This window comes from Mesorhizobium sp. P2_F8 (genome assembly GCF_056403655.1).
This window is the reverse complement of the sequence record NZ_JBFUFB010000007.1, coordinates 280,309-464,506: the sequence shown is the minus strand read 5'-3', so window position 1 is coordinate 464,506 and position 184,198 is coordinate 280,309. Positions and strand designations below refer to the sequence as shown.

Here is a 184,198-nt window from a genome sequence, read left to right as displayed (position 1 = left end):
CCGCCGATGTCGTAACGGACATAGCCGCCGATGCGCAGGCAGGTTTCGGTGCCGGGGATGTAGAAGTAGCCAGCGCCGTAGACGTCGCAGATCTTGACGTATTCAGCGGGCTCCGGCTCGGCGACGACGACGGCGTCGGCGGCGCGCGCACCGGAAACTGCGAGCAGAGCCGCAGCGGAGCCGAGGAGAAGGCTCTTGATGTTCATTTTCTGACCTCCAGTCAAAAGTTAAAAAACGGGTCTGGGTATTCTTTGCTGAAGGACAGCGTTCCCTGCCCCATCCCCACTACCGAAAAAGATGCGCACCGCGCCGCTCCTTCGAATTCGACATTACCCATGAGACGGCGGCGTTCAACCACGATCGTACCGGCGAAAGGGCTGTTCGGCTGCTATCCCCTGGCGTTGTTGCACAAATGACACGATTTGGCCTCACTCAGAAAGCTCTCGTTAACCATTGGGGCCGCGGCAACCGCTTGTTTCCAGCCGAATCCGACAATCGGCCGACGGAATCATGGCAAGGCGCCGAGTCGCCAGCCAGGAAACTGCCGCAGAACCGCCGCATCGAAGGAAAGCCGCAGCTCGGTGCGTTCTTATTTTTCCATATAATGACGCGGGCTTGTTGATTGTGCCGGCGCTTTTCTTTATCCAGCGGCGCAACGGAGAGGTGGCCGAGTGGTCGAAGGCGCTCCCCTGCTAAGGGAGTAGAGGTCAAAAGCTTCTCGTGGGTTCGAATCCCATCCTCTCCGCCATCTCTGCCTGCCTCGAAGGCGGCCAATCAAAAATCATCCTATTAAATCAGATAGATAGGCAGGCAATCCGTTGCCGTCGGAACGCAACTCCGTGCCAAAAATGCACTGAAGGCAACGCTGTTTTGTTCGATTCTGACTGGAGGTCAGAAAATGAACATCAAGAGCCTTCTCCTCGGCTCCGCTGCGGCTCTGCTCGCAGTTTCCGGTGCGCGCGCCGCCGACGCCGTCGTCGTCGCCGAGCCGGAGCCCGCTGAATACGTCAAGATCTGCGACGTCTACGGCGCTGGCTACTTCTACATCCCCGGCACCGAAACCTGCCTGCGCATCGGCGGCTATGTCCGTTACGACATCGGCGGCGGCGACGTCGGCTCGTTCGATGGCGCGCGTGCCGAAAACCAGCTTGGCGATCCCAAGCTGCAGGACACGTGGGCAAAGAACACCCGCTTCACGCTGAAGACCTGGACCGGCCAGGAAACAGAGCTGGGCACGTTGAAGACCTACACCGAAACCCGCATCCAATTCGGCAACTCCAACGGCTATGGCGACGCATACGGCAATGATGCCCACAACAAGGGCATCACGCTGAACTTCGCCTGGATCCAGCTCGGTGGTCTCCGCGTCGGTAAGGACGAATCGGCCTTCAATACGTTCATCGGCTACGCCGGCGAAGTCATCCAGGATACGATCGTCCCCTATGGCGGCTTCGACACCAACGTCGTCCAGTACTATTTCGACGGGGGCAACGGCTTCTCGGCCGTCGTCTCACTCGAAGAAGGCTCCAGTGATGCTGGCGCTGCCACCTTCGACGGGGCCGGCAACTATCTCTTCAACGCGAATTCCGGCAACGACACCATCGACAGCTACGTTCCGGACGTCGTCGGCGGCGTGAAGTACACGCAGGGCTGGGGTGCCATCACCGGCGTGGCATCCTACGACAGCACCTGGGAAGAGTGGACCGGCAAGGTTCGCCTGGACGTGAAAGCGTCTGACGCCCTGACGCTGTGGATCATGGGCGGTTATGGTTCGGACGATCACATCGACCGCAACTTCTACAAGCAGTGGGGCGGCAACTGGGCAGTTTGGGGCGGCGGCACCTACAAGTTCAACGAGAAGACCTCGTTCAACGCTCAGGTGTCGGCTGATGACGACAAGAACGTCGGCGTCGCGGCCAACATTGCCTACGACATCGTCCCCGGCTTCACGGTCACGGGCGAAGTCGACTACAACCACGATGGCAAGTTTGGCGATGCCGACAATCGCAACTGGGTCAACGCCGACAAGAAGAACAGCGTCGGCGGTATCCTCCGCTTCCAGCGCTCGTTCTAACAAGGTTTCGGCTTGTCGAAATCGAAAACCCGGCGGGCAACCGCCGGGTTTTTTCAGGACTTTGCGCGACCATTGCATGCGGTTCTGCAGTTCGCGGTCCTAACTTTGGTTCGGCCTCGATAGCGCAGGTCTCAGACGCATCGCGCGCTTCAGTACCCACAAAGCTCGTTCGCAAGTTTCGGAATTGGGACTATTTGTCCGCCAGGTCGCCCAATGCATCAATCAGCGGCTGAATTTCATTTTCATAATTCTTCCAGCGTTTGACGGACGACCTGTAAATCGGTTGACGGACCTGCCAGCGGCTTGGCGTGTTGACCGAACCATCCCTGTCGAAAAAGCGCAGGCAGGCGTCGTCCCAAGGCAACCCAAGATAATCTATAAGCCGACGAGACTGTGCTTCCTGATCCTCGACCAACGTTTCGTACTGATTCTCGAAGATCAGGCCCGGGAAAATCTCATTCCAATGCCGCATGAGGCGGTCATATTCGCGATAGTACAGGCCGAGTGCCTTCAGGTCGGCGTTGTAACTGTGCCCCTCGCCGAATCTCTGGACAAAACAAGAGACGCAATTGTCGATGGCGTCACGACGGCAATGAATGATGCGCGCGTTGGGAAAAAGAACGGCGATAAGACCGATCAGTTCGAAATTATGAGGCATCTTATCCACGATCCGAAGCGCGGAAGGTGCCCGCTCCCTGAGATAGGTCAGATGCTCTTCGGCCAACGTTCTGGACAGGTCTTTTGTGATCGACGCGATCACCTGGTCTAAACGTCCGGCCGATGACTTTTTGAGGTCGATCGCATTCGCGACTCTTCTGATTTTGCTCAGTTCCCCTGCGCCATGGACATCGGGATGACTGGCGCAAATCTGTTCCGTAAGCGTCGTTCCCGAGCGAGGCATGCCGACCACGAAAACAGGAACGTCCGAAGGACTTCCGTAACCGGACCTGGCAGCCAGCATCTCAGGCGTGAAGGTCTCGATCAGTGAGTCCGTCCAGCGACGGTATTGGTCGATGTCGAAGATGCGGCCTGAGGCCTGCTTGGCCTTCTTGAAATGGTCGAATGCATCCTTATAGCGCTTGAGGTCGTTCAGCACCTTGCCGGCGGCCAGATGGAGCCTCTCTAAACCGTCCGGATCAAGCTTGGCATTGCCGAGTTCACGAATGATGGATTGGAGTTCCTTTGGCTCTTCGGTGAACTTTTGCGTCTGTACAAGATCGTTGTAGGCAGTCGGCACTGCGATGCCACGTTCGATTGTTTCCTTAAGATAGACGGCGGCCTCGTCCATGCGCCCCAGGCTGCTGAGCGCGCGAGCCAGTCCTGTCCGCACCTTGGGATGATCGCGGTTGGTCTTCAGTGCCTTTTCATAGAGCGGCAGAGCCATCTCGGGCTTATCAAACTGGATATAGGCATCCCCCAATGCGCAAAGTGCTTCGACGAGGTTCGGCTGCAACTCCAAGGCATACTGCATATGTTCGATTGCTGGTGAAAACTCACTGACCTTCACGTAGCCCGAGGCCAGGCCAAGGTGGTAGTAGGGGTTCTTTGGCTCCTCGTTGAGTGCGCGTGCGAAATACCGCAAGGCCGCCTCATCGTCGTAGCCTATGCACACGGTCCCCAAAATATACAGGGCGAGTGGATGGTTGGGCGTACGCGCCAGCACCCGAAGGCACAGGTCCTGAGCCTCGTTAAGCCGCTTGGCCTGTTGAAGCTGGTACGCCTGCTCGAGCAGCGCGTCGTCTGCCTGTGTACGCGAAAGCGGATTTGCTTGCGGCAGATTTTGCTGCGGGAACTTGGGTTTCGGCCCGGTTTGGGCCTTCAGGTGCTTGGACCAGGCTGGCGGCAGACGGTTGTTCATTGTGTCTCGCTAGCAAAAAGAGACGAAGGAATCCAGCATTACGGTTGCAGGCCGCGGGCAACTTGCACCGACCATGCGGGCAGGCTAGCAAGAAGGCCCGTTTCAAGCGAGCTTCCTCCATGCGCCCACATCCTCCCCTAACTCCGCTCGTCGCAGCGCTTCCCTCGACGGTGCCTTTTGTTGGTCCCGAGGCGCAGGAGCGCGAGCGTGGCCGCGCTTTTCGCGCTCGCATCGGCGCCAATGAGAGCAGTTTTGGTCCTTCGCCGCGCGTCATCGAGCGCATGGCTGGAATTGCCCGCGACATGTGGATGTATTGCGATCCCGACAATCACGACCTGAAGGTGGCGGCTGCCGCGCATCACGGCGTCAAGGTCGAAAACGTCGTGGTCGGCGAAGGCATAGACGGGCTGCTCAGCCTGGTGGCACGCATGTACGTGGCGCCCGGCGATGCCGTGGTCACCTCGCTCGGCGCCTATCCGACCTTCAACTTCCATGTCGCCGGTGTCGGCGGGCGGCTGGTCACCGTCCCCTATGAGAACGACAGGGAAAGCCTGGACGGCCTGCTCGCGGCTGTGCGCAAGGACAAGGCGCCGCTGGTCTACCTGTCCAATCCGGACAATCCGATGGGCAGTTGGTGGGAGGCCGACGAGCTCATCCGCTTCATCGAGGCGCTGCCGGAAACCACCATGCTGGTGCTCGACGAGGCCTATGGCGAACTCGGACCAGCCTCGGCACTGCCGCCGATCGATATCTCGCGGCCGAACATCATCCGCATGCGCACCTTCTCGAAGGCCTATGGGCTCGCCGGAATACGCTGCGGCTATGCCGTGGCCGAGGCCCAGGTGATCCGCGATTTCGAGAAGATCCGCAACCACTACGGCGTCAGCCGCATGGCGCAGATCGCCGGCGTCGAGGCGCTTGCCGATCAGGACTATCTGCGGAACGTGGTGGCGCGCGTCGCGGCCGGCCGCCGACGCATCGCCGGCATAGCCGAACAGAACGGGCTGAAGCCGGTGACCTCGGCAACCAATTTCGTCACCATCGACTGTGGTGGTGATGGCGCCTTCGCGCTGAAAGTGCTGCAGGGCCTGCTGTCACGCGACGTCTTCATCCGCAAGCCGATGGTGCCGGTGCTCGATCGCTGCATCCGCGTCAGCGTCGGCCTGGATCACGAACTGGACATTTTCGCCGAGGAACTGCCCGGCGCGCTGGCGGCGGCACGAGGGAATTAGAGCTGTTTCATCCCGATGGAATCGGGATGGGCGCCGTTTTTCTTTGAGCATGAGCTTTACCGAAAACCGGCTCCCACTTTTCGGGATCATGCAAGGCCGGGTCGCGCTTTACAAATCCAGCTCCCAGGTCTGGCCGGTCAAGTCCTTGCCAAAGCTGTGGTGGCGCTCCTCCGAGACCAGCCTGAAACCGGCGCGCTCATAGATCGCGCGCGCCGCGACGAGGATGTCGTTGGTCCACAGCACCAATCGCTTGTAGCCGCATGCGCGGGCCTGGCTCACGCAATCCGCGACCAGGCGCTTGCCGATGCCCAGGCCGCGTGCCGCCGCCTCGACGTGCAGCATCCTCAGCTTGGCCACCTCGTCGTCCAGATGAACCAGGAACACAGCGCCAACCGGCTCCCCGCTGCCGCGTTCGGCAATCCAGCAGAAATCGCGGCCGGGCACGAAATTGCGAATGAAGTCGGCGCCGATTTCGGCAAGCATGGCTTCGAACTGGATGCTCCAGCCATATTCATCGGCGTAGAGCTGGGCCTGCCGCTGCACGACCCAGCCGACGTCGCCGACGCGGTGCGGCCGCAAAGTCACCGCACCGTTTTCGCTGGCGGGATCACCCAGCAATTCCCCGGCCTTGCGCAAGGCGCCGCCCAGTTCGTGCAGCCTGTCGTCGGGGATGCTTTCGATCAGCCGCGCCGTGTCCCGATCAGCCGCCGCCTGAAGCCTCGCAAGAGCGGCCTCGCCCCTGGGCGTCAGCGAGAGAACCCTTCGGCGCCGGTCGGCGGGATCCGTCCGGGCCTCGGTCAGCCCCTCGCCGGCAAACTTGCGCAAGATCCGCGTCAGATAAGCGGCATCGACACGCAACTGGCTGGCGATTTCGGAGGCCGCCGGGCCGTTCTCCAGCCGAAATGCTCCGGCCAGGAAACCGCGTTCGCCGGCGATCTCGGCCGAAGCCGGGCGGCTGTGGTGGCCGAGTTCGAACAGCACCCGCGCCTCGGTCAAGGTGAACGCGCTCTGGGTCAAGGTCTCGTCGAGAAGGCCGACGGTGCGGGTGTAGAACCGGTTGAAGTGGCGGATCTGCGCCACCAATCCGTTGCGTTCATCCAACATCTGCGTCCAACCCCGATATGGCAGCTCCATTTTCCCAAATTAATGGACTGAGTCAACTAAATTCCAAACCCGAAGAGCCCGACGTCGTGCACGCAATTCAGGTTGCATTCCCCGCGCCATACGCCAGATTCCAGAGAGACAGGCTTGGAGAGATTCATGGCTGGTCATCGCAGGGAAGTACGGGCGCGCGTTTACGGCGACGTGCAAGGCGTCGGCTTCAGGATCTGGGTTCGGGGCGAGGCCACAAGCCTTGGTCTAGCGGGCTGGGTTCGCAATGAAGCGGACGGATCAGTAACGACCCAGATTGCAGGATCCGATGAAGCGGTCTCGGCAATGATTGGGCGACTGTGGAAAGGGCCGTCCGCGGCCTCGGTTTCGAAGGTCGATGTCGAGGAGTTGGCAGCCGGAAACGCCTCTGTGGGGTTCAGGATTGTCGTATGACGACGGATTTGGCTCGGGGACCCTTGAATTAATTGAACGTTCGTTTTATTATTGTTGCGCAAAGGGGCTGACATGGCGCGCACCACCGGATCCGACGGCGAAAAGACCGAAGCGACCATCCGCGAGGCGGCCGTCAATCTGATCGCGCGGTTTGGCTACGAGGCGATGTCGATGCGCCAGCTCGCCGCTGAAGTCGGCGTGCAGGCAGCGGCGCTCTACCGCTATTTTCCGACCAAGGAAGGGCTTCTGTTCACGCTGATGCGCGAGCATATGGAAGGCCTGACCGATGCATGGGAAGCAGCCCGCCCGACCAGCACGGACCCCGTGCAGCGGCTCGCCGCCTATGTCGAAAACCACATCGCTTTTCACATCGAACGTCGGCATGCCACGCATGTGTCGAACATGGAATTGCGCAGCTTGTCGCCCGAAAGGCTGACGCAGATCCTGCGCCTGCGCACGGCCTACGAAAAGGAGCTGCGCGCCATCCTGCGCGATGGCGCCGAGGCCGGCGTCTTCAACATCGATGACACCGGGCTGACGGCCATGGCGCTGATCCAGATGATGACCGGCGTCATCGTCTGGTTTCGGCCGGGCGAGCGGCTGTCGATCACTGAAGTGACGGCGACATATCTTTCAATGACAATGCGCCTGGTTGGAGCAGAAACCGCCGGCGAGACGACCCATGGCAGCGCGCGCGCCCTTGGACGCGCGAGAGACACCGCAGCACTTTGATTTCGCGTATGCTCCTTCGAAGATCGAGAGGGATCTTCGGGGTCATGCGGGCAGGAGGAAAGCATGTACACGAACACGCTCAGCTTCGGGCATGACGAGGATATCGAGGCGCTGCGCGATATGGTGCGGCGCTTCGCCCAGGACAGGATCGCGCCGGTCGCCGCCGATATCGACCGCTCGAACGAATTCCCGGCGCATCTGTGGGGCGAACTTGGCGCGCTCGGGCTGCTTGGCATCACCGCCGACCCCGATTTCGGCGGCAGCGGCATGGGCTATCTTGCGCATGTGATCGCTGTCGAGGAAATCTCCCGCGCCTCGGCTTCCGTCGGCCTTTCCTACGGCGCCCACTCCAATCTCTGCGTCAACCAGATCAACCGCTGGGCGACGCCGGCGCAGAAGGAGAAATTTCTCCCTGCGCTTTGTTCCGGCGAGCGCGTCGGTGCGCTGGCGATGTCGGAATCCGGCGCCGGCTCGGACGTCGTCTCGCTCAAGCTGCACGCCGAAAAGCGCAATGACCGCTATGTGCTCAACGGCACCAAGATGTGGATCACCAACGGGCCGGATGCCGGGACGCTGGTCGTCTATGCCAAGACCGATCCGGATCGGAAATCGCGCGGCATCACCGCCTTCATCGTCGAGAAAGCGATGGCCGGGTTCTCCGTGGCGCAAAAACTCGACAAGCTCGGCATGCGTGGCTCCAACACCGGCGAGTTGGTGTTCGAGAATGTCGAAGTGCCGTTCGACAATGTGCTGCATGAGGAAGGTCGCGGCGTCGAGGTGCTGATGTCGGGCCTCGACTACGAGCGCACCGTGCTCGCCGGCGGGCCGATCGGCCTGATGGCGGCATGCCTGGACGTGGCGATCCCCTATGTGCACGAGCGCAAGCAGTTCGGCCAGCCGATCGGCGAATTCCAGCTGGTTCAGGGCAAGCTTGCCGACATGTACACGACGATGAACGCCGCGCGCGCCTACGTCTATGCCGTCGCCGCCGCTTGCGATCGCGGCCAGACGACGCGCAAGGATGCCGCCGGCTGCGTGTTGTTTGCCGCCGAAAAGGCAACGCAGATGGCGCTCGATGCTCTCCAGCTGCTGGGCGGCAACGGCTACACCAACGACTATCCGACCGGCCGGTTGTTGCGCGACGCCAAGCTCTACGAAATCGGCGCCGGCACCAGCGAGATCCGCCGCTGGCTGATCGGGCGGGAAATCATGGCGGAGGGGGTGTGATGTCGCCGCGCAAAGACTTGAACCGCGTCCGTGACAATGTGGATTGCTCGCCACGGCAAATAGCTGTCTCTTCAACCACTGCGGCATACGGAGATAGGCGAGGCGCAAGATGGTTCCGCGACCAGTGCATCCCGTGAACAGGCGCAGGCTATTGTCGATGATTCTTTCCACGCTCTTTGCCAGCCTGCCGCGGCGAGCCAAGGCACAGAAGCAGCGCTTTCCCGACATAGCGGAATTCAGAGGCCTTGTGATTGCCGCCATCAGGCGGCAACCGGGTGAAGACAGTGTGGCTGCGGATCCATCTGATCCGGCGAGGATCAATTCGAAGATCGACGATGTCGAGTTAGGGTCGGATGTCACGAACCTGTTTGGCTACTTGAATTCGTACCCCGATGAAGACGCCGACGCCGCCATAGAGCGGTTTGCCCGAGCTTTGGCGGAAGCTCAACTCTCCAAGATCGGAGAGAACAATCTCGTCGCCGTGATCCGAACCCAACAGTATATCGATCAACTCAAAACGATGGGTATGGATCTGCTGTATGAGCCGTTGGTTGGCGAACTTGCGGTCGTATACATGGCCGACCTTCCCGACTCGCTATCACCCGTTGCGCCAAAGGATTTCCCCGCACGGGCGCTGTCTGATTTGCGCGTTATAGCGCTGAACAACGTCAAAAAATGGCTGCCCAAAATCGTCTCCGACGGCGGGTCCGATATCCTTCATCTGTACTACGTCGACGGCAATACGATGCTTTCAACGAGCCTCGTTCTGCTCGATGAATTCTGGCTTTCGATCAGTGCGAAATTCCCCGGCGACGTCTTGTTCGCGGTGCCGCGTCGTGACCAATTGTTCGTCTTTGACGCAAGCAATCCGAAGGCGCAAAACGCGGCCAGGCAGACAATAGACGTTACATTCAAGGATGGCTTCAATCTGCTGTCCGACAAGATTTTCGAGCGCCGTAACGGCAAGCTCCTGGCTCAAGCGTAGAGTTTGGCAATGGCGGTATTGCAAACCCAGATCTCCCCGTCCTCCGACACCTTTCGCGCCAATGCCGAGCGCATGCAGGCGCTGGTCGCCGACATTGCGGACAAGGCTGCAAGCGTCGAGCGCGGTGGCTCGGAGGAGGCGCGCGAACGGCACGTCTCGCGTGGCAAGCTGTTGCCGCGCGAGCGCCTTGCGCAGTTGCTGGATGTGGGCTCGCCCTTCCTCGAGATCGGCCAGTTCGCCGCGTGGTCGATGTATGGCGAGGAGATTTCCGCGGCCGGCATGATCGCCGGCATCGGCCGCGTCGAAGGCACCGAGGTGATGGTCGTCGTCAACGACGCAACGGTGAAGGGCGGCACCTATTATCCTCTGACCGTGAAGAAGCATCTGCGGGCGCAGGAGATCGCGCTGCAGAACAATCTGCCTTGCATCTATCTGGTCGACAGCGGCGGCGCCAATCTGCCCAACCAGGACGAGGTGTTTCCCGATCGCGAGCATTTTGGCCGCATCTTCTACAACCAGGCCAACATGTCGGCGGCCGGCATCCCGCAGATCGCCTGTGTGATGGGTTCCTGCACGGCGGGCGGCGCCTATGTGCCGGCGATGTCCGACGAGACGATCATGGTGCGCAACCAGGCGACCATCTTCCTCGGCGGCCCGCCGCTGGTGAAAGCGGCCACTGGTGAAGACGTCAGCGCCGAAGACCTCGGTGGCGCGGACGTGCACACGCGGCTTTCCGGCGTTGCCGACCACTATGCGCTGGATGACGACCATGCGCTTGCCATCTGCCGCCGTATCGTCAAAAACCTGAATCGGAACAAGACTGTACGGCTGCACTTGCAGAAATCGATTCCGCCGCTTCACGCAGCCGATGAGCTCTACGGCATCGTGCCGACGGACCTGCGCCAACCCTATGACGTGCGCGAAGTGATCGCGCGCATCGTCGATGGCTCCGAATTCGACGAGTTCAAGCAGAACTACGGCACCACGCTGATCACCGGCTTTGCCCATCTCCATGGCATGCCGGTCGGCATCATCGCCAACAATGGCGTGCTGTTCTCCGAGAGCGCGCTGAAGGGCGCGCACTTCATCGAATTGTGCTGCCAGCGCAAGATCCCGCTGGTCTTCCTGCAGAACATCACCGGCTTCATGGTCGGTCGGAAATACGAAGCGGGCGGCATCGCCAAGGACGGCGCCAAGCTGGTGATGGCGGTGGCCACCGCCAGGGTGCCGAAGGTGACTGTCATCATCGGCGGTTCGTTCGGCGCCGGCAATTACGGCATGTGCGGCCGCGCCTATTCACCGCGCTTCCTGTGGATGTGGCCGAACGCCCGCATCTCGGTGATGGGCGGCGAGCAGGCAGCGACGGTGCTCGCCATGGTCAAGCGCGAAGGCATCGAGCGCAAGGGCGGCGAATGGGGCGCCGAGGAGGAGGCAAAATTCAAGAAGCCGATCCTGATGAAATACGAGCATGAGGGCCATCCGCTCTACTCGTCCGCCCGCCTTTGGGACGACGGCATCATCGACCCGGCGAAGACGCGCGACGTGCTGGCGCTCAGCCTGTCCGCCGCGCTCAACGCCGAGATCGAAGAGACGCGCTTCGGCGTGTTCAGGATGTGACATGAACGACCATCTGCGGATCCAGGTTCATGCCGGCGACATCACCAAACTGGTAGTCGACGCCATCGTCAACGCCGCCAACACCTCGCTTCTCGGTGGTGGCGGGGTCGATGGTGCTATTCATCGCGCGGCCGGCCGAGAGCTCGAGTTCGAATGCCGCATGCTGAACGGATGCAAGGTCGGCGAAGCCAAGATCACCAAGGGTTACAAACTTCTCGCGCGGCACATCATCCACACGGTCGGGCCGGTCTGGCAAGGCGGCGGCAAGGGTGAAGCCGAACTACTGGCCTCTTGCTATATCCGCTCGCTCGAACTCGCCACGGCCAATGATTGCCGCACGGTGGCGTTTCCGGCGATCTCGACGGGTGTCTACCGCTACCCGAAAGATGAGGCGACGCAGATCGCCGTCGACACGGTCAGCACGTTCATCGAGAAACGAACAATGCCGGAAACCGTCACCTTCTGCTGCTTCGACGACCAAACGGCTGAACTATACCGGCAGGCCGTTGCTGCCCTGCGAAAGGGCTGAACTGCATGGGCCAACCGATTCACCAGCATAGGCAAACTCGAATCTCGGCTGGCGAGCTGGCGGGGAGGCAAAATATTCGCTATCGCTCATCCTGCACAGTGCAATGGGGACAGGGCGGAAATGAAACTGAAATATTGCCGAAAGACGATTGCGTCGATACTTGCAAGTTTGCTTATGTTCGCAACTCATGGCGTCGGCTCGGCGGAATCGCTGGCAGGCAAGATGGGCGACAAGCGGTTTTCTCCGACCTTGTCGCTCGACCCGAAGGAAGCCTGCTACAAATCCTACCTCGCATATATCGCGGCGAGTGGCCATTCAGCCTACGCCACGACGTTCTATTCACGCGTCGTCGATCTCCACATTTTCTGCAGCGTAAAGCTGAACGCACCTTCGCAGAAGGCCGCCGAGGAGACTGCGTTACGTATCTGTCGGAGCGGCTTCGTCAGGTGGAAGGTCAAGACCGCAAGCGGCGGCTGCGCGATCGCTGCGTCGAAGTAAGCCGGCGGCCAGACTGGCGCCGCCCGAGGCAGACCCGGGAGGCTCCATGTTCGCCAAGATCCTGATCGCCAATCGCGGCGAGATCGCTTGTCGTGTGATCCGCACGGCGCGCAAGCTGGGCGTGCACACCGTCGCCGTCTATTCGGATGCCGATGCGAAATCCCTGCATGTCGAGTTGGCCGACGAAGCCGTGCGCATCGGCCCCTCGCCCGTCGGCGAAAGCTATCTGCGTGGCGACAAGATTGTCGCCGCGGCCCTGGCGACGGGCGCGCAAGCCATCCATCCCGGCTACGGCTTTCTGTCGGAAAACCCCGATTTCGTCGACCAGGTGGTGGCGGCGGGGTTGGTTTTCATCGGTCCGTCGGCGGCCTCGATCCGGGCCATGGGGCTGAAGGATGCCGCCAAGCGGCTGATGGAAAAGGCCGGCGTGCCGGTGGTGCCGGGCTACCATGGCGAGGCGCAGGAAATCGTGCTGCTGGCCTCCAAGGCGCGCGAGATCGGCTATCCCGTGCTGATCAAGGCGCGTGCCGGCGGCGGCGGCAAGGGCATGCGCCGGGTCGAGCATCCCGATGAGTTTTCCGAGGCGCTGTCCAGTGCGCGCCGCGAGGCAAAGGCCGCTTTCGGTGATGACCGCGTGCTGGTCGAGAAATATGTCGACAAGCCGCGCCATATCGAGGTGCAGGTGTTCGGCGACAACTTCGGCAATGCGGTGCATCTCTACGAACGCGACTGCTCGGCGCAGCGCCGCCACCAAAAGGTGATCGAGGAAGCCCCCGCACCCGGCATGACCCCGGCGCTGCGCAAGGCGATGACGGATGCGGCGGTGAAAGCCGCCAAGGCGATCAATTATTCCGGCGCCGGCACCATCGAGTTCATTGTCGATGCCTCGCAAGGCCTGAAGGCCGACCGCTTCTGGTTCATGGAAATGAACACCCGCCTGCAGGTCGAACACCCGGTCACCGAAATGGTCACCGGCACCGACCTGGTCGAGTGGCAGTTGCGGGTCGCCAGCGGCGAAAAGCTGCCGAAGACGCAGAACGAGATCGCGCTTTCCGGCCATGCCTTCGAGGCGCGCATCTATGCCGAGGATGCGACAAAGGGGTTCCTGCCGGCGACCGGCACCTTGCATCATCTGAAGTTTCCGGACGCGCCCCCTGAAGGCGCCGCGATGCGCATCGAGACCGGCGTGCGGGCCGGTGATGCCATCTCGCCCTATTACGACCCGATGATCGCCAAGCTGGTCGTCCACGCAAAGGACAGGCAGACGGCCCTGGAAGCGCTCGGCGCGGCGCTGTCGCAAACCGAGATCGCCGGCTCGACCGTCAACACCGCCTTTCTTGTCGCTCTGGCCGCCGATCCGGACTTTGCCGCTGGCGATGTCGACACCAGCTTGATCGCCCGGCATCAACCGGCACTGACCGAGGTCGCGCCGCCGAGCGACGAGACCGTTGCGGCAGCCGCGCTTGCGGCTTCGGGTGCCGGCGCATTGCCGTCGTCGAGCGACCCCTGGTCGTCGCTTGCCGGCTACGCGCATTTCCACAGCGTGGCCCGCCGCACACGGCTGAAGTTCGGCGAAATCGATATTGCGGCAAGGGTTTCGATGCGACCGGACGGGCGGTTCCAGGTGGCGCTGGACGAGCCCTACGACAACGCCAACGCGCATGATTTTCGCGCCACGCCACGCCTCGCCCGCTGGCCCGGCCATATCACGGTGTTCGAAGGCGCCGTTGGCTATACCTTTACCGTGCCGGACCCGCTGGCGCGGGCGGATGAGGCGGCGGCAGGCGCCGGCAGCCTGCGCGCGCCGATGCCGGGGCTGGTCAAGCAGGTGCGCGCGGCAAGAGGCGATGCGGTGATCAAGGGCCAGCCGCTGCTGATCCTTGAAGCGATGAAGATGGAGCACACCATCGCCGCGCCGCATGACGGGGTGATCGCCGAGATTGCCACCGAAGGCGCGCAGGTCACCGATGGGACGGTGCTGGTGCGGTTCGTCGAGGACCAGAGCGCCCCGACCGCAGCCGCAAGCTGACAGTCGAAAGGGAACGACTAATTACAAAGAAAAATGGCCGGGACGAACCGGCCATTTCCTTATGCTATGTGGTCGCCAGGCGACGACTACTGCGCGATCGGCGCGTATTTGCCATCGTGCCACTGGTTGATGTCATAGCTGGCGTTCTTGAGGTCGCCCTTTTCGTCGAAGGTGACGTTGCCGACAACGGTGCTGATCGGCGTGCCGTTCTTCAACGCTTCGGCAACCTTGCCCGGATCGTCGCTGCCGGCGCGCTTGACGCCTTCGGCGAAAGCCTGGACCACCGCGTAGGAGAACAGCGTGAAGCCTTCCGGTACGAAGCCGCCGGCCTTGATCTTCTCGACGGCAGCCTTGGCTTCAGGCTTTGCCTGCGGATCCGACGGGAAGACGAACATGGTGCCCTCGCCGGCCGGGCCGGCAACCTGCCAGAATTCCGGCGAAGCGATGGAGTCCGGCATGATCAGCTGGAACTTCAGGTTCTGTTCCGCCGACTGGCGCAGGATCAGACCGGCTTCAGGATGATAACCGCCGAAATAGACGACGTCCGCCTTCAGATCCTTGAGCTTGGTGACGAGAGCCGAATAGTCCTTCTCGCCGGCATTGATGCCGTCATAATACACCTCCTTGAGGCCACCGGCATTCATGGTTGCCCTGACGGCGTCGGCCACGCCCTGTCCGTAGGCACTCTTGTCGTGCAGGACGACGACGTTCTTGCCGGCAAACTTCTTGGCGATCCAGGGGCCGATGAAGGCGCCCTGCGCATCGTCACGGGTATAAAGGCGCATGATCGTCGGCCAGCCGGCCTTGGCCGCCGCGTCAGTCAGCACCGGGTTTGACGAGGCCGGGCTCATCATCAGGGCGCCGGCTTCGGCATAGACGGCAGAGGCCGGAATGCTCGAACCCGAACAGGCATGGCCATCGACGAACTTGACGCCATCGGCGACGATGCGGTTGGCGACCGACACGGCCTGCTTGGGATCGCACTGGTCGTCCTGGATACTCAGCTTGATCTGGCGACCGTCGACACCACCCGCCGCATTGATCGCGTCAGCAGCGGCCTGTGCGCCCTGCTTGAACTGATCGCCGATGGTGGCGAGTTGTCCGGTCATCGGACCGACCACCGCAAAGGTGAGGTCGTCGGCGAATGCGACCGGCGCACTCATCATCAGGCCAAAAACGGCCGCGCTCAAAATACTCATTTTTTTCATGGTGATAGAACTCCTCCACTCACGCGCGGCCGCCCGGCCGCGCTTCTTCCAGAGAGGCGGGACAATTTCATCCTTCACCGGGCCTGTCTAGGCGCATCGGCAGCACTCGATTGGGCCTGCAAGACGTCATCCACGCAAAAAAGCCACGCCAGCCTTGTTTCGGCTGGTCGTGGCTTTTTTGCTCGTCAAGCGGCCCCAAGCGCCCCCGCGCCCCGAAATCCCGCTCGCCTTCCCCGCATCGCGCGACTAAGCCAGGCCGGCCTGTTGCGTTCTTCTTATATCTTTGTTTGAGCCTGGTTCCGAAACCATGCTCCAGGTCGTCGACCGTCTTGCGCGGCCTTCCATTCCGCCGGGTCTGGCCGTCTGTGCGGTCTTGATCCCGGGCTTCCCTGTCTTGGATAGGTCTATCCGCGGTCGGCGGATCTCAGTGCATGGTCATCCATTCGCGAGCTTCGCGAAGCGCCTTGGCGATCTCGACCTTCGACATCGCAGCCGACAGTTCCGAGCGCAGTTCCGCAGCGCGGGCCGAACCCTTGATCGCGGCGATGTTGAACCATTTGTGGGCGGCAACGACATCGGTCTCGCAATCGCGGCCGGTCGCATACATCATGCCCAGTTCGAAAAGAATGTCGGCCTGGGCAGTTGCCCCCATGGCGCCGAAGCCTGCTTCAAGCATTTCAAAACGTGCCATTTCAATCCCCTGTTCTTGGCCCTGTCTGGCTCCCGAGAGCTGCCTTCGTTTGTCCTTGCGGGCTGCTCTTCCGATGCTTTCGAGAATGCCGTGGAGGCTTGAATCCGTCGTTAAATGGCGTGCTTAATTTGAGGAAAACAAAGCTAAAACAAGAGGTAAACGCCGAAATTCGTTAAGGATACAAAGCCAGCGATCACGCCGGTTTTCCTCAAATTCGACGAAAATTTTCGTGGCGGGTATCAACACTCCGCTAACCACGGGAAACAAACACGATCCGCGGATGCTTTCCTTTCTTGCCCGTGCGGCCCGCGTCGGCGCCTTCAGAATCCCGGAATCTTACGCGGCGGCACCACTTTTGTTTTGCCGGGAGCTGGATTAGCTTACGTTTGCGTAAGCGGCAGACCGGCGAGGCGGAGCGTCGGGCCGCAAATCCAAAGGGAGGAAGCCCATGTTTCGAAAAGTGAGCCTGGCCCTGGTGGCCACATTGATCATGGCGGGTGCGGCGTGGGCCGATCCGATCGAAGGCAGTTGGAAGACACAGGCGGGAGATACCGCAGCCATCGCGGGCAGCGACACGTTTTCCATCACGCTCAAGTCCGGCAAATTTGCCGGCAAGACCATCGGCTCGCTCAAGGCCGCCGGCGACAACAAATATGCCGGCAACATCACCGATCCGGCAAACGACAAGACCTATTCAGGCAAGGCGACATTGTCGGGCACCTCGCTCAAGATGAGCGGCTGCGTGTTCGGCGGACTGATCTGCAAGAGCCAGACCTGGCACAAGCTCTGATCGACCGCATCCTCACGACATGAAAACGGGGCCTCGATGGGCCCCGTTTTTATTTGCCCTGGCGCTAGGTGCCCATGCGTGGTTCGCCTCGCACCGCACCCGCCGGAACTAACGCCGGCACCGTCAGAAACCCCATCAACCAATTTGAACCGCAGATGAACGCCGGCATCAGAGCCGGTTCAGTCGCGCTCGGGCATTCTCCTGCGTGTTGAAGGAGACACGACCCAATGCTTGCTCGCCGCTTCACCATCGTCTGCCTGCTGATGAGCCTGTTTGGAATGTTCTTCGCCATCCTCGTCGCCGAAACGGGCCGTCCCGCCCGCGCCTGGGACGAAGCCAGTTCCAGGACCTGCCACCTCGCCTGCCCCACCCATCTTCGCAACTGAACAAAGAAACCAAGACCTCGAAAAGAAAAGCAGAACACCATGAACCGCATCGCCGCCAACACTCTCAAGACCCTTCGGCTTCTGCCGCGGGCGGCGCTTATCCTGATGGTTCTGGCTGCTCCGGTTCTGGCCGTGCCGATGATGCGCGCCGATACCGGTTCGACGATCGAAGCGCCCGCTTTGAGGAAGTCCGGTGTCGGCTTCGTGCTCCTGGTCAGCCTGCAGCGCGGTTGAAGAAAAAGGACGCTTTGGCCGCCTTCGGTCGCGACACCCCTCCCAAGAGCCGATCCAAGTCTCTATATTGAGCCATGGAAAAGCGAATCTACCCACAAGCCATCGAATCGGTCGTCATGCCGGAGCCTTTTGGCCGGCAAAGCTTTGATAGCCCCAAAAAGGCCGTCGCCGCACTGCAGGCGTTGTACGACCGCAACACCAAGTTCCTGCGCGATTCCTTCGCGGCACTGGCGACAGCGGGCGGCGACAACAGCAAGCGCTACCGCGCCTTCTACCCCGAGATCGGTGTCACCACCAATTCGTTCACCCAGATCGACTCGCGCCAGGCCTACGGCCATATGCCGACGCCGGGACATTTTTCGACCACCGTCACCCAGCCGGGCCTGTTCGAGAGCTACCTGGTCGAGCAGTTGCGCCTGATCATGCGCAATCATGGTGTCGCGGTCACCGTGTCGGAATCGACCACCCCTATTCCGCTGCACTTCGCCTTTCTTGAAGGCACCCATGTCGACGGCTCGGCCGCCGAGCGCATCAAGCGGCCGATCCGCGACCTGTTCGACGTGCCGGACCTCGACGGCACCGACGACCAGATCGCCAACGGCACATTCGAAGTGGCCTTCGGCGAACCACGGCCATTGGCGCCCTTCACGGCGCAGCGCATCGACTATTCGCTGCACCGCCTGTCGCACTATACGGCGACCACGCCGCAGCATTTCCAGAACTTCGTGCTGTTCACCAATTACCAGTTCTACATCGACGAGTTCGTTGCCCGGGCGCGCGACCTGATGGCCGGCGGCGGCGGCGGATATAGCGAATTCGTCGAGCCGGGCAATGTCATCACCAAGGGCGGGCAAAGCGCACCCAGCGAAGGGGTTGCGCCGCCACGCCTGCCACAGATGCCTGCCTATCATCTGAAGAAGCCGAACCATGGCGGCATCACCATGGTCAATATCGGCGTCGGGCCTTCCAACGCCAAGACCATCACCGACCATATCGCGGTGCTGAGGCCGCATGCCTGGGTGATGCTTGGCCACTGCGCCGGGCTGCGCAACACCCAGGCGCTCGGCGACTATGTGCTGGCGCATGCCTATGTGCGCGAGGATCACGTGCTTGACGACGACCTGCCGGTCTGGGTGCCGATCCCGCCGCTGGCCGAGATCCAGGTTGCGCTGCAGGAGGCGGTTGCCGAAGTCACCGGCCTGTCCGGCTATGACCTCAAGCGCATCATGCGCACCGGTACCGTCGCCACCATCGACAACCGCAACTGGGAGCTGCGTGACCAGCGCGGACCGGTGCAGCGTCTGTCGCAGTCGCGCGCCATCGCGCTCGATATGGAATCGGCGACCATCGCGGCCAACGGCTTCCGCTTCCGCGTGCCCTACGGCACGCTGCTGTGCGTTTCGGACAAACCCCTGCATGGCGAACTGAAGCTGCCCGGCATGGCGACCGAGTTCTACAAGCGGCAGGTGGCGCAGCACCTGACCATCGGCATCCGGGCGATGGAGAAACTCGCGGAAATGCCTATGGAGCGGCTGCATTCGCGCAAGCTGAGAAGTTTTTCGGAGACGGCGTTCCAATAGGCCGATCGCGCATCGCCTAGAGCGTGTCTCGTTGAAACCGCTGCGCACTTTTGGGCGACATGCATTTGTTTTATGCATGTCGTTGCCCCAAAACCACTAGGCACTTTTGGGCGACATGCATTTGTTTTATGCATGTCGTTGCCCCAAAACCGCTGGGCACTTTTGGGCGACATGCATTGGGCATCCAGTCATCTTGATTGGGCCGCATTTTTGCCGATAACCGTGCAGCACCACAGTTGGCAACCCGTGCAGACCTGAGCCGATGAGACGCAGTCGAGACATGGCAGCTTCACTGGCATTCATCGCGATGATGATGTTCTCGGTTGCCTTGGTCGCCGGGTTCTTCGGCGCCTTGCACCCGGCCTTCGATTCCTTCTCGCATTTCCGCGTTCATCTTGCCGTGCTGATGGCGCTTTGCGCGCTGCCGCTGCTGGCCACGACATTTCGCCTGCAAGCCGCCGCTGCCTTGCTCTTTGCCGTGGCGGCCTTTGCCACGACAATCAGCGCGCTGCCGCAGCTGTGGCCGGTGGAAGCGGTCGCCAAGCCGGCTGGCCAGATGGTCTACAAGCTGCTGCAGATGAACCTGCGCTACGACAATCCAACGCCGAAGAAGGTGCTGTCGCTGATCGGCCGGACCAATCCCGACGTGATCACCCTCGACGAGGTGTCGGCGATGTGGACGACCGAGCTTGGCTATATCAGCAGCGCCTATCCATACCGGATCCTCTGCCCCTACCCCAACGGCATATTCGGCGTGGCGTTGCTCTCGCGGCGGCCCTTTGCCGCCGGCACCGAGCCGCATTGCGAGCGGCGCGGCGCCATGGCGACAGCGACCGTCGACTTCGGCGGCATTGGCGTCGATGTTGCGGCGATACATCTCAGCTGGCCTTGGCCACGCGAGCAGCACTGGCAGATCGGTGAGCTTACCGAATCGCTCTCATCGCTCGGCGAGACAGCCATCATGGCGGGCGACTGCAACGCCGTGCCATGGAGCGCCGCAGTGCGCCGCGTCGCCGCGCTCGGCGGGCTGACCGTCATGCCATCTGCCGGACCGACCTGGACATACATCAAGCTGCCGGACTTCCTGCGGCGTTTCGCCGGCCTGCCGATCGACCAGGTTTTCAGCAAGGGCGGGGTGACCATTCATTCCGCGACACGGCTGGAAGAAACCGGCTCGGACCATCTGCCGGTGCTGGTCGAGTTCACGCTCAGGCTGAACGAGCAAAAGCCGACCGACGAACACGAGACCGCGACTGTGTCGCTGACATCGGCCGGAGATTCGCGAAACGGATATCGGGGTTAGAGGCCGTTTGAAGATGGTTCTTCCGACAACCGGATACCACTTTTTGGGATCATGCCCTACGGTCAGAGTTTGGACCCTTGGCGTGTTCGATTTGACATCGCTCGATGGTCCGCCGAAGGTCGGCCAGCTCAACATACGGGGTGCCGTGCATGTCCCCCACCTTCATCGTCAGACGCGCCACGCCAGAGGACGAGCCTGGGGTAAGCGAGTTGCTTCTCGCTTCATACCCCGGCCTGATGCGAACGGCATATGATCAGACCGTTCTTGAAGCTGCGCTGCCTTTGATAACTCGCGCAAACCCTGCGCTGCTTTCGGCTGGCACCTACTATCTCGCGGTCAATGAAGATGGCTTTGCCGCCGGCTGCGGCGGTTGGTCCCGGGAACGTCCGGGAAGCTCCGAGGTGAAGCCCGAGCTCGCGCACATCAGACATTTCGCCACTCGTCCCGAATGGCTGGGCCGCGGGATCGGGCGCCAGCTTTACCGGCGTTGCGAAGAAGATGCACGCTCGTCCGGTGTGCGCCGTTTCGAATGCCAGGCAAGTCTCAACGCAGAAGGGTTCTATGCAGCCTTGGGCTTCATCTCGGTAGGGCGGATCGAAGTGCGCATTGGCCCTGGGCCGATGTTGCAGTCCGTCTTGATGGAACGGACCATTTGACTGTCAAGCCTGGCGCTCTGTGCTCGTTCCCGTCGACCGGGCAGCCAATTTGAGTGAGTTTTTGCCCCTAAGGCCGCTCCAGGGCCTCGACCAGATATTCCACGTGACCGCCTTCTCGGTGTTCGCGAGCGTCGAAGGCATTCTGCCTGGCTTCATAGTCGACAAAAACCGCGTCGATCCGCCGCCGCGCCTCACGCCGTGCCTTGGAACACTGGGAGTCATTGGGGATTGTCAGGCCCCTGAGCGACTTCTCGGTCGCACGCATCATCTGCCTGGCAATGTCGCCATGGGTCTCCTCATGCGTGCGAACGCCGGCGAAGAAACGCGCCCAGCGCTTGTCGAGGGCCGGCGGGAGGGCGGACGCGACACGGGGGTAGGTAAAATTCAGGTTGAGCGTTCCGTTGACTTGCCCGATGCGGCAGGTGCCCTTGACCTCAACAAGGTCGAACTCCCAAGCCTTTGTATAGCTGGTCTGTGCGATGGCGCGAGCCATGAAGCCATGCCTCGGCCCGTTGCGGTCCATGGACTCGATCAGAGCCTCTCCGGTCTTGCCGGAGATGTCGTATGTCTGCGTCTTGACCAGGATTTTTACGCCTGCCGATGCAGCCGTCGCGGAACCGCACAAGGCGCTGACGATCGCCAGACCTGAAAGAATGAGCAAGCGCATATCCGGCTCCTTTCCAACGACGACGAGTTGACTGGCGGCACAGTGCCGCCGGCGCGGGTCTCACATGCCTTGGTAGACCGGGCCCTCGCCGCCCTGTGGCGGGACCCAGTTGATGTTCTGGTTCGGATCCTTGATGTCGCAAGTCTTGCAGTGGACGCAGTTCTGCGCGTTGATAACGAAGCGCACATCCTTCGCCGCCGGATCGGCGGCGGCGTTGCCATCCTTGTCTACCCACTCATAAACGCCGGCCGGACAATAGCGCGTCGAGGGTCCGGCAAAGACATCGTGTTCGGAGCGCTGCTGCAGGGCCATGTCGCCGACCAGCAGATGCACCGGCTCGTTTTCCTCGTGATTGGTGTTCGACAGGAACACCGAGGACAAGCGGTCGAAGGTCAGCACGCCGTCGGGCTTCGGATAGGCGATCTTCTGGTGCTGGGCGGCAGGTTCAAGTGTCGCATAGTCGGCCTTGCCATGCTTCAGCGTGCCGAAGGGCGAGACGCCGAACAGCGTGTTCAGCCACATATCGAGGCCGCCGAGACCGACGCCGACGATGGTGCCAAAGCGCGACCATAGCGGTTTGACATTGCGCACCTTCTTCAGGTCCTTGCCGATGTCGGTCGCCCGCCAGGCCGCTTCGTAGGAGGAGAGCTCGTCATTGGCGCGACCGGCTCCGATCGCCTCGGCGACATGTTCGGCCGCCAGCATGCCGGACAGCACCGCATTGTGTGAGCCCTTGATGCGCGGCACGTTGACGAAACCGGCCGCGCAGCCCATCAGCGCGCCACCGGGGAACGACAGTTTCGGCACCGACTGCCAGCCGCCTTCGGTGATGGCGCGCGCACCATAGCCCAGGCGCTTGGCACCCTCGAAGGTGCCTCTGATCGCCGGATGCGTCTTGAAACGCTGGAACTCCTCGAACGGCGACAGCCAGGGGTTCTTGTAATTGAGGTGGAGCACGAAGCCCACCGCCACCTGGTTGTCCTCGAGATGGTAAAGGAACGAGCCGCCGCCGGTCTTCATGTCGAGCGGCCAGCCGAAGGAATGCTGGACCAGCCCCGGCCGGTGGTTTTCCGGCTTGACCTGCCAGAGTTCCTTGAGGCCGATGCCGTATTTGCCGGGCTCGCGGCCATCGGACAGCTTGTATTTGGCGATCAACTGCTTGGCGAGCGAACCGCGCGCCCCCTCGCCGATCAGCACATATTTGCCCATCAGCGCCATGCCAGGCGCAAAGCCCGGGCCGTGCGTACCGTCCTTCTCGACGCCCATGTCGCCGGTGACGACGCCGGTGACGGCGCCTTCCTCATTGTAGAGCAAGTCGGCCGCGGCAAAGCCCGGATAGATCTCGACGCCAAGCGCCTCGGCCTTGGTCGCCAGCCAGCGGCAGACATTGCCCAGCGAAACGATGTAGTTGCCGTGATTGTTCATAAGCGGCGGCATCAGGATATTGGGCAGACGGAACGAGCCGGCCGGACCAAGCACCAGGAAATGATCGTCGGTCACCGGCGTCTTGAACGGGTGGCCTTCCTCGTCGCGCCAGCCCGGCAGCAGCCGGTCGATGCCGATCGGATCGACGACGGCGCCGGAGAGGATATGGGCGCCGACTTCACCGCCCTTTTCGAGGACGACGACCGAGAGTTCGGGATTGACTTGCTTGAGGCGGATGGCGGCGGCGAGGCCGGCCGGGCCGGCGCCGACGATAACCACGTCGAATTCCATGCTTTCGCGTTCGATGTCGTTCATCTACCCCTCCGCACTGGCTTATCCCATTCGGGTATCTTGCTGGCTCCCGCGCTGCATAGCGCATCAATTGGCGACAGGAAACCGGCGCATACGTGACAATGCCGTTTTGGCCAAAAAGTCGCGCATCGCGTGGGCTTAGTGGCTGTTTTCGTCTTGCAGAGCCGTCTGCGCCTACGTTTTTAATTGTTCGACGGCTCGCTTATCGGCCATACTTCATACCATGCGCATTCCTGGGCCAGGCGGCTTTTCATCGACGCGCTTTCCATCGACGCCCGGCCGGGCCTGCCGGGCGCTTCTTTTGGCCCTTCCGATGCTGGCACCGGGTCACGTCGCCGCGGACGAGGTGAAAGTCTGGGCGACGGGCGCCTACTCCTTCTCCGACGAGCTCGGCGGCTTCCACATCACCGGCGCTTCGGGCATCGGCACCAAGGACGATCCGCTGGTCATCACCGAAGAGCTGAATTCGTCAACCCCGGTGACGCTCACCATTCGCACGACAAAGCCGATCCAGGCCTTCGGCAAGGCCGGCGAATTCGCCAATGGCGTCATGTATATGCGCATCGACGTGCTCAACAACAGCGGCCAGGCCTGGGTCGAATTCCAGTTCGAGCTGCAGGAAATCCTGAACCAGCCAAGCGTGTTCGGCGACGGACTTTCGTTCGACCAGCGCAACAAGACACCCGACAATATCTGGTCGAGCTCTTTCGCAGATTTCGATCGCGATTTCGAACCCTATGACCGCCTGCTGTTCAAGAACGGCAAAGTCGACCCTCTGAAAACCGCCAGGTTCGAATTCCTGATGACCGACTATACGCCGCGCTGGACGTTCTATCTGGTGCAGGACCCACGCATACCTACGGGCTAGAGCAAGCGGCCAGCCTTGCAAATTCCCGTCATGCGGACGAATGTGCCGCCATGACTGCCGCTTCCCCAAACAACAGACAGGACCTTGCCGACCTGCTGGCCTTTTATGCCAGCGCGGGTGTCGACGAGGCGCTTGAAGACCAGCCGGTGAACCGGTTCGCCGAGGCGCCCAAACCGGCAGAGCGGCCGCCGGCGCCGTCCACCGACGCCGTTGCGCCACCTGGTTCGACGAACGCGTCGCGCCCCGCGCCGGCCGACAGAGCAAATCCACCGCCGGTGGCGCGTGCACCGTCGATAACCGCTGCGGTTCCCGACGAGGCGCAGGCGGCGCTGGCGCGCCACTTGGCAACGACGGCAACGACCCTGGACGAGCTTCGCCAGCACATGGCGGCCTTCGACGGCTGCAATCTGAAGGCCACCGCCAAGAACCTGGTGTTCGCCGACGGCAACCCGGAGGCCGCCGTCATGCTGGTGGGCGAAGCGCCCGGCCGCGACGAGGACATCGAGGGCCTGCCCTTCGTCGGCCGCTCGGGCCGGCTGCTCGACCGCATGCTGGCGGCGATCGGCCTCGACCGCACTTCGGTCTATATCGCCAACGTTATTCCGTGGCGGCCGCCGGGCAATCGCACGCCGACGCCGCACGAGACCGAGATCTGCCGGCCGTTCATCGAGCGGCAGATCGAGCTGGTCAATCCGAAGGTGCTGATCAACCTCGGCGGCCCGTCAGCCAAGACCTTGCTCAACACTTCGGAAGGCATCTTGCGGCTGCGCGGCAACTGGCGCGTCCACACGACGGCTTCCGGCATCGCCATCCCGGCCATGCCAACGCTGCATCCGGCCTATCTCCTGCGGACCCCCGCGCACAAGAAGCTGGCATGGCGGGATTTTCTCGAGGTGAAGGCGAAACTGCGGGCACTCGCCTAAAAGCGCGTCGCATTGAAACAGATTCAGGCGACGCGCTTTGGTCTTTGTTTTTATGCATGTTTGCTGCCCCTAAACCGAGGCCCCTTTTGGGCGACATGCATCAGCGATGACCTCGCAGGTAATTGAAATACGGCTCTCGCCGGCCTAGTCATTCGCTCATGACAACACCCCAAAATTCCGCCGGCAGCCTCATTCGGGAATGGCGCACCCGCCGCCGCATGAGCCAGCTCGACCTCGCCATGGAAGCCGAAATCTCGCAGCGCCATCTGAGCTTCGTCGAGAGCGGGCGTGCCGCGCCCTCGCGCGACATGGTGCTGCATCTGGCCGAGCAATTGTCGATCCCGCTCCGGCAGCGCAACCAGTTGTTGCTTGCCGCAGGCTTTGCGCCGAGCTTCGGCGAGCGGTCGCTCAGCGACACGACGCTGGCGCCGGCGATGGCGGCCGTCGAGATCGTGCTCAAGGGACACGAGCCCTTCCCGGCGCTCGCCGTCGACAGGCACTGGAACCTGGTTTCGGCGAATGCCGCCATCGCTCCCTTCCTTGCCGATGTCAGCGAGGCTTCGCTGCTGACGCCGCCGGTCAACGTGCTTCGGCTCAGCCTGCATCCGGGCGGCATCGCACCGCGCATCGTCAATCTCCAGGAATGGCGCACGCACCTGCTCGAGCGCCTCAAACACCAGAACGACGCCAGCGGCGACCCGGTGCTGATCGACCTGGAGCGCGAACTGCGGACTTATCCGTCCGGCTTGAACGGCAGCCGGCCGGCGCCGGTCGAGCCGAATGCCATAGTGCACCCGCTCAGGCTGGCGCATGGCGATCAGGTGCTGTCGTTCATCAGCACCATCACAGTGTTCGGGACGCCGCTCGACGTGACGCTGTCGGAACTGGCGATCGAATCGTTTTTTCCGGCCGACGAACAGACGAGGACGGTGCTGGTGCGACTGGCGAAGGAGCGGGCCGAACGATCGTAACAGGGAAGCCTGACCCGGCCCTTCGCTATCGCTCCGGGCGTTCGTCGTTCGGAAAGCCAAGCAATTGGCTTTCCGTCCGCTATGCGGACCTCTCCTCACCCCTGAGGCAGAGTCGCCCTTCGCGTGCGGGTGCGCTGCAGACCAAGCTGGCGCTCGCGCCAGATGATGAAGATGCCGGCGGCAACGACGATCAGGCCACCGACCAGCATGTTGAGCGTGGCAACGTCGCCAAAGACGAGATAACCGACGACGACGCCAAGGATCATCGAGGTGTATTCGAAGGGCGCCACGACCGAGGCTTCGGCATGGCGATAGGCCGACGTCATCAGGATCTGGCCTAGGCCGCCGCAGAAGCCGGCAGCGACAAGAAGAGCCGCCTGGAGCGGCGTCAGCGCCTGCCAGCCGAACGGCAGCGACAGCAGCGCCATGACGCTCGCCGTCACCGAAAACCACAGCACAATGGTCGCGGTGCGTTCGCTTTGCACGAGGTTGCGCACGAGCAGCATGGCAACGGCCGAGATCGCCGCAGCGACAAGGGCGGCGATGACGCCGAGCACTTCCTGGTCGTCGAGCGCCTCGTCGGAACTCAGCAGCGTCAGTTCCGGCCAGGAGATGATCAGCACACCGACCAGGCCGACGGCGACCGCGCTCCAGCGATAGACGCGGATGGCTTCGCCGAGGAAGATCGAACTGAACACCACCACCAGCAGCGGCTGCGCATAGTTCAGCGTGATCGCCTCGGGCAGCGGCAGCCGCGTCAGCGCGAAAAAGCCAAGTCCCATGGCGCAGACGCCGACGACACCGCGCGCAATGTGATTGAGCGGGCGCTTGGTCGAAAACGCAGTGCCGAGTTTTCCCTTGAAGGCGAGAAAGGCAATGATCGGAAAGATGGCGAAGAAGGAGCGGAAGAAGACGATCTGGCCCGCCGGCACGGTGCCCGCCGCCTTGATGCAGGTCGACATGCCGACGAAGACCGCCACCGAAACGATCTTGAGCGTGATCCCGGTGAGCGTGCTGTGCCCGACGGGATGGTCGCTGGCTGCTGCGGCCTGACCTGGTTTTGCTGTCACGAGTCTCATCCATCCCGATATGATCGGAATGGATCTCTGTTTTCTTGCCTGACCATAATCTTTTCCGAAAACCGGTTCCCACTTTTCGGGATCATGGTCTAGCCGCTTCCCGGATCGTTGCCCAGATGCGCGCCGGCGTCGCCGGCATGTCGATGTGCTTGACGCCGTAGGCACGCCAGAGCGCGTCGGTCACCGCATTGAGTGCTGCCGGTGTCGAGCCGATGGTGCCGGCTTCGCCCGCCCCCTTGATGCCGAGCGCATTGGTCGTCGAAGGCACGTTGCGGGTCTCGAAATGGAAGAATGGGAAATTGTCGGCGCGCGGCATGGCGTAGTCCATGAAGCTCGCCGTCAACAGCTGTCCATCCTCGCCGTAGATGGTGTCCTCGGTCAGCGCCTGGCCAATGCCTTGCACCACGCCGCCATGCACCTGACCGGCGAGCAGGATCGGATTCACAGTGACGCCGAAATCGTCGACGATGGTGTAGCGGACGATGTCGGTGGTGCCGGTGTCGGGGTCGATCTCGACCTCGCAGATATGGGTGCCGTTGGGATAGGTGCACTCGTCCTGCACGAACTCGCCGAACCCCTTGAGATCATCCGGCGTCCTGGCGGCCTTGGCGATGGCGGAAAAATCGATCGTACGGTCGGTGCCGACGATGCGGGCAACGCCGTCCGACAATTCGATGTCGCCGGCCGAGGCCTCCAGCTCATCGGCGGCGATGCGCTTGATCTTGTTGGCCAGATCCTCGCCGGCGCGCGACGCCGAAACGCCGCCGAGCGGAATGGAGCGCGAGCCGCCAGTGCCGCCGCCAGCCTTCAGCTCATCGGTATCACCCTGGCGGACATGGATCTTGTCGATGTCGAGATTGAGCTTTTCCGACAGGAACTGCGCGTAGGCGGTGGCATGCCCCTGCCCGTTGGTCTGGGTGCCGATCTTCAACGTCACCGTGCCGTCGCCGTTGAGTTCGACAAACGCCGGTTCCGACCCCGGAAAGGCGCAGGCCTCGATATAGGTCGCCATGCCGAGGCCACGGATCTTTCCACCTGCTTTCGACTGTTCGAGCCGCTGCGGAAAGGCCTTCCATTCCGCCTGTTCGATGGCGCGGGTCATGTGGCCTTCGAACTCGCCAGTGTCGTAGAGGCGGCCGGTCTGCGTGCGGTAGGGAAATTGCTCGGGCCGGATGAAATTGCGGCGCCGAATTTCTTCGACGGGCAGACCCAGATCGTGGGCGCAGGCGTCGACGAGCTTTTCCAGGAGGAACGCCGCTTCCGGGCGACCGGCGCCGCGATAGGCATCGACCGGGCAGGTGTTGGTGTAGAGGCCGGTGACCGACACGTCGAGCGCCTGGATGTCGTAGACGCCGGTCGACATGGTGACGCCGATATAGGGAATGTAGGGACCGTATTGCGAGACATAGGCGCCCATATTGGCGAGCAGGTCCACCTTCATGCCAAGGAACCGGCCATCCTTGTCCAGTGCCATCTCGGCCTTCACGACATTGTCGCGGCCTTGCGCGTCGGTCAGGAAGTGTTCGGTGCGGTCGCCCGCCCATTTCACCGGATGGCCAAGCCGCTTCGCCGCCTCGAGCACCAGCGGGTATTCGCGGTAGACGAAGCTCTTCGGCCCGAAACCGCCGCCGACATCCGGCGTGATGACACGCAGCTGGTCCTTCTTAATCTTGAACAGGCTGGCCAGGATGTACTGCATGGAATGCACGCCCTGTGACCCCGTGGTCAGCACGAAGCGGTTCTCCTCAACGTTCCACTCGCCGATCGCCGAGCGCGGCTCCATGTAGTTGCAGACCAGCCGGTTGTTGACGAATTCGATGCGGGTGACATGGGCGGCCCTGGCGAAAGCCGCGTCCGTCTTTTTCTTGTCGCCCGTATGGTAGCTGAAGGCCCGATTCGAACCGAGTTCCGGCCAGACCAGCGGCGTGCCTTCGGCGAGCGCCGTCGCCGTTCCGGACGCCGCATCTTCGCTATCATAGTCGACGTCGATCAGTTCGGCGGCATCCTGCGCCAAAGCGCGGCTGTCGGCGACAACGAAGGCAACGGCGTCGCCGACATAGTTGACGCGGTTGCGGCACAGGACCGGAATGTCGCGGGTCGGCGCCTTGGTGCCGTCCGGCTGTTGCTGCATGACGCCGGACTTTAGATCGCCGAGATGGGCAAGGTCCTTGCCGATCAGCACCAGATGCACGCCGGGTGCTGCCTTCGCCGCCTCGGTCGAACCGATGGTGAAGCTGGCCTTGGCGACCGGCGAGCGCAGGACGTAGCCATGCAGGACGCCAGCCGGCTGGATGTCGTCCGTGTAGCGGCCCTGGCCCTGGATGAAGGCAGCATCCTCGCGCCGCAGCACGGATGCGCCCATCCCGAATTTCGGCGTGACGACGGTCATGGAGGCCTCGTGATGATGAATGGGAGGAGGAACGCCTGAAATAGGCGCCGTCTCAGTTTTGTCGAGGGGCTGTTTCGTGTAAAGAGCGCGGACTTCAAATTTCTTGGACCAGCGGAAACAATCCGCCACCAAGGCAATCGACAGGAAAACCCACGGAATGCGCACGGACACCGGCCAGGTCTTCAAGCTCGAAGACTACCGCCCCAATGACTACCTCATTCCGCAAAGCAACCTCACCTTCCGCCTTTCGCCAGACGCAACGCGCGTCACCGCCGTGCTCACGGTCGAGCGCCGTGATGGCGTATCCGCGTCGGCTCCGTTGGTGCTCGACGGCGACGGGCTGACGCTCAAGCGCATCGAGATCGGCGGCAAGAAAGCGAAACCGGCCGATATTCTGGTGACGCCAGACCAGCTGACCATCCTCGAGCCGCCGGCCGCGCGGCGCTTCCAGCTGCTCATCGAGACCGAATTGGCGCCGGTGGGCAACGAAGCGCTCATGGGCCTTTACCGCTCGAGCAATGTCTACTGTACGCAATGCGAGGCCGAGGGCTTTCGCCGCATCACCTATTTCCTCGATCGCCCCGACATCCTGTCTGTCTACACAGTGCGCATCGAAGCCCTGCGCGACGAGGCGCCGCTGCTTTTGTCCAACGGCAACCTGGTCGACAAGGGTGACATCGGCGATGGCTGGCACTTTGCTAAATGGCACGACCCCTTCCCCAAGCCGTCCTATCTGTTCGCGCTGGTGGCGGGCAATCTCGGCAAAGTCGCCAACAGTTTCGTCACCCTGTCCGGCCGCATGGTCGAGCTCGGCATCTATGTCGAGCCCGGCAAGGAGAAGCTGGCCGGCTACGCGATGGACGCCCTGAAGCGGTCGATGAAATGGGATGAAGAGGCGTTCGGCCGCGAATACGACCTCGACGTCTTCAACATCGTCGCCGTGTCCGACTTCAACATGGGCGCGATGGAGAACAAGGGCCTCAACATCTTCAACGACAAATATGTGCTGGCAGATCAGGAGACAGCGACGGATGCCGATTTCGCCAATATCGAGGCGATCATCGCGCATGAGTACTTTCACAATTGGACAGGCAACAGAATCACTTGCCGCGACTGGTTCCAGCTCTGCCTGAAGGAAGGGCTGACGGTTTTCCGCGACCACGAATTCTCCGCTGATCAGCGCTCGCGCGCGGTCAAGCGGATCGCCGAAGTGCGCACGCTGCGCGCCCACCAGTTTCCCGAGGACCAGGGCCCGCTGGCGCATCCGGTGCGGCCACGCCGCTACCGCGAGATCAACAATTTCTACACGGCGACGGTCTACGAGAAAGGCTCCGAAGTGGTGCGCATGATCCGCACCATTCTCGGGCCTGATGCCTTTCGTGCGGGCATGGACCTCTATTTCGAACGTCACGACGGCGACGCGGCGACGATCGAGGATTTCATCAAGGTGTTCGAAGACGCATCCGGCCGCGACCTGTCGCAGTTCGCGCTCTGGTACCACCAGGCGGGCACGCCCAATTTGACCATCAGTTCGACGCACAATCCGGCATCGCAGGAGTTCATGCTGGAAATCGAGCAGTCGGTGCCGCCGACACCCTCCGAAAGCCGCAAGCGGCTGATGCACATCCCGCTGGCCTTCGGCCTGATCGGCGCCGGCGGCCAGCCGGTCGACTATAGTGGGGTCGACGGCGCCAGCGTCGAGGACGGCGTCATCCATGTCCGCAAGCGCCGCCACATGGTGCGGTTCTCAGGTGTTGCCGAACGCCCGGCGGTGTCGCTCAACCGCGGTTTTTCGGCACCGGTGACGCTGTCCGTCGAGCAGAAGGCTGACGACCAGTTCTTCCTCGCCCGCCATGACAGCGACGCCTTCTCGCGCTGGCAGGCCTTCAACACGCTGTTGACCGACGCGCTGATTGCCGCCTTCCGCGAGATCCTCGGCGGCAGGCAGCCGGTTTTCGCGTCGCGGCTGACCGAACTCGCCGGCGGCATCGCCGCCGACGAGACGCTGGAGCCGGCCTACCGGGCGCTGGCGCTGGCGCTGCCTGGCGAAGCCGACATTGCCCGCGATATCGGCAGCAACATTGACCCCGACGCCATCTACGCTGCCCGCGAGGCGCTTGCACTGGCAATAGGCACGGCCAGCTCTGACAATTTTGCCGGCCTCTACGACAGGCTTGCCGACAAAGCGGCGTTCAGCCCGGATGCGGCGAGCGCCGGACGACGGGCCTTGCGCAACACCCTGCTGGACTATCTCTCGATGCAGCCGGGGGGAGCAGCACTTGCCGCCGGACATTTCCAGTCGGCGACCAACATGACCGACCGCGCCGCGGCCCTTGCCGTGCTTGCCCATCGCCACCACGGTTCGCCCCAGGCTATCCAGGCGCTGGTTGCATTCGAGACGACTTATGGCTCCGACCCGCTGATCATGGACAAATGGTTCCAGATCCAGGCCAGCGTGCCGGGTCCGCAGGCCGTCGACACGGTGCGCGCGCTGACCGCTCATCCCGCTTTCTCGATGCACAATCCGAACCGTGTGCGCTCGTTGATCGGCACCTTTTCCAGCGCCAACCAGACCGGCTTCCACCGTGCGGACGGCGAGGGCTACCGGTTCTTCTCGCAGACCGTGCTCGAGGTCGAAAAGCGCAATCCGCAATTGGCGGCGAGGCTGGCGACGGCACTCCGCTCATGGCGTTCACTCGAACCTGGCCGACAGGCCAAGGCCAGGGAAGCGCTGCTTTCGATCGCGAAAGCCGGAGACCTGTCGGCGGATCTGAGCGATATTGTCGATCGCACGCTGGCCTAGGCGTGCGCTCTCGTCCGGAAAGGGCCGTTTCGGCACTATTTTAGGCAATTTTTAATCTTTTTTCGCCGGACCACTGGACAAGGCGAATCACCTTTGATTCTTTACTGACGATTCGGATGTGCGGCGTTTGCCGGATCAAAGCAGCATAGGCAACTTCGGGGAGTGCCATTTATGGCGAAGGCGGACGCGTGGGGCGCGCCCGGGGGGAAGGTTTTTGCGCATCGCGAGACGCGAAGCGACGGCCTTGCCGGGAACACGCGGCTCATCGCCGAACCGGCCTACCGGCGGCTTCTGGCCGCCGAGCCGCTGCTGCGCCGATCGATACCTGCCCTCATCATCACCTTCCTGATCGTCATCGCGGCGCTGCGGGTCCTGTCGCTGATGAACGAGCGCGACGATATCGAACGCAGCGCCAAGGCGATCCTCACGCTGGCGGCGGGTCAACTGGCGAGTTCGCTCGCCATCACTTCGGACACGGTGCCGGGCGCCATCCAGGACCTGTTGGAAACCACCAGCCGCCAGGGCGCGATGGGCCGCAGCCATGTGCTCGTCATCACAGACAGCGCTTTCAAGATCATCGCGGTGACACCGCGCTCGGTGCCATGGCAGAGCCATTCGCTCGACGGCCTCGTCGAGGGCGGCCAGCCATTGTTCATGTTCGGCGACCGCGCAGGCGTCATGGAGGTCAACATCGGCGGACGGGACTGGTATGCGGCGGTCAGCCTGGCGAACGGGCGAAAGGGTGCCGCGGCGGCACTGGTGCCTCAGGACGCGGTTTTCGACGCCTGGCGCAAGACTGTCTCGCTGAACGTCACCCTGTTCGTGCTGACGGCCGGCGTGCTGATCATCATCCTCTACGCCTATTTCGGTCAGGCGGCACGCGCGCAGGCGGCCGATCGCATCTATCTCGAAGCGCATCAGCGCATCGACATGGCGCTGGTTCGCGGCCGCTGCGGCCTGTGGGACTGGGACATGGTGCGTGGCAAGATGTACTGGTCGCGCTCGATGTACGACATGCTCGGCTACAAGCCCTGCGACACGATGCTGTCCTTCGGCGAGGTCGACGAGATCATCCATCCCGAGGATGGCGACCTGTTCGAGCTCGCCAACAGAATCGTCGCTCGTGAGATCGACCATATCGACCAGGTGTTCCGCATGCGCCACGCGGACGGCCAATGGGTGTGGATGCGCGCCCGGGCTCAGGTCATCGATCCTGAAGCACCGGAGATCCAGCTGATCGGCATCGCCGTCGATGTCACTGAACAGCGCCATCTGGCGCTGCGTTCCGAGGCGGCCGACCTTCGCCTCAGAACGGCGATCGAAAACATCAACGAATCCTTTGTGTTGTGGGATTCGGCCCAGCGCCTGATCATGTGCAATTCCAAATACCAGCAGGACAACGGGCTTTCGGACCGCGACGTCATGCCGGGCACCGCGCGCGCGGTGCTGGAAGACCGGATGCTGGCCTTTGCTTCCGAACGGCGGCTTGCCAACACCAACGGGCTGCAGGGCGGCGCCACCTTCGAGCGGCAGCTGGCCGACGGCCGCTGGCTGCAAGTCAACGAACTGAAGACCCGGGACGGCGGCATCGTCTCCGTCGGCTCCGACATCACCCAGATCAAGCTGCACCAGGAGAAGCTGGTCGACAGCGAGCGCCGGCTGATGGCGACGATCCATGATCTGAGCCTCGCCCGCCGGGCCGAAGAGGAGCGATCGCGCGAACTGGTCGACCTCAACCGCAAATACATGAAGGAAACCGAACGCGCCGAGGCGGCGAACCGAGCGAAGTCCGAATTCCTCGCCAATATGTCACACGAACTGCGCACGCCGCTGAACGCCATCATCGGCTTCTCCGAACTGATGGAACAGGGCCTGTTCGGTCCGCTGGGGTCGGAGCGCTACGAGGAATATGCCACCGACATCAACAGCAGCGGCAAATATCTGCTGGGCGTCATCAACGACATTCTCGACATGTCCAAGATCGAGGCTGGCCAATTCGCGCTGGACCAGGAACAGATCGACCTCGGTCCGCTGATCAGCGAGACGGTTCGCGTCGTCTCGCTGCAGGCGGCGCAGAAGGCGATCACCGTGGAAACACGCATCGCCGACGCGCTGACGCTGTTCGCAGATCGCCGTGCGATCAAGCAGATTGTCATCAACCTTTTGTCCAACGCGGTGAAATTCACCGGCCAGGGCGGCCACATATCGGTCAGGGCCCGCAACACCTCCGGCGCACTGGTGCTGACAATCGAGGACAATGGCTGCGGCATCCCGAAAGACGCGCTCGGCAAGCTCGGCCGTCCCTTCGAACAGGTGCAGAACCAGTTCTCCAAGAGCCATGCCGGGTCCGGCCTCGGCCTCGCCATCTCACGCTCGCTGGCCGAGCTCCAAGGTGGCGCGCTGAAGATCCGTTCGACCGAAGGCGTCGGCACGATCGTGTCGGTGCGCATTCCGGTCAAGAAGGCCGCGCCGGCGATCAAGGTCGCAGCCTGAGCAACCACAGGCTCCGACTGACGTCGCCGGAGCCTGGATCGGACAGCCTCACTGCATGCCGCCTTCGTTGTCGTCGCCATCCCATTCACGATGACGGCCAAAGCGGCCGCCTTTCGGCAGTTCGCTCTTCTCGATCTTGCCGTCATTGTTCCTGTCGAGCATGGCGAAGACCTTCTTCTGGCGACTGGTGATGTCGTCTGATGTCAACGTGCCATCGCCCCTGGTGTCGTAGCGGGCGATGATGCGTGTGGCCATCTGCTCAAAACGCGCCTTCTCCAGCGCATCGGCGAGTTGGGCGACGGTCAGTTTGCCGCCATTGTCGGCGACGAGTTTCTTCAGCCGCGCGTTCATGGCGTCGGAAAACTGGTCGAAGCTGATGGTGCCGTTGGAATCGCTCATCGCCTTGCTGAGGCGCATCATCGTGCCCTCGCGCAGCTTTTCGCTGGCATTGTTTTCGGCATAGGCCGTGGTGCCGACGGCGCCGGCCAGGGCGACGAAGGCAAGGGCAAGTTTGGTTGTCGTTCTCATGGTCTTCTCCTGTTGCATCGTCACCCCCGATGCGGTCAGAGATAACCGCTTGTCGCGATCATCCCGTACGAAGCAAAAGGTCAAAGTCCTTCCTGACCTTTTGCGACGTCTCCTTGAGGTGCGCTTCCAGCACACCGAAATCCGGCAGGTCAGTCACCGCCAGAAGCAGATCCGAAAGCCCCGGCGGAACATCGTCGCGCTCGAAGGCTCCGGTGAGGCACAGCCGCGTCATCTGGGTCAGCGCCAGATAGAGCGCGTAGGCTTCGCCAAGTTCCTGCCTGACCCCGGCATCGGCAAAGCCTGGCGCCAGGCGGGACAGGATTTCGGCCGTGCCGGTGGCACGTCTAACGGCCGGGGCACGTCTAACGGCTGGGGCACGTGCAAGTGGCAAGGCCGGGGCACGCGGCCCGGCTTCGACCTGCCCGGTGAGCACGGCCACCTGGGCGATGAATTCGAGATCGATCAGGCCGCCGGGAATCAGCTTGATGTCCCATAGGTCGCGCGGCGGCTTTTCCTTTTCGATCATGGCGCGCATATCCGTGGCCTCGGCCATCACCCTTGCCGCGTCGCGCGGCTGGCCAAGCACTGCCGCCACTTCCGCCTCGACCTCGCTGCACAGGCCGGAATCGCCGGCAATGGCACGCGCCCGCGACAGCGCCATGTGCTCCCACGTCCAGGCCTCCTGGCGCTGGTACTTCTTGAAGGCATCGACGTGGGTGGCCACAGGCCCCTTGTTGCCGGATGGCCGCAGGCGCAGGTCGAGTTCGTAGAGCACGCCTTCCGCGGTTGGCGCGGACACGGCCGCGATCAGCCGCTGCGTCATGCGGGTGTAGTAATGCGAAGGCGCCAGCGGCTTGTCGCCATCGGATTCCTCGGCATTTGGCGCGTGGTCGTAGAGCAGGATGAGGTCGACGTCCGATCCGGCGGTCAGCTCGCGGCTGCCAAGCTTACCCATGCCGAGCAGCGAAACCACGCCGCCGGCAATCGTGCCGTGGCGTGTCGCGAATTCGGCGGTCACCGCCTGCAATGCCGCCTCGATCGTGAGATCCGCAAGATCGGAAAAGGCGCGGCCGGCCCGAGCCGGATCGATCGAGCCGGCCAGCAGCCGGACACCGATCAGGAACTTCTGTTCGGAGGCAAAAATGCGCAGCCGGTCGAGCACGTCCTCATAGGGCCGGTCGCCCTCGACAAAGGCGGAAAGCCGAGCCGACAGATAGGCACGGTCCGGCAATTCGGTCAGCAAGGCCGGGTCGAGCAAGCCATCGAAGACATGCGGCCGGCGCGTGATGATCGCCGCCAGCCGGGGTGCGGCACCCATGATCGTCGCCATGAGCTTCAACAGGGCCGGATTGGACTGYAGCAAGGAGAACAGCTGGATACCGGCAGGCAGGCCGGCGAGAAACTCGTCGAAGCGTATCAAGGCTTCGTCGGCCCGGCGCGTCTGGCCGAAGGACCGCAGCAGCGCCGGCGTCAGTTCCGTCAGCCGCTCGCGCGCTTCCGCCGACTGGGTGACGCGATAGCGGCCGAAATGCCAGCCGCGCATGACCCGGCAGATGTCGCTCGGCCGCTGAAAGCCGAGGCCGTGCAAGGTCCGCAGCGTGTCGGGATCGTCGACATCGCCGGTGAAGACCAGATTGCCGATGCCTGTCGAAAGCTCCGGCGCGGTTTCAAACAGGGCGGCGTAATGGCGCTCGACCTGTTGCAGCGAGGCACGAAAGGCCTGGGAAAAGTCGGCCGCATCGGCAAAGCCGAGCATGTGGGCGATGCGCTCCAGCCCTTCGTCGTCTTCCGGCAGCGTGTGCGTCTGCTCGTCGGCAACCATCTGCACGGCATGTTCGACACGCCGCAGGAACCAGTACTGTCGGGCCAGCGCATCGCGGGCGTCTGAAGTGATCCAGCTGCGCGCCGCAAGCTGGCCGAGCATCGGCACGGTCTCTCGCCCGCGCAGTTCCGGGAAACGTCCGCCGGCGATGAGCTGCTGGGTCTGGACGAAGAACTCGATCTCTCGGATGCCGCCGCGCCCGAGCTTGACGTTGTGGCCCTTTACGGCGATCTCGCCATGGCCCTTGTGGGCGTGGATCTGGCGCTTGATCGAATGGACATCGGCAATCGCCGCGTAGTCCATGTATTTGCGCCAGATATAGGGCTGCAACTCCTTGAGGAAGGCAGCGCCGGCGGCGAGGTCGCCGGCGACTGGACGCGCCTTGATCATCGCGGCGCGCTCCCAGTTCTGGCCGCGCGCCTCATAATAGCGCAGCGCTGCCTCGACAGGGATCGCCAGCGGTGTCGAACCAGGGTCGGGGCGCAACCTAAGATCAGTGCGGAAGACATAACCGTGCTCGGTGCGGTCCTGCAGGATGCGCACCAGGCGACGCGTCAGGCGCGAAAACAGCTCGGTGGCATCAAGTGGATCAACGACGGCGGGCGCTTCCGGATCGAAGAAGACGACAAGATCGATGTCGGAGGAAAAATTCAGCTCGTGCGCGCCAAGCTTGCCCATGCCGAGCAGGATCCAGCCCGATTGCCTCGACGGATCGTCGAGATCCGGCAGCTTGAGCTTGCCCTGGCCATGCGCGTCGCGCAGCAGGAAGTCGACGGCAGCGCGGGTGCAAGCGTCAGCCAGATCGCTTAGCCGCCGCACCGTCAGCGCCGTTTCGGCTTCGCCGGCAAGATCGGCCAACGCGATCAGGAAATGCGCCTCGGCCTTCCACTGGCGCAGTTCCATCATCAGGCCGGATTCCGAGACCGCCTCGACCAAATGCGCCTGGCCGATGGCGGCGCCGATCGCTTTCAGCCGCGCCTCGACCGTCTGTTCGAACAGGCTGTCCAAAATCTTCGGCCGGCGACGCGCCGTATCGCGCAGGAACGGCGACAGATCGAAGACGGCTGCCAGGAAATCCTGGCCTGCCCCCTGGCCGGCCAGGAAATTGGCCAACCGCGCCAGCCCTTCTTCCCGCGCCGCCGAAGTGATCTCGGCCAGCTCTTGCCGAGCCCGATTTTCGTCGAGCGGAGCAAGCCTGGCGACCGGCTTCAGCAGCCAATCCGTCTCCACCTGCTTCGCAGCCGCACTCATCAGTGATCCTCCCGCGAGGGGAAACTCATGACCACGGATAATCCGGGATTGCCAGGCAAGAGATCAAGCCGGCCATTGTGGAAGGTCATGACCGCCTTGGCGAGGCTCAGGCCAAGACCGGAACCCGGCTGCGAACGGCTTTTCTCCAGCCGCACGAAACGCTCGGTCGCGCGGGCACGGTCGCCATCGTCCGGAATGCCCTGACCATTGTCGGCAACCGACAGTCGAACTTCGGTTCCGATCCGCTCAACAGCCACGCGCACGGCCGGTTGGGCGTTGGAGTCGGTCGAATATTTGATGGCGTTGTCGACGATGTTCGACAGTGCCTGGCCGATCAATTCGCGGTTGCCGTTGACGAAGACCGTTTCCCGCACGTCTGTCTCCAGCGAGACGCCTGCCTCCTCCGCCACCGGTTCGTAGAGCTCGACGACATCGCGCACGGCTTCCGCAAGATCGACGCGGTTGGTGTTCTCTGAGGAGTAGCCAGCCTCCAGCCGGGAGATCATCAGGATGGCGTTGAAGGTTTTTATCAGCTGGTCGGATTCGGCAATCGTGCCCTCCAGCGCCTGACGGTAATCGGTGGTCTTGTGCTTGCCCGCAAGCGTCGCCTCGGCCCGGTTGCGCAGCCGGGTCAGCGGCGTCTTCAAATCATGCGCGATGTTGTCGGAAACCTGTTTCAGGCCTTCGTTGAGCGTGGCGATCCTGGCCAGCATGGAATTGAGGTTTTCGGAGAGCCGGTCGAACTCGTCACCGGCGCCTGTCACCGGTAACCGGCCGGAAAGATCGCCGCCCATGATGCGGCGGCTGGCTTCCGACACGCTGTCGATGCGCTTCAGCGCGGCGCGACCGACAAAGAACCAGATCAGCAGTCCGCCCAGCCCCATCATGCCAAGCGCCAGCATCAGGGCGCGGCGAATGACGGCGCGAAATCGCTCCGGCTCGCCGAGGTCGCGACCAACCAGCATGATCATCTGGTTGGGCAGCCGAAGCACCAGCGCGATGGCGTTATGGCCCTTTTCGCCCTGCGCCTGCGCATCGTTCTGGTCGGATTGAGTGGTGCTCTGGTCCGCCGACAGATTGCGCTGCCGCTCGAGCTCTCCCTCACCAAAGCGCTGATAGGAGAACGGGCTGTTGGTCCAGCCTTCGGTCTCGAGCACGCCCGGCTCCAGGCTCTGCACGTTGCCGGTCAGGATCTGGCCGTTGGCGTCGGCGATCAGATAGAGGTTGGCGCCCGGCTGGCGCGAGCGCTGCTCCACGACGCGCACCAGGATCGGGAGGCCGCCGCGCTGATAGGCGCGGGCGAGGCCGAGCACTTCGTCGTTGATGGTCTCCTGCGTCTGCGCGGTCAGCATGCGCGCCGACAGCGAGGTCATGTAGAAGACAAGCAACACGGCGCAGAGCGCGAAGAGCAGGAGGTAGAGCGCCGAAAGCCGCGCTGCCGTCGTCTTCATGATGGCTGGCACGGAAAGGGCCATGCTGCTGCTAGCCGCTCTTCAGCATGTAACCGGCGCCGCGAACGGTATGCAGTATGGACTTGTCGAAGCCCTTCTCGATCTTGCCGCGCAGCCGCGAGACATGGACGTCGATGACATTGGTCTGCGGATCGAAATGATAGTCCCAGACATTTTCGAGCAGCATGGTGCGCGTCACCACCTGGCCGGCATGGCGCATCAGATACTCCAGCAGGCGGAATTCGCGCGGCTGCAGCGTGATCTCGCGCGCCGCGCGGCGGACCGAATGCGACAGCCTGTCGAGTTCCAGATCGCCGACGCGGTAGACGGTTTCCGCTTCCTTGGCGCTGGCGCGGCGGTTCAGCACCTCGACACGGGCCAGAAGCTCAGAGAAGGCATAGGGCTTGGTCAGATAGTCGTCGCCGCCGGCGCGCAGGCCGGTGACCCGGTCGTCGACCTCGCCGAGCGCCGAAAGGATCAGCACCGGCGTCGTGTTGCCCCTGGACCTCAGGCCGGCAATGACCGACAGGCCGTCGCGGCGCGGCATCATCCGGTCGATGACCATCACGTCGTAGTCGCCAGCGTCGGCGAGCGCAAAGCCGGTTTCGCCGTCTCCGGCAACATGGGCCGTGTGACCGGCCTCGGCGAAGGCTTTCTGCAAGTAATCCGCAGCCTCGCGATCGTCTTCTATGACGAGAATCTTCATAGGACTGTTATACGCGATTTCGCTGGAAGGTTGAGTGGCAGACATCTGCATTGTGGCCTTTGCCAAAGCGCATCGCGATCAAGATCATCCGAAGCCGCGCGCGAAAAAAATCCTTGTCCCGACCTCGTTGCGCCAAGACCGCTGAAACGCTTTTTGACGACATGCCTTGAGGGTGCGGCAGCGGGCGATGGGAAGCCCGCTGCCGCCGGGGAGAGCGCGATGACTGACTAACGCGCGCTCCACCATGCTTTCCCGTACGGCGGCTCGGGGGTGTTGAAACCGCCGCACTGGAAAAGTCGAACCTGCCGCCGGAGCGCCCTCATCCGCAGGGAGAAGACAAGGACGCTCCGGCGACGTGCCTCAGCCCTTTGCGACGGGCAGCGCGACGAAACGATTGTTGTCGTCGCGGGTGATCTGCATCAGCACAGCCTTGCGGCCGGACTTGACCGCCTCGGTCATCGCCTTGGTGACGTCGTCGGTGGCATTCACTTCGGTCGAATTGACCGATGTGATGATGTCGCCCGGCTGGATGCCGCGGTCGGCGGCATCGCTGTCGGGATCGACATCGGTCACCACCAGTCCCTTGCCGTTTTCGGACTTGGTGACGGTCAGGCCGAGATCGGCCAGCGAGTCGGGCTTGGCCGGAGCGGCGGGCTGCTGCTGGTCGGCCGATGCCTGCTTGTCGCTCGAAGGCAGTTTGCCGAGGTCGACCTTGACCGTCTGGCTCTTGCCATCACGCCATACGGTGACGTCGACCGACTTGCCAGGCGAGTAGGCGCCGATCAGCCGGGCCAGTTCCTTCGGCGAAGCGACGTCCTTGCCGTCGACCTGGGTGATCACGTCACCAGCAATGATGCCGGCCTTCTTGCCGGGACCCTCATCCTGGGCGCTGGAAACCAAGGCCCCATTCTGCGACTTCAGGCCCAGCGATTCGGCGATGTCTGAGGTGACCGGCTGAATTTCGACACCGAGCCAACCACGCTGCACGGAACCGCTCTTCATCAGGTCCTGAACGACCTGCTTGGCGGTCGAAGCCGGAATGTCGAAGGCGATGCCGACGCTGCCACCTGACGGCGAGAAGATTGCGGTGTTGATGCCGACGACCTGACCGTTGAGGTTGAAGGTCGGGCCGCCCGAATTGCCGCGATTGACCGAAGCATCGATCTGGATGAAGTCGTCATAGGGGCCAGCGCCGATGTCGCGGCCACGAGCCGAGACGATGCCGGCGGTAACCGTGCCGCCGAGGCCGAACGGATTGCCGACGGCCACCACCCAGTCACCGACGCGAACCTTGGAGTCGTCCGCGAAGTCGACATAGGTGAACTTGCCGACGCCGTCGACCTTGAGCACGGCGAGATCGGTGCGTGGGTCGGTGCCGATCAGCTTGGCGTCGAGTTCCTTGCCGTCATTCATCACCACGGTGAAGGCCGAGCCTTCCTCGACGACGTGGTTGTTGGTGACCAGATAGCCATCATCGGAGATGAAGAAGCCGGAACCCTGCGCAACCGGTCGCGGCTGGTCGTTGTTGTGGTCGCGGTGGCTGAAGCGGCGATTACCGCCACCCTCGCCGTTCTGATCGCCAAAACCACGGAATTCCTTGAAGAAGCGGCGCAACTGCGGATTGTTGGGCAGGTTGTTCATGCCGTCCGGATCGTCGGACTGATCGGAGCCGTCATCGGCCACCGGGCTGATCTTGGCCTTGACCTTGACGCTGACCACGGCCGGAGAAACGCGCTCGACGACGTCGGCGAAGCCCGGCACCTGCGGCGCCTCGACACGCACTGCATCGGCCAGAACGGGCCCTGTTCCAGTCGTCAGCGCACCGATGCCGATCGCGCCGGCAACGGCGATGGATGCGACGGCGGCCATCAGACGCTTGCGGGTGACGGAATATGAATTGGGGGCAATACTCATGGGGTCTCGTATCCTCTTTCAAATGGACGCCCTTGATCGGCATCCTCGGGAAAGAGAATTAGAGAGGCGCACATTACAGCGCTATTTCCGACGCATGAAATTTTGGTAATGTTTGGGGACGTTCGTGACCGTCAGTCGCGGCGCAAAATGGCGTCCAACGATGCCTGCTCTTCGGCGGACAGGGATTTTGTTGCCAGCGTGCGACGCGACCGCGCGGTCATCACAATGAAAATGCCGCCAACGAGCAGCAGGATGACCGGCGTACCCCACAGCAAGGCATTGCGCAGCTCGAAGCGCGGCTTCAGCAGGACGAACTCGCCGTAGCGCGACACGACATAGTCCATCACCTGCTGATCGGTATCGCCGGCAACGAGGCGCTGGCGCACAAGGATGCGCAGGTCGCGGGCCAGATCGGCGTCGGATTCGTCGATCGACTGGTTCTGGCAGACCATGCAGCGCAGGCCTTCGGATAGCGCCCGCGCCCTCGCCTCGAGCGCCGGATCGGCCAGCATCTCGTCTGGCTTCACCGCCTGTGCCGCGCCGGCGAAAAGCAGCGCCAGCAGCAGCACGATCGAGGTCAGCGAAAGCCGAGCGCTCATGGCAGGCCCGCGGACGGCACGGCACTGGCCTGCTTGCGCCGGCGCGACGGTGCGCCGACACGCAGGCGCCTGTCCATCAGCGACATGGCCGCGCCTGCCATCATCACCAGGCCGCCGCCCCAGATCAGCGTCACCAGCGGCTTCCACCACAGGCGCACCACGACGGAGCCGTCCTTGCCCTCGTCGCCGAGCGAGATGTAGAGCTGGGAGAGGCCCATCGTCCTGATGCCCGACTCCGTCGTCGTCATCTGGCGCACCGGATAGAAACGCTTGGCGGAACTGATTTCGCCAATCGCGCTACCGCTGACACCGATCAGTTCGAAGCGGCCGCGATCCTCGCTGTAGTTCGGACCCTGGGCAGGGTAAAGCCCGACGAAACGCAGCGCGTGGCCGGACAGTTCGACGGTTTCGCCGGCATGCATCGACAGGATTTTTTCCGTGCCAAAGCAAAGCGTGCCGACGATGCCGAGCGTGGTAAGGCCAAGGCCAAGATGCGCAAAGGCAGTGCCGAAGACCGAGCGCGGCAAGCCGAGCAGGCGCCTGACCACGTTCCCGGCAGCAACGTTGCCGAAGCCTGACTTGACCGCGAGATCGGTGAGCGCGCCAAGGATCAGCCAGACGGCGAGGCCGACGCCGAGTGCGGCGAACACCGAGGCGCCGTCGATGAACAGGGCGGTGACCAGCGTCGCCAGAAGGGCGGCGGCAAAGGCCACCATCAGGCGTTGGGCGACGGCGAAGACATCGCCGCGCTTCCAGGCCAGCAGCGGCCCGAACGGAACCATCACCAGCAGCGGCACCATCAGCGGGCCGAAGGTCAGGTTGAAGAACGGCGCGCCGACCGAGATCTTGTCGGCCGAGAAAGCCTCGACGGCGAGCGGATAGAGCGTGCCGACGAGCACAGTCGCGGTCGCCGTGGTCAGGAACAGATTGTTGAGGACGAGCGCACCTTCGCGCGAAATCGGGTGAAACAGGCCGCCGGCCGTCAACCGGGAGGCACGCACCGCGAACAGCGCCAGCGAACCGCCGATGAACAGCGTCAGGATGCACAGGATGAAGACGCCGCGTGTCGGATCGGTGGCGAAGGCGTGGACGGAGGTCAGTACGCCCGAGCGGACCAGGAAGGTGCCGAGCAGCGACAGCGAAAAAGTCAGGATGGCAAGCAGCAGCGTCCAGATCTTCAGTGCCGAGCGCTTTTCCATGACGATGGCCGAATGCAGCAGCGCGGTGCCGGCCAACCACGGCATGAAGGAGGCGTTCTCGACCGGGTCCCAGAACCAGAAACCGCCCCAGCCGAGCTCGTAATAGGCCCAGTACGAGCCCATGGCGATGCCGCCGGTCAGGAACATCCAGGCGACCAGCGTCCACGGCCGCACCCAGCGCGCCCAGGACGCGTCGATGCGCCCTTCGATGAGGGCGGCGACCGAGAAGGAAAAGCAGATCGAGAAGCCGACATAGCCGAGATAGAGAAACGGCGGGTGAATGGCGAGGCCGAGGTCCTGCAGGATCGGGTTGAGATCGCGGCCTTCGATCGGCGCCGGATTGAGCCGGATGAACGGGTTGGACGTCGCCAGGATGAACAGGAAGAAGGCGGCGCCGATGGCGCCTTGCACGGCAAGCACATTGGCGCGCAGCGTCGCCGGCAGGTTTGATCCGAAGGCGGCGACAAGCGCGCCGAAGAAGGTCAGGATCAGCACCCAGAGCAGCATCGAGCCTTCGTGATTGCCCCAGGTTCCGGTGATCTTGTAGATCAGCGGCTGCAGCGAATGCGAGTTTTCCCACACGCTCGCCACCGAGAAGTCGGAACTCGCATAGGCGCTCGCGAGCGCTACGAAGGACAGCGCCGTCAAGGCAAAGCCTGTCACCGCGACCGGACCGCCGACAGCCATCAGGCGCTGGTTGTTCAGGCGTGCGCCAAACAACGGCACGATGGTCTGCACCAGCGAAAGCGCAAACGCCAGGACCAGCGCGAAATGTCCGGTTTCAACCATGGTTGGGCCCAGACTTTTGTTTTGCCGCAGGTTCTTGCCGCAAAACCGTGGGATCCCTTTGCGGAACCGGCTTATTCACTCTTGCTCTCCTGCCAGACGCCCTTGGCCTTGAGGCCGTCGGCCACCTCCTTGGGCATGTAGCGCTCATCATGCTTGGCCAGCACGCTGTCGGCAACGAAGGTGCCGTCAGGGCCGAAACTGCCCTCGGTGATGACGCCCTGCTCTTCGCGGAAAAGGTCGGGCAGGATGCCGGTGTAGGTGACTTTGACCGATTTGTGCGTGTCGGTGACCGAGAAGGCGACCGTCGCCCCCTGCCCGCGCTGGATCGTGCCTTTTTCGACCAGCCCGCCCAGCCTGATGCGCTGGCCGGGCTGGACACTGGCGGTGGTGAGGTCGGCCGGCATGTAGAAATAGGACGCCTTCTGGCCAAGCGCATAGAAGGTCAGCCCGGTGGCGGCGCCCAGGAAGGCCAGCCCGCCCGCGATCACCGACAATCGTTTCTGCTTGCGCGTCATGTCAGTCCTACTCCGTCGCCGTCAGGCCAAGCGAAGCGGCAAAGGCGGTGAATTTCTTGGCTTCGTCACTGTCGGCTCCGAAGACGGCAATAGCGCGACCCAGCGCGTCACGCGCCTGGTCTGCCTTGCCGAGCACGACATACGAACGCACGAGCCGCATCCATCCTTCCGGGTCACGCGGATTTTGCCGCAGTTTGTCGTCGAGACCGGCGACCATGGTGTTGATCATGGCTTCCCTGTCGGCGGGAGACATGGAGGAAGCGGCGTCGACATCGCCGGCATCGGGACCGTTGGTGGCGCCGCCGGAGGCGACTTCGGGGCTGCCGGATTTGGCCAGCGCCTGTTCGACCGCACCGCGCCATGGCGAATCCGGCGGCAGCCTGCCCAGCATCGCCTGCCAGGCCGCGACCGCCTCCTTGGCGCGGCCCTCCTGCGCCAGCGCCATGGCCAGGTAGAAGCTGGCTTTCGCATTGGCCGGATCGAGCTTCAGCGCGGCCTCAAAGGCATCCTGGGCATCGGCCGAGACGATGCCGCCTGCCGCATTGGCGATCGCCTCGCCAAGACCTGCCCTGCGGACCGCGCTGTCGCCGTCGAGGCGAATGGCATTGCGATAGGCCGCCGCAGCATCGGAAAAGCGCTGCATGCGCAGATAGACGGGGGCGAGCACATCCCACCCCCTGCCATCGGATGGATTGGCGGCAAGATGGGCCTCGGCCCGCGCCACCAACTCGTCCACCGAACTGTCGGCCGGATTCTTGGCCAATCGTTCACTGAGCGGTTGCGACGGCAGGTCGGGAGACCCGAGCTGGCTGTAGAGCCCCCAGCTGACCAGCGGGACCGCCAGAACGGCCGCGGTCGCCACCAGCCTCGCCGCGACCGAGGCCTGCCTGACGGATGCCTTGCCGGCCGCTGCCGCATTGTCGAGGCGGAGGATGCGGCGCGCGATCTCGGCGCGCGCTTCAGTCGCTTCGGCCGGCTGGATCAAGCCACGCGCGGCGTCGCGGTCGAGTTCGGACAACTGATCGCGATAGACTTCCAGATCGTGATCGCCGGTCGACGACGCGCCGTTCGAGCTGGCGGCCAGCGGCAGCAGCACCGCCAGGCTCGCACCCAGCGTGAGAATTGCGGCTATGACCCAGAACAGCATGGTTCTTCCAATAAAGGCAGAGCCATGCCCTGCCAACAGATGCATCCTGCGACGCTTTGACGGCAGGCGCGCCGCATGTCCTTGATCGACATCAACCGGCCGGACATCAGCCGGATCCGGTTGATCGTCAGGTCAGCGGCGTCCAGCTACCGTCGGCGTTGCGGCAAGCGGTACCGCGCGCCGTGACGCCGGCTCCGCCGGCAAACACCGTCTGCGTGTACTGGCGGCAGTCCTGCGAACCGACGCGGTAGGGCTGGCCGGGAACCACCTCGCCATAGTGCGAGGCCTGGTCGCCCTTCCACGCCACCTTCTGGCCACTGGTCGTATATTCGAGCGCCTTGTATTCCGCCTCGAGCGCGCTGCGCTTCTCGGTCTCGCTCAGGCCGTTGCCGATCGAGCCGCCTACCAGGCCGCCGTCCATTGCCGAAATGATCGTCGTGGTGACCTTGCCGCCGGACGGAGGCGTCGAGGCCGGCGTCGGCGCAACCGAGGGGCCCTTGCCGCTCAGGGTGGTGCAGCCGGAAACGGCCAGCAATGCGGAAACAAGCGCGACGCGAATCTTCATGCCAACAACCGGTTTTCTTGAGTTGGAGCCTGTCATGGATGAGCCGGGGGCCGCGTCATCGAAGAAGTCGGCGTGGCCATAGTATTGATATTTGTCGGAAATTTGGCCGCTTGGATCAATCGACATGCCGCCATAGTAAATACTGTCCGTCGAACTCGGATTGATCCGGGAAGGCATCATTGAAGGCTCCGCAATCGCACCACCGCCTTCAATCCGCCCATGTCGGACCGTTCGAGCGCCAGAACGCCTCCATACTCGTTGACGAGGTCGGCGACAATGGCCAGCCCCAGGCCTGTTCCGGGCTTTGTCTCATCGAGGCGCCGTCCACGCTTCATCGCCTCGCGCGCCTTGTCCTCGGGAATGCCCGGGCCGTCATCCTCGATGCTGATCTCAAACAGGCTGGCCGCCTCGTCCTTGCCGGTCAAAGGCACGACCGATACCAACACCGCGCTCTTAGCCCATTTCATCGCGTTTTCGAGGAGATTGCCCAGCAATTCCTCAAGGTCCTCGCGCTCGCCGGCAAAGACGATGTCAGTCGCCGGCAGCGCCAGCGACAGGTTGGTCTGCGGGTTGAGTTTCTGCAAAACCCGCACCATGCGCTGCACCAGGGGCGCCACCGGCGTGCGGTAGACGACGCTGTCGCGCTGCGCCGCGACACGGGCTCGCTGCAGGTAGTGATCGACCTGCTTCTGCATGGAAGCGGCCAGTTCGGCAATCAACTGCCCCTTGGCGCCGCCAAGCGCCCGGCCCTCGTTGAGCAGCACCGCCAGCGGCGTCTTCAGCGAGTGGGCGAGATTGCCGACCTGGGTTCGCGACCGCTCGACGATGCGCCTGTTGTTTTCGATCAACGCATTGGTTTCGTTGGCAAGCGGTTCGATCTCGGCCGGAAACTGGCCGTCGAGCCTGTGCGCAGTGCCCTCGCGCACCATGGCAAGTGCGTTCCTGACCCGGCGCAGCGGCTGCAGGCCGAGCAGAATGGCGATCGCGTTGATGGCGATCATGCCGACACCGAACAGGCTGAGATAAGTTAGGAGGCGACGCTGGAAGGTTGAGATTTCCTGTTCGAGTTCGCTCTGGTTGCCCATGACGCGGAAGCGCGCGGCGCGGTTCTTGGAGTCGAGAACGAATTCGCTCTCGAACACTTCGAGTTGCTCCCCATTGATGCCTTCGGTCGCATAGCTGCGCTGGAAACTGGAATTGAAGGGCACATCGGCGACATCGGGCGATGGGATCGTCTTGGTCATCGACGACGAGTGAAGATCTCCGTGCACGCCTTCCGAAGCAGGTTCCACCGACCAGTACCAGCCAGAATTCGGCTCGGAGAACCGCAGGTCGCCGAGATCGGGAGCGCCGGTGAGCGCACCGCTGTCGGAAATGCCGATGGAGCCGATCAGGTTGAACAGATGCGCCGAAAGCAGGCTGTCGAAGCCGCGCTCGCTGGCCTGGCGATAGAGCGTGGTGATCAGGGTGAAGATGATGACAAGGGTCACGATCGCCCACACCGTGGAAAAGGCGATCACACGGAATGTCAGCGAACGCGGCCACAAACGCAGCGAAAGCGGCGTCCTTGCGGTTTGTTTGAGCGGTTCCGAGTTACGCCTCCGGCTCACGCATGCGGTAGCCCATGCCGCGCACGGTTTCGATCATGTCGATGCCCATCTTCTTGCGCAGCCGCCCGACAAAGACCTCGATGGTGTTGGAATCGCGGTCGAAATCCTGGTCGTAGAGATGTTCGACCAGTTCGGTCCGCGAGACCACCTCGCCCATATGATGCATCAGATAGGCAAGCAGGCGAAACTCGTGCGAGGTCAGTTTCAGCGGCACGCCGTCGACATCGGCCTTCGACGCCTTGGTGTCGAGGCGTAGCGGCCCGCAGGTCAGTTCGGACGAGGCATGGCCGGCGGCGCGCCGGATCAGCGCCCTGAGCCTCGCCAGCACCTCCTCGATGTGGAACGGCTTGGTGACATAGTCGTCGGCGCCGGCGTCGATGCCGGAGACCTTGTCGCTCCAGCGATCGCGCGCCGTCAGGATCAGCACCGGCATCTTGCGGCCGCCGCGACGCCACCGCTCGACCACGCTGATGCCATCCATCTGCGGCAGGCCGATGTCGAGCACGACGGCATCGTAGGGCTCGGTGTCGCCGAGGAAATGCCCCTCCTCGCCATCGAAGGCGCGGTCGACGACATAGCCGGCATCGACCAGCGCGTCCGATATCTGCCGGTTGAGATCCTTGTCATCCTCGACGACGAGTACGCGCATGCGAAAATCGATACCTGTTGATGAGCTGGGGGCAGATATAGGCCGATTCCGGCGGCCTGGGAAACGAAGGCCTGTAAGATGAAAGATTGGTCAGTTCTGCGGCACGACGATTTCGGAGCGGCGCGGACGCTGCCCGTCCTTGCCCGGGACGAGCACGACGATGACGCAGACCGGCTGGCCGCCGCGGGTCGATTGCGAGGCCTTGGCCAGCGTTCCGCCATTCTGCGCGGCCACCTGCTGGCCGATGGCGTAGCAATCGGAAGCCGCCAAAACGATCGGGCCGCCCTGGTCAGGCGTGATGACCGGTGTCGCCATCGCCTGCGACGCAAACAGCCCGGCAGCACAGAGCGCCAGTGTCGCGGTTCGGAAGTGGGAGCGAAGCGTTTTCATGGCTGGCGTTGTAACGCATCGGTGCTGAACGTGAAATGAACAGTGAACGCCACCAAGACCATGCCCGCTACCCCCTGAAACGCGAGACGACCGATCGAATTTCGCCGCCCACCCGACGAAATCCCGGAAGTGTCAGTCTAGACCCCGTTTGGACCATATTGAAAGCGCATCAGTCACTATCCTGCGTTATGGCGCGAAAACGCAGCAAACCATGATGCACGAGCAGGTCCTCGTCATAGCGGGCCTCGGCGAATTCCAGCACGAGGCGTGTCTGTCCACGCGGGCCGATGATCAGCACCGCGTCGGCGAGGCGCGCCTTGATGCTGTCCATGATGGCACGCGTTTCGGCGTCGCTATGGGTCTTCGACCAGACGTGCAGCGTGACCAGTTGATCGGCATCGTTCTGGACCCCGGTATCCCAGTCGAAGGCGCTGGTCTGGCCGCAGGTTACGTGTGGAAAGGCGGCGTTGTCGGCCGCGTGTTCGAGCAGCCCGGCGCCGCCCAGCAGCGCCGACAGCGATGCATCGCTCCTCAATCTCTGGAACAAGGCCTGCTGCAAGTCGCCGGACGCGGTCATCGTTTTCCTTCATCGTAGCGGCTTGCCGATCATGTGCCGGGATCGCCTCCAAGGGTATCCGGATTCTGCCCGGCTTGCCAATCAGCGGACGCCGCGCAACCTAACCACGAAACTGCGCAGCGCAAGCACCAGCACCGTGATGATGATCAGAATCACGGAAAGCGCGGCGATCGCCGGATCGATGTTGTCGCGCAGCCCCATCCACATCAGCCTGGGCAGCGTGATGGCGTTGACCGAGGTGATAAACAGCGTGACGCCGATCTCTTCCCAGGACAGCACGAAGGACAAAAGTGCCGCGGTGATGATGCCGAACTTGATGTTGGGCATGATGATGCGGGTGGCTCGCGCCCATACCGACGCGCCCAGACCGCGCGCGGCGAGGTCGATGCGCCGGTCGAGCTGGCTGAGCGAGACCAGCATCAGCACGGTGGCGAAGGGCACCGTCATCACCGAATGGGCCATGGCAACGCCAAGCCAGGTGTCGTAGCCGAAGAGCGAGCTGAAGCCGGAGATCGAGGTGAGCAGGAAGTAGAGCGTGATGGCCGAGACCACCGGCGGCACGACCATGGGCAGCAGCACGAAGCCGACGAGTGCAGCAGTGAAACGCGGCTGGAACATCCACACGCCGAGGCTGAAGCACAGCGCCAGCACGGTGGAAAAGGCGCTGCTGACGATGCCGATGCGGATGCTGAGCAGGATCGAATCGATCCAGCGCGGATCCTCGATCAGCGCCCTGTAGTGGCGCAGCGACAGTTCGCCTGATGGCATGGCCAGCATGCGGCTCGGCGTCAGCGACACCGGGATGACGGCGAGCAAAGGCATCAGCAGGAACAGCGCCACGAAGGCCGCGATGATCAGGGAGACGGGACCGGGGCGATAAGTCGGCATCAGATCAATTGCTTCGGTCTGACATAACGGAACAAGAGCGCCATCAGCGCGCCGACGAACAGCACCAGCACGACGCTGATTGCCGCGCCCAGCCCCCAGTCCGGGCTCTGGAATATCCTCAGATAGATCAGCTCGGCGACCATGACGCTGCGGCCGCCGCCGAGGATCGCCGGCGTCACGAAGAAGCCCAGCGAAAACACGAAGACGATGAGGGCCGCGCCGATGATGCCGGAGCGGGTCATGGGCACGAAGACCGACCAGAAGGTGCGCATGCGGCTGGAGCCGAGCCCGCGCGCGGCCAGCAGCACGCGGTCGTCGAGGCTGCGCATGGCAGACGCCAGAGGAAAGACGGCGAAAGGAACGAGGAAATGCGTCATGCCGACGATGACGCCGAATTCGTTGCGGACCAGCGCCAGCGGTTCGGAAATGAAGCCGATCGCCTGCAGCCAGGTGTTGATCAGGCCGCGATTGGACAGTAGCGCCACCCAGCCGAAGGCGCGGGTCAGCACCGAGATCCAGAAGGGAACGAGAATGCAGAACTCGGCAACCAGGCGCTGAGCCGGGGTTCCGCGCACCCAGACGACGGTGATGGCATAGGCAGCGGCAACCGAGACCACGGTGACGACCGCCGCGATGCGCAGCGTGCGGATGAACACCGACTGCACCAGATCGTCGGTGAGCAGCGCCTCATACTGGCCCAGCCCCGGCGTCGGCAGCGTAAAGCTCCATTTGACGACGCCGAGGAACGGCCAGGCATACGCCAGGACAAGAAACAGGAGCAGCGGCGCCATCAACAGCGCCGCGCCCATCCTGTCGGAGAGATATGCTCTCATGTCGACCCGATAATCCCTGCCTCGGTCAGGCGGAGATGATCTTGGTGTATTCGTCGAGCGCCGGCCCGTAGTTCTTGGCGTACCAGTCCATATCGAGCGCGATCTGCTTCTTCATGTTCTCGGGGTCGACCGGGTTGATCCGCTTCTTGTCGGCAGGGATCAGCGCGTCGGCGGCCGGGTTTGCTGGGCCCTGGCCGAGCTTGTCGAACATGACCAGCTGCTTTTGCGGGTCCTGGGCGCTGGCGATGAACTTCATGGCCGCGTCCTTGCCGCCGGGATTGCCCTTGAGCACGGCGAGCGCGCCGGGCGAGATCAGCCCCTGGTCCCAGATGAACTTGATCTTGCCGCCGGAATCCTGCTCGATCAGCGAGGCGCGGGTCGACCAGACGATCGCCATCGAGGCCTCGCCATTGAGCAGCACGCTCTGGCTCTCGGCACCGCCGCCCCAATAGGCAACGACGTTCTCCTTGAAGGCGGCGATCTTGTCGTGCGCGCGCTTCAGGTCGAGCGGATAGAGCGAGGCGGGCGCGATGCCGTCGGCCAGAAGCGCTGCTTCCCAGCTCGATACGCCCCATTTGTAGAGCGAGCGCTTGCCGGGGAATTTCTTCACGTCGAAGAAATCGGCCATGCCGGTCGGCGCGTCCTTGCCGTATTTCTCGGAATCATAGGCGATGACATAAGAGAAGAAATAGGTCGAAGCGGCAAAGTCCCAGCCGAAGCCGGGCCGCATCTTCTTCTTGTCGACGATGTTGTAGTCGATCGGCTCGAGCATGCCTTGCGCGCCGAGCGTGATGGCGGAGAACGGATCGACGTCGACGAGGTCCCAGGTCGGCGCGCCGCTCTTGAACTGCGCGGCGATCGCGCCTTCGGTCGGGCCGGAGCCGTCCATCTTGACGGTGATCCCGGTGTCCTTGGTGAAGGCCTGGCCATAGGCGGCATCATAGGCCGTGATGGCGTCGCCGCCCCAGTTGACCAGCACCAGTTCCTTCGCAGCGGCGAAGGCTCCGGTCGAGCGCAACAGCATCGGCGTGCCGGCCAGCACGATTGCCGCCAGCTGTGCGAATTGCCGGCGCGAAATCTCGCCGCGCCCTGCCCTTGCGGACAGGCTCTCGATGGCTTGTTTCTTGGTGTCATTTGTCATGTCAGTTCCCCTTTTTTGTCGTTGATAGTACCGGAAAGCGGTGGCGCCGATATCTCGCCACACCGTTCGTCATTGTCCTCCATGCGGAAGGAGGAAACCTTTTTCCGCAGGCCAGGTGAGCCAGACGGAGTTGCCCTTGCTCAAGGCGGCGGCAGCTATCTCGTTGGGCACCGAGACCGTGACCTTCGCGCCTTGCCGCGTCGTCAGGTCAAGCCGCGTTGCCGCGCCAAGATAGGTGGAGTTGGTCGCGGTCGCGGCGATGCCGTTCTCGCCGGCTGCCGCCTCGCCTGATATCGACATGTATTCGGGCCGGATCGCCAGGATTGCATCGCCGCGCACCGTCTCAGCCTTGCAGCGCATGGAGACCGCGCGGTCTTCGCAGAGGCCGGTCGAGCCATTGTCGGCCGGGCGCACCCCCTTCAGCGGCAGCATGTTGATCTCGCCGAGGAACTCGGCGACGAAGCGGTTGTCTGGCCTGTCGTAGACCTCGTCGGGCGCTCCGACCTGCAGCAGTTTGCCATGATTGAAGATGGCGACGCGCGACGACAGCGCCAGCGCCTCGCTCTGGTCGTGGGTGACGAAGACGAAGGTGGTGCCGGTCTCTTGGTGCAGCCGCTTCATCTCGGCCTGCATCTGGCCACGCAGGCCCTTGTCGAGCGCGGAAAACGGCTCGTCGAGCAACAGCACGCCCGGCTCGAACACCAGCGCGCGGGCGAGCGCGACGCGCTGCTGCTGACCGCCTGAAAGTTGCGCCGGTAGCTTCTTCTCGTGGCCCTTGAGGCCCACGCGCTCGATCATCTCGCCGACACGGCGCTTGATGTCGGCCGCCGATTTCTTGCGCACCTTGAGTGGGAAGGCGATGTTGGCTTCCACGCTCATATGCGGGAACAGCGCATAGCCCTGGAACACCATGCCGGCTGCGCGCTGTTCGGCCGGTCGGTCGGTGATGTCGACGCCGTCGCTGAACAGCCGGCCCTCGGTCGGTTGCACGAAGCCGGCCAGGATCATCAGGAAGGTGGTCTTGCCCGAACCAGACGGCCCGAGCAGGGTCAGGAACTCGCCACGGCCAATATCGAGCGTCAGGTTGTCCAGCGCACGGAACGAGCCAAAGCTCTTGCCGATTCCGATTGCCTTGATCTCTGCGGCCCGGCCGGGTTGCTGCATCCTGCCTGTTTCCTCAATTCCAAAAGAAATCGTAGGGCAGCGTGCGGCCTCACCGCAACCAAATAGTTTTCGCCGGATCGGCAAATTCCATTCATCTGTCCAATCGGTGGCGCCCGTGGTCGGCCATGACCTTGGCAATGCTCTCGGCGAGTTTCGATCGCAGCCATCCGGCAAACGCGTCAAGCACCGGATGCGTCGCCTTGGCGTGTTCTGAGACGAGGAAGTAGGAGCGCGGCGATTTGATCGCGATGTCGAAGGGACGCACGAGCCTGCCTTCGGCCAGGGCCTTGCCGCTGGTCAGTTCGTCGCCCATGGCCATTCCCTGGCCGGCGATCGCGGCCGAGAAGACGAGATTCATGTCGGAAAAGAAGATACCGCCTTCCGGGTCGGGGTTCTCGACCTTGGATAGAGCTAGCCAGCGCGCCCAATCCTCGGTGTCGCCGAGATGCAGGAGAGTGGCGCGCAGCACATCGGCGGGCTTGGAGAATCCGCCGACCTTGTTGAGGAGCATCGGACTGCAGAGCGGCGTAAAGGAAATCTCGCACAACAGTTCGGCGGCCCGGTTCGGCCAATTGCCAACGCCAAAGGCGATGAAGGCGTCGGCGTCGGCATTGCTGACGTCATCCAGCCGACGCGGCGTCAGGATGCGCAGCGCGACATCGGGGTACATCTGCCTGAACTCGCCGATATGGGTGCACAGGAACAGCGAGGCGAAGCCCGGCGTGCAGCTGATGCTGAACGAGCCGCCGACGCCTGTGCCGGCATGGCGCGTGACCGCATCGCCCAGCACGGTCAGCGCTTTGCGCACGTCGCTGGCATAGCGCTGGCCACGCGGCGTCAGCGCCACGCCCTTGCCGATGCGTTCGAGCAGATCGAAGCCAAGGTCGCGTTCAAGCAAGCGAAGCTGATGGCTCACCGCGCTGCGGGTCAGATGCAACTCGTCGGCGGCGCGCCAGACGCTGCCATGACGAGCGAAGCTGTCGAGCGCACGCAGCGCCTGGGTGGATGGTATGCGCAAGAGGCCTCAGGTGAACCGAATTTGCATGAGCCGGGAAAACATATCACTTTCTAGCGAACCGCTTCACTGCTTTCTTCTCGTCTCATGGAGGAACCCGTGGCCACCTCGGCGCGAACGACCGCCCTCGCCTGTCTCGACGACATCCAGCCGTTGCTGTCGGCGTGGACGCGGACCATTTTCGACTTCGGCGAGACCGCATGGCGCGAGTATCAATCTGCCGCCTGGTACGTGGAGCGGCTGAGGCGCGAAGGCTTTTCCGTCGAAGAGGGTTCCGGCGGCATGCCCACCGCCTTCTGTGCCCATTGGACCAACGGTCCCGGCCCGACCATCGGTATGTACGCCGAATACGACGCGGTGCCGGGCAATTGCCAGGATGCCGCCACGGTCAAGCGTCCGCGCCCAGGCCTCTCCGAACATGCCGGGGGTCATACCGACCCGCATTCCGGGCTGGGCATTTCGGGCCTTGGCGGGCTGCTGGCGACCAAGGCGGCGATGCAGCGCCACGGCATTCCAGGCACGCTGCGCTTCACCGGCGAGCCGGCGGAAAAGGTGCGAGGGTCAAAGCCGATCCATGCCGCCAAGGGCTATTATGACGGCCTTGCCGGCATGATCTCCTTCCATCCGTTCTACATGCTGCCGCTCTGCAACACGGCGCGCTGGGACACGCATTGCGGCGCGGCTTACGCGATGATCTATCGCTTCATCTGCGACCAACCGGAGCGCTGGGCGCGGGCGGCGGGCGGCGCGGCACCCATTCCGCAGGCGCATTCGGCGGTGCGCGCGCCCGGCGCCAACGACGCGCTCATGATGATGTACATGGCGTCCAAGGCGCTGCGCGATTCCATGCTGCCGCACCAGGGCGGCTGGTCGATCAGCGAGGCGATCCTCACCGCCGGCCAGGCGACCGCCGACAACCTGCCGGCCGAGCTGGCCGAAATCCAGTACATGATCCGCGTGCCGACGCTGGCGATGGCCGAACAGGTCACCGCCGTGCTCGACCGGAATGCCGAGGCCGCTGCCGCCGTGAGCGGCTGCCGCCACGAGCGGCATTGGGTGTCGAAGTCGCGGCCCGGGCTGGCCAATCACGCCATGGCCGAAATCGCCTATGAATCGCTGTCGACCGTCGGGCCGCCGCGCTGGGACGAGGACGCCAAGGCAATCGCGCGCGACATGCAGGTCAATGCCGGGCGCATGGCGAGCGACGAGCCGTTCATCGAAGAACTTGAGCGCCTGATCGAGCCGCAGGCGGCGGAAGCGATCCTGCGCCGCGATCTGCCGCCCTCGCAGGTGAATTCGACCTCCGACGATTACACCGACATGAGCTGGCATGCGCCGACGGCGCGCTTCTATGTCGCCCGCCCGGCGCTGCGCTCGGAAACCGGCTACCCCTATCCGTCATGGGTGATGAATGCGCTGGGCGGCATTCCCGCCACCATCGACCCGATGGTCACCTGCGCATCGAAGACCATCGCGCTCGCCGCCCTTCGGCTGCTGGAAGACCAGGCCGCCCGCGATTCGGCGATGAATGAATTCGTCACCCGCACCGGCGGAGGAATCGGCGGCTCGAACTGGATCGCGCCGCTCTGCGACTACGAACCGCCGATTGGATTTCGTTGGCCGGAATATGTCACCACCCCGCGCGGACGAGACTGGTGGATACCGGGCAACCAGCCCAAGTCAAACGCATGATCAAGCACGAGGAGAACCCCATGACCGTTCATGACCGCATCGTCGCCGAGCCGTTTTCGCTGCAGCGCCGCAACCCGGCCGGCGGCACCAAGCCTCTGACCGCCTGGGGCTTTGCCAACGAGACCGATGTCTTGACCGACGTGCTGCTTGGTTCGCCCAATTTCCTGCGCCACCTGTCGACCAGCTCGCTGTCGCGCAAGCATCTGCGCGAGGCGCCTTGCAACGTCCAGATCGCGCAGGCGCAGCACAAGGACCTCGTCGCCGCCTATGAGCATTTCGGCGTCAACATCCACTGGCACGAGCCGACGCCGGAACTGCCGATGCAGGTCTATTCCCGCGATTCCAGTGTTATGACGCCTTACGGCGCCTTCATCACCGCAATGGCCAACTGGTGGCGGCGCGGCGAGAACTACGCGGCGATCCGCACCTACGAAAAACTCGGCATCCCAATCTACGACATGGTCACAGCGGGCACGTTCGAGGGTGGCGACTTCAACGTCATCGAAGAGGGCGTCGTATTGATCGGCTGCGGCGGCGCCCGCACGCAGGAAGAAGGCGCGCGGCAGGTGCAGGCCTGGTTCGACAAGGAAGGCTGGGAAACCCGCATCGCCTTCATCGACGAGTACTATGTCCATATCGACCTGATGGTGGTGCCGATCGCCGAGAAACTGACCGCTGTCTGCCTCGCCTGCACCGAACCCGGCATCGTCGACTGGCTGAAGGGCAAGGGCCACGAGATCATCGACGTGCCGTTCCAGGATACGATGGCGCTCGGCTGCAACTTCATGTCGCTGGGCAAGGACCGGGTGATCGCGCCGACCTCCAGCCAGGCGCTGATCGGCCAGCTCAAGGCACGCGGTTTCGAGGTCGCGGCGGTCGACATGAGCGAGATCTCGAAGACCGGCGGCGGCATCCACTGCATGGCGCAAGCGCTGAAGCGCGAACCGGCCTGAGGAGTGGAATAGCGCTGCGCTGCTTCGTTCACATTCGCATCGGCATGATCGGCATCCTGCCGGCCGAGGATGCAAGGTTGGGCGTGAAAACCGGCTGAGATCGCCGGCTAGCAGAAGCATGTGCCCAAGCCAATGCAATCACTACATCGGCTGCGGACGCCCACTTGGGCGCCGCAACGCTGGCCAATGCGAAACTTGCACGATACCTAATATAAGCGCACAGTAAAAATGTTTTTTGGGGAGGGGGACGGCTCATCTGCAAATCGGGAGGAAACCATGAACACCATGAGCCTCACCACGCTTGAACGCGGCAAAACGACAATCGACGCCGCTGTCCTGGAAGCATTTTCGGCACAATTGCGCGGCACAGTGCTGAGCGAAGGCGATGCAGCTTACGACGAAGCACGAACTGTCTGGAATGCCACGGTCGACCGACGGCCTGGGCTGATCGTGTGCTGCGTGGGCGCTTCCGACGTCATCAGTGCCGTGAATTTCGCCAGGGAGAACAGACTTCTCGTCTCCGTGCGCGGCGGCGGCCACAACATTGCCGGAAGTGCGGTCTGCGATGGTGGCCTGGTGATTGATCTGTCGTTGATGAAGTCGGTGCGGGTCGATGTCGCTGCGCGGCGGGCATGGGTCGGGCCTGGCGCGACGCTTGCCGATGTCGACAAGGAAACGCAGGCCTTCGGCCTGGCGGTGCCGACCGGCATCAACTCGACCACCGGCATATCCGGCCTGACACTGGGTGGCGGCTTCGGCTGGATAACCCGCAAATTCGGCCTGACCATCGACAATCTTGCCTCCGCGGATGTGGTCACCGCCGACGGCAAACTGCTCCGGGCCAGCCAGACCGAAAATCCGGACTTGTTCTGGGCGCTGCGAGGCGGCGGCGGCAATTTCGGCGTCGTCACGGCATTCGAGTTCCAACTCCATGAGCTTGGACCGCAGGTGCTGGCGGGGCTTGTCGTCCATCCCTTCGCCGATGCCGAAAAGGTGCTGCAGGAGTATCGCAAGGCGCTCGAAACCGCTCCTGACGAGTTGACCTGCTGGGTGGTCATGCGGCAGGCGCCGCCGCTGCCCTTCCTGCCGGCCGAATGGCATGGCAAGGAGGTGCTGGTTCTGGCCATGTGCTATTGCGGCGACATCGACGCAGGCGAAAAGGCGACGCATAAGCTTCGAGCCATCGGCACGCCGATTGCCGATGTCGTCGGCCCCAGCCTGTTCACCGGCTGGCAGCAAGCATTCGACCCGCTACTTGCGCCCGGCGCCCGCAACTACTGGAAGAGCCATGACTTCACCGAGTTTTCCGAGGAGGCGGCTGCGGTCGTCACGGGGGCAATAGCCAAGCTGCCGGGACCCGAATGCGAGATATTTGTCGGCCATGTCGGCGGCGCGGCAGGTCGCGTCAAGGCGGATGCTACGGCGTTTCCACAGCGCAGTTCGCATTTCGTCATGAACGTTCACGCCCGCTGGCGCGAACCGGCGATGGACAAGGCCTGCACCGACTGGGCTCGTGCGATCTACGAGGCGGCCAAGCCTTATGCGGCCGGCACCGTCTATGTGAACTTCATGCCGGAGGACGAGGTTGACCGGGTCGAAGCGGCCTATGGCGGCAACCATCGGCGGCTTCTGGAAATCAAGCAGCGCTACGACCCACTGAACCTGTTCCGCATGAACCAGAATTTGCGCCCGAAAGAGAACCTGCGAGCCGCTTGAAGCGTTCAATCGCAGATCGCTTTGACGTCGAGCCAGACGCTGACCTGCCAGTTCGAGGCACACCGTTTCGAACTGCCGATCGTCGACACGAGCGAGATCTCAAAGACCGGCAGCGGCATCTACTGCATGGCGCAGGCGCTGAAGCACGAGCCGGCCTGAGGAGACTGTTTTGAAATTCTACCCTGGTGGCCATCTGTTGGCGTTTTCTGCGCTTCCGTTGCTCACGGACCAAATGTCCGCTGCGCTACGGTTCTCGAAACCACCATATGACTCGCCAGAGCGAATTTCAAAACACTCCCTAAGGCGGCTCGCGCCTCTGCAACAAACCCCGGCACTGTGTCTTCGCCGCCCTTGTGAGAACTGGGGAAATGGAGGAATAGTCTCCCACGGTGGGTCGCCCTGAAATTGCCGGTTTGCGGTCTTCAGGTCGCGCCATCGCCGAGCCGGATTTCCGAATGGCCAGTCCTGAACCGCACAAGAGAAGAGGTCCGATCGCCGCCCGGCTGCTGGCGCTCGATGCATGGCTCGATTCCTCGCTCTACGAGATCGGTTTCAAGGCGCGCCAGTTCTGGGAAGCCGCGACGATCTTCTCGCGGCGCTTCCGCGTCAACGGCTGGCGCCGCGGCATCATCGAACTGTTGAGCGAAGGTTTTACTCTGGGTGCCGGTGGCATTGTGGTGATGCTGGCGCTTGCCGTTCCGGCATTCCAAGATACGGCTGGCGACTGGCGCGCCCAGGGCGACTTCGCCGTCACCTTCCTCGACCGCTACGGCAACGAGATCGGGCAGCGCGGCATCATCCAGCGCGATTCGGTGCCGGTCGACGAGATGCCCGATCACGTCATCAAGGCGGTGCTCGCCACCGAGGATCGCCGCTTCTTCGATCATTACGGCATCGACGTGCTTGGCCTTTCACGCGCTATCTTCGAGAATGTGCGGGCGAACTCCGTCGTCCAGGGCGGTTCCAGCATCACCCAGCAGCTGGCCAAGAACCTGTTCCTCACCAACGAGCGCACCCTGGAGCGCAAGATCAAGGAAGCCTTCCTGTCGCTGTGGCTCGAGGCCAATCTGTCGAAGAAGGAAATCCTGCAGCTCTATCTCGACCGCRCCTATATGGGCGGCGGCACGTTCGGCATCGAGGCGGCCGCCGACTTCTATTTCGGCAAGAGCGTCAAGGACCTGAACCTCGCCGAGGCGGCGATGCTGGCCGGCCTGTTCAAGGCGCCGACCAAATATGCACCGCACATCAATCTGCCGGCGGCGCGCGCGCGCGCCAATGTGGTGCTGTCCAACCTTGTCGATTCCGGTTTCATGACCGAGGGTCAGGTGCTGCAGGCAAGGCTGCACCCTGCCGATGTCGTCGATCGCGGCGAACAGAAAAGCCCGGATTATTACCTCGACTGGGCGTTCGACGAGGTCAAGAAGATCGCCAAGCCAGGCCAGCACTCGCTTGTGGCCCACACCACCTTCGACGCCAACATCCAGAAGGCGGCGGAAGAATCGGTGGAGTTCCACCTGCGCCAGTTCGGCAAGGAGTATAACGTCACCGAGGGCGCTGTGGTCGTCATCGAGACCAACGGCGCCGTCAGAGCCATCGTCGGTGGCCGCGACTATGGCGCCAGCCAGTTCAACCGTGCCACCAAGGCGCTGCGCCAGACCGGCTCGTCGTTCAAGCCCTATGTCTATGCAACGGCGATGGAGCACGGCTTCACGCCCGACTCCATCATTTCCGGCGGCCCGATCAGCTGGGGCACCTGGTCGCCGCACAATTACAGCGGCGAATCGGCCGGCCGGATTACACTGATCATGGCGATGGCCAAGTCGATCAACACCGTGCCGGTGCGACTGGCCAAGGACTATCTCGGCATCCCGCCGATCAAGGCAATGGCCGAGGCGATGGGGGTGGAATCGCCGCTCGAATCGCACAAGACGATGGTGCTCGGCACCTCGGGCATGACGGTGATGGATCAGGCGACGGGCTACAGCGTGTTCGCCCAGAACGGCTTTGTCGGCTCCCGGCACGGCATCACGCAGCTCGTCACCCGCACCGGCGAGGTGGTCTACGACTTCGCCAAGGATGCGCCGCCGCCGCACCGGGTGTTGTCCGAGCAGGCGCTCAAATCCATGAACACCATGCTGGCGGCGGTGCCGGTGATGGGCACGGCGCGCCGCGCGCAAATTCCCAACATCGTCGTCGCCGGCAAGACCGGGACTACGCAATCCTACCGTGACGCCTGGTTTGTCGGCTTCACCGGCAACTACACGGCGGCCGTGTGGCTGGGTAACGACGATTTCACGCCGACCAAGAACATGACTGGCGGCTCGCTACCGGCAATGGTTTGGCAGCGTCTCATGGTCTATGCCCATCAAAACATCGACCTCAAGCCGATCCCCGGCATCGACAAGCCTTTTGTCGATGAAGAGATCGCAGCCAAGGCCGGGGAAGCGCAGAAGAAGAGCGACGATCAAGCGGCAGCCGATGCGGCGGCCGAACGGCCGCCGGTGTTGTCCAGCCGGACCACGCAGACGTTGAGGGACATGACCAAGCAGTTCCAGTCAGCGCCGGCCCTCGCAGCGCCTCAACCGCCGGAAAAGCTGTCGGCACTGTGATTCTTTCCGACTGAGTGGATCTTTGCGACTGGCTTGGGCGGGCAAATCCATCGGCCCGCTTGCCACGGGACCCCGCGCCGCGATATCCCCGAGCGGCAACTCTTCGTGTCCCCGGCCCTTCATGCTCAAGAATGCACTCCTGACGCTGCTTTCGCTTGTCATAGCCATCGGCGGCGGTGGCGGCAGCGTCTGGTATGCGCTGAAAGCCCAGGATGGTGTCGGCGCCATCCGGATCGGCCAATGGACGGCCTTTCCCGATATCGGCACGCCAGCCGCCGACCCCTATTCGAAGGCCCGCGTGGCGCGTGAGGGCGTGCTTGCGCTCGGCCGCGCCGAAGGGCTGTCCTTCGTCGCCGAGCGCGACGCTGGCGGCGGCGAACTCAAGCGCGAATGCACCTATACGATCGAGGGTGGATTTCCGACGGCACGGTTCTGGACGCTCTATGCCGCCGATCAGTCGCTCGGCGTGGTCGAAACCGGCAAATCACGGCTTGCGGCGGTGCAATCCTATGGGGTGGTACGACAACCCGACAATTCAGTCATCATTTCCGCCAGCGATCACCCGATGCCGGGCAACTGGCTGCTGACCGGCGGCTTCGGCAGAATGTATTTCGTGCTGACATTCTACGACACGCCGATCGCCAGCAGCACCGGCCTGTCGGACGTTTCGCTGCCGCGGATCCTGAAGGTCGGCTGCAATGCGTAGCTCTTATGCGGCGATGCGCAAGCTTCTGCATGCTGTCCTGCTTGGCCTGGTCGGCGCCGGCATCGTGCACATCGTCGTGCTGCTCCTGGTGCCTGAATTTTCCGAACGAGACGCCTGGTCGCGGCTGTCCATGACCTCGGACCTTTACAGGATGACGCGTCTCGATGCGGAGGCCGGTGGCGCGCCAGTGGTGAAGTCCGTCGACCCGTTGTTCTACGCGACGGCGTGCCGGTTCGATCTGGGCGAAGGAGTGGTTCGCATCAAGGCACCGGGACATGTGCCGTTCTGGTCGGTGTCGGTCTATGACCGCAGCGGCCACAACATCTATTCCTTCAACGACCACACCGCCAACGACGGCGTGCTGGATGCCGTCGTGCTGACACCGGCGCAGATGATCGACGTGCGCAAGGACCTTCCCCAGGACCTTCAGGGAGCAATCTTCGTCGAGGCGCCGATCGAGGAAGGCATCTTCGTCATCCGCACTTTCGTGCCTGATGACAGCTGGAAGCCGATCGTATCAAGCTTCCTCGAAAAGAGTTCCTGCGAGCTGCAAGACTTCTAGTGGTGAGGAACCGGCTTCGTCCCTGGCGATCCCGGCTTGTCGGGATCGACCGGCCGCACTTCGCCGGCATGCGACCGCTCGTAGCGGATGCCGGGGAAGATGATCACCGCCGCCGGAATTTCGGCGGGTTGCTTTGTCCGATTGCTTGGTGCCGTACGCGGCACGAAAGACAGTACCATGCCCATGATTCGCGCATTCCTCTCGGTTTCCCCGGAGCACAACGCAACGCCTCCAAATATCATTAAGGACGGCAGAGGGTTAACGGAGCGCTAACGGATCGTCGCTAACTTGATCTTTGTCTCGAGGTCAGGGCGTTCTGACCCGCGGCAAACGCGAAACCGACACAGTCCCGGTCGAGCGTGGTCGAGTTTGTGTCGAGTGCGGGCGTATCCTTCGTGTCATCTTCCGACTTCAGGCAAATCGCGATACGGACGGACTCGGGCAAAGCTGAAAGGCTGTTCCGCGCCGCGGTGTCGGCGTTCTGCTCGCTCACCCGCCCGTCACGCCGAGAGATCGGCCAACTCGAAGACCTGACGCTGCCGCTGTTCGACAATGTGTCCGTCGAATCACGCCGCTACGTGGCGGCCGCCCTGTCCGAATGCGAATATGCCCCCGCCGCATTGGTGCGCCGTCTTTGCGAGGAGCCGGTCGACATTGCCGCGCCGCTGCTCATTCGCTCCCGCGCGGTCAGTGACATCGACCTCATCGCGCTGATCGGGCGGCACGGCCTTCCGCATGCACGCGCCATTGCGCGGCGCAAGGACTTGAACCCGACCATCGCCGACCTGATCAGGGCGCTTGAAAGACCAACCCTGGTACGCGTGCGGGAACCCGACGCGAACGCCATCGCCGCGGCCAGGGCCGTGACGGCCACGGCGGACAAGATTGCACCGATGAGCACGGATGCCGTCTCGGAAGAGCCCGCCAGAGAACGGGCGGCCGGCATTGCCGCTGAAAGCGCACGGCGCAGGCTCCGCACCATGATGCGCAAGGGCGACGAGGCCGCGGCGACCAACGCCGATCCGTTCACGGGCGCGGATACCTATGTCAAACTGCGCGAGACGGCGCTGACGGGAAACGCGGCGTTCTTCCAGACCGCGCTCGCCGACGCACTCGATATCGATTTCTCGATCGCGCGATCGCTCACCGGCAACCAGAATTATACCTCGCTGCTGGCAGCACTGCGCTCGCTCGACCTCAGCGAGGACCGGGCATTCCTGATCACGGTTGCGGTCTATCCCAGCCAATTCCCGCACCCGCAGGCCATCCGCGCCTTCCTCGACCGCTACCGCCTGCTGCATCGCGATGCGGCCCAGGACAAGGTGCGGCTCTGGAAAGCGGAGACCCTTTCGAGAGCGGTTCGCGACGCGGCACCGGCAATCAGCGATACCCGCTCGGGATCGAACAGCGACGATGCGGCGGCTTCGTCCGGCCTCAGGGCGACTTCACGGAAATAAGCTCCTCGACGGAGACGGCACCGGCCTCGATCTCGACCACCCAGATGTCGGGATCGAATTTCTTTTCCCGTTCCAGCCGTGCTTCGAGCACGGCGGCATCATCGCCGGCGCCGAGAAGGCTGAAGAAGCGGTCGTCGGGCTTCGCCGAATCGTAGCTTGTCTGCGGTGCCGGCCCGAACAGGGCGATGGCTCCCGACCTGCCGCGCGCCAGCACGAACACAGCGCCGGCTTCGGTTGCGCCGCGCTTGACCACGGCGGCAAATCCGCCGGCGCCGAAGACCCGGCGCAACAGGGCCGATACCCACAGATCCGATGTGACGCGCATGAGAGAACTCCAGAAGGCGTGCGGCTATCTATCGATATTTCCGCCGCTCTGCGAGCCGTGTTCCAGCCCTTAGTTGGTCAGGCCGATCTCGCGCATCTTGACGTAAACGAGCTCATCGGGCTCGCCGGTCTGCGGCAGCCCGAACAGCGACTGGAATTCCTTGATCGCCGCCTTGGTGCGCGTGCCGACGACGCCGTCCAGCTGCATGTCGTCATTGCCGAATGCCTTGAGCCCGGCCTGGATCTTGACGATGCGGGCATCGGGTGCCTGCGTCTGATCGGCATTCACCTGCTCGGAATTCGTCTGCCCGGAATTGGTCTGCCCAGAATTTGTCTGCAAGGACACCGGAACGGCGGCCGGCGTATCCGGACGCGGCTGCGGTCTCGGTATGACGGCCGCTGTTTTCGGCGTTGCACCCAATTGGTCCAGCAGAAGCGCGTCGATCTCGCCGGACGCATTGAGCCCGACCTTCTGCTGATAGGCCTGGATGGCCTTGCGCGTGTTGGGCCCGGAAATGCCATCGACCGTTCCGGAATAGAAATCGAGGTCCTTCAATATGCCCTGCACCTGCTCGACCACCGGATCGCCCTTGATCGGTGCCGGCGTGCCGGATGGCCGCACGATGTTGAACGTCGTCTCCGGTTCGTCGGACGCCGTATGCCGGAACCCCTCCATGCTGCGGGTCGCGAAGAACGCGCCCGCATGCGGGAAAGGCTGGTACCACAAGGCATTGGCGGAAACGTAGAACAGCGTCACCAGGAATGCCGTCGACCCGCCGACCAGGACGGGATTGCGCGAGATCGCGCCGCCGACGGCGACGGCGCCGTCCTGAAAGGCGTTGCTGCGGCGCTTGACCGCCTTAGGCCGTTTTGCGGAGCGAGCCATTTCTGTCCCCTTTCGCCATGGCCACCGGCATCGTCAGCACTCCGGCCTTCTCCGCCTGGTGTCCCTTCGGTCCGTTCACCGGCAGGCTGATGGTCACCGTGGTGCCCTCGCCCGGCATGCTTTCGATGGACATCGTGCCTTCGTGCAGGGCCACCAGGCCCTTGACCAGCGAAAGGCCGAGGCCAGTCCCCTCGAACCGGCGGGTATAGTCGTTCTGGATCTGCATGAAGGGCTTACCGAGATTGGCAAAATCCTCCTCGGCGATGCCGATGCCGGTGTCCCTGACCCAGAAATGCAGGCGCGAACCGATCCGCTTGGCGCCGACGACCACATCGCCACCATCGGGGGTGAACTTGATCGCATTGGAGACAAGGTTGATGAGCATCTGCTGCACGGCACGCCGGTCGGCATTGATATCGCCGGCGTCCGGCGCGATCTGCGTCTGCAGATCGATGTTCTTGGCCTGCGCCTGCAGCCGCAGCATGGACTGGCACATGTCGACCGCTTCCGCGAACCGGAACGGCTCCGGCTCGGTCGCATAGACGCCCGACTCGATCCTGGACACGTCGAGTATCGAGGTCACGACGGCCAGCAGATGCTGGCCCGAATCCCGCACCAGGCCGACATACTCCTTCTGGCGCGGATCCTTGAAGGCGCCGAACATCTCGTGCAGCAGCATGTCCGAGAAGCCGATGATGGCATTCAACGGCGTGCGCAGTTCGTGGCTGACCACCGCCAGGAAGCGTCCCTTGGCGACTTCGGCCGAGGCCGCCGCCTCATTGGCCGCCGCGAGATTTTCGCGCAGCCGGGCAATGTCGTCGTTCTCGCGCAGGACAAGCGTGAAGACGTCGCCCTGTTCTTCACCTCGCACCAGATCGAGTGAGAACGGCCGGTAATTGTCGGCCGCCTGGCCATTGCCGTTCTGAGGCAGCCTGATGCGCAATTCGAGCCGGCGTGACAGCGCGCCATCGCGCATGTCGGCCAAGGCGCTGAGATAGCAGACGCGATCCGACAGATGGACGCGATCGAAGAAGCCGTTTCCGGACAGCAGCTCGGGCGGCAGCTTCAAAAGCGTGCGCGCCTTTGCCGAAGCGTCCAGAACCTCGCCATGGCGGGCGACGCGCAAGACCACCGCATCGATGATGTCTTCAAGACGGTCTGCCGTGTCGGTGACGTCGGCCGCACCGGTCGTGTTTTGAAACGCCGACGCGCGCGGGATCAATGTGAGGGCCCAGGCCAACGGCACCAGCCAGTGCCACGCGGCAATCTGTGCTCCGGCGAACGGCAACAGAATTCCTGCCAGAGGCTGCGCCAGGATGGCCACAGCGGCCGACACGGCTCCCCACAATGCCGCACGCCGCGAGGCGCCGATCCACCAGGCTTCGAACGGCAGCGCCACAACGAGCATGGCGACGGGAGAGCTCAGCCCACCGGCGGCGGCGATGAGACCGCCTAGCGCAATGCCGGCCATCGCCAGGGCGACCTGAGCAGCGATGGCCATCTTGCCGGTCGCCGCCACCAGCAGGGCGACGAACCAGCACAGACCAAAGGCCGCGAAGATGGCGGCCACGGTGACGGCGGCGCCCATGCCCGACGTGACCAGCGTGACCGCGGCGCCGGCGGCAAAGAAAGGAGCCGCCAGCATGACGCCGATGAAGCGACGCTGGCGCTCGCGGTCGTTCTGCCCAAGGATGGACGGGTGCACCATACGTTCGCAACCAGCCGCCATCGCGCCAGGCAATTCAACGTATCTGGCCTTGATCGAACTCAACTCAACGCACCCGTACTCGTCGTGGACAGCTCTGCTTTTGCAGATTGTTTTGGTTGACTCAGAAACTCGCATCCAGCGTTTAAGGAATGGATAAGGCAGCGCCGACCAAGGCCCGGCCTGCGGCAAATATCGGGATGCCGGCAGCCGAAAGCCCAGGCAAATGCAGCCATAGTAAACGGAGGGTTATCCGGCGCCCACGCCCAAGGGGTGTATCCACGCGGCGCCTGGACTCCCGGGTTTCACGAAAAACGCATTCAAGACAGATAGATAGATGGTTATCCGGAGTTAAGGAAAATCGTTCGGATTTGAAACAAACTGTTTGCACAACGGTTCATTTCGAATTTGCCTAAAATTTGCGGAAAATTCTCGGCGAACCTGCAAGCCGTCCTTTGCGCCTGTGTGCCACCATCCTGCCTACAAAAGAGGTCATGCCATATGGATGCATGATCCGGTCACGACGAGAGGCAAGGGAATGGTCTTCCTCATAAGAATGGCTTTCTGGTTCTCGCTGGTGCTGCTTGCGCTGCCACTGGCTGTCAGTCCCGACGAATCGGGCCGCGAGAGCGTCGGGCCGATCCAGGCCCTGTTTGCGGCGCGTGAAGCGGTTGGCGACATCGCCGGCATTTGCGAACGCAAACCCGACGTCTGCGAAACCGGCAAGTCGGCCATGCACACCATCACCGCCCGCGCCAAGGAGACCGCCAAGATCGCGGCAGCGATGCTGGACGACAAGTCCACCGCGGGCCCTGACACGTCGACGATGACCGGCAGCGTGCCGGAGGAAATCGTCTTGCCCCAAACGGTCAATTTGCCAGTCAACCTACCGGTCCAGAATTAGCCGTCTCGACGGCGCACCGCGGGCTGTCTGCCCTCTCGACGCCCGCGGTGTCCTTGTTTTTTCCGTGACGTGGCGCCGCCGCGTGACTATATCCGAACCATGACGACGACGATCCAGACGATCCGCGACGACTTCTCGTTCCTCGAGGAATGGGAAGACCGCTATCGTTACGTCATCGACCTCGGCGAGGCGCTGCCGCCATTTCCGGACGATGAGCGCAACGCTGCCAACAAGGTGCCGGGCTGCGTCAGCCAGGTCTGGCTGACCACCGAACGCGGACCGGGAGCCGATCCGGTCATCACCTTCACCGGCGATTCGGACGCCCATATCGTGCGCGGGCTGGTCGCGATCATGCTGGCGCTGTTTTCCGGCAGGACCGCCAGCGAGATCCAGAAGACCGACGCGGAAGGAACGTTGAAAGAGCTCGGCCTCGACGAACATCTGTCGCCCCAGCGCGCCAACGGCCTTCGCTCCATGGTCAAGCGCATCAAGCGCGACGCCGAGGCGGCGCTGAAGCAGACCGCCTGACAGCCGGAGCGGTTCATCGTTCCACGGAGCGTAGAAGCGCTCTACTTCGTCATCTTGACGCAATTCCGGATGGAAAACCCTTTCACACAAAATCAAACGGCGCCCGAAGGCGCCGTTGATGTCGATCCGATGTGGCGAGCAGCGATTACCGCGCCTTGCGCTTGCGGCCGAGACCCATCTTCTTGGCAAGCTGGGACCGCGCAGCGGCATAGTTGGGTGCAACCATCGGATAGCTCGGGTCGAGGTTCCACTTTTCGCGGTACTGATCCGGCGTCAGGTCGTAGTGTGTCATCAGATGACGCTTCAGCGACTTGAACTTCTTGCCGTCTTCAAGGCAAACGATGTAGTCGTCATGAACCGAGCGCTTCGGGTTGACTGCCGGCTTTTGCTTGTCGGCAGGCGGCTGTTCGGCAGTTCCACCCACGCGCCCGAGCGCGGCATGGACATCGGATATCAGGTTCGGCAATTCGCCGACCGGCACGGGATTGTTGCTGACATAGGCGGCCACCACATCGGCGGTCAATTCGATCAGCGCATCGCTGTTTCTGGAAGGTGTTTCGACAATATCCATGGTCATCAGGCCCCAACAAGAGTTACGTCAGTGTGCGCCCTTTTTTTCAGGCAGGGCATCGCGCGAATTTTTATGCAGGTAGAGCTTCTGCGATTCGTGTCGCGTGCACATCAATGACCCTGCTGACCAAGTAAGTCAATTCGGTCTTTGCGCTATATTGAACAATGTTGATCAATTGTTCCCGGATTAGCTTCAACCTTTCGTGCATTTTGTAACTTTTCGATATTTCGCCCGCCAACCAGCAACCGCTGACGCAACGTCAGTTCGTCGTTACATTCGCGATAACTCACAAAGCAGGTTTCAATGCTTGATTTTGCTTGGCAATCGCACGGGCAAGCTTGGTTGCCCATACCTGTCCACAAAACCACAGGTTGCCGCATGTCCTGCGCAAGCAACCAGGCGACATGCCGGTCATGTGAACTGGGTCGGATCAGTCGTCGCCAGGTCAGTCAATGCGGCGTGATGTATTTGCCATAGGCCCAGCCAGTGACAAAGTTGCCGTTCTGGGCCGGGTCATGCCAGACTTCGCACCAGCGATAGCGAACCGTCCGTTTCTGCTTCCACGCCGGCTGATTGGCGATGTCGAGCAGGTTTATCCCGCCGGTGCATCGTCCGGTCATCTGCAGAACGGTTCCGTTCGGATACGCCGCCTGTTTCTGGGATGTGCCCGAAGGGTATTTGCGCACATTGAGCATGTCACCGAACGGCACATTGGCCACTTGCCAAGCCGCGAATACGGTCGCATGAGACTGGCCGGCAAAAGCCAGAGTTAGCGAAGCAACGGCGAAAGCTGCCGCAATCCGACGATATATATTCATCATCTCTCCTCCCGGCACCATCTGGAGCCGACACGACCCTTAAGCTGCGGCTCTTGAACCCGACCTGATGGGCGTGTTCATTCGCTATTCAAGATAGTTCCCCATTCAAGATGCTTCCCCATTCAAGATATCGGCAAAGCGAGACGCAATGACCAGCACTTCCGCATTTCCGCACGCCAGCCCGCCAGCGCCCGAGAAACGGCCGGTTTCCGACACGCATCACGGCATCACGCGAACCGACGACTATGCCTGGCTGCGGGCCGACAACTGGCAGGAGATGTTCCGGGATCCGTCATTGCTCGATGCGGGGATCCGCGCCGAGCTCGAGGCCGAGAACGCCTATCAGTCGAAACTGATGGCCGACACGGCCGAGTTGCAGAAGCAGCTTTTCAAGGAAATGAAGGGCCGCATCAAGGAAGACGATTCCTCCGTACCGATGAAGGACGGACCCTATGCCTATGGCTCATCCTTTAAGCTTGGCGGCGAGCAGCCGCGTTATTTCCGCATGCCGCGCGACGGCGGCTCCGAGCAGATCCTGCTTGATGGCGATGCGGAGGCGGCGAGCAAGGCCTATTTCCGTCTTGGCGGCGTCGATCATTCGGCCGACCACCGCAAGCTCTTGTGGGCATTCGACGACAAGGGCTCCGAATTCTACACGCTTCGCGTGCGCGACCTTGACGATGGCAGGGATCTCGCCGATCGGATTCCCGACACGGGCGGTTCAGGCGTCTGGAACGCCGGCGATGACGGCTTCTTCTACACGCGTCTCGATCCCAACCACCGCCCGTCCAAGGTGCTGTTCCATGCGCTGGGGCAAAGCCCCGAAAGCGACCGGCTGATCTATGAGGAAAGCGATCCCGGCTTCTTCATGAATGTCGACGGCACGCGCAACAACGAATGGATCATGATCGGCATCAACGATCACGAGACCTCGGAATACCGCCTGATGCCCGCCAGCGACCCGTTTGCGGAACCGAAGCTGGTTTCACCACGCGAGACCGGCCTTCAATATGATCTGGAAGAAGGCGGCGACATCTTCTTCATCCTGACCAATGCCGATGGCGCCAAGGATTTCAAGATCATGACCGCGCCCGTGAGCGATCCGGTGCGCGCCAACTGGCAGGAACTGGTGCCGCATGAACCTGGCCGGCTGATCCTGTCGGTGATCGGCTTCAAGGACCACATGGTCCGGCTCGAACGCAAGGAAGGCCTGCCGCGCATCGTCGTGCGCGACCGCAGCAGCGGCGAGGAGCATCTTTTGTCCCTCGACGAGGAGGCCTTCTCGCTCGGCCTGTCGGGCTCCTATGAGTACGATACCGAGATCATGCGCTTTTCCTATTCGTCGATGACGACGCCGGCCCAGGTGTTCGATTACAATATGCGCACGCGCGAGCGGGTCCTGCTCAAGACCCAGGAAGTGCCCTCCGGCCATGACCAGGATCACTACGTCACCAGGCGGCTGATGGCGCCAGCCGCCGATGGCGAACTGGTGCCGATCTCGCTTCTCCACCACCGCGACACGCCGCTGGATGGATCCGCACCTTGCCTGCTTTACGGCTACGGCTCCTATGGCATCACGGTGCCGGCCGCATTCAACACCAACTGGTTCTCATTGGTCGACCGCGGCTTTGTCTTTGCCATCGCTCATGTCCGCGGCGGCAAGGACAAGGGCTATGGCTGGTACGATGACGGCAAGCGGGCGCACAAGATGAATACGTTCACGGATTTCATCGCCTGTGCGCGCCACCTCGTTGCCGAGCGCTATACGACGCATGACCGCATCGTCGCGCAAGGAGGCTCGGCCGGCGGCATGCTGATGGGCGCCATCGCCAACATGGCGCCGGAGTGTTTTGGCGGCATCGTCGCCGAGGTGCCCTTCGTCGACGTGCTCACCACGATGCTCGACGCCAGCCTGCCGCTGACGCCGCCGGAATGGCCGGAATGGGGCAACCCGATCGCGTCCGCCGACGACTACCGAACCATCGCCGCCTACTCGCCCTATGACAATGTCGCCGCGCTCGACTATCCGCCGATCCTGGCGCTGGCCGGTCTCACCGATCCGCGCGTCACCTATTGGGAACCGGCCAAATGGGTGGCACGGCTGCGCGAACGCAAGACCGGCGACAATCCCGTGCTGTTCAAGATCAACATGGATTCAGGCCACGCCGGCGCTTCCGGCCGGTTTTCGCGACTGGAGGAGATCGCCTATACTTATTCCTTCGCACTGAAGGTGATGGGCAAGGCGCAGCTTACAGGAGAGAACCGCCAATGATCGATCTGTCAACATTGACAACCTACATCGCGGTTGTGCTCGGCTTTGTCTTCATTCCAGGCCCAGCCACCCTCCTTACCGTCGCGCGGGCAACGAGCTCTGGAACGAAGGTGGGCATAGCGACCGGTGCCGGGATCGCGGCCGGCGACGTGTTTCACACGGTCATGGCCATGGTCGGCATATCGGCGATCATCGCCACTTCGGCGGCGCTGTTCAGCATCGTAAAGTACATTGGCGCCGCCTATCTCGTTTATCTCGGCATTCGGGCGATCATCGAGAAAATGCCGGCCAACCCGGCTGCCGGCGCACTTGCCATCTCCGCCGGCAAGGCGTTTCGACAGGCTATCCTGACCGAAGTGCTCAACCCCAAGACCGCGCTTTTCTTCCTTGCGTTCCTGCCCCAGTTCGTGCGGCCTGAAAACGGGTCGGTGATGCTTCAGTTGACCACACTAGGGGTCATCTTCGTCATGCTGGGTCTTCTCAGCACGGTCGTCTTTGCAGTGAGCGCCGGTCGGCTTGGCACTTTCCTGCGCCGAAATCCGAGGGTGCTCAAGTGGCAAGGCAAGATTGTCGGCGGCATCTACTGTGCTTTGGGCGTCCGTCTGGCCTTGCAGCAACGCTGAGGCTGCGGACACGACGTTCACTTTTGGGTTCAGCGATCATGACTTTTTGAATTCCGCATCGCTCATTTCCCCTCGCAATTGCGATGGTCGCGCGCTACCCAAGGCACGACTTTCCCGGGCGACGAAGCCCGCACTCGCACAAGGGTCCATTATGCTGCTCGTCGACGTCTATCTCGACAAATCGCCGATCCAGGGCATCGGCGTTTTTGCCAAGCACCACATCTCCAAGGGCACGCTGATCTGGAAGCTCGACCCCCGCTTCGACAGGATCATCGACGTCGAGACCTATGAGGGCGAGACCGGGCCGGTGAAGAATTATCTCGATCGCTATTCCTACCCGGACCGGCGTGATCCGTCTTACATCGTCTTCGAAGCCGATGACGCCCGCTACATGAACCATGACGATGAGCCGAATTGCGATGTCTCGTCGCCTGAGGAAACCTACGCCTTGCGCGACATCGCATCCGGCGAGGAACTGACCTGCAACTACAACCACTTTTTCGAGGCAGGCTTCGACTTTCTGGGCGACCGCCACTTGGCACCCGACAGCTAGAGCGCGTCGCGCCTGACGAGAGTCACGCGCCGCGCTTAAGACACGTCGTTGACCCAAACCGCTGCGTAGTTTTGGGCGGCGTGCGTCAGTTCGCCGTCTTCTTGCGCGCCGGATAACCGTTAGGATGCGGTGGTACTACCTTGAGGTAGGCGGCAATCGCCGCACGATCCCCTGCGGTCAATTCGGCCATGTTCTTCTGCACGTCGACCATCGCGCCGCCGACAGCATCGAAATCGGGCGTGAAGCCGGTCTCGAGGTAATTGGCGATGTCGGCTTCGGACCAGTTGCCGATGCCGCCCTCGCCCGATGTGATGTTCGGCACGATGCCGCTGCCTTCGGCGGCCACGGCGCCCGCCAGCCACTCGCTCTTCTTCGTCCCGCCCGCAAAGTCGCGCGGCGTGTGGCATTCGCCGCAATGGCCCGGCCCTTCGACCAGGTAGCGACCAGCCATCACCGGATCAGGCGTGCCTTCGGGAAGCGAAACGACCGGCTGATCGCCGAGATAAAGCAGTTTCCAAAGGCCGATGCCGCGGCGGATGTTGAACGGGAACATCAGCGAATTGCCTGGCGCCTTGCCGGCGACGGCCGGCAGCGTTTTCAGGAAGGCATAGAGGTCGGCAATGTCGCCCGGTTTCATGCGAGCGTAGGACGCATAGGGGAACGCCGGATATAAATGCTCGCCCGATGGCGACACCCCCTTCAGCATGGCATTGGCGAGGTCCTCGACAGACCATGCGCCGATGCCGTCCTTGGCGTCCTGCGAAATGTTGGGCGGCACGAAGGTGCCAAATGGCGTCTTGAGCGCGAGGCCACCCACCAGCTGAAGCCGGGCATCGCCCTGCGACCCCGGCTTTGCATGGCACGAGGTGCAACCGCCGGCATAGAAAATGCGCTTGCCCTTGGCCGCGTCGCCAGGGCCGAGCTTTGCCAGGGTCTCGCTGTCGAGCCTCACCGGCGCCGACAGGACCCACCCGGCAACCGCGCCGACTCCCCCTAGAACGACGAGGGCGCCGACGAGCTTTTTCAGCCAGGGCATCGCCCGCTATCAGCCCTTTTTCACTCGATAGGTCTGGTGGCAGGTGCCGCAGTTGGACGCGATGGTGTCAAATTGCGCCTTCAACGTATCGACGTCTGCGGGAGCGGCAGCGGTCGCTGCCTTGACGTCGGCGATGAATTTGTCGTTGGCCGCCTTGAAGCCGGGCATGTCTTCCCAGATCTTCGGCGCAGCCGTGGTGTCGCCCGTGTCGCTGCCGGCCGGGAACAGCGCGTCGACATCGACCTTCTCGGCATTCGCTTGCAGTGCCTGCAGAGCTGTCAGCACAGCCGCGGCATCAAAAGGCTCCTCGCCCTTTACCACCTTGGAAATGCCGCCGACGATCTTTCCACGCTCCTTCATCAGAGCCTGCCGATCGAGGATCGGGTCGGCAAAGGCCGCCGACGCCGCGAGGGCGAGCATTGAGATGGCGATGACAAGCTTTCTCATTCAATTGGCTCCATGATGAAGGTATTTTGGGGATGAGGGCATTTCGGGACAGGACGTTAACGGATGCCACGAAGGGAATATTCCCTTCGCCTCGGATGAATTTGCTGCGCCACAGCAAAAGAAAAGCCCCGGGAGTGCCGGGGCTTTGCTGGAGATCGATCAGGTCATCGAACGCGTCGCGTCCAAAGGGACGCAAACGACGCGGCTTGAGTCCTTGCTCTCGTACACGTCGTGGTCCCAAAACCGCTGCGCACGTTTGGGCGACATGCATCAGGCCTTTTCGTAGAGCTCAAGCACGTGATCCCAGTTGATCAGGCTGTCGACGAACGCCTCGAGATATTTCGGCCGGGCGTTGCGATAGTCGATGTAGTAGGAGTGCTCCCAAACATCGACGCCGAGGATCGGCGACGCGCCATGGACGAGCGGGTTTTCGCCGTTCGGCGTCTTGGAGATCGCCAGCTTGCCGTCCTTGACCGAAACCCAGGCCCAGCCTGAGCCGAACTGCGTCGTGCCGGCGGCGATGAAATCGGCCTTGAACTTGTCGTAGCCGCCGAGATCGCTGTCGACTGCCTTCTGCAGGGCGCCGGGCAATTTGTTGCCGCCGCCGCCTTTCTTCATCCACTTCCAGAAATGGATGTGGTTGTAGTGCTGGGCGGCATTGTTGAAGAGGCCGGCATTCTTGCCGAACGACTGCTTGACCACCTCTTCGACCGACAGATCGCCCATGCCGGCTTCCGCGGCCAGCTTGTTGCCGTTGTCGACATAGGCCTTGTGGTGCTTGTCGTGGTGATATTCCAGCGTCTCTTTCGACATGTAAGGCTGCAAGGCCTCATAGTCGTAAGGCAGAGCGGGCAATTCAAAAGCCATGGGTAGTACTCCCTCGTGGAAAAATCCGGTGTCGATACCGGACTAAGATAGGTCTGGATTGAGCTCGGACAACTCCGGAATGAAGCGCCGGTTCCCTTTCTAGGCGGGTAGCGGAAAACTGTCACACGGTTTTCCGACGACGAACCGCGCAGCGACAAAAGGCCGGGCCGGACGCGTCAGCCAGCCGACGTCGAATGCGCCCAATCCCAATAAAGCTCGCGCGCCTTCTTGGCCACCGGCCCGGGTTGCAGGTTGCGATCCTCGATGCGCGTGATCGGCACCACCTTGGAATGGTTTCCGGTCGAAAAGATTTCGTCCGCTTCCAGGAAATCCCGTATCGACAGCGTCTTTTCGGTAGTTTTGAAGCCATACTCGCCGAGCAGCGTCATGGTGCGGGAGCGGGTGATGCCGGACAGGAAGGTGCCGTTCGGCGCCGGCGTCAGCACATGGCCATCCTTGACTAGGAAGATGTTCGAGGTTCCGGTCTCGGCGACGTTGCCCAGCATGTCGAGCACCAGCGCGTTGTCGAACCCGCGCATCTTGGCTTCGAGAATGGCACGGCCGTTGTTGGGATAAAGGCAGCCGGCCTTGGCATTGGTCGGCATGGTCTCGATGGTCGGGCGCCGGAACGGCGATACGGTAACCGAAAAGCCCGTCGGCGGGATCATCGGCGACTCATAAAGGCAAAGGCAAAAACGGGTCGAGGCGGGATCGGCCGGAACGCCCATATAACCGCCATGCTCTGCCCAGTACATAGGCCTGATGTAGACGGCCGTCTTGCCATCGAACTTCTTCAACCCGTCCCAGGTAAGCCCGACGATCTTGTCGGCGGTCATCGACGGCTTGAGGCCGAGCGCAATCGCCGAGGAATTCACCCTGGCGGCATGGCGGTCAAGGTCGGGGGCAACGCCTTCGAACCAGCGGCCGCCGTCGAACACGCTGGTGCCAAGCCACATGGCGTGGCTGCGCGGCCCCAGAATGGCGACATTGCCCTCGTGCCAATCACCATCGACGAAAGTCCATGTCGTAGATAGTGCCTCAGCCGCCAGTGTCATCGCGTTGTCCCGTCCCGATCGATCTCGTGTGACGGCCATTGGAAGATGCTTTGGCGGGCGCCGTCAACCGGCATTGCGGAGTTTTGTTGAGGCCAGCGGCGCGCGCGATGCAATCAAAGCTTGCACCTTGTCGTGCCTCGCCTCAAAACTGTTGCCATGCAATACGCCGCCTATGTTTTCGATGCCTACGGCACGCTGTTCGACGTGCATGCCGCCGTGCGCCGTAATGCCGACCAGATTGGGCCGGACGGCCAATTGTTGTCCGAAATCTGGCGCGCCAAACAGCTCGAATATTCCTGGGTGCGCACGCTGATGGGCGCCTATGCCGATTTCTGGCAACTGACGGAACAGGCGCTCGATTTCGCCTTGCGCAAGGTTCCCTCGGCCGATCCTGGCCTCAAGGCCAAACTGCTGGACGCCTACTGGCGGCTGGATTGCTATCCCGAAGTGCCGGCCGTGCTCAAGGCGCTTAAAGCTTCGGGAGCGAAACTGGCGATCCTGTCCAACGGCTCGCCAGAAATGCTGCAGGCAGCGGTCAAGTCCGCCGCGCTCGATCAGGTTCTGGACGACATCTATTCGGTCGATACGGTCAGGCGCTTCAAGACCGATCCGGCGGTCTACGACATGGTCACTACCGGCTGGCGCCTCTACCCCAACGCGGTTTCCTTCCAGTCCTCCAATCGCTGGGACATCGCCGGTGCGACCAAATTCGGCTTCCGCACGGTCTGGATCAACCGTTCCAACCAGCCGGAAGAGTACCGGGACTTTCCACCGGCCCTGATCCTGCCATCGCTCGAAGCATTGGTGCCCGGCAGCTAGGTTGCAAAGCTGTGTCTCTGACGCCACAGTGGCAGCGCAGTCACAGCTTCGCCTTTGTTTGTCCACGTTCGGGCCAGAATCGGAACCGCCTATCGCGCCGGGTGTTGTCAGACACCCACGCAGCAGTCGGCGTTTCAACCTTTGTTGCGATTTGACACCTAAAGAAGGCAACCATGTCCATAGCCGAAATCGAATCCTTTCGCCTGAGCCGTCGCGGCTTTCTCAACGCCGCTGCATTGGGCGCCGCTTCGATCGCGGTTTCCGCATGCGCCACCACCGGGCCGGAACCGGTCGAACCGCCACCGCCGCCAACCTATGTCGAGCCGCCGCTGCCCGACTATGCGACCATGTACGCGGCCGTCAGCGACGGCGGCTTCGACCTTCCGCCAATACCGTTCGAGAGAATCGATCCGCAGTTCCTGCGCCAGATCGTCCCCGACCCGACGGGACAGAAGCCCGGCACCATCATCGTCGACACGACCGGGCACCATCTGTATCTCGTGCGCCAGGGCGGCCAGGCGATCCGCTACGGCGTTGGCCTTGGCCGCGCCGGCTTCGAATGGTCCGGCGACGCCGTCGTCCAGTGGAAGCAGAAATGGCCGAAATGGACGCCGCCGGATGAAATGGTCGCCCGGCAGCCGGAACTGAAGCCATACAGCGCCGAAAATGGCGGCATGCCGGGCGGGCTGAAGAATCCGCTCGGGGCGCGCGCCCTCTACCTCTTCCAGGGCGACGTCGACACGCTCTACCGCCTGCACGGCTCGCCCGAATGGAAGTCAATCGGCAAGTCGGTCTCGTCAGGCTGCGTGCGCCTGATGAACCAGGACATCATCGATCTCTACGACCGGGTGCCTTCGAAGACACCGGTGATCGTGACCAGCGATGTCAGCCAGCCAATGGTGGCAACGGCCAATCGCCGGGCTATTCCGATCGACGCCGGCGTGCCGGACGGATCGGTCCTGCTGGGGCCGGTGAAGGCCATCACGGATTCGATTTTCTGAGCCGCGGGGTGCGTGGCGGAAGGGCCATGCGAGCACCGTGCGCATTTTCGGACGTGCAGGTTTTGACGAAGGCCGTCAACCTGTCGGGGGTGCCGCGACGCCGGCGTAGTGGCTTCCCAATTGCCAGAAGGGCAGCGAGAACCGCCCGCGCTCCTCTTCAACGAGACTGAAGCCAGACCCGCGGATCAAGAGCAACGGATCGCGATTGAGGTGGCAGCCGCCAGCGATCCGCCCCCACAGCCTGTTCAGGCGCTCCTGCCATCTGCGGCAAAGCGGCTCCTCGGCCTGGCCATGCTCGATGAAGATCAGCCGGCCCGTCGGCTTCAGGATGCGTCGGATTTCGGTCAGCGCCGTCTCAGGGTCCGGAATGGTACAGAAGGCGTAGGTGACRACAACCGTGTCGGCGAAGGCATCGGCAAGCGGCAGACTTTCGCCGCTGGCCCGGAGGCATTCGACATCGAACGGCAAAGAGCGGCTCTTCGGTGCGGCCAGGCCGAGCATCGTGCCGTCGGGATCGACGCCGATCAGCCGCTCGACCCTGGCAGCGTCGTAATAGGGAAGGTTCAGGCCGGACCCGAAGCCGACTTCGACGACAATGCCCTCTGCCCGCGGGATCATTCGCCTTCGCATGTGTGCGAATGTGTTGGCCGAACAGCCGGCGTGGACGACGTAGGGAGCAATGCAGCGTGCATACCAGGAGAGACAGGTTTGGCACATGACTTAGCCTCCTTGCCTTGTGCTCTGAGCACCGACACGGTCCAGAAAAGCGTCGACCACCGGCGCCACGGTGTCGACATCGAGGAAGGCGGTGACATGGTTCTTGCCCGCGAGCGGCAGAAACTCGCCGCCCGCCAGTTCCGCGAAATTCCGGACGGGCTCGCAACGGGGATCAAGCGTGCCGCTGATTGCCAACACCGGTATCCCCAGCCCCGCGAAGGCCGCCGAGAAATCGAGCCTGTCCCTGGCAAGGCTTGCTCGAACAGCGGTGAGATCGTTGGCCCGGATCCGACGGCTTGCGGCCTGCGAAAGGTCGGGGGCCAGTTGCCTCAAGAAGGCGAGCCAGGTCTCGAAGTCATTCTTGAGCGCCGCTCGGAGGGCGGTGAGATCCTCCGCGAACGGATGCGCGCCATTGACGATCAGCGCGCTGACGCGGTCCGGGTGGTAGAGAGCCACGGCCAGCGCGACCACGCCGCCCATTGAATGTCCCATCAGTGCAGCATGCTGGACACCGGCACGGTCGAGCACGGCAACGACATCTGCTGCCCGCCTGAGCCCGGAATAGGCAATCGGGTTGTGAGGCTTTCCGCTCCGGCCATGGCCGCGGCAATCGATGAGGATCAGCCGGCGCCCGCGCCGCAGCAGCTGGTCGACGTAACCCGCCTCGTGCCAGGACTCGCTGTTTTCGGTCACGCCATGCAGCAGTACGAGCGGCTCGCCGCGACCGAGGTCCTGGTAGGCGATAGAGATGCCGTCCTTGGCAACAGCCTCGGACGTGCGATGATGGGTGAGAGTATTGACCGGTGACACTTCTCGCTCCAAGGGAGTCTCCTGATTGGGCTCAATCGGCCCGACCTCCTGGGGTGGATAGAAGGCCGGCGTCCCCTCAACGTCCCCGCGCGGCCGCATACGGATCGATGGAGCGATTGGAGTTCCGACTTCTGGGTTTTCCTGAGTTCCGTCTGAACGGGCGGCGGGTGGAACTTGCCTTGCGCAAGGCGGCAGCGCTTCTCGTCTACCTCGCCGAGGCCGCCGGGCCTGTGGCGCGTGAGGTCGCAGCCACGCTTCTGTGGCCCGAAACCGACGAGGAAGCCGCACGCGCACGCCTTCGGCGCACGCTGTATAAAATCCGCATCGCGTTCGGCAGCGAGGTTATCGCTACCAGCGGAACATCCCTAAGCCTGCACCCGGCGCTGTCCGTTGAGGTCGACTCCAAGGTCTTCGAGCATGCCTGCAATGTCGGTCCTCTCGACGAGGCAGTCGACATGCTCAAGGGCGACTATCTCGCCGGCTTCTCCGTCCCTGATTGTCCGGAATTCGAGGAATGGGTCTTCTTCAGGCGCGAGGCCCTGCGCAGCCGGCTCGTGCAGGCGCTGGAGCGGCTCATCGAAGCGAAGATCGCCGCCGGTGAGCCTCGCAGCGCGGTCGTTCATGCGACGAGCCTGACGGGACTGGACCCTTTGAGTGAAAGTGCGCACCGTCACCTGATCCGTGCCCACCTGGCGGCCGGGGACAGGGCGGCAGCCGAGCGCCAAAGGGACACCTGTGTTCGGTTGCTGCGGGAAGAACTCGGCATTGCGCCGGACCCAGCCACGCTTGCCCTGCTGCGTGAGCCATCTCACGATGCCGCCCCGGACGTGCCCAGAACGCGCTATGTCGAGGTGGACGGCATCCATATCGCCTACCAGATCGTTGGCAGCGGTCCGATGGATATCGTGCTTGTTCCGGGCTTCATTTCACACGTCGAGCGTATATGGGAAGACAGAAGCTGCCGCGCCTGGATCACCGCGGTTTCGCATCTCGGCCGCCTGATCCTTTTCGACCGGCGAGGCATGGGACTTTCCGACCGTGTCGGTGCCCGCCCGACCGTCGAAGCGACGGCGCAGGACATTCTGGCGGTCATGAACGCAGCCAGCTGCCGTAGGGCCTTGCTCATCGGCGCGTCAGAAGGTGGGCCGGGTTGTGTCCGTTTTGCCGTAAACCACCCCGATCGCCTGATCGGTCTTGTTCTGTGGGGTTCCCTTGCGAAAGGCAGCCGTGCACCCGACTATCCTTTTGCCCTGACCGTCGCGCAATACGATCTGTGGAAGCAACGACTGCTCGCCAGTTGGGGCGGCCCGGCGGAAATCGAAACTTTCGCCCCCAGCCTGGCCGCAGACCGCCAGGCGCAGACCTGGTGGGCTGGGTTGCTCAGGGCAGCCTCCAGTCCCGGCGCGGTCGCGGGCCTACTGGAAGCGCTGCGTGATACCGATGTCCGTCATCTCCTTGCAAAGGTTTCGGCAAGGACGATGGTTCTGCACCGCTCCGGCGACCGCGCCGTTCGCATCGAAGCCGGGCGCTTCCTCGCGGCCAACATCCCAGGCGCGAAGTTCATTGAGGTTGCCGGCAACGATCACTGGTTCTGGGTCGGCGACCAGCAGCCGCTGCTTAACAGCATCGGCGCGTTTGCACGACGTAGCTGATCGCTCAGGCGGGCCGGTGAAGGCCATCACGAATTCGATTTTCTAAGCCACCGTCGAAATGCGCCGACAGCGGACGACACCAATGGGGCTGTGGCATTGAAGGTTCTACCTGAGCGTCGCCAGCAGGTGTTCGGCAGCCTTGACATCCGCCGTATTCAGGCCCTCCACAAAATGCGCCGCAACCGGTTGCAAGAGCTCGCGAGCGCTATTGATCTCCCCGCGCCCGGCCATCAGCGTCGTCATGTCGATTGCGGTTCGCAACTCCCATGCCCGCGCGCGCTGACTGCGGCTCAACTCCAGTGCCTGCATGAGGTAGGCGGCAGCTTCGTCGCGGTTGCGTTGCGACTGGAGAAGGAGGCTTCCCTTCATCCGCAGCAGCTCCGGGAGGTACAATTGGTCGCCGTTCTTTTCGACGAGGCCAAGCGACTCGTCGATCAGCGCAGTTGCTTCATCGACCTGACCGATTGCGGACAATCCCCTGACCAGCGAGAGGTTGAGCGGAGTCGTGAGCAATTCGTAAGGTGCCGCGTGCAGCTTCTGAAGAGACGTCTGCAGGCCCTCGACACCGCCTTCTGCATCGCCTTGACGGATCGCTACTTCGCTTTTGAATCCCCGACCGACCAGCAGGTAAGGAGTCATGGAATGGGATTCCGCGCGGGCGATGAGCATGTCGATGTAAGCCTCGGCGCTCTTCAGGTCGCCCGTCCACAGGAAAACCGATATCGCCCAGATCAACGCGATCGCCAGCGTTAGAGAATGATCCATGGCGGCAGCCTCTTCGACGGCCTGCCGAGCATGCGCCATAGCTTGATCGGGATGGCCTTGCAGCCAAAGGTTCCTCGCCAGAATTGCCCTGGCCAGGATTTTGCCTTCGAAGCCCAGATAGATCGTCGTGGTCCGCTGAGAGCGCGGCCCACGGTCGAGCGCCGCCTCCAGCTCTGCGCGCGCCGCCGCGAGGTCGCCTCGCAAGTGAAGCGAGATACCCAGGATCGAGTGTGCAAGCGCAATCGCGACCGAATCCTCCAGACCGGCGGCTGTGGCTGAACAACGTCTTGCAATTTCGAGGGCGGTTACGAAATTGCCCGTCCGCAGATGGAACATGTTGAGCGGACCCAACAGACGCACCTGGTCCAGCGGATCGCCGCGCTCCTCGGCGATCGCTAGGCTTCTCTGCAGGGCTACGCGCGCCCTGTCGCGTCCTCCCCGCATGAACATGAAGGATACGCCGAGAGCGGCCTGAAGATGCATCTCGTCAAGTCCGCCAAGGGCGGCACCATCGGAAGCCAATATTGCTCTTTCAGACCAGCGATGACACTCCGGCAACAAGGACATCGCCAGGAAAACCGGCGCGGCAGCGATGGCGAGTCCCGTGCCGATGTCGGCGTTTCCGTGTTTGCCGAAGCACCATTCCAGGGCAGCTCGGACATTGTTGATGGCGGCGAAGTGAGGAGCCCGTTCCTCACCGGTCCCCAGTTTTGGCCATCCGATCCCTGTCTGCTCCAGCCATCTCCGATAGTAGGCGGCGTGGCGCACTGCCAGATCGGCAGCCTCGGCATCATCGATCCGGATATCGAGAACGTAGGCGCGCGTGGTATCGAGGAGTCGGTAGCGCATCATCGCTCCGGCCGGACGCGTCGCCACAATCGATTTGGCGACGAGACTGTCCATGGCGCCCAGGACGGTCGATCGATCGAGGGTCGCGCTCGTCACCACCTCCAGTGCGGCATCGAGCGTGAAATGACCGACGAACACGGCGAGCCTGCGTAACACCACGCGCTCAAGGTCGGTCAGGAGCCCAAAGCTCCAGTCCAGCGTCGCCTGCAGGGTTTGCTGACGCGGCGGCGCGGTCCGCGAACCGAGCCACAGCAGTGTCAGGCGTTGATCAAGAAGTGCGGCGGTCTGTTGCAGCCCATAGGATTCGACGCGCCTGGCCGCCAGTTCGATGGAGAGCGCCACTCCGTCGAGCTTTCGACAGATGCTTGCGATGAGCAGGGCCTCCGCATCGTTGATGTCCAAACGAGCGCCGCCTGCCACCGCTCGTTCGACGAACAGTTGGGTGGCCGGGAAGGTCTGGACAATGGCCGCCGTGAGGCCAGGTTCGTCGGGCGGATAGGCAAGCGCATCCAACCGATAGATATGCTCGCCTTCGACCCGAAGCACCTCGCGGCTCGTCGCCAGGATGTGGACCTGTGACGCCGCATCGACAATGCTTGCTGCCAAAGGCGCCACCGCATCCAAGAGATGCTCACAGGTATCGAGGATCAAGAGAATCCGCTTGTTGCGCAAGTAAGCGATCAGGTTGGGCGTGGCATCTTCTGTTTGAACGGATAGCCCAAGCATCGAGGCGACGGCTGTCGTCACCAGACCGGAATCACCGATCATTCCCAGATCGACGAACAGAACTGCCCCATAAAATGCGTCGATCAGATGATGTCCGACTGCGATCGCGACGGTGGTTTTGCCGACACCGCCGGCGCCAACGATGGTGACGAACCGCGAAGCATTCAGCTGCGCCGACAGCTTGAGAACGTCCTGATCCCGCCCGACCATTCTGCTCAAGCGGTTTGGAAGATTCGCATGCGGAAACCCGGCGGCGACAAACGGGGCTTCATCGTGTGGGCTGCTTAATCGCGAGACCGGTGCAACGAAGCAATAGCCGCGCCCCGGAAGGGTCGCGATGTAACGCGCGCCATCCTTTCCATCGCCCAGCGCCTTGCGCAGTCCGGTCATGTGGAACCGCAGGCTGCCTTCCTCGACAACCACATCGGGCCAAACGCGCGCCATCAGATCCTTCTTGCTGACGACTTCATTCGGCGCGGAAGTCAGCACGATGAGAATTTCAAGGGCGCGCGAGCCCAACTCTACGGGAGCGCCTTCTCTTGTCAGGAGCCTTTCACCCGCAGCCAAATAGAAAGGGCCAAACGACAATCTGTCTTTGGCCTGACTTGGCGTTATCGTCATGGCGTCTCTTCTTTTGGGAGCCGCCTGCACCCGGCACCTTACTTTAGGTCAAGGAGCGCTCCCGCACCATAGGGAGTCTCCACTGTCTGGCGCCTCCTATCTGCTCAAAAAAGCGGCAGGCGGGCAGCGACTAACAAGAGCTCACGACGCATAACGGGCTAATCCCATCTCCTGGGGGTACGTCAAGCAGCGCAAATCGCATCCATCAACCCCAGGAGAGTCACATGGACACGACCAGAACCTCCGAAACAATCGACCAGGATCGCCGGCGACTTTTGGGCACTGCCGCGGTCGGCATCGCCGCCGCAGGCGCCGCGAGCCTGCTCCCGTCACAAAAGGCCTCCGCATCAACCGGCGATGGCATCCGCCCCTTCACCGTTAGCTTCCCGCAGGAAGAGCTCACCGAGCTTCGCCGGCGCATCGTCGCTACGCGCTGGCCCGAGCGCGAGCTCGTATCCGACGAGGCCTCCCGGCGGATCTGGTCGACCCCGGCGACGGTAGGGCCAACGCAGGGCGTGCAACTCGCCACCATGCAGAAGCTCATGAAGTACTGGGGAACGGAATATGATTGGAGTAAATGCGAGGCGCGGTTGAAGGCGCTGCCGAATTTCGTCACCGAGATCGACGGCCTCGACATCCACTTTATCCACGTGAAATCAAAGCATCAGGGCGCCCTGCCTGTCATCATCACGCATGGCTGGCCCGGTTCGGTCATCGAACTCCTGAAGATCATCGATCCGTTCACCAATCCCACCGCGCACGGCGGTGCCGAGGCCGACGCGTTCGACGTGGTGATCCCGTCGATGCCTGGCTACGGCTTTTCCGGCAAGCCCAGCGAAACCGGTTGGGATCCAGGGCGCATCGCCCGGGCGTGGATCGTGCTGATGAAGCGCCTCGGCTACGACCGGTACGTCGCGCAGGGTGGCGATTGGGGAGCACTTATCACCGAACAGATGGCACTGATCGCACCTCCCGAACTGGCCGCCATCCACACGAACATGCCGGGGACCATTCCGCCCGAGATCGTGAAGGCGCTTGCCTCTGGCAGCCCGCCCCCTGCCGATCTCGGCCCCGACGAGAAGCGCGCCTACGAGCAGGTCGCGTTTTTCTACAAGAACGGCCTGGGCTACGCCAACGAAATGGCGCTTCGTCCGCAAACGCTCTACGGGATCGTCGATTCACCGGCCGGCCTGGCGGCGTGGATCCTCGATCACGATGCGGACAGCTGTGCGCTGATCGCCCGCTCCTTCGACGGAGAGCCGGAGGGCCTTACCCGCGACGACATCCTCGACAACATCACGTTCTACTGGCTGACCAACACGGCGATCTCCTCGGCACGTCTCTATTGGGAACACTCGCAAACGGCGAAGGCCGGCTTCTTCGACGCCAAGGGCATCACAATTCCTGTCGGCGCCACTGCAAACCCCAGCGAAATCTACACGGCGCCGAAGAGCTGGACTGAACGCGCGTTCCCGAAGCTTCTGCATTATGGCCGCACAGACAAGGGCTGCCATTTCGCGGCCTGGGAACAGCCGAAGATCTTCACCGATGAGGTGCGCGCAACATTCAAGACGTTGCAGACCTGACGTGTTGGCGGGGGGATGGCGCACCGGACGTGTGTCATCTTCCGCCCTGCGGTAGCTGCGTAGCGAACTTCCTAAGGGAGCGACTGCAATGAACCCCCACATCAAGACGCTTGCCGCCGCTGTGGCTTGCACCGTGCTCGCTACCGCTGCGCTGGTGTTCGGGCTTTGCACCCTCTCCGCGTCCGCCTTCGCAAACCCGGTCGAGGATCGCTCGATCCGGCCCTTCAAAATCCAGGTGCCGCAAGCGGCGCTCGACGATCTTCGCAGGCGTATTGCAGAAACACGGTGGCCCGACCGGGAGACCGTAGATGACCAGTCGCAGGGCATTCAGCTCGCGAAGATCAGGCCGCTCGTCGAGTATTGGGGCACGGCCTACGACTGGCGGACAGCGGAAGCGAAACTGAATTCCCTGCCTCAGTTCATGACCACGATCGACGGCGTGGACATTTACTTTGTCCACGTTCGCTCGAAACATCCCCATGCCCTGCCGCTGATCATGACGCATGGCTGGCCTGGCTCGGTCCTGGAACTGTTGAAAACCATCGGCCCGCTCACCGATCCCACCGCGCATGGCGGCAGTCCTGAGGACGCGTTCGACCTCGTACTGCCGTCGTTGCCGGGTTTCGGCTTCTCCGGCAAGCCAACCGAGACCGGCTGGGGTACAGACCGCATTGCGCGAGCCTGGGCAGAGCTGATGAAGCGCTTAGGCTATACAGAATACGTCGCCCAAGGCGGCGACTGGGGCTCCCCGGTTTCGAATGCGATGGGCCGCCTGGCCCCTGCAGGACTTCTTGGCATCCATGTCAACCTGCCGGCTGTCGTACCACCTGAGATAGCTGCTGTGCTCGCCACCGGCGGACCAGTGCCGGCAGGCCTGACGGGTAAGGAGCGCACGGCATTCGACGCGCTCAGCATGGCCGCCAAGATGGGAAATAGATCCTACGCCACGATGATGGGCACCCGACCGCAGACGATCGGCTACGCCATCAATAACTCCCCTGCGGGGCTCGCAGCGTGGATGCTCGGGCATCCGGGCTTTTCAGGCTGGACCTACGACAACAGCGACCCTGAAAAGTCGCCGGACGAGGTGCTGGACGACATAACTCTGTACTGGTTGACGAACACCGCCACCTCGTCCGGGCGAATTTACTGGGAGTACGGCGGCGGGCGCAGTCCCGTTTTTGCCGACCCTGAAAAGACCAACGAAGTCTCGCTGCCGGTCGCCATCACGGTCTTTCCGGGAGAAGGCTATCAGGCCCCCGAGACGTGGGCCCGGCGCGCCTACCCCAACCTGATCTACTTCCATGAGGTCGACAAGGGCGGCCACTTCGCCGCGTGGGAGCAGCCGGAGCTCTTCTCCGCCGAGTTGCGCGCTGCCTTCAGGTCGCTGCGGCAAAGAAACTGAACCGACCGGAGGCACAAAGAAGCATTCCCATCAAACTCAACTGAGGAGGCAGACATGACGATTGCCACTACCCGCAGCAACACCGCAGTCGATATGAAACTCGAGGTCGTAGTCATTCCAGTTTCCGATGTCGACCGCGCCAAGCTGTTCTATGCAGGCTTGGGTTGGCGGCTGGACGCCGACCTCATCGGCGATGAATTTCATATCATCCAGTTTACGCCTCCTGGCTCCCAGTGTTCGGTTGTCTTCGGCTCAGGCGTTGCACCGGGTCCTTATGCTCGTATCGAGCTCGACATCCTCGAAACCGCTGGTGAACTCGTCGTGTCGGACATCGAGGCAGCACGCGCCGAACTCGCCGATCGCGGGGTCGACGTAAGCGAAGTGTATCACTATGCCGGTGACAAAGGGCGCGTCAGCGGGCCCGATCCGGAAAGACGCAGCTACGCCTCGTGGGCTTCCTTCAGCGACCCGGCCGGAAACAACTGGTTCTTGCAGGAGGTCACTGCGCGAGCACCAGGCCGCGTCGACGCTGGAGGCGCCACATTTGTCTCGTCGGCCGAACTCGCAGCCGCGCTTCGGCGTGCATCTGTGGCTCATGGCGAGCACGAGCAGCGGACGGGCGGCCAGCGTGATGAGAACTGGCCGGACTGGTACGCCGAGTACTTGGTGGCGGAGCACGCCGGCCAACCGCTTCCGCAATGAGCACTTCGATTGAACGGACGGCGTCGCCGGCGCCTACCTGGCTAGAACTCGCGGCATTCGGGTTCTGTCCCGAGCCGCACGCGAGACGAGCTTCTCACGCAACTTAACGCAGGAGGTAGATATGGACATCACTAGCACCGTCAGCAGTATCGCAGTTGAGACACAACGGCCGCGCGCCCTCGACATGAAGCTCGAAGTTGTTGTCATTCCCGTCTCGAATGTAGAGCGCGCCAAGCAATTCTACGAACGGCTGGGGTGGAGGCTCGACGCTGACTTTGTCGTTGGAGACACGTTCCGCGGGATACAGTTCACACCTCCCGGCTCGCCGGCCTCGATACACTTCGGCACCGGGATCACGACTGTCGCGCCCGGCTCTGCAAGCGGACTTTATCTTATCGTTTCGGACATTGAATCGGCTCGCGCCGAGCTCATCGGCCGCGGCGTCGAGGTCAGCGATGCGTTTCATCGCGAAGGCCCCGGCAAGCCAACGGTGAAAGGCCGCGATCCCCAGCGACGCAGCTACTCCTCGTTCGCTACTTTCAAAGATCCGGACGGCAACGAATGGTTGCTTCAGGAGATCACCACGCGGTTTCCCGGTCGCATCGACTCCAGCACCACGACCTACGCTTCCGAGGCGGATCTTGCTTCCGCGCTGCGACGCGCGTCGGAGGCCCACGGCGAGCACGAGAAGCGCAACGGCGGTCGGCGCGATGAGAACTGGCCGGACTGGTACGCGAAATACATGGTGGCTGAGCAGGCTGGCAACACGCTTCCGCTGTGAAGGGTTGGGCGCGCGGTGCGCATTCGAACCGTTCGCGCGACGACATCGATATCGAACCAAAAGGCGTCGTTGATGAAAGCAACCAAGCTGCTGCTCGCCGCGGCGCTCGCAACGGCAATCGGGGCTCCGATTGCCGGTTTTCTAGGAGGCACGAACGTGGCGCAGTCCATAATCTCCACACCAATGCGGGTTCCGTTTCTTCACGAACTCTCTACCTACCGGCTTGAGGAAAAATCGGAGCTTGCTTCGCTTGAAGCGGCGCACGAGTGGATAAATTCACCGCCGCTGACGGCGTCGGCCTTGCATGGCAAGGTCGTCCTCATCGATTTCTGGACCTACACCTGCATCAACTGGCTGCGCACGCTTCCCTACGTGCAGGCCTGGGACGAGAAATACCGGAAGCATGGTTTGGTGGTGATCGGAATCCACGCGCCGGAGTTCGCATTCGAAAAAGACCTGAACAACGTGCACCGGGCGGCGAAAGACCTGCGGATCGATTATCCGATCGCCGTCGACAACGAGCATCTCATATGGCGGGCCTTCAGGAACCAGTATTGGCCGGCACTCTATTTCATCGATTCGCAGGGACGTGTCCGGTATCGTCATTTTGGCGAGGGGTCATACCAACAATCGGAAATGGTCATCCAGGAATTGCTGGCCGAGGCTGGCGCTGGCGGATTCGATAGTAAGCCTGTGTCGGTGGACGGCCGCGGCATCGAAGCGGCGGCCGATTGGGAGAGCCTCAAGTCTCCGGAGAACTATTCCGGATATGAACGCACCCAGAATTTTGCATCCAGCGGCGAGCTGGTCTTGGACGAGCCGCATGCCTACGAATTGCCGGCGCGGTTACGCCTGAATGAGTGGGGGCTGTCTGGCGATTGGACGGTAAGGAAAGAAAACGCCGTACTGAACAAGCCCGACGGCCGCATCGTCTACCGTTTCCACGCACGCGACCTTCATCTGGTCATGGGTCCGGCATCGCCGGGAACGTCCGTGAGATTTCGCGTGCTGATCGACGGACAGCCACCAGGCACGGCTTACGGCGTCGACGTCAATGAAAAGGGCGAAGGTGCAGTGACAGAGCAGCGCCTGTACCAGCTGATCCGACAATCGAAACCCATCGTCGATCGCCAGTTCGAGATCGAGTTTCTCGACTCGGGCGTGGAGGTCTTTGCCTTCACGTTTGGCTGATCGTCCGGACAACAACAGAGGTTTACAAATGCATTCGTTCAATATCCCGGATGAGATCGACCACGAACGCCGACGGTTCTTTGGCGCCACCGCGATGGCTCTCGCCGCCACTCAGTTCGGCTTGATGGGCCCGGCACAAGCGCAAGAGGCGGCGGGAGAGCCCGTGGCGGCGTCCTTCGGACCCTTGAAGCAGATCGATGCCGGCCTGTTGAGCGTCGGCTATGCCGAGCTTGGACCCGCCGACGGCCCACCCGTCATCCTGCTGCATGGCTGGCCGTATGACATCCACACCTATGCCAATGTCGCGCCTCGTCTGGCGGCGAAAGGCCACCGCGTGATCGTGCCGTACCTGCGCGGATACGGGCCGACCCGTTTCCTGTCGCACGATACGATTCGCAACGGCCAGCAGTCGGCGATCGCCGCCGACATTGTCGCCCTGATGGACGCACTGGGGATAGAAAAGGCGACGATCGGCGGCTGCGACTGGGGCGCCCGCACCGCGAACATCATTGCCGCGCTATGGCCTCAACGCTGCAAGGCTTTGGTCTCCGTGAGCGGCTATCTCATCGGCAACCAGCAAGCCGGCAAGCTGCCGCTGCCACCCAAGGTCGAGTTGCAATGGTGGTATCAATATTACCTCGCCACCGATCGCGGCCGCGCTGGCTACGAGAAATACACACGAGATTTCGCCAAGCTGATCTGGCAACTCGCGTCCCCCCAGTGGAACTTCGACGATGCCACATTCGAGCGCAGCGCCGCGGCCTTCGACAATCCCGATCACGTGGCCATTGTGGTCAACAACTATCGCTGGCGGCTCGGACTGGCCGCCGGCGAGCAGCGATATGACGCGTTTGAGGAGCGACTCGCGCAGGCACCGGTCATCGGCGTGCCGACGGTCACGCTCGAGGGCGACGCCAATGGGGCGCCGCATCCGGACGCCAGCGCGTACGCCAAGATGTTCTCAGGGAGATACGCGCATCGGGTTGTCACCGGAGGTATCGGGCACAACCTGCCCCAGGAAGCGCCGCAGGCCTTCGCTGATGCCGTTGTCGAGGTCAACGCCTGATTGAGTTCGCGGTAACCGCCCCCGGCGGTTACCGCTGCCAGCAAAAAGAATGCCCATGAGCCGCATCGCAAGGGTTGTCTACACGGCCAGGACCGCAACTACGGGCGGCCGCGAAAATGGCGCCTCGCGCAGCTCCGACGGCCTTCTGGACATCTGGCTTTCGGCGCCCGGATCGGCGCGCATAGGCACCAATCCGGAGCAGTTGCTCGCGGCCGGCTGGTCGGCCAGCTTCGCAAGCGCAATCGCATCTGCGGCCCACGGACGAAAAATCGCGCTGCCTGCAGGGGTGAGCATCAAGGCGGAGGTCAATCTGAACTACGGAGAAAACGGCCACTTTCTCAGTGTCCAACTGGATATTGCCGTGCCGGATCTGGAGCGTGATGTCGTACAAATTCTGGTGGATGAAGCGCACGAGATCTGTCCTTACTCCAAAGCGACACGGGGCAACATCAATGTCATAACGAGGATCGTCTGATCTGATCGGGCCACTCGGGGTCGTGGATGGTCGCCAACATCAGCAGCTAGTACGCGCTCTCTGTAGGCATCGTGCGCTTCGGCCGAAACAGGGAAACAGCTGCCGCACCAGACGGCATCAGCGCCGGCTTCGAATGGTCCGGCGACGCCGTCGTCTAGCGGAAGCAGAAATCGCCGAATTGGACGCCGCCGTCCTTAGCATCCTGAAAGCTGTTCATTGCCTTTCGTTAGGACTAGTCCGCCCTGCGGAGGACTCGAGGCGCGGTCTTCGATCCGTTTCGCGCAGTGTCAGCCTATCGTTCCAGCCCGGCATCCAATCTATCAATGTGATCGGCGAGATAAGCAGCGTCTTGACCTACAAAAGCGAGAATGGCGGATCGCCACGTGTGCATCCAATGCAACCCGAGGAAATAGACGCCGGGACAGGCCGTCACACCGCGCTGCTGGATTGGCGAGCCGTCGGCATGGATGACCGGCAGCTTTATCCAATCGAAGCCATAGCCGTATCCGCTCGCCCAGATGATGGTGCCAACATTTTCCTCGCGCAGATTCAGCGTTCGGATTGTTTCAACGTCGATAATCGGTGGCGCTGACGGAGGCTCCTTCTCGTCAAGCTCGAAACACGCGGGCCGCGTGTTGGCCAAAGCGTCGGCCGCGTCGACGAAACCGGCATAGCTTTTGTCGGCTGCCGCCAACACGTCCATGGCATCATCGGCGATCGCAAGCTCGCCATCGGCAATGCCAAGCACGCGCCCGAGGAGAGTAGCACCCGCGCTGCCCAAGTGACGCGGATCGAGATCATAGCCCCCACCTACGCCGGTCAGAATAATCGGCGGCGGATACCTCCTACCTGGAAACGAGTCGATGGTGATATCGAAGCGGCCCAGTTCTTCGTACCACCAGATGATATCCCGGCCGCGATAGCGACGGGGTACGCGGCTGTGGCGGCTGATCGCCAGAAATACACGCCGGCCGCTACGCAAAAGTTCGTCAGCGATCTGGCAGCCAGAGTTGGCGCTGCCCACGACAAGCACCGCGCCGGGCGGCAGTCGCTCAGGGTTCCGATAGCAGGCGGCATCGATCTGACAGACCGAGGCTGGAACGGCGCGGCTAAAATCCGGAATCATCGAGTGCTGAAACGGACCGGTGGCGATAATGACATGCCGCGCTTTGATCTGGCCGTCGGTAGTTGCGAGCGAATAGCATCCTCTATCTTCGTCGCGGTCGAGGTTGGTGACTTCAAGGCCGGTGCGAACTGGGGCTGCGATCTCCGTTGAGTAGTCGACGATGAAGCGCACAACCTCGGAGTGATGCGCAAAAGCGACAGGGTCCATTCCCGTATATGGTTTCCCCGGCAGCGCCAGCCAGTGGTTTGGCAACTGGAATCGCAAGGAATCCCAACGCTCGCTTCGCCAGCGCTCGGCCACTCTTCGCCGTTCGAGGATGACATGTTCTCTGCCGCGTTGACGCAAATGATAGCTCATGGCCAATCCGGAGGGTCTTGTCGGTTTACCGCGGCGCAAAGTACTATGGTGGAGCATGAGGCGAACGTCTTGAAGCCGCTCCAAAAAGTTTCCGAAGTATTTCCGAAGCGGACGATAACGACAATGCGTGGGCGGCAGTTCGCATTCGGCCCGTTTCTCCTTGATCCCGAACGGCGCGTGCTGCTTCGCGGCGGTGAGCCGGTTGCTGTCGGGCACCGCGGCGTCTTAATCCTCGTTGCGCTGCTCCGAAAGCCTGGCGATGTGCTCACCAAGGCTGAGCTGATAGACGCAGGCTGGCCGGAGACGACGGTCGAAGAGAGCAACCTCTCGGTTCAAATCGCCACGTTGCGCAAGGCTCTTGGGCAATCACCGGACGGCGGCGAGTGGATCGCCACCCTTCCGCGCATCGGCTATCGCTTTGCCGGCCGTCTCGATCCTGTCGGCCGCACAGACCAAGGGCATTGGAACATCGATGACGCTCTGCCGTCACCCGGCTTTCGCAAGCCGTCGATCGCCGTGCTCCCCTTCGCAAACATGTCTGCCGACCCCGAGCAGGAGTACTTCGTCGACGGCATCGTCGAGGACATCACAACAGCGCTGTCGCACTTTCGGTGGCTGTTCGTGATGGCGCGAAGCTCGACCTTCACGTTCAAGGGACGCAGCGCCGATGTCAAGGAAATCGGGCGCGAATTGGGGGTGCGCTACGTGCTCGAGGGCAGCGTGCGCCGGGCGCCCAGGCGCATACGCATCACGGCGAAACTCATCGACGCATCAACTGGTGCACATCTCTGGGCCGACCGCTTCGACGGCGCATCCGAAGACATTTTTGATCTGCAGGATCAAATCAGCACAAGAGTGATTGGCGCGATCGGGCCAAAGCTAGAGCAAGCCGAGATTGAACGCGCAAAGCGCAAGCCAACTGAAAATCTCAATGCCTACGATGTCTATTTGCGCGGCGTCGCCAAAACAATGGCCTATACGCAGAACGGTCAAGCGGAAGGACTGCGCCTATTCCGGCGCGCGATAGAGCTCGACCCAGAGTTTGCGGCGGCGTACGGAATGGCCGCGTGGTGCCGCGTCATCCAAAGGGTGAATGGCTGGATGATCGACCGCGCGGCGGAGATTGCCGATGGAGCCGAAATGGCTCGCGAAGCTGTGCGACTGGCGAATGAGGATGCACTTGCATATTGCTCGGGAGGTTTCTCGCTCGGATTTCTTGCCTATGAGCTGGACGATGCGATCGGATATGTCGATCACGCGCTGGCTCTCAATCCAAACCTTGCCGCCGCATGGTACCTTCTCGGGCATCTGCGAATTTATGCCGGAGATCCTGAAGCCGGTATCGAGCCTCTGACCCGGGCAATCGAGCTCAATCCACTTGATCCGCTCATTTTCCGCGTGCATGCGGGATTGGCTTACGCGCATTTCTTTGCCGGCCGGAACGACCACGCTTCGGCATGGGCAGAAAAGGCGTTGCGCCGAGCCGATTGGCTCACCGCCCTCAGGATCGGCGCCGCATGTCATGCCGTTGCCGGCCGGCTCGATCAAGCGAGAAAGCTCGTTGCGCGCATGCTTGAACTCGATCCAAGGCTGCGGATTTCCGATCTCCAAGGGCTGCCTCCGTTACGCCGAGCAGAGGATTTCGAGCGATGGTCAGAGGCACTGCGAAAAGCGGGGCTCCCGGAATGATTGCACGTCCGCTTGTGGCTTTCCTGCGACGCGGTCAGTCACAGAAAGGAGCGGCTATGGCGCCCGACGGCGAGCCATCGATCGCGTCTGGTTGGCCAGGCGCACGCTCGCGCACCAGCAGTGTGAAGGTCCATTTGCGTGCGCCGCGACTTCCTTGAGCTCGTCAAGCTTTCCCGGTTTTGAGCCATCCAATCACGGTGAGCATTGTCTTCCGCATAGCTGCCGCTCCTTACCGCCCTCGCGACAAACTTCCCAATATGCCGCGCACGATCGCGCGGCCGACCGACGAACCCACCGAACGCACCACCGACTTGATCGCGGCTTCCGCCACCGTCTGGCGATTGGACGGGCGCGGCGCCGGTGCGCGCCTGCCACCCGATTGCGGTGCCGGGTCGTCATTGCCGAAGCCGGGGATGGTCCAGCGCGAGCCGCCGCTTCCAGCCTGCTGCGCCTGCTCTTCGGCGTCCTGCGCCTCCCTGGCTTTTTTCTGCAGCATCTCGAAAGCCGATTCGCGATCGATGACCTGATCGTACTGGCCGGCAACCGGGCTTTCCTGGATCAGCTTTTGCCTCTCGGCGGGCGTGATCGGGCCGAGGCGCGACGCCGGCGGGCGGATCAGCGTTCGCTGCACCATGGACGGAACACCCTTGGTTTCGAGCGTCGAGACCAGCGCCTCGCCGGTGCCGAGCTGGGTGATCGCGGTGGCGCAATCGAAGTCGGGATTCGGCCTGAAGGTTTCGGCGGCGGTCTTCACCGCCTTCTGCTCGCGCGGCGTATAGGCGCGCAGCGCATGCTGCACCCGGTTGCCGAGCTGGGCGAGAACGGTTTCTGGAACATCCAGCGGGTTTTGCGTGACGAAATAGACGCCAACGCCCTTCGAGCGGATCAGGCGAACCACCTGCTCGACGCGATCGATCAGCACTTTCGGCGCGTCCTCGAAGAGCAGATGCGCTTCGTCGAAGAAGAACACCAGCTTCGGCCTGTCGGGATCGCCGACTTCGGGCAGCACCTCGAACAGCTCCGACATCAGCCACAACAGGAAGGTCGCATAGAGCCGCGGATTCATCATCAGCTTGTCGGCGGCAAGCACGCTGATGGCGCCGCGCCCGTCACGGGTGGTGCGCATGATGTCGGCGATGCGCAAAGCCGGCTCGCCGAAGAAATGCGCCGCGCCTTGCTGCTCCAGAACCAGCAGCGTGCGCTGAATGGCTCCCACGGAAGGCTTGGTCACATTGCCGTAACGCGAGCCCAGTTCGTCGGCGCGCTCGGCGATGTTGGCCAGCAGCGCCTGCAGGTCCTTCATGTCGAGCAGCAGCAGGCCTTCCTCGTCCGCCAGGCGGAAGGCGATGTTCATGATGCCTTCCTGTGCCTCCGTCAGGTTCATCAGGCGCGACAAAAGCAACGGCCCCATTTCGGAAACGGTGGCGCGGATCGGATGGCCCTGCTCACCGAACAGATCCCAGAAAATGACCGGAAACTCCTGGAAATCATAGGGGTCCAGCTTGACCTGCTCGGCCCGCTTGACCAGGAAATCCTGTGCCGTGCCTATCATCGCGATGCCGGACAGGTCGCCTTTGATGTCGGCGCAGAACACCGGCACGCCGGCGTTGGAAAAGCCTTCGGCCAGGATCTGCAAGCTGACGGTCTTGCCCGTGCCGGTTGCGCCGGTCACCAGGCCGTGACGATTTCCATATTGCAGCAACAGGTGCTCGGCACGCTGATAGCTGTCGTCCGGCTTGCGGCTGGCGCCGATGAAAATGCTGGTGTCGTCAGCCATATGTCGGTCTCCGCAAACTGATGAGTTTAAAGCCAGTGGCCTTGCCGCAGGTATAGTGAGGCCCTTGCACAGCGACAATGCCAATCGTTCAAGTGGGGCCAATCGTCCAAATCCGGCCCAATCGTCCAAATCGGTTTTTTGGAACTTGCGGATTTTGCCGGTGTTTGGCAATCGTTCATGGTTCGTCCATGCAGGCTACCTATATCTGATGGATTGAATTCCGACCCTGAAAGCGCATTGCATTGCGATATCGGACCGTGGACCTTAGACTGAACTGCTCCAGGCTGGTGCGGCCGCATGAAAACGAGGAAGACGGATGGGCGCCGGAGCCTTGATCCAGGACGTTGAACCAGAGAATGCCGAGCGCCAGCGATGGCTGGCCCTGGCGGAAAAGGCGTTGGCCGGCGCATCCTTCGAGGAAAAGCTGGTCTCGCATACCGACGACAACATCCGCATCGAACCGCTCTACGACCGCAGCATCGCAGCGGAACCGATCGTGCGCGCAAACCCGAAATCGCCCTGGATCGTCAGCCAGCGCATCGATGACCCGGATATCGAGCGCGCCAGAACCCAGGCTCTGGAAGACGTGGCGCAAGGCGCGACGGGATTGTCGCTTGTCTTCGAAGGCGCGCCGAACGCATTCGGCTACGGCCTGCCGAGAACGGCGCAGGCGCTGGAGACGGTGTTGGACGGCGTACCGCTCAACCGCATCCAGGTCCGTATCGACGCCCATCCGTGGAGCCGCGCCGTGGCCGACTGGCTGGTGGCGTTCCTGAGCAAGCGCCGCTCGGATCCGGCAAAACTCAACCTCTCCTTCGGCATCGATCCGGCGGCGATCTTTGCCGGAACCGGCCGGCTGCGCATGTCGATCGAGGCGCTGCAGGCCTCGATGCCGCAGTCGCTGGCGCATTTCTTCTCGATGGGCGTTCCGGGCGTGCTCCTGGAGGCGGACGGGCGCGTGTTCCACAATGCCGGCGCCACAGAGGCGCAAGAGCTCGGCATCATGCTGGCTTCGGCGGTCTCCTATCTCAGAATGTTCGAGACGGCGCGGCAGCCGCTTGTCTATGCCGCACCCCATATCGGCTTTGCGCTCAGTGTCGACCAGGACCAGTTCCTGTCGGTGGCCAAGGTGCGGGCGCTTCGCAGGCTCTGGGCACGGCTGCAGGAGGCCTGCTCGATCCCCAACTCCACCGCCAATATCCATGCCGAGACGTCGTTTCGCATGATGACGGCCATGGATCCGGAGACCAACATCCTGCGCACCACAATTGCCTGCTTTGCCGCGGCATCCGGCGGCGCCGATTCGATCTCCATCCTGCCGCACACGATCGCGCACGGCTTGCCGGCGGGGTTTGCCCGCCGCGTTGCCCGCAACGCGCAGCTGATCATGGCCAATGAAAGCCATATCGATCACGTCGCCGATCCTGCCTATGGCTCCGGCGGCGTCGAAGCGCTGACCGCGGAACTGTGCGAGATGGCGTGGGCGGAACTGCAGACAATCGAGGCCGAGGGCGGCGTCCTGTCCAGCCTTCAGGACGGACATATCCAGAAGCGCGTTCACGCCGCGGCGGCGCGACGCAACGCAGCCTACCAGGCCGGCGAGCGGGTCATCATCGGCACCACGCTCTACCCGTCCAAAAGCGAACGTCCCGTCGAGACGCTGGCAGCGGAACGGCGGCCCGCCTTCACCGAAGGTGTTGCCGTCTGCGAACCCCTGTTTCCGGTCCGCATCGACCAATCGATCGGAGCCGCCTCTTGATCCCTGATTTCAGCCAGATCGGTTGGGCGCCGCCACGCCGCGCACCCGTCGAGGTCAAAGGCCAGCGGACGACGCCGGAAGGCCTCATCGCCAAGCATCTGTACAATCAAGGCGACCTCAAGGGGTTGCCGCATCTCGACACATATCCGGGCCTGCCGCCCTTCGTGCGCGGCCCCTACCCGACCATGTATGTCCAGCAGCCCTGGACGATCCGGCAATATGCCGGCTTTTCGACGGCGGAGGAGTCCAACGCCTTCTACCGGCGCAATCTTGCCGCCGGCCAGAAAGGACTGTCGGTCGCCTTCGATCTCGCCACGCATCGCGGCTATGACAGCGACCATCCGCGTGTCGCCGGCGATGTCGGCATGGCGGGTGTCGCCATCGATTCCATCCTCGACATGCGGCAGCTCTTCGACGGCATTCCGCTCGGCGACATGACGGTGTCGATGACCATGAACGGTGCGGTGCTGCCGATCATGGCGCTTTACATCGTGGCGGCGGAAGAACAGGGCGTTGCGCAGAAGGATCTCGCCGGAACCATTCAGAACGACATTCTGAAGGAGTTCATGGTCCGCAACACCTACATCTATCCGCCGAAGCCCTCGATGCGGATCGTTTCGGACATCTTCTCGTATACGTCGAAGAACATGCCGAAGTTCAATTCGATCTCGATCTCCGGCTATCACATGCAGGAGGCCGGAGCGACGGCCGACCTGGAGCTCGCCTATACGATCGCCGACGGCATCGAATATGCCCGCGCTGGCGTTGCGGCGGGCCTGGATATCGACCGCTTCGCACCGCGCCTGTCCTTTTTCTGGGCGATCGGCATGAACTTCTTCATGGAAGTAGCCAAGCTGAGGGCCGCGCGCCTGCTGTGGGCGACCTTGATGGCGAAGAATTTTTCGCCCAAGGACGAGCGATCGCTGTCGCTGCGCACCCATTGCCAGACCTCGGGCTGGTCGCTGACGGCGCAGGACCCCTACAACAACATCATCCGCACCATGATCGAGGCGATGGCGGCAACGCAGGGCCACACGCAGTCGCTGCACACCAATTCCTTCGACGAGGCGATGGCGTTGCCGACCGACCATTCGGCGCGGATCGCCCGCAACACGCAGCTGATCCTGCAGAAGGAATCCGGCACCACGCGCATCATCGACCCATGGGGTGGTTCGGCCTATCTTGAGCGGCTGACGCATGATCTGGCGGCGCGCGCGCTTGCCCATATCGAGGAAGTCGAGGCGCTCGGCGGCATGGCCGCGGCGACCGAACAAGGCATTCCCAAACTGCGCATCGAGGAAGCGGCCGCCCGCACGCAGGCGCGTATCGATTCCGGCGAGCAGATGCTGGTCGGCGTCAATGCGCATCGCCCCGAGACCGACATCAAGGTCGACGTGCTGAAGATCGACAATGCCGAAGTCAGGGCGCGGCAATTGTCGAAGCTGCAGCGGCTGAAAGGCACACGCGATGTCGGCGCGGTCGAGAGCGCCCTCGATGCGCTGACCCGTGCCGCTGAAGGCAATGAAAACCTGCTGGAGTTCGCCGTCCGCGCCGCGCGCGCCAATGCCACGGTCGGCGAAATCTCATTCGCCCTGGAGAGAACCTTCGGCCGCCATGTCGCTACGGTGCAGACGATCTCCGGTGTCTATCGAAAGGCACTCGGCGACAATTCCGTGGTCGAAGGGCTGCAGGACAAGCTTGAAGCCTTTGAGAAGAAATCCGGCGGCAAGCCGCGCATCCTCGTTGCCAAGATGGGACAGGACGGCCACGACCGTGGGCAGAAGGTCATCGCCACCGCCTTCGCCGATCTCGGCTTCGATGTCACCGTAGGTGCGATGTTCCAGACACCGGATGAGATCGCCAGGCTGGCGGTCGCGCATGACGTTCATATCATCGGCGCCTCGTCGCTTGCGGCGGGACATCTGACGCTGATCCCGGAATTGCGCGACGCGCTGAAGAAGCTCGGTCGCGGCGACATGCTGATCGTCGCCGGCGGCGTCATCCCGCCACAGGACTATGATGCGGTGCGGCAAGCCGGTGCGGCGGAAATCTTCCCGCCGGGCACGGTCATTCCGGAAGCGGCCGATCGCCTGCTGGACCGTCTGCTGAAGGCCTGAACCGGCAATAGGGCGGCCAATCGCGGATGTTGATCGCTTCATAGTAGTCGAGTTATAATCTCTGTTGCAACAACACTTCGCTCTGGTTATAATCGGCGTTGCAACAGGATGATCCATCATGAACACGACCATTCGCAAGATCGGCAATTCCGAAGGTGTGATCCTACCCAAGGAGCTGCTTGAACGTCTGAACCTCAAAGCCGGCGACCAGCTTCAGATTCTCGAAACGGATAAGGACATCGTCCTCAAGGCGGTGGACGACAGTTTCGAGCGGCAGATGGAAGCAGCTCGCAAGGTCATGGACAAGTACAAGGTCGCACTACAGAAACTCGCCGAATGAGCTGGGAGTTTCTGTCACGTCGCGCAGTTGAAGCGATGCATGCCGAGCAATTGCGCAGGCACGGCGGAGCGCAAGGCTTGAGAGATGAAAATGCTCTCGAATCGGCGCTCGCCCGCGCTGAAAACAAGGCGAACTGTGGGGACCCGTCGGTCGAGGATCTCGCCGCTGCCTATGTCTTTGGCATTGCCAGGAATCATGCCTTTGTCGACGGTAACAAGCGTACTGCCATCGTGGCCGCCGGCGCATTTTTGATTGTGAACGGCCATGTTCTGACAGCTGACAACGGCACGCTTTACGAATTCGTCATGGCCGTCGCTGCTGGCGAAATCGATGAAGCCGGAGCCGCGGCTTTCTTCCGCGACCACGTCGTCAAGCTCGAAGACTAGCTGTCGGAGAGCTTGACGATTTCCCATTCCTTGCCGTTGACCACAGCCACGTCGCCGACCTTCTTGCCGAACAGGGCGACGGCCATCGGCGACACGTGGGAAATGGTGCCCTTGGCCGGGTCGGCCTCGTCCTCGCCGACGATTTTCCAGTGCACCTTCCTGTCGTCATCGCCCTCGAGCGTGACGCCCATGCCGAAGCGCACCAGATCGCTGCCCGGCTCCGGCACGGACAGTTCGGCGTTTTCGCGCCGGGCGGTCCAATAGCGCAGGTCGCGCGACACCACCGCAATGCGCTCGCGATCCGCCTTCCTTTCGGCTTTCGCCAATATGTCGCGCAGATCGGCCAGATTCTCCTCGATCATCGCCAGGCCGGTCTCCGTCACAAGGTTGCGGTGCTGGCTGATCGGCCGCTCGCCGATGCCGGCGATGGCGTTCTCGCTGTCTTCCTCGCGGGTAAAAGCTCTGCTCATCCGCTGAGCTTAGGCGCGGAGAGGCTGCTCGACAAGCCATTGTCGCTGCACTGGCAAGCAGCGACAGACCGTCTGGCACGAATCCTGCGGTGTCTGGGTGGAACGCCAGGACCCTGTGCCGATGTTGAACAGACGAACGTTTTTAACCGGAACCGCCGGCTTTGCCGTCTTGGGCCTCTCGCTTGGCAGAGCGGCGGCCGCCAGCCTGACCGGCATCGAGAAAGCCTCGATGCGCGGTTCGATCAACGCGACCGAACTTGGCGTCTCACCTGGCACCTTCGACGATCAGAGCAAGGCCTTCGCCAAGCTGCTGCGTGATGCCAACGACCGCGACATGCCGGTGTTCCTGCCGCCCGGCACCTATGTGGTGTCCAACCTCTCGCTGCCCAGCCGTGTGCGTCTTTCCGGCGTGCCGGGCGCAACGCRGATCGTCTATGGCGGCGATGGCCACCTGTTCATGGCCGAACAGGCCGACCATATCGAACTCAGCGGGCTGGTCTTCGATGGCAGCAACCGCTCGATGGGCGACTACGCGCAAGGATTGCTCGATCTGCGCCGGGTCGCGCACCTCATTGTCGACAATTGCCAGATAACCGGCAGCGGCAAGAACGGATTGGCGCTGGAACACGCGGCGGGCCGGGTCGAGCGCTCGGACATCTCAGGGGCTGCCGATGCCGGCATCTATTCGGTCGAGGCTGATGGGCTGGCAATTGCGGGCAACACCGTCTCCGACTGCGCCAATGGCGGCATCCTGGTGCACCGCTGGCAGGCGGCGGAAGACGGCACCATGGTCACCGGCAACCGCGTCGAGCGCATCCAGGCGCGCAGTGGCGGAACCGGGCAGAACGGCAATGGCATCAACGCCTTCCGGGCCGGCAATGTCGTCATCTCGGGCAACATCGTCTCCGACTGCGCCTTTTCGGCGATCCGCGCCAACAGCGCCAGCAATCTGCAGATAGCAGGCAACACATGCTCGCGCTCAGGCGAGACCGCAGTCTATTCCGAATTCTCGTTCGAAGGCGCCATCATCAGCAACAACATCGTCGATGGCGCCGCCAACGGCATCTCGATCGTCAACTTCAACGAAGGTGGCCGCATGGGTGTCTGCTCGGGCAACATCGTGCGCAATCTGTCGACCAGCGGTCCCTACCCCGCCGACCCGCCCGGCTTTGGCGTCGGCATTGGCGTCGAGGCCGACACCACCGTTTCCAACAATGTCATCGAGAACGCGCCGCTCTATGGCATGCAGATCGGCTGGGGGCCGTACCTGCGCAATATCGTGGCCATCGGCAACATCATCCGCAAGGCTGGAACGGGCATCGTCGTCAGCGTGGTCGAGGGCGCCGGTACGGCCGTCATCTCGGACAATGTCATCGATGGCGCGCTGAACGGCGCCGTTGTCGGCCAGCGCTGGGCCGAGCCGGCGACAGGCGACCTGACATCATTGGACAACAGCGGCTACGCGCACCTGACCGTCGAGCGCAATCACGTCAGCTGAATGCTGGACTTTTAGTCCAAGGCCACTGTGGCCCTCAGCGCCCCGACCTTGGCCCCAATCCGGCTTTCAATCGGAGCGTTGGCCAGTTCGAGCAGCTTCGCCGCCAAGGCCTCGTCCGCGCGCAGCAATTTGGCGAGGACGGCGGCAACCATGGCTTCGCCGGCGCGGCCGGCACCGTCATCGCATTTGAGCGCGATGCCGAGGCCAATTTCCGGAATTGCGGCACAGTGAACACCTTCAGCGCCGCCTTTCGCAAAAATTCGCCCGGGCGCGGCCTCCATCAGTGCGACATCGGCACGGCCGGTGCCAGCGACAAAGAACGGTTCTGCCATGCAGGCGGTCATCAAACGCTTTGCGGCCTTGGCTCGCTCGGGACCAAAACCATTTGTCGTGGCCATACGGGCAAAGCCGAGGGCGAAGCTCCTGAGCGGCACCGCGTATGTCGGGATCGAGCAGCCGTCGGTCGCTCGTTCATCGGCACCATGGATAGCGCCCGTCACGGCCTGCATGGCGTCGCGCACCATCTCCTGCAAGGCGTGCTCCGGCTTGACATAACCGCGATGCGCAATGCCCGTATGGACGCAGGTGCAGAGGAAGCCGGAATGCTTGCCGGAGCAATTGTTATGCAGCGCGTTCGGCGAACCGCCGGTGCGGGCCAGCGCAATCTCCGCGTCATGACTGGAGGGCCAATGCGCGCCGCATTCCAGCGCCGTCCCGTCCAGCCCGGCCCTGGCCAGCATGGAACGCGCCAACTCTACATGCGCCGGCTCGCCCGAATGGGAGGCACAGGCAAGCGCCAGTTCGCGGTTGCCGAAGCCATAAGCATCGGCCGTGCCGCTTTCGACCAGCGGCAATGCCTGGATCGCCTTGACCGCGGAGCGTGGAAACACCGGCTTCGAGGTGTCGCCGATCTCCAGGACCGGCTTGCCGTCGGCATCGAAGACCGCGACAGCGCCGCGATGCGCGCTCTCAACGATCGCGCCGCGCAAGACTTCGATCAGAACCGGATTTGTCATGAACCCTCCCGCTTGCGCATGACCTCGAAGATCGGAACCGATCTTCGAGGTCATGCGCAGAATCAACGCGTTACAGCGTCCTTTTGCGCGCCTCAAAAGGCGCGCGGCGCTGTAATGCGGGCGGTTTATCTGATCCGGTCGAGAATGGAAACGTAGTTGGCGACCGCCGCGCCGCCCATGTTGAAGATGCCGCCGAGTTTTGCGCCCGGCACCTGGATGCCGCCGGCTTCGCCGACAAGCTGCATGGCTGTCAAAACATGCATGGAAACACCGGTGGCGCCGATCGGGTGGCCCTTGGCCTTCAGCCCGCCCGACGGATTGACCGGCAGGCGCCCATCCCTGGCGGTCTCGCCGCTCATGGCGAGCTTTGCCCCCTCGCCCGGCTTGGCCAGGCCCATCGCCTCATACTCGATCAGTTCGGCGATGGTGAAGCAGTCATGCGTCTCGACGAAGGACAGATCGTCGAGCGTCACGCCGGCATTCCTAAGCGCCCTGCCCCAGGCCTGTTCGCAGCCTTCGAAGGTCAGGATGTCGCGCTTCGACATGGGCAGGAAGTCCTGCACATGCTCGTTGGCGCGGAAGGCAACGGCGCGGCGCATCTTCAGTGCCGTCGCGGTGTCGGCAAGCACAAGGGCCGCAGCACCGTCTGAGACCAGCGAGCAGTCGGTGCGCTTCAACGGACCGGCAACGAAGGGGTTCTTTTCGCTTTCCTGGCGGCAGAACTCATAGCCGAAATCCTTGCGCATCTGCGCGTAGGGGTTGTCGACGCCGTTCTTGTGGTTCTTGGCGGCTATCATCGCCAGCGCGTCCGACTGGTCGCCATAGCGCTGGAAATAGGCCTGCGCGATCTTGCCGAAGACGCCGGCGAAACCCGCCGGTGTATCGCCATCCTCAGGCAGATAGGAAGCCTTGAGCAGGTTCTTGCCGATCTCGGGGCCGGGCGTCGTCGTCATCTGCTCGGCGCCGACCACCAGCACTATGCGGGCAGCGTTGGCATCGATGGCACGGATGCCTTGCCTGACCGCCGCCGAACCGGTGGCGCATGCGTTCTCGACGCGCGTCGCCGGCTTGAAGCGCAACCGGTCGTCGGCCTGAAGTACCAGGCTGGCGGTGAAATCCTGCGCCGAAAAGCCGGCGTTGAAGTGGCCGAGTACGATCTCGTCGACCTCGTCCGGGCCGATGCCGGCATGGTCGAGCGCGTCGGTCGCCACCTTGACGATCAGGTTTTCGAGCGTCTCGCCCTCAAGCTTGCCGAAGCGCGAATGCGCCCAGCCAACGATGCATGCGGTCATGGCGGTCTCCATCCTTGGCGCCAGCCTAGCATGAGGGCTCATGGCGCACTTCGCCTTTATTGTTCAAATATAAACAATCATGCCCGCGCCGGGAAGGGCCGGAACCGGACAATCGCTTGGTGCAGGCTGAGCGGGTGTCGATTTTTTTGTTGATTGACCCGTCAATAAAAAATAATCCTGCTTCAAAGGACCCCAGCGAGATGCCGAAAGTCGGAATGGAACCCCTGCGCCGCAAGGCGCTCATCGACGCGACGATCTCGGCGATCGGCGAACGCGGCTCGCTGGACGTGACCATGTCCGAGATCGCCGGCCGCGCCGGCGTGTCCTCCGCCCTTGCCCATCATTATTTTGGCGCCAAGGATGAGCTGCTGCTGGCGACGATGCGCCATATCCTGGCCGAACTGACCATCGACATGCGGCGCGCCCTTGGTGCCGCCGGCAGCCCGCGCGAGCGCGTTTCGGCGGTGGTGGCCGTCAACTTCTCCGAGCTCCAGTTCCAGCCGGAAACCATCGCCGCCTGGCTCGCCTTCTATGTCGAGGCGCAGAAATCGGCGGCGCTGCGCCGGCTGCTCAAGGTCTATGCGCGGCGCCTGCACTCCAACCTGTTGAGCGGGCTGACCGGCATCCTGCCGAGAGCCGAGGCCGATCGCGTCGCCGAAGCGACCGCAGCGCTGATCGACGGGCTCTACATCAGGCGGGCGCTGAAGGACGGCGTGCCTGACGCCGCGACCGCGATCGCGCTGGTCGAGGACTATCTCGAAACCAAACTCGGTGGACGGCAGACACAGTGACAGCCAAGCGACCCAATTTCCTGATCGTCATGGTCGATCAGCTCAACGGTACGCTGTTCCCGGATGGGCCGGCGGACTTCCTGCATGTGCCGCATCTCAAGGCACTGGCCGCCCGCTCGGCGCGCTTTGCCAACAACTACACCGCATCGCCGCTTTGCGCGCCAGGGCGGGCCTCGTTCATGAGCGGGCAGCTGCCGTCTCGCACCGGGGTCTATGACAATGCCGCTGAATTCGTCTCGTCGATCCCGACCTTCGCCCATCATCTGCGCGCCGCCGGCTACTACACCTGCCTGTCGGGCAAGATGCATTTCGTCGGACCCGACCAATTGCACGGTTTCGAGGAGCGGCTGACCACCGACATCTATCCGGCCGATTTCGGCTGGACGCCGGATTACCGCAACCCCGGCGAGCGCATCGAATGGTGGTATCACAATCTGGGTTCGGTGACCGGCGCCGGCGTCGCCGAGACCACCAACCAGATGGAATATGACGACGAGGTCGTGTTCCTGGCCACGCAGAAACTCTATCAGCTCTCGCGCGAGCAGGACGATGCGGACCACCGGCCCTGGTGCCTCACCGTTTCGCTGTCGCACCCGCACGATCCCTATGTCGCGCGCAAGCAATACTGGGATCTCTACGAACACTGCCAGGCTCTGGACCCGGAAACCGGGTTCATCGCGCATGACGAGCAGGACACGCATTCGCAGCGGCTGTACCACGCCAGCGACTATCGGTCTTTCGAGATCACTCCTGAACAAGTACGTCGTTCCCGGCGCGGCTATTTCGCCAACATCTCCTATGTCGATGACAAGCTCGGCGAGCTTCTGGACGTCCTGCAGCGAACGCGCATGCTCGACGACACCGTCGTCCTGTTCTGCTCGGACCATGGCGACATGCTTGGCGAGCGCGGCCTGTGGTTCAAGATGAGCTTCTTCGAAGGCTCGGCGCGGGTGCCGCTGATGATTGCCGGCAAGGGCGTTCGCGCCGGACTGATCGAAGCGCCGGTCTCCAATCTCGATGTAGCGCCGACGCTTTGCGACCTCGCCGGCATCGACATCGGGGCGATCGCACCGTGGACCGACGGCCAGTCGCTGCTGCCGCTTGCCAATGGCGGGCAGCGCGCCGCGCCTGTGTTGATGGAGTATGCGGCGGAGGGCTCCTGCGCGCCACTCGTTGCAATCCGCGACGGCAGATACAAGTTCGTCCACTGCGAGCTCGACCCGCCGCAACTGTTCGATCTCGAGACCGATCCGCTCGAGCGAGACAATCTGGCCGACGACCCGGCCAATGCGGGTCTGGTGGCGGCATTCATGAGCAAAGTCCGCTCGCGCTGGGACATGGCCGGCTTCGACGCCGCCGTGCGCGAAAGCCAGGCGCGCCGCTGGGTCGTCTATCCGGCGCTGCGCAACGGCGCCTATTACCCCTGGGATTTCCAGCCGCTGCAAAAGGCGTCGGAACGCTACATGCGCAATCACATGAACCTCGACAATCTCGAGGAGAGCAAACGGTATCCACGAGGCGAATGATGGCAGACCTACTCGTTCCCTCCCTCGACCATCTCAAGCAGGCCTATGCCGTCACCTCGCGGGCGACACAGATCACGCCGCTGCTGGAATCGGCGGCACTCGCGCGCGAGACGGGCGCCGCCCGCGTGTTCATCAAGCCGGAATCGCTGCAGTGGGCAGGCTCGTTCAAGATACGCGGCGCCTATTGGCGGCTGAAGCAGCTTTCGGCCGACGAGGCGAAGAAAGGCGTCGTCGCCTATTCCTCCGGCAATTTCGCGCAAGGGCTGGCGGCGGCCGGCCAGGCGCTCGGCATTCCGGTCACCATCGTCATGCCGATCGATGCACCCGCCGCCAAACGCGATGCCACCGCAGGCTATGGCGCCCGCGTCGTGCTGACCGACCATGGCGAGCGCGCGCGTGAGGAAGTCGCCGCCGCCAAGGCGCGCGAGATCGCCGAGACCGAAGGGCTGGCCCTGCTGCATCCGTTCGACGATCCGGAGATCGTCGCCGGTCAGGCGGGCGCCGGCCTCGAAGCGCTCGACCAGCTTGCCGCCAAGGACGCCAGCGCCGACCTTTTGTTCTGCTCGGTCGGCGGCGGCGGACTGATCGGCGGCGTTTCGCTTGCCTTCCATTATCTGTCGCCCGCCACCGAGATCATCGGCGTCGAGCCGGAAGGTTTCAACGGCATGGGCTCGTCGCTGGCGCATGGCAGCATCGAGACGATGCCGATCGGCCCGAAGTCGATCTGCGACGGACTGATGTCACGACGGCCCGGCGACGCTCCGTTCGCGGCGGTCAAGACCGCCGGCGTTCGCGGCATCACCGTCGACGATCAATCGGTACGGCGCGCCATGCGCATCGCCTTCGAGCGCATGAAGCTGGTGCTCGAACCGTCAGGGGCTGCCTCGCTGGCGGCGCTGCTCGGCGGCAAGGTGGATGTAAAGGGCAAGACCGTGCTCGTGATGGCAACTGGCGGCAACGTCTCGCTCGCCGATTTCATCACGCATATGAACGATGGGCTGAAATGAACCATGCTTGAAGCGGATTTCGTCATCATCGGCTCCGGCTCGGCCGGCTCGGCCATGGCCTATCGGCTGTCGGAAGACGGCAAGCATTCGGTGATCGTCGTCGAATTCGGCGGCACCGATGTCGGGCCTCTGATCCAAATGCCGTCGGCGCTGTCGATCCCGCTCAATATGAGCCTCTACGACTGGGGCTTTGCCAGCGAACCCGAGCCGCATCTCGGCGGCCGCGTGCTGGCGACGCCGCGCGGCAAGGTGATCGGCGGTTCGTCCTCGATCAACGGCATGGTCTATGTGCGCGGCCACGCCCGCGACTTCGACCATTGGGCCGAAGAGGGTGCCACCGGCTGGGGCTTTGCCGACGTGCTCCCCTACTTCAAGCGCATGGAGGACAATGACGGCGGCGAGGAAGGCTGGCGCGGCCACGGCGGGCCATTGCATGTACAGCGCGGCTCGCGACGCAATCCGCTTTACGGCGCCTTCGTCGAGGCGGGGCGCCAGGCCGGGTTCGAACTGACCGACGACTACAATGGTTCCAAGCAGGAAGGCTTTGGGGCGATGGAGCAGACCATTCGCGGCGGCCGCCGCTGGTCGGCTGCAAGCGCCTATCTGAAGCCGGCGTTGAACCGCAAGAATGTTAGCCTGCTCAAGGGTTTCGCCCGCCGGGTGATCATCGAGAATCAACGCGCCATCGGCGTCGAGATCGAAGCTCACAAACAGATTCAGGTCGTTAAGGCGCGACGTGAGGTGATCGTCGCCGCATCGTCGATCAATTCGCCCAAGATCCTGATGCTGTCGGGCATCGGTCCGGCCGAGCATCTGAGGGAAAACGGCATAGAAGTGGTCGCCGACCGGCCCGGTGTCGGCCGCAATCTGCAGGACCATATGGAGCTTTACATCCAGCAGGAATCGACACAGCCGATCACGCTGAACTCGGTGCTCAACCCGTTCTCGAAGGCGCTGATCGGGGCGCAGTGGCTGTTCTTCAAGACCGGGCTTGGCGCCACCAACCATTTTGAGGCGGCTGCCTTCGTGCGCTCGCGCGCCGGTGTCGACTATCCCGATATCCAGTACCACTTCATTCCGGCGGCGGTCCGCTATGACGGCAAGGCGGCGGCGAAGTCGCACGGCTTCCAGGCGCATGTCGGGCCGATGCGGTCGAAGTCGCGCGGCTCGGTGACGTTGCGCTCGCCGGACCCGAAATCGAAGCCTGTGATCCGCTTCAACTACATGTCGCATCCTGACGACTGGACGGAGTTCCGCCACTGCATCCGGCTGACCCGCGAGATCTTCGGCCAGAAGGCGTTCGATGGCTACCGCGGCAAGGAAATCTCGCCGGGCGGCCACGTGCAGTCGGATGACGATCTCGATGTCTTCATCCGGGATCACGCCGAGAGCGCCTACCATCCTTGCGGCACCTGCAAGATGGGCCGCGCCGACGACATGATGAGCGTCGTCGATCCGGAATGCCGGGTCATCGGCGTCGAGGGATTGCGCGTCGCCGATTCCTCGATCTTCCCGCGCGTCACCAACGGCAACCTCAATGCGCCGTCGATCATGACCGGCGAGAAGGCTTCCGACCACATTCTCGGCCGCACACCGCTGGCGCCGTCCAACCAGGAACCCTGGATCAATCCGCGCTGGCAGGCATCCGACAGATAGAGCATGATCCGGCGAACATTCCGCCCAAGCGAAGACGATTTGGAGACCTCCATGCGCGCCCAGCCCACGGCATCGCACTATGTCAACGGACGCTATATCGACGATGAGCAGGGCGCGCCGCTGCCGGTCATCTATCCGGCGACCGGCGAGACGATCGCCATGCTGCGTTCGGCGACGCCGAACGTGCTGGAACTCGCCGTCGAGGCCGCGCGTGCCGCGCAGCCTGCCTGGGCGCGGTTGAAGCCGGTCGAACGCGGACGCATCCTGCGCCGCGCCGCCGACATCTTGCGCGCCCGCAACGCCGACCTCGCTCGCATAGAGACGCTCGACACCGGCAAAGCGATCCAGGAGACACTGGTGGCAGATGCGCCGTCGGCCGCGGACTGCCTGGAATATTTCGGCGGCGCAGTCGCCGCCTACAATGGCGAGGCGATAGATCTCGGCGGGCCCTTCGCCTATACGCGGCGCGAGGCGCTTGGCGTCTGTGTCGGCATCGGCGCCTGGAACTACCCGATCCAGATCGCCGGCTGGAAATCAGCGCCGGCGCTGGCCATGGGCAACGCCATGGTGTTCAAGCCGTCGGAAAACACGCCGCTGTCAGCGCTCGCGCTGGCTGAAATCTACAGCGAGGCCGGCCTGCCGGATGGGCTGTTCAACGTCGTGCAGGGCTATGGCGATGTCGGCGCCGGGCTTGTCGGTCATGATGTCGTCGCCAAGGTCTCGGTGACAGGCTCGGTGCCGACCGGTCGCAAGGTGCTGTCGCTGGCCGGTTCGAAGATGAAGCACGCGACGATGGAGCTTGGCGGCAAGTCGCCGCTGATCGTCTTCGATGATGCCGACATCGAGAATGCCATTGGTGGCGCCATGCTCGGCAATTTCTATTCGACCGGCCAGATCTGCTCCAACGGCACGCGGGTCTTCGTGCAGAGCGGCATCCACGACCGCTTCGTCGAACGGCTTGTCGAGCGGACGAAAAAAATCCGCATCGGCGATCCGCTCGACCCCGAAACCCAGATGGGACCGCTGGTCTCCAGAGCGCAGCATGAGAAGGTGGTCGGCTATATCGCGGTCGGCAAGCAGGATGGCGCAGTTCTGGCCTGCGGTGGCAACGTGCCTTCGCTGCAGGGGTTCGACGGTGGCTTCTTCGTCGAACCTACCGTCTTCACCGGCGTCACCGACACGATGCGCATCGCCCGCGAGGAGATTTTCGGGCCTGTGATGAGCGTGCTGAAGTTCGACGGCGAGGACGAGGTGATCGACCGCGCCAACGACACCGAGTTTGGCCTTGCCGCGGGCGTCTTCACGCGCGACCTGCCTCGCGCCCATCGCGTCATCGCTGAGCTGCAGGCCGGCACCTGCTGGATCAATGCCTACAATCTGACGCCGGTAGAGATCCCCTTCGGCGGCTTCAAGCAGTCCGGCATCGGCCGCGAGAATTCGCTGGCGGCACTGGCGCTCTATTCGCAGCTGAAGTCGATCTATGTCGAGACCGGCGACGTGGCGAGCCCGTACTGAACCCAGCCTATGTCGGCTTCTGCGCCGTGCTGTCCAGATACTGGGTCAGCGCACAAACCAGGTGATAGAAGATGCTGGCCGGCACGTCGGTCGCCAGCGAGCGGCCGCGTTCGTCGATGCGGTCGATCCACAGGCCTAGCGGCGCCGGGTCGATGTGCCAACGGAACAGGCGGCCAACGCGTTCCTCGATTTCGGGCTTGAGGTCGGGCCCGCCCGAGCCGTCCAGCGCAATCGCCGCCTTGACCGCTTCGGCCTGCGGCCAACTGCGGGAGACGCGGTCGAGCGGCAGGCCTTGCCTGGAGACGGCGCCATAAGCGAGACCGGTAGCGCGGTTGAGGCCGTTGGCGATGGCCGAGGCATAGAGTTTTCGGGCGAAGCCGCTCAGTTCGGACTGGCCGCTGCGCCCGGCGAAATCGACCAGCAGGGACGCCCATTCAAAGTGATGACCGGGCTCGGTCCAGGCCCCCTTCTCGCCGGCGGACGGTTTCCATTCGGCATCGAAATATTCGCCCAGGGTCCAACTTTCGGCGTCGAAGAAATGGCTGCGGAACAGGTCGATGATGCGCGCCGCACGACGCAGATGGGTGCGCTCGCCGGTCGCCTGGTACCAGGCGAGAAACGCCTCGAGCAGATGCATGTGCGGGTTGGAGCGCCGCTCGCCCTCCCCGTTAGATGTTTCGAGGAAGCCGGTCAGGCGGCTGTCCTCGAGATATGTGTCGAGAAAGGCTAAGGTTTCCTGACCAAGCCGCAAGGCGTCGGGATTGCCCGACATGTGCGCATGCGCCAGTGCCAGCAGCACGCAGGAATGATCGTAGGCATCCTCGGTGGCGTCGGCGACGGAGCCGTCGACGTTCAGCGTGCGCACCCAACCGCCTTTGTCGGTGCGGCCATTCTTGGCCACGAAGTCGATGCCGTGGCTGATCAGCCGGTCGGCCGGACCGTCCCAGCCGCGCGCTTTGGCGACGGCGAAGGCATAGACCTGCCTTGCCATGGTGCGCATGCGCTTGGGCTTCATCAGCGGTGAGGCATCAAGGCCGAGCGCTTCGTGAAAACCGCCATGACGCTCGTCGACGCCCGATGTCGACCATAGCGGCAAGGTCTCCTGAAACAGCCAGTGATGCACGCGCCGTCGCCAGGCGCCGCTTTCGATGACGCGGTCATGCGCCGGCGTGAACCGGGTTTCCAGCCGCCCCGATTTCTCGAGCTGTTCGACGATCTTCTTGACGTGCTGGCTGTGGCTGACCGGGGCGACGAAGGTGGCGTCAGTGGTCGAGACGATGGCGACGTCCTTCATGCCGATCGCCGATAGCAGGCGCCCGTCGCTGCGGATGTAGGAGTTCTCGCAGTCAATGGCGACGACATCGCCGATGACGACATTGCCCTGGTCGTCGGCAGGGCCGACATCGAGCAGCGACTGCCAGGAGCCGAGATCGTTCCAACGGAAGCCGGCTGGCACCATGGCGATGTCTTTTGCCCGCTCCATGATGGCATAGTCGATCGAGTTCGACGGGATGGCCCCATAGAGTTCCAGCGGCATGTAGAGACCGGACAGATCCGATGTCGCCGCTCTGTAGGCCGCTTCGGTGGCCTGCCAGATGTCAGGTTGGAACGCCGCGAAGGCGTCGCGCATGGCGCCGGCGCGAAACAGGAAGATGCCGGTGTTCCAATAGAAACTTCCGGCCTGGAGATAGTTTTGCGCCGTCGCAAGGTCCGGCTTTTCGACAAAGCGCGACACGTCGAAGGTGCCGCCGCTTTCGGCCGCGACTTCGATATAGCCGTAGCCGGTCTCGGGCTGCGTCGGCTTGACGCCAAACACCACCAGCCGGCCGGCGCGCGCTGCCTCGGTACCGGCTTCGACACTCTGCCAGAATTGGCGCGGGGTGTTGATCTCGTGATCCGACGGCACCACCAGAACCAGGCTGTCGCCGAACTCGGACAGTGTGCGCAGCGTCGCCAGCGCGACGGCGGCGGCGGTGTTGCGGCCGGTCGGCTCGAACAACGGCCCGCCGCCGGCGAGATCGAGGCCGGCAAGGTCGGCGCGGACGCGGTCGGCATGACGCTCCGAGGCGATCAGGAAGATGGGCGTTTCGCCCTCTGGTCTCGCCGTGAGCCGACGCAAGGTCTTGGCCAGCATCGAGCCATCGCCGGACAGATCGTGGAACTGCTTGGGATTGTCCTCGCGCGACAGCGGCCAGAGCCGCGAGCCGATGCCGCCGCTCATGACAAAACTAACGATCCGCTCGGTCATTCAGGTCTCGCGCTCAGAGGCAATTGGTGGCCGGTGCTACTACACAAGCCTTAAGCGGTGTTTATGCCCTTGGAAATGCGTTTGGATGCAAGCTCGATAAATGCCTTGACCAGGGGCGATAGGTGGCGGCTGCTCGGATAGAGGGCATGCAAGCCGCCGGCCGGTGTCGTGTAATCCGCGAGAACGTGCTGCAGTCGCCCCTCCTTGATCAGCCCTTCGGCCATCGCCTGGGGCAATTGGGCGATGCCGAAGCCGGCGAGCGCGGCCGCAACGACCGCCTGCATTTCATTGGCGGCAAACCGCCCTGCCACCATGACCGTTTCCTGGCCGTGTGGCCCTTCCAGCACCCAATGGGCGCCTGAGGCCGAAGCGCCTGCGATGACGCATTGATGGTGCGTGAGGTCCGCCGGGCTTTGCGGCGTGCCGTGCCGGGCGAGATAGTCCGGGCTGGCGCCGAGCAGCCGGTGCGTGGAGCCGAGCTTGCGGGCGATCAGCGTCGAATCCTGAAGCATCCCGGTGCGGAAAGCGAGGTCTATGCCGTCCTCGACCAGGTTGAGCCTGTCGTCTGTGAGGCGGAGTTCGACATTGGTCTTCGGATACATTGCGAGAAAGTCGACCACGGCGCGGATCAGGAAATGGCCGCCAAAGCCGACCGGGGCCGAAATGCGAATCGTGCCCGACGGCTCCGCCCTCGCCTCCGCCAGGCGCAGATTTGCCTCCTCGATGGTGCGCAGGCCCTGGCTGCTCTGCTCATAGTAGAGACGCCCGGCATCCGTCAGGTTGAGGCTACGTGTCGTGCGCTGCAGCAGGCGGACGCCGACTTCCCGCTCGAGCGCGGCAATGCGGCGGCTGACCGTCGTCTTGGGCATGGCGAGCAGCCGCGCGGCAGCGGTGAAGCTGCCGGCTTCGACGACGCGAGCGAACACGACGATATCGTTGAGGTCGATCATTGTATCCAAAATTGGGACGAGGTTTTCCAATTATAGTCAATTATGCATCAATGCGAAAGATCCTAACTTTGCTGCAGCCAAGCAAGAAGGAGCACACACCATGGCCAGCAAACGAAACATTCTGGTGACCGGCGCGACCGGCCAGCAAGGCGGCGCGGTTGCGCGCGCCCTGTTGTCCAGGGGACATCGCGTCAAGGCCCTGACGCGCAAGCCTGACAGTGAGGCCGCACGCCAACTGGTGTTGGCGGGCGCCGAGATCGTGGCTGGCGATCTTGCTGACGCAGCCTCTGTCGTCAGGGCCGCCAAAGACGTCGAGACCATGTTCCTGATGGGCAATAGCTATGAGGCCGGCATGCAGGAGGAGACCCGTCAGGGGATCATCGCCGCCGACGCGGCCAAGGCTGCCGGTGTCGGACACCTGATCTATTCATCGGTTGCCGACGCCGACAAGAAGACCGGCATCCCGCATTTCGAAAGCAAGTATCTGGTCGAGAAGCATGTCGTCGGCCTCAATATGCCCTACACGATCAGCGCGCCGGTCGCCTTCATGGAGAATGTCGTCGCGCCATGGTCGATCGGCGCGCTCAGCCAGGGCACTTATGCCTTCGCGATGCCTCCCAAACGCGCCCTCCAACTGGTCTCGCTGGCGGACATTGGCGGCTTCGTCGCGGCCTTGGCCGAGCGGCGAGAACAGGTGTTCGGCAAGCGGTTCGATTTCGCCGGGGACGAATTGTCGGGCGAAGAGCAAGCGAGAATCCTGTCCGAGGCCATCGGTCGCCCGATCCGTTATCAGGAAATCTCGCTCGCCGTGGCGCGCCAGCAGAGCGAGGATGCGGCCCTGATGTTCGAATGGTTCGACCGCGTCGGCTACGACGTCGATATCGCCGCCTTGCACAAGGATTTTCCGGAGGTCCGCTGGCACAGTTTTGCCGATTGGGCGCGAGCGTTCGACTGGAGCGCCCTGGAGCAGACCGCTTCCGCCGGCTGAGTACCCTGTCGCTGACAATCGCGAAGTGACTAGGTCCCGAAGCTAGAAAGTCTGGTTGTAGGCGCCGACTTCGGGACTGCGGCGCAGCACGGCGTCGACGGCGTCGAACATCTGCCGGCGACGCTGCGACGACACCGGGCTTTCGACGACGACGACAAGCTCCGGCTTGTTCGACGAGGCGCGCACCAAGCCCCAGGTGCCGTCCTCGGTGACGACGCGCACGCCGTTGACGGTGATCAGGTCAATGATCTTCTGGCCGGCGAAGCTGGCGCCATCGCGCTTTATCGCCTGAAAATCGGCAACCACCCGCTCGACCACACCATACTTCACATCGTCGGCGCAGTGCGGCGACATGGTTGGGGTGCCGAAGGTCAGCGGCAGCGCCCGGTAGAGGTCGGCCATCGAACTGCCGGGGCTGCGATCCAGCATCTGACAGATGGCGATCGCGGTGACCAGCCCGTCGTCGTAGCCGCGCCCGATCGGCGGATTGAAGAAGAAATGGCCTGACTTTTCGAAGCCGGCGACGGCGCCGAGTTCGGCGACGCGGCGCTTGATGTAGGAGTGGCCGGTCTTCCAGTAGTCGGTGACGGCGCCGTTGGCGCGCAGCACCGCGTCGGTGTTGAACAGGCCGGTCGACTTGATGTCGACGACGAAGGTCGAGCCGGGGTGGAGCAGCGAAATATCACGCGCGAGCATGACGCCGACCTTGTCAGCAAAAATCTCGTTGCCTTCATTGTCGACGACACCGCAACGGTCGCCATCGCCGTCGAAGCCGAGCCCGACATCGGCGCCGGTCTCCAGCACCTTGTCCCTGATGGCATGCAGCATCTTCATGTCCTCGGGATTGGGATTGTAGCGCGGGAACGTGTGGTCGAGTTCGACATCGAGCGGGATGACCTCGCAGCCGATGCGTTGAAGCGCTTCCGGGGCAAAGGCGCCGGCGGTACCATTGCCGCAAGCGGCGACCACTTTCAGCTTTCGCGTGATGCGCTTGTCACGGACCAGATCATCGAGATAGGTCGCGCGGAAATCGCGGACGAAGTCATAGGAACCGCCGCCGGTGAGGTCGAAGTCGCCAGCCAGCACGATCGCCTTCAGGGCGCTCATCTCCTCCGGGCCGAAGGTCAGCGGCCGCGCTGCGCCCATCTTGACGCCGGTCCAGCCATTCTCGTTGTGCGAGGCGGTGACCATGGCGACGGACGGTGTGTCCAGCGCGAACTGGGCGAAATAGGCCATCGGCGACAGCGCCAGGCCGATATCCCTCACCTTTGCACCGGCGGCCATCAGGCCGGTGGCCAGCGCCAGTTTGATCGACAGCGAATAGGAACGGAAATCGTGCCCGGTGACGATATCGGGGCCAGCACCGAGACGGCGGATCAGCGTGCCAAGCCCCATGCCAAGCGCCTGGACTCCGATCAGATTAAGCTCCGGCGGCTGCGCGGAGCCGGGATGACCGAACCACCAGCGCGCATCGTATTCGCGAAAACCCGACGCCTTGATCAGCGCCTCGGTTTCGAATTCGAAGCTGTTGGGGCGGGCTTCGCCAACGATTTTTGGGGGCAAGACAGCAAAGCTCCAGGCGGCAGAAATACGATCCATCGAGGCGGCGGTCTAGCACACAAGGCTTTATGCCCGGTTTATCCCGGGTGGAAATCCGGGCTTTCCGGGAATGCCCGACGAAAGACGACGAAATGCGACAGAACCACTGCCATTGCCGCTTGCAGGAACGAAGTGCGGCGGCTATAAGCCCGCGGTCTGGTCACGGAGTGTAGCGCAGCCTGGTAGCGCACCTCGTTCGGGACGAGGGGGTCGCAGGTTCAAATCCTGCCACTCCGACCAGAAAAAACAATGACTTAGGCATCCCGAAGATTGCCTACCCCACAGAAAAACTGGAAAAGCGTCTAGGCCGCTCGATGCAGCAGGCAGACGGATAGCTATTAGGTTGCGACACGCTATTGCTGCCAAGGTCACACTAAGCACTCGCGATTTTGCACACGTGTGTTCATCCGCGCCCGCGCTTGCTTCGCGCCAAACGCGTTCAAGCGCCGACAGTTGTCGAATGACTTCAATGGGGCCGAAAGCGGACCGGCAGCTTCGGGGCTCGAACGGTCGGAAACAGACCTCAGATCGGCGCGGGCTTCGACATGATCGACCCCGTTGCAGACGTTCGGCTTACGTGGCAAAGCCGCAAAAATCAAGATTTGGCCACCACCGCCACCACCGCGATGCAATCACCCGCTTTGACGAGTCCTGGAAAGTGACGCGCTGCAAGCAGGCCCGACATTTTTGCGCTGACCTCCAGAGGGACTTGTCCGGTGCGACCGGCCAGATGGATGCGCGCAATAACTTGGCCATTTTCCACCTTTTCGCCAAGATCGACCATGGTCTCGATCATGCCGTCGTCTTCGGCGAAGGAGAAACAGTCACCCGACGGCATGTTGAGCCATTGGGTTTTGCTCTTCTCGACCGCGCCGGCAACAATACCAGCATGACGCAGCACGTTGAGCACGCCGCGCCGCGCGATCCGCACGGTTTGCGCGCGCGAGGTGCCACCGCCGCCAAGCTCGGTGCTGACAAACACCTTGCCCATCTCCTCCGCCGCCGTGTCGTACATGCCGACGGCATCGATCTCGATCATGCGCATCGAGAAGGGGGCCGCGAATGCCGCGACGGCGTCGAAGGCTTTCTGTTCCAGCGCCTTGTCGGGCAAAGTGTGCGCTGCGCAGAACGGCACGAAGTCCAGCGTCTTGCCGCCGGAATGGAAGTCGAACACGATGTCGGCGCGGGGCAGCAATTCGCGCTGAAAATAGTCGGCGATCTTCTCGGTCACCGTGCCGTCCGGCCGACCGGGAAAGCTGCGGTTCATGTTGCCCTTGTCGATCGGCGAGGTGCGGGTGCCGGCGCGGAAGGCCGGATAGTTCATCGCCGGCACGATGATGACCGTGCCGCTGACATCTTTCGGATCGAGCGTGCGGGCGAGATCGTAGAGCGCCAGCGGCCCTTCATACTCGTCGCCATGGTTGCCGCCGGAAAGCAGCGCTGTCGGTCCCTTGCCGTTACGGATGACGCAGATTGGGATCATCACCGAGCCCCACGCGGAATCGTCACGGCTGTAGGGCAAGCGCAGGAAACCATGCTGGACGCCGTCGCGGTCGAAATCGACGGTCGGCGCGATCGGCGATGGACGCAGAGCAGACATCGGCATCAATCCTTCACCACCAGCTTGCGCGGCACATTGGCCAGGCATTCTACACCGGTCTCGGTGATTAGGATGGATTCGGTTATCTCCAGCCCCATCGTTTCCAGCCACAGGCCGGTCATGAAATGGAAGGTCATGCCGGGCTTGAGTTCAGTGCGGTCGCCGGGCCGCAGGCTCATCGTGCGCTCGCCCCAGTCCGGCGGGTAGGACAGGCCGATCGGGTAACCGGTGCGGTTGTCCTTGACGATACCGTATTTCTTCAGCACGCCGAAGAAGCCGTTGGCGATGTCCTCGCAGGTGTTGCCGGGCCTGGCCGCCGCCAGGCCCGCCTCCATCCCTTCCAGCGTCGCCTTCTCGGCATCGAGGAATTCCTGAGTCGGCTTGCCGAGGAAGACGGTGCGCGACAGCGGGCAGTGGTAGCGGTGATAGCAGCCGGCGATCTCGAAGAAGGTGCCCTCGCCGCGTTTCATCGGCCTGTCGTCCCAGGTCAGATGGGGCGCCGAGGCGTCGGCGCCCGACGGCAGCAGCGGCACGATCGCCGGATAGTCGCCGCCAATACCGTCAACGCCGCGCGTACCGGCATCGTAGATTTCGGCGACGAGATCGCATTTGCGCATGCCGACTTCGATCTTGTCGAAGATGCGCTGATGCATCGCCTCGACGATGCGGGCAGCCTTGCGCATATAGTCGATCTCGGTCGGGCTCTTGATCGCTCGCTGCCAGTTGACCAGCGCGGTCGAATCGAGGAAGCGGGCATTGGGCAAGTGCTTCTGCAATGATGCGAAGGCGGCGGCCGAAAACCAGTAATTGTCCATCTCGACGCCGATGGTGAGCTTGCCCCAGCCGCGATCGGCAAGCACGCTGGACAGATAGTCCATCGGGTGGCGCTCGGTCGATTGCACATAGTGATCGGCATAGCCAACGATGTTGTCATGCGCGAGATAGGCGGTGCGCTTGGCGCCGTTGGCGTCCTGGCCGCGGCCGTACCAGATCGGATCGCCCGACGGCGGCACAATGACCGCCTGATGCACATAGAACGACCAGCCGTCATAGCCTGTCAGCCAGGCCATGTTGGAGGGATCGCTGACGATCAAAAGGTCGACCCCCTTCACCGCCATGGCTTGCCGCGTCTTGGCGAGGCGATCCGCGTATTCGCGCCGCGTGAATTTCAGGTTCGGCATCATTCTTTTGCTTCCTCGTTTGTTGGGCCTGCGGCCAGCATCAGCTTTCGAAAATTGTTCCGGCATTGGCCGCCCGCGCCCGGTCGCAGGCGAGCGTGGCGATCGCGGTGTCCTGCACGCCGGTGCCGGTCAAATCGGCGATGGTGATGTCGCTGGCCGAGCGCCGGCCGTGTCTTGCGCCGGCGATGATCTGGCCGAGTTCGGTCACCTCCGCATCTGCGGCCATCACGCCCGCCGCAATGGCATGGTGCAGTTCGCCGAGGCGCCGCGTCTGGCGGGCGCTGTCGGCGACATAGAGATCGGCCATGCGCAGGATGGCTGGTGCGATCTCGTTCTTGTGCTCCGCATCCGATCCCATGGCGGTGATGTGCTGGCCGGCGGAGACAAATCCCGCCTTGATCAGCGGCTCGGTCGACGGCGTCGTGGTGACGACGATGTCGGCGCCGGCAACCGCGTTTGCCGCGTCTGATACGGCGCGCACAGCGATGCCGAGCTTTTCGCGCAACGCGCCAGCGGTCACCTCTGCCTTGGCGGCATCGCGCGCCCAGATGCGCGCCTCGGCGATCGGGCGAACCAGCATGAGCGCTTCGAGCTGCAATCCGGCCTGCATGCCGGCGCCGAAAATGGCGGCAACCGAGGATCCTGGCCGTGACAAATGTTTCGCCGCGACCGCGCCGGCCGCCGCCGTGCGGACATCGGTGAGATAGCCATTGTCGAGCAGCAGCGCTTCGACCAGACCTGTCTTTGCCGACAGCAGCACCATCATGCCGTTGCCGCTGGGCAGGCCGAGTTTCGGATTGTCGAAGAAGCCGGAGCTGATCTTGATGGCGAAGCCGTCAATGCCTGGCACATAGGCAGATTTCACGTCGACCTCGCCGCGATGCTCGGGAATGTCCAGCCGCAGGATCGGCGGCATCGCCACCGGTAGGGTGGCGAGCGCGCGAAAAGCGTTTTCGATGCAGGCCACGGCATCGAGATCGAGTGTCACGATGGTGCGCAGTTCTGCTTCGGTGAGGATTGTCATCTGGTTCATGCGGCACGCTCCTTCGTCGATGGCGCCTCGCCGCAGACGAGCTTGCGGTGGAGACCCATATCGACGTTGCGGCCGGAGAGAAGAACAACCACCGGCCCGTTCGCGTTGACCATGCCGGCGAGCAGCGCCGCGATGCCGACCGCGCCGGCGCCCTCGACGATCTCGCGTTCCCGTTCGTAGGCATGGAGGATGCCGACGGCGATCTCGTCTTCGCTGAGCAGGATGACATCGTCTAGCAGGTCGCGGCACATGGCGAAGGTCAGCTGGTTGTCGAGGCCGATGCCGCCGCCGAGCGAATCCGCCAGCGTCGGCAGTTCCTCCACCGGCACCGGGCGACCGGCGTCGAGGCTGGCCTTCATCGCAGCACCGCGCGCCATCGAGACGCCGATGATTTTGGTCCTGGGACTGACGCCCTTGACGGATGCGGCAACACCCGCCGCCAGCCCGCCGCCGGACAGTGGCACCAGCACCAGCGCAGCATCCGGGACCTGCTCGATCATCTCAAGCCCAAGCGTGCCTTGCCCGGCGATGATATCGGGATGGTCGAAGGGCGGCAGCATGACCAGCCCCTCCTGCGCCACCAGCCGATCGACCTCCTGCTGCGCATCGTCCTGGCTATTGCCGACGATGCTGATCTCGGCGCCAAGCCGGCGGATATCGTCGAGCTTGTTGCCCGGCACCAGCCGCGACATGCAGATCACCGCGCGCATGCCCTCGAGCTTCGCTGCATGGGCAAGTGCACGGCCGTGATTGCCGGTCGACGCAGCGACCACGCCGCGCGCCTTATCGGCTGCGCTCAACGAAGCAACAGCATTCGCGGCGCCACGCAATTTGAAGCTGCCGGTGGTCTGCCGGTGTTCGAGCTTGAGGTGGACGGGAACGCCGAAGCGTTCTGACAGGTTTTGCGAGACCACGGTCGATGTAAGCTCGACCTTGCCGGCAATACGCTCACGCGCGGCGCGAATATGCTCAGGGGTAACCTCGTTCATGATCATCAATCGCGCGGCAAAGGCAGCGTCATCAGACGGCCGAATTCGGGATGGGCTGTCTCGTCGCCGCAAAGGCGCAAGCAGTTCCAGGCGGTCGCCTGATTGCTGGTGACGACAGGACGGCCGATCGCCTCTTCCATGCCGGTGGCCGCGATCGCACCGCGCAGCGCCGTGCAGGACACGAACAGCGCCTCGGCACTCGCGTGCGTGGCCCCACGCGCGAGGTCGACCAGCGCTGCCGGTGCGATGCGCGCCATCTCGCGGTCGTCCTCGAAGCCGAGGCACGAGAAGCTGGCGATGTCGAAACCGCATGCCGCGAAGTAGGCCGCCATCGGCCGGCTGGTCTCAACGGTATAGGGCGTGAGAATGCTGATCCTGCTTGCGCCCAGCGCATGCAGGCCGCGCACGCCGGCCATCGGCGGCGTGACGACGGGAACGCCGGGCTTGGCGGCCTGGATCGCCGCCTCGATCTCGGCATCGCCGATCACCACCGAGGCCGAAGTGCAGGAATAGCAGATGGCGTCGAGCGGCTCGTCGGGCAGGATCAATGCCGCGCCCGCGGTCAGCGCCGGCTGCATCTTGCGCAGATTGTCCGGCGTCGTCGGGTTGGCATAGGGAATGCGCGCGACATAGACGCCGATCCGCTCACTCGCCACCATGCGGCGGAAATCCGGTTCGGTTGTATGATCAGTGGCGAGGATTATCAGGCCGACGCGCCGCTCCAGCGGGCGATCATCGAGCGCCGGCCGATTGGGTGCAACCTTGATCTCGGGCAAGGGTTTCACGAACTACCTCTCGATCTTGCCGTAGCGATGTTCCAGCCAGCGCAGCAGCATGACCGAGAAAAGGCTGATGACCAGGAAGAAGGCGCCAACCAGCGTCATCGGCTCGATGTAGCGATAATAGGTATTGGCGACGCTCTTGGCCTGGTTCATCAGCTCCAGCACGGTGATCGCCGAAAGCAGCGGCGTCTCCTTGAACATGGCGATGAAATAGTTTGCCAGAGCCGGGATCATCGGCGGGATCGCCTGTGGGATGATGATGTGGGTCCAGGTCTGCCTGGCGTTCAGATTGCAGGCCTTGGCGGCTTCCCACTGGCCGCGCGGCACATTGTCGATGCCGGCGCGATAGACTTCCGCCGTGTAGGTGCCGTAGTGCAGCCCGAGCCCGATGACGCCCGCCACCAGCGGCGGCAACAGGATGCCAAAATCGGGCAGCACGTAGAAAATGAAATAGAGCTGCACCAGAAGCGGCGTGCCACGGATGAATTCGGCAAGGAACCCGACCCCGCGCGCGACGGCCCGGTTCTTCGGCGAGCGCCGCGCCAGCGCGATCGCCAGGCCGACGATCCCCGCAAGCAGCGAGCCGAGCAAAGTCGCCAGGATGGTGATCTTCACCCCCTGGATCAGGGTCGGCATAATCTCCCAGACGAAATTCCAGTCCCAATCCATTACAAGGCCCAATCCATCAGACGCGCACTCCATCGAGGCCGCGCGCCATGCGGCGTTCCAGCGAGCGCACGCCCCACGAGATGATGAGCGCCAGCACGAAATAGATGATCAAGATGGTGGTGAACGGCATCAGCGTGTTGCCGGTCTGCGAGCGCACCACCTGCGCCTGAAAGGTCAGGTCGGCGAGCGAGATCAGCGAGACCACGGAGGTGGCCTTCAGCAATTCGATGGCGTTGTTGCCAAAGGTCGGCAGCATGACCAGCAGCGCCTGTGGCAGGATGACATGGCGCATGCCTTGCCAGCGGCCGAGATTGAGGGCGATGCAGGCCTCATACTGCTCGCGGCCGATCGACTGGATGGCGCCACGCACCACTTCGGCGGCATAGGCGCCGACATTCAAGCCCAGCGCCAGCACGCCGGCCTGCAGCGGCGTCAGCGATATGCCGGCGAGAGGCAGCACGAAATAGGCCCAGAACAGCTGCACGAAGATCGAGGTGCCGCGGAAGAATTCGATATAGGCGGTGGCCAGCGCGCGCAGCACGAAGAAGCGAGACACCCGCCCCATGCCGGCCAGAAAGGCCATGATCAGGGCGAGCACCGACCCCATCAGCGTCAGCTCGATGGTGACAAGCGCCCCCTGCAATATCAGGCCGAGATAGCCGGACCACTGAGTCATTTAGGTTCCAACGTTGGCGGTTCTTGGGTCCTTCTCCCCGTTCCCGGGGAGAAGGCAAAAAGAGCGCCTATTTCGCCGCGCAGAGCTTGTCGCGCGTCGTTGACATCGCCGCCGCGGCCGAAAAGCCGTAGGGCTCGATGATCTTGGCGAACTCGCCCGACTTCTTCAGCTTGGCGAGTTCGACATCATAGGCGTCGCGCAGCGCCTCGTCGCCCTTCTTGAAGGCGGCGCCGTCGCAATAGACCGGCGCGCCCTGCACCGGGGCGATGACTTCGAGGTTCGGATCGTTGGCCTTCTTGACCAGGTCGTTGATCGACAGAACGGGGAGCGAATAGGCATCGATGCGGCCGTCCTGCAGCATCTTCAGGCCGCTCTGACCGTCCGGCACGACGATGACGCGCTCGCGCGGCACACCGGCATTGAGCGCCAACTTCTCCTCGGTGCCGCCGCCCGGCGCGCCGATGGTGGCGCTGGCGTCCTTGGCGACATCCTCATAGCTCTTGAATTCCTTCGGATTGCCCTTCTTGACCAGCATTGCCTCGGCGTCGCACAGCACCGGCTCGGAATAGGCGACCGCTGCGCAGCGCTCCGGCTTCATGAACAGGCCGGCGGTGACGACGTCGAAGCGGCCGGCCTGCAGGCCGGGGATCATGGCGCCATATTCGGAGATCGAGGCGACGATGTCGCCGACGCCGAGGCGCTTGAATATCTCGCGCGCCACGTCGGGCGCCGCTCCCGAGACCTTGCCGTCGGCGGCGACCGCGGTATAGGGCGGCTCGTTGGCGATGGCGACGCGGGCGAAGCCTTGCGCCTTCAGTTGTTCGAGCTTGCTGTCGTCGGCCGAAGCCACGCTCGAGGCGGCCAGCACCGCCGTCAGTGCAAGGCCGGCGGCGCCGGCCAGAATGCCAAGTTTCTTCATTGTTCCCAACTCCTTGCTTTCGTTTTCTGGTTACGGGACGGCTTCGCCGCGGCTACTTGCGGGGCGGCTTCGCCCGCCCGGGCGGGCATGACGGTCAGACGCGATGTCCGGCCGCGATGATCTTCTTCAGGAAGCCTTGCGTGCGCTCCTGCTTGGGATTGCGGAAAATCTCGTCGGGCTTGCCTTCCTCGACGATCTTGCCTCGATCGAAGAACAGCACCCGGTCGGCGAAGTCATGGGCAAAACCCATTTCGTGGGTGACCAGCAGCATGGTCATGTCGGTCTCGGCGCAGAGCCGCCACAAGACGTTGAGCACCTCCTCGACCAGTTCCGGGTCGAGCGCCGACGTCACCTCGTCGAACAGCATGATTTTCGGCTGCAAGGCGAGCGCGCGGGCGATTGCCACGCGCTGCTTCTGGCCGCCGGACAGTTGCGCCGGCATCGCCTTGGCCTTGTCGGCCATGCCGACCATGTCGAGCAGTTCCATCGCTCGCTTCTCGGCGGCGGCACGCGGCATGCCCTTGGTCAGCATCGGCGCCAGGGTGACGTTGTCGATGACGCTCTTGTGCGGGAACAGGTTGAACAGCTGGAAGACCATGCCGATCTTCTGGCGCATCCTGGCCAGGTGTCGTTCGTCGGCGGGCAACAGCTGGCCATTGCGCTCCATGTGGTAAAGATGTTCGCCGTCGACTTGGATGTGACCGCCGTCGATGCGCTCCAGCGTCATCAGGATGCGCAGGATCGTCGTCTTGCCCGAGCCGGACGGGCCGATCAGGGCCAGTTTCTCGCGCGGCATGACCTGCATCGACAGGCCGTCCAGCACCTTGAAGCTGCCGAAGCTCTTCGAGATGCCATCGATCTTGATGATGGGCGCTGATGCGGACAAATGAATTTCCCCGTGCTGGAGAAGCTTGTGCCCTTAACGATGCGGAACGCGCCAAATCATGTCAATTGGGAAAATAATATCATGACAATATTTATGATTCCGCACAATTTGCGGGCAGTCTCGGCCTAGATCGCGAGCAGCAGATGCTCGGGATCGCCAAGCAGCAGCTTGGTGACAACGCCGAGGCCGGCGCGCAGTTCCCCCTCGGTTGTCGAACCCAGCGAGATGCGCACCGCCGGATGCCATGGTGCGTCCGAGATGCGGAAGGCGGTGCCCGGCGCGATCGCCACGCCTTGCAGCCGGGCCTGGGCGACAAAACTTTCCTCGGCGCGATCGGCGGGCAGTTGCAGCCAGAGATGCAGCCCATCGCGCCGAGCGCGATAGTCAACCCCGGCCAGCACTTCCGCCGTGATATCCTGCCGCCGCCGCAAGGCAGCGCGCTGCCAGCGGACAAGTTCCATCGCGGTGCCGTCGGTGACCCATTTGGTGGCGATCTCAGCCACCAGCGGCGTCGCCATCCAGTTGGAGACCAGATGCCGGTTGGAGACGGCGGCGACATAGCGGTCGGGCGCAGCGAGATAGCCGATGCGCAGGCCGGGCACGGTGATCTTGGTGAAGGACGTGACGTAAAGCGTGCGCTCCGGCGCAAAGGCAGCAACCGGCGGTGGCCGGTCCTCGACCAAGGGGCCGAGCACGTCGTTCTCGATGATGGCGATGTCGTGCTTGCGCGCTACCGCCGCGATCTGCTCGCGCCGTGCGGCATCCATCAGCGTGGCCGTCGGGTTGATCACCGAGGGCTGCACGAAGACGGCGCGGATGTCGGAGAGCCGGCAAGCCTCGTCCAGCGCTTCCGGAATCAGGCCGTTGCCGTCGATCGGCAAGCCTTCGAGATTGAAGCCGAGATAGCGGGCGAGCGGCACCAGCGTGTGGTGGCCGATCGCTTCGGTGGCAACCGTCGAGCCGGGCGGCGCCACGCTCATCAGCGCCACCGTCATGCCGGCGGTGGCGCCATTGGTCAGGCTGATGTTCTGCGCGGAGGTGTCGAACCCGCAAAGTCTCAGCCAGTCCACCGCCACCGCGCGATGGCGCGGGAACACCATATTGGGCCGGAACGACAGCGCCGAACTTGACGGCAGGTTTTCGGCGAGCCAACCCAAGGCCTGCTTCAACCGCTCCAGATGCATCGGTTCGCAGACCGGCTTCAGGATGGAGAGGTCGATGACCTCGCCAAGACGCTCCGGCAGGTATGGCGGCTCCGGCTCGCGGCGCTGCGTCTGGACAAAGCTGCCACGGCCGATCTCGCCCGAAATCAGGCCGCGCCGGATCAGTTCCTCATAGGCGCGGCTGACCGTCTGCACCGACAGTTTCAGGTCGTCGGCCAGCCTTCGATGCGTCGGCAGTTGCGCGCCGTTGGCCAGCCGCCCGTCATGGATGGCGCGCGCGAACTGGTCGGCCAGCGACTGATAGGCGGGCCGCCGGATAAGCGCGGGATCGGGTTGCCACAATGTCATGACTTATTAGAGATCGAAATCAGTGCAATTGACAATCGAAATAATGCGCCGTCATGGTGGCGTCGACGAGAAAGTGGACGCCGATGACATCAGAGAAACTCGACCCGATCGACCTGAAAATCCTCGACGCCATCCAGCGCGATGGGCGCATCACCAAGCTGGCGCTGGCCGAACAGGTCGGGCTGTCACCGACACCGTGCTGGATGCGGCTGCGCAAGCTGGAAAAGGCCGGCATCGTCTCGGGCTATCACGCCCGGGTCGCCATTCGCGTCGTGGCACCCGTCGCCACCGTGCTGATGGAGGTGACGCTGGCCAGCCACCGTCAGGCCGACTTCGACCGCTTCGAGCGCGTCATCCGCGACATTCCCGAGATCGTCGCCTGCTGGTCGGTCGGCGGTGGCGTCGACTATGTGCTGAAGGTTATGGCGCTCGACATCGACGCCTATCAGCGGCTGGTCGACGGCTTGCTCGAGCGGGAGATCGGCATCGATCGCTACTTCACCTACATCGTCACCAAGACGGTGAAGGAGGAAATCGTTCTCCCCATAGCCGACCTGCTGCCGGCATCGTCCTAGCCCGGAGAGATTGTCTGCCAAGGCGGCAGAATAGAGAGACTCTCTCTCCCTCAAGGCGCGCAACCAGCCTCTCTGTCTGCTTATGACGGATAGTCTTCCTGCATCAGTCCGCACCGGGAGGCCTCAACCATGTCCGCGCATTTCGCCCGCTCGCATCGCCATGAAGCGCTCGACCGCCTCGCCGACCGCCGGCTGCCGCGCGAACTCGCCTATGTCGATGGCCACTGGACAGCCAGCGAGGCGGCGGAGAGTTTCGAGGTCACCGATCCGGCCACCGGCACCACCGTCGCCTTCGTCGCTGCGCTTGATGCATGCCAGACGACAAAAGCGATCGATGCCGCCGCGCGCGCCTTTCCGGCCTGGCGATCGCTTCTGCCGCAGGAGCGGTCCAAAATCCTGCGAAGATGGTTCGAGCTGATCATGGCGGCCAAGGATGACCTGGCTCTGGTGATGACACTGGAACAAGGCAAGCCGCTGCAGGAGTCGCTTGGCGAGATCGGCTACGCCGCGTCCTTCGTCGAGTGGTACGCCGAGGAAGCCAAACGCCTCAATGCGGAGAGCGTCACCAGCCATCTGCCCGACGCGGAAATGATGGTGCGGCGCGAGCCGCTTGGCGTTGTCGGTGTGGTCACACCGTGGAATTTTCCATCGGCGATGCTGACCCGCAAGGCGGCAGCGGCCCTTGCAGCCGGCTGCACCATCGTCGGACATCCCTCCTCGGAAACACCGCTGTCGGCGCTGGCGCTGGCCGAACTCGGCGAGCGCGCCGGCCTACCCGCCGGCGTCTTCAACATCGTCACGGGCAAGGCCGCGACCATCGTCGGGCGGATGTGCGAAGACCCGCGCGTGCGTGCCATGAGCTTCACCGGCTCGACCGAGATCGGCAGGCTGATTGCCGCACAGAGTGCGCCGACGATGAAGCGGCTGTTGATGGAGCTGGGCGGCCATGCGCCGCTGATCGTGTTTGCTGACGCCGATCTCGACAGAGCGGTGAGCATTGCCGCCGATGCCAAATTCGCCACCTCGGGACAGGACTGCCTGGCTGCCAACCGCATCTATGTCCAGCGTCCGATCTACGATCGCTTCTGCGCAGCCTTCGCCAGACGCATGGAGGCGCTGCGGACCGGCAATGGCCTTGCTCCGGAAATCGACATCGGGCCGCTGATACATGAGCGCGCGGTCAAAAAGGTCGAGGAGCAGGTCGCCGATGCGCTGTCCCATGGCGCGCGCTGCACCACGGGTGGCGGGCGGCATCAAGCCGGGCCGCTGTTCTACCAGCCGACGCTGCTTGTGGACGTGCCCGATGCGGCGCTGATCATGCATGAGGAAACATTCGGTCCGGTCGCCGCCGTGACGCCGTTCGACGGAGAGGACGAAGTGATCGGCCGCGCCAACGCCACCGAATACGGCCTCGTCGCCTATGTCGTGAGCGAGAACGGCGCCCGCCAGCAGCGCATGGGCCGCGCGCTCGACTACGGCATGGTCGCCATCAACCGCGTCAAGATCACCGGCGCTCCGATCCCGTTCGGCGGCGTCAAGCAGTCCGGTATCGGCCGCGAAGGCTCGCGCCACGGGCTCGAAGCCTTCACCGATCTCAAGTATCTCTGCCTGGACGTCGCTTAGGTTCGTCCGGCCATCCCTCAAGGAGTCAAAAGAATGCTCGACCAGTCCAACGAACTCGCCGCCTGGGATCGCGACCACTTCTTCCATCCTTCGACCCATATGGGCACGCATGCGCGCGGTGAATCGCCCACCCGCATCATGGCCGGCGGGGAAGGCGTCACCGTCTGGGACAACAATGGCAGGAAGAGCATCGACGCCTTTGCAGGCCTGTATTGCGTCAATGTCGGCTATGGCCGCCAGAAGATATCAGACGCCATCGCCGCCCAGGCGAAGAACCTCGCCTACTATCACGCCTATGTCGGCCACGGCACCGAGGCCTCGATCCGGCTTGCCAAGATGATCATCGACCGCGCGCCGCAAGGCATGTCGAGGGTCTATTTCGGCCTCTCCGGTTCGGACGCCAACGAAACCAACATCAAGCTGATCTGGTACTACAACAATGTGCTGGGGCGGCCGGAGAAGAAGAAGATCATCTCGCGCTGGCGCGGCTATCATGGCTCCGGCGTGATGACGGGATCACTGACCGGGCTTGACCTGTTTCACAACGCTTTCGACTTGCCGCGCGCGCCGGTGCTGCACACCGAAGCGCCGTACTATTTCCGCCGCGCCGACCGCTCGATGAGCGAGGAGCAGTTCTCGCAGCATTGCGCCGACAAGCTCGAGGAGATGATCCTGGCTGAAGGCCCCGAGACGGTCGCCGCCTTCATCGGCGAGCCGATCCTCGGAACGGGCGGCATCGTGCCGCCGCCCGCCGGCTACTGGGAGAAGATCCAGGCCGTGCTGAAGAAGTATGACGTGCTGCTGGTCGCCGACGAGGTGGTGACCGGCTTCGGCCGGCTGGGCTCGATGTTCGGCTCCGACCATTACGGCATCAAGCCGGACCTGATCACCATCGCCAAGGGCCTGACCTCGGCCTATGCGCCGCTGTCGGGCGTCGTCGTCGCCGACAAGGTCTGGCAGGTGTTGGTGCAGGGTTCCGACAAACTTGGTTCCCTCGGCCATGGCTGGACCTATTCGGCGCATCCGATCTGCGTTGCCGCCGGCGTCGCCAATCTCGAACTGATCGACGAGATGGACCTAGTGACAAATGCCCGCGAGACCGGCGCTTATTTCCGTGCTGAGCTGGCCAAGGCCGTCGGCGGCCATAGAAATGTCGGTGACGTGCGTGGCGACGGCATGCTGGCAGCGGTCGAATTCGTCGCCGACAGGGACGACCGCGTGTTCTTCGACGCCTCGCAGAAGATCGGGCCACAAGTGGCGACAGCGCTTGCCGCAAGCGGCGTCATCGGCCGCGCCATGCCGCAAGGCGACATTCTCGGCTTCGCACCACCGCTGTGTCTAACACGTGAAGAGGCCGACATCGTCGTTTCCAAGACGGCGGATGCGGTGAAGAGCGTGTTTGCCAATCTCTGAACAGTCTGATGAACGCCATGACCAAAACCCTCCCCGCCACCATGGCCGCCGTGCTGCTGACCGGCCACGGCGGACCGGAAAAACTCGTCTACCGCAGCGATGTGAAAGTGCCCGCGCCTGCATCAGGTGAAGTGCTGGTCAAGGTCAGCGCGTGCGGCATGAACAACACCGACGTCTGGGTCCGCCAGGGCGCCTATGGCACGGAGGAAGACGCGGCCGCGGTGTCGACCTGGCGGCGGCAGGGTAACACGCTGAGCTTCCCGCGCATCCAGGGCACCGACACGGTCGGCACCATCGCTGCCGTCGGCGAAGGTGTCTCGCCGGATCGCGTCGGCGAGCGGGTGATGGTCGACTTTTCCATCTACAACCGCGACGACGATTCGCTGGCGGACATCGACTATATGGGCCATGGCCGCGACGGCGGCTACGCAGAATACCAGGCCGTGCCGGCCGAGAACGCGCATGTCGTCGACACCGAGTTGACCGACGTGGAGCTTGCCACCTTCTGCTGCGCCTATCTCACCGGCGAGCAGATGCTGGAGCGCGCCGGCCTGAAGGCTGGTGAACGCGTACTGGTCACCGGCGCCTCGGGTGGTGTCGGTTCCGGCATCGTGCAATTGGCACGGGCGCGCGGCGCCATTCCCTACGCCGTGGTCGGCAAAGGCAAGGAACAAGCGGTGTGCGACATCGGCGCCGAGGCTGTGATCACCCGTGGCATCGCCGATCTGCCGCGAGCCGTCGCCGAGGCAACCGGCGGCCAACCGATCGACGTGGTGGCCGACCTCGTTGGCGGCGCCATCTTCAACGACTTGCTTCGCATCCTGAGACCCGAAGGCCGCTATACCACGGCTGGTGCGATCGCCGGTCCGGTCGTGCAGCTCGACCTCAGGACTATGTATCTAAAGCAGTTGCAGTTGCATGGCTCGAGCCAGGGCACGCGAGCCGATTTCCGCCGCATCGTTGGGTACATCGAGGCGAAAAAAATCCGGCCGCTGGTCGGCGGCGTCTACAAGCTCTCGGATTTCCACGCTGCGCAGGCGGATTTCATCGCCAAGGATTTCGTCGGCAAGCTTGTAGTGGTGCCGGACGCGACTTGGGATGACAACTGAGATTTTCGAGCGTCCAAGCGGTGGGCACCGATGTCGCTTTGGGCCCAACCACACCTCGCCGCGCGGTCGTGGTGACGTCTGCTTTTAGGGAACTTGCAAACACCCTCAATGGCCGGCTCGAGGCGCTTAGCATCCACGGCTCCATTCTGAAATGGAGCCGCTTCTGGTTAGACTTCCGTGGCCTCGGCGATTTCGAGGGCATCTTCTACGTCCACCCCGAGATACCGGTCTGTGTTCTCGATTTTGGTGTGGCCCAGCAGAATCTGAATGGCGCGGAGGTTACCTGTCGCTTTGTAAATGATCGACGCTTTGGTACGCCGCAGCGAGTGTGTGCCGTATTCCTGAGGCCGAAGCCCGATCGCCACAACCCATTCGCCCACGAGCCGAGCATATTGCCTCGTGCTCATGTGACGCTCTGAGTCGATCCTGCTCGGGAAGGCGTAGTCGTCGACCGCACCGCCGCGCCGTTCCAGCCATGCGAGAAGACTGGAACGTGCGTCGCCCATCAACTCGAACTGCACCGGTCGACCTGTCTTCTGTTGCACAACCATCGCGCGGGTCCGAATTTCTGGCCCAACAACCAAGGTTCCGATCTTGATCTTGACGAGATCGCAGCCGCGCAACTTGCTGTCGATTGCTAGATCGAACAGCGCTCGATCGCGCAAACGCCGCTCCCTGTCGAGAAAGAATCGGATCGCCCATATTTGTCGAGGTTTAAGTGGTCGTTTCGTTCCGACCTTCTTGCCGGCGTTCCATGGGCGGAGATCGGGAGCGGTGGGTTCATAATGCGAATGTCCCATATCGTTTCTCCTTCGGCCATAATTGGCCACGGGAGGAACGCTCAGGTAGTCACCCCGGTTGGGGTGTGTGGGGGGCCGAAGAGTGGCTGGTCCGCCCTGGATTGAAAACCGCGGATAGCGGACACTGGCTTAGGAACCGCCTGCGCGGCAAGAAGCCATGGAGATCAGAAGAACAGGTTTAGCCTGACCGATTTTAGAGTTTCGGTCACGAGGCAGAAGCCACTAAATCCTCCTGGAGATTCAGCAGGTCAGGCGGGAGTGGAGGCGCTTCGCGTTGCTGTGATCTGTTGAGCGCTTCCCGCGACGCGTCTTGACGCAGAAGCGGGAAGTCTCCGTCTCACGCCTGATCCGTCCCGGACTTACACCTTGCCAGCGTTCTGTGCAGCCTCGAATACACGCGTGCGGACGTCGTACCCGCTACGTGCTCCGTACCGCAATGCCGAGGTCCATCCATCCGCTCAAGTTCTTACGGACGAACACGGATGACGGTCTTCCCCGTGTGTCGCTCGCTCGCGTTGAAGGTTGCAACGGCCTCGTCGAGGGCCGAAACTTTGCCGATGTTCGTCCGCAGTCGCCCGTCCCGCACCCGCTGGACGATCTCACTCAGTTGGGCGCGATCGGACTCGACAACGAAGTCAACCGCCAGGCCGTCTGCGGGCCGCGCCTCGGCCGGGCCGACGACGGTCACCAGCGTTCCTCCGGCCCGGATCCGAGCTGCGGACCGCTTCTGGATGTCCCCGCCGATGACATCGAACACCAGATCGACTCCACCGACGTCTTCCAGGGCGTCGTTCTCTAGGTCGATGAATTCATTTGCGCCGAAATCCAGCGCCTTCTGAAGGTCGGCGGCGCGCCCCGTGCCGATGACATAAGCGCCGGCCTCTCGTGCGAGTTGCGTCACCATCGAACCGACAGCGCCAGCTGCGCCATGTGCAAGGACGCTCTGCCCCGCCTGAAGACGGCCGTGCTGAAAGAGTCCCTGCCACGCGGTCAGACCCGAGATTGGCAGGCTCGCGCCCACTGTGAAATCGACGTCGCCTGGCAGCGGCGCGAGGTTGCGTGCTTCCATGGCAATATACTCCGCCAGTGTGCCGTTGCGATACCAATCGGCGAGACCGAACACCCGCTGTCCCACTGAAAGACCCGTGGTGCCGTACCCCAGGGCAATGACCACTCCGGCCAGTTCGTGTCCAGGGATCGATGGCGTACGCGCCTGGTCGTGGCGGTCGGTCCAGGTCGAAGGCCACTCCAACTCCGTCGGGACGAAGCCCGACGCATGAACCTGAACGACGACGTCGTTTATCGCTGCCTGTGGCTTGGGCCGCTCCACCAGTGTCATGCCGACCGTTCCCGCAGACTGGTTCGTCACAATGATCGCTTTCATGGGTGTCGTCTCCTCAGACATTTGTTGGTTCAGGGTAAATTGCAGGCGCGGAAGGGTCTTTTCGATCTCACGCAACCAGTTATCGACTCGACACTTTCCGCGACGACCTTGATGTCAATTTGCTCGTGTGCCGCAGCGACACGGATCGCCATTGGGGAGCGAACCTGCGTGGTTCAAGCACCGGCGGCGACCGAGGGTTAACTCGGCCGCTGCCGCATGATGTTAGCAAAGACCCTAAGGGTGCGCCGTCTTCAGCGCGCGCTCCCCGCTTTCGGGCGCGTTGAGCACGAAGGTGACGAGGATCCTTCCCATGCCTATGATGCCGACGGTCTTGCCGCTGACCTGGGTGCCGCAGAGGTGGGTTGGCCGCCAGCCGGTCCATTTGCCGGAACGCAGTTCGCGTTCGCCTTCTCCGGCACGGCGGGCGCACATCAAAAGCAGCGTCATGGCAAGGTCGGCAGTGGCGTCGGTCAAGACCGTGGGCGTGTTGGTGACGACCAATCCCGCTGCCTTGGCCGCGGCGACGTCGATGTGGTTGAAGCCGACGCCGAAATTGCCAAGCATTCTTGCTCTCACGCCACCCGCAAAGAGATCGGCGCCTAGCCGGTCGGTCACGGTCGGCAGCACCGCATCGGCTTGCTGCAAGGCCTCACGTAGCTCATGCTGCTCATAAGGCCGATCGGCTTCATTCAGCGTGACATCGAACTGGTCGGCGAGACGATGTTCGACCTCACGTGGCCATCGACGCGTAACGATTATCCTGGGTTTGCTCATGACAATGGTCCTCTCAAGCTGCGCGTTCGTGTGGCGGCTGCAGAGCCTGGCCGATTTCGGCGCGGTACCATTCCTGGGCGGCGGCGACACCGGAACCGGCTTCGATCCGGGCGCCGGCGTCGCGCAGCGACATTTCCGCCGAAGCAAGCGCGGCAAGGCACATGACCTCGTTGAGGTCGCCGAGATGGCCTATGCGGAACACCCGCCCGGCAACCTTGCTCAGCCCGGCGCCGAAGGAAGTGCGGTATCTGGAATAGCCATTAGCGATGACCTCCCTGGCGTCGACATCATTGGGAACGACGATCGCTGAAACCGTATCCGACCACCATTTTTCCTCCCTGGCGCAGAGTGCCAGTCCCCACGCATGGACACCGCGACGTACGCCTTCGGCGAGCCGGTGATGGCGGGCAAATACCTGCTCGAGCCCCTCGGCGAAGATGAGATCTAGCGAAGCCCTTAATCCAAGCAGCAACTGCGTCGGCGGCGTGTAGGGAAAGAAGCCGGTCCTGGACGGCGCCTGCATGTCTTCGAAGCTGAAATAGCAGCGCTCCATGCGCGACTGCTTGTGCGCTTCCAGGGCCTTGGCGCTCACCGCCAGGATGCCGAGACCGGCAGGCAGCATCAACCCTTTTTGCGAGCCGGTGATGGCGAGGTCTACACCCCATTCGTCCATCCGGAAATCGATCGAGCCGATCGAGCTGACGCCGTCGACGAAAAGCAGTGCACCGTGAGCGGTTTCGTCGAGCGCGGCACGGACGCCGGCGATATCGGACGTCACGCCGGTCGCGGTTTCGTTGTGGGTGGCGAACACCGCCTTGATCTCGTGACCCTTGTCGTCGCCCAAGCGTTGCCGGTAGGCGTCGAGCGGAACGCCTTCACCCCATTCGACATCGATGCAATCGACCTTCAGCCCCAGCCGCTCGGCCATGTCGACCCAAAGATGCGAGAACTGGCCGAAACGCGACATCAGCACCCGGTCGCCACGGTTGAGCGTGTTGGAGATTGCGGCTTCCCAGGCCCCGGTTCCCGAGCCTGGATAGATGAAGACGCTGCCGGTCTCGGTCTTGAAGATCCGCTTCAGGTCGCAAAACAAAGGCAGGACCAGTTCCGGAAAATCAGGCGCGCGCATATCCTGCATCGCTACGTTCATGGCCCGCCGGACAGCGTCGGGAATGTTGGTTGGACCAGGGATAAAGAGATGCGCCGTTCCATTCTTCATGATCTGATTCTCCTGTTGATATGAGCGCCGCCACACGTCGGACGGTGTTGCCGCCTTACGCGAAGACAACCGTTTTTCGTCCGTTGATCATCACGCGGGCTTCGAGGTGCCGTTTGACGGCACGCGCCAGAACGCGACTTTCGATATCGCGGCCCGCCGCGATAAAGTCCTCGACGCTCATGGAATGGGTTACCCGCTCGGTTTCCTGCTCGATGATCGGTCCTTCGTCGAGTTGGGCGGTCACATAGTGAGCCGTAGCACCGATCAGCTTGACCCCGTGCTCGTAAGCCTGGTGATACGGCCGCGCACCTTTGAAGCTTGGCAGGAACGAATGGTGGATATTGATGGCCCGCCCCACCACCCGTCCCGCAAGGTCGTCGGAGAACACCTGCATGTAGCGCGCCAGGACGACGAGGTCTGCGCCGACATCTTCAACAACCGCCAGTATCCGGGCTTCCTGGCCCTGCTTGTCTTCTTTCGAGATCGGAAGAACGTGGTACGGAATACCGGCCCACGCCGCGGTTTCCCGGCTGTCGTCGTGGTTGGAAATGATCGCTGCGACGTCGGCTTCGAGCCAGCCAACGCGGATCTGGTAGATCAGGTGCAGCAAGGCATGATCAAATTTCGAGACCATGATGACGATTTTCGGTCGGCGGGTGCGGTCAGACAGCTGGCTGCACATATCAAAGCGACCTACAACCGGGCCAAGTCCGTTCTCGATCGCATCCGCAGACGTCCAAGCGGGCGCCGAAAAGGCGATGCGCATGAAGAAGCGGTTAGAGGTTCGATCCCAATGCTGGCTGCTCTCGACGATGTTGGTGCCAAGACTGGCAAGTGCGTTGGTCACCGCTGCCACGATACCAGCCTGGTCCTCGCAGGACAGCGTTAGAATGAAGGACAGTCGGAGCGGTGCGCAATTCATCGTTCGTTGACCAGCGGCCAGCACGCCTCGCGATAATCGCACAACCAGGCAAGCGTCTTTTCCCATCCACCGAATGGGAAGAAATGGAGGTGTAGCGGCGCGGTCGGCGCCGGGTAGCTTGCCGCCATGGTTTCCAAGATCTCGGCTGGGTTCCGGTCGGCCACGATGTTGAAGAGGCCGCTTGCGGAACGCCTAAGCGCCGCGATCGAAGGACCAACACCGCACATCATGGCGAACCGGATGAGTTTGGTAAGGCTGGTCACGCCGGCCAGACCGACATGAACCGGCAGCGCGGGATGCGCCGCATGCAGACTGCTTGCCCAGGCGGCGATCATTTCGCCATCGAAGGCGAACTGCGATACGATCCTGGCTTCCAGCGACCGCTCGGAACAGATGTCGAGCTTGCGCCGCAATGCGTCCGTCAGCACGGCTTCGACGATGCTTGGATGCCCTTCCGGATAGCCAGCGACGAAGGCGGTTCGTATCGTACTGTCTTTGACCACGGGATGGGCGAGCAACTGGGTTGCCTCTCCCAACGGCCCCGGAAAGAGAGCAGGATTGCCGCCAAGAAAGAGCGCTTGGCTTATCCCGTTTCGACTGTGGGCGGTGACAAGATCGACATAGTCCTGCTCCGAATTGAAGTTCCGCGCGCCCAGATGTGGCACCGGCACAAAGCCCAACTCCTTGATCCGGCAAGCTGCTTCTATTTGCAAAGCCTCGGGCTTGCCGGGAAGGTGAGTAAGAAAGACGCGCGAGCCAAGCGGAAAGCAGTCGGCTTGTGGCGCAAACGTGCGTGCCTGCGCCGGCGCCAGTTCGATCGACACCTCCGCGTCGAACGCAAATGCAGCCGAACCGCATGTCTGGATAAGCTCTTGGCGCATATCGTTCATGATCTTTCCAGGTCTCTCCCGACCAGCTTGGCGATTTCGCGGCGCGTGGCGGCCGCGGGAATGGGAGCCAGGCAGACCAGCTGCCCGGCTTGTCGTCATGGGAGGATGCGACGACTGGACTCTCAGTTCTGAAACAGCGTTCGCTAACGGTTGGCGGCGCGTTTTAGCGACAGGAACGGCAGCGCCACGACACGCGCGCTTACATCGACTGCCACGCCATCCCTGTTCCACTTCAGCGTGAGCTCGGTGCCAATCTCGGCGGCCTCACGCCGCAGATGGCCGAAGCCGATCATCCTGCCGGTCGAAGGTGACCAGGCGACGCTGCTGGCGTGCCCAACTTCCTTCCCGTCGTGGAAAGCTTTCAGTGGGTACCATTGCACGCGCCGCAGATTTCCGGGCGCATCGCTCTCGATCCCCTTGCCGTCGACGGCTCGCGACCAGTCGATCTCGAGCCCGGCGAGCTGGCGATGGTCACCTGTGTTCGACATGCGCTGCAGCGCCGCCTTGCCGATGAAATCGGCCTTGCGGAAATCGATCAGCCGGCCAAGGCCGAGATCGAACGGCGACGCGCGATACTTCCCCGCTGCCTGGATGCCGGCGCCGCCATGGTCTGGCCCGGCACTTGTGTAGTCGTAGCCGACGATCAGCAGCCCGGCTTCGAGACGCGCGATGTCGAGCGCCCAGGCGCCGACGGGAAGGATGCCAAAAGGCTCGCCCGCCGCCTCAACCGCGTCCCACACGGCGGCGCCGTCGTCCGCCTTGACCCACAATTCATAGCCATGCTCGCCGGTAAAACCTTGGCGCAGTATCTCAACCTGTTTGCCGGCAATTGTGACAATAGCCAAGCGAGAGAACGGCAATTCCTGCACAGATTGCGTGACAGCCTCCAGCACTTCGCGGGAACGCGGCCCCTGAAGGTGAGGATGCCGTAGCTATCGGATATGTCGGTCACATGGACGTCGAGGCCCTCGGCATGCTGCTTCCACCAGGATGGGCCGGGATCGGCGGAGACGCGGAATGTGGTTTCATCCATGCGGAAAACCAGACCGTCGCCGACGACATGGCCGTTGTCGTCGCACCACGGTGCATAGTAGATCTGGCCGACCTGCAGCTTCTTGATGTCGCGTGGGATGAGCGCATCCATCATCCTTTCGGCATCCGGACCGGCAATGACATATTTCGACAGTGGCGACATGTCGCCCATGGCAACTCTGGTGCGGATCGTCGCCAGCTCCTCGACCATGTCGGAATAGGAATCGACGACCATGTTCCTGTCCCAGCGCATCCACAATGCGTTCTGGTTCAACGGCGCCGTACGCTCGACAAAGGGCGTACCGCGAAAGGCGACCCGGGCATCGGCCACCGCACTCAAGCCGGTCGTGAATTTGATATCGTCCATTCCAAGTCTCCTCCCGGCCGCAAGCTCGATAGCCGCGGCACTTCAAAAATCAGCGAGGGTCGGCACATACGGCGCTAACAGAGCGGTCCGTCAAAAAGCGGACGTCCCTAGGAATTGGAGTTCGCTCAGCCAGATGTCTCCTGCCTCATCTTTATGTCGGTGAGACTTTCATTTCATTGAGCTTTCCGGAATGCCCCCGGTTGCCAACGACATACCCGCAGTTCAACCCGTTCTGGTCAGGAGACAAAAGCTAACGAAGCAGCATCACGATCTGGATCGCGAGGAAATCGATTCCTCGTGGATCGGCCGAGCCAACCAAATAGCGAGCGCCTTCGCGTGTTTTGAGCTGTCGGCCGACGTATCAACCAGCCTAATTGGACGTCGTGGCCGCCGATTGCCGCATGCATCGCTGGGAGGTCTTTCGAAGCCGGAATTCTTGAGCTACGGGTGACAGGCGCCATCGATGAGAAGGAGAAATTGACGAACGGGCCCAAACTATTTCACCCAAAAGGCAGAGACTTACCCCAAAACGCCCAATTCAAACTCAAAGAATTAAGCATAAGCCATTGATTTATAATAAGTTGGTGGGCCCGGAGGACATACTCAGATCACTGATTTTACCGGGTTTTTCGTGGGCTAAAATCAGATGTCTTCCCGTATCGTTCTTCGCGCAACGAGTTGAGCTAGGTAGCACCGAGAAGCAGGCGAACGGCGGACCTACCGCTACGCGATGGGTGATTGTATCATAATATGTAGCACATTCTCCGTGTCTAGGTGAGGCGTCACGCCGCCGCCCCGAGCAATGGACGTCGTGTAGGGAACTGCACATTAACGACTGGTGCACCGGCAAGTACCCCATTGCTCTGAGCGGGACCATGGAGGTAAAGCGACGAGCGCGCCCACACTAGGAACCTCGTCGGATAGCGGCAGAAGGGATCGCACCGCGTTTCGATCAGACTTGTTCTTTGCGATCGTGCTGCCACTTTCCCGCGCGAGCGCCGGCTCCCCTGCTGATGCTTTTGGCTGTTAACTGTACCTCTTTTTGGATGTTGACGCTTACTCTTCGTTAGCGTTAAGAATGCGCTAATATAAGCGTCGCCTAACACAAGACCTGACCGGGCAATCAGGAAATGGCGACGCCGTAAGGGCTAAAGGGGAACGCAGCGCGAGCAGAATAGTCGTCGCAGCTACCATTGTTTGGCCAAGATCTGTCTGTGGACCGCCATGTTGATAACTGGCCGTTCGAGGACTTATGCGCTGACAATAGACGTCCGTTAGAAACAGTATATCGACCGTTCAACACGTTTAAATGGAGATTAGATAGCCGTCGGATGCGGCACACAAATAGATGATGGGGCATCTGTTTTGTGCTGATGTAGAGTAAAAGGGGGGTGGGGTTTAATGGCTTCTTGTCAGAGCACAGATGCCAACGCAACTGCGACATCGTTTACAAATACTCCGCTAACCGGAGACGGACCCTGCGGTCTTGCCGAAAATACGACCATCTTCATTTCCACGCCGCTGGCCGCTGTTTCTCTCGATCCGTTGAGCAATGATTCAGCCGGGATCGTACTTTGTCCTATCGATGATTGGTTCCCAGCCTCGGCCGACACAAAGAGACCCGGGGACGCCGATTGTAAGGTTTCAGCCGACATCAGGTATTGGGCGGGCTCGCCAGCGTGGGCCTTTGGTGTCGGTACAAATGTCATTGCTTTGAACGCGAACTCATTGGCCCTGGCGCTCTCGCCCGGGATTAACCCGTTTGTTGGCGAAGGCGAACTTGCTTGCACAGCTTCACAATTTTTGAGCGACCTCGCCACAGGCGGCAGGTCGACGTCGGCAGTTCTTGGCCGACAAGAACAACGAGCGAGATAGGGGTTAGGACATGGCAACGACCATTGGCACGATCGGCAACGACAATCTGGTCGGCGGTAGCGGAGACGACGTGCTTTTGGGGGGCGCTGGAAGCGACCGCCTGAATGGCGGGTCAGGCGCCGACACGCTCGATGGAGGCAGTGGTTTCGATACGGTCTTGGGCGGATCTGGAGCGGACACGCTTATCTATCGAGCGTGGGAAAATCAGTACAAGATTGGCAGCCAATTCTTCGGCACGGGGATAACGGCCGGACAAACGGCCTTTTCCGGCTACGACGTCTACGACGGCGGCAACGGCAATGCTGCCAAAGGCACTGCCGAGATCGATACGCTCGTTATCTATCTAAGCAATGACCAACTCTCCAATGCGTCGTTTATGGCGGCGTTTAACGGTGAAATTGCCCAGTTTCGTGCCTTTATTTCCGCAAACTCGAACTCGAATACGGGCCAGGCAGGTCAAGCAGAATTTACATTCACTTCGATCAATCTCAAAGTCTCCGCGATCGAGCAGGTCTCAGTCAGTCTCGATCCAACTTCGCCCGTCGGCTTCAACGATACTAACGCTGCCGACCAAGTGCGCGAGGCCGGCGTTGGCCCGGGGAATGGACTCCTTGCGGGTGACGCCGCAGCGGCAGGTAATGTGCTGACCAACGACACGGATTCCGACGACGGCCAGGCGTCGCTGGTCGTGTCGGCGGTCCGGACAGGTACGGAATCCGGATCAGGAAGTGTTGGCACGGTCGGATCTGCATTGGTGGGCACCTATGGCTCACTGACCTTGAATGCCAACGGCACCTATACCTACGCCCTCAATAATAGCGACGTGGACACCAATGCGCTGGCGAACGGGGTCACCGTCACTGAGGTGTTTACATACACCGTCCGTGACCCGCACGGGCTTACGGATACTGCGCAGCTGACCATCACCGTCACCGGGACCAACGACGGCCCGATCGCCGTCGCCGACACCAATGTTGGCGATGCGGTCACCGAGGCCGGCGTCAACCCCGGCAACACGCCGTTCGCAGACGACGCCTCCGCCATCGGCAACGTCCTGACCAACGACACCGACGTCGACGTTGGCGACAGCAAGACGGTTTCGGCCGTCAACGGCGGCGCCGGAAATGTCGGCTTGGCAGTGGTTGGGACCTACGGCTCGGTCACAATCGGGTCGGATGGCAGCTACACCTATACGCTCAACAATGCCGATGCCGATACCAATGCGCTGGCCCAGGGCGCCACGGCGGCGGATCAGTTTACCTACACGGTCAAGGATGCCAATGGGGCCACCTCTTCGACCACGCTCACCATCACCATCACCGGCACCAACGACGGCCCGATCGCCGTCGCCGACACCAATGTTGGCGATGCGGTCACCGAGGCCGGCGTCAACCCCGGCAACACGCCGTTCGCCGGCGACATCTCCGCCATCGGCAATGTGCTGACCAACGACACCGACGTCGACAGTGGCGACAGCAAGACGGTTTCGGCCGTCAACGGAGGCGCCGGCAATGTCGGCTCTGCAGTGGTCGGGACCTACGGTACGGTCACCATCGGGTCGAATGGCAGCTATACCTATACGCTCAACAACGCCGATACCGACACTAATGCGCTGGCTCAGGGAGCCACGGCGACGGATCAATTTACCTACACGGTCAAGGATGCCAATGGGGCCACCTCCTCGACCACCATCACCATCACCATCACCGGCACCAACGACAGCTCGGTGATCACGACGGCGGCCGGCCAGGATGCCGGCACGGTCGTCGAGGCCGGCAACCTGGACAACGGCACGGTTGTCGCCGGGACGCCGTCGGCGTCGGGCACGCTGACCTCCTCGGATGTCGACTACGGCGCGACGGCGACCTGGAGCGGCGACGCGACGGGCACCTATGGCGCGTTTGCGATCAACCCGACGACGGGCGCCTGGAGCTTYGCGCTCAATCAGGGYGCGGCCGATCATCTGGCCGAGGGCGAGAGCGACACGCAGACGTTCACCGCCACGGTCACCGACGACAAGGGYGCGACGGCGACGCARACCGTCACCATCACCATCACCGGCACCAACGACAGCCCGGTGATCACGACGGCGGTCGGCCAGGATGCCGGCACGGTTGTCGAGGCCGGCAAYCTGGACAACGGCACGGTTGTCGCCGGGACGCCGTCGGCGTCGGGCACGCTGACCTCCTCGGATGTCGACCACGGCGCGACGGCGACCTGGAGCGGCGACGCGACGGGCACCTATGGCGCGTTTGCGATCAACCCGACGACGGGCGCCTGGAGCTTCGCGCTCAATCAGGGTGCGGCCGATCATCTGGCCGAGGGCGAGAGCGACACGCAGACGTTCACCGCCACGGTCACCGACGACAAGGGYGCGACGGCGACGCARACCGTCACCATCACCATCACCGGCACCAACGACAGCCCGGTCGCCAATGCTGACACCGGAGCGGTGGTGGAAGATCAGACCCTCACTGTGTCCGCCGCGAATGGCGTGATCAGGGGCACCGCGGGTGGATCGGTGGCCGACACCGACGTCGACAATGCCAACAACACGCTGGTGGTATCTGGTGTGGTCGCGGGCGCCGGCGCAGTAACGCAGGGCGTCGGAGTCGGCAGCTCGCTCGCCGGCACCTACGGTCACCTGACGCTGAATGCCGACGGCTCGTACAGTTACGTGGCGGACACCGCCAACACTCTCGCCGCGGGGGTCACAGCGGTAGACACGTTCATCCACACCGACAAGGATCCATTCAATGCGGTGTCGAATACTACGACGCTGCAGATCACGGTGACCGGTACCAACGACGGCCCAACTGTCACCGCTGGCCCTCAGAGCGTACAGCTGGTCGAAGCCGGCGCTGGTACACCGGGTACGGCTTCGGCCAGCATCGCGCTGACCAAGGGCGATGTGGACGCAGGCGACGCGGCTGTCTACGACGCCACGGCACTGACCACCAATGGCTGGGTTACCGGCAATGGCGGGGTGACCTACACCAAGACCGGCACCTACGGCACCGCCACACTGACCACCGGCACGGGCGTGGTGAGCTACGCTCTCGACAACGCTGACACCGACACCAATGGCTTGGCGCAGGGCGCCAGCGTCAGCGACAACTTCACTGTCTATGTCAAGGACGGCAGCACCGGCACCGCCAGCACCGCGGTGAACTTTGCCATCACCGGCACCAACGACGCGTCGGTCATTGATCTGAACGGCGTGGGCGCCGGCAATGACGCGACAGCTTCGTTCACCGAGCAGACGCCCCTGGTGATCGCGCCTTTGGCGACGGTGACGGACGTCGACTCGGCCAACCTGACGTCGTTGACCGCGACGCTGACGGCGCGACCCGATGGGAATGCAATCGAATCCCTGTCGCTCAACGCCAGCGCCACGGCGGCCGCAGCCGGACTGACGGTGCTCTACACCGCAAGCACCGGCATTCTGTCGATCACCGGCTCGGCTTCCCAGGCCACCTACCAGACGATCCTCGACGGGATCGTCTACAACAACACCAGCGACGCGCCGACGACGACGGCTCGGACCGTGAGCGTCGTTGCGAGCGACGGCACCGACAGCAGTGTCTCGCATAGCGTCACGATCAGCGTCACGCCGGTCAACGACGCACCCGTAGCGGCCAACGACACCGGGTCGGCCACTGAGGCGGGCGGCACCGCCAACGGCACCGCAGGCACCAATGCGACCGGCAACGTTATCACCACTGGGCCGGGAGCCGACAGCGACGTCGACAACGCCACCGTCTCGCTGCTGGTTTCGGCGATCCGCACCGGCACCGAGGCCGGCTCGGGCACCAGCGGCACGGTCGGCACCGCGCTGGCAGGCCAGTACGGCACGCTGACGCTCAACCCCGACGGCAGCTACAGTTATGCCGTCAACAACAGCAATGCCTCCGTCCAGCCGCTCAATGCCGGCGGCACGCTGACCGACACCTTCACCTACACAGTCAAGGATCCGGGCAACCTTACCGACACAGCACAGCTCGTCATCACCATCAACGGCGCCAACGACGCGCCCGCGAATGGTGTGCCAGCTGCACAGACGACCAACACGAACACGGCAAAGGTGTTCAGCACGGCGAACGGCAACGCCATCAGTGTTACTGATGTGGACAATACCAGCCATACAGTGACGCTGGCCGCAACCAACGGGGCCATCACGCTCAACGGCACTTCTGGCCTGTCGTTCACAGTCGGCGACGGCACCTCTGACGGCACGATGACGTTCAGCGGTACGGATGCCGCCATCAATGCTGCGCTGAATGGGCTGAGTTTCGCACCGACATCGGGCTTCAGCGGCTCGGCGTCCATCCAGATCGCAACCAGCGACGCTGGAGCGCTAACCGACACGGACACGATTGCAATTTCCGTGAATTCCGTAAACAGCCCAAATCCGTTCACGCTGACGACGGGCACAGATACCGTTTTCTACACCTCCGGCACAAACAACGTAAATGGAACAGATGCCACTTTGAACAATGGCGACAAGATAACGGGCGGTTCAGGCAACGATACGTTGACGATATCCGACGGCAGCCTCGGGACCCATACATTTGGGGACGGCACGGGAAGTACTACGCTGCTCACGAACTTCGAATCGCTCGTTTTTATCGATTCCAACAGCGGAAATCATACCGACACGTTCATCTTCGCGTCCACCTTCCAGAACAACGGAACGCTGACGATTGACGGTTCCGGCATTACAGGAAACGGAGACCTTGTCGTCGACGCAAGCGCAGTCACGACCGGGGCCTTCAATATTACCGGCAGTTCCGGAAACGGCGGTGATGACACCCTGACCGGCGGATCCGGCAATGACACGATCAACGGCGGTGGAGGCAACGGAGACGACACCATTACGGGCGGCGGCGGCGCCGACACCGTAACGGGTGGCGGAGGTGCGGACACCTTCATCGTCAATTCCGGACAATCGGTGGCCATTGTCGGAGGTAGCGGCAACGCCGGTACGATCACAGGGTATGATGTGGTTACCGATTTTGCCTCGGCCGCGGACTTCCTCGATTTGCAAGGGACCCCGGCAGCCGCGACGGGCGCGAACGTCAATGGAACCGATTCGACGCTGACCATTAGTGGTCAAACCATAAAGTCGCACACGATTTCGAACGGCATCATCACCTTTGATGATGCCAACAGCTTCAGTGCAGCGCTAAATCTGAGTGCCACCGACACGTCGCGAGTCGCCGCTGCAGTTCAGTATTTGCAAAACAACGATATCGGCGCTGCGGGTGCGACGGTGGCGTTCACCGCTACGATAAACGGAACGGCCCACACCTATGTCTACGAACAAGTTGGTGCCACCCCGAATTCGGCGAACGACATTCTTGTCGATCTCTCCGGGGTCACAGTGGCCAATCTTGCCACATTGATCACCAACACCCACGTAAAGCCCGCCGGCGTTGCCGGAGAGCCTATCAATCTGGCCCTAACGAACCCTTCGGGGGATGTCGCGAATGCCATCGTGGTCGTCGTCTCCGGCGTCCCTGTGGGCTGGAGCATCAGCGGGGGTACCGACAACGGCGACGGCACATGGACAGTTCAGAGCAACGATGTGCAATCGCTGACGGTCACCACGCCGGCCGAATTCAGCGGGGCGGCTCTGCTAGACGTCTCGATGACTTGGACGAATGCAGACGGCACGATCGGAACCAAGTTCGTCGCCGACAATGTCGAAGCCTATGCGTCGGGTTCGCCGATTTTTGCCTGGTCCGGCGACGACGTGCTGACCGGCTCGCATGGCAACGACCTATTCGTCTTCTCGCAGCCGATTGGCAACGACACGGTGCACAACTTCGACACGGCCGCCGACCATGTCGATCTCATCGGTTATGCCGGTTTTGCGAGCTTCGCCGACGTCCAGGCGCACATGGCGGACGATGCCAACGGCAATGCGATGATCACGCTTGGAGATGGCCAGTCGATCACGCTCGACGGGGTGCATTCGAGCGCGCTCACAGGAAGCAATTTCGTCTTCGACCAGACGCCAGTGATGAACAATGCCGGGACCATGACGATCAGCGACGGCGCGCTGCTGCCACTGAGCGGCACAATCAACAATACCGGCCTTATCTCGCTCGAATCGGCCGGCAACGACACCCTGCTGCAGCTGATCCAGCACGGTATCACGCTGCAAGGTGGCGGACAGATCGTCCTGTCCGACAGCGATGCGAACGTGATCTCGGGCACGGCTGCCGATGTCACCTTGACCAATGTCGACAACACCATCTCCGGCGCTGGCCAACTCGGCGGCGGCCTGCTGGGTCTGAACAATCAGGGCACGATCATCGCCACCGGCACCCATGCACTGGTTATCGACACCGGCAGCAGCACCGTCGTCAACTCGGGAACGCTGGAGGCGACGGGATCGGGTGGCCTGACGATCAACGGTGCCGTCGCCAATTCCGGATTGATCTGGGCCAATGGCGGCAATGTCGCGATAGGTGGTCAGGTTACCGGCGACGGCGATGCCATCATTGGAAACATGTCACAGCTGGAATTTCACGCCGCCTCGTCCGCAGACGTCATTTTCGGTGTGGATGCAGCCGGCACACTGCGGCTGGATGATTCATTTGATTTCAGCGGAAGCATCGCCGGCATCACCAATGACGACAAAGTAGACCTCGGAGATATCTGGTTCAGCACCGGAACATCCGCTGTCTATCAGGCAAACCAGGATGGAAGTGGAGGAACGTTGACTGTTTCGGACGGCACCCATGATGCCACGCTCCACATCATCGGCACTTACGATGCGGACAGCTTCACCGTAGCAGACGACGGCGCTGGGCGGACAGTGGTTGGGTACAATCCGGCGGACGACTTCCACTTCGTCTGACGTTGAAGGCCGCAGGCCCAATGTGAAGCGGGCGCCGGATCAATCCGGCGCCCGCTTCACATCTGAACTCCGATATCCAGGAGGCGGGGCGGTTATCTCTCCCGGAAGGCGCGTTGGAACGAATCCACCAAGGGTTTGGTCAGATAAGCCAGAAACGTTCGTTCGCCCGTTGAGATGAATGTCTCGACCGGCATGCCCGGATAGATCTGCTCGGGCTTGACCTGCGGTGGCAGCTTGTCGGCCATTTTCAGCCGGACGGTAAAGTAAGGCAGTCCCGTGCTGGGTGTGATCAGCCGATCCGCCGAAATGTAGAACACCTTTCCGGGCACTTTTGGCGTCGTGCGCGCATTGAGCGCCGTGAACATCATGTTCGCGTCCTGCCCCACCCGGATTGAGTCGATGTCTTCGGGCTTTATCTTGGCCTCGATGATGAGCTCGTTCGTGGTCGGCAGAAGCTCCATCACCACCTCCCCCGCTCGGATGACGCTGCCTTCGGCATTGTAAAGCGATCGGACGATAATGCCGTCCACCGGCGCCCGGATGGTCGTCCGCTCCAGGACTGACCGAGCAGCGTTGATTTGTTCCTCGAGGTCCGCGACCTGGGCCCGTGCTTTGTTCAGCTCCGTTACAGCATCCTCGACCCGGCTGGTTGTAAGCCGTTCAATCTGCTGACGCGCCTCTACGGTCTGGGTCGCCGAGCTGGCAATCTGCGCTTCCAGAGATCCTGCCTGGCCGACCAGTTCGGCAGTGCTGCGCAGAAGATCGGTGTACTCGGAACGATTTGTGAGTCCTTTATTCAGCAGGTCTTTTTTTCTTTCCGTCTCCTCGTTGACGATCGCAAGCTGATTTTCCGCTGCTTCCTTCTGAGCTTTTAACCCGACAACGGCGTCCTGAAGAGCTGCCACCCTTTGCTTCAGAATCCCCTGTTCCGCGCCATAACGCGCTAGCCGTGCCTGAAATTCCTTGTTTTGCTCTCCGAAGACACCGCTGTATTCGGAGGCGCCTGAATAGGCTCCGAGGTCACTGGACAAGACAATTTTCTGAAGGCCGTCCCGCTCCGCTTCGAGCCGAGAAATTTCAGCTTTTTGTGCCACCCACTGCTTGAGAACGCGGTTGAGCTGGGACTGCGCCACCGTCGGATCGAGGACGATCAGGGCCTGGCCTCTTAGTACCCTGTCGCCCTCCCGAACCTTGATGCTGCTGACCACGCCTCCCTCGAGGTGCTGGATCATCACATTCTGCCCAGCTGCTGCGACCACACCTGGCGCGATCGTCGCTCCAGCAATTGGTGCCATAGCTGCCCAGAATCCGAAGCCGAGCAAGAAAACCGCCACGCTTCCATATCCCATCAGCGTGATCCGATCTGTGCTGGTGTCGACGTTGCGTTGCCAGCGATACGTCTTGGCGTCCCTCTGAATGGGTTGGCTAGGAACCGTCATTCGCGACCTTTACCTCCACGCGAGCAGGTGACGGGAAAGGCACCACTCCTTCGTTGTCATGCGACTGAGTGGCCGCGGCCGTCGCTGCTTGGCCCCGTCGCTCGGCAAGTCGGTCGAGCACGTCCTTGGTCAATCCGTAGATCTCAACCTGGCCATTGCGCAGCATGAGGATGCGATCGCATTTGGCTGCGAGCGAAGGCCGATGGGTTATGACGAGCACGGTCGTTTTTCGTGCACGCGCCTGGAGGATCGCCCGCTCGAGTGCGGCTTCGCCGTCGGAATCAAGATTTGCATTGGGCTCGTCGAGAACCAGTACCTTGGGATCGCCGTAAAACGCGCGCGCAAGTCCAATGCGCTGACGCTCGCCGCCCGAGAGTCGAACGCCGGTCGGGCCGATCACCGTCGAATATCCATCCCTTTGACCCAGGATGAGCTCATGCACTTGGGCCCGTTGGGCTGCTTGGATTAATTTCTCATCAAGCGCATCCGGCTCAAAACGAGCAATGTTCTGGCCGATGGTTCCGGGGAAGAGTTCCACATCCTGCGGAAGGTAGCCAATATGACGGCCGAGTTCCTCCGGATCCCAATTTCGAATATCGCCGCCATCGATGCGGACTACCCCGGAACGCGGCTCAATGGCGCCGACTATGAGGCGCGCCAGCGTCGATTTTCCAGCCTGGCTTGGGCCAACGATCGCGACTGTTTCGCCAGCGGCGACCTCAAAGGTCAAGCGCTTTATCAGCGGCAGCGAGCTGTCGGCAGAACCCGGAAGGTAGTAGACTATTTGGTCTGCGCTCAACGCCCCTTCAGGCGTTGGCAAGGTAACATTTTCCTTTGGTCTGGGCCTCGATTGGACAGCTGAAAGTCGCTTCCATGCAAGATTGGCGTCGATGACCTGCCGCCAACTTCCAATGATCTGATCAAGCGGCTGCAATGCGCGCGCCGAAATCATCGACGACGCAAAAATCATACCGGCGGTTATCTCGTTGTGGAGGACCAGATAAGCACCGACGCCCAATATCGCGATTTGCAGTACCGATCGTGTGGTGCGGGAAACACCGCCGTAAAATGCGTTGGTGCGAGCGAGCCCATCGGAGGCGTGCAGGGAGCCGGCAAAACGACTGCCCCAGAACTCTATCGCATTGGACACCATGCCGAGTGCGCGGACCGTTTCGAAGTTTCGCGCAAAGGCCTGCGCCGAATTCATTGCCGCGCCGAGACTCTCCGCCGCCTCCTTGCCAGGCCGCGAACTCGCGACCTGGTTCAGCACGGCGATGGAAACCATGAGAACCGCTCCAACGACCGTTACAAGGAAGAGCAACGGGTGGATGAAATAAAGCAGGCCCACGAAGATTGGCCCGAAAGGGAGGTCGAAGAGAAAGAAAATCGTTCGTGAAGCGATGAAACCTCGCAGGGTGGCTAAGTCCCGCAACGCCTGGACATCGCCGAGTCCAGCGCGGGGGCCACCCATTGCCGCGAGAAAAGACGATGTGCCCAAAGACACATCCAGTCGCGCGGCGAGTCGGCTTGCATACACGCCCCGAACGACTTCGAGCACTCCGAAAAGCAAAAGCGACGAAAGCGCAAGCAAGGTTAGGTAGGTGAGAGTATCCAGGTTGGCGGCGGGCAAAACTCGATCATATACCTGCAGCATATAGAGAGGCAGAATTAACACGAGGGTGTTCATCACTGCGGAGAATAGGCCCATTTCGACCACGCTCCTCGACAGCACCTTTCGGCTTGTAGAACTGGACATGCCCGAATTTGCCCCCCGGCGAACAACACGCACATTAGACAATCTTTATATATCATGCGAGATCGTCACGCTATCGGCTGCGATTCTTTTGATAGCCATAGTAAAGACCGCCAACGCGAGCCGAGGCTCCATATCATCACTTTTGCGAGCGGCTATCGACCTGCCTAGCTTCACACACGTATTGGGCGCGCGCTTGTTCGCTTGCGCATCACCGGGTATCCAATTAATTGAAACCGAAGAGGACTTGGCTGCCTCTGCAGGTGAAAAGTGCTGACCTTCCCAGCGTTCTATCTCGCGTCGTGCCTGCTCGCGCTTCTTGCGCTCGTCGCCGTTCTCGAGCTCGGCCTGCTTCCGGCACTGCTTTCGGGCCTTCTCGTGTTCAACCTCGTTCATTTCGCCGCACCGATGCTCCATCGAATCGGGGTCTCCAGCAGCCTGACCAAAAGCCTTGCGCTGACCTTGGTGGCATTGATTTTCGTGCTCCTGATAGCCGCTGCGATCTTTAGCGGCGTGTCGCAATTGACTGGCGGTTCGGAGAACGTCGTGACACTCCTCAAGAAGATGGCGAGATCATCGATACCGCGCGCGTCCATCTCCCAACTTGGGCGATGGACTATTTTCCGTCGAACATCGAGGAACTGGAAGTCTTCGCTGCCCGATGGCTCCGCGAGCATGCCGGCCAGCTTCAACTCGTCGGTCGGGATTTCGGCGTCCTGGTGCAGCAGGACGAAGCCGGCACGCTAGCGATACTGAAGGATCGACGGAAAACCGTTCTCGAACCGACGGTCGCCAATCACGGTGGCCGGATCATCAAGCTGGTAGGTGATGGTGCTCTCATTGAGTTTGCCAGCGCTGTGGACGCAGTCGAGTGCGCCGCACGGCTGCAAGAACGCATGGCTGCCGGAAATGCTGACCAGTCGGACGGTCTCCAGATCGTGCTGCGCATTGGAGTCAACCTGGGCGACGTCGTAGTCGACGGCGATGATCTCTACGGGGACGGCGTGAATATTGCGGCGCGGTTGGAAGCCCTTGCCGATCCCGGCGGCGTTTGGATTTCAGAAGACGCTTACCGGCAAGTTCGAGGTAAGCTCGCGCTTTCGTTTGACGATCTTGGTGCTCGGGTTCTCAAGAACATCGCCGAACCGGTCCGCATCTATSGGGTCACAAACACRCCGGCAGTAACGGTTACGGCGACGACSACTTCGACACCTGAGAAGCCTTCGATCGCCGTGCTGCCGTTTGCCAACCTGTCGGGCGATCCTGAGCAGGACTACTTCGCCGATGGAATCGTCGCGGACCTCATCACCCAACTGTCGCGACTGCGCGATCTGCTGGTCATTGCTCGGAACTCGACCCTCATGTTCAAGGGCCGAACTGTGCGGGTTCAGGATGTGGCGCGCGATCTGGGGGTACGCTTTATCCTTGAGGGGAGTGTGAGGCGCGCAGGGAACAGAATTCGCGTAACGGCTCAGCTGATCGATGGCGCGTCGGGTGGGCATGTTTGGGCCGAGCGCTATGACCGGGAGCTCACCGACTTTTTCGAACTTCAAGACGAAATCACCAAAGCCGTCACCGTTGCACTCCAGGTTAACTTGACCGAAGGCGACACAGCRCGGATCGCGGCCGAAGGGACCCGCAACTTGGAGGCGTGGGAAGCCTTCCTGCAGGGCCAGACCGCAATACTGAAGTTCACAAAGCTCGACAATATCCAAGCACGATTCTTCTACGAACGAGCCGTACATCACGATGCAAACTATGCGCTCGCCTTCGTTATGCTGGCGCACACCCATTGGTTGGATGCGCGGCTTGGCTTCACCCCCGATCCGGCGATCTCTCTTGGGCTAGCAAAGGCGGCTCTTCAGCGTGCRGAGGACCTTGTAGGCGAAACCGGCGCAGTTCTGCACTACAAGGGAAATGCTGCGCTGATGGAGCGGCGCCACGATGAAGCCCTTGAATTCCACCGCCGCGCGGGCGAACTGGCGCCGAGCGACGCCTACTGCGCGGCCGCATTCGGCATGACACAGGTCTATAGCGGCGATTTTCAGGGAGCCATAGCAACCCTGAAAACCTCGCGGCGACTCAGCCCATACGCCATCAACTGGGCTATCTACTACCTCGCCTGGGCCGATCTCTGGCAGGGCGATCTGGAGCAAGCGCGGTCCGATGCTGCGCTCTACCTGGCGCGCGAGYCACACGAGCCTTTTGCCTACATCTTATCGGCAATCACCGCTGCCGCCACTGGCCGGCTCGACGCCGCCCGCGGTCACATCACCGTCCTGCTTGGCAAGCATCCGGAGATGACTCGCTCTGGTGTTGCCGCCGCACAGTTCTATCGCGATCCCGAGCGCCTGCAGCGAATTATGGCTTGGCTCAAGGATGCGGGTCTGCCCGAATGACAGGAATTTTCTTGGTCACTTTCTACAGGTCTGTATGTGACACGAAGCGGTCACTAGCACCTCGCCACCGGACTGACCGCTTTCCACCCCATGGTGGTCGGGGCCGTTGAGATTGATAACCCGTCGAAGCGGTCATCCGCGTCGCGCCGGATGACCGCTCAACGTCAGATTTCGGTCCGCTCTGCCAAGAGCAGCGCGTCCTCCACGTCGACCCCCAGATATCGGACCGTGTTCTCAATCTTGGAATGTMCGAGCAGTATCTGGATGGCGCGGATGTTTCCCGTCGCCTTGTAGMTCATCGACGCCATGCACTATTGAGATAGGACGATGCCGCGTCGGAAACTTCTGTCCGCACGTGCAATGGCCGTAGGGCCAATATCGGCTATACGAAATTCGGAGGATGATGGCTGCTGCCCCTACGTCAGGTGGAGGGAAATCAGCCATGAAGATCGCTGTCTTGCCGAAGCGACGCCGCTTATCGAGCCAAGTTCTTGCCTTGGCTGTGCTGGTGCTGATGACTCTCCCGCTGGCGGATCACGTGACTGCACCTTTGGCGGACGAGGACGTCTCCCCGCCCGTTGAAGACATCGCCGCCTTGCTTCTGATCGTCGGTTGTTCGGATGGTCTTTCCCAATGCCATGAACTGCCCGCCCCGGTTTCCATCTTCGAAACGAAGGAGGATTGCGATCAGCAACTTCCAGACTCGCTCGGAGCCTTTACTGGGCAATTCGAACAGGTCTACGCACAATGCCTTTCGGTTGACCCGGTCATGGAAGATGAGGATGCCAAGCTCGTCTGGGAGGTTCACCCCGACGGAACCCTAACTGCCTCGGTCGAGGTAGCACCACCGCAGAGGATTGAACCAACCAGCACGGTTGCCCTTATTCGCCCTTAGAAACGGCTATTGACCCGGCACGGCGTTAATGCGCGGGCAAACCTCTAACGCACCAGAACCACCATAAATTCATGGCCGTCGGCAGATGTCCGCTTTGATGCATTGCGAACTCGAATTGGACGCGCGAGGCATCACCAACTATCGGACAAGAGGAAGTCTGATCCGGAACGACGCACCGCCGTGATCCTGATTTTTCGCACATATCAGTCCATTGTGCGCCTCGATAATAGTGCGCGTGATGGACAGCCCCATGCCCATGCCTTCCGCCTTGGTGGTGAAAAATGGTTCGAAGACCTCTTCCAATTTGTCTTCGGGAATGCCCGGTCCGCGATCAGACACGCACAACTCGGCAAACTGTTCAACGCGCGAAGTCCGGATGCTGATGGTGTGATTTTCGCTCGGCGTCTCGTTCATCGCGTCGATCCCGTTCACGACAAGATTCACAACGACTTGTTGAAGTTGAATGCGGTCGCCGAGGATCGGAAGCGCATACGGTGTGATCACGCTGAGGAGTTCGACTTTTCGGCCGATTGCTAGCGCCGAAAGAAATTCGACGGTTTCCCGTGCGAGGTCGTTGAGGTCGAGGCTTTTCAGTTCGAAGGGTGCCTTTTTCAGGAGGCTGCGCATCCTCTGGATGACGTCGGTAGCGCGCCGGTTATTCTGCAAGATATCGCTCACGATGTCGCCGAGTTCAGGGATGTCGGGGCTCGGCGATTTCAGGATGAATTCCGCGGATTCGGCGCTCATCAGAATAGCGCCGAGCGGCTGGTTTATTTCGTGGGCAATGGAGGCGGTCAGCTCGCCGGCGGTCGAGACGCGGCCGACATGAGCAAGCTCTGCCATGCGCTGCCGGGACTGGACTTCGGCCACTTGACGCCGACGATGCTCACGCAGCAGGACTGCAATAAGCCCGGCCTGTATCAGAACAACCGCAGTCACAAGGGCAATTTGCCAGGGATACCGTTCCAATTCGGTTAGCTCTTGGAAGTAGATTTGGCTCTCTGGAGGGAGACGGGCCTCGCTGATACCCCAGCGTCGCATCTGCTGCCAGTCGAACATTAGCTTACTGCTGGAGACTTCGGAAAAGTTTTGCTGAGGCACCGCGCCTGTCAGCAGCCGCAGAACCATCTTGGCTGTCTCAGCGCCATGCGCGGTGAAACTATACAGGCTTCCCCCTACGATACCGCGACCGAGGTATTGATCGACAAAGGCATAGACGGGCACGCTTGCCGCGTTGGAAACACGTTCAACGACCTCATGTGGAACGACGGGATGGCCGCTGCCGTCTCGAAACATCGAGACGAAGAGGACGATGTCTCCGTGCGGCAAATGCGAAAGCCTCGCGAGAAGCTGTTCCAGGGGGAGTTCGGACAGGTAAGTAAACGAAACCCGGTTTTCATACGGACGGAACTCCTTCTGCGCCGCCGCGAGAAGGCTCTTGTCGAAGTCCGTCGTGCCGGAAACGACAACAACGCCTTCGGTCGCGGGCTGGAGACGAAGTGCAACCTCAAGTGTCGGCGCAAACTGCCTCTTTACAAGAACGCCGAACACGTTGCGTGGGAGCGCACGCGTGCCAAGTTGTCCTCGATCAAGCCCGCAGAACACAATTGGTGTGTTCGGAAATATCTGATCACCGTAGTTCAAAAGGAAATTAAGCGCAGGGGCCATGACGGCAACTGCTACGTCGATCTTCTTCTCGGCATATTTTGCACGGAGGAAGTCCCGCAGCAGCGTGTTGTAAGAATCTGAGCCAAATCGGGACAAATCCATCGACTCGCGATAGACCTCGATTGGCTCGGTGGAGTTGGACTGCAGTGTATGGACTAGTTCCGCGCTCAACACCGATAGACCAGGCAGTTCGACCCGTTCGTCAAAAAGCAGAACGATATTCCGCGTGGCAGCCGACACCGGCAAACAGCCAGCTATCGATATGGCTAAGCTCGCGCAGGCAATTAGAAGGTTGGCGCGCAGTCTCATGGCGAGCGGCAACACGAACCTGCTGCAGGATCGGATCTGAGCGGCAGTCTCGCCAATTGAGGTCAAAAGAATGACGGCGGCGGCGATCCACATATTGACCAGCCGCCTCATCCTCGATGTGTCCCATGCTTCTATGCAGCCTCGATGGGTCGCGATCAGTCTGTCTAGGATTTCGCGAGCATCCAAGGTAACTGCCATGCACTCGATGACCAGCCAGTCGAGGCTGAGACTGCCGCTATTGGCGAGCATTGGCAAGACCGAGCCCGGCGATGTGGGCATCCATTGTCCGAAAGGCGGAGATGCGACCCCAACAGGAGCGTGCAGAAAGGTCGAAAATTAGCAAAATAGACCTCCGGTGCTGGGCAACTGCGACCTCCAGCGTGGTTGCCGCTAGTGTCTGCTTTCAGTGGTTGGCAGGACTGGGTTCTACGGCCGAGATGAGGGGCACAGCTGCCGTTCACGTCGCGGCAGAAGCAGATCCGGTTTGGGGGCCAGAAGCGGAAGTTCGCTTCAGCGTCGACCGGCGCYGATCAGCCCTGCATGATGGATTGCAGGATGGCCTGCATGTGCTCTTCCAGGTCGAGTTCGCCCGTGCCTCAACGGGCAATAGGTAGTCGGCCTTGGCCCGGCGGTCGCCTCGGCTGGTCGCAGAATAAGAACAGATGGCCAGCAATGCTTGCTCTTCATACCGGTCTGCGATCTTGCGGTCGTGCCAACTGCTGCCCGCTCGATAAACAACCCGATGGAGTACGGCATAGGCGGTGTCATGGGCTGAGATATGGGCACACCCGTCTTGCGGCACGGTACAAAGTTTTGCGCTGAGCCGCCAAAGGCTCATAAAGCGTTAATCGCGTCGTGATACCGGACGACCGTGGCCGACCAGAATGAGCCTGTTTTCCGACAACTCGCAGCGGCGCCGACTACGGCCGGCCTGGCCACGCGCCTCGCCGTAGCCGAACTCCGACGCCGCGGCATCGATCCGGCCCCTTTGCTCGCCCGCGCCGGACTGTCAGCGGTCGCCCCCGATCACGACGGTCGGATCGATGTCAGGTCGCAGATCGAATTCCTCGAGCAGGCTTCGCGCACCCTCGGCGACGACTTCCTCGGCCTGAACCTGGCCGAGCAATTCGATCTGCGCGAACTCGGCATGCTCTACTACGTCGCCGCCTCGTCGCATTGCCTCGGCGATGCTCTACGCCGCCTCGAACGGTACGCCCAGGCGGCGAATCATGCGTTGATCTTGCGGATGCACAAGGGCTCGACCTTCCGGCTCGCGCTTTCCTATGCAGGCGTGCCGCGGCACCTCGACCGGCACCAGATGGAGTCCTTCGCACTGACGCTCGTCCGGCTCTGCCGGCAACTCGTCGGCCACAGGATTTCTCCGCTCGTCGCGAACTTCGTCCACCAGCGCTCGGGCGATCTGCGCCGTGCGCGGAACCTCCTGGGCTGCGACGTCAACTTTGGCGTCGACTCGGACGAGTTGATACTCGACCCTGCGCTGCTGGACCGGACGCTGGTGGCCGCCGATCCATTCCTTAACCGGCTGATGGTCGAGAATTGCGAGCAGGCGATGGCCGCCCGCCCCACCAACGTGGGCCCGTTCCGCACGATAGTTGAGAACACCATCGCGCCGCTCCTGCCCCACGCCGAGGCGAGCGCGAAGAAGGTGGCCGGCAGCCTCGGGCTAAGCGAGAGGACGTTCGCACGCCGCCTCGCGGCAGAAGGGCTTAGCTTCGGGGCCATTCTGGATGATCTCCGGCGTGATCTCGCCATTCGCCACCTGGAGGAGCCGGGCCTGCAAATCTCCCAGATCGCATGGCTGCTGGGCTTCCATCAGCCAAGCGCCTTCAGTCATGCCGCGCGGCGCTGGACCGGCAAGACTCCGTCCCAGTACCGGCGTGGCTTGTCATCGTCCTAGCAGATCCTGAGCGGCGGCTGCCGCCGTTGCAGCCAATGTAGTTGATCGGCACCGCCAACGACTTGCGCCCAGCCRCCACTGTCCTTGCGTCAGTGCACAAGGCATCCACCTAAGCGAAGAACGCCAGACCCACCGGATTGAGTCCAGTCACACATGGCTCGACGCCGTCGCTTCGGGTTGGTGCAGGAAGAAGGATCGAGGATATACTATGGCATTGCAGACGTTCGCCGCAGCGACTCGGGGCAATGAACTGAAGTCTGCGTTCTGGCAGTGTGCCGGGGCGCTGACGGCGGTGGCCGTTTTCTCGGGCATAGTGAATATCCTCGGCCTGACCGGCTCGCTCTACATGCTGCAGGTCTACGATCGCGTGATGCCGTCGCACAGTGTACCTACGCTTGTCGGCATCACCATCATCGCGGTCTTTCTGTACGCGGTCTACGGCCTGCTCGATTTCGTCCGCTTGCGCCTGCTCGTTCGGATTGGCAACGCACTCGACCAGAAGCTGCATGGCAAGGCATTCGCAGCCTCGCTGCAGCTGCCGCTGAGGGCAGGACAAGAGGGATCGCGCATCCAGCCGATCCGTGACCTCGACCAGATCAGGAGCTTCGTCTCCGGAAGCGGTCCGACCGCCTTCTTCGACCTGCCGTGGATTCCATTCTACCTCGTCATCATCTACATGCTGCATCCATCACTCGGGCTCCTAGCGACGCTTGGAGCAGTGGTCATCGTACTACTGACCCTCGTCGCCGAAGGGCTCGCGCGCGCGCCGTCAAGGCGTGCATCCGAATCGATAGTTGCCCGCACTTCCTGCTCCGACGCGGGCCGCCGCAATGCCGAAGTCATCCGCGCTATGGGCCTCTCCAACCGCTTCGGCAGACTCTGGAGTGAGCAGAACCTGCGCTTCCTGCAGGATCAGCGGCGGGTTTTCGACGTCATCGGTGCGACCGGCGCGCTTTCACGCACGTTCCGCATGATGCTCCAATCGCTCATGCTCGGCCTCGGCGCCTACCTCGTTATGGCAGGCGAGGCGTCTTCGGGCGTCATTATCGCTTCCTCTATCATGCTGGGCCGATCGCTTGCGCCAGTCGATGTCGCGCTCGCAAACTGGAAGGGCTTTATCTCTGCGCGAAGAAGCTACGACCAGCTATCCAGAACGTTGAACGCCTTTTTCGAGCAGCGTCAGCCGATGGCGCTCCCGCGACCGCAGCACACGCTGTCCGTCGAAGGCCTGACAGTTACTGCGCCAGGCCAGCAGAATGCTCTTATCCAGAACGTCAGCTTCACGCTGCAAGCGGGGACGGGGTTGGGCGTTGTCGGGCCGAGCGCATCCGGCAAGTCGACCCTGGTGCGCTCCATTGTCGGTGCGTGGCCGTCGCTGCGCGGGACGGTCCGGCTAGACAATGCAGCGCTCGAACAGTGGGATCCCGAGGCCCTTGGGCGGGATATCGGCTATCTGCCACAGGCTATCGAATTGTTCGACGGAACGGTCGCAGAAAACATCTGCCGCTTCGACAAGGATGCCGATCCCAAGGACATCCTGGCAGCGGCGCGGACGGCTGGAATCGACCGAATGATTCTCAGGCTGGCGGATGGGTTCCAGACGCGCATCGGCGAAGGCGGCAGCGCGCTCTCGGCCGGGCAGCGGCAACTCGTCGGGTTGGCGCGGGCACTCTACGGAGAACCTTTTCTGGTAGTGCTCGACGAGCCTAACTCCAATCTCGATGCCGACGGCGATGTCGCGCTCGCTACCGCCATTCAGAGCGTGCGCCAGCGTGGCGGCATTGTCATCGTCGTCGCCCACCGCCCATCGGCGCTGGCCAATCTCGACCAGGTGCTGGTGATGGCAGGCGGGACCTCGCAAGCCTTCGGCCCGAAGGAAGAAGTGCTTGCCGGCATCACCCGTCCGGTGGCCCATACGCAACAACCAGCGGCTCATTCAGCTTTGCGGCAGACCTCGACTGTCGTCCCCTTACACGATCGAAAGTGACCTCGGTGATTTCAATGTCCGTTTCAGAAAAGAATACGCATTCCGGCGAAGGCATCAGGGCCAACATCCTGTTCGGCCTGGCGGTATCGATCCTGCTCGTCGGCGGTGTCGGCGCGTGGGCGGCGAAGACATCACTCGCAGGGGCCGTCATCTCGTCGGGCACCGTTGTCGTCGAAAGCAGCGCCAAAAAAGTCCAGCACCAGACTGGTGGCGTCGTTGGTGCGATCCTGGTTCGCGAAGGCGACCGCGTCTCGGCGGGCGATGTTATTGTGCGGCTCGACGATACAACTGCCCGTGCCAACCTACAGATCATCGCACAACAATATGACCGCACGCTCGCCCGCCAGGCGCGTCTGCAAGCGGAGCGGCTGGGCTTGCCCGAGATCAAGCTGCCCAACAGCCTTGCCAGACGCGCCGGAGAGGCGGATGTCGACGCCTTGGTTGCCGGCGAGAAGGCGTTGTTCCAAAGCCGGACCAAGGCTTCGACAGGGCTGAAGGCCCAGCTCGAGGTTCGTTCGGAACAGTTGGCGAAGCAAATTGAAGGCCTGACCGCCCAGCGGGAGGCGACGGACAAATCGGCAGCGCTCGTCGAAAGGGACTACAACAGCCTTCAGACGCTCTATGAGCAAAAGCTCGTCTCGCTCGAGCGGGTAAGCACACTCCAGCTCGAGCTGTCGCGGCTCAAGGGCGAATCTGGCCGCCTTATGGCCGCCATCGCCGAGACAGAAGGCAAGATCAGCGAGACAAAGCTGCAGGCCCTCCAGGTCGACGAGGAGATGCGCAAGGACGTCAACGAGGAGCTGCGCGAGCTCGACGGCAAAGAGGTCGAGCTTGTCGAGCGCAAGGTGGTCGCGCAGGACCAGCTTGCCCGCACCGAAATCCGTGCACCCCAGTCAGGGTATGTGCAGGAGCTTGCCGTCCACACTATCGGCGGGGTCATCGCTCCGGGCGAGACAATCATGCTGATCGTGCCCGAGCAGGACCGGCTCGTGGTCGACGCCATGATCGCCCCCTCCAGCGTCGACGACGTTCGCCCCGGCCAGTCTGTGTCGATCCGCTTCTCTGCCTTCGACGCTGCCACGACGCCCGAATGCGAGGGCACCGTGCAGAGGGTGTCGGCTGACCTGATCAAGGACCCGCAGCGGCAAACTTCCTATTTCGTCGCACGCACGACCGTCGACGACCTGCAGGCCTGCTTGCAGGATGCCAGACGGCTGCAGCCGGGGATGCCAGCGGAAGTCCACATCCAGACCGGCGAGCGCGACGTCTGGTCCTATGCAATGAAGCCGCTATCGGACCAGCTGCACAGGGCGTTCAAGGAATAGTGGAGTCCGGCTGGCTGGGCCGGAATGTGTGGTACGCGCGTGGCATAAGCGCTCGTGACAGCCAAACACAAGTCTTTGGCGTGCGGCGACAGGCGCCACCCGAGCTCAATCCTTATCTGTACGTTGCAATAATAACCATCCATCGCTCTATACAGGAGAACACATCATCATGGCGCTCATCAACGCCGACATCCCTTTGGACATGTGGTCCGACTTTGACTTTAGTTCGATTAACGGTTTCACCAATTATGTGTACAGCTCAACAGATTTCAAGTTGAATTACAGTAATGGTTTGGCAGATCATTTTACAGGATACGGGTTCACCTACAATTATTATTACGACAACTACTATAATATATATGTACAGCCGAACGGCGGTGGCATCGTTACCAGCTACCACGTCGATGACGCCTACGGCTATGAGCCAATCACGATATCCGGCATCAGTATTCCGTTTAGCGCAATCCTTGATGCTGCCGCCACCTACTCGAGGGCGGACGACGCAGCAGTCGTCGTGACTGCGCTGGCCGGAGCCGACACTATCTTGGGTAGCATCTACGCGGACAGGCTCGACGGGTTTGGCGGGAACGACACAATTTACGGCTACGACGGGAACGACGCTGTCTACGGCAGCGCCGGCAACGACTATCTCAGCGGGATGGCAGGCAACGACTACCTCAACGGCGGCACGGGCGCCGACACGATGGTCGGTGGCGCAGGCAACGATGTCTATATCGTCGATAATGCCTCCGACATCGTCAACGAGGGCCTCGCCGGCTCGACCGGTATTGACACAGTGCAGTCGTCGATCAGCTTCAGCCTCTCCGACACTGCGCACGTATTGGGCTCGGTCGAAAACCTGACGCTGCTCGGATCTGCCAACATCAACGGCACCGGCAACTCGATTGCCAACATCATCACCGGCAACACTGGCAACAACATCATCAACGGGCTCGGCGGTGCCGACACGATGAGCGGCGCCCGGGGCAACGACACTTACTATGTCGACAATGCCGGCGATCACGTGATCGAGGCCAATGGCCAGGGCACTGATAACGTGCAGGCCTACGTTTCCTTCAACCTCTCCGGTCAGGAACTGGAGAACCTGGCGCTGCGCAGCGCGGCTTCTATCAACGGCACCGGCAATTCCATCGCCAATGTCATCACCGGCAATTCCGGCAACAACGTCATCAACGGCCTGCTCGGCAACGACACGCTGTCCGGCAGCACCGGCAACGACAGCTTCCTCTTCACCACGGCGCTCAACGCCTTGAGCAATGTCGACCGCATCACAGACTTCTCGGTGGTCGACGACACTATCCGGGTCGATAACGCCATCTTTGCAGCGCTTGGCGGCAACGGCACGCTGACGGCCGACCAGTTCGTCAAGAACACAACTGGCCTTGCGGGTGACGGCAACGACCACATCATCTACGAGACCGACACCGGCTGGCTCTATTATGACAGCAACGGCAGTGCCGCTGGCGGCTCGACCCATTTCGCCACGCTGGCTGCAAACCTTGCGCTCACCAACGCGGATTTCCTGGTGATCTAGTCCCTCCATTTGGGGGCCTGTAGCTCCTCACCGCGCTGACTTCCCACCGCTGCGGGGCCCATCAAGCGCGTCCCCGCCTGCGGGAGGGAGGACACCGGCCGAGGCCGCCTTAGCGAGTTCGCAGGGTGCAGGTACGAACGGCAACACCGCAAATTCGCGTTGGTTTCTTCCCCAGGGGCTCGGCAGCCAGGCTGCTAGCAAGACGGCCAGCCTCGCTTTGAACCCTATGAAGGCGATGCGAATCGCGCGCCTGCCAGGGGCCCCATAAGCCACCCCCAACCCCCTCCACCGACGAACCCGGCGGGGCGGGTGCCATTAGAACGCGCCGCGTAGGCAGACAGGCCAGCGCGCGTCAGCAACCGCGCGGGATCGATGTTGTGTCGCTCAAGCTCAGCAGAGGCCAAGCGCGCGGCCAGACCTGCCGCAGTCGGTATGGCTGCCAGTGTTCGAACGACCGCYGCACTCTGTTCGACCACTGGCGCACACCTCTCGGACCCGCTCGACCCTCACATTATGAAGCTTGGCAGCTAAGCGCAAATACTTGTCGCAGCGTTGCAAGATCAATTCGGACGAATCATCGATGCGAACGGTACGCAGGAAAAAGATCCAACCGCAGGCGCTGAACGGCTGGCGGAAACTGGGACGTGTTTTCGCGATCCTGTTCCTGCGACTGACGACAGGACACCTGCGTCGAGGAGGCGGCGGCGCAAAGGGATCCAACTTTGCGCCGCTGTCCTCCGAGCCGATTAATCAAAGCATGAAGAAATTGGCGGGGACACGACGTCAGGCGGCGCCCAGGCAAGTCGAATGGACTATTCGCACATGACGATCTGCGCAGTGGCACCAAGCAGCAAGATTTTGGCGTCGCGACCCAACGGGCTGTGCCACAGGGTTCCCATCTAGCTGGTCATTCAGGCTAACTGCTCCCGATCTTCATAGAGCTGTGACAAACCAAATGTCAGATAGATTTCGATTGGACGTCGCCCTCTACATCGCAGCTGCGGCGCGTGTGGGACGCAAGGTAACTTATGGAGAGCTGAGCGCCAAGTTTGGCGACCTGGCAAACGGCTGGGGACCAGTCCTCGCCGTAATGGCTGGCCGGCTGCACAAACGGGGCGGCCCGCTATTGCCTGTGTTGGTGGTTTCCGTGGACACAGGGCTGTCGAGCGAAACAATTTATCGCCAGTTTGGGCTGATGGGCGACGCGGCGACGCGGCGACGCGCGCAGAACAGCGGAAGTGCTATGATTTCAACTGGCCCGGATTCTTCTTCGGATGGGTCTCGAAGGAAGGTGGTATGCCCGCCAGGTATCGCGCTAGCGAACGCCGAAGCAACGAACTCTGCGAACCGATCATTGACGCCGAGGCGCGCTAACGCTTCTGGCCTTGAGGCAGTGAGACACGGACAACAATCCCCGACAATCTAGCTCAGGTCATAGCTCGTGCGGACCGGCCACTTTCTGACACCAGCAACTGATCGCCGGCGAAGCTCGGCTGCAATGGCGCGAGTCATCTATTTGCCCGGACTACGATCAAAGCGGGTTCTGTGCCTCATTCAAGCACCAGATGTGGTAACCGCCTTGCTTGTGTACGGCGCCCTCGACCTCCTTTTCGAAGCCGGGGAAGCGCTCGCCCCATTCCTGAAGGGCACGGATGAACGAGAGCCAAGGGCCGTCAACCGGGCCCATGCGCTCACCGGGCATCACGATGGGTATGCCGGGCGGGTACGGCATGATCCCGACCGCGGTGACGCGGCCCGCAGTCTTGTCCAACTTGAGCAGCTCGGCATTTCCACTCTGCAGCTGCTGGAATGCGGCACGCGGCGTCGTCACGATCTCGGGCAGGTTTCCAAAGGCGGCGGCCTGAAGCGCATCTACGCGCATCGCCCGCATCGCCTCGAACATCTCGTCAGCAAGATCGCGGAGGCCCATGTCGCGGTAGCGATCCGGCGCGACTGCGACGATTGCCGGCAGTACCTGTGAAAGCGGCGCGTTCGCGTCGTAGTCGGTCTTGAAGTCCAGCAGCGTGCTGATCAGTGTGCCCCACTTGCCCTTCGTTATGCCCATGGTGAAGAGGCACAGCACCATGAAGTCAGTCGTGCGTGAGGGTATCGTGGCATTGCGGCCGAGATAGGCAGACACCACGGGGGCCGGAATGCCCCGCTCCAGCAGTTTGCCGTCGTCACCCATGCCCGGCGTAACGATGCCTGCCTTGATGGGATCAAGCATACACCAGTTCTCCTCAAGGTCGGCGAATCCGTGCCACGCTGCGCCAGGTTCAAGGACCCAGGCCTCCGGGTCGTTGGCCAGCTGGTCGCGGTCGGCATCGGCGAAGTCGACCATTGCACCGGTCTTCGCGTCGCGAGCTTGCGGGGCGTTCCAGGGATGGAAGAACCACTCGTCCCTGCCCGCAAAGTGGCGATGCACCTTTGCCAGCGCCATGCGGAAATCCACTGCCTCTCTGATGACCTCCTGGGTAAGCGTCCGGCCACTTTCACCGTCCATCATTGCAGCGCCGACTTCGTTCGACGCGAACAGCGAATAAAGCGGTGACGTCGTCGCCTGGATTACAAAGGATTCGTTGAAGCGGCTGTGTTCAACGGGATTACGCCCGTTGCGTATGTGGATGAAGGACGCCTGAGACAGCGCCGCCAGCAGTTTGTGCGTCGAGTGCGTAGCGAAAAGTGTGGGACCATCCTTGGCACGGGTCTTAGGGTCGCCCCGCATCGCATGGCGACCGGCGTACATGGCATTGAAGCGGGCATAGCCATACCACGCTTCATCAAAGTGCAACCTGTCAATGGTTTTGCCCAGCTCGGCCTCGGCTGCCTCGGCATTGAGACACATGCCGTCGTAGGTACAGTTCGTGACGACCGCGTAGACAGGCTTGTCGCCCTTTGCCTGCGCGCGCAACGGGTGGGAGGCGACAGCAGCGGCGATTGCCTCAGGCTTGAAGCTGTTGCGCCGTAGCGGCCCAATGATCCCGTACCGGTTGCGCGTCGGGGTCATGTAGATCGGTATGCCGCCGGAAAGCACCAGCCCCTGCTCGATCGATTTGTGGCAGTTTCGGTCGCAAAGCGCGAACTGATTCTCGCCCACGCAGGCCATGAAGATGGTCCGATTGGATCCCGACGTGCCATTGAGCACAGAGTAGGATAGATCTGCACCGAAGACGCGGGCGATGAAGGCCTCACTCTGCTTCACCGGTCCGCTGTGATCGAGAAGTGAGCCGAGATTGCCCCTTTCTATCCCGCTATCGGTTCTGAATAGGTTCTCACCAAAGAAATCGAAGAATACCCTCCCTATCGGCGACTTGGCAAAGGCAATTCCGCCCTGATGGCCGGGCGCCGACCAGGAGTGCTCGTCAGACTGGCTGTAACGCAAAAGTGCATCAGTAAACGGCGGCAGAAGTTGTGCCAGATACCGCCGGATTGCTGCGAGCGCCCGGCCGGCAACGAATGTCGCCGTGTCCTCCAGCATCCAAACGAACTCATCGGCGAGCTGCATCGCCTCGACTGTCATCGAACCCCTGGTATCACGGTCGGCCATGAGAAACACTGGTGCTCGAGAGTTGCGCGCCCGGATGGCGCGCAGCACCTCGATCGCTGCAGCGTGACTGCCCTCGTCGTTCATTCCCAGCGTCCAATCCACGAAGTAACAGTGCAGGCCGGCATCCGAGTTCACGATCGCCAGGCCGTCCTCGTATGAGGTTGCTTCAGCGACCCCTACGTTCTGGTGGCGAAACTCCTCCACCAGTTCTGCTACGGCACGCCCGCGTGAGCTGCCTGGTTTCGCCAGCTCGTCATCGACAATCAGAGCGCGCATTTTGAGCTGAATGTTCGTGCGTCCCAGCATGTCTTATGCCCTCAAAGCTTGATCAACCCTTGTGCGTCGGCGGGAACCAAGCTGACTCCCGATGAGTCTCTTGCGCTTGGCGTCATTGCAAGGCGGTGGAGGTTGACCGCGGCGGCCAAAGTGCGCTGACATCGATGAGCCACCGAGGTCACGCTAGTTCCTCCTCACTAAGATTGAGCGCTGGAGCGAGGTAACGATCAAGAATCAGGCAGGTAAGTTACCGTAGCATTGGACGGCCTCGTCCCGCGTACGTGTTGCTAGCATGTTGATGATCGTGGAATCGGACACGGCCGTCCGCCTGAGCCGCAGCACCAATGAACGAACGGCGGGGTTCAGGATCATCGTAAGATTCAAAGACGCCATTGCGGCGCAAAGCGGACCCACCTTTATGCACGCCGTTCTACGCGAGAGCACTCCCACCCTCTTAAGCGACTTTACATCATCCCGAAACTGGGCGCAGATCGAACCAGCGAGGCAGAACCGGAGAACGCCAGCTGTGCGGAGTAAGGTACGGACTGCAACGACATTGCGTGACGGCGAAATTCGCCGCCGAAATTACGCTATTGCCGCCGTTTGTACCCTCACTCCCATTCGATTGTTTCTGACCCAGCTAGATTATTGATCTACCTGGATTTTTTCTTTGCTTGCCGCTCGAAACGCCGCAAAAAATATTTTGAGGTTTCACCAACTATCGGGACCAATCGGGCGATTTTTGCACTTTACGGCGTTCGACAGCGTGCCCAAGCTGTCTCGAAAAGTACCGTCACCGCTCTACGGACGATCTAGCGAACCCCACTAGTCCCATTCAACGTGGGTCGCCAAGTTGTTTCTTGCGCCTTTTGCCTGTGGCAATTCGGAAGAACGATTCGTCAGGCGAATGAATCAGATGGCAGTACCGACGACGGCGCCAATGCCGGCCGTCAGCGCCATCGCCAGCGCGCCCCAGAATGTGACTCGAACCGTTGCCCTCAACGCATTGGCGCCGCCAGTTTTCGCACCGATGGCGCCCAGCACGGCCAGGAAGAGGAGCGAGGCAACGGATACGGTTGCGGCAAGCCAGGCGGCCGGCGAAACAAGCACCATCGCCAATGGCATGGCCGCGCCAACCGAAAATGCAGCCGCTGAGGTCAGCGCGGCCTGAATCGGTCTTGCCGTCGTCATCTCCGAAATACCGAGTTCGTCGCGTGCGTGGGCGCCGAGCGCGTCCTTAGCCATCAATTGGTCGGCGACCTGCAAGGCCTGCTTTGGCTCCACGCCCCGCCTGACATAGATGTTCGCAAGTTCCTGTCGCTCGAAGTCTCGCTGTGTCGCCAGTTCCCCTCTCTCACGCGCAAGGTCGGCTCGCTCGGTATCGGACTGTGAACTGACCGAGACATATTCGCCGGCCGCCATCGACATCGCGCCGGCGACCAGTCCCGCTACGCCGGTCACCAGAACGTTGGAGGCAGCGGCATTGGCTGCCGCCACACCAACGATCAGGCTGGCCGTCGAGACGATGCCGTCATTGGCGCCGAGAACGGCAGCGCGCAACCAGCCGACGCGCGATACGAGATGGTTCTCTGCATGCAGACGGCTCATGACGTGCGCTGCGGCCGCAGCATCCTGACAAGCACATCCGACTTCACATAGAAGTGCTGCCACAATGCGGCCGCCGCATGGAGCCCGACGACGACGATGATCACCGGCTTGGCAAGCTCGTGTATCTCACCCATCGCACGAAAGCTGAAGTACCATGCCAGTGCCCCAGTAATCGGCATCCCGAAAATAAACAGGTAAAGCAGGAAATGGGCGGCAGCGGCGATCCGCTTCAACGCCGCGCCTTCTTCGAATGGTGCAGCCGGCACGCCGCGCAATAGACGGACCGCAACCCGCCAGATCGCCAGCGCCAGAACGGTCAAACCGACATAGACATGAATATTCGCGTTGAAGATGTCGGCAGCTGCCGGCTCGGTGCCGCGCGAGAGCGCCCGGTAAGCCGGCTTGATGTCCTCGCCAATTACAAGCTGCAGGACGATCAGCACCGCGATTGCCCAATGCAGCAGTATCTGGGTTTTGGTGTATCCGGCCGGCTCGTTGGCAACAGTCATAGGCAGCTTACCTCGCTTAAGTGGACCTTCCTACCTCGCTGCTTATGCGAGAATCTTGATCTAGGACAAGTCAATTTGCCCTCTCCCCTTGAGCTTTCAAGCGCGCCCCTCCCAGCTTGAACTCGGCTGACAGCCAGTTGTCAGCTTAGTCGTGGGATATTGCACCCGAAGCGAACCAGACGGATCGCCTTGCCAGATTCAACGTGGAACACAATTCCGATGAAACAGATCGCCTTGTCACTTTTCGTGATCGCCGCCTCGGGCGCTTATGCATGGGAGCAGGCCGGCAAGGATCCGGCAAACGATATGCTTGGCGACGCGCTGCCGCCCAACGCAGTCGAAGCACCTGCCGAGCAACCAAAAGAGCCGGCATCCGCAGCGACTTTGCCGATGCTTCGGCCCCTGCCGGTGCCGATCGACCTGCGGTTCCGAACAAGGTTCCCGATTGCCCGGGAAACGACGGCGGGCATAGCAGTTTCCACCGAACGGCAAAATGATCCAGCCAAGCAGATAACGGTTCCGATGGCACCACATCAGTCGCCAACGCCACCTAAGCAGGCAGCGGCTCCGGCTGTCACCGATCCCTCGTCATTAGCATCGTCATTCGCCATAACTCCGGCCGTCTACATACCTGTCCCACAGCCGAGGCCGGCATATCCGGACGCGCCCGCACGTGTTGTCCCAGCGGGTATGCAACTGGCCGCACAGGGTTATGCCGACGGCGTCTACACCGGCCCGCCCGCCGATGCTTATTACGGCATCATTCAGATTCAGGCCCTCGTACAGGGTGGGCAGCTTACGGCGCTGAAAGTGCTGAAATATCCCTCCGATCGCCGCACCTCCATCAGCATTAACAGGCAGGCGCTGCCCATGCTGCGCGACGAAGCGATCAGCGCCCAAAGCGCCAATGTCGACATTATTTCGGGCGCGACACTGACCAGCAGGGCCTTTATCCAGTCGCTGCGCGGCGCGCTGAAGAAAGCGTCTTCCTAGTCCCATGCGAGAAACGCGAATTTTGATGGGCATGCCCGTTACGGTCGACATCGGCGGCGCGTCGAACGGTGAGCTGATCGACACCGTCTTCGGCTATTTCGAGCACATCGACCAGCGCTTCAGCACATACCGGTCCGACAGCGAGATCACGGCCATAAACCGCGGCGACGTTCCAGTCGTCGACTGGAGTGGCGAGATGATGGAAGTGCTGGCCATTGCCGAACGGACGAGAAGCGAAACCGCCGGATACTTTGATATTCGCAAGCCCGACGGTTCGCTCGATCCTTCCGGCATTGTCAAGGGCTGGGCAATCCGCAATGCGGCCGGGATTGTTCAACGGGCCGGCATCAGCGATTTCTTCATCGAGGCGGGAGGCGATGTCCAGTCCTGCGGCAAGAATGTTTCGGGCCATGACTGGAGTGTCGGCATCCGCAATCCCTTCAAAGAGGACGAGGTCGTAAAGGTCGTCTATCCCCGCGGTCGCGGTGTCGCGACCTCGGGCACCTATGTCCGCGGTCAACACATCTACAACCCGCATGGAATTGGCAGCCCGATCCAGGACATCGTCAGCCTGACCGTCATCGGCGCCGATGTGCTCGAAGCCGATCGTTTCGCCACCGCTGCCTTCGCCATGGGCCGGGACGGCATTATCTTCATCGAGCAGACGCCAGGCCTGGAGGGGTATGTCGTCGACGCCAATGGCCGCGCCACGCCGACAACCGGGTTCGGGGCCTTTTGCCTGCCATGATCAAAACAGTCGACCGATTTCTCGATCACGTGACCATGTACAGGCTGGTCCTCTACTATCTGATGGCGCTGGTCGGCGCGGCGTTCGTGCTCGGCTTCTTGAATCTCATACCGCATGATCCGATTGCACTCGCCTTCACGACGGCTTTGGCGCTGGCCGCCTGTTGGCTCACCAACAAGGTCTTTGCGCATACCTTCGCGGTACCGGCTAACAACGAGTCCGTCTACATCACCGCTCTCATTGTAGCGCTCATCCTTGATCCGGTAGCCGTCACGGACACAAAGGGGATCGCGGCGGTGGCACTCGCGTCCGTCTGGGCGATATCATCCAAGTTCATTCTCGCTATCGGCCGGAAGCACCTTTTCAATCCGGCTGCGTTGGGCGTGGCGCTGTCCGCGCTGCTGCTCGACCAACCAGCCACCTGGTGGGTTGGCGGCAATCTGGCGTTGCTTTCGCTCGTGCTCTTCGGCGGCATGCTCATTGTCCGGAAACTACGCCGGCTTGATCTAGTCTCGACCTTCGTTATCGTGGCGCTGGCGACCATTCTGGCAGCCACGGACCCATCGCAGTACTGGACCGCGCTTACTGAGACCCTGGGTTCGTCGCCTCTGCTGTTCTTTGCCTTTGTGATGCTGACCGAACCGCTGACCGCACCGACGATGCCTTGGTCGCGGATCGTCTTTGCCGCCATCGTCGGCTTACTGTTTGCTCCCAATATCCATATGGGCTCGTTCTATTTCACACCGGAACTGGCGCTACTCGCCGGCAACCTCTTTGCCTATGCGGCGGGCCCCAAGGGACGCTTCGTGCTGACCCTGGAACGCATCGAGCAATCGGCTGTCGACAGCTTTGATTTCATCTTCCGGTCGCCCCGCAAGCTCGCCTTTGAGGCCGGCCAGTATCTCGAATGGACGCTTGGCCTCGATCGTGCCGACAATCGCGGCAACCGCCGCTATTTCACGGTTGCATCAGCGCCCACGGAGGAAACGGTCCGCCTCGGCGTCAAGTTCTATCCGCAATCAAGCGCCTTCAAGCGCGAATTGATGACCATGAAGCCAGGCAGCAAGATCCACGCCGCGCAACTGGCCGGCAACTTCACGCTGCCCGCCAAGCGTGAAACCAAGATCGCCTTCCTGGCCGGAGGCATTGGCATCACGCCGTTCCGCTCGATGCTGCAGTATCTCCTTGACCGGAAGGAGGCACGGCCGATCGTGATTCTGTACGGAACCGAGAGCCAAGAGGACATCGCCTATCGCGACGTGCTTGGCGCCGCCAGGCAGGAGCTTGGCATCAAGACGGTGCATGCTGTAGCTCGAAGCGCAGAGCGGGGCCAATATGCCGGACATATAGATGAGCACCTGGTGCGCCTGGCTATCCCCGACTACCTCGAGCGGACTTTCTATATTTCCGGCCCGCAGGCGATGGTCAAGGCGCTGCGCCAGAAACTGCTGGCCATGGGCGTTCGCCGCTCGAAGATAAAAGTCGACTATTTCCCAGGCTTTGCCTGAAGCACGCTCAACTGTGTCGCGGCAAGGAAATGGTCACGACCAGACCCGGATCGGCGTTAGCCATGGCAAGGCGTCCGCCATAGGCTTCGACGATGTCGGAAACGATGGCAAGGCCAAGGCCGTTGCTGCCGCTCTTGCTGTCGAGCTGGACGCCACGCGACAAGGCGGTCTCCCGATCGGCATCGGGTATACCTGGGCCATCATCGGTGACAGTGACGATCACCTCGCCAGCGGTGGCGGATGCACCGACACGGACTGACGACTTTGCATAGCGTGCGGCATTCTCGACCAGATTGCCGAGGATTTCAGACAGGTCGCCTTCATCGATCGGCGCCGTCAGAACTTCTGCGACGTCCATCTTGAATGAAAGCTGCTTGCCGCTTGGCGTCCGTTTGACGACCGCAATGACGCCAGCCGCGACGTCCGACACCCGGCAGGATGCCTTGCCGGAGACGCCTGGCGCAAGGCGGGCACGCGCCAGCTCCCGCTCGACATGGCGCCGGATCGCTCCGGCGCTCTTCTCGATCTCGTCGGCCAGACCCGTCTCGCCTTTCATTCGCAACGTACGGATATCGGCCGACAGCACTTGCAGCGGCGTCTTCAGGCCGTGCGCCAGATCGGTGGCGCGCGAGCGGGCTCGCGCAAGAGCCTTCTCCTGGGCATCGAGAAGACGGTTGATTTCGTCGGCGAGCGGCTGCACTTCGTTTGGTGCCACCACATCGAGCCGTGCCGCTCGCTGTGCGATCACGTTTCTGACGGCGACCCGCAAGGTCTCCAGCGGCGCAAGGCCGATGGTGATCTGGATGAAAAACGCGGCCATGAGAACTGCCGCAAGCATCAGGAGGGCTGGAGCAAGATCGCGAACATATTCGCTTACAGACACCTCCACGGTTCGATGATCTTCCGCCACGATTGCGCGAAAGGAACGGCCTCCGGCATCGATGATCGTACGCTCGACCGCAATACTGAGTTCGCCACCAGGGCCCTTGAACTCCTCGACCGCTCGCAGCTCACCACTTGCGCTCCGGGCAGGCAGGACCAGCTTGGCGTCCCACAATGATCGCGAACGCTCAAGGCTGCCGGTGGCGATGTCCTCCACTTGCCAGTAGTAACCGGACAGCGGATTGGCGAAACGCGGGTCAGTGAGCGCTGGGGTCACGATCAGGCGGCCATCGCTTGCGAAGATCGTTGCGCCGATCAACTCGTTGAGGTCAACCGTCAGCTCGCCCACCACGCGTCGTTCAACGTGAAGTTCGAACAGATAGCGGAGGCCGGCGCCGGCGATGGCGAGTGCGACAAGAATCGAGATGGTTGCCGCCAACCACAGCCGGAAGCGGATCGAGTTGCCCATCAGGCGGGATCATCGGGCATCAGATACCCGAACCCGCGTCGTGTTTCGATGACATCGCTGCCGAGCTTCCGCCGCAGCCTCGCTACAATGACTTCGATCGTGTTCGGATCGCGGTCGTTCCCTGAATCGTAAAGATGCTCAGCCAGTTCGGTCGGCGCCACCACCCGCCCTGCATGATGCATCAGAAACGCCAGGAGCCGGTATTCCAGCGGCGATAGGGAAACGGGAATGCCGCGAAGCGATATCCGCATTTGGCGCGTGTCCAGAAGCAGCGGGCCGGATCTCAACACTGGTGCCGCCTGCCCTGCTGAGCGACGCAGGATTGCCCGCAACCGGGCGAGCAGTTCTTCCATTTCAAAAGGCTTGGGAAGGTAGTCGTCAGCACCGGAATTGATGCCCTCGACACGCTCCGTCCACATCCCCCTTGCGGTCAGGATAAGAACCGGAAACCGGCGGGCGTTGGCTCGCCAACGTTTCAATATCGTGAGACCATCGAGCTTGGGCAAACCGAGGTCCAGGATCGCTGCATCATAGTTCTCGACATCGCCGGCGAACCAGGCAGCCTCTCCATCGCGAACGGTATCAACCGCCATTCCGGATGCCCTAAGGACTGTAGCGATATCGGCCGCGATACGCGGCTCGTCCTCGGCCAGGAGGATCTTCATCAGTCGCCCTCCCCATCAGGCATGATGACACCGGCACCGGCGTCGACGTCGACGGTCCTTCGCCGGCCATCTGCATCGACGACCTGGAACCGGTAGACCCATCTGTTTGCCTTGCGGATGAGATCGACCGCAACAACATCGCCGGGAGCTTTGGCGCGGACAACGTCCAGTATGTTGGCAAGACCCTTGATTTCGCCGTGCTCGTACAGATCCCGCGCCCGGTCATGGTCGCCGTCATCGTCCTCGTCGGCTCGGGCAGCGAGAGGCATGGCCAGGACAAGTCCCGCGAGACCCAGCACCGCGACACGCTTCAATTGGCTTTTCATCGGCAAGGCATGTCGCACGTTGAAGCTTTCAATTTGCTGTCAGTCATCCTCAGCCCCCCGCAAGCAAAGGGCTCATATCAAGGCATTGTCGCGTCCAATCACGGCCGCGCCGAGTAAGGATACCAGACCATGCGCAATTCCATATTTGTCCTTGCAGCACTTGCGGGCCTCACGATCTTTGCCTTGCCCGCGGCCGCTGAATCGGACGAAGGATCATGTGGGGCGCCATCCTCCGTCGCACCTGTCGGTCCGATCAATCTGGACACTATCCCCATACAGGATGCCACCGGCCCCAAGGCCATCAAGGGCGTTGGCGATGACGACGAATGCGGCGACAGTCCCACCTCCAGTAGAGCCGCTTTCGGCAGCACTGAGGACGACGGCCATGGAGAAGACGACTAAGAACACGGAGCTATTTCTGCTCAGGGATCATTGAGCTTGGCCCCGCTAGCCAACCGCTCGTCGTCAAGGCCGACATCCATCTATCGCTTCGCCATTTCTTAGTCCGAGAGTTCTTTCTGATGATCGATATCCAACATATCCACCCAATCCTCGTGCATTTTCCAATTGTGCTCATTTACATGCTTGCGACTATCGACCTTCTGGCGCTCGCGAGCAGCAATGCTGTGACAAGGCGCTCTGGCGTGGGCACGATTTCCACTTTTGTCGCTCTGGCAGCGGGCGTCTTCGCTATTGGAACCTGGTTCTACGGCGGACTGGCGCTTGACTATGCTGAAGCCGCGGGCTTCAGCAGCGACATTGCAGAAATCCACGAAAGCCTCGGCGGCATCACGGCCTTCGCCTTTCTGAGCTGGGGCGGCGTCCGGCTCGCTTTGTGGGTCCGCAATCGCGAGATGGGGCCTGCGGCTATCGCCGTTCCTGTGATCGAGGTTGCAGGCGCAGCGCTTGTAACCGCTACAGCTTACTACGGCGGCCTGCTTGTCTACGATCTCGGGGTGAATGTGGCCAAGACTGCCTTCGCTGGCTAACCTGGCAGATCGGCTCACGGACCATGGACGGGCTTGTCGCAAGGCCTCATGGTCGGCTGTGGGCGGGTTGGCCGCATTTCTTGCCATGCTTTGATCCTCAATCATGCATTATCTCATCGGATGTGGGCTGAATGGGATATGATCCCACCGCTGATGGCATGCCCTGCCCTCGATCGACGCGGGTGCCTGCTCTCATAATCGAAGAACCAGCGCTTGGTTATCTCCGAAGCCAACAGATAGAGAGCGGTGATGGCAACGAGCCCGACAAGCACTGGCAGCGGAAGCGGCACGAAGCCGAAGCGTCCGGCGAAGGGCACGTAGGGTGTAGCGATCGCAACAACCGCAACAGCCAGCGTAAGCCATGCAAGCAGGAGGCTGGGACGGCTCTTCCAAAACGTCTTATGCGTGCGCACGATCAGCACGATGGCGAGTTCCGTCAGCAGCGACTCGACGAACCACGCAGTCTGGAAGGTAGCCGCTGTCGCATGTGCAAACAGCAGCAGAAAGGCGAAGGTGGCGAAATCGAATAGCGAGCTGACCAGGCCAAAGCCGATCATGAATCGCCTGACGAAGCCGATGTCCCAGCGACGGGGTCCGCGCACCTGGTCTGGATCGACATTGTCGCTGGCGATGGCCAGCGAGGGAATGTCCGACAGGAAATTGTTGAGCAGGATCTGCGCAGCCAGCAGCGGCAGGAATGGCAGGAACAGCGACGCGACAGCCATGCTGATCATGTTGCCGAAATTGGCGCTGGTCGTGATCGAGATGTACTTCATCGTATTGGCAAATGTCTTGCGGCCATCGTCGACGCCGCGCACGAGCACGCCCAGATCTTGCTTGAGAAGGATGATATCGGCCGCTTCGCGGGCGACATCGACTGCCTTGTCGACGGAGATGCCTATGTCTGCCTCATGAAGGGCGGGCGCATCGTTGACGCCATCACCCAGATAACCGACGACATGGCCGCGGCTCCGGAATGCCTGGACGATGCGCTCCTTCTGGTTGGGATCGATCTCGACGAAGAGATCAGTGTGCTGCACACCTGCGAAAAGCCCGGCCTTCGTAAGCTTTGAAAGGTCCTCACCGGTCATGATCCTTTCGGCGCGCAAGCCTACGGCACCGGCGAGATGTGCGGCAACGTACCGGTTGTCGCCCGAAACAACCTTTACCGCGATACCGCGATGGGAAAGTTCGGCAAGCGTTTCCTTGACACCTTTCTTTGGCGGGTCGAGGAAAAGCAGGAAACCCGCGAAGGCGAGATCGATTTCGTCGTTCCTGCTGAACGTTTTCCGGTTTTCAAATCGACGGATTGCCAGGCCCAGAACGCGGTAGCCGTCCGCGCTCCAGCGCCGGAATTTTTCGTCAATCGCCGCGCGCTGCTTCTCATCGAGGGGTTGCAGCCCTTTGGCCATGCTGACGAAGGCACACGTTTCGAGGACATTTAGTACGGCGCCTTTGGTGATCAGAAGATCTGAGGCATCCTTGGTTCGCACAACAACGGATAGGCGCTTGCGAATGAAATCATAAGGGATCTCGTCGACTTTGGTGAAAGCGGCCAATGATGCGCCTTCCCCCGGCGCACCGACGATCGCTTCGTCCAGCGGGTTCTTCAGTCCGGTCTGCATGGTCGCGTTGAGACGTGCCCAAAGCAGGATGTCGGTTGACGGATTGCCGTCGACATCAAGCCATCCGTCGAGGTGGATGACGCCTTCCGTCAGCGTGCCGGTCTTGTCAGTGCAGAGCAGGTCCATGCTGCCCAGATTTTCGATGGCGTCGAGACGGCGCACAATGACGCCGTTTGCAGCCATCGCGCGGGCCCCTCTAGCAAGGGTAACACTGATGATAGCGGGAAGGAGTTCCGGGGTAAGACCAACCGCCAGTGCCAGCGAAAACAGCAGCGATTCAATCAGCGGTCGATGCAGCATCAGGTTGGCGAAGAACACCAGGATGACAATCGCCAGCATGATCTCGGTCATCAGATAGCCGAACAGCCTAATACCTCGGGCAAACCCTGTTTCGGGGATTTGTCGTTCCAGGGCCGTGGCGATGGATGCGAATTCGGTGCGGGCACCGGTCGCTGCCGCAAGCACGGTTGCGGTGCCGCTGCGAACCGATGTGCCCGTAAAGACCGCATTGCCGCGCTGTGCGACGGAAGCCTCGGGAGCCGACCGCCCCGGTGCTTTCACGACGGGGAAGGTCTCGCCGGTCAGTACGGCCTCACTGACATTGAAATCGCGGGCATCCAGAATGATACCGTCCGCGGGAATGAGGTTTCCGGCGGAAAGCCGGATCACGTCCCCCGGCACGATATCTTCGGCTGCAACCGAGCACTCGATACCATCACGCAGCACAACAGCCTTGCGCGAAATGCGCTGTCTCAGCGCCTCCGTGGCACGCGACGCGCCGTACTCCTGGGTGAAGCTGAGGATGCAGCTTGCCAGCACGATCGCACCGATGATTGCAGCCTCCTGCCCCTCGCCGACGAAAGCCGACACGGTGGCCGCGAAGATAAGGATCAGGACCAGTGGGCTACGGAACTGACGGATAAACACGGTCAACGCCGAGGTGCCGGACCGTGATCCGGGTGTGTTTCGGCCAAATTTTACAAGCCTCGATGCGGCCTCGGAAGTGGCAAGCCCGGAGGTAAGCGTGTCGAGGCGTCGCAGGAGGTCATCGGTCTCGATCGACCAATAGGCACCTGCGTCTGCCGCGACGGGTTGCTGGTCAACTTCGCCGGGTACGATACGAGAGATCATCACTACGACCTAAAGCGGTCGGTGCTGCTCTCTTCGATCAGCACGCGGTTGACCCCGCCGAACGCCCATTCCCGCAGACGGCTTTGACCATAGCGCGCCGGAGACGCATCTATGGCTAGGGTCACGACAATTGACTTGTAGGACATAGCGGACGCCTTTCGCTGGGCGATCGAATGCATGATGAAGTGCACCCGCTGGCGCTCAACGCCTTGATGCCGGTCAAACGCGCGCCGATTGCAGGCCGCCTCCGAGAGGCTCGCGTCGCGTAGCTCTTGATCCGGATCAAGGGCCGCCGTGGCGAGGGGAATATCATTCGGCCGCACAAGGAGAATTGCGATGCAGTGTATCAAGGTCGACGAAGCGCTATGGGCGTCCAGCATGTTGCCCGAGGGCATTCTGGAGCGTTGGTTCATTGCCAGCGGCGACACGATCAAGGCCGCTGAGCGAATAGCCGAAGTTCGCGTTGAAGACGCACTGCACGAGATTGTCGCGCCGGCCGGTGGCCGCGCGACGATTGTCGCAACAGCGAATGCCGTCATCGAACCCGGCTCGATCCTCGCAACGCTGGAGCCGCAGTCGTGAGGCATTCCACGCCTTACGGCGGCGTTTGCGCTCAGCCTCAACAATAACCTTAAGGATGTATAGATATGCAGGCCCAACATGCCGTCGCCTGGCTGGACCATCGCGAAGCCAAGGTGTTTTTCTTCAATCGTCAGACAGCCGCAAGCGTGAGGCTTGTCACTACGCTTGCGCATCTTCAGACCCATAACAAGGCAGGCTCGGTAGATGGCAAGCGGGCGTCGGAAAACCGAGCCTTCTACGACGATGTCGTCAGCGCCCTGCAACCGGCGAAGGAATGGCTGATCGTGGGGCCGGGAGAGGCAAAGGATGAGTTGGCCAAGCATATCCGCGACCACCATCCCCACTTGAAGGATCGCATTGTCGGCGTTGAGCCGGCGGATCATCCAACGGAGGCCCAGATCGTGGCGCATGCTCGATCGTTCTTCCGTGCAGCTGACCGGATGTTGCCCTAGCTTCAGTCCTGGGCTACTGGGACCGCGATCGGCCGCGAGGTCGACTGCATGTCTCCGAGCTGCTGGCGTGAGATCCAATCGTGCCTGCCATCTCCGTGGCCTCGATCATGGTTGTTGCAAGCTGCTGATGTAGGCGATGATTGCCTCGATCTGGTCGGGGCTGGCAACCCACTCAGGCATGTCCGGGTGGCCGGTCGAAATGCCTTCGGCGAGTGCTTCCTCGAGATCCGAGATCGGATAGCGCTTTGACAGGGTGCGAAAGGCAGGAGCGTCCGGGTGGCTGCTCACGTCGGTTTTTCCAATGGCGTGGCAGCGGGCGCAATTGAACTCCACCAGGGCCTTGCCGTGTTCCGCCAGGCTGTCCGCGAGCGCCGGCACCACGGAACCAAGCAATACCGCCGCAAGCACGCAAACCCGTAGACGCCAGTGACCACCGCTGCTCATACAGGCGTTCATGGTTGGAGGCCTCCGCATTCCCCGATCTACGCGACTGTCTTTGCTGCAACGTCCTCGACAGCGGTTTTGGCTTCGTTGCGCACGCGGCTGGCCGTTTCCGAAGCGAGCTTGGAGGTCAGCGACGCGACCTTGCCGGCTTCGGTGGCGTATTCCGATGCCGCATTCTGCAGAAAGGTGGAAAAGATGTCGAAGGCGTCGCTGAATTCGGAACCGTCGATGAGATCCTCGGCCAGCTTAACATCCTGCTCGTAACGATGTTTCAGAAACGCCAGCGTTTCGATCTGATAGCGCATCACCGCCTTGAAGGCGTGCGCCTGAAGAGACGCGGCAGCGAGGATGAGCTTCTGGCCATTTTCCGCCATCGGCAAGGGTTGCGTGCCGAATTGCCACGGCTCCGGTTGGATCTGCATGATCGGTGAACTCCCTTGTGAGGCGGCGCAAACAAAGTGTCCGCCAGACAACGCTACCGCCATTCGTCGTCGGGTCATTGATTAAGATCAAGGCGCATGACCTTTACCGGAGTGCACGGGCAATCGAGCGCCATCAGGTCTCGCCGTATTTGACACGCATCAAGGCCCTTGCCCTTTCTTCGTGGCTAGCTCGCCTCGAAAGCAAAAAGGGCCGAAACGATGGCTTTCAAGACGATCATGGTTCAACTGGACGTGGACGCCATCGGCGCACCGCTCATCTCCGTCGCGTGGGACTTTGCGCAACGGCATGATGCCGATCTGATCGGCTTCTGTGCGGCGGAGCCACATTTTGTCATGCCAACCGGCACTGACGACAGGGCCGCCACAAAGGCCATATGGTCTCAGGTGGAGGAGATAGAGGGTCGCCTCAACTGCTTGAGCGAGGAATTCCTAAGCACTGTCAACGGCGGCAATCGCGCCTCGTGGCGCGGCGAAATAGGAAATCCGACCCTTCAACTTGCGCTTAATGCACGCGCCGCCGACCTGATCGTAACTGGGTCGCCGACGGCCGATCTGATAGTAGACCATCACCGCGCCCTGGACATCGCAAGCTTCATCCTAGCAGCCGGCCGCCCGATACTTGTGGCGTCGGAACCCTGTGCTCCGATCAAGGCCGAAAGCATCCTGATTGCATGGAATGACACGCGGGAAGCGCGGCGTGCCGTTGTTGACGCCATGCCCTTCCTGATCGACGCCCGGGATGTTGTGATCGTCACCGTAGATAATGGGGATACCGCACCTCGGGACAATGTTGCAGATGTCGAACTCTTCCTGAGACGCCACGGGGTGAAGGCGCGATCGAAAGTGTTGGATGCGCGGTGCTCCGAACCAGCGGAGATCCTCCTCCAGATCGGACAGGAGATCGCGGCCGATCTCATTGTTCTCGGCGGCTATGGTCACAGCCGTGTGCAGGAAACGACTTTTGGCGGCGTGACGCGCTCGCTACTCCAGAGCGGGTCGTTCCATCGGCTCATCTCGAACTGAGGTGGCGCGCCCGTGCGTGGAGGCCCAATTGATCCGGCGCAATGCGCAGACGCCCTCGACGCTTCGGGATGAAGATGGAAACTTCAAGGAGCATGCCATGAGCCAGCTGTCCCATACCTCTTTCGGCAGTTTCACCCACGCTGCTCAGCAGGCGCAGCAGGGGGTCAACGAGCTTGCCAGGGATCTTTGCTGGAGCGAACCGAGCGCGTGTCGCCTCCT

General features: G+C 62.2%; 156 protein-coding genes, 2 tRNA genes and 3 pseudogenes (1 of these 161 cut by a window edge). 79 read left to right on the top strand and 82 right to left on the bottom strand.

The features are described from left to right. Positions 1-206: porin (locus AC1DZP_RS20100; protein ID WP_477304814.1), on the bottom strand; the 206-nt coding region annotated here is incomplete at its 3' end. Positions 207-657: 451 nt separating this feature from the next. Here AC1DZP_RS20100 and AC1DZP_RS20095 point away from each other — a divergent pair. After that, positions 658-748, top strand: a tRNA-Ser gene (locus AC1DZP_RS20095). A gap of 150 nt (positions 749-898) precedes the next feature. Then, positions 899-2,074, top strand: coding sequence for a porin (locus tag AC1DZP_RS20090; RefSeq protein WP_477226233.1), 1,176 nt, complete (start codon positions 899-901; stop codon positions 2,072-2,074). Between the two features lie 190 nt (positions 2,075-2,264). Here the strand turns inward: AC1DZP_RS20090 and AC1DZP_RS20085 are convergent, their stop codons facing one another. Then, on the bottom strand, positions 2,265-3,932 hold the full coding sequence (locus AC1DZP_RS20085; protein ID WP_477304812.1) for a tetratricopeptide repeat-containing sulfotransferase family protein: 1,668 nt from the start codon (positions 3,930-3,932) through the stop codon (positions 2,265-2,267). 119 nt (positions 3,933-4,051) lie between these two features. On the opposite strand from AC1DZP_RS20085, the gene AC1DZP_RS20080 reads away from it, so the two are divergent. Next, a complete protein-coding gene (locus AC1DZP_RS20080) occupies positions 4,052-5,164 on the top strand; it encodes a pyridoxal phosphate-dependent aminotransferase (RefSeq protein ID WP_477304811.1) in 1,113 nt (370 codons plus the stop codon). Positions 5,165-5,272: 108 nt separating this feature from the next. On the opposite strand, the gene AC1DZP_RS20075 is transcribed toward AC1DZP_RS20080, so the two are convergent. Next, positions 5,273-6,268, bottom strand: coding sequence for a bifunctional helix-turn-helix transcriptional regulator/GNAT family N-acetyltransferase (locus AC1DZP_RS20075; RefSeq protein WP_477304809.1), 996 nt, complete (start codon positions 6,266-6,268; stop codon positions 5,273-5,275). Positions 6,269-6,424: 156 nt separating this feature from the next. Between AC1DZP_RS20075 and AC1DZP_RS20070 the strand changes: the two genes are divergently transcribed. The 8 genes from AC1DZP_RS20070 (at position 6,425) to AC1DZP_RS20035 (ending at position 14,326) form a co-directional block, all read left to right on the top strand. Then, a complete protein-coding gene (locus AC1DZP_RS20070) occupies positions 6,425-6,709 on the top strand; it encodes an acylphosphatase (protein WP_477304807.1) in 285 nt (94 codons plus the stop codon). 72 nt (positions 6,710-6,781) lie between these two features. Beyond that, positions 6,782-7,441 (top strand): TetR/AcrR family transcriptional regulator, encoded by a 660-nt coding sequence (locus AC1DZP_RS20065; RefSeq protein WP_457153681.1) that lies wholly within the window; start codon positions 6,782-6,784, stop codon positions 7,439-7,441. Positions 7,442-7,504: 63 nt separating this feature from the next. After that, positions 7,505-8,668 carry an isovaleryl-CoA dehydrogenase gene (locus AC1DZP_RS20060; protein WP_095086637.1) on the top strand — a complete coding sequence of 388 codons (1,164 nt, stop codon included), beginning with the start codon at positions 7,505-7,507 and terminating at the stop codon, positions 8,666-8,668. Between the two features lie 157 nt (positions 8,669-8,825). Next, positions 8,826-9,653, top strand: a complete 828-nt coding sequence (locus tag AC1DZP_RS20055) for a DUF1444 family protein (RefSeq protein ID WP_477304804.1) — start codon at positions 8,826-8,828, stop codon at positions 9,651-9,653. 9 nt (positions 9,654-9,662) lie between these two features. After that, positions 9,663-11,270, top strand: a complete 1,608-nt coding sequence (locus AC1DZP_RS20050) for a carboxyl transferase domain-containing protein (RefSeq protein WP_477304802.1) — start codon at positions 9,663-9,665, stop codon at positions 11,268-11,270. A 1-nt stretch (position 11,271) separates the two neighbouring features. Continuing rightward, the gene (locus AC1DZP_RS20045) at positions 11,272-11,799 is read left to right on the top strand and encodes an O-acetyl-ADP-ribose deacetylase (protein WP_477304800.1); all 528 of its coding nucleotides are present in this window, start codon (positions 11,272-11,274) and stop codon (positions 11,797-11,799) included. Between the two features lie 174 nt (positions 11,800-11,973). Further along, positions 11,974-12,297 carry a hypothetical protein gene (locus AC1DZP_RS20040; RefSeq protein ID WP_477226224.1) on the top strand — a complete coding sequence of 108 codons (324 nt, stop codon included), beginning with the start codon at positions 11,974-11,976 and terminating at the stop codon, positions 12,295-12,297. A gap of 46 nt (positions 12,298-12,343) precedes the next feature. Beyond that, entirely contained in the window at positions 12,344-14,326 is a 1,983-nt protein-coding gene (locus AC1DZP_RS20035; RefSeq protein WP_477304798.1) for an acetyl/propionyl/methylcrotonyl-CoA carboxylase subunit alpha, read from the top strand. An 86-nt stretch (positions 14,327-14,412) separates the two neighbouring features. Here AC1DZP_RS20035 and AC1DZP_RS20030 read toward each other — a convergent pair whose 3' ends face one another. Next, entirely contained in the window at positions 14,413-15,534 is a 1,122-nt protein-coding gene (locus AC1DZP_RS20030; RefSeq protein ID WP_457153860.1) for an ABC transporter substrate-binding protein, read from the bottom strand. A gap of 424 nt (positions 15,535-15,958) precedes the next feature. Continuing rightward, the gene (locus AC1DZP_RS20025; protein ID WP_010915070.1) at positions 15,959-16,225 is read right to left on the bottom strand and encodes an SEL1-like repeat protein; all 267 of its coding nucleotides are present in this window, start codon (positions 16,223-16,225) and stop codon (positions 15,959-15,961) included. 448 nt (positions 16,226-16,673) lie between these two features. On the opposite strand from AC1DZP_RS20025, the gene AC1DZP_RS20020 reads away from it, so the two are divergent. The 6 genes from AC1DZP_RS20020 to AC1DZP_RS19995 all read left to right on the top strand — a co-directional run bounded on the left by AC1DZP_RS20020 (position 16,674) and on the right by AC1DZP_RS19995 (position 21,174). Beyond that, positions 16,674-17,015, top strand: a complete 342-nt coding sequence (locus AC1DZP_RS20020; protein WP_477304796.1) for a DUF2147 domain-containing protein — start codon at positions 16,674-16,676, stop codon at positions 17,013-17,015. 227 nt (positions 17,016-17,242) lie between these two features. Continuing rightward, complete coding sequence (locus tag AC1DZP_RS20015) at positions 17,243-17,401, top strand: hypothetical protein (protein ID WP_457154343.1); 159 nt, start codon at positions 17,243-17,245, stop codon at positions 17,399-17,401. Positions 17,402-17,440: 39 nt separating this feature from the next. Further along, positions 17,441-17,635, top strand: a complete 195-nt coding sequence (locus AC1DZP_RS20010) for a hypothetical protein (protein ID WP_095081732.1) — start codon at positions 17,441-17,443, stop codon at positions 17,633-17,635. Between the two features lie 116 nt (positions 17,636-17,751). Beyond that, complete coding sequence (locus AC1DZP_RS20005) at positions 17,752-19,215, top strand: AMP nucleosidase (RefSeq protein ID WP_477304794.1); 1,464 nt, start codon at positions 17,752-17,754, stop codon at positions 19,213-19,215. A gap of 280 nt (positions 19,216-19,495) precedes the next feature. After that, positions 19,496-20,518: an endonuclease/exonuclease/phosphatase family protein gene (locus AC1DZP_RS20000; protein WP_477304792.1), complete on the top strand. Its 1,023-nt coding sequence runs from the start codon at positions 19,496-19,498 to the stop codon at positions 20,516-20,518. 149 nt (positions 20,519-20,667) lie between these two features. Beyond that, a complete protein-coding gene (locus AC1DZP_RS19995) occupies positions 20,668-21,174 on the top strand; it encodes a GNAT family N-acetyltransferase (RefSeq protein WP_477304790.1) in 507 nt (168 codons plus the stop codon). A 67-nt stretch (positions 21,175-21,241) separates the two neighbouring features. Here the strand turns inward: AC1DZP_RS19995 and AC1DZP_RS19990 are convergent, their stop codons facing one another. Together AC1DZP_RS19990 and AC1DZP_RS19985 are read right to left on the bottom strand one after the other, a co-directional pair. Next, on the bottom strand, positions 21,242-21,841 hold the full coding sequence (locus tag AC1DZP_RS19990; protein ID WP_477304788.1) for a DUF922 domain-containing protein: 600 nt from the start codon (positions 21,839-21,841) through the stop codon (positions 21,242-21,244). 60 nt (positions 21,842-21,901) lie between these two features. Further along, on the bottom strand, positions 21,902-23,581 hold the full coding sequence (locus AC1DZP_RS19985) for an electron transfer flavoprotein-ubiquinone oxidoreductase (protein ID WP_477304786.1): 1,680 nt from the start codon (positions 23,579-23,581) through the stop codon (positions 21,902-21,904). A 220-nt stretch (positions 23,582-23,801) separates the two neighbouring features. Here AC1DZP_RS19985 and AC1DZP_RS19980 point away from each other — a divergent pair, with 220 nt between their 5' ends. From AC1DZP_RS19980 to AC1DZP_RS19970, 3 genes are all read left to right on the top strand, one after another. Then, positions 23,802-24,446: a hypothetical protein gene (locus tag AC1DZP_RS19980; RefSeq protein WP_095081741.1), complete on the top strand. Its 645-nt coding sequence runs from the start codon at positions 23,802-23,804 to the stop codon at positions 24,444-24,446. A 50-nt stretch (positions 24,447-24,496) separates the two neighbouring features. Continuing rightward, on the top strand, positions 24,497-25,369 hold the full coding sequence (locus tag AC1DZP_RS19975; RefSeq protein ID WP_477304784.1) for a uracil-DNA glycosylase: 873 nt from the start codon (positions 24,497-24,499) through the stop codon (positions 25,367-25,369). A 158-nt stretch (positions 25,370-25,527) separates the two neighbouring features. Beyond that, positions 25,528-26,340 (top strand): helix-turn-helix domain-containing protein, encoded by an 813-nt coding sequence (locus tag AC1DZP_RS19970; RefSeq protein ID WP_477304782.1) that lies wholly within the window; start codon positions 25,528-25,530, stop codon positions 26,338-26,340. Positions 26,341-26,435: 95 nt separating this feature from the next. On the opposite strand, the gene AC1DZP_RS19965 is transcribed toward AC1DZP_RS19970, so the two are convergent. Both AC1DZP_RS19965 and AC1DZP_RS19960 read right to left on the bottom strand, forming a co-directional pair. Further along, positions 26,436-27,419 (bottom strand): DMT family transporter, encoded by a 984-nt coding sequence (locus AC1DZP_RS19965; RefSeq protein ID WP_477304780.1) that lies wholly within the window; start codon positions 27,417-27,419, stop codon positions 26,436-26,438. Between the two features lie 82 nt (positions 27,420-27,501). Next, the gene (locus AC1DZP_RS19960) at positions 27,502-29,808 is read right to left on the bottom strand and encodes a xanthine dehydrogenase family protein molybdopterin-binding subunit (protein WP_477304778.1); all 2,307 of its coding nucleotides are present in this window, start codon (positions 29,806-29,808) and stop codon (positions 27,502-27,504) included. A gap of 157 nt (positions 29,809-29,965) precedes the next feature. Between AC1DZP_RS19960 and pepN the strand changes: the two genes are divergently transcribed. Beyond that, positions 29,966-32,611: an aminopeptidase N gene (gene pepN / locus AC1DZP_RS19955; protein WP_477304776.1), complete on the top strand. Its 2,646-nt coding sequence runs from the start codon at positions 29,966-29,968 to the stop codon at positions 32,609-32,611. A gap of 171 nt (positions 32,612-32,782) precedes the next feature. Beyond that, positions 32,783-35,104, top strand: a complete 2,322-nt coding sequence (locus tag AC1DZP_RS19950; RefSeq protein WP_477304774.1) for a PAS domain-containing sensor histidine kinase — start codon at positions 32,783-32,785, stop codon at positions 35,102-35,104. 48 nt (positions 35,105-35,152) lie between these two features. Here AC1DZP_RS19950 and AC1DZP_RS19945 read toward each other — a convergent pair whose 3' ends face one another. The 19 genes from AC1DZP_RS19945 to AC1DZP_RS19855 all read right to left on the bottom strand — a co-directional run bounded on the left by AC1DZP_RS19945 (position 35,153) and on the right by AC1DZP_RS19855 (position 55,860). Next, the gene (locus AC1DZP_RS19945; protein ID WP_477304772.1) at positions 35,153-35,632 is read right to left on the bottom strand and encodes an EF-hand domain-containing protein; all 480 of its coding nucleotides are present in this window, start codon (positions 35,630-35,632) and stop codon (positions 35,153-35,155) included. A gap of 58 nt (positions 35,633-35,690) precedes the next feature. After that, the gene (locus AC1DZP_RS19940) at positions 35,691-38,705 is read right to left on the bottom strand and encodes a bifunctional [glutamine synthetase] adenylyltransferase/[glutamine synthetase]-adenylyl-L-tyrosine phosphorylase (protein WP_477304770.1); all 3,015 of its coding nucleotides are present in this window, start codon (positions 38,703-38,705) and stop codon (positions 35,691-35,693) included. Further along, positions 38,705-40,180: a sensor histidine kinase gene (locus tag AC1DZP_RS19935; RefSeq protein ID WP_477304768.1), complete on the bottom strand. Its 1,476-nt coding sequence runs from the start codon at positions 40,178-40,180 to the stop codon at positions 38,705-38,707. Before AC1DZP_RS19935 ends, AC1DZP_RS19940 begins: the two co-directional genes overlap by 1 nt. A gap of 7 nt (positions 40,181-40,187) precedes the next feature. Continuing rightward, entirely contained in the window at positions 40,188-40,862 is a 675-nt protein-coding gene (locus AC1DZP_RS19930) for a response regulator transcription factor (RefSeq protein WP_167392270.1), read from the bottom strand. Between the two features lie 360 nt (positions 40,863-41,222). After that, positions 41,223-42,776, bottom strand: coding sequence for a Do family serine endopeptidase (locus tag AC1DZP_RS19925; RefSeq protein WP_457150981.1), 1,554 nt, complete (start codon positions 42,774-42,776; stop codon positions 41,223-41,225). Between the two features lie 131 nt (positions 42,777-42,907). Next, positions 42,908-43,375: a cytochrome c-type biogenesis protein gene (locus AC1DZP_RS19920; RefSeq protein ID WP_111549123.1), complete on the bottom strand. Its 468-nt coding sequence runs from the start codon at positions 43,373-43,375 to the stop codon at positions 42,908-42,910. Beyond that, positions 43,372-45,363, bottom strand: coding sequence for a heme lyase CcmF/NrfE family subunit (locus AC1DZP_RS19915; protein ID WP_477304765.1), 1,992 nt, complete (start codon positions 45,361-45,363; stop codon positions 43,372-43,374). The genes AC1DZP_RS19920 and AC1DZP_RS19915 overlap by 4 nt, the downstream gene beginning before the upstream one ends. Positions 45,364-45,434: 71 nt before the next feature. Next, complete coding sequence (gene ccmE / locus AC1DZP_RS19910) at positions 45,435-45,878, bottom strand: cytochrome c maturation protein CcmE (protein ID WP_095089931.1); 444 nt, start codon at positions 45,876-45,878, stop codon at positions 45,435-45,437. 7 nt (positions 45,879-45,885) lie between these two features. After that, complete coding sequence (ccmI, locus tag AC1DZP_RS19905; RefSeq protein WP_477304763.1) at positions 45,886-47,025, bottom strand: c-type cytochrome biogenesis protein CcmI; 1,140 nt, start codon at positions 47,023-47,025, stop codon at positions 45,886-45,888. A 127-nt stretch (positions 47,026-47,152) separates the two neighbouring features. Next, the gene (locus AC1DZP_RS19900) at positions 47,153-47,590 is read right to left on the bottom strand and encodes a hypothetical protein (protein WP_477304761.1); all 438 of its coding nucleotides are present in this window, start codon (positions 47,588-47,590) and stop codon (positions 47,153-47,155) included. A gap of 176 nt (positions 47,591-47,766) precedes the next feature. Continuing rightward, positions 47,767-49,200: an ATP-binding protein gene (locus tag AC1DZP_RS19895; protein ID WP_477304759.1), complete on the bottom strand. Its 1,434-nt coding sequence runs from the start codon at positions 49,198-49,200 to the stop codon at positions 47,767-47,769. Further along, positions 49,184-49,849 (bottom strand): response regulator transcription factor, encoded by a 666-nt coding sequence (locus AC1DZP_RS19890; protein WP_023812809.1) that lies wholly within the window; start codon positions 49,847-49,849, stop codon positions 49,184-49,186. Before AC1DZP_RS19890 ends, AC1DZP_RS19895 begins: the two co-directional genes overlap by 17 nt. A 90-nt stretch (positions 49,850-49,939) precedes the next feature. Continuing rightward, positions 49,940-50,239 carry a hypothetical protein gene (locus AC1DZP_RS19885; protein ID WP_457150988.1) on the bottom strand — a complete coding sequence of 100 codons (300 nt, stop codon included), beginning with the start codon at positions 50,237-50,239 and terminating at the stop codon, positions 49,940-49,942. Between the two features lie 169 nt (positions 50,240-50,408). After that, a complete protein-coding gene (locus tag AC1DZP_RS19880; protein WP_477304757.1) occupies positions 50,409-50,816 on the bottom strand; it encodes a DUF3168 domain-containing protein in 408 nt (135 codons plus the stop codon). 81 nt (positions 50,817-50,897) lie between these two features. Continuing rightward, positions 50,898-51,704 (bottom strand): ABC transporter permease, encoded by an 807-nt coding sequence (locus tag AC1DZP_RS19875; RefSeq protein WP_477304755.1) that lies wholly within the window; start codon positions 51,702-51,704, stop codon positions 50,898-50,900. After that, positions 51,704-52,537, bottom strand: coding sequence for an ABC transporter permease (locus tag AC1DZP_RS19870; RefSeq protein ID WP_477304753.1), 834 nt, complete (start codon positions 52,535-52,537; stop codon positions 51,704-51,706). The genes AC1DZP_RS19875 and AC1DZP_RS19870 overlap by 1 nt, the downstream gene beginning before the upstream one ends. 25 nt (positions 52,538-52,562) lie before the next feature. Continuing rightward, the gene (locus AC1DZP_RS19865) at positions 52,563-53,678 is read right to left on the bottom strand and encodes an ABC transporter substrate-binding protein (RefSeq protein WP_095089917.1); all 1,116 of its coding nucleotides are present in this window, start codon (positions 53,676-53,678) and stop codon (positions 52,563-52,565) included. A 69-nt stretch (positions 53,679-53,747) separates the two neighbouring features. Beyond that, positions 53,748-54,842, bottom strand: a complete 1,095-nt coding sequence (locus AC1DZP_RS19860; RefSeq protein WP_477304751.1) for an ABC transporter ATP-binding protein — start codon at positions 54,840-54,842, stop codon at positions 53,748-53,750. A 91-nt stretch (positions 54,843-54,933) separates the two neighbouring features. Beyond that, complete coding sequence (locus AC1DZP_RS19855) at positions 54,934-55,860, bottom strand: LysR substrate-binding domain-containing protein (RefSeq protein ID WP_095089913.1); 927 nt, start codon at positions 55,858-55,860, stop codon at positions 54,934-54,936. A gap of 84 nt (positions 55,861-55,944) precedes the next feature. On the opposite strand from AC1DZP_RS19855, the gene AC1DZP_RS19850 reads away from it, so the two are divergent. The 7 genes from AC1DZP_RS19850 (at position 55,945) to AC1DZP_RS19820 (ending at position 64,095) form a co-directional block, all read left to right on the top strand. Then, on the top strand, positions 55,945-57,549 hold the full coding sequence (locus AC1DZP_RS19850; RefSeq protein ID WP_477304749.1) for a zinc-binding metallopeptidase family protein: 1,605 nt from the start codon (positions 55,945-55,947) through the stop codon (positions 57,547-57,549). A gap of 20 nt (positions 57,550-57,569) precedes the next feature. Then, positions 57,570-58,502 carry a dimethylarginine dimethylaminohydrolase family protein gene (locus AC1DZP_RS19845; RefSeq protein WP_095089911.1) on the top strand — a complete coding sequence of 311 codons (933 nt, stop codon included), beginning with the start codon at positions 57,570-57,572 and terminating at the stop codon, positions 58,500-58,502. A 276-nt stretch (positions 58,503-58,778) separates the two neighbouring features. After that, positions 58,779-60,218, top strand: coding sequence for an FAD-binding oxidoreductase (locus AC1DZP_RS19840; protein ID WP_477304747.1), 1,440 nt, complete (start codon positions 58,779-58,781; stop codon positions 60,216-60,218). A gap of 21 nt (positions 60,219-60,239) precedes the next feature. Next, positions 60,240-60,377, top strand: coding sequence for a hypothetical protein (locus AC1DZP_RS19835; protein ID WP_477304745.1), 138 nt, complete (start codon positions 60,240-60,242; stop codon positions 60,375-60,377). A 296-nt stretch (positions 60,378-60,673) separates the two neighbouring features. Continuing rightward, positions 60,674-62,827 (top strand): transglycosylase domain-containing protein, encoded by a 2,154-nt coding sequence (locus AC1DZP_RS19830; protein ID WP_477304743.1) that lies wholly within the window; start codon positions 60,674-60,676, stop codon positions 62,825-62,827. 121 nt (positions 62,828-62,948) lie between these two features. Further along, entirely contained in the window at positions 62,949-63,533 is a 585-nt protein-coding gene (locus tag AC1DZP_RS19825; protein WP_477304741.1) for a DUF1214 domain-containing protein, read from the top strand. After that, positions 63,526-64,095, top strand: a complete 570-nt coding sequence (locus tag AC1DZP_RS19820; RefSeq protein WP_477304740.1) for a DUF1254 domain-containing protein — start codon at positions 63,526-63,528, stop codon at positions 64,093-64,095. The genes AC1DZP_RS19825 and AC1DZP_RS19820 overlap by 8 nt, the downstream gene beginning before the upstream one ends. Here AC1DZP_RS19820 and AC1DZP_RS19815 read toward each other — a convergent pair. Beyond that, entirely contained in the window at positions 64,092-64,280 is a 189-nt protein-coding gene (locus tag AC1DZP_RS19815) for a hypothetical protein (RefSeq protein ID WP_246461176.1), read from the bottom strand. The two genes, AC1DZP_RS19820 and AC1DZP_RS19815, sit on opposite strands and share 4 nt — an antisense overlap. 210 nt (positions 64,281-64,490) lie before the next feature. Here AC1DZP_RS19815 and AC1DZP_RS19810 point away from each other — a divergent pair, with 210 nt between their 5' ends. Next, positions 64,491-65,552 (top strand): hypothetical protein, encoded by a 1,062-nt coding sequence (locus tag AC1DZP_RS19810; RefSeq protein ID WP_477304738.1) that lies wholly within the window; start codon positions 64,491-64,493, stop codon positions 65,550-65,552. On the opposite strand, the gene AC1DZP_RS19805 is transcribed toward AC1DZP_RS19810, so the two are convergent. The 3 genes from AC1DZP_RS19805 to AC1DZP_RS19795 form a co-directional block, all read right to left on the bottom strand. Beyond that, positions 65,530-65,877 carry a DUF1491 family protein gene (locus tag AC1DZP_RS19805; protein WP_477304736.1) on the bottom strand — a complete coding sequence of 116 codons (348 nt, stop codon included), beginning with the start codon at positions 65,875-65,877 and terminating at the stop codon, positions 65,530-65,532. The genes AC1DZP_RS19810 and AC1DZP_RS19805 overlap by 23 nt on opposite strands. A gap of 69 nt (positions 65,878-65,946) precedes the next feature. Continuing rightward, positions 65,947-66,762 (bottom strand): peptidoglycan-binding domain-containing protein, encoded by an 816-nt coding sequence (locus AC1DZP_RS19800; RefSeq protein WP_477304734.1) that lies wholly within the window; start codon positions 66,760-66,762, stop codon positions 65,947-65,949. Beyond that, positions 66,737-68,470 carry a sensor histidine kinase gene (locus AC1DZP_RS19795; protein WP_477304732.1) on the bottom strand — a complete coding sequence of 578 codons (1,734 nt, stop codon included), beginning with the start codon at positions 68,468-68,470 and terminating at the stop codon, positions 66,737-66,739. The genes AC1DZP_RS19800 and AC1DZP_RS19795 overlap by 26 nt, the downstream gene beginning before the upstream one ends. A gap of 535 nt (positions 68,471-69,005) precedes the next feature. On the opposite strand from AC1DZP_RS19795, the gene AC1DZP_RS19790 reads away from it, so the two are divergent. Next, positions 69,006-69,371 (top strand): DUF5330 domain-containing protein, encoded by a 366-nt coding sequence (locus tag AC1DZP_RS19790; RefSeq protein ID WP_477304730.1) that lies wholly within the window; start codon positions 69,006-69,008, stop codon positions 69,369-69,371. A gap of 99 nt (positions 69,372-69,470) precedes the next feature. Beyond that, a complete protein-coding gene (locus AC1DZP_RS19785) occupies positions 69,471-69,899 on the top strand; it encodes a SufE family protein (RefSeq protein WP_457152632.1) in 429 nt (142 codons plus the stop codon). A gap of 145 nt (positions 69,900-70,044) precedes the next feature. On the opposite strand, the gene AC1DZP_RS19780 is transcribed toward AC1DZP_RS19785, so the two are convergent. Then, entirely contained in the window at positions 70,045-70,470 is a 426-nt protein-coding gene (locus tag AC1DZP_RS19780; RefSeq protein ID WP_095089970.1) for a Ros/MucR family transcriptional regulator, read from the bottom strand. 449 nt (positions 70,471-70,919) lie between these two features. After that, positions 70,920-71,288, bottom strand: a complete 369-nt coding sequence (locus AC1DZP_RS19775) for an SH3 domain-containing protein (RefSeq protein ID WP_477304728.1) — start codon at positions 71,286-71,288, stop codon at positions 70,920-70,922. Positions 71,289-71,436: 148 nt separating this feature from the next. Here AC1DZP_RS19775 and AC1DZP_RS19770 point away from each other — a divergent pair, with 148 nt between their 5' ends. From AC1DZP_RS19770 to AC1DZP_RS19760, 3 genes are all read left to right on the top strand, one after another. Continuing rightward, positions 71,437-73,560 (top strand): S9 family peptidase, encoded by a 2,124-nt coding sequence (locus AC1DZP_RS19770; RefSeq protein WP_457154055.1) that lies wholly within the window; start codon positions 71,437-71,439, stop codon positions 73,558-73,560. After that, the gene (locus AC1DZP_RS19765) at positions 73,557-74,183 is read left to right on the top strand and encodes a LysE family translocator (RefSeq protein WP_095089879.1); all 627 of its coding nucleotides are present in this window, start codon (positions 73,557-73,559) and stop codon (positions 74,181-74,183) included. The genes AC1DZP_RS19770 and AC1DZP_RS19765 overlap by 4 nt, the downstream gene beginning before the upstream one ends. 151 nt (positions 74,184-74,334) lie before the next feature. Next, positions 74,335-74,736 (top strand): SET domain-containing protein, encoded by a 402-nt coding sequence (locus AC1DZP_RS19760; RefSeq protein ID WP_477304726.1) that lies wholly within the window; start codon positions 74,335-74,337, stop codon positions 74,734-74,736. A gap of 85 nt (positions 74,737-74,821) precedes the next feature. On the opposite strand, the gene AC1DZP_RS19755 is transcribed toward AC1DZP_RS19760, so the two are convergent. The 4 genes from AC1DZP_RS19755 to AC1DZP_RS19740 all read right to left on the bottom strand — a co-directional run bounded on the left by AC1DZP_RS19755 (position 74,822) and on the right by AC1DZP_RS19740 (position 78,141). Further along, positions 74,822-75,772: a cytochrome c gene (locus tag AC1DZP_RS19755; RefSeq protein ID WP_477304724.1), complete on the bottom strand. Its 951-nt coding sequence runs from the start codon at positions 75,770-75,772 to the stop codon at positions 74,822-74,824. A 9-nt stretch (positions 75,773-75,781) separates the two neighbouring features. Then, entirely contained in the window at positions 75,782-76,219 is a 438-nt protein-coding gene (locus tag AC1DZP_RS19750) for a c-type cytochrome (protein WP_095089871.1), read from the bottom strand. 270 nt (positions 76,220-76,489) lie between these two features. After that, positions 76,490-77,086, bottom strand: a complete 597-nt coding sequence (locus AC1DZP_RS19745; protein ID WP_095089869.1) for a superoxide dismutase — start codon at positions 77,084-77,086, stop codon at positions 76,490-76,492. Between the two features lie 176 nt (positions 77,087-77,262). Then, entirely contained in the window at positions 77,263-78,141 is an 879-nt protein-coding gene (locus tag AC1DZP_RS19740; RefSeq protein WP_477304722.1) for a branched-chain amino acid aminotransferase, read from the bottom strand. 156 nt (positions 78,142-78,297) lie between these two features. Between AC1DZP_RS19740 and AC1DZP_RS19735 the strand changes: the two genes are divergently transcribed. Beyond that, on the top strand, positions 78,298-78,960 hold the full coding sequence (locus AC1DZP_RS19735; protein WP_477304843.1) for a haloacid dehalogenase type II: 663 nt from the start codon (positions 78,298-78,300) through the stop codon (positions 78,958-78,960). Positions 78,961-79,133: 173 nt separating this feature from the next. Then, positions 79,134-79,961 (top strand): L,D-transpeptidase, encoded by an 828-nt coding sequence (locus AC1DZP_RS19730; RefSeq protein ID WP_457152418.1) that lies wholly within the window; start codon positions 79,134-79,136, stop codon positions 79,959-79,961. A gap of 75 nt (positions 79,962-80,036) precedes the next feature. Here the strand turns inward: AC1DZP_RS19730 and AC1DZP_RS19725 are convergent, their stop codons facing one another. Together AC1DZP_RS19725 and AC1DZP_RS19720 are read right to left on the bottom strand one after the other, a co-directional pair. After that, positions 80,037-80,579, bottom strand: a complete 543-nt coding sequence (locus tag AC1DZP_RS19725; protein WP_477304720.1) for a class I SAM-dependent methyltransferase — start codon at positions 80,577-80,579, stop codon at positions 80,037-80,039. Between the two features lie 102 nt (positions 80,580-80,681). Beyond that, the gene (locus tag AC1DZP_RS19720; RefSeq protein WP_477304718.1) at positions 80,682-81,500 is read right to left on the bottom strand and encodes an alpha/beta fold hydrolase; all 819 of its coding nucleotides are present in this window, start codon (positions 81,498-81,500) and stop codon (positions 80,682-80,684) included. Positions 81,501-81,595: 95 nt separating this feature from the next. Between AC1DZP_RS19720 and AC1DZP_RS19715 the strand changes: the two genes are divergently transcribed. Further along, on the top strand, positions 81,596-83,140 hold the full coding sequence (locus tag AC1DZP_RS19715; RefSeq protein ID WP_477304716.1) for a bifunctional AfsR/SARP family transcriptional regulator/alpha/beta hydrolase: 1,545 nt from the start codon (positions 81,596-81,598) through the stop codon (positions 83,138-83,140). Between the two features lie 105 nt (positions 83,141-83,245). Here AC1DZP_RS19715 and AC1DZP_RS19710 read toward each other — a convergent pair whose 3' ends face one another. After that, positions 83,246-86,101 (bottom strand): ATP-binding protein, encoded by a 2,856-nt coding sequence (locus tag AC1DZP_RS19710; protein WP_457152422.1) that lies wholly within the window; start codon positions 86,099-86,101, stop codon positions 83,246-83,248. A 224-nt stretch (positions 86,102-86,325) separates the two neighbouring features. Here AC1DZP_RS19710 and AC1DZP_RS19705 point away from each other — a divergent pair, with 224 nt between their 5' ends. From AC1DZP_RS19705 to AC1DZP_RS19675, 7 genes are all read left to right on the top strand, one after another. Continuing rightward, positions 86,326-87,687 (top strand): epoxide hydrolase family protein, encoded by a 1,362-nt coding sequence (locus AC1DZP_RS19705; RefSeq protein ID WP_457152423.1) that lies wholly within the window; start codon positions 86,326-86,328, stop codon positions 87,685-87,687. Between the two features lie 88 nt (positions 87,688-87,775). Next, positions 87,776-89,092 (top strand): epoxide hydrolase family protein, encoded by a 1,317-nt coding sequence (locus tag AC1DZP_RS19700; protein WP_477304713.1) that lies wholly within the window; start codon positions 87,776-87,778, stop codon positions 89,090-89,092. 54 nt (positions 89,093-89,146) lie between these two features. Beyond that, positions 89,147-89,794: a VOC family protein gene (locus AC1DZP_RS19695; protein ID WP_477304711.1), complete on the top strand. Its 648-nt coding sequence runs from the start codon at positions 89,147-89,149 to the stop codon at positions 89,792-89,794. Between the two features lie 121 nt (positions 89,795-89,915). Next, entirely contained in the window at positions 89,916-90,575 is a 660-nt protein-coding gene (locus AC1DZP_RS19690) for a VOC family protein (RefSeq protein ID WP_477304709.1), read from the top strand. A 72-nt stretch (positions 90,576-90,647) separates the two neighbouring features. After that, positions 90,648-91,766: a redoxin domain-containing protein gene (locus tag AC1DZP_RS19685; RefSeq protein ID WP_477304707.1), complete on the top strand. Its 1,119-nt coding sequence runs from the start codon at positions 90,648-90,650 to the stop codon at positions 91,764-91,766. A gap of 43 nt (positions 91,767-91,809) precedes the next feature. Next, positions 91,810-92,832 (top strand): alpha/beta fold hydrolase, encoded by a 1,023-nt coding sequence (locus AC1DZP_RS19680; RefSeq protein WP_477304841.1) that lies wholly within the window; start codon positions 91,810-91,812, stop codon positions 92,830-92,832. Positions 92,833-92,887: 55 nt separating this feature from the next. Beyond that, positions 92,888-93,307 carry an Ohr family peroxiredoxin gene (locus AC1DZP_RS19675; protein ID WP_477304705.1) on the top strand — a complete coding sequence of 140 codons (420 nt, stop codon included), beginning with the start codon at positions 92,888-92,890 and terminating at the stop codon, positions 93,305-93,307. A gap of 292 nt (positions 93,308-93,599) precedes the next feature. On the opposite strand, the gene AC1DZP_RS19670 is transcribed toward AC1DZP_RS19675, so the two are convergent. Then, entirely contained in the window at positions 93,600-94,847 is a 1,248-nt protein-coding gene (locus AC1DZP_RS19670) for a flavin-containing monooxygenase (RefSeq protein WP_477304703.1), read from the bottom strand. Between the two features lie 66 nt (positions 94,848-94,913). Here AC1DZP_RS19670 and AC1DZP_RS19665 point away from each other — a divergent pair, with 66 nt between their 5' ends. Beyond that, entirely contained in the window at positions 94,914-96,479 is a 1,566-nt protein-coding gene (locus AC1DZP_RS19665; RefSeq protein ID WP_477304839.1) for a winged helix-turn-helix domain-containing tetratricopeptide repeat protein, read from the top strand. Between the two features lie 229 nt (positions 96,480-96,708). Here the strand turns inward: AC1DZP_RS19665 and AC1DZP_RS19660 are convergent, their stop codons facing one another. Then, complete coding sequence (locus AC1DZP_RS19660) at positions 96,709-98,256, bottom strand: helicase HerA-like C-terminal domain-containing protein (RefSeq protein WP_477304701.1); 1,548 nt, start codon at positions 98,254-98,256, stop codon at positions 96,709-96,711. A gap of 316 nt (positions 98,257-98,572) precedes the next feature. Between AC1DZP_RS19660 and AC1DZP_RS19655 the strand changes: the two genes are divergently transcribed. The 4 genes from AC1DZP_RS19655 to AC1DZP_RS19640 all read left to right on the top strand — a co-directional run bounded on the left by AC1DZP_RS19655 (position 98,573) and on the right by AC1DZP_RS19640 (position 102,858). Next, positions 98,573-100,015 carry a methylmalonyl-CoA mutase subunit beta gene (locus tag AC1DZP_RS19655; RefSeq protein ID WP_477304699.1) on the top strand — a complete coding sequence of 481 codons (1,443 nt, stop codon included), beginning with the start codon at positions 98,573-98,575 and terminating at the stop codon, positions 100,013-100,015. Beyond that, positions 100,012-102,132 carry a methylmalonyl-CoA mutase gene (gene scpA, locus AC1DZP_RS19650; protein ID WP_477304697.1) on the top strand — a complete coding sequence of 707 codons (2,121 nt, stop codon included), beginning with the start codon at positions 100,012-100,014 and terminating at the stop codon, positions 102,130-102,132. The genes AC1DZP_RS19655 and scpA overlap by 4 nt, the downstream gene beginning before the upstream one ends. 118 nt (positions 102,133-102,250) lie before the next feature. Continuing rightward, the gene (locus AC1DZP_RS19645; protein WP_184871302.1) at positions 102,251-102,472 is read left to right on the top strand and encodes an AbrB/MazE/SpoVT family DNA-binding domain-containing protein; all 222 of its coding nucleotides are present in this window, start codon (positions 102,251-102,253) and stop codon (positions 102,470-102,472) included. Beyond that, positions 102,469-102,858 (top strand): type II toxin-antitoxin system death-on-curing family toxin, encoded by a 390-nt coding sequence (locus tag AC1DZP_RS19640; RefSeq protein WP_477304695.1) that lies wholly within the window; start codon positions 102,469-102,471, stop codon positions 102,856-102,858. Before AC1DZP_RS19645 ends, AC1DZP_RS19640 begins: the two co-directional genes overlap by 4 nt. On the opposite strand, the gene greA is transcribed toward AC1DZP_RS19640, so the two are convergent. Then, positions 102,855-103,328 carry a transcription elongation factor GreA gene (gene greA, locus AC1DZP_RS19635; protein WP_095089824.1) on the bottom strand — a complete coding sequence of 158 codons (474 nt, stop codon included), beginning with the start codon at positions 103,326-103,328 and terminating at the stop codon, positions 102,855-102,857. The genes AC1DZP_RS19640 and greA overlap by 4 nt on opposite strands. A gap of 121 nt (positions 103,329-103,449) precedes the next feature. On the opposite strand from greA, the gene AC1DZP_RS19630 reads away from it, so the two are divergent. Further along, on the top strand, positions 103,450-104,826 hold the full coding sequence (locus tag AC1DZP_RS19630) for a TIGR03808 family TAT-translocated repetitive protein (RefSeq protein WP_477304693.1): 1,377 nt from the start codon (positions 103,450-103,452) through the stop codon (positions 104,824-104,826). Between the two features lie 11 nt (positions 104,827-104,837). On the opposite strand, the gene AC1DZP_RS19625 is transcribed toward AC1DZP_RS19630, so the two are convergent. Both AC1DZP_RS19625 and AC1DZP_RS19620 read right to left on the bottom strand, forming a co-directional pair. Continuing rightward, positions 104,838-105,842 carry an asparaginase gene (locus AC1DZP_RS19625; RefSeq protein WP_477304691.1) on the bottom strand — a complete coding sequence of 335 codons (1,005 nt, stop codon included), beginning with the start codon at positions 105,840-105,842 and terminating at the stop codon, positions 104,838-104,840. A gap of 125 nt (positions 105,843-105,967) precedes the next feature. Beyond that, on the bottom strand, positions 105,968-107,134 hold the full coding sequence (locus AC1DZP_RS19620) for an acetyl-CoA acetyltransferase (RefSeq protein ID WP_477304689.1): 1,167 nt from the start codon (positions 107,132-107,134) through the stop codon (positions 105,968-105,970). 200 nt (positions 107,135-107,334) lie between these two features. Between AC1DZP_RS19620 and betI the strand changes: the two genes are divergently transcribed. The 5 genes from betI to betB are packed head-to-tail and all read left to right on the top strand — an operon-like array spanning position 107,335 to position 113,629. Further along, complete coding sequence (gene betI / locus AC1DZP_RS19615) at positions 107,335-107,925, top strand: choline-binding transcriptional repressor BetI (protein WP_095089822.1); 591 nt, start codon at positions 107,335-107,337, stop codon at positions 107,923-107,925. Then, on the top strand, positions 107,922-109,451 hold the full coding sequence (gene betC / locus AC1DZP_RS19610; protein WP_477304687.1) for a choline-sulfatase: 1,530 nt from the start codon (positions 107,922-107,924) through the stop codon (positions 109,449-109,451). Before betI ends, betC begins: the two co-directional genes overlap by 4 nt. After that, the gene (locus tag AC1DZP_RS19605; RefSeq protein WP_477304685.1) at positions 109,448-110,458 is read left to right on the top strand and encodes a threonine/serine dehydratase; all 1,011 of its coding nucleotides are present in this window, start codon (positions 109,448-109,450) and stop codon (positions 110,456-110,458) included. The genes betC and AC1DZP_RS19605 overlap by 4 nt, the downstream gene beginning before the upstream one ends. Positions 110,459-110,461: 3 nt before the next feature. After that, a complete protein-coding gene (gene betA / locus AC1DZP_RS19600; RefSeq protein WP_477304683.1) occupies positions 110,462-112,114 on the top strand; it encodes a choline dehydrogenase in 1,653 nt (550 codons plus the stop codon). Between the two features lie 51 nt (positions 112,115-112,165). Further along, complete coding sequence (gene betB / locus AC1DZP_RS19595) at positions 112,166-113,629, top strand: betaine-aldehyde dehydrogenase (RefSeq protein WP_457152584.1); 1,464 nt, start codon at positions 112,166-112,168, stop codon at positions 113,627-113,629. A gap of 7 nt (positions 113,630-113,636) precedes the next feature. Here the strand turns inward: betB and AC1DZP_RS19590 are convergent, their stop codons facing one another. Together AC1DZP_RS19590 and AC1DZP_RS19585 are read right to left on the bottom strand one after the other, a co-directional pair. Beyond that, positions 113,637-115,877: a mannose-1-phosphate guanylyltransferase/mannose-6-phosphate isomerase gene (locus AC1DZP_RS19590; protein ID WP_477304681.1), complete on the bottom strand. Its 2,241-nt coding sequence runs from the start codon at positions 115,875-115,877 to the stop codon at positions 113,637-113,639. Positions 115,878-115,927: 50 nt separating this feature from the next. Further along, positions 115,928-116,827, bottom strand: a complete 900-nt coding sequence (locus AC1DZP_RS19585) for a LysR family transcriptional regulator (RefSeq protein WP_477304679.1) — start codon at positions 116,825-116,827, stop codon at positions 115,928-115,930. 100 nt (positions 116,828-116,927) lie between these two features. Between AC1DZP_RS19585 and AC1DZP_RS19580 the strand changes: the two genes are divergently transcribed. After that, positions 116,928-117,815, top strand: coding sequence for an NmrA/HSCARG family protein (locus tag AC1DZP_RS19580; RefSeq protein WP_477304677.1), 888 nt, complete (start codon positions 116,928-116,930; stop codon positions 117,813-117,815). 42 nt (positions 117,816-117,857) lie between these two features. On the opposite strand, the gene AC1DZP_RS19575 is transcribed toward AC1DZP_RS19580, so the two are convergent. Next, the gene (locus AC1DZP_RS19575) at positions 117,858-119,378 is read right to left on the bottom strand and encodes a phosphomannomutase/phosphoglucomutase (protein ID WP_477304675.1); all 1,521 of its coding nucleotides are present in this window, start codon (positions 119,376-119,378) and stop codon (positions 117,858-117,860) included. 199 nt (positions 119,379-119,577) lie between these two features. Here AC1DZP_RS19575 and AC1DZP_RS19570 point away from each other — a divergent pair. After that, positions 119,578-119,654 (top strand) — tRNA-Pro (locus AC1DZP_RS19570). A gap of 355 nt (positions 119,655-120,009) precedes the next feature. Here the strand turns inward: AC1DZP_RS19570 and doeB are convergent. The 10 genes from doeB to ehuR form a co-directional block, all read right to left on the bottom strand. Continuing rightward, positions 120,010-121,020: a N(2)-acetyl-L-2,4-diaminobutanoate deacetylase DoeB gene (gene doeB / locus AC1DZP_RS19565; RefSeq protein ID WP_477304673.1), complete on the bottom strand. Its 1,011-nt coding sequence runs from the start codon at positions 121,018-121,020 to the stop codon at positions 120,010-120,012. Next, complete coding sequence (gene doeA, locus AC1DZP_RS19560) at positions 121,020-122,198, bottom strand: ectoine hydrolase DoeA (protein WP_477304671.1); 1,179 nt, start codon at positions 122,196-122,198, stop codon at positions 121,020-121,022. The genes doeB and doeA overlap by 1 nt, the downstream gene beginning before the upstream one ends. A gap of 37 nt (positions 122,199-122,235) precedes the next feature. Then, entirely contained in the window at positions 122,236-123,228 is a 993-nt protein-coding gene (locus tag AC1DZP_RS19555) for a cyclodeaminase (protein WP_477304669.1), read from the bottom strand. Further along, positions 123,225-124,217 (bottom strand): hydroxyectoine utilization dehydratase EutB, encoded by a 993-nt coding sequence (gene eutB / locus AC1DZP_RS19550; protein ID WP_477304667.1) that lies wholly within the window; start codon positions 124,215-124,217, stop codon positions 123,225-123,227. Before eutB ends, AC1DZP_RS19555 begins: the two co-directional genes overlap by 4 nt. A 5-nt stretch (positions 124,218-124,222) precedes the next feature. After that, positions 124,223-125,002, bottom strand: a complete 780-nt coding sequence (gene eutA / locus AC1DZP_RS19545; protein WP_477304665.1) for an ectoine utilization protein EutA — start codon at positions 125,000-125,002, stop codon at positions 124,223-124,225. A 3-nt stretch (positions 125,003-125,005) separates the two neighbouring features. Then, the gene (gene ehuD, locus AC1DZP_RS19540; protein ID WP_477304663.1) at positions 125,006-125,668 is read right to left on the bottom strand and encodes an ectoine/hydroxyectoine ABC transporter permease subunit EhuD; all 663 of its coding nucleotides are present in this window, start codon (positions 125,666-125,668) and stop codon (positions 125,006-125,008) included. Positions 125,669-125,684: 16 nt separating this feature from the next. After that, positions 125,685-126,344, bottom strand: coding sequence for an ectoine/hydroxyectoine ABC transporter permease subunit EhuC (gene ehuC, locus AC1DZP_RS19535; RefSeq protein ID WP_477304661.1), 660 nt, complete (start codon positions 126,342-126,344; stop codon positions 125,685-125,687). Positions 126,345-126,411: 67 nt separating this feature from the next. After that, positions 126,412-127,263, bottom strand: coding sequence for an ectoine/hydroxyectoine ABC transporter substrate-binding protein EhuB (gene ehuB / locus AC1DZP_RS19530; protein ID WP_477304659.1), 852 nt, complete (start codon positions 127,261-127,263; stop codon positions 126,412-126,414). Positions 127,264-127,357: 94 nt separating this feature from the next. Beyond that, positions 127,358-128,149 carry an ectoine/hydroxyectoine ABC transporter ATP-binding protein EhuA gene (gene ehuA / locus AC1DZP_RS19525; RefSeq protein ID WP_477304657.1) on the bottom strand — a complete coding sequence of 264 codons (792 nt, stop codon included), beginning with the start codon at positions 128,147-128,149 and terminating at the stop codon, positions 127,358-127,360. A gap of 125 nt (positions 128,150-128,274) precedes the next feature. Then, positions 128,275-129,660: a MocR-like ectoine utilization transcription factor EhuR gene (gene ehuR / locus AC1DZP_RS19520; RefSeq protein ID WP_477304656.1), complete on the bottom strand. Its 1,386-nt coding sequence runs from the start codon at positions 129,658-129,660 to the stop codon at positions 128,275-128,277. An 83-nt stretch (positions 129,661-129,743) separates the two neighbouring features. Here ehuR and AC1DZP_RS19515 point away from each other — a divergent pair, with 83 nt between their 5' ends. The 4 genes from AC1DZP_RS19515 (at position 129,744) to AC1DZP_RS19500 (ending at position 134,380) form a co-directional block, all read left to right on the top strand. Further along, positions 129,744-130,235: an Lrp/AsnC family transcriptional regulator gene (locus tag AC1DZP_RS19515; protein WP_477304654.1), complete on the top strand. Its 492-nt coding sequence runs from the start codon at positions 129,744-129,746 to the stop codon at positions 130,233-130,235. A gap of 129 nt (positions 130,236-130,364) precedes the next feature. Beyond that, positions 130,365-131,858 (top strand): NAD-dependent succinate-semialdehyde dehydrogenase, encoded by a 1,494-nt coding sequence (locus tag AC1DZP_RS19510; protein ID WP_477304652.1) that lies wholly within the window; start codon positions 130,365-130,367, stop codon positions 131,856-131,858. 33 nt (positions 131,859-131,891) lie between these two features. Continuing rightward, positions 131,892-133,271: an aminotransferase gene (locus AC1DZP_RS19505; RefSeq protein WP_477304650.1), complete on the top strand. Its 1,380-nt coding sequence runs from the start codon at positions 131,892-131,894 to the stop codon at positions 133,269-133,271. Between the two features lie 8 nt (positions 133,272-133,279). Then, positions 133,280-134,380, top strand: coding sequence for an alcohol dehydrogenase family protein (locus tag AC1DZP_RS19500; RefSeq protein WP_477304648.1), 1,101 nt, complete (start codon positions 133,280-133,282; stop codon positions 134,378-134,380). 167 nt (positions 134,381-134,547) lie between these two features. Here AC1DZP_RS19500 and AC1DZP_RS19495 read toward each other — a convergent pair whose 3' ends face one another. The 8 genes and pseudogenes from AC1DZP_RS19495 to AC1DZP_RS19460 all read right to left on the bottom strand — a co-directional run. Then, complete coding sequence (locus AC1DZP_RS19495; protein WP_477304646.1) at positions 134,548-135,180, bottom strand: tyrosine-type recombinase/integrase; 633 nt, start codon at positions 135,178-135,180, stop codon at positions 134,548-134,550. Between the two features lie 466 nt (positions 135,181-135,646). After that, a complete protein-coding gene (locus tag AC1DZP_RS19490; RefSeq protein ID WP_477304838.1) occupies positions 135,647-136,564 on the bottom strand; it encodes an NADP-dependent oxidoreductase in 918 nt (305 codons plus the stop codon). Positions 136,565-136,864: 300 nt separating this feature from the next. Next, a pseudogene (locus tag AC1DZP_RS19485) lies at positions 136,865-137,338 on the bottom strand (NAD(P)-dependent oxidoreductase); the annotation flags it as partial. Between the two features lie 13 nt (positions 137,339-137,351). Then, complete coding sequence (locus AC1DZP_RS19480; protein WP_477304644.1) at positions 137,352-138,557, bottom strand: aminotransferase class V-fold PLP-dependent enzyme; 1,206 nt, start codon at positions 138,555-138,557, stop codon at positions 137,352-137,354. A 55-nt stretch (positions 138,558-138,612) separates the two neighbouring features. Beyond that, positions 138,613-139,479: a formyltetrahydrofolate deformylase gene (purU, locus tag AC1DZP_RS19475; RefSeq protein WP_477304642.1), complete on the bottom strand. Its 867-nt coding sequence runs from the start codon at positions 139,477-139,479 to the stop codon at positions 138,613-138,615. Beyond that, positions 139,476-140,303 carry a methylenetetrahydrofolate reductase gene (locus AC1DZP_RS19470; RefSeq protein ID WP_477304640.1) on the bottom strand — a complete coding sequence of 276 codons (828 nt, stop codon included), beginning with the start codon at positions 140,301-140,303 and terminating at the stop codon, positions 139,476-139,478. Before AC1DZP_RS19470 ends, purU begins: the two co-directional genes overlap by 4 nt. 209 nt (positions 140,304-140,512) lie before the next feature. Further along, entirely contained in the window at positions 140,513-140,857 is a 345-nt protein-coding gene (locus tag AC1DZP_RS19465; RefSeq protein ID WP_477304836.1) for a glycine cleavage T C-terminal barrel domain-containing protein, read from the bottom strand. Between the two features lie 192 nt (positions 140,858-141,049). Further along, positions 141,050-141,564 (bottom strand): annotated as a pseudogene (locus AC1DZP_RS19460) (aminomethyltransferase family protein); the annotation flags it as partial. 2,089 nt (positions 141,565-143,653) lie between these two features. On the opposite strand from AC1DZP_RS19460, the gene AC1DZP_RS19455 reads away from it, so the two are divergent. After that, entirely contained in the window at positions 143,654-150,511 is a 6,858-nt protein-coding gene (locus tag AC1DZP_RS19455) for a VCBS domain-containing protein (RefSeq protein WP_477304638.1), read from the top strand. 92 nt (positions 150,512-150,603) lie between these two features. Here AC1DZP_RS19455 and AC1DZP_RS19450 read toward each other — a convergent pair whose 3' ends face one another. From AC1DZP_RS19450 to AC1DZP_RS19440, 3 genes are read right to left on the bottom strand one after another with little or no spacing between them, the layout of a single operon-like run. After that, a complete protein-coding gene (locus AC1DZP_RS19450) occupies positions 150,604-151,950 on the bottom strand; it encodes an HlyD family type I secretion periplasmic adaptor subunit (protein ID WP_477304636.1) in 1,347 nt (448 codons plus the stop codon). After that, positions 151,937-153,706, bottom strand: a complete 1,770-nt coding sequence (locus AC1DZP_RS19445; RefSeq protein WP_477304634.1) for a type I secretion system permease/ATPase — start codon at positions 153,704-153,706, stop codon at positions 151,937-151,939. The genes AC1DZP_RS19450 and AC1DZP_RS19445 overlap by 14 nt, the downstream gene beginning before the upstream one ends. A 45-nt stretch (positions 153,707-153,751) precedes the next feature. Continuing rightward, positions 153,752-154,225, bottom strand: coding sequence for a hypothetical protein (locus tag AC1DZP_RS19440; protein WP_477304632.1), 474 nt, complete (start codon positions 154,223-154,225; stop codon positions 153,752-153,754). Between the two features lie 89 nt (positions 154,226-154,314). Here AC1DZP_RS19440 and AC1DZP_RS19435 point away from each other — a divergent pair, with 89 nt between their 5' ends. Next, entirely contained in the window at positions 154,315-156,102 is a 1,788-nt protein-coding gene (locus tag AC1DZP_RS19435; RefSeq protein ID WP_477304630.1) for an adenylate/guanylate cyclase domain-containing protein, read from the top strand. Positions 156,103-156,266: 164 nt separating this feature from the next. Here the strand turns inward: AC1DZP_RS19435 and AC1DZP_RS19430 are convergent. Next, positions 156,267-156,407 (bottom strand): annotated as a pseudogene (locus AC1DZP_RS19430) (integrase); the annotation flags it as partial. A 137-nt stretch (positions 156,408-156,544) separates the two neighbouring features. Here AC1DZP_RS19430 and AC1DZP_RS19425 point away from each other — a divergent pair. Continuing rightward, positions 156,545-156,997: a hypothetical protein gene (locus AC1DZP_RS19425; protein ID WP_477228632.1), complete on the top strand. Its 453-nt coding sequence runs from the start codon at positions 156,545-156,547 to the stop codon at positions 156,995-156,997. A 138-nt stretch (positions 156,998-157,135) separates the two neighbouring features. Here AC1DZP_RS19425 and AC1DZP_RS19420 read toward each other — a convergent pair whose 3' ends face one another. After that, complete coding sequence (locus AC1DZP_RS19420; protein ID WP_477304628.1) at positions 157,136-159,253, bottom strand: sensor histidine kinase; 2,118 nt, start codon at positions 159,251-159,253, stop codon at positions 157,136-157,138. 592 nt (positions 159,254-159,845) lie between these two features. Between AC1DZP_RS19420 and AC1DZP_RS19415 the strand changes: the two genes are divergently transcribed. The 5 genes from AC1DZP_RS19415 (at position 159,846) to AC1DZP_RS19395 (ending at position 166,585) form a co-directional block, all read left to right on the top strand. Beyond that, positions 159,846-160,892 (top strand): AraC family transcriptional regulator, encoded by a 1,047-nt coding sequence (locus AC1DZP_RS19415; protein ID WP_477304626.1) that lies wholly within the window; start codon positions 159,846-159,848, stop codon positions 160,890-160,892. 208 nt (positions 160,893-161,100) lie between these two features. Further along, positions 161,101-162,879, top strand: a complete 1,779-nt coding sequence (locus tag AC1DZP_RS19410) for a type I secretion system permease/ATPase (protein WP_477304624.1) — start codon at positions 161,101-161,103, stop codon at positions 162,877-162,879. A gap of 14 nt (positions 162,880-162,893) precedes the next feature. Next, positions 162,894-164,204, top strand: coding sequence for an HlyD family type I secretion periplasmic adaptor subunit (locus AC1DZP_RS19405; protein WP_477304622.1), 1,311 nt, complete (start codon positions 162,894-162,896; stop codon positions 164,202-164,204). Between the two features lie 274 nt (positions 164,205-164,478). Then, entirely contained in the window at positions 164,479-165,759 is a 1,281-nt protein-coding gene (locus AC1DZP_RS19400; protein ID WP_477304620.1) for a calcium-binding protein, read from the top strand. Positions 165,760-166,339: 580 nt separating this feature from the next. Then, positions 166,340-166,585 (top strand): hypothetical protein, encoded by a 246-nt coding sequence (locus AC1DZP_RS19395; protein ID WP_477304618.1) that lies wholly within the window; start codon positions 166,340-166,342, stop codon positions 166,583-166,585. A 705-nt stretch (positions 166,586-167,290) separates the two neighbouring features. On the opposite strand, the gene AC1DZP_RS19390 is transcribed toward AC1DZP_RS19395, so the two are convergent. The 3 genes from AC1DZP_RS19390 to AC1DZP_RS19380 form a co-directional block, all read right to left on the bottom strand. Continuing rightward, positions 167,291-169,612, bottom strand: coding sequence for an Orn/Lys/Arg family decarboxylase (locus AC1DZP_RS19390; protein ID WP_477304616.1), 2,322 nt, complete (start codon positions 169,610-169,612; stop codon positions 167,291-167,293). Between the two features lie 882 nt (positions 169,613-170,494). After that, positions 170,495-171,190, bottom strand: coding sequence for a VIT1/CCC1 transporter family protein (locus tag AC1DZP_RS19385; protein WP_477304614.1), 696 nt, complete (start codon positions 171,188-171,190; stop codon positions 170,495-170,497). Continuing rightward, complete coding sequence (locus AC1DZP_RS19380) at positions 171,187-171,633, bottom strand: cytochrome b (RefSeq protein ID WP_477304612.1); 447 nt, start codon at positions 171,631-171,633, stop codon at positions 171,187-171,189. Before AC1DZP_RS19380 ends, AC1DZP_RS19385 begins: the two co-directional genes overlap by 4 nt. Before the next feature lie 285 nt (positions 171,634-171,918). Between AC1DZP_RS19380 and AC1DZP_RS19375 the strand changes: the two genes are divergently transcribed. The 3 genes from AC1DZP_RS19375 to AC1DZP_RS19365 are packed head-to-tail and all read left to right on the top strand — an operon-like array spanning position 171,919 to position 174,948. After that, positions 171,919-172,692 (top strand): FMN-binding protein, encoded by a 774-nt coding sequence (locus AC1DZP_RS19375; protein WP_477304610.1) that lies wholly within the window; start codon positions 171,919-171,921, stop codon positions 172,690-172,692. A 25-nt stretch (positions 172,693-172,717) separates the two neighbouring features. Beyond that, complete coding sequence (locus AC1DZP_RS19370) at positions 172,718-173,440, top strand: FAD:protein FMN transferase (RefSeq protein WP_477304608.1); 723 nt, start codon at positions 172,718-172,720, stop codon at positions 173,438-173,440. Continuing rightward, positions 173,437-174,948 carry an RnfABCDGE type electron transport complex subunit D gene (locus tag AC1DZP_RS19365; RefSeq protein WP_477304606.1) on the top strand — a complete coding sequence of 504 codons (1,512 nt, stop codon included), beginning with the start codon at positions 173,437-173,439 and terminating at the stop codon, positions 174,946-174,948. Before AC1DZP_RS19370 ends, AC1DZP_RS19365 begins: the two co-directional genes overlap by 4 nt. Positions 174,949-174,955: 7 nt before the next feature. On the opposite strand, the gene AC1DZP_RS19360 is transcribed toward AC1DZP_RS19365, so the two are convergent. Genes AC1DZP_RS19360 through AC1DZP_RS19350 form a run of 3 tightly spaced genes read right to left on the bottom strand, consistent with a single transcriptional unit; the run spans position 174,956 to position 177,278 of the window. Next, positions 174,956-176,299: a sensor histidine kinase gene (locus AC1DZP_RS19360; protein WP_477304604.1), complete on the bottom strand. Its 1,344-nt coding sequence runs from the start codon at positions 176,297-176,299 to the stop codon at positions 174,956-174,958. After that, entirely contained in the window at positions 176,299-176,964 is a 666-nt protein-coding gene (locus AC1DZP_RS19355; RefSeq protein WP_477226102.1) for a response regulator transcription factor, read from the bottom strand. Before AC1DZP_RS19355 ends, AC1DZP_RS19360 begins: the two co-directional genes overlap by 1 nt. After that, entirely contained in the window at positions 176,964-177,278 is a 315-nt protein-coding gene (locus AC1DZP_RS19350; RefSeq protein ID WP_477304602.1) for a PepSY domain-containing protein, read from the bottom strand. The genes AC1DZP_RS19355 and AC1DZP_RS19350 overlap by 1 nt, the downstream gene beginning before the upstream one ends. 141 nt (positions 177,279-177,419) lie before the next feature. Here AC1DZP_RS19350 and AC1DZP_RS19345 point away from each other — a divergent pair, with 141 nt between their 5' ends. After that, positions 177,420-177,692: a hypothetical protein gene (locus AC1DZP_RS19345; protein WP_477304600.1), complete on the top strand. Its 273-nt coding sequence runs from the start codon at positions 177,420-177,422 to the stop codon at positions 177,690-177,692. Between the two features lie 119 nt (positions 177,693-177,811). Continuing rightward, the gene (locus AC1DZP_RS19340) at positions 177,812-178,279 is read left to right on the top strand and encodes a DUF2231 domain-containing protein (RefSeq protein ID WP_477304598.1); all 468 of its coding nucleotides are present in this window, start codon (positions 177,812-177,814) and stop codon (positions 178,277-178,279) included. A 113-nt stretch (positions 178,280-178,392) separates the two neighbouring features. Here the strand turns inward: AC1DZP_RS19340 and mgtA are convergent, their stop codons facing one another. Both mgtA and AC1DZP_RS19330 read right to left on the bottom strand, forming a co-directional pair. After that, positions 178,393-181,035 carry a magnesium-translocating P-type ATPase gene (mgtA, locus tag AC1DZP_RS19335; protein WP_477304596.1) on the bottom strand — a complete coding sequence of 881 codons (2,643 nt, stop codon included), beginning with the start codon at positions 181,033-181,035 and terminating at the stop codon, positions 178,393-178,395. A 2-nt stretch (positions 181,036-181,037) separates the two neighbouring features. After that, on the bottom strand, positions 181,038-181,358 hold the full coding sequence (locus AC1DZP_RS19330; RefSeq protein ID WP_477304594.1) for a hypothetical protein: 321 nt from the start codon (positions 181,356-181,358) through the stop codon (positions 181,038-181,040). A 13-nt stretch (positions 181,359-181,371) separates the two neighbouring features. On the opposite strand from AC1DZP_RS19330, the gene AC1DZP_RS19325 reads away from it, so the two are divergent. Both AC1DZP_RS19325 and AC1DZP_RS19320 read left to right on the top strand, forming a co-directional pair. Then, entirely contained in the window at positions 181,372-181,617 is a 246-nt protein-coding gene (locus AC1DZP_RS19325) for a lipoyl domain-containing protein (RefSeq protein ID WP_477304592.1), read from the top strand. Positions 181,618-181,682: 65 nt separating this feature from the next. Beyond that, positions 181,683-182,069 carry a translational machinery protein gene (locus AC1DZP_RS19320; RefSeq protein ID WP_477304590.1) on the top strand — a complete coding sequence of 129 codons (387 nt, stop codon included), beginning with the start codon at positions 181,683-181,685 and terminating at the stop codon, positions 182,067-182,069. A 105-nt stretch (positions 182,070-182,174) separates the two neighbouring features. Here the strand turns inward: AC1DZP_RS19320 and AC1DZP_RS19315 are convergent, their stop codons facing one another. Continuing rightward, a complete protein-coding gene (locus AC1DZP_RS19315) occupies positions 182,175-182,525 on the bottom strand; it encodes a c-type cytochrome (protein ID WP_477304588.1) in 351 nt (116 codons plus the stop codon). Positions 182,526-182,551: 26 nt separating this feature from the next. After that, entirely contained in the window at positions 182,552-182,935 is a 384-nt protein-coding gene (locus AC1DZP_RS19310; protein WP_477304586.1) for a phasin family protein, read from the bottom strand. A 219-nt stretch (positions 182,936-183,154) separates the two neighbouring features. On the opposite strand from AC1DZP_RS19310, the gene AC1DZP_RS19305 reads away from it, so the two are divergent. Together AC1DZP_RS19305 and AC1DZP_RS19300 are read left to right on the top strand one after the other, a co-directional pair. After that, positions 183,155-183,979 carry a universal stress protein gene (locus AC1DZP_RS19305; protein ID WP_477304584.1) on the top strand — a complete coding sequence of 275 codons (825 nt, stop codon included), beginning with the start codon at positions 183,155-183,157 and terminating at the stop codon, positions 183,977-183,979. Between the two features lie 28 nt (positions 183,980-184,007). Then, positions 184,008-184,198, top strand: partial view of a DUF2267 domain-containing protein gene (locus AC1DZP_RS19300; protein ID WP_477304582.1) — the 5' portion only. It continues 175 nt past the right edge of the window; 191 of the gene's 366 nt are visible here — the first part of the coding sequence; its start codon is at positions 184,008-184,010; its stop codon lies beyond the right edge, outside the window.

Bases quoted from the DNA above. Each gene is read 5' to 3' on its own strand.
- AC1DZP_RS19405 (WP_477304622.1), top strand. From the start codon at position 162,894: ATGTCCGTTTCAGAAAAGAATACGCATTCCGGCGAAGGCATCAGGGCC.
- AC1DZP_RS19505 (WP_477304650.1), top strand. From the start codon at position 131,892: ATGCTCGACCAGTCCAACGAACTCGCCGCCTGGGATCGCGACCACTTC.
- ccmI (WP_477304763.1), bottom strand. From the start codon at position 47,025: ATGCTGTTCTGGGTCATAGCCGCAATTCTCACGCTGGGTGCGAGCCTG.
- AC1DZP_RS19690 (WP_477304709.1), top strand. From the start codon at position 89,916: ATGGACATCACTAGCACCGTCAGCAGTATCGCAGTTGAGACACAACGG.
- AC1DZP_RS19310 (WP_477304586.1), bottom strand. From the start codon at position 182,935: ATGCAGATCCAACCGGAGCCGTGGCAATTCGGCACGCAACCCTTGCCG.
- betB (WP_457152584.1), top strand. From the start codon at position 112,166: ATGCGCGCCCAGCCCACGGCATCGCACTATGTCAACGGACGCTATATC.
- AC1DZP_RS19585 (WP_477304679.1), bottom strand. From the start codon at position 116,827: ATGATCGACCTCAACGATATCGTCGTGTTCGCTCGCGTCGTCGAAGCC.
- AC1DZP_RS20020 (WP_477304796.1), top strand. From the start codon at position 16,674: ATGTTTCGAAAAGTGAGCCTGGCCCTGGTGGCCACATTGATCATGGCG.
- AC1DZP_RS19800 (WP_477304734.1), bottom strand. From the start codon at position 66,762: ATGGCTCGCTCCGCAAAACGGCCTAAGGCGGTCAAGCGCCGCAGCAAC.
- betA (WP_477304683.1), top strand. From the start codon at position 110,462: ATGCTTGAAGCGGATTTCGTCATCATCGGCTCCGGCTCGGCCGGCTCG.
- AC1DZP_RS19375 (WP_477304610.1), top strand. From the start codon at position 171,919: ATGAAACAGATCGCCTTGTCACTTTTCGTGATCGCCGCCTCGGGCGCT.
- AC1DZP_RS19390 (WP_477304616.1), bottom strand. From the start codon at position 169,612: ATGCTGGGACGCACGAACATTCAGCTCAAAATGCGCGCTCTGATTGTC.
- AC1DZP_RS19670 (WP_477304703.1), bottom strand. From the start codon at position 94,847: ATGCTCCACCATAGTACTTTGCGCCGCGGTAAACCGACAAGACCCTCC.
- AC1DZP_RS19320 (WP_477304590.1), top strand. From the start codon at position 181,683: ATGCAGGCCCAACATGCCGTCGCCTGGCTGGACCATCGCGAAGCCAAG.
- pepN (WP_477304776.1), top strand. From the start codon at position 29,966: ATGCGCACGGACACCGGCCAGGTCTTCAAGCTCGAAGACTACCGCCCC.
- AC1DZP_RS19760 (WP_477304726.1), top strand. From the start codon at position 74,335: ATGCTGCTCGTCGACGTCTATCTCGACAAATCGCCGATCCAGGGCATC.
- AC1DZP_RS19495 (WP_477304646.1), bottom strand. From the start codon at position 135,180: ATGGGACATTCGCATTATGAACCCACCGCTCCCGATCTCCGCCCATGG.
- AC1DZP_RS20055 (WP_477304804.1), top strand. From the start codon at position 8,826: ATGATTCTTTCCACGCTCTTTGCCAGCCTGCCGCGGCGAGCCAAGGCA.
- AC1DZP_RS19920 (WP_111549123.1), bottom strand. From the start codon at position 43,375: ATGAGCGCTCGGCTTTCGCTGACCTCGATCGTGCTGCTGCTGGCGCTG.
- AC1DZP_RS19770 (WP_457154055.1), top strand. From the start codon at position 71,437: ATGACCAGCACTTCCGCATTTCCGCACGCCAGCCCGCCAGCGCCCGAG.
- AC1DZP_RS20085 (WP_477304812.1), bottom strand. From the start codon at position 3,932: ATGAACAACCGTCTGCCGCCAGCCTGGTCCAAGCACCTGAAGGCCCAA.
- purU (WP_477304642.1), bottom strand. From the start codon at position 139,479: ATGAATTGCGCACCGCTCCGACTGTCCTTCATTCTAACGCTGTCCTGC.
- AC1DZP_RS19740 (WP_477304722.1), bottom strand. From the start codon at position 78,141: ATGACACTGGCGGCTGAGGCACTATCTACGACATGGACTTTCGTCGAT.
- AC1DZP_RS19365 (WP_477304606.1), top strand. From the start codon at position 173,437: ATGATCAAAACAGTCGACCGATTTCTCGATCACGTGACCATGTACAGG.
- AC1DZP_RS19915 (WP_477304765.1), bottom strand. From the start codon at position 45,363: ATGGTTGAAACCGGACATTTCGCGCTGGTCCTGGCGTTTGCGCTTTCG.
- AC1DZP_RS19695 (WP_477304711.1), top strand. From the start codon at position 89,147: ATGACGATTGCCACTACCCGCAGCAACACCGCAGTCGATATGAAACTC.
- AC1DZP_RS19420 (WP_477304628.1), bottom strand. From the start codon at position 159,253: ATGCCCACATCGCCGGGCTCGGTCTTGCCAATGCTCGCCAATAGCGGC.
- AC1DZP_RS19925 (WP_457150981.1), bottom strand. From the start codon at position 42,776: ATGAGTATTGCCCCCAATTCATATTCCGTCACCCGCAAGCGTCTGATG.
- AC1DZP_RS19735 (WP_477304843.1), top strand. From the start codon at position 78,298: ATGCAATACGCCGCCTATGTTTTCGATGCCTACGGCACGCTGTTCGAC.
- AC1DZP_RS19805 (WP_477304736.1), bottom strand. From the start codon at position 65,877: ATGCGCGTCACATCGGATCTGTGGGTATCGGCCCTGTTGCGCCGGGTC.
- ehuD (WP_477304663.1), bottom strand. From the start codon at position 125,668: ATGGATTGGGACTGGAATTTCGTCTGGGAGATTATGCCGACCCTGATC.
- AC1DZP_RS19410 (WP_477304624.1), top strand. From the start codon at position 161,101: ATGGCATTGCAGACGTTCGCCGCAGCGACTCGGGGCAATGAACTGAAG.
- AC1DZP_RS19950 (WP_477304774.1), top strand. From the start codon at position 32,783: ATGGCGAAGGCGGACGCGTGGGGCGCGCCCGGGGGGAAGGTTTTTGCG.
- AC1DZP_RS19425 (WP_477228632.1), top strand. From the start codon at position 156,545: ATGAAGATCGCTGTCTTGCCGAAGCGACGCCGCTTATCGAGCCAAGTT.
- AC1DZP_RS19865 (WP_095089917.1), bottom strand. From the start codon at position 53,678: ATGACAAATGACACCAAGAAACAAGCCATCGAGAGCCTGTCCGCAAGG.
- ccmE (WP_095089931.1), bottom strand. From the start codon at position 45,878: ATGACGCGCAAGCAGAAACGATTGTCGGTGATCGCGGGCGGGCTGGCC.
- AC1DZP_RS19885 (WP_457150988.1), bottom strand. From the start codon at position 50,239: ATGAAAACGCTTCGCTCCCACTTCCGAACCGCGACACTGGCGCTCTGT.
- AC1DZP_RS20080 (WP_477304811.1), top strand. From the start codon at position 4,052: ATGCGCCCACATCCTCCCCTAACTCCGCTCGTCGCAGCGCTTCCCTCG.
- AC1DZP_RS20070 (WP_477304807.1), top strand. From the start codon at position 6,425: ATGGCTGGTCATCGCAGGGAAGTACGGGCGCGCGTTTACGGCGACGTG.
- AC1DZP_RS20010 (WP_095081732.1), top strand. From the start codon at position 17,441: ATGAACCGCATCGCCGCCAACACTCTCAAGACCCTTCGGCTTCTGCCG.
- AC1DZP_RS19875 (WP_477304755.1), bottom strand. From the start codon at position 51,704: ATGCCGACTTATCGCCCCGGTCCCGTCTCCCTGATCATCGCGGCCTTC.
- AC1DZP_RS19935 (WP_477304768.1), bottom strand. From the start codon at position 40,180: ATGGCCCTTTCCGTGCCAGCCATCATGAAGACGACGGCAGCGCGGCTT.
- AC1DZP_RS19975 (WP_477304784.1), top strand. From the start codon at position 24,497: ATGACTGCCGCTTCCCCAAACAACAGACAGGACCTTGCCGACCTGCTG.
- greA (WP_095089824.1), bottom strand. From the start codon at position 103,328: ATGAGCAGAGCTTTTACCCGCGAGGAAGACAGCGAGAACGCCATCGCC.
- AC1DZP_RS19675 (WP_477304705.1), top strand. From the start codon at position 92,888: ATGAGCCGCATCGCAAGGGTTGTCTACACGGCCAGGACCGCAACTACG.
- AC1DZP_RS19450 (WP_477304636.1), bottom strand. From the start codon at position 151,950: ATGACGGTTCCTAGCCAACCCATTCAGAGGGACGCCAAGACGTATCGC.
- AC1DZP_RS19980 (WP_095081741.1), top strand. From the start codon at position 23,802: ATGCGCATTCCTGGGCCAGGCGGCTTTTCATCGACGCGCTTTCCATCG.
- AC1DZP_RS20000 (WP_477304792.1), top strand. From the start codon at position 19,496: ATGGCAGCTTCACTGGCATTCATCGCGATGATGATGTTCTCGGTTGCC.
- AC1DZP_RS19345 (WP_477304600.1), top strand. From the start codon at position 177,420: ATGCGCAATTCCATATTTGTCCTTGCAGCACTTGCGGGCCTCACGATC.
- AC1DZP_RS19985 (WP_477304786.1), bottom strand. From the start codon at position 23,581: ATGAACGACATCGAACGCGAAAGCATGGAATTCGACGTGGTTATCGTC.
- AC1DZP_RS19790 (WP_477304730.1), top strand. From the start codon at position 69,006: ATGGTCTTCCTCATAAGAATGGCTTTCTGGTTCTCGCTGGTGCTGCTT.
- AC1DZP_RS19825 (WP_477304741.1), top strand. From the start codon at position 62,949: ATGCTCAAGAATGCACTCCTGACGCTGCTTTCGCTTGTCATAGCCATC.
- AC1DZP_RS19655 (WP_477304699.1), top strand. From the start codon at position 98,573: ATGGGCGCCGGAGCCTTGATCCAGGACGTTGAACCAGAGAATGCCGAG.
- doeB (WP_477304673.1), bottom strand. From the start codon at position 121,020: ATGCCGATGTCTGCTCTGCGTCCATCGCCGATCGCGCCGACCGTCGAT.
- AC1DZP_RS19965 (WP_477304780.1), bottom strand. From the start codon at position 27,419: ATGAGACTCGTGACAGCAAAACCAGGTCAGGCCGCAGCAGCCAGCGAC.
- AC1DZP_RS19750 (WP_095089871.1), bottom strand. From the start codon at position 76,219: ATGAGAAAGCTTGTCATCGCCATCTCAATGCTCGCCCTCGCGGCGTCG.
- AC1DZP_RS19395 (WP_477304618.1), top strand. From the start codon at position 166,340: ATGCGAACGGTACGCAGGAAAAAGATCCAACCGCAGGCGCTGAACGGC.
- AC1DZP_RS19840 (WP_477304747.1), top strand. From the start codon at position 58,779: ATGAACACCATGAGCCTCACCACGCTTGAACGCGGCAAAACGACAATC.
- AC1DZP_RS20060 (WP_095086637.1), top strand. From the start codon at position 7,505: ATGTACACGAACACGCTCAGCTTCGGGCATGACGAGGATATCGAGGCG.
- AC1DZP_RS19605 (WP_477304685.1), top strand. From the start codon at position 109,448: ATGATGGCAGACCTACTCGTTCCCTCCCTCGACCATCTCAAGCAGGCC.
- AC1DZP_RS19730 (WP_457152418.1), top strand. From the start codon at position 79,134: ATGTCCATAGCCGAAATCGAATCCTTTCGCCTGAGCCGTCGCGGCTTT.
- AC1DZP_RS19625 (WP_477304691.1), bottom strand. From the start codon at position 105,842: ATGACAAATCCGGTTCTGATCGAAGTCTTGCGCGGCGCGATCGTTGAG.
- AC1DZP_RS19660 (WP_477304701.1), bottom strand. From the start codon at position 98,256: ATGGCTGACGACACCAGCATTTTCATCGGCGCCAGCCGCAAGCCGGAC.
- AC1DZP_RS19355 (WP_477226102.1), bottom strand. From the start codon at position 176,964: ATGAAGATCCTCCTGGCCGAGGACGAGCCGCGTATCGCGGCCGATATC.
- AC1DZP_RS20050 (WP_477304802.1), top strand. From the start codon at position 9,663: ATGGCGGTATTGCAAACCCAGATCTCCCCGTCCTCCGACACCTTTCGC.
- AC1DZP_RS19580 (WP_477304677.1), top strand. From the start codon at position 116,928: ATGGCCAGCAAACGAAACATTCTGGTGACCGGCGCGACCGGCCAGCAA.
- AC1DZP_RS19445 (WP_477304634.1), bottom strand. From the start codon at position 153,706: ATGTCCAGTTCTACAAGCCGAAAGGTGCTGTCGAGGAGCGTGGTCGAA.
- AC1DZP_RS19815 (WP_246461176.1), bottom strand. From the start codon at position 64,280: ATGGGCATGGTACTGTCTTTCGTGCCGCGTACGGCACCAAGCAATCGG.
- AC1DZP_RS19795 (WP_477304732.1), bottom strand. From the start codon at position 68,470: ATGGTGCACCCGTCCATCCTTGGGCAGAACGACCGCGAGCGCCAGCGT.
- AC1DZP_RS20045 (WP_477304800.1), top strand. From the start codon at position 11,272: ATGAACGACCATCTGCGGATCCAGGTTCATGCCGGCGACATCACCAAA.
- AC1DZP_RS19765 (WP_095089879.1), top strand. From the start codon at position 73,557: ATGATCGATCTGTCAACATTGACAACCTACATCGCGGTTGTGCTCGGC.
- AC1DZP_RS19315 (WP_477304588.1), bottom strand. From the start codon at position 182,525: ATGAACGCCTGTATGAGCAGCGGTGGTCACTGGCGTCTACGGGTTTGC.
- eutB (WP_477304667.1), bottom strand. From the start codon at position 124,217: ATGAACGAGGTTACCCCTGAGCATATTCGCGCCGCGCGTGAGCGTATT.
- AC1DZP_RS19370 (WP_477304608.1), top strand. From the start codon at position 172,718: ATGGGCATGCCCGTTACGGTCGACATCGGCGGCGCGTCGAACGGTGAG.
- AC1DZP_RS19480 (WP_477304644.1), bottom strand. From the start codon at position 138,557: ATGAAGAATGGAACGGCGCATCTCTTTATCCCTGGTCCAACCAACATT.
- AC1DZP_RS19665 (WP_477304839.1), top strand. From the start codon at position 94,914: ATGCGTGGGCGGCAGTTCGCATTCGGCCCGTTTCTCCTTGATCCCGAA.
- AC1DZP_RS20015 (WP_457154343.1), top strand. From the start codon at position 17,243: ATGCTTGCTCGCCGCTTCACCATCGTCTGCCTGCTGATGAGCCTGTTT.
- AC1DZP_RS19745 (WP_095089869.1), bottom strand. From the start codon at position 77,086: ATGGCTTTTGAATTGCCCGCTCTGCCTTACGACTATGAGGCCTTGCAG.
- AC1DZP_RS19995 (WP_477304790.1), top strand. From the start codon at position 20,668: ATGTCCCCCACCTTCATCGTCAGACGCGCCACGCCAGAGGACGAGCCT.
- AC1DZP_RS19500 (WP_477304648.1), top strand. From the start codon at position 133,280: ATGAACGCCATGACCAAAACCCTCCCCGCCACCATGGCCGCCGTGCTG.
- AC1DZP_RS19325 (WP_477304592.1), top strand. From the start codon at position 181,372: ATGCAGTGTATCAAGGTCGACGAAGCGCTATGGGCGTCCAGCATGTTG.
- AC1DZP_RS19785 (WP_457152632.1), top strand. From the start codon at position 69,471: ATGACGACGACGATCCAGACGATCCGCGACGACTTCTCGTTCCTCGAG.
- AC1DZP_RS19710 (WP_457152422.1), bottom strand. From the start codon at position 86,101: ATGACGATAACGCCAAGTCAGGCCAAAGACAGATTGTCGTTTGGCCCT.
- AC1DZP_RS19820 (WP_477304740.1), top strand. From the start codon at position 63,526: ATGCGTAGCTCTTATGCGGCGATGCGCAAGCTTCTGCATGCTGTCCTG.
- AC1DZP_RS20030 (WP_457153860.1), bottom strand. From the start codon at position 15,534: ATGAAAAAAATGAGTATTTTGAGCGCGGCCGTTTTTGGCCTGATGATG.
- AC1DZP_RS20035 (WP_477304798.1), top strand. From the start codon at position 12,344: ATGTTCGCCAAGATCCTGATCGCCAATCGCGGCGAGATCGCTTGTCGT.
- ehuC (WP_477304661.1), bottom strand. From the start codon at position 126,344: ATGACTCAGTGGTCCGGCTATCTCGGCCTGATATTGCAGGGGGCGCTT.
- AC1DZP_RS19360 (WP_477304604.1), bottom strand. From the start codon at position 176,299: ATGGGCAACTCGATCCGCTTCCGGCTGTGGTTGGCGGCAACCATCTCG.
- AC1DZP_RS19845 (WP_095089911.1), top strand. From the start codon at position 57,570: ATGACCGTTCATGACCGCATCGTCGCCGAGCCGTTTTCGCTGCAGCGC.
- AC1DZP_RS20090 (WP_477226233.1), top strand. From the start codon at position 899: ATGAACATCAAGAGCCTTCTCCTCGGCTCCGCTGCGGCTCTGCTCGCA.
- AC1DZP_RS19755 (WP_477304724.1), bottom strand. From the start codon at position 75,772: ATGCCCTGGCTGAAAAAGCTCGTCGGCGCCCTCGTCGTTCTAGGGGGA.
- AC1DZP_RS19900 (WP_477304761.1), bottom strand. From the start codon at position 47,590: ATGAAGATTCGCGTCGCGCTTGTTTCCGCATTGCTGGCCGTTTCCGGC.
- AC1DZP_RS19715 (WP_477304716.1), top strand. From the start codon at position 81,596: ATGGAGCGATTGGAGTTCCGACTTCTGGGTTTTCCTGAGTTCCGTCTG.
- AC1DZP_RS19945 (WP_477304772.1), bottom strand. From the start codon at position 35,632: ATGAGAACGACAACCAAACTTGCCCTTGCCTTCGTCGCCCTGGCCGGC.
- AC1DZP_RS19870 (WP_477304753.1), bottom strand. From the start codon at position 52,537: ATGAGAGCATATCTCTCCGACAGGATGGGCGCGGCGCTGTTGATGGCG.
- AC1DZP_RS19970 (WP_477304782.1), top strand. From the start codon at position 25,528: ATGACAACACCCCAAAATTCCGCCGGCAGCCTCATTCGGGAATGGCGC.
- AC1DZP_RS19305 (WP_477304584.1), top strand. From the start codon at position 183,155: ATGGCTTTCAAGACGATCATGGTTCAACTGGACGTGGACGCCATCGGC.
- doeA (WP_477304671.1), bottom strand. From the start codon at position 122,198: ATGATGCCGAACCTGAAATTCACGCGGCGCGAATACGCGGATCGCCTC.
- AC1DZP_RS19890 (WP_023812809.1), bottom strand. From the start codon at position 49,849: ATGCGCGTACTCGTCGTCGAGGATGACAAGGATCTCAACCGGCAGATA.
- AC1DZP_RS20075 (WP_477304809.1), bottom strand. From the start codon at position 6,268: ATGTTGGATGAACGCAACGGATTGGTGGCGCAGATCCGCCACTTCAAC.
- mgtA (WP_477304596.1), bottom strand. From the start codon at position 181,035: ATGATCTCTCGTATCGTACCCGGCGAAGTTGACCAGCAACCCGTCGCG.
- AC1DZP_RS19850 (WP_477304749.1), top strand. From the start codon at position 55,945: ATGGAGGAACCCGTGGCCACCTCGGCGCGAACGACCGCCCTCGCCTGT.
- AC1DZP_RS19700 (WP_477304713.1), top strand. From the start codon at position 87,776: ATGAACCCCCACATCAAGACGCTTGCCGCCGCTGTGGCTTGCACCGTG.
- AC1DZP_RS19930 (WP_167392270.1), bottom strand. From the start codon at position 40,862: ATGAAGATTCTCGTCATAGAAGACGATCGCGAGGCTGCGGATTACTTG.
- AC1DZP_RS19640 (WP_477304695.1), top strand. From the start codon at position 102,469: ATGAGCTGGGAGTTTCTGTCACGTCGCGCAGTTGAAGCGATGCATGCC.
- AC1DZP_RS20040 (WP_477226224.1), top strand. From the start codon at position 11,974: ATGTTCGCAACTCATGGCGTCGGCTCGGCGGAATCGCTGGCAGGCAAG.
- AC1DZP_RS19960 (WP_477304778.1), bottom strand. From the start codon at position 29,808: ATGACCGTCGTCACGCCGAAATTCGGGATGGGCGCATCCGTGCTGCGG.
- AC1DZP_RS19340 (WP_477304598.1), top strand. From the start codon at position 177,812: ATGATCGATATCCAACATATCCACCCAATCCTCGTGCATTTTCCAATT.
- AC1DZP_RS20005 (WP_477304794.1), top strand. From the start codon at position 17,752: ATGCCGGAGCCTTTTGGCCGGCAAAGCTTTGATAGCCCCAAAAAGGCC.
- AC1DZP_RS20025 (WP_010915070.1), bottom strand. From the start codon at position 16,225: ATGGCACGTTTTGAAATGCTTGAAGCAGGCTTCGGCGCCATGGGGGCA.
- AC1DZP_RS19880 (WP_477304757.1), bottom strand. From the start codon at position 50,816: ATGACCGCGTCCGGCGACTTGCAGCAGGCCTTGTTCCAGAGATTGAGG.
- AC1DZP_RS19510 (WP_477304652.1), top strand. From the start codon at position 130,365: ATGTCCGCGCATTTCGCCCGCTCGCATCGCCATGAAGCGCTCGACCGC.
- AC1DZP_RS19990 (WP_477304788.1), bottom strand. From the start codon at position 21,841: ATGCGCTTGCTCATTCTTTCAGGTCTGGCGATCGTCAGCGCCTTGTGC.
- ehuR (WP_477304656.1), bottom strand. From the start codon at position 129,660: ATGACATTGTGGCAACCCGATCCCGCGCTTATCCGGCGGCCCGCCTAT.
- AC1DZP_RS19775 (WP_477304728.1), bottom strand. From the start codon at position 71,288: ATGAATATATATCGTCGGATTGCGGCAGCTTTCGCCGTTGCTTCGCTA.
- betI (WP_095089822.1), top strand. From the start codon at position 107,335: ATGCCGAAAGTCGGAATGGAACCCCTGCGCCGCAAGGCGCTCATCGAC.
- AC1DZP_RS19490 (WP_477304838.1), bottom strand. From the start codon at position 136,564: ATGAAAGCGATCATTGTGACGAACCAGTCTGCGGGAACGGTCGGCATG.
- ehuB (WP_477304659.1), bottom strand. From the start codon at position 127,263: ATGAAGAAACTTGGCATTCTGGCCGGCGCCGCCGGCCTTGCACTGACG.
- AC1DZP_RS20065 (WP_457153681.1), top strand. From the start codon at position 6,782: ATGGCGCGCACCACCGGATCCGACGGCGAAAAGACCGAAGCGACCATC.
- AC1DZP_RS19645 (WP_184871302.1), top strand. From the start codon at position 102,251: ATGAACACGACCATTCGCAAGATCGGCAATTCCGAAGGTGTGATCCTA.
- AC1DZP_RS19465 (WP_477304836.1), bottom strand. From the start codon at position 140,857: ATGTCGAACACAGGTGACCATCGCCAGCTCGCCGGGCTCGAGATCGAC.
- AC1DZP_RS19860 (WP_477304751.1), bottom strand. From the start codon at position 54,842: ATGCAGCAACCCGGCCGGGCCGCAGAGATCAAGGCAATCGGAATCGGC.
- AC1DZP_RS19620 (WP_477304689.1), bottom strand. From the start codon at position 107,134: ATGACCGCATGCATCGTTGGCTGGGCGCATTCGCGCTTCGGCAAGCTT.
- AC1DZP_RS19685 (WP_477304707.1), top strand. From the start codon at position 90,648: ATGAAAGCAACCAAGCTGCTGCTCGCCGCGGCGCTCGCAACGGCAATC.
- AC1DZP_RS19385 (WP_477304614.1), bottom strand. From the start codon at position 171,190: ATGAGCCGTCTGCATGCAGAGAACCATCTCGTATCGCGCGTCGGCTGG.
- AC1DZP_RS19590 (WP_477304681.1), bottom strand. From the start codon at position 115,877: ATGACCGAGCGGATCGTTAGTTTTGTCATGAGCGGCGGCATCGGCTCG.
- AC1DZP_RS19780 (WP_095089970.1), bottom strand. From the start codon at position 70,470: ATGGATATTGTCGAAACACCTTCCAGAAACAGCGATGCGCTGATCGAA.
- AC1DZP_RS19705 (WP_457152423.1), top strand. From the start codon at position 86,326: ATGGACACGACCAGAACCTCCGAAACAATCGACCAGGATCGCCGGCGA.
- AC1DZP_RS19555 (WP_477304669.1), bottom strand. From the start codon at position 123,228: ATGAACCAGATGACAATCCTCACCGAAGCAGAACTGCGCACCATCGTG.
- AC1DZP_RS19515 (WP_477304654.1), top strand. From the start codon at position 129,744: ATGACATCAGAGAAACTCGACCCGATCGACCTGAAAATCCTCGACGCC.